This window comes from Burkholderia lata, assembly GCF_000012945.1.
In the GTDB taxonomy this organism is placed as follows: Bacteria; Pseudomonadota; Gammaproteobacteria; order Burkholderiales; family Burkholderiaceae; genus Burkholderia; species Burkholderia lata.
In genome coordinates this window covers 3,295,389-3,521,284 of sequence record NC_007511.1, presented here as the reverse complement: position 1 = coordinate 3,521,284, position 225,896 = coordinate 3,295,389, and the positions used below count along the sequence as shown (strand labels likewise).

At 66.3% G+C, this 225,896-nt stretch carries 205 protein-coding genes and 2 pseudogenes (1 of these 207 only partly in view); 104 read left to right on the top strand and 103 right to left on the bottom strand.

Features of this window, described 5'->3' with window-relative positions; genetic code table 11:
* Both BCEP18194_RS40665 and BCEP18194_RS38270 read right to left on the bottom strand, forming a co-directional pair.
* Positions 1–261 carry the beginning of a DUF3304 domain-containing protein gene (locus BCEP18194_RS40665; RefSeq protein WP_011356706.1) on the bottom strand. Its footprint begins 357 nt before the window's first position, so 261 of the gene's 618 nt are visible here — the first part of the coding sequence; the start codon lies at positions 259–261; its stop codon lies off the left edge, out of view.
* Between the two features lie 19 nt (positions 262–280).
* On the bottom strand, positions 281–508 hold the full coding sequence (locus tag BCEP18194_RS38270) for a hypothetical protein (RefSeq protein ID WP_041493428.1): 228 nt from the start codon (positions 506–508) through the stop codon (positions 281–283).
* Positions 509–939: 431 nt separating this feature from the next.
* Between BCEP18194_RS38270 and BCEP18194_RS38265 the strand changes: the two genes are divergently transcribed.
* On the top strand, positions 940–2,064 hold the full coding sequence (locus BCEP18194_RS38265) for a porin (protein WP_011356704.1): 1,125 nt from the start codon (positions 940–942) through the stop codon (positions 2,062–2,064).
* Between the two features lie 1,572 nt (positions 2,065–3,636).
* Here the strand turns inward: BCEP18194_RS38265 and BCEP18194_RS38260 are convergent.
* The 5 genes and pseudogenes from BCEP18194_RS38260 to BCEP18194_RS38240 form a co-directional block, all read right to left on the bottom strand.
* Complete coding sequence (locus tag BCEP18194_RS38260; RefSeq protein ID WP_011356702.1) at positions 3,637–4,101, bottom strand: glycine zipper domain-containing protein; 465 nt, start codon at positions 4,099–4,101, stop codon at positions 3,637–3,639.
* Positions 4,102–4,679: 578 nt separating this feature from the next.
* Positions 4,680–5,231: pseudogene (locus BCEP18194_RS38255) on the bottom strand (LysR family transcriptional regulator); the annotation flags it as partial.
* Between the two features lie 14 nt (positions 5,232–5,245).
* The gene (locus tag BCEP18194_RS38250; RefSeq protein WP_011356700.1) at positions 5,246–5,752 is read right to left on the bottom strand and encodes a disulfide bond formation protein B; all 507 of its coding nucleotides are present in this window, start codon (positions 5,750–5,752) and stop codon (positions 5,246–5,248) included.
* A complete protein-coding gene (locus BCEP18194_RS38245; RefSeq protein ID WP_041493427.1) occupies positions 5,749–5,976 on the bottom strand; it encodes a hypothetical protein in 228 nt (75 codons plus the stop codon). The genes BCEP18194_RS38250 and BCEP18194_RS38245 overlap by 4 nt, the downstream gene beginning before the upstream one ends.
* 36 nt (positions 5,977–6,012) lie before the next feature.
* On the bottom strand, positions 6,013–7,239 hold the full coding sequence (locus BCEP18194_RS38240) for an MFS transporter (protein ID WP_011356699.1): 1,227 nt from the start codon (positions 7,237–7,239) through the stop codon (positions 6,013–6,015).
* A gap of 451 nt (positions 7,240–7,690) precedes the next feature.
* Between BCEP18194_RS38240 and BCEP18194_RS38235 the strand changes: the two genes are divergently transcribed.
* Positions 7,691–8,077, top strand: a complete 387-nt coding sequence (locus BCEP18194_RS38235; protein ID WP_041493426.1) for a nuclear transport factor 2 family protein — start codon at positions 7,691–7,693, stop codon at positions 8,075–8,077.
* 73 nt (positions 8,078–8,150) lie between these two features.
* Here BCEP18194_RS38235 and BCEP18194_RS38230 read toward each other — a convergent pair whose 3' ends face one another.
* Complete coding sequence (locus BCEP18194_RS38230) at positions 8,151–9,185, bottom strand: helix-turn-helix domain-containing protein (protein ID WP_011356697.1); 1,035 nt, start codon at positions 9,183–9,185, stop codon at positions 8,151–8,153.
* Positions 9,186–10,103: 918 nt separating this feature from the next.
* Between BCEP18194_RS38230 and BCEP18194_RS38225 the strand changes: the two genes are divergently transcribed.
* Complete coding sequence (locus tag BCEP18194_RS38225; protein ID WP_011356695.1) at positions 10,104–11,282, top strand: OmpP1/FadL family transporter; 1,179 nt, start codon at positions 10,104–10,106, stop codon at positions 11,280–11,282.
* Positions 11,283–11,377: 95 nt separating this feature from the next.
* On the opposite strand, the gene BCEP18194_RS38220 is transcribed toward BCEP18194_RS38225, so the two are convergent.
* Positions 11,378–12,193 (bottom strand): TetR/AcrR family transcriptional regulator, encoded by an 816-nt coding sequence (locus BCEP18194_RS38220; RefSeq protein WP_157687437.1) that lies wholly within the window; start codon positions 12,191–12,193, stop codon positions 11,378–11,380.
* 131 nt (positions 12,194–12,324) lie between these two features.
* Here BCEP18194_RS38220 and BCEP18194_RS38215 point away from each other — a divergent pair, with 131 nt between their 5' ends.
* The 10 genes from BCEP18194_RS38215 (at position 12,325) to fabG (ending at position 25,188) form a co-directional block, all read left to right on the top strand.
* Positions 12,325–13,578, top strand: coding sequence for a hypothetical protein (locus tag BCEP18194_RS38215; RefSeq protein ID WP_011356693.1), 1,254 nt, complete (start codon positions 12,325–12,327; stop codon positions 13,576–13,578).
* Between the two features lie 32 nt (positions 13,579–13,610).
* Complete coding sequence (locus BCEP18194_RS38210; RefSeq protein ID WP_011356692.1) at positions 13,611–15,329, top strand: AMP-binding protein; 1,719 nt, start codon at positions 13,611–13,613, stop codon at positions 15,327–15,329.
* A gap of 29 nt (positions 15,330–15,358) precedes the next feature.
* On the top strand, positions 15,359–16,219 hold the full coding sequence (locus BCEP18194_RS38205; RefSeq protein ID WP_011356691.1) for a VOC family protein: 861 nt from the start codon (positions 15,359–15,361) through the stop codon (positions 16,217–16,219).
* A complete protein-coding gene (locus tag BCEP18194_RS38200) occupies positions 16,216–17,370 on the top strand; it encodes an FAD-dependent monooxygenase (RefSeq protein ID WP_011356690.1) in 1,155 nt (384 codons plus the stop codon). The genes BCEP18194_RS38205 and BCEP18194_RS38200 overlap by 4 nt, the downstream gene beginning before the upstream one ends.
* The gene (locus BCEP18194_RS38195; protein WP_011356689.1) at positions 17,367–17,825 is read left to right on the top strand and encodes an acyl-CoA thioesterase; all 459 of its coding nucleotides are present in this window, start codon (positions 17,367–17,369) and stop codon (positions 17,823–17,825) included. Before BCEP18194_RS38200 ends, BCEP18194_RS38195 begins: the two co-directional genes overlap by 4 nt.
* On the top strand, positions 17,822–18,583 hold the full coding sequence (locus BCEP18194_RS38190; RefSeq protein ID WP_011356688.1) for a maleate cis-trans isomerase family protein: 762 nt from the start codon (positions 17,822–17,824) through the stop codon (positions 18,581–18,583). Before BCEP18194_RS38195 ends, BCEP18194_RS38190 begins: the two co-directional genes overlap by 4 nt.
* Positions 18,584–18,655: 72 nt before the next feature.
* The gene (locus BCEP18194_RS38185; protein ID WP_011356687.1) at positions 18,656–19,840 is read left to right on the top strand and encodes an acetyl-CoA C-acyltransferase; all 1,185 of its coding nucleotides are present in this window, start codon (positions 18,656–18,658) and stop codon (positions 19,838–19,840) included.
* 71 nt (positions 19,841–19,911) lie between these two features.
* Positions 19,912–22,020, top strand: coding sequence for a hydantoinase/oxoprolinase family protein (locus BCEP18194_RS38180; protein WP_011356686.1), 2,109 nt, complete (start codon positions 19,912–19,914; stop codon positions 22,018–22,020).
* 21 nt (positions 22,021–22,041) lie between these two features.
* Positions 22,042–24,369: a hydantoinase B/oxoprolinase family protein gene (locus tag BCEP18194_RS38175; RefSeq protein ID WP_011356685.1), complete on the top strand. Its 2,328-nt coding sequence runs from the start codon at positions 22,042–22,044 to the stop codon at positions 24,367–24,369.
* A gap of 78 nt (positions 24,370–24,447) precedes the next feature.
* Positions 24,448–25,188, top strand: coding sequence for a 3-oxoacyl-ACP reductase FabG (fabG, locus tag BCEP18194_RS38170; RefSeq protein ID WP_011356684.1), 741 nt, complete (start codon positions 24,448–24,450; stop codon positions 25,186–25,188).
* Positions 25,189–25,295: 107 nt separating this feature from the next.
* Here the strand turns inward: fabG and BCEP18194_RS38165 are convergent, their stop codons facing one another.
* Together BCEP18194_RS38165 and BCEP18194_RS38160 are read right to left on the bottom strand one after the other, a co-directional pair.
* A complete protein-coding gene (locus BCEP18194_RS38165) occupies positions 25,296–25,736 on the bottom strand; it encodes a hypothetical protein (RefSeq protein ID WP_011356683.1) in 441 nt (146 codons plus the stop codon).
* A 57-nt stretch (positions 25,737–25,793) separates the two neighbouring features.
* Positions 25,794–26,399, bottom strand: a complete 606-nt coding sequence (locus BCEP18194_RS38160; RefSeq protein WP_011356682.1) for a TetR/AcrR family transcriptional regulator — start codon at positions 26,397–26,399, stop codon at positions 25,794–25,796.
* A gap of 110 nt (positions 26,400–26,509) precedes the next feature.
* Between BCEP18194_RS38160 and BCEP18194_RS38155 the strand changes: the two genes are divergently transcribed.
* The 4 genes from BCEP18194_RS38155 (at position 26,510) to BCEP18194_RS42345 (ending at position 29,626) form a co-directional block, all read left to right on the top strand.
* Positions 26,510–27,565 carry a sugar phosphate isomerase/epimerase family protein gene (locus BCEP18194_RS38155; protein WP_011356681.1) on the top strand — a complete coding sequence of 352 codons (1,056 nt, stop codon included), beginning with the start codon at positions 26,510–26,512 and terminating at the stop codon, positions 27,563–27,565.
* 29 nt (positions 27,566–27,594) lie between these two features.
* Positions 27,595–28,479 carry an alpha/beta fold hydrolase gene (locus tag BCEP18194_RS38150; protein WP_011356680.1) on the top strand — a complete coding sequence of 295 codons (885 nt, stop codon included), beginning with the start codon at positions 27,595–27,597 and terminating at the stop codon, positions 28,477–28,479.
* Between the two features lie 2 nt (positions 28,480–28,481).
* The gene (locus tag BCEP18194_RS38145) at positions 28,482–29,420 is read left to right on the top strand and encodes an alpha/beta hydrolase (protein WP_011356679.1); all 939 of its coding nucleotides are present in this window, start codon (positions 28,482–28,484) and stop codon (positions 29,418–29,420) included.
* Between the two features lie 83 nt (positions 29,421–29,503).
* Entirely contained in the window at positions 29,504–29,626 is a 123-nt protein-coding gene (locus BCEP18194_RS42345) for a hypothetical protein (protein WP_278648927.1), read from the top strand.
* Between the two features lie 27 nt (positions 29,627–29,653).
* On the opposite strand, the gene BCEP18194_RS38140 is transcribed toward BCEP18194_RS42345, so the two are convergent.
* Genes BCEP18194_RS38140 through BCEP18194_RS38130 form a run of 3 tightly spaced genes read right to left on the bottom strand, consistent with a single transcriptional unit; the run spans position 29,654 to position 32,123 of the window.
* On the bottom strand, positions 29,654–30,388 hold the full coding sequence (locus tag BCEP18194_RS38140) for a polysaccharide deacetylase family protein (protein WP_041493424.1): 735 nt from the start codon (positions 30,386–30,388) through the stop codon (positions 29,654–29,656).
* A 23-nt stretch (positions 30,389–30,411) separates the two neighbouring features.
* The gene (locus BCEP18194_RS38135) at positions 30,412–30,978 is read right to left on the bottom strand and encodes a hypothetical protein (RefSeq protein WP_241025846.1); all 567 of its coding nucleotides are present in this window, start codon (positions 30,976–30,978) and stop codon (positions 30,412–30,414) included.
* Positions 30,978–32,123, bottom strand: coding sequence for a glycosyltransferase (locus BCEP18194_RS38130; RefSeq protein WP_011356676.1), 1,146 nt, complete (start codon positions 32,121–32,123; stop codon positions 30,978–30,980). Before BCEP18194_RS38130 ends, BCEP18194_RS38135 begins: the two co-directional genes overlap by 1 nt.
* 605 nt (positions 32,124–32,728) lie before the next feature.
* Between BCEP18194_RS38130 and BCEP18194_RS38125 the strand changes: the two genes are divergently transcribed.
* The 3 genes from BCEP18194_RS38125 (at position 32,729) to BCEP18194_RS38115 (ending at position 37,710) form a co-directional block, all read left to right on the top strand.
* Entirely contained in the window at positions 32,729–34,033 is a 1,305-nt protein-coding gene (locus tag BCEP18194_RS38125; protein WP_011356675.1) for a dicarboxylate/amino acid:cation symporter, read from the top strand.
* A 550-nt stretch (positions 34,034–34,583) separates the two neighbouring features.
* Entirely contained in the window at positions 34,584–36,518 is a 1,935-nt protein-coding gene (locus BCEP18194_RS38120) for an SMP-30/gluconolactonase/LRE family protein (protein WP_011356674.1), read from the top strand.
* A gap of 355 nt (positions 36,519–36,873) precedes the next feature.
* Positions 36,874–37,710, top strand: coding sequence for a peptidylprolyl isomerase (locus tag BCEP18194_RS38115; protein WP_041493423.1), 837 nt, complete (start codon positions 36,874–36,876; stop codon positions 37,708–37,710).
* 33 nt (positions 37,711–37,743) lie between these two features.
* Here BCEP18194_RS38115 and BCEP18194_RS38110 read toward each other — a convergent pair whose 3' ends face one another.
* Together BCEP18194_RS38110 and BCEP18194_RS38105 are read right to left on the bottom strand one after the other, a co-directional pair.
* Complete coding sequence (locus BCEP18194_RS38110; RefSeq protein WP_011356671.1) at positions 37,744–38,181, bottom strand: GNAT family N-acetyltransferase; 438 nt, start codon at positions 38,179–38,181, stop codon at positions 37,744–37,746.
* A 129-nt stretch (positions 38,182–38,310) separates the two neighbouring features.
* Positions 38,311–39,216 (bottom strand): LysR substrate-binding domain-containing protein, encoded by a 906-nt coding sequence (locus BCEP18194_RS38105; RefSeq protein WP_041493422.1) that lies wholly within the window; start codon positions 39,214–39,216, stop codon positions 38,311–38,313.
* A 162-nt stretch (positions 39,217–39,378) separates the two neighbouring features.
* Here BCEP18194_RS38105 and BCEP18194_RS38100 point away from each other — a divergent pair, with 162 nt between their 5' ends.
* Positions 39,379–39,879 carry a lipocalin-like domain-containing protein gene (locus BCEP18194_RS38100; protein WP_011356669.1) on the top strand — a complete coding sequence of 167 codons (501 nt, stop codon included), beginning with the start codon at positions 39,379–39,381 and terminating at the stop codon, positions 39,877–39,879.
* A gap of 12 nt (positions 39,880–39,891) precedes the next feature.
* On the opposite strand, the gene BCEP18194_RS38095 is transcribed toward BCEP18194_RS38100, so the two are convergent.
* A complete protein-coding gene (locus BCEP18194_RS38095; RefSeq protein WP_011356668.1) occupies positions 39,892–40,848 on the bottom strand; it encodes a hypothetical protein in 957 nt (318 codons plus the stop codon).
* A 309-nt stretch (positions 40,849–41,157) separates the two neighbouring features.
* Here BCEP18194_RS38095 and BCEP18194_RS38090 point away from each other — a divergent pair, with 309 nt between their 5' ends.
* Entirely contained in the window at positions 41,158–42,453 is a 1,296-nt protein-coding gene (locus BCEP18194_RS38090; RefSeq protein WP_011356667.1) for an MASE1 domain-containing protein, read from the top strand.
* 13 nt (positions 42,454–42,466) lie between these two features.
* Entirely contained in the window at positions 42,467–43,282 is an 816-nt protein-coding gene (locus tag BCEP18194_RS38085; RefSeq protein WP_011356666.1) for an alpha/beta hydrolase, read from the top strand.
* Between the two features lie 87 nt (positions 43,283–43,369).
* Here BCEP18194_RS38085 and BCEP18194_RS38080 read toward each other — a convergent pair whose 3' ends face one another.
* Together BCEP18194_RS38080 and BCEP18194_RS38075 are read right to left on the bottom strand one after the other, a co-directional pair.
* The gene (locus BCEP18194_RS38080) at positions 43,370–43,984 is read right to left on the bottom strand and encodes an FMN-dependent NADH-azoreductase (protein WP_011356665.1); all 615 of its coding nucleotides are present in this window, start codon (positions 43,982–43,984) and stop codon (positions 43,370–43,372) included.
* Positions 43,984–44,433: a GNAT family N-acetyltransferase gene (locus BCEP18194_RS38075; RefSeq protein WP_011356664.1), complete on the bottom strand. Its 450-nt coding sequence runs from the start codon at positions 44,431–44,433 to the stop codon at positions 43,984–43,986. The genes BCEP18194_RS38080 and BCEP18194_RS38075 overlap by 1 nt, the downstream gene beginning before the upstream one ends.
* 84 nt (positions 44,434–44,517) lie before the next feature.
* Here BCEP18194_RS38075 and BCEP18194_RS38070 point away from each other — a divergent pair, with 84 nt between their 5' ends.
* Both BCEP18194_RS38070 and BCEP18194_RS38065 read left to right on the top strand, forming a co-directional pair.
* Positions 44,518–45,930, top strand: coding sequence for a PLP-dependent aminotransferase family protein (locus BCEP18194_RS38070; RefSeq protein WP_011356663.1), 1,413 nt, complete (start codon positions 44,518–44,520; stop codon positions 45,928–45,930).
* Positions 45,931–46,593: 663 nt separating this feature from the next.
* The gene (locus BCEP18194_RS38065) at positions 46,594–47,769 is read left to right on the top strand and encodes a helix-turn-helix domain-containing protein (protein ID WP_011356662.1); all 1,176 of its coding nucleotides are present in this window, start codon (positions 46,594–46,596) and stop codon (positions 47,767–47,769) included.
* A gap of 393 nt (positions 47,770–48,162) precedes the next feature.
* On the opposite strand, the gene BCEP18194_RS38060 is transcribed toward BCEP18194_RS38065, so the two are convergent.
* The 8 genes from BCEP18194_RS38060 to BCEP18194_RS38025 form a co-directional block, all read right to left on the bottom strand.
* Entirely contained in the window at positions 48,163–49,188 is a 1,026-nt protein-coding gene (locus BCEP18194_RS38060) for a MerR family transcriptional regulator (RefSeq protein WP_011356661.1), read from the bottom strand.
* Positions 49,189–49,318: 130 nt separating this feature from the next.
* Positions 49,319–50,785 (bottom strand): xylulokinase, encoded by a 1,467-nt coding sequence (xylB, locus tag BCEP18194_RS38055; RefSeq protein WP_011356660.1) that lies wholly within the window; start codon positions 50,783–50,785, stop codon positions 49,319–49,321.
* On the bottom strand, positions 50,782–51,717 hold the full coding sequence (locus BCEP18194_RS38050; RefSeq protein ID WP_011356659.1) for an AraC family transcriptional regulator: 936 nt from the start codon (positions 51,715–51,717) through the stop codon (positions 50,782–50,784). The genes xylB and BCEP18194_RS38050 overlap by 4 nt, the downstream gene beginning before the upstream one ends.
* A gap of 30 nt (positions 51,718–51,747) precedes the next feature.
* Positions 51,748–52,941 (bottom strand): ABC transporter ATP-binding protein, encoded by a 1,194-nt coding sequence (locus BCEP18194_RS38045; RefSeq protein WP_011356658.1) that lies wholly within the window; start codon positions 52,939–52,941, stop codon positions 51,748–51,750.
* Positions 52,942–52,944: 3 nt separating this feature from the next.
* Positions 52,945–53,979 carry an NAD(P)-dependent alcohol dehydrogenase gene (locus BCEP18194_RS38040; protein ID WP_011356657.1) on the bottom strand — a complete coding sequence of 345 codons (1,035 nt, stop codon included), beginning with the start codon at positions 53,977–53,979 and terminating at the stop codon, positions 52,945–52,947.
* Between the two features lie 10 nt (positions 53,980–53,989).
* The gene (locus BCEP18194_RS38035) at positions 53,990–54,829 is read right to left on the bottom strand and encodes a carbohydrate ABC transporter permease (protein WP_011356656.1); all 840 of its coding nucleotides are present in this window, start codon (positions 54,827–54,829) and stop codon (positions 53,990–53,992) included.
* The gene (locus tag BCEP18194_RS38030) at positions 54,817–55,785 is read right to left on the bottom strand and encodes a carbohydrate ABC transporter permease (protein ID WP_011356655.1); all 969 of its coding nucleotides are present in this window, start codon (positions 55,783–55,785) and stop codon (positions 54,817–54,819) included. The genes BCEP18194_RS38035 and BCEP18194_RS38030 overlap by 13 nt, the downstream gene beginning before the upstream one ends.
* Complete coding sequence (locus tag BCEP18194_RS38025; protein WP_011356654.1) at positions 55,769–57,034, bottom strand: ABC transporter substrate-binding protein; 1,266 nt, start codon at positions 57,032–57,034, stop codon at positions 55,769–55,771. Before BCEP18194_RS38025 ends, BCEP18194_RS38030 begins: the two co-directional genes overlap by 17 nt.
* Before the next feature lie 256 nt (positions 57,035–57,290).
* Here BCEP18194_RS38025 and BCEP18194_RS38020 point away from each other — a divergent pair, with 256 nt between their 5' ends.
* The 4 genes from BCEP18194_RS38020 (at position 57,291) to BCEP18194_RS38005 (ending at position 62,524) form a co-directional block, all read left to right on the top strand.
* Complete coding sequence (locus tag BCEP18194_RS38020) at positions 57,291–58,232, top strand: LysR family transcriptional regulator (protein ID WP_041493702.1); 942 nt, start codon at positions 57,291–57,293, stop codon at positions 58,230–58,232.
* A gap of 153 nt (positions 58,233–58,385) precedes the next feature.
* On the top strand, positions 58,386–60,065 hold the full coding sequence (locus BCEP18194_RS38015; RefSeq protein ID WP_011356652.1) for a GMC family oxidoreductase: 1,680 nt from the start codon (positions 58,386–58,388) through the stop codon (positions 60,063–60,065).
* A 12-nt stretch (positions 60,066–60,077) separates the two neighbouring features.
* Positions 60,078–61,535 carry an aldehyde dehydrogenase family protein gene (locus tag BCEP18194_RS38010; protein ID WP_011356651.1) on the top strand — a complete coding sequence of 486 codons (1,458 nt, stop codon included), beginning with the start codon at positions 60,078–60,080 and terminating at the stop codon, positions 61,533–61,535.
* Positions 61,532–62,524 (top strand): amidohydrolase family protein, encoded by a 993-nt coding sequence (locus tag BCEP18194_RS38005; protein ID WP_011356650.1) that lies wholly within the window; start codon positions 61,532–61,534, stop codon positions 62,522–62,524. Before BCEP18194_RS38010 ends, BCEP18194_RS38005 begins: the two co-directional genes overlap by 4 nt.
* Positions 62,525–62,627: 103 nt before the next feature.
* Here BCEP18194_RS38005 and BCEP18194_RS38000 read toward each other — a convergent pair whose 3' ends face one another.
* The 6 genes from BCEP18194_RS38000 to BCEP18194_RS37975 form a co-directional block, all read right to left on the bottom strand.
* Positions 62,628–63,596 (bottom strand): amidohydrolase family protein, encoded by a 969-nt coding sequence (locus tag BCEP18194_RS38000; RefSeq protein WP_011356649.1) that lies wholly within the window; start codon positions 63,594–63,596, stop codon positions 62,628–62,630.
* Between the two features lies 1 nt (position 63,597).
* Positions 63,598–64,545 carry a hypothetical protein gene (locus tag BCEP18194_RS37995; RefSeq protein WP_011356648.1) on the bottom strand — a complete coding sequence of 316 codons (948 nt, stop codon included), beginning with the start codon at positions 64,543–64,545 and terminating at the stop codon, positions 63,598–63,600.
* A gap of 52 nt (positions 64,546–64,597) precedes the next feature.
* Positions 64,598–65,890: an MFS transporter gene (locus BCEP18194_RS37990; protein WP_011356647.1), complete on the bottom strand. Its 1,293-nt coding sequence runs from the start codon at positions 65,888–65,890 to the stop codon at positions 64,598–64,600.
* 141 nt (positions 65,891–66,031) lie between these two features.
* Entirely contained in the window at positions 66,032–66,949 is a 918-nt protein-coding gene (locus BCEP18194_RS37985) for a dihydrodipicolinate synthase family protein (protein WP_011356646.1), read from the bottom strand.
* 8 nt (positions 66,950–66,957) lie between these two features.
* Positions 66,958–68,130 carry an L-rhamnonate dehydratase gene (locus BCEP18194_RS37980; protein ID WP_011356645.1) on the bottom strand — a complete coding sequence of 391 codons (1,173 nt, stop codon included), beginning with the start codon at positions 68,128–68,130 and terminating at the stop codon, positions 66,958–66,960.
* Positions 68,131–68,180: 50 nt separating this feature from the next.
* The gene (locus tag BCEP18194_RS37975; RefSeq protein WP_011356644.1) at positions 68,181–69,236 is read right to left on the bottom strand and encodes a 4-hydroxythreonine-4-phosphate dehydrogenase PdxA; all 1,056 of its coding nucleotides are present in this window, start codon (positions 69,234–69,236) and stop codon (positions 68,181–68,183) included.
* A 119-nt stretch (positions 69,237–69,355) separates the two neighbouring features.
* On the opposite strand from BCEP18194_RS37975, the gene BCEP18194_RS37970 reads away from it, so the two are divergent.
* Positions 69,356–70,303: a LysR family transcriptional regulator gene (locus BCEP18194_RS37970; RefSeq protein ID WP_011356643.1), complete on the top strand. Its 948-nt coding sequence runs from the start codon at positions 69,356–69,358 to the stop codon at positions 70,301–70,303.
* A gap of 364 nt (positions 70,304–70,667) precedes the next feature.
* On the opposite strand, the gene BCEP18194_RS37965 is transcribed toward BCEP18194_RS37970, so the two are convergent.
* A complete protein-coding gene (locus BCEP18194_RS37965) occupies positions 70,668–71,945 on the bottom strand; it encodes an MFS transporter (protein WP_011356642.1) in 1,278 nt (425 codons plus the stop codon).
* A gap of 193 nt (positions 71,946–72,138) precedes the next feature.
* On the opposite strand from BCEP18194_RS37965, the gene BCEP18194_RS37960 reads away from it, so the two are divergent.
* A complete protein-coding gene (locus BCEP18194_RS37960; RefSeq protein WP_011356641.1) occupies positions 72,139–72,825 on the top strand; it encodes a hypothetical protein in 687 nt (228 codons plus the stop codon).
* A gap of 18 nt (positions 72,826–72,843) precedes the next feature.
* Here BCEP18194_RS37960 and BCEP18194_RS37955 read toward each other — a convergent pair whose 3' ends face one another.
* The 3 genes from BCEP18194_RS37955 to hchA all read right to left on the bottom strand — a co-directional run bounded on the left by BCEP18194_RS37955 (position 72,844) and on the right by hchA (position 75,807).
* Positions 72,844–73,929 carry an ATP-binding protein gene (locus tag BCEP18194_RS37955; protein ID WP_011356640.1) on the bottom strand — a complete coding sequence of 362 codons (1,086 nt, stop codon included), beginning with the start codon at positions 73,927–73,929 and terminating at the stop codon, positions 72,844–72,846.
* Positions 73,930–73,931: 2 nt separating this feature from the next.
* The gene (locus BCEP18194_RS37950) at positions 73,932–74,669 is read right to left on the bottom strand and encodes a response regulator (protein ID WP_011356639.1); all 738 of its coding nucleotides are present in this window, start codon (positions 74,667–74,669) and stop codon (positions 73,932–73,934) included.
* A 256-nt stretch (positions 74,670–74,925) separates the two neighbouring features.
* Positions 74,926–75,807, bottom strand: coding sequence for a glyoxalase III HchA (gene hchA / locus BCEP18194_RS37945; RefSeq protein ID WP_011356638.1), 882 nt, complete (start codon positions 75,805–75,807; stop codon positions 74,926–74,928).
* A 446-nt stretch (positions 75,808–76,253) separates the two neighbouring features.
* Between hchA and BCEP18194_RS37940 the strand changes: the two genes are divergently transcribed.
* Positions 76,254–77,930 (top strand): fatty acid--CoA ligase, encoded by a 1,677-nt coding sequence (locus tag BCEP18194_RS37940; RefSeq protein ID WP_050781648.1) that lies wholly within the window; start codon positions 76,254–76,256, stop codon positions 77,928–77,930.
* A 51-nt stretch (positions 77,931–77,981) separates the two neighbouring features.
* Here BCEP18194_RS37940 and BCEP18194_RS37935 read toward each other — a convergent pair whose 3' ends face one another.
* The gene (locus BCEP18194_RS37935; RefSeq protein ID WP_011356636.1) at positions 77,982–78,401 is read right to left on the bottom strand and encodes a nuclear transport factor 2 family protein; all 420 of its coding nucleotides are present in this window, start codon (positions 78,399–78,401) and stop codon (positions 77,982–77,984) included.
* Between the two features lie 330 nt (positions 78,402–78,731).
* Here BCEP18194_RS37935 and BCEP18194_RS37930 point away from each other — a divergent pair, with 330 nt between their 5' ends.
* A complete protein-coding gene (locus tag BCEP18194_RS37930) occupies positions 78,732–81,500 on the top strand; it encodes a LuxR C-terminal-related transcriptional regulator (protein WP_011356635.1) in 2,769 nt (922 codons plus the stop codon).
* A 43-nt stretch (positions 81,501–81,543) separates the two neighbouring features.
* On the opposite strand, the gene BCEP18194_RS37925 is transcribed toward BCEP18194_RS37930, so the two are convergent.
* The gene (locus BCEP18194_RS37925; protein WP_011356634.1) at positions 81,544–82,437 is read right to left on the bottom strand and encodes a LysR family transcriptional regulator; all 894 of its coding nucleotides are present in this window, start codon (positions 82,435–82,437) and stop codon (positions 81,544–81,546) included.
* Positions 82,438–82,610: 173 nt separating this feature from the next.
* On the opposite strand from BCEP18194_RS37925, the gene BCEP18194_RS37920 reads away from it, so the two are divergent.
* The 3 genes from BCEP18194_RS37920 to BCEP18194_RS37910 all read left to right on the top strand — a co-directional run bounded on the left by BCEP18194_RS37920 (position 82,611) and on the right by BCEP18194_RS37910 (position 85,324).
* Positions 82,611–83,624, top strand: a complete 1,014-nt coding sequence (locus BCEP18194_RS37920; protein WP_041493701.1) for an NAD(P)H-quinone oxidoreductase — start codon at positions 82,611–82,613, stop codon at positions 83,622–83,624.
* A gap of 231 nt (positions 83,625–83,855) precedes the next feature.
* Positions 83,856–84,839 (top strand): LysR family transcriptional regulator, encoded by a 984-nt coding sequence (locus BCEP18194_RS37915; RefSeq protein ID WP_011356632.1) that lies wholly within the window; start codon positions 83,856–83,858, stop codon positions 84,837–84,839.
* Positions 84,840–84,895: 56 nt separating this feature from the next.
* Positions 84,896–85,324: a BON domain-containing protein gene (locus BCEP18194_RS37910; protein ID WP_011356631.1), complete on the top strand. Its 429-nt coding sequence runs from the start codon at positions 84,896–84,898 to the stop codon at positions 85,322–85,324.
* A 118-nt stretch (positions 85,325–85,442) separates the two neighbouring features.
* Here the strand turns inward: BCEP18194_RS37910 and BCEP18194_RS37905 are convergent, their stop codons facing one another.
* From BCEP18194_RS37905 to BCEP18194_RS40645, 3 genes are all read right to left on the bottom strand, one after another.
* On the bottom strand, positions 85,443–85,889 hold the full coding sequence (locus BCEP18194_RS37905; RefSeq protein WP_011356630.1) for a PaaI family thioesterase: 447 nt from the start codon (positions 85,887–85,889) through the stop codon (positions 85,443–85,445).
* Positions 85,890–85,992: 103 nt separating this feature from the next.
* Positions 85,993–86,331: a hypothetical protein gene (locus BCEP18194_RS37900; RefSeq protein ID WP_011356629.1), complete on the bottom strand. Its 339-nt coding sequence runs from the start codon at positions 86,329–86,331 to the stop codon at positions 85,993–85,995.
* 142 nt (positions 86,332–86,473) lie between these two features.
* Positions 86,474–86,629, bottom strand: coding sequence for a DUF3309 family protein (locus BCEP18194_RS40645; protein ID WP_041493418.1), 156 nt, complete (start codon positions 86,627–86,629; stop codon positions 86,474–86,476).
* 209 nt (positions 86,630–86,838) lie between these two features.
* On the opposite strand from BCEP18194_RS40645, the gene BCEP18194_RS37890 reads away from it, so the two are divergent.
* The 6 genes from BCEP18194_RS37890 to BCEP18194_RS37865 all read left to right on the top strand — a co-directional run bounded on the left by BCEP18194_RS37890 (position 86,839) and on the right by BCEP18194_RS37865 (position 92,397).
* On the top strand, positions 86,839–87,513 hold the full coding sequence (locus BCEP18194_RS37890) for a histidine phosphatase family protein (RefSeq protein ID WP_011356628.1): 675 nt from the start codon (positions 86,839–86,841) through the stop codon (positions 87,511–87,513).
* Between the two features lie 19 nt (positions 87,514–87,532).
* On the top strand, positions 87,533–88,564 hold the full coding sequence (locus BCEP18194_RS37885; protein ID WP_011356627.1) for a phosphotransferase: 1,032 nt from the start codon (positions 87,533–87,535) through the stop codon (positions 88,562–88,564).
* 42 nt (positions 88,565–88,606) lie between these two features.
* Positions 88,607–89,371 carry an SDR family oxidoreductase gene (locus BCEP18194_RS37880; protein WP_011356626.1) on the top strand — a complete coding sequence of 255 codons (765 nt, stop codon included), beginning with the start codon at positions 88,607–88,609 and terminating at the stop codon, positions 89,369–89,371.
* Positions 89,372–89,378: 7 nt separating this feature from the next.
* Positions 89,379–90,137, top strand: coding sequence for an SDR family NAD(P)-dependent oxidoreductase (locus tag BCEP18194_RS37875; RefSeq protein ID WP_011356625.1), 759 nt, complete (start codon positions 89,379–89,381; stop codon positions 90,135–90,137).
* Positions 90,138–90,170: 33 nt separating this feature from the next.
* Positions 90,171–91,415 carry an acyl-CoA dehydrogenase family protein gene (locus BCEP18194_RS37870; protein WP_011356624.1) on the top strand — a complete coding sequence of 415 codons (1,245 nt, stop codon included), beginning with the start codon at positions 90,171–90,173 and terminating at the stop codon, positions 91,413–91,415.
* A 76-nt stretch (positions 91,416–91,491) separates the two neighbouring features.
* Positions 91,492–92,397, top strand: a complete 906-nt coding sequence (locus BCEP18194_RS37865) for a LysR family transcriptional regulator (protein ID WP_011356623.1) — start codon at positions 91,492–91,494, stop codon at positions 92,395–92,397.
* 31 nt (positions 92,398–92,428) lie between these two features.
* Here BCEP18194_RS37865 and BCEP18194_RS37860 read toward each other — a convergent pair whose 3' ends face one another.
* A complete protein-coding gene (locus BCEP18194_RS37860; RefSeq protein WP_011356622.1) occupies positions 92,429–92,869 on the bottom strand; it encodes a DMT family transporter in 441 nt (146 codons plus the stop codon).
* 128 nt (positions 92,870–92,997) lie between these two features.
* Between BCEP18194_RS37860 and punR the strand changes: the two genes are divergently transcribed.
* Positions 92,998–93,900, top strand: a complete 903-nt coding sequence (gene punR / locus BCEP18194_RS37855; RefSeq protein ID WP_011356621.1) for a DNA-binding transcriptional activator PunR — start codon at positions 92,998–93,000, stop codon at positions 93,898–93,900.
* Between the two features lie 36 nt (positions 93,901–93,936).
* On the opposite strand, the gene BCEP18194_RS37850 is transcribed toward punR, so the two are convergent.
* Complete coding sequence (locus BCEP18194_RS37850; protein WP_011356620.1) at positions 93,937–94,911, bottom strand: LysR substrate-binding domain-containing protein; 975 nt, start codon at positions 94,909–94,911, stop codon at positions 93,937–93,939.
* 163 nt (positions 94,912–95,074) lie between these two features.
* On the opposite strand from BCEP18194_RS37850, the gene BCEP18194_RS37845 reads away from it, so the two are divergent.
* The 5 genes from BCEP18194_RS37845 (at position 95,075) to BCEP18194_RS37825 (ending at position 100,494) form a co-directional block, all read left to right on the top strand.
* Complete coding sequence (locus BCEP18194_RS37845; RefSeq protein WP_011356619.1) at positions 95,075–96,187, top strand: CaiB/BaiF CoA transferase family protein; 1,113 nt, start codon at positions 95,075–95,077, stop codon at positions 96,185–96,187.
* An 89-nt stretch (positions 96,188–96,276) separates the two neighbouring features.
* The gene (locus BCEP18194_RS37840; RefSeq protein ID WP_157687427.1) at positions 96,277–97,530 is read left to right on the top strand and encodes an MFS transporter; all 1,254 of its coding nucleotides are present in this window, start codon (positions 96,277–96,279) and stop codon (positions 97,528–97,530) included.
* The gene (locus BCEP18194_RS37835; RefSeq protein ID WP_011356617.1) at positions 97,527–98,873 is read left to right on the top strand and encodes a PhoPQ-activated protein PqaA family protein; all 1,347 of its coding nucleotides are present in this window, start codon (positions 97,527–97,529) and stop codon (positions 98,871–98,873) included. Before BCEP18194_RS37840 ends, BCEP18194_RS37835 begins: the two co-directional genes overlap by 4 nt.
* 161 nt (positions 98,874–99,034) lie before the next feature.
* On the top strand, positions 99,035–100,093 hold the full coding sequence (locus BCEP18194_RS37830) for a porin (protein WP_011356616.1): 1,059 nt from the start codon (positions 99,035–99,037) through the stop codon (positions 100,091–100,093).
* A 41-nt stretch (positions 100,094–100,134) separates the two neighbouring features.
* Positions 100,135–100,494 (top strand): BON domain-containing protein, encoded by a 360-nt coding sequence (locus BCEP18194_RS37825; protein WP_050781647.1) that lies wholly within the window; start codon positions 100,135–100,137, stop codon positions 100,492–100,494.
* 88 nt (positions 100,495–100,582) lie between these two features.
* Here BCEP18194_RS37825 and BCEP18194_RS37820 read toward each other — a convergent pair whose 3' ends face one another.
* The 4 genes from BCEP18194_RS37820 to BCEP18194_RS37805 all read right to left on the bottom strand — a co-directional run bounded on the left by BCEP18194_RS37820 (position 100,583) and on the right by BCEP18194_RS37805 (position 107,200).
* Positions 100,583–103,699 (bottom strand): FAD-binding and (Fe-S)-binding domain-containing protein, encoded by a 3,117-nt coding sequence (locus tag BCEP18194_RS37820; RefSeq protein WP_011356614.1) that lies wholly within the window; start codon positions 103,697–103,699, stop codon positions 100,583–100,585.
* A gap of 36 nt (positions 103,700–103,735) precedes the next feature.
* Positions 103,736–104,500, bottom strand: coding sequence for a 2-keto-4-pentenoate hydratase (locus BCEP18194_RS37815; protein ID WP_011356613.1), 765 nt, complete (start codon positions 104,498–104,500; stop codon positions 103,736–103,738).
* A 46-nt stretch (positions 104,501–104,546) separates the two neighbouring features.
* Positions 104,547–105,821, bottom strand: coding sequence for an MFS transporter (locus BCEP18194_RS37810; RefSeq protein ID WP_011356612.1), 1,275 nt, complete (start codon positions 105,819–105,821; stop codon positions 104,547–104,549).
* Between the two features lie 158 nt (positions 105,822–105,979).
* A complete protein-coding gene (locus tag BCEP18194_RS37805) occupies positions 105,980–107,200 on the bottom strand; it encodes a pyridoxal-phosphate-dependent aminotransferase family protein (protein WP_011356611.1) in 1,221 nt (406 codons plus the stop codon).
* A 183-nt stretch (positions 107,201–107,383) separates the two neighbouring features.
* Here BCEP18194_RS37805 and BCEP18194_RS37800 point away from each other — a divergent pair, with 183 nt between their 5' ends.
* Positions 107,384–108,088, top strand: coding sequence for a GntR family transcriptional regulator (locus BCEP18194_RS37800; RefSeq protein ID WP_011356610.1), 705 nt, complete (start codon positions 107,384–107,386; stop codon positions 108,086–108,088).
* Positions 108,089–108,133: 45 nt separating this feature from the next.
* On the opposite strand, the gene BCEP18194_RS37795 is transcribed toward BCEP18194_RS37800, so the two are convergent.
* The 7 genes from BCEP18194_RS37795 to BCEP18194_RS37765 all read right to left on the bottom strand — a co-directional run bounded on the left by BCEP18194_RS37795 (position 108,134) and on the right by BCEP18194_RS37765 (position 117,540).
* Positions 108,134–109,231: a porin gene (locus tag BCEP18194_RS37795; RefSeq protein WP_011356609.1), complete on the bottom strand. Its 1,098-nt coding sequence runs from the start codon at positions 109,229–109,231 to the stop codon at positions 108,134–108,136.
* Positions 109,232–109,351: 120 nt separating this feature from the next.
* The gene (locus BCEP18194_RS37790) at positions 109,352–110,452 is read right to left on the bottom strand and encodes a porin (protein ID WP_011356608.1); all 1,101 of its coding nucleotides are present in this window, start codon (positions 110,450–110,452) and stop codon (positions 109,352–109,354) included.
* A 168-nt stretch (positions 110,453–110,620) separates the two neighbouring features.
* Positions 110,621–112,255 (bottom strand): HAL/PAL/TAL family ammonia-lyase, encoded by a 1,635-nt coding sequence (locus BCEP18194_RS37785; RefSeq protein WP_011356607.1) that lies wholly within the window; start codon positions 112,253–112,255, stop codon positions 110,621–110,623.
* Between the two features lie 17 nt (positions 112,256–112,272).
* Positions 112,273–113,595, bottom strand: a complete 1,323-nt coding sequence (locus BCEP18194_RS37780) for an MFS transporter (protein ID WP_011356606.1) — start codon at positions 113,593–113,595, stop codon at positions 112,273–112,275.
* Between the two features lie 36 nt (positions 113,596–113,631).
* Entirely contained in the window at positions 113,632–115,272 is a 1,641-nt protein-coding gene (locus BCEP18194_RS37775; RefSeq protein ID WP_041493696.1) for a urocanate hydratase, read from the bottom strand.
* A gap of 24 nt (positions 115,273–115,296) precedes the next feature.
* Positions 115,297–116,388: a DUF917 domain-containing protein gene (locus BCEP18194_RS37770; RefSeq protein ID WP_011356604.1), complete on the bottom strand. Its 1,092-nt coding sequence runs from the start codon at positions 116,386–116,388 to the stop codon at positions 115,297–115,299.
* Positions 116,389–116,649: 261 nt separating this feature from the next.
* Entirely contained in the window at positions 116,650–117,540 is an 891-nt protein-coding gene (locus tag BCEP18194_RS37765; protein ID WP_011356603.1) for a LysR family transcriptional regulator, read from the bottom strand.
* 99 nt (positions 117,541–117,639) lie between these two features.
* Here BCEP18194_RS37765 and BCEP18194_RS37760 point away from each other — a divergent pair, with 99 nt between their 5' ends.
* Together BCEP18194_RS37760 and BCEP18194_RS37755 are read left to right on the top strand one after the other, a co-directional pair.
* The gene (locus BCEP18194_RS37760) at positions 117,640–119,025 is read left to right on the top strand and encodes a dihydroorotase (RefSeq protein ID WP_011356602.1); all 1,386 of its coding nucleotides are present in this window, start codon (positions 117,640–117,642) and stop codon (positions 119,023–119,025) included.
* Entirely contained in the window at positions 119,022–120,299 is a 1,278-nt protein-coding gene (locus tag BCEP18194_RS37755) for a Zn-dependent hydrolase (RefSeq protein ID WP_011356601.1), read from the top strand. The genes BCEP18194_RS37760 and BCEP18194_RS37755 overlap by 4 nt, the downstream gene beginning before the upstream one ends.
* Before the next feature lie 32 nt (positions 120,300–120,331).
* Here the strand turns inward: BCEP18194_RS37755 and BCEP18194_RS37750 are convergent, their stop codons facing one another.
* From BCEP18194_RS37750 to BCEP18194_RS37730, 5 genes are all read right to left on the bottom strand, one after another.
* Positions 120,332–121,351, bottom strand: coding sequence for an AraC family transcriptional regulator (locus BCEP18194_RS37750; RefSeq protein ID WP_011356600.1), 1,020 nt, complete (start codon positions 121,349–121,351; stop codon positions 120,332–120,334).
* A gap of 100 nt (positions 121,352–121,451) precedes the next feature.
* On the bottom strand, positions 121,452–122,648 hold the full coding sequence (locus BCEP18194_RS37745; protein ID WP_011356599.1) for a porin: 1,197 nt from the start codon (positions 122,646–122,648) through the stop codon (positions 121,452–121,454).
* A gap of 136 nt (positions 122,649–122,784) precedes the next feature.
* Complete coding sequence (locus BCEP18194_RS37740; protein WP_011356598.1) at positions 122,785–123,975, bottom strand: MFS transporter; 1,191 nt, start codon at positions 123,973–123,975, stop codon at positions 122,785–122,787.
* Positions 123,972–125,384: a D-arabinono-1,4-lactone oxidase gene (locus BCEP18194_RS37735; RefSeq protein WP_011356597.1), complete on the bottom strand. Its 1,413-nt coding sequence runs from the start codon at positions 125,382–125,384 to the stop codon at positions 123,972–123,974. Before BCEP18194_RS37735 ends, BCEP18194_RS37740 begins: the two co-directional genes overlap by 4 nt.
* Before the next feature lie 74 nt (positions 125,385–125,458).
* The gene (locus BCEP18194_RS37730; RefSeq protein WP_011356596.1) at positions 125,459–126,685 is read right to left on the bottom strand and encodes an amino acid deaminase/aldolase; all 1,227 of its coding nucleotides are present in this window, start codon (positions 126,683–126,685) and stop codon (positions 125,459–125,461) included.
* A gap of 430 nt (positions 126,686–127,115) precedes the next feature.
* Between BCEP18194_RS37730 and plcR the strand changes: the two genes are divergently transcribed.
* Complete coding sequence (plcR, locus tag BCEP18194_RS37725) at positions 127,116–127,829, top strand: phospholipase C accessory protein PlcR (protein WP_011356595.1); 714 nt, start codon at positions 127,116–127,118, stop codon at positions 127,827–127,829.
* A gap of 66 nt (positions 127,830–127,895) precedes the next feature.
* Positions 127,896–129,272, top strand: coding sequence for a pectin acetylesterase-family hydrolase (locus BCEP18194_RS37720; RefSeq protein WP_011356594.1), 1,377 nt, complete (start codon positions 127,896–127,898; stop codon positions 129,270–129,272).
* Positions 129,273–129,381: 109 nt separating this feature from the next.
* On the opposite strand, the gene BCEP18194_RS37715 is transcribed toward BCEP18194_RS37720, so the two are convergent.
* The 3 genes from BCEP18194_RS37715 to BCEP18194_RS37705 all read right to left on the bottom strand — a co-directional run bounded on the left by BCEP18194_RS37715 (position 129,382) and on the right by BCEP18194_RS37705 (position 133,568).
* On the bottom strand, positions 129,382–129,705 hold the full coding sequence (locus BCEP18194_RS37715) for a DUF4148 domain-containing protein (RefSeq protein ID WP_011356593.1): 324 nt from the start codon (positions 129,703–129,705) through the stop codon (positions 129,382–129,384).
* Between the two features lie 275 nt (positions 129,706–129,980).
* Positions 129,981–131,096: a J domain-containing protein gene (locus tag BCEP18194_RS37710; RefSeq protein WP_011356592.1), complete on the bottom strand. Its 1,116-nt coding sequence runs from the start codon at positions 131,094–131,096 to the stop codon at positions 129,981–129,983.
* A 90-nt stretch (positions 131,097–131,186) separates the two neighbouring features.
* A complete protein-coding gene (locus BCEP18194_RS37705; protein WP_011356591.1) occupies positions 131,187–133,568 on the bottom strand; it encodes a DNA polymerase II in 2,382 nt (793 codons plus the stop codon).
* 145 nt (positions 133,569–133,713) lie between these two features.
* Here BCEP18194_RS37705 and BCEP18194_RS37700 point away from each other — a divergent pair, with 145 nt between their 5' ends.
* Positions 133,714–134,211 (top strand): hypothetical protein, encoded by a 498-nt coding sequence (locus BCEP18194_RS37700; RefSeq protein WP_041493416.1) that lies wholly within the window; start codon positions 133,714–133,716, stop codon positions 134,209–134,211.
* A 129-nt stretch (positions 134,212–134,340) separates the two neighbouring features.
* Here the strand turns inward: BCEP18194_RS37700 and BCEP18194_RS37695 are convergent, their stop codons facing one another.
* Positions 134,341–134,646 carry a hypothetical protein gene (locus tag BCEP18194_RS37695; protein ID WP_244273049.1) on the bottom strand — a complete coding sequence of 102 codons (306 nt, stop codon included), beginning with the start codon at positions 134,644–134,646 and terminating at the stop codon, positions 134,341–134,343.
* Between the two features lie 418 nt (positions 134,647–135,064).
* Here BCEP18194_RS37695 and BCEP18194_RS37690 point away from each other — a divergent pair, with 418 nt between their 5' ends.
* The 6 genes from BCEP18194_RS37690 to BCEP18194_RS37670 all read left to right on the top strand — a co-directional run bounded on the left by BCEP18194_RS37690 (position 135,065) and on the right by BCEP18194_RS37670 (position 143,390).
* Positions 135,065–137,797, top strand: coding sequence for a type VI secretion system Vgr family protein (locus tag BCEP18194_RS37690; RefSeq protein ID WP_011356588.1), 2,733 nt, complete (start codon positions 135,065–135,067; stop codon positions 137,795–137,797).
* 39 nt (positions 137,798–137,836) lie between these two features.
* Complete coding sequence (locus BCEP18194_RS37685; RefSeq protein WP_011356587.1) at positions 137,837–139,882, top strand: phospholipase D-like domain-containing protein; 2,046 nt, start codon at positions 137,837–137,839, stop codon at positions 139,880–139,882.
* Positions 139,883–139,895: 13 nt separating this feature from the next.
* A complete protein-coding gene (locus tag BCEP18194_RS37680) occupies positions 139,896–141,536 on the top strand; it encodes an SEL1-like repeat protein (protein ID WP_011356586.1) in 1,641 nt (546 codons plus the stop codon).
* 38 nt (positions 141,537–141,574) lie between these two features.
* Complete coding sequence (locus tag BCEP18194_RS40640) at positions 141,575–141,838, top strand: PAAR domain-containing protein (RefSeq protein WP_081436701.1); 264 nt, start codon at positions 141,575–141,577, stop codon at positions 141,836–141,838.
* A 361-nt stretch (positions 141,839–142,199) separates the two neighbouring features.
* Positions 142,200–143,120 (top strand): hypothetical protein, encoded by a 921-nt coding sequence (locus BCEP18194_RS37675; protein WP_041493415.1) that lies wholly within the window; start codon positions 142,200–142,202, stop codon positions 143,118–143,120.
* A 42-nt stretch (positions 143,121–143,162) separates the two neighbouring features.
* Positions 143,163–143,390: a hypothetical protein gene (locus tag BCEP18194_RS37670; protein ID WP_041493414.1), complete on the top strand. Its 228-nt coding sequence runs from the start codon at positions 143,163–143,165 to the stop codon at positions 143,388–143,390.
* Between the two features lie 23 nt (positions 143,391–143,413).
* On the opposite strand, the gene BCEP18194_RS37665 is transcribed toward BCEP18194_RS37670, so the two are convergent.
* Positions 143,414–144,409, bottom strand: coding sequence for a LysR family transcriptional regulator (locus BCEP18194_RS37665; RefSeq protein WP_011356583.1), 996 nt, complete (start codon positions 144,407–144,409; stop codon positions 143,414–143,416).
* A 103-nt stretch (positions 144,410–144,512) separates the two neighbouring features.
* On the opposite strand from BCEP18194_RS37665, the gene BCEP18194_RS37660 reads away from it, so the two are divergent.
* Positions 144,513–144,887: a nuclear transport factor 2 family protein gene (locus BCEP18194_RS37660; protein WP_011356582.1), complete on the top strand. Its 375-nt coding sequence runs from the start codon at positions 144,513–144,515 to the stop codon at positions 144,885–144,887.
* Positions 144,888–145,032: 145 nt separating this feature from the next.
* Here the strand turns inward: BCEP18194_RS37660 and BCEP18194_RS37655 are convergent, their stop codons facing one another.
* On the bottom strand, positions 145,033–146,601 hold the full coding sequence (locus BCEP18194_RS37655; protein ID WP_011356581.1) for an EAL domain-containing protein: 1,569 nt from the start codon (positions 146,599–146,601) through the stop codon (positions 145,033–145,035).
* A gap of 492 nt (positions 146,602–147,093) precedes the next feature.
* On the opposite strand from BCEP18194_RS37655, the gene BCEP18194_RS37650 reads away from it, so the two are divergent.
* Positions 147,094–147,390 carry a hypothetical protein gene (locus BCEP18194_RS37650; RefSeq protein ID WP_011356580.1) on the top strand — a complete coding sequence of 99 codons (297 nt, stop codon included), beginning with the start codon at positions 147,094–147,096 and terminating at the stop codon, positions 147,388–147,390.
* Between the two features lie 35 nt (positions 147,391–147,425).
* On the opposite strand, the gene BCEP18194_RS37645 is transcribed toward BCEP18194_RS37650, so the two are convergent.
* A complete protein-coding gene (locus BCEP18194_RS37645; protein WP_011356579.1) occupies positions 147,426–147,731 on the bottom strand; it encodes a hypothetical protein in 306 nt (101 codons plus the stop codon).
* Positions 147,732–147,805: 74 nt separating this feature from the next.
* A complete protein-coding gene (locus BCEP18194_RS37640) occupies positions 147,806–148,852 on the bottom strand; it encodes an AraC family transcriptional regulator (RefSeq protein WP_011356578.1) in 1,047 nt (348 codons plus the stop codon).
* Between the two features lie 94 nt (positions 148,853–148,946).
* Here BCEP18194_RS37640 and BCEP18194_RS37635 point away from each other — a divergent pair, with 94 nt between their 5' ends.
* Entirely contained in the window at positions 148,947–149,966 is a 1,020-nt protein-coding gene (locus BCEP18194_RS37635) for a sterol desaturase family protein (RefSeq protein WP_011356577.1), read from the top strand.
* A gap of 36 nt (positions 149,967–150,002) precedes the next feature.
* Positions 150,003–150,683, top strand: a complete 681-nt coding sequence (locus BCEP18194_RS37630) for an alanyl-tRNA editing protein (protein WP_011356576.1) — start codon at positions 150,003–150,005, stop codon at positions 150,681–150,683.
* Positions 150,684–150,706: 23 nt separating this feature from the next.
* Here BCEP18194_RS37630 and BCEP18194_RS37625 read toward each other — a convergent pair whose 3' ends face one another.
* The 3 genes from BCEP18194_RS37625 to BCEP18194_RS37615 all read right to left on the bottom strand — a co-directional run bounded on the left by BCEP18194_RS37625 (position 150,707) and on the right by BCEP18194_RS37615 (position 154,625).
* Positions 150,707–152,326, bottom strand: a complete 1,620-nt coding sequence (locus BCEP18194_RS37625; protein ID WP_011356575.1) for a histidine-type phosphatase — start codon at positions 152,324–152,326, stop codon at positions 150,707–150,709.
* 179 nt (positions 152,327–152,505) lie between these two features.
* Positions 152,506–152,940 (bottom strand): hypothetical protein, encoded by a 435-nt coding sequence (locus BCEP18194_RS37620; protein WP_011356574.1) that lies wholly within the window; start codon positions 152,938–152,940, stop codon positions 152,506–152,508.
* A 326-nt stretch (positions 152,941–153,266) separates the two neighbouring features.
* Complete coding sequence (locus BCEP18194_RS37615; protein WP_011356573.1) at positions 153,267–154,625, bottom strand: NAD(P)/FAD-dependent oxidoreductase; 1,359 nt, start codon at positions 154,623–154,625, stop codon at positions 153,267–153,269.
* 100 nt (positions 154,626–154,725) lie between these two features.
* Between BCEP18194_RS37615 and BCEP18194_RS37610 the strand changes: the two genes are divergently transcribed.
* Complete coding sequence (locus tag BCEP18194_RS37610) at positions 154,726–155,679, top strand: LysR family transcriptional regulator (protein ID WP_011356572.1); 954 nt, start codon at positions 154,726–154,728, stop codon at positions 155,677–155,679.
* 39 nt (positions 155,680–155,718) lie between these two features.
* Here BCEP18194_RS37610 and BCEP18194_RS37605 read toward each other — a convergent pair whose 3' ends face one another.
* A complete protein-coding gene (locus BCEP18194_RS37605; RefSeq protein ID WP_041493413.1) occupies positions 155,719–155,916 on the bottom strand; it encodes a hypothetical protein in 198 nt (65 codons plus the stop codon).
* 194 nt (positions 155,917–156,110) lie between these two features.
* Between BCEP18194_RS37605 and BCEP18194_RS37600 the strand changes: the two genes are divergently transcribed.
* On the top strand, positions 156,111–157,028 hold the full coding sequence (locus BCEP18194_RS37600; protein ID WP_011356570.1) for an AraC family transcriptional regulator: 918 nt from the start codon (positions 156,111–156,113) through the stop codon (positions 157,026–157,028).
* Positions 157,029–157,121: 93 nt separating this feature from the next.
* Here the strand turns inward: BCEP18194_RS37600 and BCEP18194_RS41545 are convergent, their stop codons facing one another.
* Positions 157,122–157,289 carry a hypothetical protein gene (locus BCEP18194_RS41545; RefSeq protein ID WP_157687424.1) on the bottom strand — a complete coding sequence of 56 codons (168 nt, stop codon included), beginning with the start codon at positions 157,287–157,289 and terminating at the stop codon, positions 157,122–157,124.
* Between the two features lie 92 nt (positions 157,290–157,381).
* On the opposite strand from BCEP18194_RS41545, the gene BCEP18194_RS37595 reads away from it, so the two are divergent.
* Positions 157,382–158,269, top strand: coding sequence for an NAD(P)H-binding protein (locus BCEP18194_RS37595; protein ID WP_011356569.1), 888 nt, complete (start codon positions 157,382–157,384; stop codon positions 158,267–158,269).
* A gap of 18 nt (positions 158,270–158,287) precedes the next feature.
* Here BCEP18194_RS37595 and BCEP18194_RS40635 read toward each other — a convergent pair.
* A pseudogene (locus BCEP18194_RS40635) lies at positions 158,288–158,443 on the bottom strand (benzoate/H(+) symporter BenE family transporter); the annotation flags it as partial.
* 69 nt (positions 158,444–158,512) lie between these two features.
* Here BCEP18194_RS40635 and BCEP18194_RS40630 point away from each other — a divergent pair.
* From BCEP18194_RS40630 to BCEP18194_RS37585, 3 genes are read left to right on the top strand one after another with little or no spacing between them, the layout of a single operon-like run.
* Positions 158,513–159,067, top strand: coding sequence for a PAAR domain-containing protein (locus BCEP18194_RS40630; protein ID WP_081436699.1), 555 nt, complete (start codon positions 158,513–158,515; stop codon positions 159,065–159,067).
* Between the two features lie 3 nt (positions 159,068–159,070).
* The gene (locus tag BCEP18194_RS37590; protein ID WP_011356567.1) at positions 159,071–159,691 is read left to right on the top strand and encodes a type VI secretion system amidase effector protein Tae4; all 621 of its coding nucleotides are present in this window, start codon (positions 159,071–159,073) and stop codon (positions 159,689–159,691) included.
* Positions 159,691–160,029 (top strand): hypothetical protein, encoded by a 339-nt coding sequence (locus tag BCEP18194_RS37585; RefSeq protein WP_041493412.1) that lies wholly within the window; start codon positions 159,691–159,693, stop codon positions 160,027–160,029. Before BCEP18194_RS37590 ends, BCEP18194_RS37585 begins: the two co-directional genes overlap by 1 nt.
* Before the next feature lie 29 nt (positions 160,030–160,058).
* On the opposite strand, the gene BCEP18194_RS37580 is transcribed toward BCEP18194_RS37585, so the two are convergent.
* Positions 160,059–161,261: a benzoate/H(+) symporter BenE family transporter gene (locus tag BCEP18194_RS37580; RefSeq protein WP_041493411.1), complete on the bottom strand. Its 1,203-nt coding sequence runs from the start codon at positions 161,259–161,261 to the stop codon at positions 160,059–160,061.
* Between the two features lie 184 nt (positions 161,262–161,445).
* Positions 161,446–162,471: a fatty acid desaturase gene (locus BCEP18194_RS37575; RefSeq protein ID WP_011356565.1), complete on the bottom strand. Its 1,026-nt coding sequence runs from the start codon at positions 162,469–162,471 to the stop codon at positions 161,446–161,448.
* Between the two features lie 301 nt (positions 162,472–162,772).
* On the opposite strand from BCEP18194_RS37575, the gene BCEP18194_RS37570 reads away from it, so the two are divergent.
* Positions 162,773–163,597: a phosphate/phosphite/phosphonate ABC transporter substrate-binding protein gene (locus tag BCEP18194_RS37570; RefSeq protein WP_011356564.1), complete on the top strand. Its 825-nt coding sequence runs from the start codon at positions 162,773–162,775 to the stop codon at positions 163,595–163,597.
* A 24-nt stretch (positions 163,598–163,621) separates the two neighbouring features.
* Here BCEP18194_RS37570 and BCEP18194_RS37565 read toward each other — a convergent pair whose 3' ends face one another.
* A complete protein-coding gene (locus BCEP18194_RS37565) occupies positions 163,622–164,377 on the bottom strand; it encodes a GntR family transcriptional regulator (protein ID WP_011356563.1) in 756 nt (251 codons plus the stop codon).
* Between the two features lies 1 nt (position 164,378).
* Positions 164,379–166,067 (bottom strand): sigma-54-dependent Fis family transcriptional regulator, encoded by a 1,689-nt coding sequence (locus BCEP18194_RS37560; protein ID WP_011356562.1) that lies wholly within the window; start codon positions 166,065–166,067, stop codon positions 164,379–164,381.
* A 184-nt stretch (positions 166,068–166,251) separates the two neighbouring features.
* Here BCEP18194_RS37560 and BCEP18194_RS37555 point away from each other — a divergent pair, with 184 nt between their 5' ends.
* The 17 genes from BCEP18194_RS37555 (at position 166,252) to BCEP18194_RS37475 (ending at position 180,189) form a co-directional block, all read left to right on the top strand.
* Positions 166,252–166,584 carry a phenol hydroxylase subunit gene (locus BCEP18194_RS37555; RefSeq protein WP_244273045.1) on the top strand — a complete coding sequence of 111 codons (333 nt, stop codon included), beginning with the start codon at positions 166,252–166,254 and terminating at the stop codon, positions 166,582–166,584.
* Positions 166,585–166,600: 16 nt separating this feature from the next.
* Positions 166,601–167,596: a phenol hydroxylase gene (locus BCEP18194_RS37550; RefSeq protein WP_011356560.1), complete on the top strand. Its 996-nt coding sequence runs from the start codon at positions 166,601–166,603 to the stop codon at positions 167,594–167,596.
* Positions 167,597–167,631: 35 nt separating this feature from the next.
* On the top strand, positions 167,632–167,901 hold the full coding sequence (locus tag BCEP18194_RS37545; protein WP_011356559.1) for an MmoB/DmpM family protein: 270 nt from the start codon (positions 167,632–167,634) through the stop codon (positions 167,899–167,901).
* A gap of 38 nt (positions 167,902–167,939) precedes the next feature.
* Positions 167,940–169,490: an aromatic/alkene/methane monooxygenase hydroxylase/oxygenase subunit alpha gene (locus tag BCEP18194_RS37540; protein ID WP_011356558.1), complete on the top strand. Its 1,551-nt coding sequence runs from the start codon at positions 167,940–167,942 to the stop codon at positions 169,488–169,490.
* 79 nt (positions 169,491–169,569) lie between these two features.
* Positions 169,570–169,926 (top strand): phenol hydroxylase subunit P4, encoded by a 357-nt coding sequence (locus tag BCEP18194_RS37535; protein WP_011356557.1) that lies wholly within the window; start codon positions 169,570–169,572, stop codon positions 169,924–169,926.
* Positions 169,927–169,952: 26 nt separating this feature from the next.
* Positions 169,953–171,017, top strand: coding sequence for an NADH:ubiquinone reductase (Na(+)-transporting) subunit F (locus tag BCEP18194_RS37530; RefSeq protein ID WP_011356556.1), 1,065 nt, complete (start codon positions 169,953–169,955; stop codon positions 171,015–171,017).
* A 1-nt stretch (position 171,018) separates the two neighbouring features.
* Positions 171,019–171,375 carry a 2Fe-2S iron-sulfur cluster-binding protein gene (locus tag BCEP18194_RS37525; RefSeq protein ID WP_011356555.1) on the top strand — a complete coding sequence of 119 codons (357 nt, stop codon included), beginning with the start codon at positions 171,019–171,021 and terminating at the stop codon, positions 171,373–171,375.
* A 17-nt stretch (positions 171,376–171,392) separates the two neighbouring features.
* A complete protein-coding gene (locus BCEP18194_RS37520; protein WP_011356554.1) occupies positions 171,393–172,337 on the top strand; it encodes a catechol 2,3-dioxygenase in 945 nt (314 codons plus the stop codon).
* A gap of 21 nt (positions 172,338–172,358) precedes the next feature.
* The gene (locus BCEP18194_RS37515) at positions 172,359–172,808 is read left to right on the top strand and encodes a GlcG/HbpS family heme-binding protein (RefSeq protein WP_011356553.1); all 450 of its coding nucleotides are present in this window, start codon (positions 172,359–172,361) and stop codon (positions 172,806–172,808) included.
* A 115-nt stretch (positions 172,809–172,923) separates the two neighbouring features.
* Positions 172,924–174,435: a 2-hydroxymuconic semialdehyde dehydrogenase gene (locus BCEP18194_RS37510; protein ID WP_050781685.1), complete on the top strand. Its 1,512-nt coding sequence runs from the start codon at positions 172,924–172,926 to the stop codon at positions 174,433–174,435.
* A gap of 28 nt (positions 174,436–174,463) precedes the next feature.
* Positions 174,464–175,246, top strand: coding sequence for a 2-oxopent-4-enoate hydratase (dmpE, locus tag BCEP18194_RS37505; RefSeq protein WP_011356551.1), 783 nt, complete (start codon positions 174,464–174,466; stop codon positions 175,244–175,246).
* 40 nt (positions 175,247–175,286) lie between these two features.
* Entirely contained in the window at positions 175,287–176,207 is a 921-nt protein-coding gene (locus BCEP18194_RS37500; RefSeq protein ID WP_011356550.1) for an acetaldehyde dehydrogenase (acetylating), read from the top strand.
* A 40-nt stretch (positions 176,208–176,247) separates the two neighbouring features.
* On the top strand, positions 176,248–177,294 hold the full coding sequence (gene dmpG / locus BCEP18194_RS37495; protein WP_011356549.1) for a 4-hydroxy-2-oxovalerate aldolase: 1,047 nt from the start codon (positions 176,248–176,250) through the stop codon (positions 177,292–177,294).
* A complete protein-coding gene (gene dmpH / locus BCEP18194_RS37490; RefSeq protein WP_011356548.1) occupies positions 177,291–178,079 on the top strand; it encodes a 2-oxo-3-hexenedioate decarboxylase in 789 nt (262 codons plus the stop codon). Before dmpG ends, dmpH begins: the two co-directional genes overlap by 4 nt.
* A 28-nt stretch (positions 178,080–178,107) precedes the next feature.
* Positions 178,108–178,299, top strand: a complete 192-nt coding sequence (locus BCEP18194_RS37485; RefSeq protein WP_011356547.1) for a 2-hydroxymuconate tautomerase — start codon at positions 178,108–178,110, stop codon at positions 178,297–178,299.
* 36 nt (positions 178,300–178,335) lie between these two features.
* The gene (locus tag BCEP18194_RS37480) at positions 178,336–179,163 is read left to right on the top strand and encodes an alpha/beta fold hydrolase (protein WP_011356546.1); all 828 of its coding nucleotides are present in this window, start codon (positions 178,336–178,338) and stop codon (positions 179,161–179,163) included.
* A 123-nt stretch (positions 179,164–179,286) separates the two neighbouring features.
* Positions 179,287–180,189, top strand: coding sequence for a SphA family protein (locus BCEP18194_RS37475; protein ID WP_011356545.1), 903 nt, complete (start codon positions 179,287–179,289; stop codon positions 180,187–180,189).
* A gap of 78 nt (positions 180,190–180,267) precedes the next feature.
* On the opposite strand, the gene hndA is transcribed toward BCEP18194_RS37475, so the two are convergent.
* The gene (gene hndA, locus BCEP18194_RS37470; RefSeq protein ID WP_011356544.1) at positions 180,268–181,218 is read right to left on the bottom strand and encodes a 2-hydroxy-1-naphthoic acid nonoxidative decarboxylase; all 951 of its coding nucleotides are present in this window, start codon (positions 181,216–181,218) and stop codon (positions 180,268–180,270) included.
* A 122-nt stretch (positions 181,219–181,340) separates the two neighbouring features.
* On the opposite strand from hndA, the gene BCEP18194_RS37465 reads away from it, so the two are divergent.
* Positions 181,341–182,225, top strand: coding sequence for a LysR substrate-binding domain-containing protein (locus BCEP18194_RS37465; protein ID WP_011356543.1), 885 nt, complete (start codon positions 181,341–181,343; stop codon positions 182,223–182,225).
* A 21-nt stretch (positions 182,226–182,246) separates the two neighbouring features.
* Here BCEP18194_RS37465 and dbpA read toward each other — a convergent pair whose 3' ends face one another.
* The 5 genes from dbpA to BCEP18194_RS37440 all read right to left on the bottom strand — a co-directional run bounded on the left by dbpA (position 182,247) and on the right by BCEP18194_RS37440 (position 187,302).
* Complete coding sequence (gene dbpA / locus BCEP18194_RS37460; RefSeq protein WP_011356542.1) at positions 182,247–183,644, bottom strand: ATP-dependent RNA helicase DbpA; 1,398 nt, start codon at positions 183,642–183,644, stop codon at positions 182,247–182,249.
* Positions 183,641–183,838: a hypothetical protein gene (locus BCEP18194_RS37455; RefSeq protein ID WP_011356541.1), complete on the bottom strand. Its 198-nt coding sequence runs from the start codon at positions 183,836–183,838 to the stop codon at positions 183,641–183,643. The genes dbpA and BCEP18194_RS37455 overlap by 4 nt, the downstream gene beginning before the upstream one ends.
* Before the next feature lie 437 nt (positions 183,839–184,275).
* On the bottom strand, positions 184,276–185,919 hold the full coding sequence (mqo, locus tag BCEP18194_RS37450) for a malate dehydrogenase (quinone) (protein WP_041493410.1): 1,644 nt from the start codon (positions 185,917–185,919) through the stop codon (positions 184,276–184,278).
* Between the two features lie 529 nt (positions 185,920–186,448).
* Positions 186,449–186,748, bottom strand: coding sequence for a hypothetical protein (locus BCEP18194_RS37445; protein ID WP_011356539.1), 300 nt, complete (start codon positions 186,746–186,748; stop codon positions 186,449–186,451).
* A 65-nt stretch (positions 186,749–186,813) separates the two neighbouring features.
* Positions 186,814–187,302, bottom strand: coding sequence for an Lrp/AsnC family transcriptional regulator (locus tag BCEP18194_RS37440; protein ID WP_011356538.1), 489 nt, complete (start codon positions 187,300–187,302; stop codon positions 186,814–186,816).
* 115 nt (positions 187,303–187,417) lie between these two features.
* Between BCEP18194_RS37440 and BCEP18194_RS37435 the strand changes: the two genes are divergently transcribed.
* The 3 genes from BCEP18194_RS37435 (at position 187,418) to BCEP18194_RS37425 (ending at position 190,810) form a co-directional block, all read left to right on the top strand.
* Entirely contained in the window at positions 187,418–188,455 is a 1,038-nt protein-coding gene (locus BCEP18194_RS37435) for a histone deacetylase family protein (protein ID WP_011356537.1), read from the top strand.
* Between the two features lie 68 nt (positions 188,456–188,523).
* Positions 188,524–189,600 carry an ornithine cyclodeaminase gene (locus BCEP18194_RS37430; RefSeq protein ID WP_011356536.1) on the top strand — a complete coding sequence of 359 codons (1,077 nt, stop codon included), beginning with the start codon at positions 188,524–188,526 and terminating at the stop codon, positions 189,598–189,600.
* Positions 189,601–189,676: 76 nt separating this feature from the next.
* Positions 189,677–190,810 (top strand): branched-chain amino acid ABC transporter substrate-binding protein, encoded by a 1,134-nt coding sequence (locus BCEP18194_RS37425; protein ID WP_011356535.1) that lies wholly within the window; start codon positions 189,677–189,679, stop codon positions 190,808–190,810.
* Between the two features lie 43 nt (positions 190,811–190,853).
* Here the strand turns inward: BCEP18194_RS37425 and BCEP18194_RS37420 are convergent, their stop codons facing one another.
* Positions 190,854–191,276, bottom strand: coding sequence for an NUDIX hydrolase (locus BCEP18194_RS37420; protein ID WP_011356534.1), 423 nt, complete (start codon positions 191,274–191,276; stop codon positions 190,854–190,856).
* Positions 191,277–191,589: 313 nt separating this feature from the next.
* On the opposite strand from BCEP18194_RS37420, the gene BCEP18194_RS37415 reads away from it, so the two are divergent.
* Positions 191,590–192,987, top strand: coding sequence for a DUF389 domain-containing protein (locus tag BCEP18194_RS37415; protein WP_011356533.1), 1,398 nt, complete (start codon positions 191,590–191,592; stop codon positions 192,985–192,987).
* Positions 192,988–193,038: 51 nt separating this feature from the next.
* On the opposite strand, the gene BCEP18194_RS37410 is transcribed toward BCEP18194_RS37415, so the two are convergent.
* Positions 193,039–193,905: a mechanosensitive ion channel family protein gene (locus BCEP18194_RS37410; RefSeq protein WP_011356532.1), complete on the bottom strand. Its 867-nt coding sequence runs from the start codon at positions 193,903–193,905 to the stop codon at positions 193,039–193,041.
* Positions 193,906–194,247: 342 nt separating this feature from the next.
* On the opposite strand from BCEP18194_RS37410, the gene BCEP18194_RS37405 reads away from it, so the two are divergent.
* Positions 194,248–195,612: a M23 family metallopeptidase gene (locus tag BCEP18194_RS37405; RefSeq protein ID WP_011356531.1), complete on the top strand. Its 1,365-nt coding sequence runs from the start codon at positions 194,248–194,250 to the stop codon at positions 195,610–195,612.
* A gap of 442 nt (positions 195,613–196,054) precedes the next feature.
* The gene (locus tag BCEP18194_RS37400) at positions 196,055–199,402 is read left to right on the top strand and encodes an autotransporter outer membrane beta-barrel domain-containing protein (protein WP_011356529.1); all 3,348 of its coding nucleotides are present in this window, start codon (positions 196,055–196,057) and stop codon (positions 199,400–199,402) included.
* Positions 199,403–199,478: 76 nt separating this feature from the next.
* Here BCEP18194_RS37400 and BCEP18194_RS37395 read toward each other — a convergent pair whose 3' ends face one another.
* The gene (locus BCEP18194_RS37395) at positions 199,479–200,318 is read right to left on the bottom strand and encodes an AraC family transcriptional regulator (RefSeq protein WP_011356528.1); all 840 of its coding nucleotides are present in this window, start codon (positions 200,316–200,318) and stop codon (positions 199,479–199,481) included.
* 183 nt (positions 200,319–200,501) lie between these two features.
* Here BCEP18194_RS37395 and BCEP18194_RS37390 point away from each other — a divergent pair, with 183 nt between their 5' ends.
* Positions 200,502–201,023 carry an RrF2 family transcriptional regulator gene (locus tag BCEP18194_RS37390; RefSeq protein WP_011356527.1) on the top strand — a complete coding sequence of 174 codons (522 nt, stop codon included), beginning with the start codon at positions 200,502–200,504 and terminating at the stop codon, positions 201,021–201,023.
* A 100-nt stretch (positions 201,024–201,123) separates the two neighbouring features.
* On the opposite strand, the gene BCEP18194_RS37385 is transcribed toward BCEP18194_RS37390, so the two are convergent.
* The 4 genes from BCEP18194_RS37385 to BCEP18194_RS37370 form a co-directional block, all read right to left on the bottom strand.
* Entirely contained in the window at positions 201,124–202,329 is a 1,206-nt protein-coding gene (locus BCEP18194_RS37385) for an NAD(P)/FAD-dependent oxidoreductase (protein WP_041493408.1), read from the bottom strand.
* Between the two features lie 355 nt (positions 202,330–202,684).
* Positions 202,685–203,425: a fucose-binding lectin II gene (locus tag BCEP18194_RS37380; protein ID WP_041493407.1), complete on the bottom strand. Its 741-nt coding sequence runs from the start codon at positions 203,423–203,425 to the stop codon at positions 202,685–202,687.
* Positions 203,426–203,619: 194 nt separating this feature from the next.
* Complete coding sequence (locus BCEP18194_RS37375) at positions 203,620–204,471, bottom strand: fucose-binding lectin II (RefSeq protein ID WP_011356524.1); 852 nt, start codon at positions 204,469–204,471, stop codon at positions 203,620–203,622.
* A 136-nt stretch (positions 204,472–204,607) separates the two neighbouring features.
* Positions 204,608–204,997: a fucose-binding lectin II gene (locus BCEP18194_RS37370; RefSeq protein ID WP_011356523.1), complete on the bottom strand. Its 390-nt coding sequence runs from the start codon at positions 204,995–204,997 to the stop codon at positions 204,608–204,610.
* A 949-nt stretch (positions 204,998–205,946) separates the two neighbouring features.
* Here BCEP18194_RS37370 and leuA point away from each other — a divergent pair.
* Positions 205,947–207,656 (top strand): 2-isopropylmalate synthase, encoded by a 1,710-nt coding sequence (gene leuA, locus BCEP18194_RS37365; protein WP_041493686.1) that lies wholly within the window; start codon positions 205,947–205,949, stop codon positions 207,654–207,656.
* Here leuA and BCEP18194_RS37360 read toward each other — a convergent pair.
* A complete protein-coding gene (locus tag BCEP18194_RS37360; RefSeq protein ID WP_011356521.1) occupies positions 207,574–208,632 on the bottom strand; it encodes a LysR family transcriptional regulator in 1,059 nt (352 codons plus the stop codon). The genes leuA and BCEP18194_RS37360 overlap by 83 nt on opposite strands.
* 113 nt (positions 208,633–208,745) lie before the next feature.
* Positions 208,746–209,519 carry an AraC family transcriptional regulator gene (locus BCEP18194_RS37355; RefSeq protein ID WP_011356520.1) on the bottom strand — a complete coding sequence of 258 codons (774 nt, stop codon included), beginning with the start codon at positions 209,517–209,519 and terminating at the stop codon, positions 208,746–208,748.
* Between the two features lie 98 nt (positions 209,520–209,617).
* Here BCEP18194_RS37355 and BCEP18194_RS37350 point away from each other — a divergent pair, with 98 nt between their 5' ends.
* The 4 genes from BCEP18194_RS37350 (at position 209,618) to BCEP18194_RS37335 (ending at position 214,370) form a co-directional block, all read left to right on the top strand.
* Complete coding sequence (locus tag BCEP18194_RS37350) at positions 209,618–211,072, top strand: efflux transporter outer membrane subunit (protein ID WP_011356519.1); 1,455 nt, start codon at positions 209,618–209,620, stop codon at positions 211,070–211,072.
* A gap of 59 nt (positions 211,073–211,131) precedes the next feature.
* Positions 211,132–212,250, top strand: a complete 1,119-nt coding sequence (locus BCEP18194_RS37345; protein ID WP_011356518.1) for an HlyD family secretion protein — start codon at positions 211,132–211,134, stop codon at positions 212,248–212,250.
* On the top strand, positions 212,247–213,839 hold the full coding sequence (locus tag BCEP18194_RS37340; RefSeq protein WP_011356517.1) for a DHA2 family efflux MFS transporter permease subunit: 1,593 nt from the start codon (positions 212,247–212,249) through the stop codon (positions 213,837–213,839). Before BCEP18194_RS37345 ends, BCEP18194_RS37340 begins: the two co-directional genes overlap by 4 nt.
* Before the next feature lie 126 nt (positions 213,840–213,965).
* Positions 213,966–214,370 (top strand): hypothetical protein, encoded by a 405-nt coding sequence (locus tag BCEP18194_RS37335; RefSeq protein ID WP_011356516.1) that lies wholly within the window; start codon positions 213,966–213,968, stop codon positions 214,368–214,370.
* Positions 214,371–214,538: 168 nt separating this feature from the next.
* Here BCEP18194_RS37335 and BCEP18194_RS37330 read toward each other — a convergent pair whose 3' ends face one another.
* From BCEP18194_RS37330 to BCEP18194_RS37320, 3 genes are all read right to left on the bottom strand, one after another.
* Positions 214,539–214,859: a helix-turn-helix domain-containing protein gene (locus BCEP18194_RS37330; protein ID WP_011356515.1), complete on the bottom strand. Its 321-nt coding sequence runs from the start codon at positions 214,857–214,859 to the stop codon at positions 214,539–214,541.
* The gene (locus tag BCEP18194_RS37325) at positions 214,856–215,185 is read right to left on the bottom strand and encodes a SymE family type I addiction module toxin (protein WP_011356514.1); all 330 of its coding nucleotides are present in this window, start codon (positions 215,183–215,185) and stop codon (positions 214,856–214,858) included. The genes BCEP18194_RS37330 and BCEP18194_RS37325 overlap by 4 nt, the downstream gene beginning before the upstream one ends.
* 420 nt (positions 215,186–215,605) lie before the next feature.
* Complete coding sequence (locus BCEP18194_RS37320) at positions 215,606–216,205, bottom strand: NAD(P)H-dependent oxidoreductase (RefSeq protein WP_011356513.1); 600 nt, start codon at positions 216,203–216,205, stop codon at positions 215,606–215,608.
* 110 nt (positions 216,206–216,315) lie between these two features.
* On the opposite strand from BCEP18194_RS37320, the gene BCEP18194_RS37315 reads away from it, so the two are divergent.
* Complete coding sequence (locus BCEP18194_RS37315; RefSeq protein WP_011356512.1) at positions 216,316–217,233, top strand: LysR family transcriptional regulator; 918 nt, start codon at positions 216,316–216,318, stop codon at positions 217,231–217,233.
* Between the two features lie 37 nt (positions 217,234–217,270).
* Here the strand turns inward: BCEP18194_RS37315 and BCEP18194_RS37310 are convergent, their stop codons facing one another.
* The 3 genes from BCEP18194_RS37310 to BCEP18194_RS37300 form a co-directional block, all read right to left on the bottom strand.
* Positions 217,271–218,080 (bottom strand): TlpA disulfide reductase family protein, encoded by an 810-nt coding sequence (locus BCEP18194_RS37310; RefSeq protein ID WP_011356511.1) that lies wholly within the window; start codon positions 218,078–218,080, stop codon positions 217,271–217,273.
* Positions 218,081–218,641: 561 nt separating this feature from the next.
* Positions 218,642–219,232 carry a DUF4410 domain-containing protein gene (locus tag BCEP18194_RS37305; protein WP_011356510.1) on the bottom strand — a complete coding sequence of 197 codons (591 nt, stop codon included), beginning with the start codon at positions 219,230–219,232 and terminating at the stop codon, positions 218,642–218,644.
* A 221-nt stretch (positions 219,233–219,453) separates the two neighbouring features.
* The gene (locus tag BCEP18194_RS37300; RefSeq protein ID WP_011356509.1) at positions 219,454–220,461 is read right to left on the bottom strand and encodes a hypothetical protein; all 1,008 of its coding nucleotides are present in this window, start codon (positions 220,459–220,461) and stop codon (positions 219,454–219,456) included.
* Positions 220,462–220,654: 193 nt separating this feature from the next.
* Here BCEP18194_RS37300 and BCEP18194_RS37295 point away from each other — a divergent pair, with 193 nt between their 5' ends.
* Complete coding sequence (locus BCEP18194_RS37295; protein ID WP_011356508.1) at positions 220,655–221,380, top strand: class I SAM-dependent methyltransferase; 726 nt, start codon at positions 220,655–220,657, stop codon at positions 221,378–221,380.
* Between the two features lie 158 nt (positions 221,381–221,538).
* On the opposite strand, the gene BCEP18194_RS37290 is transcribed toward BCEP18194_RS37295, so the two are convergent.
* The 4 genes from BCEP18194_RS37290 to BCEP18194_RS37275 all read right to left on the bottom strand — a co-directional run bounded on the left by BCEP18194_RS37290 (position 221,539) and on the right by BCEP18194_RS37275 (position 224,830).
* Entirely contained in the window at positions 221,539–222,015 is a 477-nt protein-coding gene (locus BCEP18194_RS37290) for a GNAT family N-acetyltransferase (protein WP_011356507.1), read from the bottom strand.
* 283 nt (positions 222,016–222,298) lie between these two features.
* On the bottom strand, positions 222,299–223,300 hold the full coding sequence (locus tag BCEP18194_RS37285) for a zinc-dependent alcohol dehydrogenase family protein (protein ID WP_011356506.1): 1,002 nt from the start codon (positions 223,298–223,300) through the stop codon (positions 222,299–222,301).
* 61 nt (positions 223,301–223,361) lie between these two features.
* Positions 223,362–223,664: an ArsR/SmtB family transcription factor gene (locus BCEP18194_RS37280; RefSeq protein WP_011356505.1), complete on the bottom strand. Its 303-nt coding sequence runs from the start codon at positions 223,662–223,664 to the stop codon at positions 223,362–223,364.
* A gap of 128 nt (positions 223,665–223,792) precedes the next feature.
* On the bottom strand, positions 223,793–224,830 hold the full coding sequence (locus BCEP18194_RS37275) for an aldo/keto reductase (RefSeq protein ID WP_011356504.1): 1,038 nt from the start codon (positions 224,828–224,830) through the stop codon (positions 223,793–223,795).
* Positions 224,831–224,960: 130 nt separating this feature from the next.
* Between BCEP18194_RS37275 and BCEP18194_RS37270 the strand changes: the two genes are divergently transcribed.
* The gene (locus BCEP18194_RS37270) at positions 224,961–225,848 is read left to right on the top strand and encodes a LysR family transcriptional regulator (protein ID WP_011356503.1); all 888 of its coding nucleotides are present in this window, start codon (positions 224,961–224,963) and stop codon (positions 225,846–225,848) included.
* Positions 225,849–225,896: the final 48 nt, after the last annotated feature.

Below are 225,896 nucleotides of genomic sequence, written 5' to 3'. Positions count from 1 at the left end.
CGCCGGCCATACATTAGGGCCACCGCCAGCCACCCCAGATCCGTCAGGCCCCTCGATCCCCCACTGATGGATATACCAAGGGGAATAGTTCAGGGTCGAGGCGCCAACAGCCAGTGTGTCGTAATGCTTCGACAGGTTCGACAAGTCGAGTTGTTGCGCCACGGGGCCGGGATGCTTGTCGCATGCGCCGAGGCCAAACACGGCCACGAGGGCGACGGTCTGGATCGTACGTCGCGCGTAACGGGAAAGTCTTTCTGTCATCGTGAATAGGGTCTACGGTTTAACGGGGCACCAGGGCTGCTCTACCCCGGGCCGCCTTCAGCATGCATTCGACACAGATCTTCTTCTGCGACAGATCAACCATTTGCTCCTTCGGACCCGGCAGGTCGGGGGGCGCGGCAAATGCAGCAAATTTGCCAGTCGTGTCGCTCACCACGCTGCTCGCGTCCATGTTCAAGAAGCTGCCGTTGACCTCGTCGCGGAATTTGTGTGCGCGCAGCAGGATCACGTCAATCGAGACTATGGATCAACCGTTGCCCAGGGAGTACATCGGGACGAAGCCGGTCAAGCTCGGCGTGAGCCAGCGACCTGATGTGTTCGAGAATTGTTGAGATTGTGTGGCGTAGTTTTTTGGCTACTGTCAAGACGTGTTTATAAGAAAATCGCGGCAAAGATACCGTATGAGTATTCGCGGTGGCACGCAATAAAATCATTTGATAACAGTGGCTTACGTATTTCTAAGCGCTTTCTGTTGCGAAAAGAGAAATACACAATTTCTGTTTCGTTGTGGGGTTGGCTGCTTTCACCGCTCTTACACTCGCGATTCCCAAACGGGCATCTATCCGGGCATGACCAACAGAACAAGGTCCTCCGGGCGGTTGCAGACCGTTTATGAACAAGGTCGCGAGACCTGCCTCTTTTTAGAAGGGAGCTCCACGAATGAACAAGACTCTGATCGTCGCAGCCGCTGCGGCATCGTTCGCTACCGTCGCTCACGCGCAAAGCAGCGTCACGCTGTACGGCGTGCTGGACGCAGGCATCACCTACCAAAGCAACGTCCAGACCGCATCCGGCCAAGGCAAGTCGCGCTTTTCGATGGGTTCGGGCATTGACCAGAGCCGTTTCGGCCTGCGTGGCTCGGAAGATCTCGGTGGCGGCCTGAAGGCAATCTTCACGTTGGAAAGCGGCTTCAACATCGGTAACGGCAAGTTCGCGAACGGCAACGGCGGCATGTTCAACCGCCAGGCTTTCGTCGGCCTGTCGAGCCAGTACGGCACGGTCACGCTGGGTAAGCAATACGATGCGACGCAAGACTACCTGGCGCCGCTGACGGCAACGGGCTCGTGGGGCGGCACGTACTTCGCGCACCCGCTGAACAATGACCGCCTGAGCACGAACGGCGACGTCGCGCTGAACAACACGATCAAGTACACGAGCGTGAACTACGCTGGCCTGCAGTTCGGTGGCACGTACTCGTTCTCGAACAGCACGAACTTTGCCAACAACCGTGCATACAGCGCCGGCCTGTCGTACCAGTACCAAGGCCTGAAGCTGGGTGCAGCGTACTCGCAAGCGAACAACGCCGGCCTGTCCACGTCGGGTGCGGTGAACCCGAGCGTCGATACGAACGGCAACGCATTCGGCATTCAGGGCCGCACGCGTACGTATGGTATTGCAGCAGCCTATGCATTCGGTCCGGCTCAAGTCGGCGCGGCATGGACGCAATCGCGTCTCGACAACCAGACGAACGGCCTGGGTACGCTGCGCGCTGACAACTACGAAATCAACGCGAAGTACAACCTGACGCCGGCTCTCGGCTTGGGCGCTGCCTATACGTACACGAACGCGAAGCAGAACGGCAACAGCACGCACTGGAATCAGTTCGGCGTGCAAGCTGATTACTTCCTGTCGAAGCGTACGGACGTCTACGCTCAGGCGGTGTACCAGCGTGGTACGAAGGGCGCCGGTCTGGGGGCATCGATCTACAACGGCGACATCAACGCGTACCCGAGCTCGAAGGTCAGCCAAACCGCCGCAACGGTCGGTCTGCGTCACCGCTTCTAAGCGTGACGGCTGGCTAGTCAGTTCCGAAAAAGCGCCTTCGGGCGCTTTTTTTGATGCGTGAATTCAAGGCTGCAAAATTATAAGTATTGCGAAGCGATGGCGAATTGTCGAATTTGATGATCGGCTTTCGTAAGCGCTGTCGGTAGTGTGCGCCCGTGTGGATGCGAACTCTGCTGTTCGCAGTGCCTCATGTAAAAGATGGTGGGGCTTGAATTTCTCGCAGCGTTTTGGGTGACTTGTGTCGCTGTTGATTCAGGCGCTCATGCGGCGGGATCGTGACGGCGAAGTGAGGGAGCATGCTTGAGAGGTTGCGACAGTGCGCTGCTAAATATGGTTGGCAATGTTTGTCGAGCGAGTGGATGGGTGTCAATTCACGTCATCAGTTCGCTTGTGCTCGTGGGCACGCTTTTGAGCGTGTGGCCTTGACCTTGCTTTATCGAAATGGCGGTGCACCGGTATGCGTGTTCTGTCAGCAAGAAGATATACGTGATAGATGGTTGGGGAAGTTGGCAGAACGAGGGGGGACGCTTTTGAGTGGCCCGTTCATTGGGCTATTTGCACGCTACCAAATTCGTTGCGCAGAGGGGCACGAGTGGAGCGTGGAGGGAAGGAAGATCAGTGAGGGGCGTTGGTGTCCGATCTGCGCGCATGGTGACGCGACGCGGCGAAGCTGTTGCTCGGATGGTTTAGCCCGGCTTCACGCGAAAGCACGAGAGAGAGGCGGAAAATGTCTTTCAACCAGCTATACGATCGAAAGCCGTCTATATGGATTTGAATGTGCAAAGGGGCATCGCTGGGAAGCTCGGGCCAACGACATCTTCCGCGGAACCTGGTGTGGTCGTTGCGCAAAATCAACATCCTCCAGGCAGGTTGATCCCAATGGATTGGCACGTCTGCAGGCGGCCGCCCGAGAGAAGGATGGAGTCTGTTTGGCAGAGGCTTATGTGGGGTCAGCCGAAAAATACCCCTTCCGTTGCGCAGTGGGTCACGAATGGTTGGCAATAGCGAGTCAAGTGTGGCTCGGACACTGGTGTCGGCAATGTGCAGGCCTCAAATTGCGTCAATCAATCGATGACATGCGAGGGCTTGCGACCGCTCGTGGTGGGCTGTGTTTATCAGCAGCGTATCAGGGGAGGCGGACCAAGTTGACTTGGCAATGCCATCGCGGTCACGTCTGGGAGTCTCGGCCAATCAACATAAGTGCGGGAACATGGTGCCCGCAATGTGCGATTACTAACCGCACTCGCCGTAGAGATAATTGAGCGCGATACCAGCCCTAAAGATTCAGGATGTGCGTATCTCGTTTGGAAGCAGTACAGATCTCGCACCGCCAGCCGCTACCGTGAAGTGCAGACGCGTCGACCGGACGGTTCCCTGCGCGACGCTCATCACCCCATGCAAGGCACTCATTGGCGGCGTAACTGCGTCCGCGATCAAACTGCTAATTTGCGGCGTACAGGTTGTGCCGTCGACGATCGGGCCGACTACAGCGAAATTGCGCCGAGTGACGTGACGGGCGGAACGCGCATGTCATTTCATCGCATGCGCGTTCGCCAGGCGCCAGCGAATCGCTCAGTAAGCGTTGTTGTCGTAGTACGCCTCGTCGTAGCGATGCTTGTGGCGACGCATCCTGCGCATGTTGTCGCGGTCCCGTGCATCATCGCGCTCCCGCGCGTTGCGGCCGAGGTTGCCCCCCAGTGCCGCGCCGCCGCCACCGCCGAGCGCCGCACCCAGGAGCCCGCCGTTGCGGCCACCCATCGCATGGCCGGCCGCGGTGCCCGCGCCGCCGCCGAGGGCGCCGCCAATGATTGCGCCCTCGCGCTCGTCGCGGTTCGCCGCGATCGCGCCGCCGGCGCCACCACCGATCGCGCCGCCCACCACTGCGCCGGTGCGGCCGCCCAGTGCATCGCCGACAGTTGCGCCGGCGATACCGCCCAGCGCACCGCCGAGCGCGTTGTCCCAATTGTCGGCCGTGGCCGGCAGTGAAATCACCACAGCCGCGGTGACGATGAATGCGGAGGCGATCTTCTTCAACATGCGAATGCTCTTCCTTGTGCTCAATCTGAAGTCCGGTTTCTTGCGTTGCCGCCAATTCGTTTTAACGAGTCGTTTCAACGAAAGGCCGGCGAAAGATAGCACTCCGATCAAACCAGGGGTCGCCATTGTCGTAACAGATTGTGTGTGCACGGAAAGCTCGCCCGGCGTCGCTGATTTTTTATCTCGACTCCATTATTTCTCCATCGAACGGCACAAGAACGTCCATCGACTTCAAGCTCTTGTGGCCAGCCGTTCTCCGACAACCCGCAGAAGCGTAGTTGACCGCCGGCTCGGCAACTGGGTGACGCGACGCAACTCCAGTTTTGAAAGCTCGGCAAACCAGGGGCATCCATGCATGCCCCACGGAAGACGAGCGGGCTCTCAAGCGCGCAGCGACGGCGTAAGCGCCAGCGCGGTTTCAAGCACGGCCCGCCCGAACGTGCGGGCGTACGCCGCGACATCGGCGTCGTCGCGTGGGCGGTCAGCGCTCTCCTTGAACGGCAACTCGATGGTCAGCGCCAGCGCGTCGAATTGCTCCGCGACCCACGGGATGCACTTCTTTGGGCTCGCGTGGTAAGGGCGTTCGACGCGGCAGCCGGAATCGCGAGCACGAGTGGCTCGCTCACGACCGGCAGATACGAAAGTTCGGCCGCGTAACTTGGGCGGTACTGGCGGGACGATCAGGCCCGCGTCGATGTGGCCGGCGGCCAGCGCATCGATTTGCACGTCGCTTGTCGCTTCGGTAAGTTGCAGCCGCACCAGCGGATAACGGGCACCGAACTCGCGTAGCAGCGACGGCAGGAGCCCGTAGTCGGAAATCGACACGAATGCGAATGACAGTTTCCCGGTTTCGCCGCGCGCGAGACTCTGCGCGAGCCGGGGAAGCGCCTCAGCCTCGGCGAGCAGTTTGCACACTTCGGGGAGCAATGCCTCGCCGACCGGGGTGAGCGCAACGTCCGGTTCGTGCGCGCGAACAAGACTACGCCGAGCTCCCGCTCCAGGGAACGGATCGCTTGCGAGAGCGGGGGGGGGGTAATTGAAAGGCGCACGGCAGCCCGGCCGAAGTGTCGCTCCTCGGCAACGGCCACGAAGTAGTATCGGGCAAGTCCTCGATCACCGCGCGTCTGCACGTCAGCGGGAGGAATCAGGCGGTGCGGATGACCGCTTGCGCGCGTATCCGCCAGCCGAGCGCTACCGCAATCGCGGAAAATCCCACCAGCGCCCACATCGGCAATGACAGCCCGAGAATCGGGGGATACAGCGTTTCGCACAACCCGCCCACCTTGAAGACCGGCGGCAGCCAGTGCGCCGGCGGCAGGCTGTCGATCACCGGCTGCAATGCATCAAAGCCGCAACTGAAGCCCGGGTGAGCTTGCACGTAGATGTGCCGTACGGCGACCGCCGCGCCGGCCAGTGCCGTAGTCAACGAAAGGACACGCAGCAGCGCGACGCGGCGTCCGCCCGCTGCCGCCACGAATGTGAATAGTGCGATCAGCAGAAACAGGTAGCGCTGGATGATGCACAGCGGGCATGGATCCTCCTGCCACGCCAGCTGGATCCACAGTGCGCCGGCGACGAGTTCGAAGCTGGCCACGCCGATCGCCAGCAGCGTCCACCGTTCCGCGCGCGTGGCGCCGATCGGGGCGCTCATCGCACTGCTCCGAGTGTGCTGACTCGCGCCGCGCACGCGCCGGATGCCGCATCGACCTGGAGCCGGAACGGATAGCGTGAGCGGAGCGCACCGATCGGCTGCGACGCGTCGTCGTCGACGGTATTGACCGTACCGGAGTGCGCGACGACGATCGCCGGTTCGCCCTCGAAACGCTGCAGAACCGCTTCGATGCCGTTGAGGCCGTGTGAGAGTTTGGCGTCCATGCTGTCAGTGGGGTGGGTGGAGGAAAGAAACGGACATCACGCACGCGGGCGCAACGTCGCATACCAGAACAGCAGCGCGATCGCGCTGAACGCGGCGCCGAGCGTACAGACGCCGGCCCAGCCGACGCGCGCATACACGGCGGTCGATGCGATCGAGCCACACGCGCAGCCGGCGGCGTAGAACAGCATGTAGCCGGCCGTCAGGCGGCTGCGCGCGTCGGGGCGCATGCCGTAGATCAGGCTCTGGTTGGTCACGTGCACCGCTTGCAGGCCGAGGTCGAACGCGACCACGCCCACGACGAGCGCCACGAGCGAATGCCTCATGAGCGCGGTGGGCAGCCATGACACGAGCATCAGCACGAGCCCGACCCCGGACGTCCATTGCGCAAAGCCACGATCGGCGAGACGGCCGGCGCGTGCGGCGCCGAGCGCGCCGGCCGCACCTGCGAGCCCGAACAGCCCGATCTCCGTGTGGGACAGCGACAGCGGCGGTGCGCTGAGCGGCAGCACCATCGGCGTCCAGAGCGTCATCGCGGCCGCGAAATGCAGGAAGGCGATAAAGGCACGCACACGTAGCACGCGCTCCTGCACGAAGAGGGCGAATACCGACGCGATCAGCCGCGGATACGGTTCGGCGACACCCGGAAGACGATGGTGCGGGAGGACGCGCGACAGGACGACGGCGAGCAGCAGCATGACGCTGGCCGACGTGAAATACACCGCGCGCCATCCCGCGAGGTCGGCGATCGCACCCGAGAACGTGCGCGCGAGCAGGATGCCGAGCACGATGCCGCTCGTCACGGTGCCGACGACCTGCCCGCGTTCCGCCGGTTCGGCGAGCCCGGCCGCGAACGACACGAGCACCTGGGTGACGACGCTCAGAAAGCCGATCAGCGCCATGCCGGCGAACAGCACGGATGCGCGCGTGGCGGTGGCGATCGACAGCAGCGCGAGCGCGCAGGCGACCGACTGGATCAGGATCATCCGGCGCCGATCCCACAGATCGCCGAGCGGAACGAGGAGCAGGAGGCCGAGCCCGTAACAGATGCTCGTGATCGTCATGACGCCGCCGATGGCGGCGCGTGAGATGTCGAACTGGTGCGCGAGTGTGTCGAGCAACGGCTGCGCGTAGTAGACGTTGGCGACGGCGAATCCCGCCATCGTCGCGAACAGCAGCGTGACGGGACGCGTCAGCGTGGCGTGGGCGGGTGCCGCGTGGGTCTGCGGCGCGTGCTGTAGCGGAGACAGTTGTTCGACGCTCATGATGGTGACGGGTAGCGAACCGGCATGAAGACAGCAGGCGGGGCGGCGCACGCGGATCGCGCGGCCCGCCCCGGGCAACGGCAACGCACGTGAGGTGGCCCGCGCCGTGAAGTCGGCGATGGAGGGAAATGTACCGAACGCGAGGCGCGACGGTTAGCCGGTGCGTCTTAATGGATTGACAGTGCGTCCCACCTGCGCGGCGCGCGGCGCGGACGAATGCACAGAAACGGATCGTCGGTTGGTTGGGACAAAACCGCTAACGGTTGCGGCCGCACTGTTCATACGATCACATGCAGCCGGCACCCGCCTGTCGACGCGGCCCGCCGGGCGCATCTCGACGGCGAGTTCGCGCTGCGCGAATCCTGGCCGGCGACACGACGACATTCCGGCGTCGCGGTGGGCGCCAGTCTCGGCAATCCCGCTTTGCCGTTCACCATTCATGGAGGTGCGTATGGCACTCAATCCGCTGCAACAGCTCTTCTCGAAAGTCGGCGCCGGTGACGTACCGGGCGCGCTCGAGGTCATCGACGACGCGACGGTGTTCGAGCCGCAGGGCCCCGAGAGCCTGCCGATCTATGGGCGCTTCGTCGGCAAGGCCGGTGTCGAACGCCTGCTCGGCACGCTGGTCGAGCAGTTCGAGACCGAGCAGTTCGAGATCCGCAAATGGGCCGAAGCCGACGACACCGTGTTCGCATACGGCTACATGCAACATCGTGTGCGCAAGACGGGCCGGACCTTCAAGAGCGAATTCGCCGTCGTTGCACGCATCGAGGGCAACGTGATCCGCCACTACCGGATCTTCGAGGACACGGCTGCGGCCGTGGAAGCGTTCGCCTGATCGCCCGGCAGGAGGCGCGTACGGCCCGGTGCACCGCACGCCGGGCTGTCGTGCGACGGATTCGCCACGCGGTTCAGCGAATCTGCGCGAGCCAGCCGCTGTAGTCGATATCCGTGTGTCGTTGCAAGCGATGCTGCGGGTTCCCCGCGACGATACGCGTCTCGCTCGGCGCGTGACCGAACTCCAGCTTGAACGCGCGGCTGAGCTGCGTGTTGCTGTTGAAGCCGTACCGGTACGCGAGATCGCCGATCCGGTGACGAGGGCTCTCGGGCGACATCAGCGCGCGGTGAATCGCGAGCAGGCGGCGCTTGCGGATGTAATTCGCGACACCGCCATCCTGCTCGAATAGCCGGTACAGACTCGAGCGCGAGATGCCGATTTCCTTGCAGATTCGATCCGGCGACAGGTCCGGTGATTCGAGGTTCTGCCGGATGTACGCCTTGATCTTCACGTACAGGGTCGACAGCAACTCGCTGCGTGCATTCGAGATCTCTTGGGCGGTCGGGCTGAGCATCGCTTTCACCAGGCTCAGCGTTGCCTGCTCGACATGCAGCGCTTCCGACTGCGACAGCGTGCCGATCTTGTCGAGCAGGCTCCTCAGAAAGCTGTCGAGGAGCTGGCTGATGCCGCCGTTGAAGAGGGTGCCGTGAACGCTCGACGGCAGGTTCGGCAGCATGTCGCGCGCGACCAGCAGCGTGATTGCGTCGCCTGCCTGGATTTCACGGTGATAAGGACGCGCCTGGTCGACGACGAGGATATCTCCGGGCTGGACGAACACCGGCCGTCCATCGATTTCCCCGTGCACGCTTCCCGCGTCCCGCAGGTTGAACGAATAGTTGTCCACTCCGTCTCGCCGAATGAACGCCGCCGAACGGTTGAGCGTATACGAGAGCGGCACAGCCGCGTTCCCCGGATGATGGTAGGTCCACTTGCCGATCGAGATGTTGCCAAGCGTGTAGCCGATAAACTGGTAGTCGATTATCGGGTCAATCGGCGCAGTTAAAGCAAACTCTGAAATCGAATACTGGGTCTGCCATGCGTTGAAACGTTCGGCAGGTGAATAATCCTGCAGGGAGAAACGGAAAGGCGGATGGGTCGAGCTGCTCATCTTGTGGCCCTCAATATCGCACTTTGGTTTGCTGAATTATAGAGGGGTTCATTAAAGGAGTGTGATGGGTGGTTGGTTATATAGATTTTCTTCTATCCATATAATTTCTTTGGGGGTTTTAATTGAAGCTGAATTAAGGGTTTTTGTGCTATTCGTAATGGGGTTCAATCGTATGAGATAGCTTGAAGAGCCGCCCTGGCCTTCGAGCGAGCCCGATGGTGAAAGCGCGATTACGATTTTTTGATCTTTATGAGCTATTGCGATTCGATGTTTCTTTCGATTGTCTTTCGTCGGATGCGTTGCGCACGTTGAAGAATCGTGGCAGTGGGCTTTCCGCTGTATCTCCGGACATGCGCCGGAACAAACTCTCTGATATTGAAAATCGCGTGCTCGATAGACGTCTGCAATCGGGCCATCTGCGAAAAATTTGCTTTCTCACATATGGATTCCCTTGTCGACTGCTGGAAGTGACGCAACCGGTCGAGGGACAAATATCGCATCCGCCTCCCTTCCGCCACTGTCGGTTCAGCATCGCTTGAATACGGCGGCCCACGCGCGTCGGTTCGCCAGAGGGCGAGTCATCCCGGACAACATGCGATGAGCGGGCCGGGTGGTTGACGGCCGGCCGCGCCGATTCCCTGCACGAATCCGGAACGGCGTAAGGGTTTGTGCCGACCTCGATAGTATTTGACACCCCTATCAATTCTGCTACATTTCGAGAAAATTGATACCCAGTCAAATTTCAGCGCAAGGGAGCGTGCCCCGATCGTGACGGCGTGAGGTTCGTCGCGTCCACGATCCGGCAGAGCAGAGGCATGACAACGAGATGAGCCCGCGGCGGTGCAATGGGCCATCCATTCAGTAGTGCTTGATATTGACCGAACCACAACAGAAACATATCGAGGTATGGAGACAAGGATGAGCAGTCTTGCACGACGGAATGTAGGTCTCGCGTTGTCGGCTACCGCACTGGCTGCGGCAACGAGCGCGTTTGCGACCGACGGCACGTATTTCACCGGGAACGGCGCGTCGTCGTCGGGCATGGGCGGGGCCGCGATTGCGTTTCCGCAGGATGTCGCGTCGGCGGTGGACAACCCTGCGGGGCTCGCGGAGCTGGGCTCGCGAGTCGATTTCTACATGGTGGCGTTACCGGTGTCCGCGAACTCGACGTTCGGTTCGCCGGACAATCACCTGTTTTCCCGCAAGATCGTCGTATCGCCGGGCTTCGGTTTCAACTACCAGATCGCGCCGCAGTGGACATTCGGCGTGGCCATGACGGGCGCGGGCGCCGCGTCGAATTACGGCCGGCCCGTCCTGCCCGTTCCTGGCGCCGGCAATGCGAAAGCGAGCCTCGTCATCGTCAATACCAGCCCGACGATTACGTACAAGCCGCGGTCCGATCTCTCGATCGGTGCGTCGCTGGTGGTGGGTGTCGAGCAGTTGCGCCTGAACGGCCTCGTCGCACCGGGCGCGGACGGTGCGCTGCAACCCGTGCCCAGTCACGGCAATGCCAATGCGCTGGGTATCGGTGCGGGCGTGGGTGTGCTCTGGACACCGGTGCCGATGGTGTCGGTCGGCGCCTCCTATTTCACGAAGACGTGGTTTACGCCGCTGTCGGGTTACAAGGACGATGTGCTCGCTTCCAGCGGAGGGCACATCGACAGCCCGGCGCGGTACGGCGCCGGCGTGGCGATTCGGCCGCTTCCCGGGTTGACGCTGGCGATGGACTATCTCCGGATCCAGTGGTCGGGGGCCGCGGGCTACAACAGCACGAACTCGTGGGGTTATCGCAGCCAGAACGTCGGCCGCATCGGCGTTTCCTACGAGATCAACCCGAAATGGACGGTGCGGGCCGGGTACAGCTTCGCGAACAACAACGTGGACTCCGACCATACGATCGCGAACATGTATGGCCCGGGCATCAGCTCGCGCGCCGTGACGCTCGGCGCGACCTACGCCATCGACAAGAACAACCTGGTGACCGCCGCTTTCGAGTACGACATCCCGACGACGATCATCGGCACCGGGCCGAGCCAGGGAACGAACATCCGGGCAAGTTACCAGGGATACACGATCGGCTACACGCACAAGTTCTGAGCCTCCGCGTCGACACCCGGCACCGCGTGTGACGGTGCGGGAGCAGACACGGGACGAGACGCCGGAGCCGGTTCGATCGGCCCGGCGTCTCGTCGTTACCGGCGTGCGTTGCGGGGCGCCCGGGATTCGCCCGCCGGCTTCGACAGCCACGTTTCGAATCCGTCCAGCATGAGCTTCAGGCCGGCGTCGAGCCGTTTCTCGCTGTCGATGTTCGCGAAGGGCTCGACGAGGAAGGCGGCGCCCGGAATGGTCGTCCGGTCGAACTGGGAGACGTGACGGACGATGAATTCCTTGTGTTCGCCAGGGGCCTGCCGGTTGGCGAATTCGACGCTGATGCTCGTCATGAACATCATCGTCAAGTCGTACGCGAGCGCCGCTTGCTCGGGCGCAAAGCCGGCGTGTTCGAGAATTCGCCCGAGGTGATCGAAGTACGCGAGGCCGTAATCCGTCTCGCCCGGCTGTACGCGCTGAAACAGCCTGAACCGGTTTTGCGTCGCGATGTAGTTCGCGATGCCCGGCCAGCGTGCGAGGACTTCCAGCGACGAACGGCAGACGCCTTCCAGGTCGACGCGCCAGTCGCCCGTCACGGCCGGAAGTGCGAGGACGCGCTCGTGGAAAGCCGTGTTCAGCACGGCGCTGAGCAAGTCGTCCTTGCTGCCGACGTAGTAGTGAACCAGCCCCGGCGCAACGCCCATTTCGCGCGCCACGCGAACCATCGACACGTCGAAGATCGATTCCTTCTGCGCGAGTTCGATTGCACTGCGGATGACGGCGTCGCGCGACAGCCCGGACCCCGGCGTGTCGCTTTTCGGGCGTCTGCCGGAGCGTCGCGGTGTGGACGGAACGGCTTCTTCTGGCGCGATTTTGGTTGATTTCATAGAGCAGGGTAAACGATAGCGCCCGGGCTGCACGCTTTAAATTGACACCGTCTCAACTCTAGCACTATTCTTAGCTCGTGGACATTTGAGGTGGTCTCAATTAATCTTAAATTGAGACTATCTCAAATAATATCGGATCATCGAAACAGGAAGACGGAGCGCCCATGAAACAGCAGGGTTCGAACGGAAAAGTCGCCGTGACCGCCGGGTTGCGGGGGGCGTCGTGGACGCCTGCGCGGATGCAGGTTCCCTATACCACGACGCCTTTTCCGTTGACGACGCAGGACGGGCAGGCGACGCTGGGCGTGCTGTTTTCCCGAGCGCCCGTACGGAAGGTCGTATTCATCATGCACCCCCGTGAATTCGTGATGACCCACTATCTGGTGCCTGAAGCGCTGGATGCCGGATGGGCCTGCTGGGTACAGGCGCCACGCTCGATCGGCAGCGATCTGCGCCTGGAGCACGAGATTGCGCTGCACGATGTCGCGGCGGGCATGCGCCAGCTTCGCGACCTGGGTTTCGAGACGATCGTGCTGGCTGGTAACTCGGGCGGTGCCGGGCTGTTCGCGTTCTACAACCAGCAATCGCAACGCCCTGCCGAGGAGCGCATCCGCCGTACGCCGGCGGGGCGTCCGACGGACCTCGACACCGCGGTCATGCCGGTCGCCGACGGCATCGCGTTCGTGTCGCCCCACCCGGGGCAAGGCGTGTTGCTGATGAATGCGCTGGATCCGTCGGTCACGGACGAGAGCGACCCGTTCTCGAGTGCTGCGGAGCTCGACCCGTTCAGCGCGGCAAACGGCTTTCGCCGGCCCCCCGAATCCTCCCGCTATACGCCCGAATTCATCGAGCGCTACCGGCGTGCGCAACGCGAGCGTGTCGCGCGGCTCGACCAACGCGCACGGGAACTGGTCGAGCGCCGGCAATCGGCGCGCACGCGACTGAAAGAGGCTCCCACGCGACCCGACAAGCAACTCGCGAGTCATGGCCCGATCCTGACGGTGTGGCGCACCGACGCCGATCTCCGCTGCTGGGACACGTCGCTCGAACCGTCAGATCGCCTGGTCGGCTCGCTGTGGGGCGCCGATCCGTCGGTATCCAACCTGGGCAGCGTCGGCTTCGGCCGGCTGGTCACGCCGGAATCGTGGCTGTCGACCTGGTCCGGCCTGTCGTCGAATGCATCGCTCGCGAAGTGCGCGCCGTCGATCGTGCAGCCGACCCTGTTGATCGAATACACCGGTGACAACTGCGTGTTCCCGGGTGACGTCGATGCGATGTTCGCGTCGTTCGCGACTGCCGACAAGGCGCGTCACCGTGTGCGTGGCAATCACCACGGATTGCCGCTGGACGACGGCGAAGTGTCGGGGCAGGTGTTGGCGGGCCAGCACCTGCAGGCCTGGCTCAACGCGAAGTTCTGACAAGACATTACAAAATCATGGAGACGGTAAGGATGGACTCGGTACGTAATCCTCAGGAAACAGGCACTTCGTCGGCCACCCGTGCGGCGCACGTGCTCAGCCCGATTCCGGGCGTCGTGTATCCGGATCAGGCCGATCTTGATCGCTACGTTGCGGAAGGCGTGCTCGGCTTCGAAACACTCGCGGACGGGTTTCGCGCGACTGCCGCACGCTATCCCGACAACCTCGCGCTCGTCGGGCCGGCATTGAGCATGACGTATGCCGAACTCGACTCGAAGTCGAACCGGCTCGGCGCGGCCCTGCTGGCGCAAGGCCTCGAACCGCTCGATCGCGTGGTGTTCCAGCTCGGGAACAGCGCCCAGCTCGTCGTGATGTTCCTGGCCTGCGTGAAGGCAGGCCTGATTCCGATCTGTACGTTGGCGGCGCATCGGGAGCACGAGATCGGCTATCTCGCGAACCTGGCTGAAGCGAAGCTTCATTTCGTCCAGGGCGACGATCCGAAATTCGACGATATCGCGTTTGCACGGGACATCCAGTCTCGCGCACCGACGATGAAACTGATCCTGCAGGCGCGTGGCGAGCCGCGTGACGGCGTGCTCCATCTCGAGCAGCTGATCGACTCGATCGACGATGAAGCGGCCGCGGCGCGGCTGGCGGAAGTCCGGCTCGATCCGTTCCAGGTGGCCGTGTTCCAGCTTTCCGGCGGCACGACGGGCGTGCCGAAGATCATCCCGCGTTTCAACAACGAATATCTGTACAACATGCGTGCGGTGGCGGAATGGCTCAGCTTCCAGCCGGGCGACGTGTTGTTCATGCCGCAGCCGATGGTGCACAACCTGAACATGGGCTGCTGCTTCGGCCCGTTCCTGATGACGGGCGGCACGGTCACCGTGCCGCCGGATCTGGCACCGGAGACGCTGATCGCGTTGATCGAGACGACGCGGCCGACCTGGCTGATGCTCGGCGGGCCGATCATTGCGCGCATCGAGACGGCGATTCAGTCGGGGCGCATCGACCTGTCGAACGCGCGCGGCGTCATCGCGGCCAACAGCGCGCCGAAGCTGCGCGCGCTGCTGGGCGTGCCCGTCTTCCACATCTTCGGCATCACCGAGGGCGTGATCATGTTCACGCACCCGGACGATTCCCAGGAAGCGCTCGACACGACCAACGGCCGCCCCGTCAGCGCGTGGGACCGTATCCGCCTGCTTGGCCCCGGCACGGAAGAGCCGGTCCGGCCCGGCGAAATCGGCGAACCCGCGTTCAAGGGGCCTTACACGATCCACGGCTATTTCCGCGCCGAGGAGCGCAACAAGGAAACCTTCACGCGCGACGGCTACTACCGGTCGGGCGACCTGATGGAGGCGCGTGTCATCGACGGCAAGACCTACTACGTGTTCCGCGGCCGCTTCAAGGATCTCGTGAGCCGTGGCGGCGAAAAGATCAACTGCGAAGAAGTGGAGATGGCCGTGGCCGGACACCCGTCGATCGCACAGGTCGTCGCCGTGCCGTATCCCGATCCGGTATTCGACGAACGCCTGTGTGCCGTGCTGATCCTGCGTGACGGGCATGCCGCGCCCACGCTTCCGGAGCTTGGCGCCTACCTGAAGGAATACGGCCTCGCGAAATTCAAGTGGCCGGAGCGCATCGAGGTGGTCGACGCATTCCCGTTGACCGCGTCGGGCAAGCTCAGCCGTCAGTCGCTGCGCGACATGGTCGCGCGGCAAGTCGTCGGTTCCGAAAAAAGCTCGTGAATCTGATTGACCCATTACTGGAGAACACAGTGACTTCCACGCAACCGGTTCTGAAGGGCGTGCACCATACCGCCCGGCCTACCTGGAAACTTCGGGAAACCGTCGAGTTCTACCGCGACAAGCTCGGGCTGCCGCTCGTTCACGCGATTTCGGCGCGCGGCTGGGGGCCGGCAAACCATCCGGACTTCCTCCACTTTTTCTTCGAAAGCGGCAAGGGGAGCACCATCGCGTTCTTCTACTACATCGACACGGAGCAGCCGGATTACACGCGCGCAGTCGCCGACTATCGCTTCGAAGCGACGCATACCGCGTGGGCGGTCGACACGTACGAGGAATTGATCGAGTGGCGCGACCGGCTCGAGGCGCACGGCATTCCGCTGATCTACCAGATTCGCCACGAACTTATCGAGTCGATCTACTTCAGCGACCCGAACGGGTACTACCTCGAGATCACGCTGCAGCAGCGCCCGATGAACCTGCTCGACGCGGACGATGCGAAACGCACGCTCGATGCCGCGATGAAGGCCGAGGACGCGATGCTCGCGGGCACCGGCGAATTCAAGTCGATCGACCAGGTCTGGCGCGACAAGGCGCACGGGATCGGCGAATCGAACGGCGAGAACGACGGCACGGAAGCGGTGCTCTATGTGCTCGACGTGCCCGAGTTCGAACCGCTCGTCGAATCGAGCAAGAACAACCCGCGCTACCACGTCGACGGCCCGACCCACGGCTACTGGAAGATCTGCTCGCCCGATGCGATCGTGTTCGACCGCAAGGCACTGGGGTTCGTGCCGGCACTCTGGAACGCGTCGCTGACGGGCGGATTCGACGGGAACGTCAAGACCTTCGACCGCTATACGCTCGAAATCACGCCGCGGGGACAGCAATGAAGATCGCGATCGTAGGGGGCGGCCCGTCCGGGCTTTATCTTGGGCTCCTGCTGAAACGAACGGCCCCCGACTGGCAGGTCGATGTGATCGAGCAGAACGTCGCCGACGCCACGTTCGGGTTCGGTGTCGTGCTGGCGGATACCGGCATGCTGCAGTTGCAGGAAGCCGACGAGCGGTCCTACTACGCACTGTGCGACGCGATGCGCTACAACGATCGGCAAGTCATCGTCCAGCGCGAGGAGCCGATCGAGATCAAGCTGAACGTGAAGGGCGGCGCCATTCCGCGCCTCGCGCTGCTGCAGGTCCTTCAGCGCGAAGCGGAAGAAGCGGGCGTTCGCATCCATTTCGGCCGCCGGATCGAGACGACCCTCGATCTCGCGACGTTCGGCCTCGACGATGCGGATGTCGTGGTGGGCGCGGACGGCATCAACTCGGTGGTGCGCCGGCAGTATCCGGATGCCTTCGGTACCACGCAGCGCTCGCTGAGCAACCACTTTGCGTGGTACGGCACGAAGCGCGTGTTCGAGGCGCCTGCACTGGTCTTCCGGGCCTTCAATGGTGGCCATTTTGTTGCGCACTACTACGCGTATAGCGACGACATGAGCACGTTCGTCGCGGAGTGCGACGACGCAACGTGGCATCGTCTCCGCCTGGGCGAATTGACCGACGACGATCGCCAGCACCTGTTCGAGGAGATTTTCGCGCCCGAGCTCGGCGGCCTGCCGCTGATCTCGAACAAATCCGTGTGGCGGCAGTTCCCGGTCATCCGCAACGAAAAGTGGGTCAGCGGCCGCCATGTGCTGATCGGCGACGCACTCGCGAGCGCGCATTTCTCGATCGGCTCGGGCACGCGCATCGCGATGACGGATGCGATCGCGCTGGCACGGGCGCTGCTCGAATGCGACGGCGACGCGGCACGCGGGCTCGCTGCGTTCGAGCAGGATCACAAGCCGCAGAAGAACAAGCTGATCGATGCGTCCGAACGTTCGTACATGTGGTACGAGGACGTCGCGACGTGGATGGACAACTACACGCCGGAGGAATTCGTCTACCAGTTCATGACGCGCACCGGGCGGATCGACGATGCGCGCCTGCGCAGCGAGTTTCCCGAGCTCGTGCAACGGCTGGCAGGCAGCGCGGGGGTCCTGTGAACGAAAGCTCCGAAATCGTGGTGGCCGACCTGCCGTTCACGGTGAGGCGCATCGCGCGCTGGTCCGACTGCGATCCGGCCGGCGTCGTGTTCACGGGCCGCTTCACCGACTACCTGCTGGGCGCCGTCATGCATTTCTATCGGCGCATCGGCTACGGAGCCGGCGGGCGGGAAGGGCGCGAGAGCGGGGTCGGCCTGCCGTGCAAGCACATGAGCCTGACGTTTCACGCGTCGCTCTACCCGGAAGACGTCGTCGATATCCGCGTCGAAGTGGGCGAGATTCGCACGCGCACGTTCGACCTGGTTGCGCGCGCTTTTCTCCCGGACGGGCGCCTCGCGTTCGAAGGCAAGTTCACGCCGATTGCCATCCGCGAGGGCGTTCGGGAGAGCATCGAGATTCCGTCCACATTGCGTGCGGCGCTCGAACCGTATCTGACTTCCAAGGAACCCGCATGACCGCAAGAACCTATCGAATCGGCCAGATCGTCCCGAGTTCGAATACGACGATGGAAACCGAAATTCCCGCGATGCTGCGCGCGCGCGAAAGCATTCGCCCCGACGAACGCTTCACGTTTCACAGCAGCCGGATGCGGATGCACAAGGTGACGCGCGAGGAACTCGAGGCGATGAACCGCGAAGGGCTGCGCTGCGCGGCGGAACTGGCCGATGCGCGGGTCGACGTGATGAGCACGGCCTGCCTGGTCGCGATCATGGCGATGGGCAACGGCTACCACCGCGAAGTCGAGCGCGAGCTGACGGCGGTGGCCCGCGAGAATCACTGCCACTCGCCGGTCATGACGTCGGCCGGCGCGTTGGTGGAAGGGCTGAAGATCATGGGCGCGAAGAAGATCTCGTTGCTGGCGCCGTATATGCGCCCGCTGTGCGATCGGGTTGTCGAGTACGTCGAAAACGAGGGCATCGAAGTGATCGATTCGCTCGCGTTCGAGATTCCGGACAACCTCGAGGTCGGGCTGCGCGACCCGGCACGCCTGGTCGACGACGTGAAGAAGCTGAACATCGCGAATGCCGACGTCGTCGTGCTGTCCGCCTGTGTCCAGATGCAGTCGCTGCCGTCGATCCAGATCGTCGAGGATGCCCTCGGCGTTCCGGTGACGTCCACCGCCATCTGCACGACACGACGGATGCTCGATCACCTGGGGCTCGAACCGGTCGTGCCGAATGCCGGTGCGCTGCTGAGCGGCGCGTATCGATAGACGAATCGCGTTCGAATCATCTGGACATAGCCCGCCGCATAGTACGGAATCCTATTGGTAGGAGTGGATGCAATGAAAGAAGCAGTCATCGTCTCGACGGCCAGAACGCCCATCGGTCGAGCCTATCGCGGCGCGTTCAACGCAACGAAGTCGCCGAGTCTCATGGGGCACGCGATTCGTCATGCGGTGGCGCGTGCCGGCGTCGAGCCGGGGCGAATCGAGGACGTCATTGTCGGCACGGTACTGGCGGCGGGCACCGCAGGGTCGAATATCGCGCGCAACGCGTTGTTCGCGGCCGGGCTTCCGCATACCGTCGCCGCGCAGTCGATCGATCGCCAGTGTGCGTCGGGCCTGATGGCGATCGCAACCGGCGCGAAGCAGATCGTCGTGGACGGCATGGACGTCGTCGTGGCCGGCGGGCAGGAAAACATCTCCGCGATCCAGGATCGGTACTACGACTGGGTGTACGCGGAGAAAGACGCCGAGGTGCTGCGCCATGCGCCGCACGCCTATATGCCGATGCTCGAGACCGCGGAGTGCGTGTCGACGCGCTACGGTATCACGCGCGAGCAGCAGGATGCGTATGCGCTGGCATCGCAGAAACGGACGGCGGCGGCGCAGCGCGACGGCCTGTTCGACGACGAGATCGTGCCGATCACGGTCTCGACGCGGGTGACGGACAAGCAGACCGGTGCGATCGACGTGCGCGAGATCACGCTCTCGAAAGACGAAGGCAACCGTCCGGACACGACGTTACCGGGGCTTCAGTCGCTGAAGCCGGTGCTGGCCGGCGGCGCGGTGACGGCAGGCAACGCGAGCCAGCTGTCCGACGGCGCGAGCGCGTGCGTGCTGATGGATGCGCGCTCGGCCGAGCGTGCCGGGCTCGCCCCGCTGGGCATCTACCGAGGAATGGCCGTTGCCGGGACTGCACCGGAAGAGATGGGCATTGGTCCGGTCTACGCGATTCCGAAGCTGCTCAAGCAGCATGGCCTGACGATCGACGATATCGGCCTGTGGGAGCTGAACGAGGCGTTCGCGTGCCAGGTGCTCTATTGCCGGGACCGGCTCGGTATCGATCCGGCGCGCTACAACGTCAACGGCGGGGCGATCGCGATCGGGCATCCGTACGGGATGACGGGTTCGCGGCTGGTCGGGCACGCGTTGCTCGAAGGGCGGCGCCGGCGCGTGAAGCATGTCGTGGTCGCGATGTGCGTCGGTGGCGGAATGGGGGCCGCCGCGTTGTTCGAGGTGGGTTGAACCGGCAGTGCAAACAAGCAGATCGCGTTCCGCCCCGGCGCGATTCACAAGGTATTCAAAGGAGACGTGAAATGGGATTCGTAGTAGGAGTCGATGTAGGCGGAACCTTCACCGATGGTGTAGCGGTCGACGACCGCGGCGTCATCGTGTCGGCCAAGACGCCTTCCACGCCGCCCGACTATTCGGCCGGTGTCTTCAACGTGCTGGGCCTGCTGGCCGAGCAATTCTCGATGTCGCGCGCCGAGTTTCTCCAGCACACGGATCACATCGCACACGGCACGACGTCGTCGCTGAATGCACTCGTGATGGGCAAGGTGCCGCCCGTCGGGTTCATCACGACGCGCGGGCACGGCGATTCGATCGCGATCATGAACGTCGAGGGGCGCTATCTCGGCCGCTCGTCGATGGAGCTGCAGAACGTGCTCGGCCATGCCAAGCCCGCGCCGCTCGTCGCCAAGCGCCTGATCAAGGAAGTGACGCAACGAATGGATCGCGAGGGGAACGTGCTGGTCGAGCTCGATGATCCGGAAGTGCGCGAAGCGGTGCGTGACTGCGTGGCACAAGGGGTGTCGGCGATTGCCGTGTCGCTGCTCTGGTCGTTCCGGAATCCGTCGCACGAGCGGCGTGTGCGCGACATCATCCGGGAAGAAGCGCCGGATATCTATGTCGCGCTGTCGTCGGACGTGAGCCCGCGGATCCGCGAGTATGCACGCCACGCAACGACGATCATGAGCACGCAGATCGGCCCGGGCCTGCGCGATTACCTGGCGAACCTCGAAGCGGGGCTGCGCAGCGAAGGGCTCGTCGGGCCGCTGCTCGTGATGCAGAGCTCGGGCGGCGCGATCACGGCGGCCGAAGCACCGGCCACCGCGATCACGACGGTCGGCTCGGTGCTGACCGGCGGCGTGGTCGGCGCGATGCAGCTCGCGGGCCAGCTCGGCCATCGCAACGTGATGGCAACGGACGTGGGCGGCACGACGTTCCTTGCCGGCCTGATCGTCGACGGCGAGCCGGTGCGCGCGGCGCAGACCATCATCAACCAGTCGCCGGTCAACGTGCCGACGCTGCGCGTCGAGGCGATCGGGTCCGGCGGCGGTGCGATCGCGTGGATCGACGCGGGCGGCAATCTGCGGGTCGGCCCGCTGAGCGCGCAGGCTGCGCCGGGGCCGGCATGCTACGGCGCCGGCGGCATGGAGCCGACGATCACCGATGCCAACCTCGTGCTGGGCATCCTGCCGTCGCGCGGGCTGCTTGGCGGCAAGCGCCCGCTGTCGATCGAGCTGGCGCGCGATGCGATCCGGCGCCGGATCGCGGAGCCGCTCGGGCTGAGCGTCGAGGAAGCGGCCGCGGCGATTTACGCGGTGCAGAACGCGCAGACCGGCGACCTGCTCCGCAAGATCGCGGTGGAAGCCGGGCATGATCCGCGCGACTTCGTCGTCTACGCGTTCGGCGGCGCGGGGCCGGCTCACTGCGCGGCGTACACGTTCGCGGTCGGCGCGAGCGAAGTGCTGGTGCCGCTCGGTCCGGTTGCGTCGGCATTCTCCGCATTCGGGCTGGCGGCATCGAAGGTCAACGTGATCCGCGAGCTGTCCGATCCCGCGGTCGCGCCGATCGATCCGGTGCGCGTCGCCGAGAATTTCAGGCGGCTGGAGGAGGAAGTCAGCACCGTGCTCGAGCGACAGGGCATCAAGTTCGTCGAGACGAAGCTCTATCGCGAGATCGACATGCGCTACGGCATGCAGATGGGCGAGGTGTCGACGCCGCTGGCGTCGGGCCCGATCACCGTCGAATCGCTGCAGGATGCGGTCGACAAGTTCGAGGAACTGTACGCGCAGCTGTTCGGCGCCGGTTCCGGCTTCCGCGATGCAGGCATCCAGGTCCTGACCTACCGGGTTCGCGGCGAAGGCATCCTGCCGATCTCGCCGGAACTCCCGGAGATCGAAGCCGCGAACGGCATGCCGGTCGAGCATGCCGTGATCGAACGGCGCCCGATTTGCCTCGATGCACACGACGGATTCGTCGATACCCCGGCCTACGACTACACGCTGCTGCGTGCCGGGCACGTGGTGGAGGGGCCGGCCGTGATCCAGGTGCCGACGACGACGGTCGTGGTCCCGAACGGGATGCGGGGCGTCATCGACCACCTGGGCAACCTGTCGATCAAGATGAACGCGGCGTGACCCGCGAATAGGAGAACTGTCATGCAATCCACGATTCCGGGTTCCGAAATTTTCGTCAGCCGGCCCGTTGCACCGGAGGTGCTGCTGCGGTCGCTGCCGCCGTCGCTGAAGGCGCACACCGTGTCGGACGATGTGATCGACGCGCTGCATCCGCTGACTTACGAGGTGATTCGCCATCGCCTCTGGTCGATCACCGACGAGATGGGCGAGACGCTGAAGCGCATGTCGGGCAGCCCGGTCGTCTCGGAAGCGAACGACTACGACTTCACGATCAACGACGAAGCGGGGCAGGAGGTGCAGATCGGCCTCTACAACACGATGCTGGCGGGCGCGATCGATCTCGCGATCTACTGGACGCTGCAGAACCGGGCCGACAATCCGGGCATCCAGGACGGCGACATGTTCCTGTGCAACGACCCGTGGATCGGCGGCGGCTTGCACCAGAGCGACGTGCTGGTTTTTTCGCCGATCTTCCATGACGGCAAGCTGTTCGGCTGGACGAGTGCGATTTGCCATGAGCCGGATCTCGGCGGGGTGGCGCCGGGCTCGATGCCGATCGCCGCGCCCGACGTGTTTTCGGAATCGCTGCCGACGCCGCCGATCAAGATCGTCCGGAACTTCGAGCTGCAACGCGACGTGGCCGACATGTGGGTGCGTCGCTCGCGCGTGCCGCAACTCATCGGCCTCGATCTGCGCGCGAAGATCGGTGCGAACCTGGTCGGGCGCAAGCGCATTCTCGCGCTGATCGAGCAGTACGGCCCCGACACGGTCAAGGCGGTGATGAAGCGGATGATGAACGACGCGGAGCGACGCCTGCGTGACAAGCTTCGCAACGCGCCGGACGGGACGTGGCAGGCGACGAGCTACATGGATCAGTCCGAGGCCGGCGATCGGCGTCCGCACAAGCTGACGCTGTCGATGACGAAGCGCGACGATCACCTGACGTTCGATTTCACCGGCACCGCACCGCAGGCCGGCGTCATCAACTGCACGTATGCAGGGTCGCGCGGCGGCGTGATGCTCGCGCTGCTGCCGACGCTCGCCGGCAATATTCCGTGGGCGGCCGGCGGCCTGATGCGCTGCTTCGACATCGTCACGCCGGAAGGGACGATGAACAACGCGACGTTCCCCGCGGCGATCAACAAGGCGCCGATCGCGACCGCGTGGGCGATCGGCAACCTGGCCGCGCAGTGCCTGTCGCAGATGCTCGACTGCACGGTCGACATGAAGGCGAACGTGCAGGCGACCTGTTGCGGCACCTGGAACACGGCGGTGCTCGCCGGTGTCGACCAGCGCGGCAAGCACCATGCGCCGTTCGTCGATGTCGTGATGGAGTCGATGGCCGGCGGCTACGGCGCGCGTCCGGCCGCCGACGGCATCGATACGGGCGGTTTGTTCTGCATTCCGATGGGCAAGCTGCCCGACGTCGAAATGACCGAGTTGCTGTATCCGCTGGTCGTGCTCTGGCGTCGCGAGGAACCGGACTCGGGCGGCCCGGGCCGGCATCGCGGCGGCGTCAGCGCGTCGGTCGCGATCACGCCGTACGGGTCGTCGCTGCCGATGGCGATGGTGCTGTCGAGCTCGGGGATGGCGACTGCGCAGAACCAGGGGCTCGCCGGCGGCCATCCGGGCAATACCGGGCACAACGTCGTGGTGCGCGACGTGCCGCTCGAGGCCATGTTTGCAAAGGGTGAGGTGCCGACCGACCTGTTCGCGCTCGGCGGCGAGCTGACGACTGCGCAGTGCATGACGGCAGGCGAGCTGAAGCAAGGCGACGTCCTGTATCTGCATTGCCAGGGTGGCGGCGGCTACGGCGACCCGATTCGCCGCGAGGCGCAGGCGGTCGCGACCGACCTGCGCAACGGCAAGATCGGCGCTGGTGCGGCCGAACTCGTCTACGGCGTGATCGTCGACGCGGCGGGTCACGTCGACGTCGGCGGAACGGAGCACCGGCGCGCGGCGATTCTCGGCGAGCGCCAGAAATATGCGGAGCCGGCGCCGAAGCAGCTGACGGGCCGATTCGACCCGGAGAAGGCGCGCGCGATCGACGACAACCTCGGCCTTGCCGCCGTGGCGGGCGGATCGGTCGTGGTCTGCCGGCACTGCGGACATCAACTGAGCGATCACGACAAGCAGCTGTCGCTCGCGTGCCGGGATTCCGATCCGGTCTCCGCCAGCTCGAACGTGCGTGTCGATCCGTCGTATTACGTCGATTCGGAGATCGTGTTCCGCGAACACTTCTGCCCGAGCTGCTGGACGACGGTGCACTCCGGCCTGGTACCGAAGGATCACGTCGACGTGATCAGCGGGATGACCAAGCTCGGTGCGGCGGATACGGTGTCGGCATAGGCGCAACAGGGCGTCGCGCGGCCGGCCGGCAGTCGGCGGTCGCGCGACGCGACTCTTTCGGGTAACGAGGCAAAGTAAATGAAACTCAAGGACAAGGTGGCGATCATCACGGGCGCCGCGGCGGGGATCGGGCAGGCAACGGCCAGGACCTTCGCGAGCGAAGGGGCGATCGTCGTGTTGTGCGACCGTTCCGCAGACGCGGTGCGACACGAGGCGCGGCACCTGAACGAGCGCGGCCATTCGGCGGTCGCGCATACGCTCGACGTGACCGACCGGGCCGGCATCGACGCGGTAATCGCGAACGTGAAGGCGCAGTTCGGCCGGATCGACATTCTCGTCAACAACGCGGGCATTACGCAGGATGCGCGGCTCGTGAACATGAGCGAGGAACAGTTCGACAAGGTCATCGACGTCAACCTGAAGGGCGTGTTCAACTGCACGCAGGCGGTCGTCGACACGATGATCGAGCAGAAGCGCGGCGTGGTGCTCAACGCGTCGAGCGTCGTCGGCATCTACGGGAATTTCGGCCAGACGAACTACGCGGCCAGCAAATTCGGCGTGATCGGTTTCACCAAGACGTGGGCCAGGGAGCTCGGCCCTAAAGGCATTCGCGTCAATGCGGTGTGCCCGGGCTTCATCGAGACGGACATCCTCAAGACAATGCCGGACAAAGTGCTCGACGGGTTTCGGGACGCATGCTGGCAGCGGCGGTTGGGTACGCCGAGCGAAATTGCGAGCGTTTACGCGTTCCTCGCGTCGGACGAAGCCAGTTTCGTGAACGGGACGGCGATCGAGGTGTCGGGCGGGTTGTCGGTGTAGGGGCAAGCGCGGGGCGAGGGGCGGTCCTTACCCTACCGTCCCGATTGGACCTTGTGCTGTCGCGGCGCGCTGGTGGCAACGGCGATATCGGATTGCGGATTTCGAACCTAGATGATTCGAATCCATGCACCGCTTTCCGCTTTCTCGGGCTCGACGAGTGCCCAGATCGAGCGGCAGAAGGTGCAGCGACAGTACATGACCGAACCTGCCGAATCGGGGCCTTCGGAAGAGAAATGAGGCTGGGGAATTTCGGAGAGGATGTTGTTTGCGACGGCCACGTCGCGACGATAGGCGTATTGCCGATACTCCTGATGCGATGCGAACGCTTTAGGCTCGCCGACACCGAGACAGTGCATGCAGGCCGGAAGCAGGCGCGCGATCGCCCCGTTGCTTTGCGCTTCACTCCCTCGCCTGAGTTTCAGCCATTCGCCGCGGGGGATTTGTGCGTCCACACGCGTTCTTTCACCGTCAAGCCACACGCGTAACTGGTGCAGGTCGATCTCTCGTTCGCGATAGCGGCGGAGCATGGTCTGAATATCCTGGTCCATTGCGGTCGTGTACCTGATTTTCGATCTCAGAACCCTTATCCCGTCAGTCGTGCCGCCTCACACCCCATCACGCACCGCCATCGCAAGCGGCATCATCGCCGGCCCGATGGAGGCGAGCAGCCGCTCCTTCGATACCCCGTCGCGGGATTGAACGGAGATGCCGTGCAACTGCGTCGCATAGAAATCGGCCAGCGCCTTGATGTCGGTGCCCCGCGCGAGTTGCCCCTGTTCGGCTGCGAGTTGCAGGCGCTCGACGATCGACTGCGTGCGTGCGCGCCGATGGGCGGCCAGCCATTCCATCACCCCTTCGTTTTCGGCCGAGTAGTTGGTGGCGGCGGACACCACCATGCAGCCGTGCGGCTGGCCGCGTCGGGTATAGGCGGCGACCGCGTCGCGCAGCATCCGTTCGACAGCCGCGCGGACATCGGTTTCCTCGGCGAACGCGCGATCGGCGAAGCCGCCTTCGCCTTGCTCGTAGAGCGCCACGGCCTCCTGGAACAGCGCTTCCTTGCTGCCGAAGGCGGCGTAGATGCGCGCTGACGCGATGCCCATCGCTTCGACCAGGTCGGACATCGACGTGCCTTCGTAGCCGTGTCGCCAGAACGCCAGCATCGCGCGTTTCAGCGCCATGTCGCGATCAAATTCTCTCGGTCGTCCCGCCATATCCCTTTCGTCCGTCGTCACATCGTGCGCCGATTTTATCGCGCGTCGTGTTGACACGCGCCGTTCCGCTATTCTATTCTTTGTCGATCAACAAACAATAGGAATTGATCATGCGTACCCTCAAGGGCCCCAGTCTCCATCTCGCGCAGTTCGCCGACGATGCGGTGCCGTTCGACAGCTTGCCGAATATCGCGCAATGGGCGGCCGGCGTCGGCTTCAAGGCGCTGCAGATTCCCGCGTGGGACGGCCGTCTGTTCGACGTGGAGACGGCCGCGGAAAGCCAGGCGTATTGCGATGACGTGAAGGGCATGCTGGCCGATCACGGGCTGGAGATCAGCGAACTGACCACGCATATCTTCGGGCAACTGGTCGCCGTGCATCCGGCGTACGACGCCATGTGCGACAACTTCGCGCCCGAGGCCGTGCGTGGCAACCCGGCCGCGCGCACCGCGTGGGCACTGGATCGGCTCACGCTGGCGGCGCGGGCGTCCCGCCGTCTGGGGCTGACCGACATGGGCACGTTTTCCGGCTCGTTCGCGTGGCCCTACCTGTTTCCGTTCCCGCAACGGCCCGCCGGCCTCATCGAGACGGCCTTCGACGAGCTGGCGCGCCGCTGGCGGCCGATTCTCGACGTCTGCGATGAAAACGGCGTCAACCTCTGCTACGAGATCCATCCCAGCGAGGACCTGCACGACGGCGTCAGCTTCGAGCGCTTCCATGCGCTGGTCGGCGAGCACGCACGCTGCAAGATGCTGTTCGATCCGAGCCATTTCGTGCTGCAGCAGCTGGACTATCTCGCGTACATCGATATCTACCGCGACCACATCCGCATGTTCCATGTGAAGGATGCCGAGTTCCTGCCTTCGGGCCGTCAGGGGATCTACGGCGGCTACAGTTCGTGGCTCGAGCGTGCCGGCCGTTTCCGCTCGCTCGGCGATGGTCAGGTCGACTTCAAGGCGATTTTTTCGAAACTTGCTCAGTACGACTACACAGGATGGGCGACCCTCGAGTGGGAATGCTGCCTCAAGGACCAGGAGGACGGCGCACGCGAAGGCGTCGCGTTCATCAACGACCACATCATCCGGGTGACGGAGCGCATCTTCGACGACTTCGCCGGTGCCGCGGTCGATCAACGGCAAATCCACGACATGCTCGGCATCGCCTGAGCCGGCCCCCATTGCGAGGAATCATCGATATGTCCGCTCAACTTCAGTCGTCGTCAGCCGACGCTCAACGCTTTGCCCATCAATACGTCCGCATCGACGGCCAGCGCATTCATTGCGTCACGGCCGGCGCAGGCACCCCGGTCCTGCTGATTCCCGGGTGGCCGCAAACCTGGTACGCCTGGCGTCATGTGATGCAGGCGCTCGCCGCGCGCGGCTTCATGGCCATCGCGGTCGATCCGCCCGGCACCGGCTATTCCGACCGGCCGCAGGCGGGTTACGACACGGGCCACACGGCGGCGACGTTGCATCGCGTGATGGTGCAGCTTGGCTTCGATGTGTACCAGGTGGCCGGCCACGACGTCGGCATGTGGGTGGCCTATGCACTCGCGAGCGATCGGCCCGAAGCGGTGAAGTCGCTGGCGCTCACGGAGGCGGTGATCCCCGGGCTGGCGCCCGCGCCATCGATCTTCGCTCCGCCGGAAGAGAACATCTTCCTGTGGCATTTCATGTTCAACCAGCTGGCCGATCTGCCCGAGACGCTGATTGCCGGACGTGAACGGGCCTATCTGGAGTTCATGTTCAACCGCTGGTCGTTCCGGCGCGATTGCGTGGCCATCGATGTGTATATCGACGCCTATTCGGCACCGGGCGGCCTGCGCGGCGGCTTCGCCTATTACCGTGCGATTCCGGAGACGATCCGGCAGAACCAGGCGCGGGCGCAGCGCAAGCTGACGATGCCCGTGCTCGCGATCGGTGCCGAACATGCGACCGGCGATGCACCGCTGGTCACGATGCGTGACAACGCGACGGATCTGCAGGGCGCGGTCGTGCCCGATTGCGGCCACTTCATCATGGAAGAGGCGCCCGACGCGTTCATCGGCCATCTGCTGCCGTTCCTGGAACGGAGCCGCTGATCATGCCGATCGACAACCACATCGCCGCGCTGCTGGCGCGACTGGCCCTGGCCGAGCCGCCTTCGTCGCTCGACGCGTTGCGGCAGGCGACCGAGACGACACTGACGGGCTGGCATGGGCCGCTGGAAGCGGTCGACCGTACGGAAACCTTCGCGGTGCCCACACGCGACGGGCGGCAGATTCGCGTGCGGGCCTATTGGCCGGCGGCCACGTCGGCGCACGCGGAACGGCAGCCGGCGATCGTTTATGCGCACGGCGGCGGGTGGTGCCTCGGCACGCTCGAGCTTTACGACAATCCTTGCCGCGCGCTGGCCAACGCGACGCAATGCGTCGTGCTGTCGGTCGATTACCGGCTTGCGCCGGAGCACGAGTTTCCGGTGCCGCTGGAGGATTTCTGCGATGCGCTGGACTGGGTGTTCGGCGAGGCGGCCGGCCTGGGGCTGGACCCGGCGCGCATCGCCGTCGGCGGCGACAGTGCCGGAGGCAACCTGGCCGCAGCTGCCTGCCTGGTCGCACGGGAGCGGGGCGGCCCGTCGATCGCGCATCAGCTGTTGCTGTACCCGCCGCTGGATGCGTCGATGAGCACGACGTCCTATCGGACTTGCGGGCAGGGCTACTACCTGACGGACGAGATCATGCAGTACTGCTTCGACCTGTACCTGGCCGATCCGGCCGACGGCAGCTCGCCCAGCGTGTCGCCGTTGCGGGCGGCTTCGCTCGAGGGTCTGCCACCGGCCACGTTGCTGGCGTGCGAGTACGATCCGGTGCGCGACGACGCGCACGCGTATGCGGCGCGATTGCGGGAGGCCGGTGTGCCGGTCGATTGCGTCGTGCTGCCGGGGATGATCCATGCGTGCATCCATATGGTCGGCGTGACGCCGGCGGCCCGCCAGGTGTTCGATGTGGCTGGCGCGCAGATGCGCAGGGCGTTCCAGCGGTGAGTGCATGGACGAAGGGGGATGTATGACGTGCGTGCGTGGTCGTACGGGCCGGCAGCCGCGCGATTTCGTGGGCGATCGGCGGGATGCTCGGCAACTTCATCGGCAGCATCGCCGCAGGCTGGACGATGCTTGCGCCGGGATGGATCCTGTTTATGGGAATCGCGCTGGCCGGTCTGCTTGCATTCGGCAGGCAGCGAACGGAATAGCCAGAGTGACGGACGAGGCAGCGTGAACTACTTGCGCCGCTGAACCCGCGCCTTCGCACACTTGAACCACAGCCGCATCGCCCCGACACCGCCGGCCACCGGAATCCGCGGCAACAGGAACCGGTCGTCGTACGCATCGGCGCAGCCGCGCCGGGTCGTGGTCGCGTTGTGATAACCGGCGGCCGCGACCTGGTCGCGCACGCGCGGGTCCAGGTCGCCGTACGGGTAGCAGAACGATTCGACGGGCTGGCCGCCGAACGCTTCGAGCCGCTGCTTCGATTCGGTGATCTGAACCTCCGACACGTGTGCCGGCATGTGCGACAGCGCGACGTGATCGAGCGTATGCGAGCCGATTTCATGGCCGTGATCGCGCCAGGCGAGCATGTCCGCGCACGTCATCAGCGGCGAGCGTGCGGTATCGGCACCCGCATCCCAGTCGTTCTCGCGGCCGAACCGGCCAGCGACGAAGTAGCAGGTCGCGGTGAAGCCGAGCTCGTCGAGCACGGGCATCGCATGCGTCAGCACGTTGAGAAAGCCGTCGTCGAATGTAATGCCGAAGACTTTCCCGCTGCGCTCGCCGCGCAGGTACGGCTGCAGCTCACGCATGCTCAGGCCGCGATAGCCGAGCCGCCTGAACAGCGTCATCTGGCGGCGGAATGCATCGGGCGCGACGCTCAGGGCGCGCAGCCGGTCGGTCGGCGGCGGCAGCGTGCGGATCTGGTGATACATCAGGATCGGGTAGCGCATGGCTGGCAGCAGCATGAGCGGGTCGCGAGAACGGGGAACTACGCGGCCTTGCGGAAAATCCGCAGGGTCTTGAAGTCGCCGATTTCGACGAAATCGGCATTCGCCGCCCATTGCTCGATGATCGGCTCGGCCTTGCGGTACGCCGACGAGCCCTTGTAGAACAGCAGGTGGCCGTCGCGTGCGGTATGGCGGGCGAACAGGTCGAGCACTTCGGCGTCGGTCTTCGCGCCGTAGCGGCTGTTCGTCTCGTCGCGGAATTCGCACAGATGGAACAGCGTGACGACGTCGAACGCCGGCAGCAGGTCCGAATTGCTCGTATAGATGTCGCCGAAATAGGCCAGATAGGTCTTGCTCACCTCCGGCTGCCGCGTGACGAGATCGACGTACGACTTGTATTCCTTCGGCGACGCCGTCACGCCGAAGACGGTGTTGTTCAGGTGCGGCCGCGCGCATTCCACGCCGACATGGTGGTGGCCGCCGGTGCCGAAGTGATAGATGCGGATGCCGTTGAGGCGCGCGGTTTCCAGCCATTCGACGAAGTGCACGTCACACGGGCACTCCTGCGTGCGCAGGTCCCAGTACTTCTTCCAGATGTTCATTGCCATTAAACGGACCTCATGGATGTCACCCGACGATACGGGTTGTGGCGAATCGATTTCTGATAGACGGACAGCGTCGCGTCGATGAATCGTTCGAACGAGAATTCGCGCTTGCCCTTCAGCCGTGCGCTGCGCCCCATCGCACGCACGCACCCGGGCTCGCGCATGATTGAGCGCAGGATGGCCTCGATCGCTTCAGGCTCGCGCGGCGGGACGACCCAGCCGTCCACGCCCGGCTCGACGTTCTCGGGCAGCCCGCCCACGCGCGTCACGATCGCCGGGCAGCCGAGCGACATCGCTTCGCGGCACGCATACGACAGGCTCTCGTGGTACGACAGCACGAACGACACGTCGATGATCGAGAACGGCGTCCGCACGTCGTCGAGGCGGCCGGTGAACGCGGTGCGCGCGGCCATGCGGTGGTGCGCGATCTGCTCGCGTTGCTCGGCAGTCGGCTCCGCGCCGACCAGCAGCACGCGAAACCGCTCGCGCTCGTGTTCGGGCAGGCGGCCCAGCGCCGCGATCAGGTCCATCCAGCCTTTCTCCGGCGCGGTGCCGGCGCTGCTGCCGAGCACGATCGCGTCCGCGCCGGACGGCCCGAACAGCGCGATCTTGCGGCGGCGGATTTCGTCGCTGGCCAGTCGTTCCGCGGCCTGCCGGCGCACGCCGTGCTTGACGACCGTGACGTTGCCATACGGCGACCGGAGCGCGAGCATGCCCGCCACGTAGTCGCTGACCGCGATGGTGTGGTCGGTGGCGAGGCGCGCGCGCAGCACGTTGCCGAAGCTGTCGGCGCGATAGGTGTTGTGCTTGGTGAGCACGACCGCCGGCCGATACCGGCAGCCGAGCAGCGCGAGCATCACCTGCCGGTGATCGGCGGACCCGTTCACGTGGATGACGTCGTAGCGCTCGGCGACGATCTGCCGGCGCAGCCGGACGATCTCCTGGTACAGCCGGTTCCAGCGCGGCTTGAATTCCATGTCGAAGATGGCCACGTCGGGGCTGTCCTTCAACAATCGCGACAGGCGGCTGCCTTCCGGCGACGCGACCGTCACGCGATGGTGCCGGCTCATCGCGGCGGCGAGATCGCGGACGTAGGTGTCCTGGCCGCCGCCGTAGTCGCCGTGGAAGTTGGTATACAGAATGTTCATCACGATGCCGCCTTTCCTCGATCATTCATTGGGCAGGACTGCTGAGAAAACGAGCGCGTCCGCCTGTCGAAAGCAATGACTCGAACCTGGTCCCGCGTTGTCGATGCGTGATCGCGCATCGACGCCCGGACGGGGCGTCACCGCGAATCGTTTCGAAATATTACAGACGCATTACGCGCCGTAGTGTCAAGGTCTGCGCATCTTTGTGGAAATGTGTCGCGATCGTTCACCGTGTTGTCACGCAGCGCGATGCCGCCGGGGAGGAGAGGGGGAGCCCGACGATGCGGTTCCTGTCGCCGGCGCGTGAACCGTGGCAAGCCCGGCACGACCGGCAATGTGGCCCGATTGCCCGCGTGGTCGCGCAGGAAGCGGGCAGGATCGCGACAAAACCCGCCTTTTCGACGCCATCCGGACGCAGATCAACCCGCTCGACTTTCAGATTTGAAAGCCGGGCTGTCATTTGCGTTAGAATGCCCCCCCTTGTCCGCCGTGGCGACCGTCAGGGCGGGCTCGTCGCACCCAGAGAGACGTGGGTTTCGATTCGTAGCCGGGCGCGAAAGATGTGCCAGCCGTTAGCAACATACGCTTTGTGATTTGGATTACTAATGAAGAAGAAGCACAACATCACCAAGTACATCGTTGTCGCGATGATTCTTGGTATCGCAGTGGGTTACGCCTGTCATAGCGCGTTTCCCGACCCGAACATGGCGAAGGAGGTCGCCGGCTACGTATCGTTGCTGTCCGACGTATTCCTGCGCCTGATCAAGATGATCATCGCGCCGCTGGTATTCGCGACGCTGACCGTCGGCATTGCGCAGATGGGCGACGGCAGTGCCGTGGGCCGCGTCGGCGTCAAGGCGTTCGGCTGGTTTTTCATCGCGTCGTTCACGTCGTTGCTGCTCGGCCTGCTGACCGCAACAATCCTGCAACCTGGCAGCCATCTGAGCCTGCCGCTGCCGGCGTCCGATGCGTCCCTCGGCCTGAAGACGGGCGCCTTCACGCTGAAGGATTTCGTGGTCCACCTGGTGCCGAAGTCGATCGCGGAAGCGATGGCGAACAACGAAATCCTGCAGATCGTCGTCTTCTCGATCTTCTTCGGTACCGCGCTGTCGGCGCTCGGCGAGTCGGGCAAGCGCCTGACCGGCGTGATCGACGATCTCGCGCAGGTGATGCTGAAGGTGACGGGCGCGGTGATGTGGTTCGCGCCGGTCGCGGTGTTCGCGGCGCTGGCGTCGACGATCACCACCCAGGGGCTCGGCATCCTGCTTACGTTCGCGAAGTTCATGGCGAGCTTCTATCTGGCCCTGGCGCTGCTGTGGGGCGTGCTGACGCTCGCCGGCGTGGCGTTCCTCGGCAAGCGTGCGTTCACGCTGATCCGGCTGATTCGCGAGCCGTTCCTGCTGTCGTTCGCGACGGCGAGCTCCGAAGCCGCGTATCCGAAGCTGCTGGACGCGCTCGACCGCTTCGGCGTGAACCGCAAGATCTCGAGCTTCGTGCTGCCGATCGGCTATTCGTTCAACCTCGACGGCTCGATGATGTACTGCACGTTCGCGGTGCTGTTCATCGCGCAGGTGTACGGCATCCATCTGCCGCTGGGTACGCAGATCACGATGCTGCTGATGCTGATGGTCACGTCGAAGGGGATGGCGGGCGTGCCGCGTGCATCGCTGGTCGTGATCGCGGCGACGCTCAACCAGTTCAACATGCCCGAAGCCGGGTTGCTGCTGATCATGGGCGTCGACATGTTCCTCGACATGGGGCGCTCGGCCACCAACGCGGTCGGCAACTCGATCGCGGCGGCCGTGGTCGCGAAGTGGGAAGGGCAGCTCGACGATCCGCGCGACGACAACGATCCGGGCAACGGACGTGCAATGAAGGTGAAGGTGCCGGAGACCTCGGCATCGGCATGATGCACGGCAGTGCGGCAGCGCAGCGATAGTGGCGCGTTGTCTGCTCCCCGGTAATCGATGATCGCCGGTCTGGATTCGATAAGGATTCAGGCCGGCGATTTTGTTTTGGGGGCCGTGATTCTGTATCGAGTGCGGTGGTTTTCCCTGATTCCCTGATTGACACCGGCGCTCACCGTTTCAATCCGTCGTCGTTGAACGCACGGCGATATTCCCGCAGACAGCCACAAACCTGATTTTCCCGATCCCCGACGGACGTGTAAGTGACCATTCACTGTCGCGCTGTCGCATCGTCGCGCTCGCCGTCGGCGCGTATGGGCGCCACAGGCAATGCCATCGAAGCCGAACCCGTGAAAAGCACAACAGCACGAACGCTTCGCAATTTTTTTTGATTTATATAACGCTATTCTCGCGCTGCGCATTATCGAACGCATGCTGCACGTAATACCGACTGCGCCGGATGATTCAGGGGAAGAATTTACGCATTGCGGTTTTCAAACCATCCGGCCGGCCCTTCATGTGAAGGTTCGCACCATTCAGGAGAGCATCCGTCATGGTCGCCAGACAACGGTTTCAGGCTGCGCTTCTCGCCGCAGCGATCGCCGCGATTACCCCCTCCGCTCACGCAGGCAACACCACCGACTGGCTCGCGAACACGTACGGCACGCTCGCGGCCCACGTCGGCAACGTCGCGCGCGCGATGTGGGTCGCGCCCGAAGGTGTGATCTACACGGCGTCGATGTGGGACGAGGATGAGGGCGGTGTCGCGATCTACCAGAACGGCAAGAGCACCGGCTCGATCGGCACGCACTCGGAGTTCCAGGGAAGCGCGATCACGGGCAATGCGACCTCGCTGTTCGTCGCGCTGCAGCCGGGCAAGACGTACGGCAGCGGCGCGGTGGGGCGCTACAACCGCGCAACGAAGTATCGCGACCGCGTCATCCAGGTCAGTGCGGCGACGAACCAGCCGCGCATCGACGTCGTCACCGGGCTCGCGACGGCCGGCTCGCTGCTCTATGCGAGCGACTTCTACGGCAATCGCGTGCGCGTGTTCACCACCGACGGCGTGTGGCAGCGGGACCTCGGCGTAGCGGCGCCGGGCGCGCTCGCGGTGGATGGCGCGGGCAACGTGTGGGTCGCGCAGAAGAGCGCGGGCTCGATCGTCGGCTTCAGCCCGTCCGGTGCGCTGCTGAACACGATCCGGATGCCGGCCGGGTCGCAGCCGTCGGCGCTGGCTTTCGATGCGGCGGCCGGACAGTTGCTGGTCGGCGACGAAGGCCCCGACCAGAACATCAAGCGCTATACGGTGGCGGGCCGGCCCGCGCTGGCCGGCACGTTCGGCGTGCGCGGCGGCTATCTCGACACGACGACCGGCATCAAGGGGCAGGTCGGTGCGCAGCGCTTCACGCGCATCGTCGGGCTCGGCAAGGACACCGGCGGCAATCTCTATGTGCTCAACAATCCGTGGGGCGGCAGCTGGGATCTCGGCCGCAACGGCGCGACCGACATCCATGCGTACAGCAGCACCGGCAGCCTGCGGTGGACGCTGCAGTCGCTGAACTTCGAAGGGATCGCCGCGCCGGACCCGGTCACGGACGGCGCGCTGTTCTATGGCGGCACGCACATATACAGCGGCAGCGCGGGCGGCAAGTTCGTCGCGAACACGGTCGACCCGTTCGCGTATCCGGCCGATCCGCGCATCAACATGAGCGACACGCAGCGCGACGAGCATTTCGGGCTGCTCACGTCGGTGGGCGCGAACCGGATTCTCGTCGCGGCCGGCCAGAACCCGCCGATTTTCTATTTCTTCCACTTCAACGCGGCGAACGGCTACATCGCGATTCCGGACGGCGCGATCCCGGGCCCCGCGTTCAACACGACGCGGCGCGTGACGAGCGGCTTCAGCATCGACAGCAAGGGCGGCGTGTGGGCCGGCCTCGACAAGACCGGCGCGATTACCCATTACCCGCTGACCGGCTTCGACGCGAGCGGCAAGCCGTCGTGGGGGCCGGGCGTCGCGACCCGCGTGCCCGACAGCATCCAGCCGCTCACGCGCATCGTCTATCTCGCGGACAGCGACACGATGGTGCTCGCGCAGGGCGCCATCGGGACCAACGACTGGACGTCGATCGGCACGCGCATCGAGGTGTATCACGGCTGGAGCGCGGGCAACACGACGAAGCCGGACCCGGTGATCACGCTGCCGCACAGCGGCGCGAAATCGATCGACGCGGTGGGCAACCATCTGTTCGTCGGCTACTGGTTCAGCAGCAGCGGGCCGCTGTGGCCGAACGTCGACGCGTTCAACCTCACCACCGGCAATCTCGACACCACGCTGGTCAACGCGAGCCCCGCGACCGTCGATACCAGCAGCGCGATCGATGCGATGTACAGCATTCGTGCGTATCGTCGATCGAACGGCGAGTACGTGGTGATGAAGAACAACGTGAAGGGCAACAGCATCACCGTGTACCGGTGGACGCCCTGACTTTGACGATGCGTGCGCGGCCGCCTCGATCTCGTTCGGCGGCCGGGCGCGCGAAGCCATGATGTGATTCATCGCGGTTTCGCGCGATTTCCACGGCGCTTCCACAGAATTTCCACATCACGCGCTCGTAATGGCCGGCGTGCGCAACGCGCGCCTCACCGCCCGCCGGGCGGCTGTCCCCAACCACACGACGCGGAAAACCGCTTCCGGGCACAATGACAGCGGCATCGGCAGGCACTGCGCGTGCCCATGACGATGAACCGAATCGACTGACGGGTTGCGCCGGCGCATTGCAGCGCCGGGGTATTTGCGCGGCTTCCCCATGCCGCGTTTTTTGAGCCGAAGTGACGAAAAGATGAAGACGAAAACCACACCGAACCGCCTGTTGCTGATCGCTGCGCTGGCTGGCGCGCTGAGCGGGACTGCCCACGCAGAGACGGCGACCGCGGCGACCGTTGCGACGGTCAACGGCACGCCGATCATGCAGGCCGACGTCGATACGTTGCTGCGCGCGTCCGGGCAACCCGACTCGCCGCAGATCCGCCAGGCGATCAAGAATCAGTTGATCACACGCGTGCTGGTTCAGCAGGCCGCCGAGAAGGCGAACTACGCCGACAAGCCCGAGGTCAAGGCGGCGGTGCAGCAGGCGAAAGCGAATGCCGAAGTGCAGCTTTACCTGCGCGACAACGTGAAGCCCGAGCCGGTGACCGAAGAACAGGTCAAGGCGCGCTACGACGAACTCGTGGCCACGCTCGGCAAGAACGAGTACAAGCCGCGCCTGATCATCGTCCAGGATCCGGTGACAGCCGCGACGGTGCTGAGCGAGCTGAAGGCGGGCAAGTCGTTCGAAGGGCTGGCGCGTCAATACAGCATGGCGCCGAGCCGCGATACCGGCGGCGAACTGCCGTGGGTGAGCTTCCACACGCCGGTGACGGAAGGCAAGACGTCCGGCTTGCCGTTGCCGATCGCGCAGGCGCTCGAGAAACTGAAGGTAGGCGCCGCAACGAGCGATTCGATCCCGGTCGATGGCGTGCGGGCGATCGTGAAGCTGGATGCGAAGCGGCCGACCCAGGTGCCGGGCTTCGCGACCGCGAAGCCGGGGCTTCAGCAGCAACTGCAGGCGGCGGCCGTGGAGAAGGCGAGTGCGCAGATGATCGGCAACTTGCTGAAGGACGCGAAGATCACGCAGTAATGCAGTAACGCGGCGGCGTCGGAACGCCGGACGTCACGCGTGCCAGATCATGCTCGCGCTCGTTTCGGTTTCCGATTCGCTGTGGAAGCCGAGCCGTTCATAGAGCCGCCGCGCCGGGTTCCCATGCAGCACGCTGAGCGACACCGGCACGTGCGTGCGTGCCGCGTCGGTCAGTATTGCGTTCAGCACGGCTTCGCCGATCCCCCGGCCCTGGTGCGCGGGGAGGATCTGGATCTGGTGCACGTGCCACTCGTCGGTGGCGCGTGTCACCTTCAGCAAGCCGATGGCGTTATCGCCTTCGCAGACGATCATTGCATCGTCGAAATGCGCGCGGATGCGCCGGTCGTGCGCGTCGTCGTCGGTCGGCGCGCCAACGCGTTGCAGGTGCTCGGTCACCGTGAGGCGACGCAGGTTCAACAGGAACGGCAGGTCGGCGGCAGACGCCGGGCGCAGGCGGATTGCATGTGTCATCGTGCGGGCTCGTTCGTTCGGGAAGGCGGGATCGTCGACGGGAAGGTTGAACCCCGCAGCGCATCATTCCCGATGGCGGGCAGCCGGTCAAAGGGCACAGCGCCGAAGCCGGCGCGCATGCCTGGCCGATCATGCGGCGTGCCGGCCGGATATCTTTTGCGTATCCGCGAGATTGGCGATCAGCGTGTCGACCACCACGCGTTTCAGGTTCGCGAGCGCGGAAGGCGCATCGCCTTCGCCCGCATGAAGGCACACGTCGACTGACGGCAGCGGCGGCAGGCCGTCGCGCTCTCCGAGTTGCCGCAGTGCTGGCGGCACACCCACCATCGTTCTCGCCGAAATCCCCAGTCCGCCCGCGACACCTGCCCACAGGCTTTGCAGGCTGCCGGTCGTGTAAGCGAGCCGCCATGGGATCCCGGCCTTGTCGAGCGCATCGGTGCCGGCCTTGCGGAACAGGCACGGCGGTTTGTACAGCGCAAGATCCAGCGGCACGCCGGCGCGCGGACGCACGTCGATGCCTTGCGGCCCGATCCACGCCATCGGCAGCGTGACCAGATGTTCGGCGTCGGCCCGATGCCCGCGGCCCATCGCGAGCACGATGTCGAGTTCGCCGCCATCGAGCCGGTCGAGCAACGCACCGTTGCCGTCGACGACGATGTCGACGCGCACGCCCGGGTGCGTGCGCTTGAACTGGCCGAGCGCGACGGGCAGCCACGATTCGGCGAAGTCGCCTGGCAGCCCGAAGCGCACGGCCCCCTCGATCGCCGCGCCGCGGATCGCGCCGACCGCCTCGTCGTTCAGTTCGAGAATGCGGCGCGCATAGGACAGCATCAGTTCGCCGGCCTCGGTCGGCACGAGGCCGCGCCCCTGACGGCGAAACAGCGGCTGGCCGATCTGCGTTTCGAGCTTGCGCATCTGCTGGCTGACCGCCGACTGCGAGCGGCCGATCCGGTCGGCGGCGCGGTTGAGGCTGCCGAGCCGATCCGCGGCGATCAGCGTGCGCAGCGCATCCATGTCGAGATTCGGGAGCGTCATGATTCGGTTTTTCTTATAAGTCGATTTAGAATTATCGTATTTATTGCACATTCTCGTCGCTACCATCAACTGAACCGGTCGTTCCGGTTCACGGGGATGCGCGCGATACGCGGCTGCGGATCCCCGTGAGGTGGCTTCCCTTCTTTCTCACGAGGACAGTGAATGAACATCCGCTCGATATTCCGCCAAGGCTTTCCCGGCATGCTGCTGGCCGCATCGATGATTCCGGGCGACGCATCGGCCGCGCCGTCGCTCGCGGGGACGTGGACGCTGGTCGCGGCGGACGTACAACATCCCGATGGCACGGTCGGTCGCGACTATGGCGCCGATCCGAAGGGGCTGCTGCTGATCGACATGCACGGGAACTACTCGCTGCAGATCTTCAAGTCGGAACGCCCACGCTTCGCGTCGAACGACAAGGCGACCGGCACGCCGGACGAATTCCGCGAAGCCGTGCTCGGCTCGAGTACCCACTACGGCACGCTGACCGTCGATCCGGCGAATCACAAGCTCGCGTTTCACATCGTCAATGCGTCGTACCCGAACTGGATCGGGCAAACGCAGACGCGACGCTATCAGTTGAAGGACGGCGAACTGAGCTACCGCGTGCCGCCGCGTGCGAACGGCGACATACCGATCTCGGTGTGGCGGCGAGTGGATTGAGGCGGGAGGGCGTCACAGCCCCGGCAACTGAATCTGTAGGGCGGCCGGGCGATGTTCGAGGACATTCGTCACTTCGTATTCGGTTTTTGCTCCGTCCGAGGTTTGCCACTGCTGCATGCGGACATTGCACACGAGCACGTCACCCTTGCTGAAGCTGACCTGGCTGTTGTTCACGCGCGACAGAAAGCCGGTGTCCGTGATCGCCGCGTGAATCGTCGACGTGCCGTCGTACAGCCGCCACTTGTTGTCGTCCTTGAACGCGAGCGACACGATCGAGAACGCCATCCTGCAATGCTCGTCGAGGATCAGCGAGCCGGCGGGTTCGGGCGCGTGAAACCACGCGATTTCGCTTCGGTCGACCGTTTCGACGATTTCCGTGTCGGTGCCGACTGCAAACACCACGATGCCTTCGCGCGCGAGCGGCGCAAGCACGTGCTCGGTGGCGTGGCGAACGCGGACGTCGCGCAGCAGCGTGAGGACGGGCAGGTCGATTTCGAGTGTGTCGCCTTCGACGTGCAGGATGGCGGTGTGGTCCTGCATCTGCACCTGCAGGATCTCGCGCCCGCGCAGCCATTTGAGGACGGCGAAGAGCCCCTTTCCCGCCCTCGGCGCGGCGATGCCGAGTGCGGTCAGGATCGTGACCGCATTGGCGAGCGCCGTGCCTTCGTTGCCGCTCAGCATGTCGCGCATGCGGCCGAGCAGCGAGGTCGCGAGCGTGAAGTCGATGCCGAAGCTGCCGGTCTTGAAGCTGCCGCGCACGTTCACTTGCGGCCGCACCTGATTGCCGCACAGCGCGCGGGTCGACGCGTCGAGCAGATCCCCGATGGCGAGCAGCGCGGGCGCGAGTTCGCGCACGTCCATCTCGGACGATTCGAGCGCGGGCCCGTCGTAGGTGGCGCGAAAGCGGCTCATCGCGCAGAGGGGGCCGGGATCGGCCGGGCCGGGACGGTTTTCATGGCGTAGGGTCATGTGGAAAGTGGGCGGATGACGTGGACGATACCGGAAGCGAATGCTTTCGGATGTCTTTCATGCTAGGTGCGATCCACCGGCCGCGGGCGATTTTGGCCATCCGGCCAAGACGACGTTCTGACGCGTCCTGACCGTACCCGGTCCACACCGAACTTTTCCGATACTTGCCCGGTCACAACCGCCAGCTTGCGGGCGCGCCGGCGCCCCGCACGCGCTTCCGGCCCCCGGTATTCCCCGGCCCGCCCCGTCCGCATATCATTCGCACATCGCGCACCTGCCGACCGCAGGCGCAGCACACAGGGATTCTCGATGGACACCAAACGATCGCGGCCGGGCCTCGTCGCCGCGCTGCTCTGGGCGGCGCTGTATCTCGCGACCGGCTACATCTCGCATGAGTTCAACGGCCCCGTCCGGCTGACGGGCTATATCTGGCTGCCGGCCGGCGTGACGGTCGGCGCGTTCATGCTGCGGCCGATGCGCGAATGGCTGACGCTGGCCGGTGCGTTCCTCGTCGGGCAACTCGCGCTGACCGGCATCGAACACGGCAACCTGGTCAACGCGGTGCTGTTCACGGTCGACGAGGTCGGCGCGGCCGCACTCGCGGTGTGGCTCGTCCAGCGCGTGCGCTTCTCGCTCGAAGGGCTGTATTTCCTGCGCTCGGTGATCCTCGCCGGCCTGATCGCGGGCGTGGTCGGCGCGATCGGCGGCGCGGCCTGGTACACGGTGGTGAAGGGCGCGCCGTTCTTCGACGTGTGGTCGGTGTGGGCCGCGTCCGATTTCGTCGGCGTGCTGCTGGTCACGCCGGTGCTCGCGTCATGGTCGCGCTTTCGCGCGCACCGCTCGGGTGACCACGAGCGCTTCGACCTGGTGCTCGGCATGGTCTCGTTCGTGCTGGTCGTGGGCGCCGCGCTCGTGATTTTCGACGGCGACACGTCGCAGAGATTCGGCACGGGCGCGGGCTTCGCACTGACGTATATCCCGTTGTTCCTCACCGTCGCGGTGACGCTGCTGCTCGGCGGCCGCGCGGGCTCGTCGTCGGTGCTGGTGCTCGCGCTGATCGTGATCGAGCAGACCGCGCAGGGCGACGGCCCGTTCTCGTCGTTCCACGAGCATTACGGCAGTGCGCTGCTCGAAGCGCAGCTGTATCTGGCGGTCGCGTCGCTGCTGGTGCTGACGGTGAGCACGCTGAAGACGACGCGCGAACGCGTGCACGAACATGCGGCGGTCCTGCAGAACAACATGGAGCTCGCGCTCGCGAGTGCCGGCCAGATCGCGTACGTGCTCGATCCGGAGTCGGGGCGGATCGACTGGAGCGGCGACGTCGAGCGTGTGTTCGGCGTCGGCGTCGATGCGTCGCAGATCGCGAGCGTGCCGCTCGTGCTCGAACGCGTGCAGTCGGGCGACCGCGATGCGCTGCGCGACTACTGGGATGCGGAGATCGCGGGCGAGGATCGCGCGTCGCTGTCGCTGCGCATCGTGCAGCGCGACGGCGGCACGCAGACGATCACCGATCACGGTGCGCCGCTGCTCGATTCGAATGTCGACGTGACGGTGGTGGCGGGCGTCTGGCAGATCGAGCGCGTGTGGCCGGCGGCGGACGAATGAGCGGACGCGCGTCATGACGGGCCGCACGGGCGTCCTGCTGATCCACGGGCTCGGCGGCACGCAATACGATCTCGGTTCGCTGCACAAGGCGATGCGGCGCGCGGGCGCCGATACGCACATGATCACGCTGCCGGGGCACGGCACGCGCCCCGAGGATCTGGTCGGCGTGCGCGCGGAGGCGTGGCTCGACGCGGTGACCGAACAGTATCGCGCGCTGGAAAACGAGTACGACACGCTGCATGTCGCGGGCATGTGCATGGGTGCGCTGGTCGCGCTGCTGCTGTGCCATCGCGTGCAGCATGCGCGCGGCCGGCTCGCGCTGCTGGCCACGCCGGTGTTCATCGACGGCTGGTCGACGCCGTGGTACCGCGCGTTGCGGCACGTGCTGTACCGCGTGCCGGGTGTGGCGGAGCGGATGCGTGTGGAGGAAGGTGATCCGTTCGGCATCAAGAACGCGACGATCCGCGCGATCGTGAAGAAGAAGTTCGAACGCGAGGACAGTTTCCACTATGCGTGGGTGCCGCTCGCGTGCGTGCGGCAGGTCGACCGGATGCGCGACTGGGCGCTCGAGGCCGCGGCCGGCACGCCGTGCCCGACGCTCGTGCTGCATGCGCGCGAGGACGAGCTGACAAGCCTGCGTTCGGCCGATTTCCTGCTCGAGAAGATGCCCGACGCGCGCGGGATCGTGCTGGAGAACAGCTATCACATGATCTGCGCGGACAACGATCGCGACGACGTCGCGCGCCACGTGCTCGACTTCTTCGGGTTCGATCCGGTGCATGCGGTGAGCCCGGCGATGGCGCGCAGGATGGGGCGGCTGGAGTCGTGACGGCGACGCGCCCGGCTCGGGGTGTCCGCTAGCAGCCGACCCCGGTACGCTTCGGGTCACGCATGCGAGCGCCCGGGCGTGGCGGATTCAAGCCGTTTCCGTCGCGCGTCGAGCCAGCAGGGCCGACTGGGCCAACTGGCCGCGCACCGCATCGATGGCTGCGTCGTCCGGCGCAACGCCTTCCAGGTAGATGAAATCGACCGTCGAAAAGCCGATGACGGCCAGCACCTGCTTCAGGTACGGCGTCAGGAAATCGGGCTGCCGTGCCGCTGCGCCCCTGCAGATGCCGCCGGAGCGCACCAGCACGAGTACGGGACGATCGGCCAGCAGGCCTACCTTGCCTTCCGGCGTGGCCGCGAACGTGCGGCCGATACGCAGCACGAAATCGATCCACAACTTCAGCGCGGCGGGGACCGTGAAATTGTGCATCGGCGTGCTGATCAACACGCCGTCGCTGTGCTCCACTTCCGCGATCAGTTGTTCGGAGCAGGCCAGCGCGGGATCGGAATCCGGCTGCCTCGCGACCAGCGCATGCGCGTAGTCGGCCGATATCGAAGGCAACCCGGGTTGACCGAGGCTGCGCGACACGACCCGTGCATGGGGGTGGGCCGCCTGCCACTGCGCGATGGCTTCGCGCGCGATGCGCGCGCCCAGCGAACGACTGCCATGCGGACTGGCATCGACGAAAAGAAGGTTGTTCATCAGCGCGCCTGCAGGGGCTGGGTGAAATGCATGCCGCGGGACAGCAGCCCCTGGCGGAAATAGAAGCGCTGCGCGAGCGCGTTGGACAGCCCGGTGTCGAGTACCAGTTGCGCGCAACCGAGTTGCCGCGCGTCGTTGCGCACCGCATCGAGCAGCCGCTCGCCCAGCCGTTGACCGCGCGCGTGCTCGGTCGCGACCAGATCGTCGACATAGACGAAGCGGCCGTACACGGTGTTTTCAAGGTGACGGTATCCCGCCAGCGCGACGACCGCACCGTCCGGGCTGCCGTGCCGCGCGGTCAGCAGCACGTAACCCTGTTCGGCCTGGCGGCGCATCTGCCGCACGAACGCATCGACATCGGTCAGGTGCGGGCGCAGCTCGCGCATCACGTCGAACGCCGACCGGTAATCCTCGTCCGTCACGGCGCGTTTCAAATGGATCTCTGGCATCACGATTGCTCCACGGTAATGTCGCTACTGTACGAATCGGATGGCGTATCCTGAAGGTCCAAAAAGTGACTATTTGACTGGGACATGAAATTCGACGATCTGATGCCGGACCGTCATCTCGACATGCCTGTCTATCGGCAACTGGTCGGGCGCTTCCGCGATGCGATCGAGACCGGCAAGCTGACGCCGGGCAAACGCGTGCCGTCGGTACGGAGCCTGGCCAGCGAACTCAATCTGGCACGCGGTACCGTCGAAGCGGCCTATCAGATCCTCATCGGCGAAGGGTACCTGGTCGCACGCGGGCCCGCCGGCACCGTCGTTTCACCCCAGCTGCCGGATGGCCGGCAGCCGCGCGCCATCGCGCCGCGGCCGGACGAACCGTCGCGCGGCGATTCGGCGGTGAGCGGGCCGAAGCCGTTTCAGATGGGCATTCCCGCGCTCGATGCGTTTCCGCGCATGCCGTGGATACGGCTGACCGGGCGTCATGTGCGGGCGATGGCGACCCCGTCGCTGGACTACGCGCCGCCTCAAGGTCACGATGCGCTGCGGCGCGCGCTGTCCGCCTATCTCGGCGTGTCGCGCGGCATCGATTGTTCGGCCGGGCAGATCTTCATCACCGCCGGGTATCGCGGGGCACTGGACCTGATCTGCCGGACGCTGCTGCGTCCGGGCGACACCGGCTGGTTCGAGGATCCCGGCTATATCCACGCACGCCGCGTGCTCGAGCACGCGGGCATGCGGCTCGTGTCGGTGCCGGTCGACGACGACGGCCTGTGCGTGGAAGCAGGGCAACGCCGGGCGGCCGATGCGCGTTTTGCGGTGGTGACGCCGACTCATCAAAGCCCGCTCGGTGTCGCGCTGTCGCTGCCGAGACGCCTGGCATTGCTCGACTGGGCTCGCCAGCAGCACGCCTGGATCGTCGAGGACGACTACGACAGCGAGTTCCGTTACCACGGCCGCCCGCTGCCCGCGCTCAAGAGCCTGGATCGCCACCACCGCGTGCTTTACACCGGATCGTTCAGCAAGGTGCTGTATCCGGGCTTGCGGCTGGGTTATCTCGTCGTGCCCGAGGAGCAGGTCGCCGCCTTTCGCGATACCGCCGGCTGGCTCGGCGGCAGCGGCCAGATGCTGATGCAATCGGTCGTCGCGGACTTCATGGAACAAGGGCATTTCGCGCGCCATCTGAAGAAAATGCGTGCGCTTTACGCCACCCGCCGTGCGTGGCTGATCGATGCGTTGGGCAAGGTGTTCGGTGAGACGCTGTACATTCCGCCCCGCGCGGGCGGCCTGCATGTGGTGGTCTACTGGCGCACGGCGGTCGACGATCGCGCCGTCGCACGCATGGCCGATGCGCAGGGCTTTTCCGTCCAGCCGCTGAACGACTGGAGCCCGGGCGGCCGGATGCCGCCCGGCATGATGCTCGGCTTCACGAACCTGACGTCGGCGCAGCAGGCGTTGACGCTGGTGCGACGCCTGCAGCGGCTCGTTCGTGCGTGAACTGCGTGTGGCGGATTACGCACCTGTTGGGTGCCGGCGTGCGTGCGACTGGTGCCACGGTTTTGCGATTGTGTGACTGAGTTACCGCGACTGTTCTATCTACGCATGGTCGACAACACATCCGTGATGTCGCCGTCCGGATTCATGCCTCATGGGTGGCCGGCACCATGCTTTTCCGACTGTCGACCGAGTCGACGTAACCGGCCTGGTTCGCATCTCCGACAGCGGCTCTCGGCCAGTTTCGGCCCTTCGATCATCTATGGCGCGACCAAGGATGAAGTAACTCCAAGTTCATGTCCTAATATGTCCCATCGCAGGACATGACCTCCAATAGTCGAATCGCTAAAGTCAAACCCGCGTCCTCATTAGAACGGTGAACGGAAGCACCCCTCTATAGTTGATTGACTTCTGGAGCATGCCATGTCGGGAAATAGATCGAAGGGAAGCAAGGCAGCAGTATCGAAACCGATGACGCAGGACCGCGCGTCAAAGATTCAAAGCGCTACTGCAAAAAGAACCGGTACAGTGACTCCGAGGGAATTCGCGGCCCGCGCAGAGCGGGCCGCCATCAAGAATTCGACTCTCACGGATCATTAACCGGAAAGACGTCCTGGCAAAAGCGTGCGATGCAAAACCGCGTCGCACGCGTAGGGGGAACCATAGATGACAAGAGAGGCGATAGGCCTCAACGGCGACAAAGTCAAGTTCCGGATCGCCGAATTGGGCATTCCGCGAAAGAAATTGTTGTCTGGGATGAATACCAAAACGTTGCAACGGATACTCAGAGGGGAGAGAACCTCGTTATCCACTGCGCATCAACTCGCGCGGGAACTCGGAACAACAGTGGATGAGCTCAAGGGGCCAGTCACAGAGAACAATCTCACGGCCTGGTTGTCAGGAAATTGGCTTTACGAAGACGGGCCAGCGCCGAAGCTCGAAAAGCACACATCCTGCATGGCTTTCGTTGGCAACGGAACGATGGTGATGATCGACTCGCCCCCGACCGGATTCGGCAATCCCTTTGTAAAGCTGCTCGCTTTCCGCCCGGAAATCTGTCGCAAGCTAGTAATCCGTCGCGTAGGCGAAACGTTCGAGGTTGAGGTTCACTATTTCGATTACGTTAATCATGGCAAAGAGGTCGCCTATCAGTTTGGCGTCTCGTGCCGCTTCTTTCCCCTTTCACGTGATGGAGATAACTTTCTCAAGCGCGCAATGAGCGACCCGCTAAAACGCTACTTTTGGACGTGGCTCCGCGAAACCGCCATAGCCAACGCGGAACTACTCGAGATTGAGGGCGAACAATTTCCAACGCATCCTCATGCGTATCGTCCGCTTGTCATTTTTTCGAAAGGCCACGCTGAGGAAAACGAGGTAGGCGTTCGTCTGTTTTCTCAGCTTCAGGTAGATTTCCGAGAGTCGCTGACTGAATATCTGGGCTCGCTTGACGGTCGAAGGCATGTCTTCGCTCAGGCCACGCGCCTTGGCATTTCTATTACCATCGAGCCCACGGTTAAAGAAATGGTCGAGCTCGATCGGTACAGTCCAACAACGATTCACGTCTTTCTCGTCTGGACAACGTCCACTGGAAGTGTACGGCTCGCTCCGTGGCGATACGACCATCGCCAAGAGTTTGCAGCGGCGATCGCAGAACGACGATGGCGCGACTTCTATTCGCGTGGAATGCCAATCCGCCAGTTCCCCGATGATTCCACCGAGGATCCGCCGGCTCCCCCGATGAGCGCTGATCCCAACATTCCCGCAGACCTGTTGACGGCGCTCAGAGGCATCGACTGGTACGACTCCGATGAGCAGTTGTGGGCTCTTCGATTCATTGATTGATGAGCAACTTGGACGCAAATGCCGCCCAGAACCACCACCAAATGCCACGCGGGCTACCAGTAGCCCGGCGACCTCAAGCGCGGTCGGCGCGTCTTCGCTGCTGTGATAGCTTTGCTGTTGTCCATGCGTGAAGGGCTGCTTCAGAGAAACGCCAACGTCCCTTGTGGGTCGGCTGCAGTCAATTAGGCATAACGAAATGCCACCATGTTGGCGCCGCAGTAGACCAATTGCACAAACTCTGACACCCTGCCCCGGCACCGGTGGCGCGACTGAGCGCAAGTCGCCGATTTTCTGCGCACACCGTTGCCGATACTCTGGCGCCCTACGGCACCGGCAGCCCGAGCTGCACACATCGACCATCGTCGACCGTAACACCAACCCGTGGCGATGCCGCTACCCCGCCTTCGGCCGCCGTGCGATTCGCGCGCGAGTGGCAGGCGACGCAAGACAGGTGGCCACGGCTTCGTAGCCGGGTGCGCCGGGATACGGTGCGACGCGGGCCGGCGGGCTATGGTTCGCGGGACATAGGATGATCGCTTCGTCGGGGCCGACGGCCGACAGGTCCAGCATCGCCGACGACCGGGTCAGCATGAACAGCGGTCGCATGCCGTCGCCTCTGGCACGCTGGCGAAGGCACGCAATCAGCGCCTCCTGCGTCGGCTGGTCGAGATCCTGTTCGATCATGTCCACGACCAAAGCGCCGGTGCTGTCCGCCTCGAGGCCGGCGAGCAGCACGGTCAGCGCGGGAGATGACGTGGCGCCTTCGCCTGCGAGCCAGCCCGACGTGCGTTCGACGCGCGCCTTCAGCGCTGGATCGGCCTGCAATGCAGCGAAGGTAGCCGCACCGTCGTTCTCCAGCCGGTCCAGCCCGATGAACACGGCGTCGGGCAATGCGTCGGCGAGCCGATGCGCGAGACGGGTCTTGCCGCTGCCGAGCGAACCGATGATGTAGTTCAACGGACGGATATCGCGAAACTCGAACCATTCGCCGTCCCACGGCCAGGGGAGGCTGAACGCCACGCCCGCGGTTGCCGGAGCGAGCAGGCGCGTCAATTCGCCGTCGCCGGGCAGGCGGCCGCGCGCGAGATCGGCGCGGATCGAGCGAACCCTGTCGACCTTGCCGACCAGATCCTGAATGCCGCGTTCGAGCGCCGCTTCATGCGTGGCCAATGCGTCGCTCAGGCTGCGGGCGTCACCCTCCAGCACGCTCGTGACCTGGGCCAGGCTCAAGCCGAGCGCGCGAAGCGCCGCGATTTCGGTCGCACGTGCCAGATCGTCCGGACCGTAGGCCCGGTATCCGGCTGCCGTTCGCCCGGGCGCGACCAGTCCCTGCCGCTCGTACAGCCGCAGCGCCTTGACCGATACGCCGAGCCGCATCGCGGCTTCCGATGCGCTCAGGCCGCGTGTGACATCGCTCATGGCTCACCCTCAGGTCGTCGATTCGTTGCGACCAGCATAAAGGCGATCCCAAGGGCCGGGTCAAGCGGGTTTCCGCAGGTTCTGGCCGAGTGCGAGGCGGGATCGATGGCGGCGAACCATGCGCCATCGCTCAGTCGGCGGCCGCGAACTCCTCCCGCAACGCCCGATACAGCCGCCGATACCGTGCGAGTCGCCCCGCCAGCAGATCTACGGTGGCAGCATCAGGCGCGACCATCTCCGTGACGGGCGGCGCGACGCAGACTTCCCCAAGCGTGTCATCCGTCGCGGCGAGGCGTGCAAGCCGCGCGGCACCCAGCGCGGCGCCCACCGCACCGTCCGCATGACGCTGCATCTCGAGCCCGGTCGCATTCGCACACAGCCGCGCCCAGAACGCACTCTTCGACCCGCCGCCGATGAACGACACCGCATCGAGCGTCGTGCCGGCCGCACGCAGCGCGTCGTAGCCGCCGGCCATGGCGAACGCGACGCCTTCCATCACCGCATACGCGAGATCGTCAGCGGCGTGCTCGTTGGACAGCCCGAAAAACACGCCGCGCGCATGCGTGTCGTTGTGCGGCGTACGTTCGCCACCGAGATACGGCAGGAACAGCGGCGCGCGAGCCGGCTCCGCGCGTTCGGCGCGCGCGGCCAGCTCGCCGGCGGTCGTGCCGTGCGCGCGGGCGAGCCAGTCGAGGCTCGCGGCGGCGGACAGGATCACGCTCATCTGGTGCCAGCGCCCTTCGACGCAGTGGCAGAACGCATGCACGGCCGCATCCGGGTTCGGCGCGAAGCGGTCGTTGCCGGCGAACAGCACGCCGGACGTGCCGAGCGACAGGAAGCCGCTGCCCGCACCCGTGACGCCCATGCCGATCGCGGAGGCCGCATTGTCGCCGGCGCCGCCGGCGATCGTCACGGGCCCCGCGATGCCCCATTCGCGCCGCAGCGTGTCGCGCAGCTGCGCGGCGGGCGCGTTGCCTTCGACGAGGCGCGGCATCTGCGCGCGCGACAGCTCGGTCGCGGCGAGCATGCGGTCGGACCAGTCGCGGCGCGCGCAGTCGAGCCACAGCGTGCCCGACGCGTCGGACATCTCGGACACGAATTCGCCGGACAGGCGCCAGATCAGGTAATCCTTCGGCAGCAGCACCTTGTGCACCGCGCGGAACACGGCGGGCTCGTATTTCGCGAGCCACAGCAGCTTCGGCGCGGTGAAGCCGGGCATCGCCATGTTGCCGGTGATCGCGCGCGATTCCGGCACCAGTGCCTCGAGTTCGACGCATTCGGTGCCGGCGCGCGTGTCGTTCCACAGAATCGCGGGGCGCAGCACCTGGTCCGCGCGATCGATCAGCGTCGCGCCGTGCATCTGCCCCGATAACGCGATGCCGCGCAGTGCGGCGAAGCCGGCCGGATGCGCGGCGCGCACCGCCGCGATCGCATCGAGCATCGCGTGCCACCACGCCTGCGGGCTCTGTTCCGACCAGTGCGGATGGGGCCGGCTGATCGACAGCGCGGCCGAGCCGGTCGCGAGCGGGACCGAACGGGAATCGGTGAGGAGTACCTTGACCTCGGACGTGCCGAGATCGATGCCGAGAAAAGTCACGTGTGAAGCATCCTGTCTGGGGCGCGTGGCGGCGCACGCCGAAGGGGCGGCGCGTCGTCGCGGCCGTGCGGTTCGTTGAGCCGGTGCAGCGCGCGGAACCTCGACGGCGGCACCTGCTTCATCGCGAGAAACTGACGGTTGAAATTCGACAGGTTGTTGAAGCCAACCCGGTAGCAGATGTCGGTCACCGTCAGGTCGGAAAACATCAGCAGCTCGCAGGCCTCGTTGATGCGCAGCCGGTTCAGGTAGCGCACGAACGACGAGCCGGTATGGCGGCGGAAAAAACGCGTGAAGGTGCTGACGCTCATCCCGGCGAACGCGGCCACGTCGGTCTCGCGCAGCATGCCGGGCAGGTTCTGCTGCAGGTACGACAGCACCTGGTTGATGGTCGACGACATGTAGTGCTGCGCATCGCTGCGGTAGCCGGGGCCGGCGAGCACGCGCCGCTCGCGGCACGACGACAACCGGTCGAACAGCGACATCAGGATCTCGACGCGCCGGCAGCCGTGCGCGTTCGCGAGTTCGAGCATCAGCGGCGCGACGTCGCGGCCGACGCGGTCGGGAAACTGCACGCCGCGCGCCGCGTCGTCGATCAGGTCGATCACCGGCTGCAGTTCGCTGAACGCGCCGACCATCTTCTCGATCGCGTCGCGCGAGAACTGCAGCACGACGTCGCGCGACGGCACGCGCTCGCCGTCGGCGAGTTCGCTGACCCAGTTGTGCGGCAGGTTCGGCCCGGTGACGATCAGGTTGCCGGGGCCGAAATCGCCGATGTGATCGCCGACGAACATCTTGCCGTGCGACGACTGGATCAGATGGATCTCGTACTCGGGATGGAAGTGCCACTTCGCGACCGAATGCGGATAGTCGTGGATCCACGCGCGGAACGATTCGTCGCGGTGGGTGGGAACGATCTCGAGATCCGGGTTCATCGTGTGCTCCGTCGGGGGCGTGCCGGCGTGCTACGAACGGGACATCGACCAGCCCGTCGCGGCGGGCGGCGTGGTGCGCGTCGCGGCCGCCGGCGGCGCCGCGTGCGCGATCGGGTTCGCGTCCGGCAGCGTGACGTTGCGCTCGGTGCCGGCGTCGAACAGATGCAGGGCTTCTTCGTCGAAGCGGAACGCTACCACGGCCCCCGGTGCGGGGGCCATCGGGGCCGGCACGAGGGCCGCGCACGGCTGGCCGCGCCAGTCCAGCGTGACGAGCGCCTCGGCGCCGAGCAGCTCGACGAGTTCCACGGTGCCGGTCAGCGCGAGCGTGCCCGGGGTCGGATCCGGTTCGGTGACGAGCCGCAAGTGGTTCGGGCGGATCGCGGCCTTCACCTGCTGGCCGTCATGCAGCCGGGCGAAGCGCGGCGACGCGAGCGGCCAGCGCGCGCCGTTGCAGTCGAGCAGCACGTTCGCGCCGAGGCGCTCGATCGTGCCGTCCGCGAAGTTCATCGCCGGGGTGCCGACGAAGCCGGCGGCGAAGAGCGTGTGCGGCTGCCCGTACAGCTCGGCCGGCGTGCCGATCTGCTCGATGTGGCCGCCGCGCATCAGCACGACGCGGTCGGCCAGTGTCATCGCTTCCAGCTGGTCGTGCGTGACGTACAGCGTGGTCGTCTTCAGTTGCCGGTGTAGCCGCTTGATGTCGCCGCGCAACTGCGTGCGCAGCTTCGCGTCGAGGTTCGACAACGGCTCGTCGAACAGGAACACGGCGGGCGTCTTGATCATCGCGCGCGCGATCGCCGCGCGCTGTTGCTGGCCGCCCGACATCGCGCGCGGGCGGCGGTCGAGCAGTGCGTCGAGGCTCAGGATGCGCGCGACGTCGCGCACGCGGCGGTCGATCTCGTCGGCCGGCACCTTCAGGCGCCGCAGGCCGAACGCGATGTTGTCGTACACCGTCATGTGCGGATACAGCGCGTAGTTCTGGAACACCATCGCGACATTGCGCTCGCGCGACGGCAGATCGTTGACGACCGCATCGCCGATCACGAGCTCGCCGCCGGTGATCGCCTCGAGGCCCGCGATCATCCGCAGCATCGTCGACTTGCCGCAGCCGGACGGGCCGAGCAGGACGATGAATTCGCCGTCGGCGATCTCGAGGTCGAGCGGGTGCAGCACGGCGGGGCCGCCGTCGTAGTGCTTCGACAAAGCCTTGCAGGTGATCTGGGCCATGGCTCAATCCATTTCGATCTGAATCTTGACGTCGCGCGGGTGGCCGCTCGCCGCTTCCTCGAATGCGCGCACGCCTTCGGAAAACGGGAACGTGCGCGAGATGAACGGCTTCACGTCGATCGCGCCGGACGCGATCAGCGCGAGCGCGCGCGGAAAGATGTTCGCGTAGCGGAACACCGATTCGATGCGGCCTTCCTTCGCCTGCAGCGCGACCACGTCGAGCGGCACCGGGGCGACCGGCATCCCGATCAGCACCGCGCAGCCGCCCGGGCACATCAGGTCGACGAGGCCCGCATACGCATTCGCGCTGCCGCTGGCCTCGAACACGACGTCCGCGCCCCAGCCGTCCGTTGCTTCGGCCACCACGTCGGCGAGCGGCTGCGTGCGCACGTCGACGGTCGTGACGGCCGGGTTGTCGGCGAACAGCGCGAGCTTGTCGGGTACGACGTCGGCGAGGATCACGCGCGCGGCGCCGCCGGCGAGCGCGGCAAGCGCCGTCATCGCGCCGATCGTGCCGGCGCCGATCACGACCGCGAGGTCGCCCGGCTTCATCGCCGCTTTTTTCGCGGCCTGCAGGCCGATCGACAGCGGCTCGACGATCGCGCCTTCGGCGAACGACACGGTGTCGGGCAACCGGTACGTGAACGCGGCCGGATGCACGACGTACGGCGTCAGGCAGCCGTGTATGGGAGGTGTCGCCCAGAAGCGCACATCGGGATCGAGGTTGTAGAGCCCGCGCAGCGTCGCGGGCGAATCGAAGCGCGGCACGCCGGGCTCCATGCACACGCGGTCGCCGACCCGCAGGTGCGTGACGCCGGCGCCGGTCTCGACGACGGTACCGGACGCCTCGTGGCCGAGCACCATCGGCGCGTCGACGCGGAACGGGCCGATCCCGCCGTGAACGTAGTAATGCACGTCGCTGCCGCACACGCCGACGGTGTGGACCTTGATCCGGACGTCGCCGGGGCCGACTTCTTGCGGCAAGTCGATGTCGCGCAGCGCGAGCTCGCGCGTGCGTTCGAGTACGAGCGCTTTCAACACATCCTCCTTATTTTCCCTTGACCATCGAATTGAGCAGGCGGCTCAGCATGCCGACGAACACGAGCGGCGGCAGCGCGAGCAGCACCGTCGACGCGTTGATCACGCCCCACGGCACTTCCTGGCCGAGCGACGTGAACGCGGATGCGACCACCGGCAGCGTCGCGCTGCGCGACGACGTCAGCGCGAGCGCGATCATCAGTTCGTTCCAGACCAGCACGAAGCTGAACACGATGCCGCCGAGCAGCGTGCTCGCGCACACCGGCAGCGCGATGTGCCAGAACACCGCGTACGGGCCGTAGCCGTCGAGCGCGGCGGCTTCCTCAATCTCGCGCGGCAGCCGGCGGAACACGGGGATCGACAGCCACGTGATGGTCGACAGCGTGACGAGCAGGTACGTGACGATCATCGACAGCTTCGTGTCGTACAGCCCGAGATCGACCCAGATCGCGATCAGCGGTAGCGCGACCGCGACCGGCGGAAGGAAGCGCAGCGACAGCAGGAAGAACTGAATGTCGCGCTTGCCGCGTATCGGGTAACGCGCGATCGCATACGCGGCCGGCACGCCGAGCACCGCGCCGATCAGCACGGCCGCGCCGACGATCGCGATGCTGTTGCCGAGCCCGATCAGCACCTCGGGGCTCGACAGCACCTGCTCGTAGTTCGCGAGCGTCGGCGTGAAGATGAAGCGCGGCGTCGGCGTGACGATGTCGAGCAGGTGCTTGAGCGAATTGAGCACGGCCCAGAACAGCGGGAACGCGGCGACGAGCAGGATCGCGCCGGCGATCACGATGGTCGATGCAGTCGAAACGGTCGCGGCGGCGCCGCGGCGGGCCATCAGTCGTCCCATTTGTTGACCCTCTTCCAGATGAGCGTGAAGACGAGCGTGGTCGCGATCATCATCAGCACGGCCATGCTCGACGCATAGGACACCTTGCCGGCGAGGCCGATACCCTGCTGGTACGCGTACAGGTCGAGCGTTTCGGTCGCGATGCCGGGGCCGCCCTTGGTCATCACGTAGATCAGGTCGAACGAGCGCAGCGATTCGACCATCTTGATGAACACGAGGCTCACGAGCGGCGCCTTCAGCATCGGCAGCGCGATGTACGCATGCACCTGCCACGTCGTCGCGTAGTCGAGCCGCGCGGCTTCGAGCGGCTCGGGCGGCAGCGTCTCCAGCAACTTCAGGATCACGACCGCGAAGAACAGCCCCCATTGCCACACGTCGACGAGCGCGACCGCGTACAGCGCGAGATGCGGATCGGCGAGGAACGCGGTGTTCTCGATCCCGAGCATGCCGAGCAGCCAGCTCAGGATGCCGGTGAGCGGCGCGTACATGAACTTCCAGATAAACGCGGCCGACACGCGCGGCAGCAGCACCGGCAGGATCAGCACCAGCGACGCGAAGCGGCGCCAGCGGCCGTGCACGCGCTCGAACAGGAACACGGCCAGCGCGATCCCGACGAGCACCGCACCGGCCACCGTGACGACTTCCCACAGCACCGACACCTCGATCGCGTTCAGGAAACGCCGGTCGGATGCGAGCCGGATGAAGTTGCGCAGGCCGACGTATTCGCTGTCCGGGTAGCGCAGCACGCGGTTGCGCAGCGCGAGGTTGATCGCGGCGACCGTCGGGACGAGGCTCAGGACCGCGAGCAGCGCGAGCGTCGGCGCGAGGAACACCCACGGCAGGCTCGTGCGGTCGCGGCGCGCGCGGCCGCGCCGGGCGGACGGCGTGGAAGGCGGGGCAGGGGCCGGACGGACGCCGAGCGCGCGTCCGTCGGCACCGTCATTTGCGAGCGCCATGTTCGAGCGCGTCCTTCGCGTACTGGGCCGCGTCGTCGAGCGTGCCGCGGATATCCGTCTGCGTGCCGGTGAACACCTGCTCGAGCGCGATGCCGAGGTTGTCGCCGATGTCGGGCCATTGCGGCGTGCGCCAGATCGTCACCTGCGTGACCGGGTTGGTGTCGTTTAGCCCGGCCTGGATCTGCGGCGCGACGTGCTGCTTGAAGTACGGGCTCGCGATCGTGCTCGTGCGGTTGTAGTCGCTGAACACGCCGTTGCGCAGCCGCGCCTGCTCCTGGTCCTTGCTGGTCGCCCACGCGATGAAGCGGCCGGCAGCCATTCGCGTGCAGTCGTCCTTCGCGCCGACTGCCGAGATCGCGAAGCCGTGGCCGTACGCGGCCGACGGCAGCGGCGCGGGCGGGCGCGTGTAGCCGACCTTGCCGGCCACGCTCGACTTGCTCGCATCCTCCATCCAGTCCGCGAACGGCGTCGATTCGATCATGAACGCGACCTTGCCCGAGCGGAATGCTTCGAGCGCGTTGCTCCAGTCGTAGGTCGCGGCGCCCGGCGGCGCGTACTTGAACAGGTCGCTGTAGAGCTGCGTGGCCTTCACGGCGGCCGGCGAGTTGAACGCGGGCTGGCCGCCCTTGTCGGTCCACGCGCCGCCCATGCCGAGCATGAACGGCGACCAGCGCCACACGTTCATCCCCGAGCCGCGCTGGCCGCGCGCGACCCAGCCGTACAGCTTCGGCGGCGCGTTGAGCTTCTTGATCGCGGCGACGAGCTGGTCGAGCGTCTTCGGCACCGGGATGTGCGCGGCGTCGAGCAGGTCGCGGCGGTAGAACAGGAAGTCGCCGCCGCCGATCAGCGGTGCGAAGTAAGCGACGCCGTTGTAGCTCGCGACCGCGCGGCGGCCGGGCAGGAAGTCGTCGTAGTCGTATTCCTTCGGGTAGTACTTGAGGAGCGGCACGATCCAGTTGGCCGACGCGAATTCGGCGACGTTCGCCTCGTCGACGTAGTAGATCTGGTAAGAGCCTGCGCCGGTCGACGCGTCGAGCCGCGATTTCGCGCGGCGGTCGTTTTCACCGAAGTAGCTGATCTCGACCTTGGTGCCGCTCTTCTTCTCGTAGTCGGCCAGCGATTTCTCCATCACCGTCAGGCCGAGACTCTTCTGCGCGAGCACCCGAAGGGTCGGCACCTTGCAGACCTGCGCGGCCGCGACGCCCGGCAGACAGGCGCCGAGCAGCACGCCGGCTGCGACGATTCGCATCTTGTTCACCCGTGTCTCCTTGATTCTGCTTGTTCGAATGCCGTCGATGACGGCAGGAACAATGGTGTGACGGGGGCGATGCGATCACCACATCAAAAGAATTCGCTGACCGATACTTTTTGCTCAGGTCGGGTCGTGCGATGCACAAAATGTGGTGGTGGGGCGAGCGGCGGGCCGGCGGCGGCGCGACCGAGCAGGTTCGGCCCGCGCGTGGCACCATCGCCGGCATTGCGCCTGCGCCCAGTCGAAACGGATGATGAACAAATTTACCGACATGAGTACGTTCGTGGCCGTGGTCGAGGCAGGGAGCTTCTCCGAAGCCGCCCGCCGCCTCGGCACCACCAAGTCGATCGTCAGTACCCGTATCCAGAAGCTCGAACGACGCCTCGCCTGCGCGCTGCTCAAGCGTGGCCGATCGCTGCAACTGACCGACCCGGGGCAGCGGTTCTTCGAGCAGGCGCGGCAGCTTCTGCAGGAACTCGAGCGCATCGAGGGCGAAGTGAACGAAGCCGGCTCGAGCCTGAGCGGCAACCTGAAGCTGTCCGTGCCGGTCACCTTCGTCGCGCGCTATCTCGCGCCGCTGCTCTCGCGTTTCGCGGACATGTATCCGGCGCTGTGCCTCGACGTCGAAGCGGACGACCGGCTGTCGAATCTCCAGGACGGACATTTCGATGCGGCGATCCGGCTCGGCCCGCTCGCCGATTCCAGCCTGGTCGCCCGCCCCGTCACCGTCAACCGGCACCTGATCTGTGCGAGCCCGGGCTATCTCGAGCGGCGCGGCATGCCGGTGCATCCCGACGACCTGCCGCAACACGACGGCTTGCTCTATCTGAATCGCGAACCGCATGGGATGTGGAGCCTGCCGCTCGAATACGAAAAGCAGTCGTTTCGCGTCAGGGTGCGGATGCGGACCGATTCGGGTTTCCAGCTGCTTGCCGGGGCGATCGCCGGGCTGGGGCTCGCGATCCTGCCGACCTTCCTGGCGTCCGAAGCGCTGGTGTCCGGCGAGCTCGTGTCGGTACTGCCGGAATATGCGCCGTCCGGTGGGCAGGTCAATGTCGTCTATCGCAAGACGGTTCGCACGTCGCCCAAGATCCAGGCGCTGGTCCGGTTCCTGGAGGAGGAGATCGGCCATCCGGCCCGCTGGGACATGCCGCTGATCGAACGCGGCCTGCTTCCGCATCCTTCGCCTGCCTGAACAGGCCGTCGCGTCGCCGGCGGGGGCGGCGCGCATGACGGGCAGACGCGAGCGTTCGGAAAAAGCGAACCGCGGGTTCGGCTTCCGCTAGCTATCCGGTCGCGGAGCCCGACCGTACTGTGGCACACGCATTCAATGGAGAAAGCGTCTGCCATGAAGAACACCACGCTGCATCATCCCGCGCGCCGCGTCATGCTCGCGCAAACCCTCGCCCATTCGGCGACGCTCGCTGTCGGTTCCCTGCTCGGCGCCGACGCGATCGCGGCCAGTTCGTCGAGTTCGTCGAACGCGTCCAGTTCGGGCGCCGCGGACACATCGCCCCGAACCCCGACCGGAAGCGGCCCGCGAACCGTCGATGTGCTGGTCGTCGGCGGCGGTTCCGCCGGTGCCGTGATGGCGGCCCGCCTGAGCGAGAAGGCCAGCCGCCACGTCCTGTTGCTCGAGGCCGGGCACAACTATGCCGCGTGGGACTACCCGCACGTGATCGCGAGCAGCGATATCGTCGGCGGCGATGCGCGGCATGAATGGGGCTATCGCACGCAGGCCGGCTACATCGATCACCCGATCAACGCACTGCGCGGCAAGGTGCTGGGCGGCAGTTCGGCGATCAACGGGGCCGTTGCCATTCGCGCGCGGCCGCAGGATCTGAAAAACTGGAATCTCCCAGGCTGGTCGTACGAGGAGATGCTGCCGTCGTTCCGGCGGCTCGAGCATCGCGACAACGACAGCGTGTCGCACGGCCAGGCGGGGCCGCTGCCGGTGCGTCAACTGACGCGCGAGGACATCACGCCGATGCAGCGCGCGTTCGTCGATGCGACGATCGCGAACGGTTATCGCGCGATCGAGGATTTCGACGGCGCGGACGCCAACGGCGTCGGCCCGTATCCGATGAATATCGTCAACGGCGTGCGCGTCAACACGGGCATGGCCTACCTGACCAATGAGGTCCGGGCGCGGTCGAACCTGACGATTCGCGGCGGCGCGCTGGTCGATCGCGTGCTGTTTGCGCAAGGGCGGGCCATCGGCGTGCGGCTCGACAACGGTGAGGAAATTCACGCGAACGAGGTGGTCCTCAGCGCGGGCGCGTACGGTAGCGCGGCCATTCTGCTGCGTTCGGGCATCGGGCCGGGTGCCGACCTGCGTGCGCTGTCGATTCCCGAGGTGGCCGCGTTGCCGGTGGGCCAGCGCCTGAAAGATCACCCGTTCTACTACAACGCGTATGCGGCACGCCCCGACCGGATCGGCGATCAGTCGCCGTCGATCGGTGCGTTCCTGTGGACGAACAGTTCGACGGCGCAGCACGGCGATCTCGACCTGCACATCACCGCGACGCATCTGTTCCCGCACGACCAGAGCCCGACCAAGGTCGGCTTCGTGCTCGCGGTCGCGCTCACGCGGCCGTTGTCGGTCGGCTCTCTGAAACTCGCGAGCCGGCAGGCAGGAGACGCGCCCGTGATCGACCTGAATTTCCTCGGCGAAGCGCAGGATCGCGCGCGGCTGCTCGAAGGCATCAAGCTGGCGCGCCGCATCGGCCGCACCGCGCCGCTGTCCGGTCTCATTCATTCGGAACTGAATCCGGGGCCGGGCGCGGAATCGGACGAACGGATCCTGGCGTCGGCGCGCTCGACGCTCGACACGTACCACCATCCGACTTCGACCGCGCCGATGGGCGTGATCAACGATCCGCATGCCGTCGTCGATCTCGAAGGGCGGGTGCATGGCGTGAGCGGCCTGCGTGTCGTCGACGCGTCGATCTTTCCGGATGCGATTTCGGTCGCGACCAACATCACCACCATTGCGACGGCCGAGCATATCGCCCGCCGCTACAGCTGACCGGGGAACGTCATGAATGTTGCTGCTCCCGTATTGAACTGGATCGATGGCGAGTGGGTGGATTCGCCCGCGCATCGCGATTCCGTCGACCCCGCGACCGGCTCGGTGATCGGCCGTTATGCCGACGGCGGCGAGCCCGAAGCGCGTGCGGCGATCGACGCGGCCCTGCGTGCGTTTCGCGACACGCCGTGGAAGCACGATGCCGCGCTGCGCGCCCGCGTGCTGGACGAACTGGCCGCCGCGTTCGAGCGGCATGCCGACGCGCTGATCGAACTGCTGGCGCTCGAGAACGGCAAGATCAAGCCCGAAGCGCATTTCGAAGTGTCGATGGTGCCGTCGAAGCTGCGCTACTACGCGGCGCTGGCGCGGGCCGAAACGGGCCGCAGCGGAACGCCGCGGCCGGACGTCGTGTCGCTCGTGCTGCGCGAGCCGATGGGCGTTGCCGGCATCATCGTGCCGTGGAATTCCCCCGTGGTGCTGATGGTGCGCTCGCTCGCGCCGGCGCTGGCGGCGGGGACGACGACGGTCATCAAGATGCCGGGCCAGACCGCGCAGACCAATGCGTTCGTGTCGCGGATCCTGTCCGAAGCGCCGTCGCTGCCGCGCGGCGTCATCAATCTGTTCAGCGAATCGGGCGCGGACGGATCGAAGACCCTGATCGCTTCTCCCGACGTGCCCGTCATCAGCTTCACGGGCTCGACCGCGACCGGGCGCGCGATTTCCGCCGTCGGTGCGCAGCGGCTCAAGCGCTTCGGCCTCGAACTCGGCGGAAAGACGCCGCACCTGGTGTTCGACGACACCGATCTCGATGCGGCCTTGCCCGTCATCGAAAAATCGCTGACGGTGTTTGCCGGGCAGTTCTGCATGACCGGCTCGCGCCTGCTGGTACAACGCGGCATCGCCGACGTGGTGCGCACGCGTCTCGCGCAACGCCTGGCTACGGTGCGGGTCGGCCCGGCCGCCGATCCGCTCAGCGACATGGGGCCGCTCATCGACAAGCCCAACGTGGAACGTGTCGATCGCGCGGTCGAAGAGGCGATCGCGGCGGGCGCGAAAGTGGTCGTGCGCGGCGGCCCGGTGACCGATGGCGAACTGGCGCGCGGCGCGTTCTATCGCCCGACGCTGCTCGAAGTCGACAGCCCACGGCTCGATATCGTCCAGAAGGAAACCTTCGGGCCCGTGATGACGATGCAGGTGTTCGATACCGAGGCGGAAGCCGTCGCGCTGGCCAACGACAGCGAATATGGCCTCGCCGCAGCGGTCTGGACGCGCGACGTGCAGCGTTCGATGCGGGTTGCGCGGTCGCTTCAGGCCGGCACGATCTGGATCAACGACTGGGCGAAGGTCTACGACGAATTCGAGGAAGGCGGGTATCGGCAATCGGGCCTCGGCCGTCTCAACGGCGCGGCCGCGATCGACGACTTCATCGAATACAAGCACATCACGCTGACGACCGGAGACGCGCTGTGAAAGCCAAGATCGTACTGGAAGAACACCTGTCCACTGCCCTCAACAACAGCATGTGGGACGCGTCCGGCGAAGCCGCGCGCAACGGGAAAGCCTATATGGACGACGTCGAGGCGCGGCTGCTCGACGCGGACCGGCGGATCGAGGAGATGGACCGGTGCGGGATCGACGTCGCGGTGCTGTCGCTGACGTCGCCCGGCGCGCAATCGATTCTCGACCGCGCGGCGGCCGTCGATTTCGCGAAGCGGACCAACGACGAGATCGTCGAGCGCTACACCTCCGTGCATCCCGGGCGTCTGCAAGCGTTCGCGACGGTTGCGCTGCAGTCGCCGAAGGACGCGGCGGACGAACTCGAACGGGCCGTCGTGGAGCTCGGCATGCGGGGCGCGCTGGTGAACGGCTATACGAACATCGGCGACGCCGACACCGCGCAGTATCTCGACGAGGCGCCGGTCTGGGAGTTCTGGGAGCGTGCGGCCAAGCTCGATGTGCCGGTCTATCTTCATCCGCGCGAAGCGTTGCCGAGCCAGCAGCGGATCTATGAAGGCTATTCGTCGCTCGTCGGCTCGGCATGGGGGTTCGCGCATGAGACGGCCACGCATGCGATCCGCCTGATGCTGAGCGGCCTGTTCGATCGCTATCCGAACCTGACGGTCATCCTGGGGCACCTCGGCGAAGGGTTGCCGCTGATGCTGCCGCGCCTTGAGCATCGGCTTCGCATGCAGCGGGACGGCGCCGGGCTGGGGCAGGCGAAGCGCCCGGTCGGCGAGTATTTCAGCAACAACTTCTACGTCACGACGAGCGGCCACTTTCACACGAAGGGGCTGCTCGACACGATCAGTGAAGTCGGCGTCGACCGCGTGTTGTTTTCTGCCGATTACCCGTACGAGAGCATGCAGACTGCCAGCGAATGGTTCGATCACGCATTGCTGAGCGAAAACGACCGGATCAAGATCGGCCGCACGAATGCGGCGCGTTTGTTCGGGTTCTGATCCGGGCGGGAGCAGCAAGCGGGATACGTTCCGCTGCTGTGACTGACGGCACGCGGCGCGCTGATGGGCGTCGCGTGCCGTTTCGGGTTGGGGTGCGTGAGCGTCAGTTTGCGTGCCCGGTAGCGGCTGCGGCAGCCGCGCCGACGTCGATCCGGTACACCCGCAGCGCGTTGTCATGCCAGATCGCGCGGCGTTGGGCGTCTTCAAGGTGCGTCATCGCACGAGCGAACGTGCGCAGCAGTGCCGGATACGACACACGCAGCCCAGCCACCGGAAAGTTGCTGGCGAACAGGCAGCGCTGCGCGCCGAAGATCGCGATCGTGTCGCGGATGATCCGTGCGTTGTCCGCCTCGTTCCACACCGTGTCGCGCAAGCCGAGTTCGGAGATCTTCACGGTGACACGCGGCGACGCGGCAAGCGCCACCATGCCGCGCCGCCATCGCGCGAGCCCTGCATTCGAGCGATCCCACGGCAGCCCCGCATGTTCGAGCACGACGTCGACATCCGGTGTATCGGCCAGCAGCGCAGCCGCTTCCTCGAGATGCCAGAACGGCACACGCAGATCCCAGCTCAGGCCGTGCGCGGCGAGGCGTTCCAGCGCGGCCGGCCAGCGCGGATCGCGCAGCGTGCCCGGCCCGTCGACCGACGCATCCGGCGAAGCCGCGGTGCGCGGCTTGAAACGCACGCCGCGCACACGCGGCCATGCTGCCTGCTCGGCGAGCCGTTCATCCGCATCGCCCGCGAGCAGGTCGACCCACGCGACGACCGCCGACGGCAACCCGTGCGACGCCGCGACTTCATGCAGCCAGCGCGTTTCCGCGAGTGCCTCGTCGCGCGCCCGCTCGGCCTCGACGTGCACGCTGGCGACGAGCGGTGCGTGTTGTGCCGCGTGCCGGAACTCGTCGACCCCGAAATCGCGGCACAGCGCCGTGTAGTCGCCGAACATGAAGCGCGCCGGATCGTAGTGCTCCTGCAGCCACGGATAGTGCGCGCCTGCATCGAGCCGCCACAGGTGGTGATGCGCATCGACGAGCGCATCCGGCATGCCGTCGAGCGGCGATGCGTCGCGCATGTCAGCGGGCTCCGGCGAGCACGTACGACGCGTCGGGCTCGCGCAGCGTCGCCAGTGCGCCGACGAACCGCCACGAATCGAGATCGAGCTCGCGCACGTAGTCGTCCTGGAACGACACGTACGCGACGCGTCGCGACGGGTGGAACGACAGCGCGGTCGGGTTCGCGGGCAGCGCGATGCGCTCGATTTCCTCGAGCTGCCGTGCATCGAACACGGAGATCGACCGCTCGCCCGAATTGGTCAGCAGCAGCAGGTCGCGGCCGTCCGGCGCGCTCGCGCGGTAGATGCGGTTCGGGTCGCTGCGCGTCTTCACGCGGCGGCCGCAGGTCATCGTGTCGGTGTCGATCTCGACCAGCGTATCGTCGCCGCGATTCGCGACGAACAGCATGCGCTCGTCGCTCGACAGCGCATTGCCTTCGGGGCGCGGGCCGGGCATCACCGCGCGCGGGGCGACCGTCGCGTCGCGCGGATGGAATTGCGTGACCGTATTCGACAGCAGGTGCACGCCGTACGCCCGGCTCGCATCGCGCGTGAGCGTGACGAGGTGCGTCTTCACGCCGCCGGACGGCACGGCCATGTTCGGCACGGGCTGCTTGGTCGGCTCGTCGAACACGAGCAGCATGTCGTGCGCCTCGCTCATCGCGTACAGCCGGCCGTCGCGGTCGCTCGCCATCCCGTGCGGCCGGTAGTACGGCCACAGGTCGAGCATGCGCGTGTGCGTGCGTTCGACGAGATCGATCTCGGCGATCCGGTGATCGCCTTCATGGCCGCGCGACCACGCGGTCTCGATCCCGAAGATGCCGACGTACGCAAAACGCTCGTTCACGTCGACGGTGAACTCGTGCGGGAAGTTCGGCAGCACGACGTGCTTGAGCGCGGTTTTCGTGTCGAGGTCGTAGAAGCTGAAGGTGTGGGCGCATTTCTGCACCAGCAACAGGATGTCGTTCATGGTGGTGTCTCCGTCAATTCGTCAGCAAGCCTGCGTATTCATGTATCCGGTGTCAGTCCTCGCAGCGTTTCGGCAGCGTCAGCGCGAGCAGGCCGGCCACCGCGAGCGTGATCGCGAGGCTGTACACGCCGGCCGCGGCGCTCACGTGCTGGGTCAGCACGCCGACCGCATACGGGCCGCAGAAGCCGCCGAGATTGCCGAGCGCGTTGATCAGGCCGCGCGCGCTGCCGGCCGTCTCGACGCTGCAGAGCTTCGGCGGAATCGCCCAGAACACGCCGGCGGCCGCCTGCAGGAAGAAGCCGCAACCGATCAGGAACGCGAACGACACGGCCATCGACGCATGCGTGAGCACCGACAGCGCCAGGCACGCGGCGAAGCCGACGAGCGGCAGCAGCACGAACAGGCGGCGCTTGCCGGTTCGGTCAGACAAATACGACGTGGCGAACATCCCGATCACCATCGCGACATACGGGAGCATCGCGAGCAGGCCGATCTTGCCCATCCCGGTGTGCGTGAGGTTTTTCAGTAGAGTAGGCAACCACATCGTATAGCCGTAGATGCCGACCTGATAGCAGAAGTTGATGGCGATCAGCAGCCAGATCGTCGGGTTGCGCAGCAGCTCGCCGAACGATGCGGCAGCCGGTGTGCCGGCCGCGCGCTTGCGTTCCTGTTCTTCGCGCAGCGCGTCGAGGATGTAGGCCTTCTCGCGCGGCGACACCCAGCGCGCGGTCTCCGGGCCGTCGTCGGCGAACATCAGCCACACGACGAGGCACAGCAGCGACAGCGCGCCCGCGCTGAAGAACAGGTGATGCCAGTCGTACGCGGCGAGGATGAAGCCGGACAGCGGCGCGGTGATCATGCCGGCGAGCGGCACGAACATGATGACCATCGCATTCGCGCGGCCGCGTTCGCGATCGGGAAACCAGTGGCTGACCATCGTCAGCACGACGGGCAGCATCCCGCCCTCGGCCACGCCGAGCAGGAAGCGCAGTGTCAGCAGTTGCCAGGTATGTGTGACGAGCCCGGTCAGCACCGACAGCACGGCCCAGCTCACGAGCGACCACGCGATGAAGGTCTTGCCGCTGCCGAGCGCCGCGCGCCGGCCGCCGGGAATCTGCAGGAACAGGTAGCCGAAGAAGAAGATGCCGCCGGCGAGGCCGGCCATCGTCGCGTCCATGCCGAGATCGGCGTTCATCCCGCCGGGCATCGCGAACGCGATGTTCACGCGGTCCATGTAGGAAATGATGCAGGCGAGCAGCAGCGGCGGAATCACGCGCAGCCAGCGGCGGCGCGGAATGGCTTCGCCGGCTTCGTATGCCGGGGTGGCCGGGTTCAACAGGGTCATGGTGTCTCCAGTCTGGGTGGTGGGCGGCGGCGGTCTTCTGATGGGCCGCTGTCACGCCGTGACGCGCCGGTGTCGTACCGGCCGCCGATGCGCAACGCCCTGCGGCGTTGCACGGTTGAACCGATGTCTGGCGCCTGGCGCCTAGCGTCCCCAGCGCAGCACGATCGGATCGAGCCGCCGCGCCGCGTCGAGCAAACCGGCGCGCACCTGTGGATGCAGCTCGGGCCAGGGCGATCGGGGCTGGTCGCACGCGATCACGCCGCCTTCCCGCATCAGCGCCTTCGCGGTCAGGAAGCCCGACTGGCGGTTCTCGTAGTTGATCAGCGGCAGCCAGCGCGCGTACTGCTCGACCGCTTCGTCGCGGCGACCGGCGAAATACGCGTCGGTGATCCGGCGAATCCCGTCCGGATAGCCGCCGCCCGTCATCGCGCCGGTCGCGCCGGCATCGAGATCGGCGAGCAGCGTGATGCCTTCCTCGCCGTCCCACGGCCCCTCGATCGCGTTGCCGCCGAGCGCGATCAGCTCGCGCAGCTTCGACGCGGCGCCGGCCGTCTCGATCTTGAAGTACGACACCGCGTCGATCTCGCGGGCGAGCGATGCGAGGAACGGCGCGGACAGCGCGACGCCGCTCGCGGGTGCGTCCTGGATCATCAGCGGAATGTCGAGGCCGTCGGCGGCTTCGCGGAAGAACGCGCGCACCTGCGCTTCAGGCACGCGGAACGTCGCGCCGTGGTACGGCGGCATCACCATCACCATCGCCGCGCCGAGCGCCTGCGCGTGCCGGTTGCGTTCCGCGCAGATCCGCGCGCTGAAGTGCGACGTCGTGACGATCACCGGCACGCGGCCCGCGACGTGCTCGAGCGTGGTGCGCGTGATCAGTTCGCGTTCGTCGTCGCCGAGCGCGAACTGCTCCGAATAATTCGCGTGGATGCAGATGCCTTGCGAACCGGCATCGATCATGAAGTCGAGGCAGCGGCGCTGGCCGTCGAGGTCGAGCGCGCCGGTCGCATCGAAGATCGTCGGCGCGACCGGAAAGACGCCCTGGTAGCGTGCGTTCATAAGGGGCCTCACTCGACGATGTCGAACTGGTCGAGGAACTCGGTCTTCAGCGTGAGACCGAGGCCCGGCACGTCGTCGCGCAGTTGCACGAAGCCGTTCTCGGCCACCGGCTCGCCGTCGAAGATGTAATAGAACAGCTCGTTGCCGACCTCGACGTCGAACATCGGGAAGTACTCGCTCATCGGCGACGCGAGCGTGCTCATCGTCAGGTGATAGTTGTGCATCTGGCCCGCATGCGGAATCACCGGCACGCTGTACGCCTCGCACAGCGCGTTGATCTTGTGCGCCATCGTGATCCCGCCGACGCGGTTCGTGTCGTACTGGACGACCGACACGGCCTTGCGGTCGAGCAGCTGCTTGAAGCCGTACAGCGAGAACTCGTGCTCGCCGCCGGAGATCGGGATGCGTGTCAGCTGGTTCAGCTCCGCGTAGCCGTCGATGTCGTCGGCGATCACCGGTTCTTCCAGCCAGCGCGGCTGGTATTTCTCGAGCTTCGGCAGGATGCGCTTCGCGTACTCGAGGTTCCAGCCCATGTAGCACTCGAGCATCAGGTCGTTGTCGTAGCCGATCACCTCGCGGATCGCCGCGACCGACTTCAGGTTCTCGGTCACGCCTTGCTGTCCGTGCGCGGGCCCGTAGCCGAAGCGCATCTTGAACGCGCGGAAGCCTTCCTTCAGGTAGCGCTGCGCCTCGTCCTGCATCTCCCGCAGGTCGGTGCGGTAGAGCTTCGAGTAATAGCAGGGGATCTTTTCCTTGGTGCGCCCGCCGAGCAGCTTGAACACGGGCTTGCCGACGCTCTTGCCGAGGATGTCCCAGATCGCGATGTCGACCGCCGAGATCGCCGCCATGCCGATGCCCTTGCGGCCCCACGCGTGGGTCGCGCGATACATCCGCTGGTTCAGGTATTCGTAGTCCCACGGGTCCTGGCCGATCACGAGCGGCGCGAGGTACTGGTCGATGATCACCTTCGCGACATGCGGCGCGAGCGCGACGTTGCCGAGGCCGACGATGCCGTCGTCGGTCTCGACTTCGACGACCGTCCACGAATGGAAGCGGAACGTGCTCATCGTTTCCTGCGGCGCGTACAGCAGGTCCATCGCGTTCGAGCAGAAGTTGCCCTGCGGCGGGACGGTCTTGCCTTTCCACTGGAATACGCGGGCGCGGACGGAACGGATTTTCATGAGGGTGTCTCCGGGAATCGATGTTGTCGTGTGTGAGGGGTGCGCGAACGTCACGCCGAAACGGGGGTGGTGCGGCGCGCGGCGCCCATCCGGCAGGCGATCTGCAGCGCCTGCCAGGTCGCGCCGACGTCGGCCGTGCCGCGGCCCGCGATGTCGTACGCGGTGCCGTGCGCGGGCGTCGTGATCGGCACGGGCAGCCCGCCCTGCACGGTCACGCCGCGCGAGAAGCCGAGCAGCTTGATCGCGATCTGCCCCTGGTCGTGGTACATCGTGACGATCGCCTGGTAGTCGCCGGCCTGCGCCTTCAGGAAGATCGTGTCGGCGGGGAACGGGCCGTGGAACGGCGCGTCGGTCGGCCAGTCGCGCGACTGCAGCTGGCGCACGGCCGGCTCGATGATGTCGACTTCCTCGCGGCCGCAGCTGCCGCCGTCGCCGCCGTGCGGGTTGAACGCGGCGATCGCCACCTTCGGCGCCGCGACGCCGTTCGCGAGCAGCGACCGGTAGATCAGTTCGGACGCCTGTTCGATCCGCTCGATGCTCAGGTAGCCCGGTGCATCCTTCAGCGGAATGTGCGATGAGATGCGTGCGGTCCACAGCTCGCCGAGCGTGTTGAATTCGCAGAAATAGCCGGTCACGCCGAGTGCTTCGGCGAAGTGGTGCAGCTCGTCCTCGTGCTTCAGGCCGCCGAGCTTCATCGCGTATTTGTTGAGTGGCGCGAAGCAGATGGCGTCGATGTCGCCGGCAAGCGCCGCGTCGAGGCACAGGTCGAGGACGGTCAGCGTCGAGCGGCCGCCGGCCGCGCCGGGCTGGCCGACCGTGACGTCGGCCGGATCGATCGTGTCGATGGCGACGAACGCGGCACGCGCGGTCGACGGCCGGTTGCGCACGGCGGCGAGCGAGGCGACGGGCTCGACGTCGACCGTCACGCCGGCAACGCGCTGGCCGGCTTCCCACAGCCAGCGATCGCCGATCAGCACGAGATTCGCGTGGGTGGTGGCGTCGGGGCGGGCGAGCAGTTTTGCGATCAGCTCGGCGCCGATGCCGGCGGGGTCGCCGAGCGTCAGCGCGACGACGGGCAGGGCGGCGGTGGACGAGGGGGTGTTCATGCTGTGTCTCCGGTGGCGGCGCGTGGCCGTTCGTTCGTCTATGGGGTTCATGCTAGGTAGACGGAATGAGTCGGTAAATTGAAAACTCTTGATGAATCGATAACCTGGAGTAATCAAAGATGGGCTCGATCGACCGACGAGACTCGACGCCGCAGTTGCTGAACCGTCTGCGCATGCGGCAGATCGCGCTGCTGCTGGCCGTGGACGAATGCTCGACGCTGCGCGCCGCGGCTGACCAGATGGGCCTCACGCAGCCGGCCGCGACGAAGATGCTGGCCGAGCTGGAGAGTGCGCTCGGCCAGCGGTTGTTCGATCGCGTCGGGCGCGGGCTCGTGCTGAACCCGGCCGGCGAACGCGTGCTCGGCTATTTCCGCGGCATTCGCGGCAGCGTGGAGGCGCTGAACCGCGAGCTCGGCGAGCTGCAGCTCGGCAGCGCGGGGCGGCTCGCGATCGGCAGCATCATGGCGGCGTCGCCGGGGCGGCTCACCGAGGCGCTGGTGCAGTTGAAGGCGCGTTATCCGCTGCTGGCGATCGACATCGCCGTGGATACGAGCGACAGGCTGATGCCGCAGCTTCTTGAAGGCGTGCTCGAAGTGGTGATCGGGCGCCACGTCGGGACCGATTGCGACTTCCGCGTGGTTGACGACGAGGCGCTCGCGATCATCGCGGGCCGCGACCATCCGCTCGCAGGCGCGGGCCCCGTGGCGTTCGACGCGCTGCTCGATTACGCGTGGATCCTGCAGCCGGCGGGCAGCCCCGCGCGCGAGGTCGTCGAGCGTGAGTTCCGCGCGCGGCACCAGCCGATGCCGCGCGGGCTGGTCGAAACGGGGTCGATCCTGACCACGATGAACCTCGTCGACCGTTCGCCGATGCTCGGCGTGATTCCGCTGACGGTGGCGCAGCGCAATGCGGAGCACGGGCTCGTCGCGATCATCGATTACACGCTCGAACAGAAGCTGCCGTCGTACGGCAGCCTCGTGCGGCGCGACCGGCCGCTGAGCATTCCAGCGCAGCAGTTTCTCGCGCTGTTTCACCGGGAAGGGGGCGGGGATGATGGCGGCGCTTGATGGGGCGGTTTGCCAACCGAGGCGGCCGAGCCAGCCGCGCCGGCCGAGGTGGCCGAATCAGCCGCGCTGGCCGAATCAGCCGAGCAAGCCGAATCAGCCAAGCCGGCCGAACCAGCCGCGCCGACCGAGCCAACCGAGCCAACCGAGCCAACCGAGCCAACCGAGCCAACCGAGCCAACCGAGCCAACCGAGCCAACCGAGCCAACCGAGCCAACCGAGCCAACCGAGCCAACCGAGCCAGCCAAGCCAGCCAAGCCAGCCGACCCAGCCGAATCAGCCAAGCCACCACCATCACGAGCCGCAGTGAATCGTGAAGCCGCCGCCGACAAGACCGTTAACGCAGCCGAACCCGAAGCAAACGGCGTCAGCGCGCAGACGGCGCCGCAGGCGCATCAGCGAGCGCCGGCATCGATTCCGCCAGCGTGCGTTCCGGGCGAATCCGCAGCGCGGCGACGATGCCGATCAGCAGCATCGCGACCGAGCCGATGAACGGCACGGTCCAGCTCCCCGTGCGATCGACGAGATAGCCGAACAGGATCGGCGACAGGATCCCCGAGATCGCGGAGCCCGCGTTCATCATCCCGCTCGCGATGCCGGCGTGGGCCGGCGCGATGTCGCTCGGCACGGCCCAGATCGGCCCGATCGTCAGTTCGAGGCACAGGAACGACCCCGACAGGCACAGCGCGACGCCGGCCGTCGAGTGCACGACCGCGAGCGGCAGCAGGCACACGAGCGCGCCGACGAAGCTCGCGACGATCACGCTCTGGCGCGACAGCGCGAGGTTGCCGGTCTTCCGGTAGATCCGGTCGCACATCCAGCCGCCGAGCGTGTCGCCGACCACGCCCGCGAAGAACACGCCGGACGCGAACAGCGCGGTCGACTTCAGGTTCAGGCCCTGGCCGTTCAGGAAGAACGTCGGCAGCCACGTGAAGAACAGCCACGCCGTCCAGCCGTAGCAGAAGTAGACGAAGATGGTCGGCGCCATCCGGCGGAACAGCGGCCCCCACGGCGTCGGGCCGGTGGGCGGCGCGGCGCGGGCCGCGCGCGGGCGATCGTGGCCGGCTTCGTCGCCGAGCGGATATTCGCGGAAGCCGACGATCCACCATGCGAGCCACACCAGCGTGACCGCGCCGATCACGAAGAACGCCGCGCGCCACGACAGCCAGGTCATCAGCGCGGCGACGATCGGCGGCGTGACTGCGTTGCCGAGCCGCGAGAACGAATGCGTGAAGCCCTGCACGACGCCGCGCCGCTCGCGCGGGAACCAGTGGGTGATCGCGCGGGCCTGGGCGGGCAGCGTCGCGCCTTCGCCGATGCCGAGCAGCAGGCGCGCGGCGAACAGCAGCCCGAGGCTGTGCACGAACCCGGTGGTGAAGGTCGATACGACCCAGATCAGCCCGCAGCCGATCAGCGTGATGCGGGCGCCGAACCGGTCGGCGATCCAGCCGCCGCCGATCTGGCAGATTGCATACGAATACGCGAACGCGGAGAATGCGACGCCAAGTTCGGTATTCGACAGGCCGAGTTCGGCCTTGATCGCGCCGGCCGCGGTCGCGAGGTTGACGCGGTCGACGTAGAGGATGAACGAAAGCGCGCACAGCAGCCACAGGGTGTGGCGCCGTTGACGGTGGTCGTTAGGCATGTGTCTCACTCCATTCTCGTGCGCGGCGTGGCAATGACGCCGCGTTCACTGGCCGGGCCAGCATCGCGCGGCGGCGGAGACACTGTCTAATGAATCTTTGGGATCAATCGATAACCCCAGGTATTCATTCCCGTTTCAGCCGCATCATTGGCATCAGCCGTACCCGACGCAATGGAACGCCACAGGTGAAGAATTGACCGACGAAGAAGAACTTTCACTCCGCCGCGAGAGCCGCTTCTGGGAGCTGCCGCCGGTGAAATGGTGGATCCGCGGGCATGGCCGCGACGGCTATTCGTTCCGTCTGCTGCTGTGGCCGCCGGTGATCGTGTTCGTGCTCGAATTCGTCTGCGTGCTGTTCGACGCGCTGTACACCGCCATCGGCATCAGTGCCGTCGCGACGCTGTTCCTCGGCTTTGCCGGGTACCACGGCGCGCAGCGCGAATGGCTGGTGCCCGCCGCGACCACGCGTGCGCTCGTGAAGGCACGCATGAAGAAGGCGGCCGAACGGTTCTCGTCGCTCGGCGTGGGCGCGACGGTGCTCGCGATCTTCGTCGCGGCGACGTCGCTGTCGCTCGTGATGTCGGGTCAGCCGGTGCTGGATACCGCCGCGAAGGACACGGTGTCGATCTTCATCGCGCTGGTGTTCCTGCCGGTGTACGTGTCCGGCGCGGTGCGCAAGCTGGCGATCGCGCGGATCGAGGAACTGGAGGCGCTGCGCAACGCGACCCTCGGCACCCGCCTGAAATTCGACCGGGCCGGTGCGGTGCGCGCGGTCGTCGTGCAGGGCGCGGCGGGGAAAGGGACGGTGTCCGTGCGGGAGTACACGGTGCTCGGGTTCAACCCGCCGCTCGAACAGGTCGGGCGCGAACCGCGAGAGTGACGGTGTAAAGGTGGGGGCTCAGGCCGGAAAGCGCTCGTTTTCCGGCGCCGGCACGAGGTTATCGGGCCACTGCACTTCGAACCGCGTGCCGCCCGTGCCGGTCGGCACGCAAACGGCTTCGCCGTGATGCGCATGCGCGATCGCCGCGACGACGGCGAGCCCGAGGCCGCTGCCGCCCGGCTGCGACTCGTCGACGCGCCGGAATGCCTTGAACACGTGCGGCGCGAAATCGGCCGGGATGCCGGGGCCATCGTCCTCGACGCGCAGCCGGCACATGCCTGCTTCGATGCGCGTCTGGATCCGGATCGTGCCGGGCACCGCATGGCGGCGCGCGTTTTCCAGCAGCGCGAGCAGTGCCTGACGAATGCGCACCGGGTCGCAGCGCATCTGCCGCGTGTCGAGATCGAGCACCGGATGCTGGCCGGCGGCCTGCAGCGCGTGGGCGAACACGTCGACCACGGCGCGCACGTCGGCGGCGAGATCGGCGTCGCGGATCTCGATGCTCAAATGGCCGCCATCCGCGAGGCTGACCACGCGCAGATCCTCGATCAGCCGCGTCAGCCCTTCGACCTGCGCGAGCAGGCTGCGGAACTGCGCTTCGTCGGGCTTGAACACGCCTTCGGCGAGCCCCTGCAGGCGCCCGCGCAGCACCGTGACGGGCGTGCGCAGCTCGTGCGCGATCGCGGCGTTCCAGATCGCCTGCTCGTTGGTCACGCGCTGCAGCTCGTCGGCGAGCGCGTTGAAGTTGTCGGCGAGCAGCGCGGCTTCGTGCAGCGAGCGGTCGCCCGTGACGGCGCGCGCGTCGAGATCGCCGCGCGCGACGCGGCGAATGCTGTCGGTGACCGAATTGAGCGGCACGAGGATGCGGCGCGCGAGATTGACGGCGACCGCGACCGACAGCACGAGGCCGACCGACGTGGTGGCGATCAGCCACAGCCATTCCGGCGCGGTCGGCAGGAAGTTCTTCGTGCTGAAATGCGCGGGCCAGTAGTTGAACGCGACGTAGTAGAAGATGGTGGCGGTAAGCACCATCAGCATCGTCACGCCGAACACCATCCCGGCCATCGTCAGCGCGATCTGCCGGCTCAGGCCATCGAGCTTCACGTTCAACTCCAGAGCTTGTAGCCGACGCCGCGCACGCTGACCGGTACGCCCTGCATGCCGAGATCGTCCAGCTTCTTGCGCAGCTTGCTGACGTGGCTGTCCACCGTGCGCTCCAGCGCGTCGCCTTCCGGCAGGCAGGTGGCCATCAGCTCGGCGCGGCTGAACACGCGCCGCGGCGCGCGCGCGAGCTGCGCGAGCAGCTTGAACTCGGTGAGCGTCAGCACGAGCGTGTGCCGCTCGCTGCCCACTTCGAGCGTGGCTTCGTGGTGTTCGAGATCGATCTCGAACGGCGCGACCCGCAGCACGCGCTGCTCTTCCTGGCGCGAGCCGGCCATCGAACGGCGCAGCACGGCTTGTGCGCGCGCGACGACTTCGGCGGGATTGAACGGCTTCACCACGTAGTCGTCGGCGCCGATGCGCAGGCCGGTGAGCTTGTCGATGTCCTGGTCGAGCGCGGTCAGCATGATCACGGGCGTGTCGCCGCGATGACGGATTTCGGCGAGCACCTTCCAGCCGTCGACGTGCGGCATCTGCACGTCGAGCAGCACGAGGTCGGGCTTGAGCTGAAGGTGCAGTTCCAGTGCGCGGCGGCCGTCGGCCGCGTGCACGGTGCGCAGGCCGCCGCGCGCGAGATAGGCGGTCAGGATCTCGGCGATCTCGGGTTCGTCCTCGGCGATGAGGACAAGCGCCTGGGCATCCTGGCCGGCGCTGGAAGGGGTCGGGAGATCAGGCTGGGCCATTCGTGTGAGTCCATCGGGGTTTCCATCGAGTCGCCATACTACCGCATGGGAAACGCCGTCGAGCAGAGGTGGGGCGGCGGTGCGGGGCGGCGCGCGCCGATGCGTGCACGAACGGCATGACGACGATGGCCCCGCTCGACGCGGCCGGCCCGCACCCGCGGCCGGCCGGCACCGCGGGCGGGACGCCGGTCGGCCGCGTGAAGGGGCGCGAAGCCTATCGCGCCCACGGTGCCGGCCGGGCGCGGGGCGGCCTGCGTCAGTGGCCGACTTCCTTCAGCAGCGCGGCGGCCGCGAGCTTGCCGATGCCGTTCGACGCGAGCGGGCTGTCGCCCGTGATCAGCTTGCGGTCCTGATGGCAGCGGCCGGTCATGTCCTTGTTGAGCACCTTCGCACCGAGCTTTTCCAGGCTTTGTGCGACGAGCCACGGCAGCGGGCCCGGCATGTAGCCGATCTCGAGATTCGGGCCGGTGTCGAGCGCATCCGGGAACACGCACATCTCGTAGCCCTTGAACGGGTAGTTCTGCGGATCTTCATCCACGGCAGCCGACAACAGGCTCGCGGGCCCGTGGCACAGCGTGATGATGTGCCGGTCGTAATCGAGCGCCCAGTGCAGCGCGCGCTTCACGTCCTTGCTGTACGGAATGCCGGCGAGGACGCCGTGGCCGCCCGGAATGAACACGGCGATGTACGGCGATTCGGGGCCGAGGTCGGCGTCGAGCACGTCGGACAGCTTCAGCGGCGTCTTGAGCTTCGGCAGGTACTTCCGGTACGTGCCCTGCACCGCCTCGTCGTCGCCCGGCATCGCCCAGAGTTCGAGTTTCGCGGGGTTGCCCGACAGCGTCGCGATATCGATCTCGAAGCCGGCCTGGTCCATGTGATGCATCGGCAGCAGCATTTCGACCGGATGATTGCCGGTCGAGAACATCTTGCCGTTCGTCATCAGGACGTAGCGCTCGTCGGTCGCGATCATCAGCACCTTCCACTTGCCGCCCGTGTACGGATTCGGGTAATCCGCGCCGGTGAAATCGGTCTTCGACGACGTGTACTGCGACAGCGAATACGGCGACGGAAAGTACGCGTTGTTTTCGGCCGGATCGGGCGACGGCGTTCTGTCCATCTGCGGCTGTTCGGAAGTCATGGCTGCTCCTTTCTCGGGGGGGCGGATTGAGGATTCGGCATGGAAAACGGCCAAAACGCGTGCATTGCGCATGCACGGTTTCGAATCGGCGGCGTGGGCCTCCGTTCATGCCCGGGGCGAGGGGACGCGGGTTCCGAAGAACCGGTTGTGCGCCGTCATGAATCGTACCGCGGCACCCGTCGTGCCACGCCCCCCCGATCAGGTGGGTCGTGGCACGGCGCCGCGCACCGCGCGCCCCTCGTCGTGGATACGCCCGGCACGTGACGCGCGGATGTCCGCCGGGCCGGCGCGCCAGCGCCGACTCCCCCTGACAGGGGGGGGCGCCGGCGCCGGCGCGTCGGGTATCGTGGCCGCACTCGCGAAGACCGGACCCGGCGAATGCCCGGGCCGTGCCGCCCGCGGGCGCGCAGCTTTGCCCGGCCGGCATCGTGCCTGACCGGTCGCTTATGGAGCCCTTCATGAATCCGTCACAGCCGCATTTGCACGATGCGCCGGCCCCGTCCGCGCATGCGTATCCGCTGCTGATCAAGCAGCTGCTTCACACGCCGCTCGCGACGCGGCCCGAGCAGGAGATCGTGTACGGCGACCAGGTCCGGCACGATTACTGGACCTTCCGGCATCGCATCGGGCAACTCGCGAGCGGGCTGACGTCGCTCGGCGTCGGCGCGGGCGATACGGTCGCCGTGATGGACTGGGATAGCCACCGCTACCTGGAGTGTTATTACGCGATCCCGATGATGGGCGCGGTGCTGATGACCGCGAACGTCAGGCTGTCGCCCGACCAGCTCCTCCATACGCTGAACCATTGCGGCGCGCGGGTCGTGCTGGTGCATCGCGATTTCCTGCCGTTGCTGGACGGCATCCGCGACCGGCTCGTCGCCGCGCAGCGCTTCGTGCTGATCGCGGACGGCGCCGAGACCGGGCTACCCGACGGGTTCGCCGACGAATACGAACGGCTCGTCGCGGCCAGTTCGCCCGATTTCGTGTTCGGCGATTTCGACGAGAACACCCGTGCGACGACGTTCTATACGACCGGCACGACCGGGCTGCCGAAAGGCGTCGCGTTCAGCCACCGCCAGCTCGTGCTGCACACGCTGGCGGGGATGGCCGCGCTGTCGGGCGCGCGCGATCGCGGGCGCCTGCATCGCGACGATGTCTACATGCCGATCACGCCGATGTTCCACGTGCACGCGTGGGGGCTGCCTTATATCGCGACCGCGCTCGGGCTCAAGCAGGTGTACCCGGGGCGCTACTCGCCCGACGGGCTGGTTGCGCTGATCGCGCGCGAGTCGGTGACGTTCTCGCACTGCGTGCCGACGCTGCTCGGCATGATCCTCGACTGTCCCGCATCGGCATCGGTCGATCTCTCGTCGTGGAAGGTGCTCGTCGGCGGCTCGCCGTTGCCGGAAGGGCTTGCGCGGGCGGCGCTCGCGCGCGGCATCGACGTGTACACCGGCTACGGGATGTCGGAAACGTGCCCGCTGATGACGATCGCCCAGGTCGATGCATCGCCGATGGCGAACGGCACGGCCGACGACGACCTCGCGCGCCGGACGAAGGCGGGGCTGCCGCTGCCGCTCGTCGACCTGCGCATCGTCGACGCGCAGTTTCGCGACGTGCCGCATGACGGCCGCGCGGCCGGCGAGGTGGTCGTGCGCATGCCTTGGGCGACGGCCGGCTATCTCGGCGACGCGCCGGCAACGGCGTCGTTGTGGGCCGGCGGCTATCTCCATACGAACGACATCGGCGTGATCGATCCGGACGGCCGGCTGCAGATCACCGACCGGATCAAGGACGTGATCAAGACGGGCGGCGAATGGGTGTCGTCGCTGGCGCTCGAGGACATCCTGTCGCGCCATCCCGCCGTACGCGAATCGGCCGTCATCGGCGTGAAGGACGCACGCTGGGGCGAGCGGCCGCTCGCGCTCGTCGTGCTGGCCGACGATCACGTCGGGCGCGTCGGGCCTGCCGAGTTGCAGGCGCACGTGAAGCAGGTAGCCGATCGCGGGCTGATCTCGCGGTACGCGGTGCCGGAACGGCTGCTGATCGTCGACGCGATCGAGAAGACGAGCGTCGGGAAGATCAACAAGCGGGCGCTGCGGGAACGCTACCAGCCCGCGTGACGGCGCTGCCGGCCGGGCACCGGCCGGGCGCCGGCCGCCCGCCGCGCCCGCTCAGCCGAGCGTCGTCTTGCCGAGATCCTCGAAGAGCCGGACGTTGTCCCAGTAGGCGGCCAGCCGCGCGATGCGGCCGTCGGCATCGAACTCGAACACGAACGCGTGCCGCAGCGTGAACGACCGGCCGCGGTTCCGGATGCCGATAAAGTCCCGCGCCTGCGTGCCGCGGATCGTGACCTCGGCGGTGGCATGGCGGCCGGCATCATCCGCATGAATGGCGTCGATCCCGTTCGACAGGTCGGGGAATGCGTCCAGCAGCGTGCCCCAGATCATCCTGCCGTGCGTGGCCGCCGGAGCGGCCGCGCCGGCCGGCACGTAGTCGAGGGCGGCAGCGGGGGAAAAGAGCGCAAGCATCCCTTCGATGTCACGCTGGCGATACCGGTCGAAAAAGGCGGCGACGACGTCGCGACGGTTCATGCGGACTCCTGGCGGAACAGCGGGGCAACGGTCCCCACGCGCGGCGCGAGCCGGCTGTGCAGGACACCTTCCGGTCAGGATGGGGCGACTTTCCCGGCGCGGTAGCCCCCCGAATGGGGGGCTGAACAGCACCCGCCCGATCGAGAACAATGCGAGTCCTTCCGTTCGACCGGCGCGCGCCGCGGTACGGACATCACCTACTTTTGACGGCGGTCGCCGTGTCGCTATGCTGTCTCGACGCGCGGTGGCACCGCGTCGCGCACCGGGGCGTACGGCGGCCCGGCCTTCCAGGCGGACGCACGCGCGCAGCGCAAGGAGAACAGGAACAGCATGACGTCCAGCGACAGCAGACAAGCAGCAGGGCCTGCGGACGCCGACGGGATCGAAGTGCTGGTGCGCACCAAGCTCGCACCGGCGTCGGCCCGTGGAATCGTGTCGCGCATCGCGCGCTTCGGCCGGCTCGCGCGCGGCCTCGATCGGCGGCTGACGCTCGTGTGCGCGCCGGCCGGGTACGGCAAGACGACCGTGCTGGCGGAATGGCGCCACGCGCTCGTGGCGACGAACGTGAAGGTCGCCTGGGTGAGCCTCGACCAGGACGACGACAACGCGTCGATCTTCTCGTCGTACGTGGTGGCGGCGATCGTCGACGCGACGGGCGGGGTCGGCGGCCGCGCGCAGCGGCTGCTGCGCGACCGTGCGCTGATTCCGCTGAAGATCGTGTTCGACGAATTGCTCAACGAGCTGGAAGTCGCGGGCGTCGAGCTGGTCCTGATGCTCGACGACTACGACCGCCTCGCATCGCCCGTCATCCACGACGCGATGTTCGAGCTGCTGCGCTATGCGCCGTCGAACCTGCACGTGGTGCTGTCGTGCCGCTCGGCGCCCGCGTTGCCGCTCAGCTATTTCGAATCGCGCGACGAGCTCGTCCGGGTCGACGAGGACGATCTGCGCTTCGACGAAGCGGAGACGCGCGCATTCTTCGAGCGCGTCGCCGGCAAGCCGCTCAGTGCGGAAAACGTCGGGCGGCTGCGCGCGGCCACCGAAGGCTGGGTGTCGGGCCTGCAGCTCGCGGCGCTCGCGTTGCGCGACGACAACGATGCGGCGCGCGTCGCCGAGCAGGTCAGCCATGCGCGCGCCGGCATTGCCGCGTACCTGAACGAGAACGTGATGACGCAGGTGCCGGACGCGATCCGTCATTTCCTGCTCTGCACGGCCGTGCTGGACCGGATGACGCCCGCGCTGTGCGATGCGCTGACCGGCCGCGACGATGCCGTCGCGTGCCTGGAGTGGCTGAGCGCGCACAACCTGTTCATCCGCTCGGTCGACGGCGGCCGCCGGAGCTACCGCTATCACGCGCTGTTCCTGCAATACCTGCGCGAGGAGCTGGCGTTGCGCCGGCCGGACGCGGTCGCCGCGCTGCATCGCCGCGCGAGTACGTGGTACGCGGCCGAACGGCAATGGCCGGATGCGGTCAGGCATGCGCTCGCCGCCGGCGATTTCGACGCGGCCGCTGGCTGGGTCGAGGCGTGCGCGATGAAGCTGATTGCCGCGAGCGACGTCCGCACCGTGCTCGACTGGGTATCGCGCCTGCCGGAGCCGGCGCTGGCGGGCCGCCTGCGGTTGCGGATCGCCCACGTGTGGGCGCTGGCGCTGTCGATGCAGATGGTCGACGCGCGCCGCGCGCTGGAGGCGATCGAAGCCGATATCGACGCACGGCGGCTCGGCACGGACGCGATCACCGCGACCGAGCTGCTTGGCGTTCGCTCGCTCATCGCGGGGCTGTCGGACCGGAGCATCGAGTCGCTCGAGCTCGGCGAGCGCGTGCTGGCGGCCGGCCCGCCGGCCGGCTCGTGGGTCGAGCAGATCGGGCAGACCACGCTCATCTTCGGGTTCGGCTACGCGGGCCGCCTCGACGACGCGCTCGACCTGCGCGCGCGGGCGGAACGCGCGGCGTCGGGCCACGAGCCGCTGTTTGCGCACGTGTATCGGCAGAACATGTCCGGCCTCGCCGAATTCGTCGCGGGCCGCCTGCATGATGCGTCGAAGACGTTCGAGACCGCGCTGCGCGGCGCGGAACGCTCGGCGGGGCGGCTGTCGGCGGCGACCGCGCTGTCGGCCGGCTACCTGTCCGCGATCTATTACGAATGGAACGACTGGCCGAAGGTGCGCGAAGCGCAGCGCGACCGTTTCGACATCGCGATGCAGGCGTGTTCGCTCGGGCCGCTGCTGCGGTTCATGCAGACGGCCGCGGTGCTGCAGTTCCGGTCGGGCAACGAGGCCCGCGCGCACGAGATGCTCGACGAGGCCGACCACATCGCCTGCAGCCGGCAATGGCTGCGGCTGCGCGTCGCCTGCATGGCGACCGGCGTGCGGCTGCATGTGAGCGCGGGGAAGCTGACGCAGGCCCATCGTGTCGGGCGGGCGCTGGCGGCGCTGGTGTCGGCTGAACCGCCGGAAGTCGCGTCGAGCTTCGTCGAGACGTGGCAGATGGCGCAGTCCGCGCGGGCGCGGCTGCTGCTTGCCGATGCACGCGCGGAAGAGGCCGCCGGGGTCATGGCCACCGTGCACGACGTGCTGGCCGCGCGCGGCTTCGACTGGTTCGCCGCGCAGGCCGCCGTGCTGCGTGCGGTTGCGCTCGAACAGGCCGGGCAGGAAGACGACGCGCTGGCCGTGCTCGCCCCGGCGCTCGAATACGGGCAAGGCAACGGGCTCGTGCGCACGTTCGTCGACGAAGGCGCCGTGGCCGAACGCCTGACGGCGCGCGTGCTGAAGCGGGCCGACCGGTTTCCGGCGGTCGGCGCGTGGTATCTGCGCGAACTCGCGCGCGCGTTCGAGGCGGACCGGGCGTCGAATGCCGCGCCGGCCGCGCGGCCCGGCACGGCGGGCAACCTGAGCGCGCGTGAAGTCGAGATCCTCGATTATGTCGCGCGCGGCCTGTCGAACAAGGAGATCGCCCGTGCGCTGCGCGTTGCGCCGGAGACGATCAAGTGGCACCTGAAGAACATCTTCGAGAAGCTCAACGTCACGTCGCGCATCCAGGCCGTGCGCAGCGGGCTGGCGCTCGATGCGTCGTCCCGCACGCGCGTCGGCGACGAATAGGCGGTGGCGGGCGGTGCGGCGGCGTTGCCCCGGTGCGACGGGCTCATCGATGCGCGTCGAACGCGGCCACGATCTCGTCGATCGTCGCGCGGATACGCGCGGTGTGGCGCAGGTCGCGATGCGTGACGAGCCAGACTTCGTATGGCGTTTCCCGCGTCTGCTCGGGCCAGATGCGGGCGAGGCCGTCGCGTTCGCCCATGTGCACCGGCACTTCGCCGATGCCGAGGCCCGAACGTAGCGCGGCGCGCATCATCAGGCTCGAATTCATCCGCCCGACGATGCGCCCGGCAGCGATCGGCTCGCCGGCGATCGCCGGCTTCCGGCTCGCGTCGACATACGGCTGGTAGACGACCAGGTCGTGCCCCGCGAACGCGCTGCCGCGCGCGGGCTCGCCGTGCCGTTGCAGATAGTCGTGCGAAGCGAACAGGCCCATGTCCCAGCAGGCGAGGCGGCGCGCGACGAGATCGGGGTTGTCGGGCCGCACGGTGCGCACCGCGATATCGGCCTCCCGCTTCGCCAGGTTCAGGACCTGAGTCGCCGTGTTCAGCGACACGCATACGTCGGGATGCTTCGCATGCAGCCGCGCGATCGACGGCATCACGAATTCGAGCGCGAGCGCATCGGTCGTCGTGATCTTGACCTCGCCGGCGAGCCTTCGGTCGACGCCCTGGGTCAGCCGGACGAGCTCGTGCGCATGCTGTTCCATCGCCTCGGCGGCGCGCAGCGCCAGTTCGCCGACCGGCGTGGTCAGGTAGCCCTTCGACGAGCGCAGGAACAGCGTGGCGCCGAGCATGTGCTCGAGTTGCGCGAGCCGGCGCCCGACCGTCGCCTGGTCGACCCCGAGCGTTTGCGCCGCGCGGCGCAACGTGCGTTCGCGATGAATCGCGAGGAACACGCGTGCGTCGTCCCAGTTCATCGCTTGTGCTGACTGATGCATTTTTGCATTCCTCGTTCGGCAATTCACTGCGTGCCCGCGAGCGGCACCGTCCCTAGACTGTCTTCACACCCATTGCGATGCCGCGATTCGAGGATGATCCGCGAATCGGCCGCGCATCGACGAACGTTGAGGATCATATCGTGAGTGATGACGTGAAAACCCTGCCCGCCGACATGACGGCGATCGAAATCGTGCGTCCCGGCGGCCCCGACGTGCTCGTACCGACCACGCGTCCCGTGCCGTCGCCGCGCCACGACGAAGTGCTGATCCGCATTCATGCGGCCGGCGTGAACGGCCCCGACGTATTCCAGCGCAAGGGGCTGTACGATCCGCCGCCCGGCGCGTCCGACATTCCCGGCCTCGAGGTTGCCGGCGAAGTCGTCGCGGTCGGCCGCGACGTCACGCGCTTCGCGCTCGGCGACGAAGTCTGCGCGCTGATTCCGGGCGGCGGCTACGCGGAATACGCGGTGGCGAACGAGAGCAATACGCTCGCGATTCCCGACGGCCTCGACATGACGGAAGCGGCCGCGATGCCCGAAACCTTCATGACGGTCTGGCTGAACCTGTTCCAGCGCGGCCGGTTCGCCGCCGGCGACAGCGTGCTGATTCACGGCGGCGCGTCGGGCATCGGCACGACCGCGACGATGCTGGCGAAGGCGTTCGGCGCGTCGACCATCATCACGACGGTGGGCTCGGAAGCGCAGCGCGACGCGAGCCTGCGGCTCGGCGCGGATCTCGCGATCGAGTACCGCAACGAGGATTTCGTCGATGCGGTCAAGCGCTTCACCGACGGCAAGGGCGTCGACGTGATCGTCGACATCATCGCCGGCGACTACGTCGCGCGCAATTTCGCGGCCGCCGCGATGAACGGACGCATCGTCCAGATCGGCGTGATTAACGGGCCGGCGAAGGAGCTCGACCTGTTCCCGATGCTGACCAAGCGCCTCACGCACATCGGCTCGACGCTGCGCTCGCGTACCTACGAGGAGAAGGCGCAGCTCATCCGCGAGCTGGAGGAAGCCGTGTGGCCGCTGATCCGGCAGGGGACGGTGAAGCCGCAGGTCTACCGGACCTTCGATCTTCGCGATGCGAGCGGGGCGCACGCGCTGATGGATTCCGGCCGCCACATCGGCAAGATCGTGCTGCGCACGCCGGCGTCCGCCACAGACGGCAAGCATTCCACATGACCGGCCCGCGCTTCAGCCCCCCGGACGGGGGGCTGAACGCTTCGCGGCGAATGGCGACAATCGGTACCACTGAACATGACGGCGCGCGGCGCGATCGATGGCCCTGGGGCCGGTCGATGCGTGGCGGGCCGCGGTTCTAAACCGAGGCTGCGTCGCGCGGCCGGGCGCGGGTTGGCCCGGTCGTGCGCGTGTGGCGGATGGCGCGCCGGCCGCGATGGACGATGAATCGAAATGGACATGCTTGAAAACATGCGGACCTTCGTGCGTGTCGTGCAGGCCGGCAGCTTCACCGCCGTCGCGAGGCAGGGCGACATCGCGACCGCGCAGGTGTCGCGGGCCGTCGCCAGCCTGGAGGACTACGCGCAGATCCGGCTGCTGAACCGCACGACCCGCAAGATCGCGCTGACCGACAGCGGGCGGCGCTATTTCGAACGGCTGCTGGCGATCCTCGGCGACGTCGACCAGGCGAACGCCGAAGCGCGCAATGCACTGGTCCGCCCGTACGGGCGGCTGCGCGTGCATACGATGCCGGGGCTCGGGCAGAGCCACGTGACCGCGTCGGCTGTCGCGTATCAGGCGCTTTATCCCGAGGTGTCCGTCGAAATGACGTACTCGCAGCGGCTGCCGAATCTCGTCGAAGAAGGGTACGACGTGTCGGTCGTCACCGCGTCGAGCCTGCCCGATTCCGGCTATATCGCGCACTCGTGCGGCCGGAGCTACAGCGTGCTGGTGGCGTCGCCGGCCTATCTCGCGCGGCACGGCACGCCCCGCAACCCGGCCGAACTCGCGGGCCATACGTGCCTGTGTCTCGATACGCCCGCCGACGCGAACGGCGAATGGCACCTGCACGGCGGCGACGGCGAGGTCGTGACGCACACCGTGCTCGCCGCGCCGTTCCACGCGAATGCGCCGGAAGCGCTGTCGATCGCGCTGCGTGCGGGGCTGGGCATCGGCTCGCTCGCGATTTACTCGGTCATCGACGATTTGCGCAGCGGGCGGCTCGTCCGTGTGCTGCCCGATTTCCGGCTGACGATGCTCGACGTCTACGCGATGTTTGCGTCCCGGCGCTTCGTGGACGCGAAGATCCGCACTTTTCTCGATCACCTGCGCGCGACGCTGTCGCCCGCGCTGGCGGCCGACGAACACGCGCTCGAATCGATCACCGCGCCGCGCGGCCGTGCGCGCACCCGTGCGATGTCGGGTGCGGCGGCCTGACCGCTTTCCCCCCGCAGTTTCCCCGCAGTTTCCGTTCGTTCCTTGAGGAGAATTCGATGAAGATTCGTCTTGCCGTCGTTGCAGGTTGTGTCGCGCTGTCGCCGATCCTGGTTCATGCGCAATCCGGTGCGCCCAATGCGGACGTGTCCGGTCCGCAACACGTCACCACGTCGCCGGCCGCGTCGCCCGTCACGTCACAGTCACCGTCGCCGTCGCCGTCGGCGGCGGCACGGTCCGCGAAGAAGGCCGATCGCGCGGCCGATCGCGCATTCGCGAAGAAAGTCCGCCAGGCGATCACGAAGGCGCCCGGCATCGGCGGCGCACAGGTCACCGTATTTGCAAAGGCGAAGACGGGCGACGTGACGCTGGCCGGGCAGATCACGGACCAGTCGCAGGATCAGGTCGCGGTGGATGCGGCCCGTCAGGTGCCGGGTGTCACATCCGTGAAAAGCCGGTTGCAGTTGCGTCTCGAAGGCTCGCAGTAACGGGCATGGACCCCGGGCGGCTACGTCCGGGGCATTCGCCCGACGAATGACACGCCGATTTGCACGCCGGCACCGCTTCGTTGCCGCTCGGCGCTGCGCTGCGCTGCGCTGTGTTGCGTCAAGCGCGATCGCGCTTGTCGTGCATCACCATGATGGTTTGCTGCATGACCGCGCACAGCGTTTCCTTGTCGCCGGTGACGGCGAAGACTTCCGCCTTGGTCACGATCAGCGTCCGCCCCGGCCGGACCACCTCGCCACGGGCGATCAGCTTGTCGCCCGCCGCAGGCGCCACGAGGTTGATTTTGTATTCGACGGTGAGCACCGACGCATCGGCGGCCACCGTGGTCATCGCCGCGTAGCCTGCGGCCGAATCGGCGATCATGCCCACCACGCCGCCGTGGACGAAACCGTGCTGCTGTTCGATGCCCTCCCAGTGCGGGACGTGGATCTCGGTCCGTCCGATGTCGATCAGCGGCATCCTGGCCTGGATCAGGCGCATCGCGTGCTGCTTGTCGAAACTGGCGGCGACGGATTCGAAGTAGTTCGGGTTGAGGGCTTCGGTCATGGCGCTGTGAGTGGGGTGAGAGGCGGGAGCGGAGGCTGAGCGCAAGCGGCTGCGGGTGTGTCCGGAAGCGTAACGCAACGACGCCGGACGCGTGGTGAGCACGCTATGGGTAGTCGAAATACTTCGCGACACCGAGCCTGTCGCCATCGAAATCGATGGTGGGGCACGTGCCGATCTCGGGGCGCCCGCCCCAGGTGAGATGCAGCACCGAATAACGGCCGGGCTCGTCGACGTGGGTGCAGATCACGTCATCGCACCCCAGTGCGTGGGCGATCACTTTGAGATTGCGCCGGTAGAACGGATGGTCCGGGTGGATTTCGATTTCAAGTTCCGCCTGGATGCGTGCGTGATCCGTATCGCACTCGCGTGACGGGTCGTCGAATGTGCACCACCAGTCAGATCCTGCCGCCTGGTCCAGCTTCGTTTCGTCGTTGGAGGTCATGGGGGGCTTGTCTTGCGCGTCATGCCCGTGAATCGACTGCCGGCCCGCCCGGCGCCGGGACGGGCGCTTCGGGGATGGCCGGCAGGGCCGGTCGCCATTGTTTCATACGGGACTCGGCCTGCCCGGCTCGCGCGCTGCGGCCTCAGATGCGATCCAGCAGCACCAGTATCACGACGATGATGACGATCATCCCGACGGTGCTCGAAGGCCAGTAGCCCCAACTTCGGCTGTGGGGCCATGCAGGAAATGCACCGACGAGTATGAGAATCAGTATGACGATAAGGATCGTACCGAGCATCGCAACTCTCCTGGAACGGATGGGACATCGCGGTTCTCCCGCCGGAGGCGACTGGAGCAATGCGTGTGCCGCGATGGCGTGCGCCGGGCAACGGCCAGGTCCGGAGCGGGGATGGATTCACGAAATGAATACCCCCGGATTCAGAAAATAAAGTTTAAAAATGCGTCCCCGCCCCCTATGCTGAATCCTTCTGATCTGGCGGGCATGCGATGGCTGAACTTTTTCTGGTACGGCACGGGCAGGCGTCCTTCGGCACGGACGACTACGACCGGTTGTCCGCGGCGGGCGAGCAGCAGAGCGTCTGGCTTGGCGAATACTTCGCGCAGCAAGCGCTCACATTCGACCGCGTGATCTGCGGCACGCTGAACCGCCACGCGCAGACGGTCGACGCGATCCTGCGCGGGATGGGCCGCGAAGGCGCGCCAGTCGACCGCCACCCCGGCCTGAACGAATACGACTTCCACGGGCTGTTCGCGGCCGCCGCGCGCGACTACCCGGACATCGCCCGCCTCGCGGCCGGCTCGATGAAGGAGCATTTCCGTGCGCTCCGGCAGGTGCTGCAGCTCTGGTCGGAAGACAAGCTCGGCGATTCGGCCCCCGAGACCTGGGCGCATTTCCAGCAGCGCGTGGCCGAGGCCCGCGCGGCCATCCGCCACGGCGGCGGCCAGCGCGTGCTGGCGGTGAGCTCCGGCGGCCCGATCGCGGTCACCGTGCAGCAGGTGCTGGCCGCCCCGCCGTCGAGCGCGATCGCACTGAACCTGCAGATCCGCAACAGCAGTCTTTCGCAGTTTTTCTTCAACGCCGATGCGTTCCACCTCGCGTCGTTCAACGGCATCCCGCATCTGGAGGATCCCGAACGACACGCGCTGCGAACCTACGGCTGACCCACGAACGATCGCGACGATGACGAACCCTACCCAGCAACTCGACGTAGCCCGCCTTACGCGCTATCTGGAAGCGCACGTGCCGGGCTTCGAAGGCCCGGTCGACACGGAGAAGTTTGCCGGCGGCCAGTCGAATCCGACTTTCCTGCTGCACGCGAAGAGCGGCCGCTACGTGCTGCGCCGCCAGCCGCCGGGCGAACTGCTGAAGTCCGCGCATGCGGTCGACCGCGAATTCCGCGTGCTGAGCGCGCTGTCGGGCACCGCGGTGCCGGTCGCGCGTCCGTATCACCTCTGCGAAGACCGCGACGTGATCGGCAGCATGTTCTATGTGATGAGCTACGAGGACGGCCGGATCTTCTGGGATCCCGCGCTGCCGGAACTGCCGAAGGCCGATCGCGCGGCGTGCTACGACGCGTTGCTGCAGACGATGGCTGCGTTGCACGACGTCGATGTCGATGCGGTGGGCCTTGCCGACTACGGCCGCCCGGGCAACTACTTCGAGCGCCAGATCGGCGTGTGGACGAAGCAGTATCGCGCGGCGGAAACCGAGCGGCTCGACGCGATGGAAACGCTGATCGACTGGCTGCCGAAGGCATGCCCCGCCGACACGGGCCGGCCGACGCTGGTGCACGGCGATTTCCGGATCGACAACCTGATGTTCGCGCGCGACAGCTTTCGCGTGCAGGCCGTGCTCGACTGGGAACTGTCGACGCTCGGTAACCCGCTCGCCGATCTCGCGTATCTCTGCATGTGCCTGCGGCTGCCGTCCGGCGGGCAGGTGCGCGGGCTCGCGGGCCAGGATCGCGCGGAACTCGGCGTGCCGGACGAAGCGGCGATCGTCGCGCGCTATTGCGAACTGCGCGGCATCGAGCCGATCCGCGACTGGCATTTCTACCTCGCCTTCAGTTTCTTCCGGCTCGCGTCGATCGCGCAGGGCGTGAAGGCGCGCGCGCTGCAGGGCAATGCGTCGAGCGAGCAGGCGCTGCGTGTCGGCGAGATGGCCGGGCGGCTCGCCGAACTGGCCGTCGGCGTGATCGACGCGCATCGCTAAGCCGCCGGGCACGACAACACATCAATGGAGGAGCACAGCAACATGGCAACGAATCTGTTCGACCTGACGGGCAAGATCGCCCTGGTGACGGGCGCGAGCCGCGGCATCGGCGAGGAAATCGCGAAACTGCTCGCGGAGCAGGGCGCGCACGTGATCGTGTCGAGCCGCAAGCTCGACGACTGCCAGGCCGTGGCCGACGAGATCGTCGCGGCAGGCGGCCGCGCCGAGGCGCTGGCCTGCCACGTCGGGCGGCTCGACGACATCGCCGCGACGTTCGAGCACATCCGCGGCAAGCACGGCCGCCTCGACATCCTCGTGAACAACGCAGCCGCGAACCCGTATTTCGGGCACATCCTCGATACCGACCTCGCCGCGTACGAGAAGACGGTCGACGTGAACATCCGCGGCTACTTCTTCATGTCGGTCGAGGCCGGCAAGCTGATGAAGGCGAACGGCGGCGGCGCGATCGTCAACACGGCGTCGGTGAATGCGCTGCAGCCGGGCGACCGGCAGGGCATCTACTCGATCACGAAGGCTGCGGTCGTCAACATGACGAAGGCGTTCGCGAAGGAATGCGGGCCGCTCGGCATCCGCGTGAACGCGTTGCTGCCGGGTCTCACGAAGACGAAGTTCGCGGGCGCGCTGTTCGCCGACAAGGACATCTACGAGACCTGGATGGGGAAGATCCCGCTGCGCCGCCATGCGGAGCCGCGCGAAATGGCCGGCACGGTGCTGTATCTCGTGTCGGATGCGGCGAGCTACACGAACGGCGAATGCATCGTCGTCGATGGCGGCCTGACGATCTGAGCGCGCGATGAAGATCGACAGCTACGCAGGGCAAGCCGTGATGATCACCGGCGCCGCGAGCGGCTTCGGCGCGTTGCTCGCGAGCGAGTTGGCCGCGATGGGCGCGCGCGTCGCGCTCGGCGACCTGAACGTCGACGCGCTCGAACGCGTGGCTGCGCCGCTGCGCGTGGCCGGCGCCGACGTGATCGCGCAGCGCTGCGACGTGCGTATCGAAGCGGAAGTGGCCGCGCTGGTGCAGGCCGCGGCCGAGCGTTTCGGCCGGCTCGACGTCGGCATCAACAACGCGGGCATCGCACCGCCGATGAAGGCGCTGATCGATACCGACGAGGCCGATCTCGACCTGAGCTTCGCGGTGAACGCAAAGGGCGTGTTCTTCGGGATGAAGCACCAGATCCGCCAGATGCTCGCGCAGCGCGCAGGCGTGATCCTGAACGTCGCGTCGATGGCCGGGCTCGGCGGCGCGCCGAAGCTGGCCGCCTATGCGGCGTCGAAGCATGCGGTGGTCGGGCTCACGAAGACGGCGGCCATCGAATACGCGCGCCACGGCATTCGCGTGAATGCGGTGTGCCCGTTCTACAGCACGACGCCGATGGTCACCGACAGCGATATCGGCGACCGCCAGGACTTTCTCGCGCAGGGCTCGCCGATGAAGCGGCTCGGCCGGCCCGAGGAAGTCGTCGCGACGATGCTGATGCTGTGCGCGAAGGAAAACACTTATCTGACCGGGCAGGCCGTCGCCGTCGACGGCGGTGTCTCGGCCTTCTGACGGAACCGAACGAACGGAATCGAGGAGTCGATCATGGACTTTGGCTACACCCCGAAAGTGGAAGAACTGCGCAGCCGCGTGCGCGCATTCATGGACGCGCACATCGTGCCGCGCATTCGCCAGTGGAACGAGGAAGTGCACGCGGGCCAGTATCCCGTGTCGTTCATGGAGGAACTGAAGGAGCGCGCGAAGGCGGAAGGGCTGTGGAACCTGTTCCTGCCGCACCTGAAGGACGACGAGCCCGGCATGGGCCTGACGAACCTCGAATACGCGCCGCTCGCCGAGATCATGGGGCGGGTGGGCTGGGCGTCGGAAGTGTTCAACTGCAACGCGCCCGACACCGGCAACATGGAACTGCTGCACATGTTCGCGTCGCCGGAGCAGCGCGAACAGTGGCTGAAGCCGCTGCTGCGCGGCGAGATCCGCTCGGCGTTCGCGATGACGGAGCCCGACGTGGCGTCGTCGGATGCGACGAACATCACGACGCGCATCGAGCGCGTGGGCGACGAGTACGTGATCAACGGCCGCAAGTGGTTCATCACGAACGCCGCGCATCCGAACTGCAAGATCTTCATCGTGATGGGCAAGACCGATCCCGAGGCCGCGTCGCACCAGCAGCAGAGCATGATCCTCGTACCGCGCGACACGCCGGGCGTGACGATCGTGCGCAACATCACGGTGGTCAATCACCATGCGCCCGAAGGACACTGCGAGATCACGTTCGACAACGTGCGCGTGCCGGCGAGCAACCTGCTCGGCACGGAAGGCAGTGGCTTCGCGCTTGCGCAGGCCCGCCTCGGGCCGGGTCGCATCCACCACTGCATGCGCTCGATCGGCGCGGCCGAGCTTGCGCTGGAGCTGATGGTCGACCGCGCGCAGTCGCGCGTCGCGTTCGGCAAGCCGCTGAACAAGCACGGCACGGTCGGCGAATGGATCGCGCGCTCGCGCATCGAGATCGAGCAGGCGCGTTTGCTGGTGCTGAAGGCCGCGTGGATGATCGACAAGGTCGGCGCGAAGGCCGCCCGCAAGGAAATCTCGATGATCAAGGCGCTGGTGCCGACCGTGTACACGGACGTGTGCGACCGTGCGATGCAGGTGTTCGGCGCGGCGGGGTTGAGCCCCGATACGCCGCTCGCCGACCACTGGACCTGGGGCCGCGCGCTGCGCTTCGCCGACGGCCCTGACGAGGTGCACCTGCAGGCGATCGCGCGGATGGAAATCCAGGGCGGCGAGCCGGGTTCGACGGCCGCGTACCTGACGCCGCCGCTGCGCGGCTGAGCACCGCGCCACGATGCGCAGGGCCGTGGACGAACGGGAGGCGCACGCCGTAAGATGCCGGCAAGGAGATCCGGCGATGCGCCTTTCGAAGATTGACCTGAACCTGTTCGTCGTATTCGACGCGATCTACACCAAGCGCAACCTGACGCGCGCGGCCGAGGTGCTGAACCTCACGCAGCCGGCTGTCAGCAACGCGCTGGCGCGGCTGCGCAAGACCCTGAACGATCCGCTGTTCGTCAGCACGCCGGCCGGGATGATGCCCACGCCGCTGGCCGAGAACATCGTCGGCCGCGTGCGCGAGGCGATGCAGCTGCTCGACTCGAGCGCGCATGAAGGCGACGTGTTCGATCCGGCGTCATCGACGCGCGTGTTCCGGATGAGCATGAGCGACCTGACCGAGGCGCTGCTGCTGCCCGCGCTCGGCGAACTGCTGCAGACGCATGCGCCCGGCATGCATGTGCGTAGCTACACGATGGACCGCCGCGAAGTCGCGACCGCGCTCGCGAACGGCTCCGTCGACATCGCGATCGACGCGCCGCTGATCGGCGATCCGCACCTGCACCAGGCGCTGCTCGTGCGCGACCGCTATGCGTGCATGATCCGCGACGATCACCCGTTCAAGGGCGACACGCTCACCATGGACGACTACCTTGCGATGGGGCACATCCACGTGTCGAGCCGCCGCAAGGGCAGCGGGTACGTCGACGCGGAGCTGACGCGCCTCGGGCTGCGCCGCACCATCCAGATGCGCGTGCAGCACTACATGGTCGCGCCGCTGATCGCGATGCGCGGCGATCTCGCGCTGACGGCGCCGCTGCGGCTGCTGCAGCGCTATCCGGCGCGCATTCTCGAACTGCCGTTCGAGATGCCGGCCCTCGAATACTTCTGCTACTGGCATCGCAGCGCCGATCAGGACCAGGGCAGCCGGTGGCTGCGCGAGCAGCTGATGATGCTGATGGGTGGGATCGGCGACGCGCAGTGATGTGCAGTGATGCGCACGCGGCGGCCCGCGATTACTTCGACGTGAGCCAGACCCCCGCGACGATCGCACCGATGCCGGTGAAGCGCGTGACGTCGAGCGGCCGCGGCATCGCGCCGAGCCAGCCGAAATGATCGAGCATCGCGGACACGACGAACTGCGTCGCGACGATGATCGTAAAGGCCGTCGTCAGGCCGAGCTGCGAAGCGGTATAGCCGATCGATCCCGCGATCACGAGGCCGAGCACGCCGGCTGACAGCGCATACCACGGCACCGACGTCCATGCGCGGAGTTCACCGCCGTGCTGCGCGGCCAGCAGCACGATCGCGACCAGCGCGCCGCTGATGTAGTTCACGAAGATCCCGCCGGTCGTGCCGATGCTCTTCGACATGACGCCCATGAATTGCCCCTGCAGCGCGACCGCGCAGCCGCCGATCGCCGCGATCGCGGCGAGCCCGATGATGTTGTTTGCCATACGCCTTCCGTCTCCCATGTGTCGAACCACGAATACTGCGGGTAACAGTATTGGCCTGTGACGCGATCGCGTGAAACGGTATATTTTCACGCGCGCATTCAAAAGAATTCACGGCAAGGAGACGCGGGGTGCTGTCCATCGAGTCGCTTCAACTGATCGAGCTGATCGCGCGCACGCGCAGCTTCACGGCGGCGGCGAACGCGCTGCATCGCGTGCCGTCGGCGGTCAGCTATGCGGTCAGGAACATCGAGGAAGAGCTGGGCGTCGTGCTGTTCAGGCGCATGCACCGGCACGTCGTGCCGACCGAGGCCGGCGAGCATTTCGTGAACGAGGCGCGCGACATCCTGAAGCGCATGGACGAGATTCGCCGCGACACGCTGCGGGTGGCGAACGGCTGGCAGCCGAGCCTGTCGATCGCGCTCGACAACATCGTGTCGAGCCGTCGCATCGATGCCCTGATGGCCGACTTCTACCGCCACTTCGACAACGTCGAGCTGATCGTGCGGATCGAAGTGTTCAACGGCGTGTGGGAAGCGCTTGCCACCGGGCGCGCGGACATCGCGATCGGCGCGACGACGGCCGTGCCTGTCGGCGGTGAATTCAGGTTCCGCGACATGGGGGCGATCGAGTGGGCGTTTCTCGTGAGCCCCGATCATCCGCTGGCCGGCGCCGATGCGCCGCTAGCGTCCGACGCACTCACCGCGTTCCCGTCGATCTGCCTCGAAGACACGTCGCGCGACATCCCGCGGCGCGATACGTGGCTGCTGCCGAACCAGCGGCGGCTCGTGGTGCCGGACTGGCAGCGTGCGATCAACTGCTTCGTCGAAGGGCTCGGCATCGGCTACATGCCGCTGCATCTCGCGCGGCCGTTCGTCGAAACCGGGCGGCTGGTCGAGAAGACGCTGGGCGAGCCGAAAGCGCCGAGCCCGTGCTGTGTCGCGTGGCATGCGCAGAAGACGGCGCCGGTCATGCGCTGGGTGCTCGACTATCTCGGCGACAGCGAGCAGCTGCATGCCGAGTGGATTTCGTGATGACGAGAAGGCTGGCCGGCCCGTCAGGAATGCGGATCAACGACGCGTATGCGCGGCCGCTTCGACCGCATCGCGAAACCGCTGCAGCGCGGGCAGGCCGGTCATCGTCGCGAGGTGGATCAGCGCGATTTCCCCCACCGGCATGACCGGAAAACCGCCAACCCTGCGGATCACGCCCATGCGCGCATAGTGCAGCACGGCCGACTGTGGCGCGACGGTCAGCGCGCCGAGCGCGTCGGCCATCTGCAGGTTCGTGTGAAACGACATCGATTCGACGAGCGGGCGCGGCGGCATCAGGCCGTGATCGACGAACAGCGCGTCGAAGGCGCGGCGGGTGTCGGTGCCGGCATGCGGGACGATCCATTCTTCGCGCTGCAGTTGCTCCGTCGAGATGCGTCGCGCATCGGCGAACGGGTGCGCGAGCGGACACGCAATCGCCAGCGGTTCTTCGTACACCGGGACGATCGTGACGTCGAGCCCGTCGAGCTTCGCCAACGCTTCCGCGTCGGGGCGGCTGATGATGCAGTCGATCCGTCCGGTCGACAGCGCGTCCAGCAGCCCCGAGACGTTCGATTCCATGACCGTGAGCCGTGGCGCGGGGGCGTCCCGTGTCAGGTTCCGCATGATCTGCGGCAGCAGCGCGACGCTGACCACGGGCAGCATGCCGATGCGCAGCAGCGGCCTGCCGTCGTCGTTGCCGTCGCCGGCCAGCGCAATGTCGAATTGCGCGAGCGCGATCCGCAGGCGCTGCAGGACGGCTTCGCCGTCGGCGGTCAGCCGTCCGCCGCGCGCGCCGCGCGTCACGAGCATCGTGCCGAACACCGCTTCCATCTCCTGCAGCATTTTCGTGATCGCCGGCTGGGACAGGTGCAGCGTGCGTGCGGCCGCGGCGAGCGAGCCGCCGTCCGCGACCAGTTCAAGCATGCGCAAGTGCCGCAGCCGCAGGAAATTGCCCGCATTGCGTCGCCCGGAAATCAGGTCGGGATTCATGTTTTCGGAAGGCTGGTTCATGAATCTTCAATTTTCATGAAAGCACAACCTGCCCACAATAGCGACTCGACCTAATGGAGACAGACATGCGCAAGGGGTTGGGACAAGCAGGGGACCGGCAACGGCAGCCGACCGGGTCGCCGCAGCGCCGGGCAGTCGCGAAACGAGCGACGGGAGTGCGGACATGACGACATTCAAACCGCTCGCCGGGATTCGCGTGCTGGATTTCACGCACGTTATCGCGGGCCCGCTGGCGACGTTCCACCTGGCACAACTCGGCGCCGAGGTCGTCAAGATCGAGAACCGCAACGGCGGCGACGTGATGCGTCGCGGCAATGGCCGGATGGGCTTCGTAGCGCTGAACGCCGGCAAGCGCTCCATCGAACTGGACCTGAGCGACGCAGGCGACCGCGACCAGGCGCTCGAACTCGCACGTGAAGCCGACGTGCTGGTCGACAGCCTGCGGCCGGGCGTGCTCGACCGGTTCGGCCTGGGCGACGGCCCGCTGCGGGCGCTGAATCCCGGGCTCGTCTACTGCGCGATCAGCGGCTGGGGAAACACCGGGGCGTGGCGGGACCGGCCGGCCTACGACCACGTCGTCCAGGCGGCGACGGGCATGACGCTGATGGCCGGTCGCGAAGGCGAGCCGCCGGTCAAGACGGGCTTTCCGGTGGTCGATGCAGGCACGGGGCTCGTCGCTGCGATGGCGATCCTGGCCGCGCTGCGCGAGCGGGATACAACCGGTCTCGGGCGTTATCTCGACGTGTCGATGACCGGCGCCGCGTTGCAGTTGATGTATCCGTTCGCCTGCCAGGCACTCACTGGCCGCGTTGCGCCGCCACGGGTCGGCAACCAGGGCTACTCGGGCAGTCCGGCAGCGGACCTGTTCGCCACCCAGGACGGCTGGGTCGCGCTTGGCGCCAACACGCCCCGGCAACTGGCGGCCGCGCTCGGTGTCCTCGGGCGCGCCGACATTGCACGCGATCCCCGCTATTTCGATCCGCCGCTGGATGCCGGCGGGCCGGCAGCATTCCTGCGCGCCAGCGACCCGGCGGCGTTGCGCGACGCGCTGGCCACCGCGATCCGTGAATGGCGTTCGGCCGACCTCGAGGCGGCCTGCGCGGGCGTCGGCGTGGCATGCGCGAAGGTGCGCACGATCGTCGAGTTCGTCGATGACGCGATGAACCACGACGCGCTCGAATCCGTCATGTTGTCCGACGGCGACTGCAGCGTGCTGTCGCCGGGCCTGGGCTATCGCGTACACGCGTCGCGTCCTGACGGAGGCGCGTCGGCATGAATACCGGAATGGAATGCTCGACGGACGGCGGCGGCAGGGCCGCACGCAGCGAGGCGGACCGGGTGTTCGCACGCATCACGAGACGTCTCGTGCCACTGTTGTTCCTGTGTTATCTGACCGCGTTCGTCAATCGCAACAATATCGGCCTCGCGAAGCTGCAGATGCAGGGGGCGCTCGGATTCACCGACGCGGCATACGGCGTCGCGGCCTCGGCGTTCTTCGTCGGCATCCTGATGTTCGAGCTGCCGAGCAACCTGATGCTGCGGCGGGTCGGCGTGCGCCGCACGCTGCTGCGGATCATGGTGCTGTGGGGCGTGGTCGCAGCCGCGACGATGTTCGTCAGGACACCGGGCCAGTTCTACACACTGCGCTTCCTGCTCGGCGCGTTCGAGGCGGGATTCTTCCCCGGCGTCGTGGTGTATCTCACGTTCTGGTTTCCGCCGGAGCGCCGCGCGAAGGTCATTGCGCTGTTCATGACGGCCGCTGCCGCAGCCGGGCTCGTGACCGGGCCGGTATCCGGCTGGGTGCTGAACTCGATGAGTGGCGTGGCGGGGCTCGACGGCTGGCAATGGCTGATGCTGCTGGAGGGCGTGCCGAGCATCGTGCTCGGCGTGATCGCGTACCGGGTGCTGCCCGAAGGCCCCGAACACGCACGCTGGCTGTCGTCCGACGAGCGCCGCATCGTGCAGCAGGCGCTTGGCGCACCCGAGGGCCCGCCCGCCGCCCGCCATCCGTTGCGCGCCGCGCTGCGGGAGCCGTGCGTCTATCTGCTGGGCTTCACGACGTTCTCGCTCGGGTGCGCAACCAACCTGCTGATTTTCTGGCTGCCGTCCATCATTGAGGCGACCGGCGTCACGAACCTGCAGCACGTCGGCCTGTATGTCGTGATCCCGAACCTGATCGGCACGATCGCGATGGTCTGGTACGGCCGCCGTTCGGACCGGCGCCGCGAGCGCTACGGACACTTCATCGTCGCGGTCGGCACGGGCATTGCCGGACTGTGCACGATGGCCTTCTCGCACGGTGCGCTGCCCGGCGTCATAGCCGGCGCCATCGTGGCGACCAGCGGCATCGCGTCTGCCTACCCGGTGCTCTGGGCGATTGCGACGCGCCTGTTGCCGCGCGATGCGGCCGCCGCGGGCGTCGCGCTGATCTCGAGCATGGGCGCGGCATCCGGCGTGAGTTCCGCGCTGTTCGGCGCGATCCGTGTGCGGACGGGCAGCCTCGACCCGGCGCTCTATCTCGTCGCGCTCGCGCTCGTCGCCGTGATGCTGCTGTTTGCCTGCGTCATTCGTCCCAAGGCCGCCGAAGCGGCACTCATCAACCAGGAACTCCGCTCATGAATCAGATGTTCACGGACACGAAGCCGGTGCTGGGGCCGGCCCCCTTCTTCGACAGGGCCGAATTGCTCGACGAATCGACGCTGCATCCCGAGATCGTCTCGGATGGCGTGCGCGAGAGCCGGCATCGTGCCGGGCGCCGCGTTCGCGTCATCGAGCTGACCTTCACCAGCCAGCAATGGCACGGGCTCGTCTGGCGGCATCCCGCCCGCATCTACGTGCCCGACGGCTATGACGGCGACGGCGCGGCCGGCATCATCGGCACGGAACGCCAGGCCTTCGAGCCCGCGGAATGGGCCCGGCGCGTCATTCCGGGCACGACGCTCGACACCGAGGGCGAATACGCGGAAGGCACCGCGCTCGACCTCGGGATGCCGATCATGATCTTCGCGAATCCGGCCGATTGCCCGTTCGGCCTCGACGAATCGGATTTCACCGGCTATGCGTTGAAGAAGATGCTGGAGACCGGCGACCTGACCTGGAACGGGTACTACCCGATCGCCAAGGCGTATCTGCGCGCCATCACGTTGCTGCATTCGCTCGCGGGCATCGGGACCAGGCGGGCCGTCCTGCTCGGCCATTCGAAACGCGGGGTTGGCGTGGCCATTGCGTCGGGTGCGGACCCGGACCGGGTGGCGGGCGTGATGGTGTGCGGCTACCACGGCGGGAACAATCTGTATCACCTGGCGACGAAGTTCGCCGAGTTCGGGCCGCACGTCGCCGGTCCGTCGGAGTCGCGAGCGGGCCCCGGCTTTCAGGGGGCGGAGACGATGCTGCGCGCGCTCAACAATCCCGTCGGTTTCCAGATGCTGATGCATTTCGATCCGTATCTGTGGCGTGACCGGATCAAAGCCGCCTATCTCGTCGCGCTCGGCACGAACGACGAGTTCTTCGCGCTCGGCGCGCCCAACAGCATGATGACCGAGATGCCGGGCGACAAGGCCTATTTCGCCATCGACAACGTGCGGCATTCGTGGGTCTCCACGAAGCATCTCGCGGCGTGGCGGATGTGGCTTGCCCGCACCTTCGCCGGCCGTCGCGTTCCGGGCACGCCGGTGGTCCGGCACGAGATGGCCGGCGACCGGCTGGCCGTGGCCGCACGCGTTGAGCCGGAGCACGTGTCGGGTGTCAGGCTGTTCCATGCGTTTCACCCGGTCTCGCAGGACTGGCGCAGCGCCACGTGGCAATCGACGCCGATGGCGGCGCGCGACGGCGAGTGGCACGCCGCGCTGAACCTTCGGGCGGGCTACAACCTTGCGTGGTACGTCGAGGTCGAGCACGACGGCGCGGGTGGGCCGGGATACGTCAGCTCGCTCGTGCAGAACGTCGGGCGGCCGGCCGAGTAATCCAGGAGGACGGGGATCGGCGCACGCGGATACGCGGTGCGCCGATCCCGGCAGCAACAGGAAGCGATCGGCAGCAGGAGTCAGTCGATTATTTCGGTATGCGAATCATGAAGCAAGGCGGTGACGAATACATAAAGCCAGGCACTGGCAGGAGGAGACGGATGAGGAAATTCGCATGGATGGCGTTGCTCGGCGCATTGCCGGGCATCAGCGTGGCGCAGTCGAGCGTGACCCTCTATGGGCAGATCGGCGGCGGGATTCGATGGACCAACGGCATGCAGGGCGGGAGCGCCGTGGGGTTCAACAACAACCTGATCTCGGGTAACGATTTCGGCATTCGCGGCAAAGAGGATCTGGGCGGCGGGTTCAAGGCGCTGTTCGTGCTCGACGGCGCCTTCAGCAGCGGCACGGGCGCACTGAAAACGTCCGGTACGCTGTTTTCACAGGCGGCCTACGTGGGCGTGACGGGCGGCTTCGGGCGCCTGACGCTCGGGCGCCAGTTCAACGCGGCGACCGACTTCGGGATCATCGTGGATCCGGCCGGTGGGCGCGGCCAGTCGCTCGCCATCGAGCCCGGTGTGCTGTGGAGCGGTAATCCGTTCACGCTCGATTCCCGCTTCAACAACACGATCAAATACATCGGCGAACTGGGCGGCCTGCGTGTCGCGGCGAGCTATTCGCCCGGCGGTGTTGCTGGCAATACGCGTGCCGGAACCAATTTTTCGGCTGCGGCGATGTACCAGTACCAGACGGTGCTCGGTGGTGCGTCCTACTCGAAGACGTACAGCGCCGACGCGACGCAGTCCGCGCAGACCTGGATGGCGGGCGGGACCTGGCAGATCGGTGCCGGCCGGCTCTATGCGAGCTACTCGGCCCTCGACATTTCGAGCGCGAATCCGAGCCGGCCGCATCGTCGCGACAAGATCCCGTCGCTGGGTATCGTCTATCAGGCCACGCCGTTCCTGCAGTTCACGGCAGGCATGTACGACGACATCGGCCGCAATCTCGGCAACCGGCGCGATGCGGACGGGCACAAGCTCACGACGTATGCGGTCGTCGAGTACTTCCTGTCGAAGCGTACCGAGATCTATGCGGAGTTCGATCGAAACGGCTTCTCCGGCGCGTACCGCACCGATCCGACCAATATCGCGGCCATCGGCTTGCGGCCCGGCGGCGGTGGCATGACGGGTGCATCGATCGGCCTGATGACGAAGTTCTGAGCAGCGGTCGGCGACATTTTCCGTGTGTGAAGGGAGACTCAATGAAAGTATTGCAACGTGGATTGATCGCGACCGTCGCGGCACTCGGCATCGTGGCCGTAGCCGGCACCGCGCGAGCCGCATCGGACCCGGCGTCGACAACCGTTGCCAGCGGGGCACCGGCGGACAAAGTGCGCCGAGCTGACGACCGGCGCCTGACACGTCGCGTCAGTGCGGCACTCGCACGCACGCGCGGGCTGAATGCGACGCGCATCGTGGTGCGTGCCCGGAGCGGCGTCGTGACGCTGCGTGGCGGCGTGAGCGACGGTCAGCAGGCCGCGATGGCCGTGGAGGCGGCCCGGCAAGTGGACGGCGTGACGCAGGTGACGAATCAGCTTCGCCTGGGCGAGCAGATGCCGTGATTGGCGCGGGCCGCCCCGATGCGGAGCGATCGGAGGTGGCCCGCGCATCCGGTGAGCGGATGCCGCCGGCCGGTTCGTGCGCGTACCGCTAGCGTGACGGGATATTGCCGAGCGCCCACGCGAGCACCTTCGCCACATGCACGGCCTGCGTCTGCGCGCCGTCCTGGATCTGATGCCGGCAACTCGTGCCGTCCGCGACGACGATCGCGCCTTCGGCCCGCGCCCGCACGGCCGGCAGCAGCGACAGTTCGGCCATCGCCTGCGACGCGTCGTAGTGCTCGGCTTCGTAGCCGAAGCTGCCGGCCATCCCGCAGCACGACGATTCGACCGGCGACACCTTCAGCCCCGGAATCCAGCGCAGCACCGTCTGCACCGGCGTGAACGCGCCGAATGCCTTCTGATGGCAGTGGCCGTGGACGAGTGCTTCTTTCGCATCGATTGCATGCAACGGCAGCGACAACCGTCCGGTCTCCTGCTCGCGTACGAGGAACTCCTCGAACAGGAACGCATGGCTGGCGAGCCGTGCGGCTTCGTCGCCATACCCGTATGCCAGAAACTCGTCGCGCATCGACAGCAGGCACGAAGGCTCCAGCCCGACGATCGCGACGCCACGTTCGAGGTACGGCCTCAGCGTATCGAGCGTGCGTTTCGCCTCGGCCTTTGCTTCGTCGACGAGCCCGGCCGCGAGGAACGTACGACCGCAGCACAGTGGCCGTTCGCCTTCGCGCACGTTGAAATGCACGGTGTAGCCGGCCGCTTCGAGTACGGCCTGTGCGGCCCGCGCGTTGTCCGGTTCCTGGTAGTTGCTGAACGTGTCGACGAAAAGCAGCACTTCGCGGATGGCCGAGCCGTTTTGCGATGCTGATGTCGCACCGGCACCGGCACCGGCACCGGCACCGGCACCGGCACCGGCACCGGCAGTGGCACCCGCACCCGCACCCGCACCCGCACCCGCACCCGCCAGAAACGGCCGCGCAAACGCAGGCAACGCACGCTGCGGCGCGAGCCCGATCCATCGCTTCATCCACGACGCGACGACCGGCACGCCATTCGCGAACGCGATCGCGCCACGCATCCGCGCGGCCCACGGCGCATAACGCGGAAGATACGCAACGAGCCGTTCACGCAGCGTCGTGCCGTGCTTGCGGTTCCACGCATGGCGCGCCTCGATCTTGAAGCGCGCCATGTCGACACCGGTGGGGCAATCGCGCTTGCAGCCCTTGCACGACACGCACAGGTCGAGCGCGGCCTTCACGTCGTCGCCGGCGAGGCCATCGGCGCCGAGCTGGCCCGTCACTGCCAGCCGCAGCGTGTTCGCACGGCCGCGCGTCACGTGCTGCTCGTCGCGCGTCACGCGGTAGCTCGGGCACATCGTGCCCGCGTCGAACTTGCGGCAGTGGCCGTTGTTGTTGCACATCTCGACGGCCGACGCGAGCCCGTGTGTGATGTCGGTGCCGGAGCCCGGGGCGGTTTCGTCGCCGGTCAGCGGATTGCGCGTGACGTTCCATGCCGACCAGTCGAGCGCCGGTTGCAGCGGCAGCGCCGCATAGCCGGGCGCGAAGCGGAAGTGTTCACGCGCATCCATGCGAGGCGGATTGACGATCTTGTCCGGGTTGAAGCGGTTGTCAGGATCGAACAGCGCCTTGATTTCCGCGAACGCCGCGTTCAGACGCGGGCCGTACTGCCACGCGACCCATTCGCCGCGACACAGCCCGTCGCCGTGTTCGCCCGAATACGCGCCCTTATACTCGCGCACGAGCGCCGCGGCTTCTTCGGCGATCTCGCGCATGCGCGTCGCGCCGTCGCGCCGCATGTCGAGAATCGGCCGCACGTGCAGTGTGCCGACGCTCGCGTGGGCGTACCACGTGCCTTCGGTCTCGTGCTTGTGGAACACGTCGGTCAGGCGGCGCGTGTATTCGGCGAGGTGTTCGAGCGGCACCGCGCAATCCTCGATGAACGACACCGGCTTGCCGTCGCCCTTCATGCTCATCATGATGTTCAGCCCGGCCTTGCGCACGTCCCACAGCGCCTTTTGCGCGCCGGCATCGGTCATCTTCACGACGCTGTCGGGCAGGCCGAGATCGGCCATCAGTTCGGCGAGCCGGTCGAGCTGCGCGAGTTGTGCGTCGCGCGATTCGCCCGCGAACTCGACGAGCAGGATCGCTTGCGGCTGCCCGACCAGCGCCTGTTCGATCACGGGGCGGAACGCCGGGTTCTCCATCGACAGGTCGATCATCGTGCGATCGACAAGCTCGACCGCCACCGGCTTCAGCTTCACGATGTGCTGCGCGGTGTCCATCGCCTGGTAGAAGGTCGGGAAGTTCACGACGCCGAGCGCCTTGTGCGCGGGCAGCGGCGCGAGCTTCAGCGTGATCTGCCGGCTGTACGCGAGCGTGCCTTCCGAGCCAACGAGCAGGTGCGCGAGATTCGCGTGACCGTCGTCGGTATACGCGCGCGGGTTCTGGCAGTCGAACAGGTCGAGGTTGTAGCCGGCCACGCGGCGCAGCACCTTCGGCACGCGCTCGACGAGCTCGTCGCGCTCGCGTTTCGCGATGCGTTCGACGCCGTGCAGCAGGTCGAGCGTGCGGCGGTCGGTGACGGGCTGCGCGAGCGAACCGAACCGGCATTCGCTGCCGTCGGCGAGGATCGCGTCGATCGCGAGCACGTTGTGCACCATGTTGCCGTACTCGATCGAGCGCGACCCGCACGAGTTGTTGCCGGCCATCCCGCCGATCGTGCATTGCGCGGCCGTCGACACGTCGACCGGAAACCACAGCCCGTGCGGCTTCAGCCACGCGTTCAGGTGATCGAGCACGATGCCGGGCTCGACGGTGACGGTGCGCGCCTGCGCGTCGAACTCGACGATCCGGTTCAGCCACTTGCTGTTGTCGACGACGAGCGCCTCGCCGACCGTCTGCCCGCACTGGCTCGTGCCGGCGCCGCGCGCGAGCACGGGGATCTTGCGGTCGCGCGCGATGTCGAGCGCGATCCGCAGGTCGTCCTGGTCGCGCGGCACGACCACGCCGAGCGGCATGATCTGGTAGATCGACGCGTCGGTCGCATAGCGGCCGCGGCTTGCGCGGTCGGCGTAGACGTCGCCGCGCAGTTCGCGACGCAGCCGCTCGAACAGCGGCGACAGCGCGGCGCCTTGCGACGGCACGAGATGAACGGGGCGAACCAGCGAAGGCGAGACGGCGGATGTCATGGCAGCGGTCGGTATCGGGTGAGGGGCAGGCGGGGATCAGGCGAGGGTCACGCTGACGGGCGGCAACCCCGGTATGCGGCCGACGGCCGTGCCCGCCGCGTTCGGGAAAAACATCCCCGTGTACGAGCCGGTCGTGACGACGGTGCCGGCCGGCAGCGCGATGCCGCGCCGCGACGCGTGATTCACGAGCCACGGCAGCAGGCGGCGCGGATCGCCTGCGGGGTTGGTGCCCGGTGCCGAGCCGACGATGTCCTGCCCGTCGAACGAAAACGCGGGAGCCGGCGCGACGAACGGGAAATCGTCGCGATAGCCGGTCATCTCGCCGAGCACGAGCGCGCCGTGGTTCTGCAGGTCGGCGAGTTGCGCGACGGGGGCGACGTCCGGCCATTCGCGGAAGCGGCTCGCGACGATCTCGATCGATGCGCCCATCTGCGCGATGCCGTCGAACACTTCGTCATCGGCATAGGCGGCCGCACGCGGCGCGAAGTCGCGGCCGAAGCGGAACGCGATTTCCAGTTCGAGGCCGAGCGGCCGGAACGCGCCACGCGGCAGCGTGACGCCGCTCGCATGGCGGCAGTCGTCCGGCAGCGGTGCGCCCTGGATCGGGCCATCGGGTTGCTTCGCGCCGACCTTCCATGCGCCGATTGCGGTGCTGCGCGCGGCGAGAACTTGCGCCTGCACCGCATAGGCGGCGTCGGCATCGGCGGGGACGAGGTCCGAAGGCAGTGCGTTGAACGCGATGCCGTGTTGCCAGCCGGCGGCGAGCCGGACGGCGAGGTCGTGGGTAGCTTGTTGGGTCATCGTTGCAGTCAAAAAGGCGGGCGCCGGCGGCGGCGCCCCGTTGGCATCAGGCCGGCGAGCGATTGGCGGCCGGTTGTTCGGCGGGGGCATCGGCGAAGCGGCTGTCCGGCTGCATGCGGAACGCGAGCAGCACGCCCACGCCCATCAGCACCATGCTGCCGATGAACGGCAGCTCCCAGCTGCCGAAGCGGTCGATCACGAAGCCGGAGATCACCGGCGACAGGATTGCCGCGAGCGCGGAGCCGGAATTCATCATCCCGCTCGCGGTGCCCGAGTATTCCGGCGCGATGTCCATCGGCACGGCCCACATCGGCCCGATCGTCATTTCGGCGAAGAAGAAGCCGGCCGCGAGGCACGCCATCGACACGTACAGGTGATGCGTGAACAGCAGCGGCAACAGCGACAGCAGCGTGAGCAGCATGCAGATCGACACCATCCAGCTGCGCGCACGCTTGAGGCTGCCGGTGCGTGCGTAGACGCGGTCGGTGACGATGCCGCCGAGCGTGTCGCCGATCACGCCCGCGAAGAACACCGCGGATGCGAACACGGCCGATTTCTTCAGGTCGAGGTCGTAGCTGTGCAGGAAGTACTGCGGAATCCAGCTGAGGAACAGCCACAGCGTCCAGCCGTAGCAGAAGTACACGATCGTGACGGGCATCATCCGGCGGAACAGCGGGCCCCACGGTACGTTCGCGGGCTTCTGCTTGGGCGGCGGCAGCGCATCGAGTTCGGCCTGCGTGATGCGCGGGTGGTCCTTCGGGTGTTCGGTATAGACGAGCGCCCACACCACGACCCACACGATGCTGATCACGCCGCAGATGTAGAACGATTCGCGCCATCCGTACACGGCCATCACCGCGACGACGGCGGCCGGCGCGACCGCGTTGCCGACCCGCGAGAACGCATGCGTGATGCCCTGCGCGAAGCCGCGTTTCTCGCGCGGCACCCAGCGCGACATCGCCGACGTGGCCGCCGGGAACGTCGCGCCTTCGCCGAGCCCGAGCAGCAGGCGCGCGGCGAGCAGCGACGCGAGGCCGCCAGCCATGCCGGTCAGCAGCGTCGCGACGGCCCACAGCAGCCCGCACGCGAGCAGCGTGCGGCGCGCGCCGAAGCGGTCGCTGACCCAGCCGCCGATGATCTGGAACACGAGGTACGGATACGCGAACGCGGAAAACACGAGGCCGATCTCCGTCTTGTTCAGCCCGAATTCCCGGCCGAACCCGGCGGCGGCCGTGCTCACGTTCACGCGATCGAGGTACGTGATGAAGTACATCACGCATAGCATCACCAGCACGATGCCGGTCGCCCGGAACAGCTTCATGTTGTGTCTCCTTGATGTTGTCTGGCTTGCCGCTGCATCCGCGCCGGCTCTGGGGCCGCTTTCGTGTCGATTTCGTGCCGATGCAGCGCGGCCGCGCGTCGTGCGGGCCGCAAAAGGGAGCGAGCGGTGTGCCTGCGGCGGGCCGCAGGCACACGCGTTCAGGCCGCCGCGCGCAGCGCGGGCGTGTGCGTGTTGGTGGCGAGATAGTCCATCGCCGCGACGACGCCGCTCGCGGCCACCGGCACGCCGGCGAGCTTCAGCCCCATCTCGCAACCGGCGAGCGTGGCCATCAGCGTGAGGTCGTTGCAGTCGCCGAGATGGCCGATGCGGAACATCTTGCCGCGCATCTTGCCGAGCGCCTGGCCGAGCGACATGTCGAAGCGTTCGTAGATCAGCTTGCGCACGGCGTCCGCGTCGACGCCGTCGGGCATCATCACGCCGGTCAGCACGGGGCTGTAGACGGCCGGGTCCGCGCACTGGATCTCGAGGCCCCAGGCGCGCACCGCGCGGCGCGTCGCTTCCGCGAGCCGCTGGTGGCGCGCGAACACGTTGTCGAGCCCTTCGCCGAGGATCATGTCGAGCGCTTCGGCGAGGCCGTACAGCAGGTTGGTGTTCGGCGTGTACGGCCAGTAGCCGTTCCTGTTCGCTTCGATGATCTCGTGCCAGCCCCAGAACGCGCGCGGCAGCGTCGCGTGCTCGCTCGCGGCGAGCGCCTTCGGCGACACCGCGTTGAAGCTGATGCCCGGCGGCAGCATCAGCCCTTTCTGTGAACCCGACACGGTGACGTCGACGCCCCATTCGTCATGGCGATAGTCGGCGGATGCGAGCCCCGAGATCGTGTCGACCATCAGCAGCGCCGGGTGGCCGGCCGCGTCGATCGCGCGGCGCACGGCCGCGATGTCGGAGGTGACGCCGGTGGAGGTTTCGTTGTGCACCACGCACACGGCCTTGATGTCGTGCGCGGTGTCGGCGCGCAGGCGCGCTTCGATCATGTCGGGCTGCACGCCGCGGCGCCAGCCTTCGATGCCCGGCAGTCCGAGGAACTCGGGCTTCAGGCCGAGCGCCTCGGCCATCTTTTTCCACAGCGTCGCGAAGTGGCCCGTTTCGAACATCAGCACGGTGTCGCCGGCGCTCAGCGTGTTGGTCAGCGCGGCTTCCCATGCGCCGGTACCCGACGCCGGATAGATGACCACCGGCTGCGTGGTCTTGAAGATCTTCTTGATGCCGGCCAGCACCTTGAGGCCGAGCGCACCGAATTCGGGGCCACGGTGGTCGATGGTCGGATAGCTCATCGCCCGCAGGATGCGGTCGGGCACCGGGCTCGGCCCCGGAATCTGCAGGAAATGGCGGCCGGACGGGTGGAAGTCGAGTTGCAGCATGGTCGTTCTGTCTCCTTGGTTGCATTTTGAATTTTGCATGCAAAATACTTTAGCAGAGCGATCCCGGCAAAACCAAGCGCTGATTTCACCGAAAATGCCGGTGTTTACCCGACATTGGCGGGGAGATATTCGGGTCGGGCGAGTTGCAGTAGAATCGCGGGAAGCAAGAAGGAAGGACTTTGCATGCAAGATTTGAATGATCTGGAGCCTGTCGGCACCGCGCCGGCATTGCCGAAACTGGAGCGGCAGCGGCTGCACGACACGGTCGTGGAGCACCTGCGCAAATTCATCGTCGAGGGCGTGCTCACGCCGGGCATGCGGCTGAACGAGCGCGAGCTGTGCGAGACGCTCGGCATCTCGCGCACGCCGCTGCGCGAGGCGTTCAAGGTGCTGGCGGCCGAGGGGCTGCTGGTGCTGTCGCCGAATCGCGGTGCGAGCGTGTACCGGATGAGCGAATCGGAGATCCGCGAGACCTTCGAGCTGATGTCGGGGCTGGAGGCGTTTTCAGGCGAGCTGGCGTGCGAGCGGATCACGCCCGCGGAGCTCGCGGAGATCAAGGCGCTGCATTACTCGATGCTCGCGTGCCGGATGCAGAACGACCTGCCCGGCTACTACAGCCGCAACCAGGAAATCCACGACCGCATCAACGAGGCCGCGCGCAACTCGGCGCTGCGCGCCACGTACCAGTCGATCAACCGCCGGATCATGTCGATGCGGTTCCGCTCGAACCAGCACGTCGAGAAGTGGGATCGCGCGGTGCACGATCACGAGGAGATGATCAAGGCGCTGGAGGCGCGCGACGGCAAGGCGCTCGCGGCGATCCTGCGGCGGCATCTGCTGGAGAAGCGCGACGCGGTGTTGCTGCTGCACGCGGAAGCGGACGCGTAGGCACCCGCCGCACGCACGCCGTCATGGCGCCTTGAAGGCGCGCGTTCAGAACGCTGTGCGCAGGCCGAGCCCGGCCGAATCGCCGTTCCCGTAGGCGCTCGCGCGGTCGCGCATGTACGCGACGTAGACGTCGGTCCGCTTCGACAGCCGGTAGTCGTAGCCGAGCGCCCAGGTCGTTCTCGACGGGCGGTCGCGGCCGTGGCTTTTCGCGGCCATCACCGATGCGAGCACCGTGCCGAAGCCGAGCGGCACCGCCGCGCCCAGTTGCCCGCTATGCGTGCCGAGCCCGCCGCCGTCGATCGCGTCGTGCACGTACTGGTAGAACGCGGTGAACTTCACGAAGGTCAGGTCGTAGCCGACGCCGGCCAGCACGGCGTCCTGCTGCGTGAAGCCGGCGATGGACGCGTTCAGGTCGCCGGGCATCCGGTCGAATTTCGCCTGCTGGAACGCGAGCGTTGCACTGAACGCGCGGTGCCCGTCATAGGTGACGCTGCCGCCCCACTGGTTCGCGCCCGCGTGGCCCGGCTCGTTGCCGGTCGCATAGATCAGGCTCGCCTGCAGCGCGTGCTCGCCGGGTGTCGAAACCAGCACCGAATTGCTCCAGCCGTTGTCGCCGACGAGGCCTTGCCCCGCTACGCCCTTGTACATCTGGTTCAGCGCCGGTGAAAAGCCGAACGACGTCGAGAACGGGTTGAAGCGTACGGCGGAGATGTAATACGGCGTCGTGTTGCGTCCGGCGCGCAGCACGCCGGACGGCGTCGCGACGCCGACATACGCATTGCGCCCGAAGAACGTATCGCCGCTGAAGCGTCCGGCGCCGCCGTTCGACGGGCGCATGAACGCTTCGAGCGCGAACTGCAGCGCGTAACCGCCGCCGAGCTCCTCGCGGCCGCCGATCCCCCAGAAGCTCGTCGTGAAGCCGCCCGAATTCATCGCGACCGCGCGCGGCTTGCCGAGACTCTTTTGCGTGCCGACGTAGACGTCGGCCAGCCCGTACAGCGACACGGACGACTGGGCCGCGGCGTCGTCGGCGATCGTGCAGGCGATCAGCGAGGCGCCGACGGCCGACATCAGCCGGCGGTTGACTGCCGGTGCGAGCCGGTGACGTCGCCCGCTTTTGTTCCGGTTCGAATGAGTAGGCATACTGATCAAATGGTCTGAAGGAAGTGGCTGGGAAGCGGCGGCATGTCGATGCTTCGCGGCGTCGCGCTTGTCGACCGACTGACGGCAGGCTTCACGCCCGACCGTCAGCCATCGCGAACGTCAGAACGCGTGGCGGATACCCGCGCGGCCCACCGCCTGTTTCTGGTTGCCCGACGGGTTGAAACCCGCGATCTGCGCGACCGGCGCGTCGCCGCCCGCTTTCTGGAACGCGCCCATCACGTAGACGCTCGTGCGCTTGGACAACGCGTATTCGACGCTCAGGTTGAACTGGTGATACTTCGGCTCCGCATTCGTCGCGTGGTCGCGGCCCGTCGTGTACGTATAGCCCGCGCCGATCGTCACGGCCGGCGTCGGCGTGACCAGCGTCGACAGCTCGTAGTTCTGGAATGTCGCGTCGTGCCCCGCGCTGCCTTGCTGGAAGTTCGTGTTCGTGAAGTCGGCCAGCACCTTGAGCCACTGCACGACCTGGTACGACGCGCCCACGCCGAACACCTTCTGTGCACGCGCCGCATCGAGGTAGTTGCCGTAGATCGCATTCGTGAAGCCCGGATAGTTCTGGTAGCCCTGCGTCGACACGCCCGGGTTGTTGATCCGCAGATAGCCGATACCGAAGCCGACCGGGCCTGCCGCGTAGCTCGCGCCGACGCTGAACGTCGCGTTGTCCGAGAAGCGGCCGGGCTGCCCGCCGAACGCGTAGAGGCCGCCGAACGTGATGCCCGCGATCGTCGGGCTGCGGTACTTCACCGCGTTCGAGATCGGGAAGCCGTTGTCGGTGTTGTCCATGTCGTTCGGGTGCGCGAAGTAGTAGCCGCCGATGTTGCCGTTCAGCGTGAACGGCTCGACATAGTCAACGATCGAATCCCACTGGCGGCCGAGCGTGAGCGTGCCGAGCTTCGTATCGTTCAGCCCGACGTACGCATTGCGCGAGAACGCGAGCCCGCTGCCGAGGCGGCCGGAGTTGATGTCGAAGCCGCTTTCGAGCCGGAAGATCGCGCTCAGGCCGCCGCCGAGATCCTCGGTGCCGCGCACACCCCAGCGGCTGCCGGCAGTCACACCCGACGCGAGCTGCACGAGATGCTTGCCCTGCACGTTCGATACGTAGTCGACACCGTCTTCGACGATGCCGTACAGCGTGACGCTGCTTTGCGCGTGGGCGGTGGCGGCCGCGGCGAGCGGCAGCGCGAACAGGATTTTTTTCATGATGGTGTTCCGGTGCGGGGTGGTTGAAAGCCGGCGAGCGGCGGCTGGATCCGGTTGCGTGCGAATCGGTACGGAAGTGCCCCGCGCCACGATCGAACGACGATCGCGGCGGCGGGTGCGGTGGGTGTGGCAGCTAGCGGGTGTAACGAAGGAAGGGCGGTGCGCCGCTCAGTCGCGATACGCGCGCAGCAGCGCATCGGCGGCCCGGAAGTCGGGCGTGAGCGGGCGGTCGCTCTGGAGGAACGCGACCTTCGCGCGCAGTGCGCGGTACAGCGGCTGCGTGGCCAGCGCGAGCGTGAACGACGGCTGCTTGCGCTGGCGCAGGTCGATCGCCTGCGCAGCCTCGATCAGTTCGAGGCCGAGCAGCGTGTAGCTCGCGTCGATCTGCTTCTGCACGCGCTGCACGACGTCGGGTGCGTTCGTCGCGACGTCCTCGATGCCGCCGGCGACCGGCAGGTAGTCGAGCGACACGGGCATCGCGAGCGACTTCACCGTCATCGCGAGCGCGGTCGGCGGCTTCTCCATTGCGCCGAACGCGTGCACGGTGTCCTCGGTGCCGAGGAAGCGCGAGAGGCCGGTGAGGTGCGGATCGTTCAGCTTGACGATGCGCTGCGCGGACGCGAGCGCGTTGTGGCCGAGTGCGAGCCCGAGCTGTTCGAACGCGAGCACCCACGGCAGCGGCTCGAAGTTCGCGCTCGGCAGCACCGCGCCGCCGCCGTCGACATAACCGGCCGCATCCTGTGCGCGGTTCGACTTCGGCGTGACGCCCACCGCGACGCCCGGGTTGTCGTCGCTCGAGTTCAACTGCGCCTGCAGCAGCGCACGCGCTTCGTCGGCGGTGCGATCCTCTTCGCCGAGCAGGTAGACGCCGGAGCGGAAGCTGAGCGGATCCTGCAGCGGCCGGTCCGGATCGCGGTTCCACAGGCTGCTGCCCTCGAGCAGCGTGCGCAGTGCGGTGCCGGCGCGCAGCGTGGCCGGGAACGGCCGCAGCGCGAGCGTGTCCTCGCGGAACGGCGACACGTTGCCGTTCAGCCCCTGCAGGCTCAGCGCGAACACCAGCTTCGACACCTGCGCGAGGCGCGCCATGTCGGTGAGCGCCAGCGCGCCCATGCCGGCCGAGTACGCGTTGGAGCTGAGGATCGCGAGCGCGTCCTTGCCGTACGGGCGAATCGTCGCGATGCCGGCCGACTTCAGCGCATCGGCGGCCGCGACCTTGCGGCCCTGGTAGTACACGTCGCCTTCGCCGAGCATCGCGAGGCCGACGTGGCTGAGGATCGTGATGTCGGCTTCGCCGATCGAGCCGTCCGCCGGCATCGCAGGCGTGACGCCGCGATTGAGGAACTGCGCGTACGCATCAACGATTGCGGGCTGCACGCCGGCGCCGCCGTCGAGCATCGCGTTCAGGCGGGCGGCCATTGCGGCGCGGGCCACGCGCACGCTCATGTCAGGGCCGACGCTGCCCGAGTGCGCGTGGATCAGCCCGATGTTGAAGCGCGTCGACGCGTCGATGACCTCCTGGCTCAGCTTGCCGTGCGCATCGACCATCTCGCGGTCTTTATTGAGGCCGACGCCGACCGTCAGCCCGTAGATCTGCTGGCCGGCCGCGGCGGCCTTCAGCAGCACGTCGTGCGCGGCGACGACCCGCTGCCGGGCGGCCGGCGCGATCGACACGGCTTCGCCGTCGGCGATGCGTGCGATCGATTCGGGCGTGACGGACCGGCCGTCGAGCGTGACGTCCGCGAAGGCCGGGACGGCGGCGAACAGCGCGAGCGCGATCGCGCTCCGCATGAGGAAGCGTTGCATGAAGCGGTTCTCCGAATTCAGGCGTGACGTGACGTGGAAGACAGCGCGGCGATCGACGCGAGCGCGATGACGCTCGCGACCATCACATACCAGGCGGGCGCGAACGGGTTGCCGGACCGTTGCGTGAGCCACGCGAGGATCGCCGGGGCGAAGCCGCCGAAGATCGTCGTGGCGATGTTGTAGGACAGCGACATGCCGGTCGCGCGCACCTGGGTCGGGAACAGCTCCGACAGCGCGGCGGGCGCGACGCCCGTGAAGATCGCGACCATCACGCAGAACGCGCTCTGCACGACGATCAGCGCGGCGAGCGTGTGCACGTCGGCGAGCCAGTGCAGCAGCGGATACACCGACACGAGCATCAGCACGGCGCCGGCCGTCAGCACCTTGCGCCGGCCGAAACGGTCGGACCAGCTCCCGGCGCACACGCAGGTGACGGCCATCAGGCAGTTGCCGACCAGCGACGCGATGAACGCGTCGCGCCCGTCGAAATGCAGCGCGCGCTGCACGTGCGTCGGCATGTAGATCACCAGCGCATACACACATACGGCCCACAACACCGAGAACCCGGTGCCGACCACGAGCGCACGCGGATAGTCGCGCACGACCTGCAGCAGCGGCGCCTTGCGTTCGGCCGGCGCATGCGCGGCACGCGCCATCTCCGCGCGGAAATGCGGCGTTTCGTCGAGCGTCTTGCGCAGCCACAGGCCGACCGGCGCGATCGCGAGGCCGAGGATGAACGGGATCCGCCAGCCCCAGTCGCCGATCTGTTCGCGCGACAGCGTGAGCGTCACGCCGGTCGCGACCAGCGCGCCGAGGATGTTCGACGCGGCCATGCTCGCCTGCAGCCACGACGCGTAGCGGCCCTTCTTGTCCGCCGGCGCGTGCTCGATCAGGAACGCAGCGGCGCCGCCCACTTCGCCGCCGGCCGAGAAGCCCTGCAGCAGGCGGCCGCACAGGATCAGCAGCGGCGCGCCGACGCCGATCGCCGTGTACGGCGGCGCGAACGCGATGATGCCGGTGCCGGCCGCCATCACGAGGATGGTCAGCGTTAGCGCGGCCTTGCGGCCCGCGCGATCGCCATACACGCCGATCGCGAGCGCGCCGAGCGGCCGCGCGATGAAGCCGATCCCGAACGCCATGAACGCCTCGACCAGCTCGGTGCCCGTGTCGCCGCGATGGAAGAAGTTCTGCGCGATGTACACGGCAAAGAATGCGTAGACGGAAAAGTCGTACCACTCCAGCGCGTTGCCGATCGACGCCGCGGCGATCGCGCGCCCGGCACTCGAGGTAGGGGGCGACACGGCGTCGGCCGTGTCGAGGGGAACCGCGGTTTGCTTCACTTCGATCTCCTGTCCTGTCGTCGTGCGAGCCGGCCGTTACAGCCGGATGTGCGGAATCTGCTTGCGCTGCGCTTCGTCGAGCGCTTCTTCGTAGCCGGCGTCCGCATAGCGGATCACGCCGAGCGCGGTGTCGTTCGTCATCGACAGCGTCAGCCGCTCGTTCGCGGCCGCGCTGCCGTCGGCGACGACGGTGATGCCCGCGCTCGTCATGTAGCCGCTGTAGCCGCCACCGCCCGAATGGATCGCGACGAGATCGGCCATCGACGAGCAGCTCATCATCGCGTTCAGCAGCGGCCAGTCGGCCACCGCGTCGGAGCCGTCGCGCAGGTTCTCGGTCATGATGTTCGGGTGCGCCATCGCGCCGGCGTCGAGGTGGTCGCGCGTGAACGCGACCGGCCCGGCCAGCACGCCGTCGCGTACCATCGCGTTGACCGCCAGCGCGAGCCGCGTGCGCTCGCCGTGGCCGAGCCACGCGATGCGGGCCGGCAGCCCTTCGAACGGCACGCATTCGCGCGCCTTGCGGATCCAGTTCGTGACGATCCGGTTGTCCGGGAAGTGTTCGAGCAGGTAGTCGTCGATGACGCGGATGTCGTTCGGGTCGTTCGACAGTGCGATCCAGCGGAACGGGCCGATTGCGCGGCAGAACAGCGGGCGCAGGAACGCTTCGGTGAACACCGGGATTTCGAATGCGCGTGCCACGCCACCGTCCTTCGCATGCGTGCGGATCAGGTTGCCGTTGTCGAACACGATCGCGCCGCGATCCTTGAAGCCGAGCATCGCTTCGACGTGCCGCACGATCGACGCGCGGCTCGCGTCCATCAGCTTCGTGCGGTCGCTGTCGCGCAGCGTGCGCACTTCGTCGAGCGTGTAGCCCGACGGCACGTAGCCGTACACGAGATCGTGCGCGGCCGTCTGGTCGGTGACGATGTCGGGCACGACACCGCGCGCGAGGATCGCCGGGAACACGTCGGCCGCGTTGCCGAGCAGGCCGACCGAGATCGGTTCGCGCCGGGCCTGCGCGTCGCGGATCAGCGCGAGCGCCTCGTCGAGATCGCGCGCCTGCCGTTCGAGGAAGCCGATCTGCAGCCGCTTGTCGATGCGCGTCTGGTCGATCTCGACGACGAGCGTCGCCGCGTTCGCCATCCGGCCCGCGAGCGGCTGCGCGCCGCCCATCCCGCCGAGGCCGGCCGTCAGGATGAAGCGCCCGCGCAGGTCGTTGTCGAAGTGGCGCTCCGCGATCCGCGAGAAGATTTCGTAGGTGCCCTGGATCACGCCCTGCGAGCCGATGTACTGCCAGTCGCCGGCCGTGAGGCCGCCCCAGCAGATCAGGTTGCGCCGTTCCAGTTCGTAGAAGTGCTCGGCTTTCGCCCACTGGCCGATCAGGTTGCAGTTCGCCATCACGACGAGCGGTGCGCTCGCGTGCGTGCGCAGCAGCGCGACGGGCTTGCCGGATTGAACGACGAGCGTCTCGTTCTCGTCCATCGTCTTCAGCGTGCGCACGATCGCGTCGTGCGACGGCCAGTCGCGCGCCGCACGGCCGAGCGCCGCGTAGACGATCAACTGGTCGGGATCCTCGCCGACGGCGAGCACGTTCTCGAGCAGGCGCAGCAGCGCTTCCTGGCGCCAGCCCTTGCAGCGCAGCGTGGTGCCCGAGGTCACTTCGAAGGTGCGGGTCATCTGGTTCGTCATCGTGCCCCCCGGTCAGCGCGCGAGCGCATAGTCGGCGATCGAGATGCCGAGCGCGGCTTCGACCGGCGGATACACGGCGGGATCGAACACCGACGACGACAGCGGAATGTGCGCCTTCGCCACCCGCAGCACGTGGATCTCCATCCCTTCCTTCAACTGGCCCGCGCTGACGGGGCGGCCTTCGGCATCGAGCGTCGTGATCACGTCCGGGTAGGTCGCGATCCGCTCGCCGTGCGCATCGTCTACCGCCATGTGTTCGTTCATCACGTGAATGACCGCGCGCTGCGTGCCGCTGCCGAGGTAGACGAGGCCGACGTCGAACGCTTCGCGCGTGTATTCGAGCGTATTGCGCTCGACCTTGCCGCTCGCGATGATTTCGCCTTGCGTGGCCGCGCAGATCGCATCGATCACCGCGCTGCCGCCGCGCCGCTCGGCGTCGATGATCGCTTCGCCGAGCGCGAGTGCGCGGCTGATGCCGCCGAGCGCCGCATGCTGGCGCACGTACGACGCGCGAATCGGGTTGCGGCAGCTCGCGATGAAACCGCCGGCCATGTCGGCCGCCTTGCGCAGCACGGGCGACACTTTCGCGGTCGCGCCGCGCACGACCACTTCCATGTACGCATGGTGTTCGCGGTTGCCGCCGGCGGCGGCCTGGATCATCGGCGCGGTGCTCGACGCGAGGCCGAGCGAGCCCATGTCGCCGGTCGGATGCGCGCGGATGTCGCCCACTGCATCGACCACCTTGGTGCCGAGCAACGCGGACGGCAGCCACGCGTTCAGCGTGCTCGACATCCCGTTCTGCCCGATGATGAGCCCCGCGAGCGGCGCGCCGAGCGCGTCCTGCACGAGCTGCGCGGCCTTCACGTAATCGGCGCCGAGCATCTGCCAGTCGGTGAGGCCGCCCGGTGCGCCGATCGCGGCGGCCGTGGCGATCCACGCGTCGTCCGGCAACTCGTCGATGCTCACCAGTTCGGGGCGGCCGATCGTGACCGCGAGCGTGCCGAGTTCACGGCCGTGGTCGGCCCAGCCGCCGCCGCCGCATGCGAAAACCGAACCGCCCTTGACGGCGGCTTCGACGTCCTTCGAAGACAGAATGCGTCCCATGTGTCGTTTGTCCTGAGAGGGGAAAAAGGCCCGTACGCGCCGGCCGGAAAGCCTTGTGTGGCGGTACTGTCCAAACGATTCTAGGGACGCCGAATATTGAGCGTTATTGCTATTTTATGGAGACTTCATAACGCAATGTTAAGCGTAGGGTAATCCCGGTGACGCCCGAACGACGGATGTCGAACGGGGTGATCTGCGGCCGTCGGTACTGCGCCGAAACGCAGGCTGGGCAACGGTTTCAGCCTGTTCGGGCAACGCAATTCACGCGGGGGCGGAGAGCGCGTGCAGCGTGTCGATGAACTCGTGCGCGAGCCGCGACAGCGGTGCCAGCACGGGGTGCAGCACGCTGACCGGCGCGGCAATGGTCGGCACGATCGGCTTCACGACGATCTGCGGCCACACGGGGCCTGCTACCGTCAGCTCGTCGATCAGCGCGATGCCGGTGCCGGCCTGCGCGAGCGCGCACGCGACGTGCGCCTGCTGCACCTCGATCTTGACCTGCGGCACGAGCCCTTCGTCGCTGAACAGCCGCCGCACCAGTTGCCCGAGCGGGATGTCGCTGCCATAGCCGATCAGCGGCTGGTCCGCGAGATCGCGCACGGCCAGCGTCTTGCGGCGCGCGAACGGGTGTGACGCGGGCACGGCCGCGACCATCCGGTTTTCATAGAGGCGCTGGCTTTCGACGTTCGGGTGCGTGTCCTGCAGGAACGCGATGCCGAGCTCGACCTGCTGCGTGAGCACCGCCTGCAGCAGCACGCTCGGGATCATCGTGTGCAGGATGATGCGCACGTCGGGAAAACGTTCGTAGAACGCGGCGATCGCGCGCGGCAGCAGCGACTGGCCGAGATTGGGGCTGCACGCGATGCGCAGATGGCCCATCCGGTTCTCGATCAGGTCTTCGGCGATTTCGTTGACGCGCTGCACGCCCTGGTACACCGCATTCACTTCGACGAACAGCCGCTGCGCTTCCGGCGTCGGGTAGAGCCGCCCCTTGATGCGCTCGAACAGCGCGAGGCCGAGCCGCTGCTCGGCATACGAAATGAGCCGCGAGACGGCCGGCTGCGACACGTGCAGCAGCTTCGCGGCGCCGCTGATCGAGCCGGTCAGCATGATGGCGCGAAACACCTCGATCTGGCGCAGGTTCAGACGCACAGCCTTAACTCCATGTTATGTGGGGGCGATAAATCGGCATGAGACATTCTGGCAGAGCGCTGCCTAAACTGCTCGTGATCAAAAAAGCAGGAGGCGCAGATGAGCGAATTCGAACAGGTGGTGCGCGGCCGGTTGGTCGATGCGCGCGAGGTGGTCGACGACGGCTGGCTCGCGATCAGGAACGGGCGGATCGCCGCGCGTGGCACGGGTGCGCCGCCGGCGGCGCGCGACACGATCGATGCGCGCGGGCAGTGGGTGCTGCCGGGCGTTGTCGACGGGCAGGTGCATGCGGCCAGCCAGGCGAACCAGGAGGGGCTCGGTCATGCGTCGCGTGCGGCCGCCGCCGGGGGCGTGACGGTGATGGTCGACATGCCGTACGACGATCCGGAGCCGGTTGCGTCGCGCGCGCAGCTCGACCGCAAGATCGCGGAAGCCGAGCGCGATTGCCACGTCGACGTCGCGCTGTACGGCACGCTCAACGCGAAGCACGGCCTGGAAGCAGCGGCCGGGCTGATCGACGGCGGTGTGTGCGCGTTCAAGTTCTCGACGTTCGAGGCGACGCCCGGCCGGTTTCCGCGCGTCGAGGAGGACGTGCTGTACGACGCGTTCCGGCTGATCGCGCCGTCGGGCCTCGCATGCGGTGTGCACAACCAGATGCAGGACATGACGCGCAAGAACATCGCGCGGATGATCGAGGCCGGCGACACGGGCTGGGACGCGTTCCTGCGCGCGCATCCGCCGCTGATCGAGAACCTCGCGACCGCGCTGATCTACGAGATCGGCGCGGAGACGGGCGCCCGCGCACACGCGGTGCACGTGTCGACGTCGCGCGGCTTCGAGCTGTGCAACCTGTTCCGGCAGGCCGGCCATCGCGCGAGCATCGAGACCTGCGTGCAGTACCTGATGCTCGACCACGAAACGCACACGAAGCGCTTCGGCTCGAAAACCAAGCACTACCCGCCGATCCGGCCGCGCGCCGAGCAGGATCTGCTGTGGACGCACATCGCGCGCGGCGAATGCACGTTCGTGTCGTCGGATCACGTGAGCTGGGGGCTCGAGCGCAAGGGCGACCCGAACGTGTTCCGCAACGCGTCGGGCGGCCCGGGGCTCGAAACGCTGCTGCCCGCGTTCTGGACCGGCTGCGAACAGCATGGCGTCGCGCCGACGCGCGTGGCCGAACTGCTCGCGACGAACCCGGCGCGGCATTTCCTGCTCGATGACCGCAAAGGGTCGCTCGACGTCGGCGCCGATGCGGATTTCGTGATCCTCACGCCGGAACGTTATGCGTTCGATCCGTCGCGCAGCCTGTCGGCTGTGCAGTGGAGCGCATTCGAAGGGATGGAATTCACGGTGCGGATCGCCGCCACGTACTGCCGCGGCGCGCTCGTGTACGACGGCGAGCGCATCGTCAATCCGGCGGGCTCGGGCCGTTTCCTGAAGCCGCACGGCAGCCGGTCGATCGCCACACATCGGGAGCACGCATGAATCCGACGGATTTTCCTTTCCCGCCGCTGAACGCCGAACGCCTGAACGCACGCGTCGAGCAACTGGCGCGCTTCACGCGGCCCGATGTCCCGTGGACGCGCCGTGCGTTCTCGCCGCTCTTCACCGAAGCGCGCGCATGGCTTGCCGCGCAGTTCGCCGAAGCGGGCCTCACCGTGTCGATGGACGCGGGCGGCAACCTGATCGGCCGCCGCGAAGGCAGCGGCCGTTGCACGAAACCGCTCGTCACGGGGTCGCATTGCGACACGGTGGTCGGCGGCGGCCGCTTCGACGGGATCATCGGCGTGCTCGCGGGCATCGAGGTCGCGCATACGCTGAACGAGCAGGGGATCGTGCTCGACCATCCGTTCGAGGTGATCGACTTCCTGTCCGAAGAACCGAGCGACTACGGCATCTCGTGCGTCGGCAGCCGTGCGCTGTCGGGCGTGCTCGACGCCGGCATGCTGCGCGCGACGAATGCCGAAGGCGAAACGCTCGCGGAAGCGCTGCGCCGCATCGGCGGCAATCCGGACGCGCTGCGCGAACCGCTGCGCGCGCCGGGCAGCACCGCAGCGTTCGTCGAATTGCATATCGAGCAAGGCCCGGTACTCGAAACGCGCGGCTTGCCGATCGGCGTCGTGACCAACATCGTCGGCATCCGGCGCGTGCTGATCACCGTGACCGGGCAGCCCGACCATGCTGGCACGACGCCGATGGACATCCGTCGCGACGCGCTCGTCGGTGCCGCGCACGTGATCGAGGCCGCGCATGCGCGCGCGTCGGCGCTGTCGGGCAATCCGCACTATGTCGTCGCGACGATCGGGCGGATCGCGATGACGCCGAACGTGCCGAACGCGGTGCCGGGGCAGGTCGAACTGATGCTCGAAGTGCGCAGCGACAGCGACGCGGTGCTCGACGCGTTCCCCGAGGCGCTGCTGGCCGGTGCGGCCGCGCGGCTCGACGCGTTGCGGTTGAGCGCGCGTGCGGAGCACGTGAGCCGCGCACGGCCGACCGATTGCCAGCCGCTCGTGATGGACGCGGTCGAACAGGCGGCCACGCAGCTCGGCTATCCGAGCATGCGGTTGCCGAGCGGCGCGGGGCACGATGCGGTGTACGTTGCGCCGACCGGGCCGATCGGGATGATCTTCATTCCGTGCCTGGGCGGCCGCAGTCATTGCCCGGAAGAATGGATCGAGCCGCAGCAACTGCTCGACGGCACGCGCGTGCTGTATCAAACGCTCGTCGCGCTCGATCGTTCGCTCGCGGGTGCGGCGTAACGGCGGCCCGGCCGTGCCGCGCGGCGGGGGGGCTACGCCGGCCGCTGTCCTTCGCGCGGCCCGTGCCCCGTCCACCGCTTGAACGCGCGCCGGAAGTTATGCGCGTCGCTGAACCCGACTTCGTGCGCGACGTCCTCGATCGACAGCCGCGGGTTGCTCAGCAGCGTGAACGCGCGCTTCCTGCGGATCGTGTCGATCACCGTCTGATACGACACGCCCTGGTCGGCAAGCCGCCGGCGGAGTGTGCGCTCGCTCATGCACAGCTGCGCGGCGATTTCGGCGAGCGACGGCGCATGCCGCAGGTCGCGCCGCATGATCCGTTCGATCGATTCGAGAAACTCGGTGCCTTCGGGTTCGGGCGGCAGCGCGTCCTGCAGGAATTCGAGCGCCTGGCGATGCGCGAGCGGATCGTGGGTCGCGATCGGGCGGTTGCCGAGCGCCGCGTCGCATGAAAACAGGTTCTGCTCCTGTTCGAACCGCACCGGGCACGGGAACACGCGCGTGTATTGCTCCGCATAGGCCGGCGGCGGGTAGCTGAGATCGACGACCTTCGGCTGGAACGCGGGGCCGACGAGCGAGCGCCCGATCTTCATGAAGCTGCCGAACGCTTCCTCGACGAGGAACGCCTCGATGTCGGGTTCGAGAAAGACGTTGGTCGCGCGGATCGACAGCGTGCGCGCATCCGAGATCACCTCGAAGCGCATCAGCGGCCCCGTGTGGCGCTGCAGTTCCATCCCGACGGAGATCGCATCCTTCAGCGTCGGGCTCGTCAGCATCGCATAGCCGACCAGGCCGATCGACGCGATCGTCTCGCTCGTGCCGAGTTCGAGGCCGAGCGCCCGCCCCGGCGCCATGTCGAGCGCGCGGCGGATCATCGTGCTCGCCTGACGCAGGGAAATCCGGCACGACGGATTCGACAGGTCCGCGACGTCGAAGCCGAGCCCGAGGCACAGCCGCGTGGGGTCGATGCCCAGCTCCTTGCTTGTCTCCGCGAGGCACCGCAACAGATGGACCGGCAGATTCGCCGTCGTATAACGGTCGGTATCGTCCATGGATGCTCCGTATTTTTTTCCATGGATTGTACTCGTCCCGCCTGGCCGGAGACCCGGTGCCTCCCCGGCCACGATCGCCCACATCCGGCGCGGCCCCGCGTCAGAAGTAGTGGCGCAGGCCGACCGTCGCGCCGAGCTGCGTGGTGCTCGTGCTCGGCGACTGCCCGTTCACGCCGACCAGCTGCGCGCCGATCAGGCCGCCGCGATAGATCGCGTAGTCGACTTCCGCGTAGAGCATGCTGCGCTTCGACAGGCTGTAGCCGGCGATCACCTGGAACTGGCGCGCGCGGCCGTCGAAGTCCGGCGTGTAGCCCGACTGCGTGGTCCACCACGCGTTGACGGCGGCCGTGAACGCCGACGTGAACCGGTAGGTCAGCCCCGCGAGCGCCATCTTGCGGCGCCGGAACCCGCCGGGCGTCGACGGATCGGCCACCTGCGCGGGCGAGATGATGCCGAGCGCGGCGAGATCGGTCGAGCTGAACGGGCCGTTCTCGAACGACGTGAAGTCGTTGTCGCGCGCGTTCTCGATATAGCCGGCGTTGACGGTCGCGTTGCCGAGCGTGACGGAGCCGCCGCCGCCATAGATGTCGAATTTCGCGTGCGTGACGTCGTCCCAGGTGCGCATGAACGACGCGCCGACCGTAAACGGCCCCTTGTCCGGCGCGTACGCGATCGCCGCACCGGCCTGGCTGCCGAGCACGCCGCCGCCCGCATGGCCGCCCGGCGCGTACTGCGCGAGCAGGTACAGGCTGCCGAGCTGCGCGCCGTACTGGATCATGTTGCTGGTGCGCGCGCCCGCGAGCATCGTCTGCTCCGGCTTGAACAGGTTGAAGTACGGATCCTGCGGGCCGGCCCACAGGTTCGAGCCGTAGGTCAGCGACACCATCTCGAACGGCACGTTGTACTGGCGGCCGAGCGCGAGCTGGCCGAGCGACGTCGACGTGAGCCCCACGTACGCGACCTGGAAGAAGTTCGGTGAACCGGCCGGCACGATCGCGCCGCTGTTCGGGCCGAAGTGGCTCTCGACGTTGAACTGCGCGGACAGCCCGCCGCCGAGATCCTCCTGGCCCTTGAGGCCCCAGTAGCTTTCCGTCAGGCCGCCGCCGTCGGCCATCGAGATCTTGCGGCCCGTCGACACCGGCGAGCCGTCGGCGCCGTACGACACGCCGTGCGTTTCGTAGCGGATGCCCGCATCGATCACGCCGTACAGCGTCACGTTGCTTTGCGCGTGCGCGCCGGTACCGGCCAGGACCAACATCGCGCAGCACGCGGCGCGAACGCTATCGTGACGATTCATTCTTTTGGACTCCGCATCGACAGGGGGACGGCGGCTCGTACCGCCGGAAACGAATGTAGAAAGCCAAATTTGCGCGGGCCAAGGCCGCGGCGGCCATTCTCATGGTGCGTCGCGGCCACGCCGTGGCGCACTGCGGTCAGGGCGACGGCGACGCGCTGGCCACCGCACCGGGCGCCGCGCGGCGCAACGCGAGCCGCACGAACGGGGCGGCGGCCAGCACGGCCACGCACAGCACGTGGGCGACGCGCGTGCCGCCGAAGCGACCGAGCAGCGCACCGGACAGCGCGGTGCCGATGCCGGCCGCGAAGAACGTGACGACGAGCGTGCGCGCGACCAGCGAGCCGTCCGGGTCGACGTCGGACAGCATGCCGGTGAGGAACGGCACGATCACGAAGAACGCGCTGTTCAGCACGAACTGGCTCAGGAAGTACGCGCTGCCGCTGCGCGTGCTGAAGAACCATTCGATCGACGCGATCATCGCGAGCTGCGCGGCCCAGATCAGCGCGAGGCGGTGTTTGTGGCTGGCCGGATGCGACGGAATCGCCGCGCCGACGAAACCGAGCAGCGACGACACCGACAGCAGTACGCCGATCGTCGTCGGCGACAGCCCCGCACGTTCGCCGACGAAGCCGGCGATCGCCCATTGCGATGCCTGCACGCCGTAGACGAGCGCGGTCACGACCCAGATCGCGATCACCGGCCGCCACGGCAGCGTGCCGGCGCGCACGTGAGTCTGAGCGGGTGCGCTCGCGAACGCGTCGATGCCGCGGATCGCGGGCGCCAGCACGGCGACGACGGCCGCCAGCAGCGCGAACACCCAGTGCCCGAGCCAGCCGGCCGGCATCGCGGAGATCAGCACGAGGATGCCGCCGTTGATGATGCCCGCGAGCAGGTTGATTTGCCCCCACAGGCGGTCGGTCGACGCGCGCTGCGACACGCCGGACGCGACGACGACGAACAGCATCCCCTCGAACAGCCCCGTCATCCCGCGCGCGAGCGCCGCGGACACGATCCCGGGTGCGACCGCGCTGAGCGCCTGCCCGGCGATCGTGCCGACCAGGCCGGCCAGCGTGAACGGCCGCGCGGCGCGCGCGATCCGGTGCGACAGCAGCGCGCAACTGATCGCGATGCCGAGGATCTCGGCGCTGACGAGCGCGGTCGCGGTGCCTTCGTCGAGCCGGAAGCGTGTCATCACGGCCGCGACGAGGAACGGCGACAGGATCAGGCCGTTGGTGGCCGCCGCGAACGCGAGTGCAAGGCGGACGACGGCGCCGGTCGACGGATCGGGGCGCGACTGTGCGGCGGCATGCAGGGTGGCGGTGCTCACGAGGCCTCCTGGTTGGATCGCGGCCGATGTTGTGCGATGCCGGCCGTTTCGTGCATCGGGGGTGTCCCTCGGCGGGCCGGCGTGGCGCGCGCGGTTGAGGCTACGCTCGCGCTGGCGTGTTGCGGCAGCCCGAACAGCGTGCGCAGGTACGGCGTCAGGAAGCGGCCAAGCGGATCCATCCGTTCGCGCAACGCGAGGAAATCGTCCCAGTGCGGGTAGCACGCCGCCAGCTCGGCGGCCTTCATCGCATGCACCTTGCCCCAGTGCGGCCGCCCGCCATGATTGCGGCAGATCGCCTGCACGCCCGAGAAGTACGCGTCGAACGGCATCCCGCGATACTGGTGCACCGAGATGCGCACGCTGTCGCGCCCATAGTCGGGGCTCAGCCAGATGTCGTCGCCGCGCACCCAGCGGTATTCGATCGGGAACATCAGCGGGAAGCTGCGGCGCGCGATGAACGAGCGGATCTCGCGCAGCGCGTCGGCACCGCGCTCGGCCGGCACCGACCATTCCATTTCGTTGAAGCGCACGCGGCGCACCGTCGACAGCATCGCGTAGCTCGCATCCACGTGCCGGCCGGCCGACACGGTCGACGCGCACAGCCGGCTCAGCGCCGGGCACAGCGACGGTACGCGTTTGCCGAGCCCGCACAACGCGCCGAACACCGTGTTCTCGAGGAACGATTCGGACGCGCGGCTTGCCCAGTGCACCGAGTCGGCCGGCTCGTCGGTCATGTCCCACGCCTTGGTCAGCACGGTGTCCGTATGCGGGAACCAGTAGAACTCGAACGATCGGTGCTTCGCGATCAGCGTATCCGCTTGCGCGAGGCAGTCGTCGAGCTGCATGCCGCCGCGCTCGAGGCGCAGCTTGAACGCGGGCACGAGGCGCAGGCCGATCTCGGTCAGCACGCCGAGCGCGCCGAGCCCGATCCGGCCGCCGGCGAACAGCTCGGGATGCGTGTCGGCGCTCGCGCGGATCTCGCTGCCGTCCGCGCACATGAAGGTCAGGCTGTCGATCTGCGTCGACAGGTTGCCGAGCGTGATGCCGGTGCCGTGCGTGCCGGTGCTGGTCGCGCCGGCGATCGACTGCACGTTGATGTCGCCAAGGTTCTCCATCGCGAGGCCGTGCGCGGCGAGCGCCGGGCCCAGCGCCCACAGCCGCGTGCCGGCATGCACGCGTGCGACGCGCCGGTCGCGGTCGACGTCGATCACGCCTTGCATCCCGTCGAGCGACAGGATCACGTCGTCGGTCTGCACGAGCGGCGAGAACGAGTGACCGGCGCCGGCCGCGCGCACGGTGGCGCCGGCTGCCGCCGCATCGCGCAGCACGGCCGCGAGCCCGGCGTGCGACGCAGGCGTCGACACGGTTGCATCAGGACTGCAGACATATCCCGACCAGTTACGCCACATGGCATTGTCTCCGTGGTTGTCGTTTGAATGGGGTGAACGGGTTGATCGGTTGGAACGACGGGCGGCGCGGCCCGCTAGAAGAAGCTCTTGCCTTCGCCGCGATAGGTGGGCGCCTCGCCGACCACGCGGCCGCCACGGATCAGCAGCAGCGTGTTGAAGCGTTCGCACAGCTCGCCGGCTTTCGCGTGGCGAAACAGGATCGGGTCGCCGATCGCCGGTGCGACGCCGTGCGGCACGCGCAGGGGCGTCTGCACTTCGCCCGCGCCTTCGTTGTCGATCAGCGTGCAGCCGGCCGGCAGCCACGGCCGCGGCAGCCGGCTCTTGCCGGCCGGCCCCGACGCGATATAGCCGCCGCCCGAGCAGGTCACGATGCCCGGCTGAGGAATCCGCACGACCGGCAGCGCGAAGCCGGCCGCCGGCTGCGCATGAAATGCCGCGTAGTGATCGAACAGCGCCGGCGCGTAGAGGCCGGAGCCGGCTGCAAGCTCGGTGACCGACGCGTCGCCGAGCGTGCTCTCGATGCTGCCGGTGCCGCCGCCGTTCACGAAGCGCAGCCGGTGGCCTGCCGCCGCGAGCGCCTGCACGGCCGCCTGGCGGCGCGCATTGATCTCGCGTGCCGAGCGGCGTTTCAGGTGGCGTACCAGCGCGTTGCGCGCGCCGTTGCCCGGCTCGGTGTCGGCCACGCCGGCGATCTGTCCTTCGTAACCCATCAGCCCGTCGAGCCGCACGTGCGGGCGCTCGCCGATGCGGTGCGCGAGCGCGAGCACGCCGGCCGCATCGCGCACCGGCGAGCGGTACATGCCGAAGTACAGGCCCGGATACGCGGACGACATGTCGAGGTCGATCGCGAGCGGGATCGTCACGCGTTCGTCGTGCGCGACGCGGTCGATCGCGTCGACCTGCGCGGCATCGTCGACCATCAGCGTGATCGAACGGCCGCGCCGGAGTTGCGCCGCCACCGCGCGCAGGTCGTCGGGCTCGACGGTCGGATACGCGACGACGATGTCGTCGAACCCGCCGTCCGCGAGCCATGCGGCTTCCGCGGCCGAGTAGCACAGCAGCCCCTGCATGAACGGGCCGGCGGCGAGCACCGCGCCGATCAGTTCGCGCGAGCGCACCGACTTCGTCGCGAGCCGGATCGGCAGGCCGCGTGCGCGGCGCTTCAGGTCGGCGAGGTTCGCGTCGAGGCAGTCGAGATTGACGAAGGCGGCAGGCAGCCGGCGGCCCGCGAGCGCGTCGCGATAGGTCGGATAGTCGTGGACGGCGGCGGGTGCGCGATGCGGAAGGTCTGCACGGCTCATGGAACGGGCTCGGCTGGGTGGGGTGGGCGTCGCGCCGACCGTTCGGCGCGTGTCGGAAACCAGCATAGGGCTGGCCAAAATACCGACCAAGCGCTCAGCGGGTCGTTCGACGGGTCTGATCCGGCCATCCGCATCGGCCACGCCGACGCGTGACCGTCGTGCGCCGCGCGGCTGGATCGCTGCTTGCTTGGTGTCGCGACGCACACGGCGCGTACTGGCCCGAACCGCCGCCGCACGGGCGTGGCGCGCGACATCGTGTGCTTGCCCATGCGACGACGAAATGCGTTTCAAACGTCTTGCCGGACGTGGCCGCTGCGAGCAGGTTTAGTGCCTGCGTTCTAGTGCCGCTTTTGACTGCATGCCGGATTCGACCTAGAACCTACTCGCGGATGCACCGGCGAAGAACGGCATGACGTGACGAGGAGGCGACGTGAAGAAGAACAGGGCACTCTGGCGGCGCACGGGCGCGATCGCGGCGATCGGCGTGGCCGTCGTTGCAATCTGGCGATATGAAGCGGCGACACCGGCACAAGCCGCGTCGTCCGACACAACGACCGCGACGGCGAGCGCGCAGCCAGGCGCAGCCGATGCGTTCGGCACCGGCGCGGCGACGCCCGGCCCCGAGGAGCGGCGGCTCGATGTCGATGCGCTGCGCCGCAGCCTTGCAGCGCGCCCCGACGCGGACGCCGAAGTGAAGCGCATCGTCGCGTTCGCACGCTTTCGCGACGAGGTTGCCGCGTATGGGGATCGCCGCAACAGCATGCCGCAAGCCGAGCGCGCCGCACTCGCGCGCCGGATTCTCGACGAACTGCCCGACCATGTCGCGCGCAACGAGATCGTGCCGGTGCAGGCCGAAGCGCTGAGCGCGGCGCTGCTGACCGATACCGAAGCCGACCCCGCGACACGCAGCGCGGCAATCCGGTCGATGCGCGCGCAATGGGACGCCTACTCGCAGCAGACGGTCGGCCCGTCGCCCGCGCAGGACCCGCGCTATCTCTCGTACGAACAGCAGAGCCGCGACGTAGTCCGGCAGGTTCAGGCGAGCATTCCCGATCCCGACCAGCAACAAGCCGTCATCGCGCAGCGCCTGCAGGCGTTGCGGGTCCAGCTGTTCGACGGTGCGTCACCGTCCGGCGTGCACTGAGCGCCGAATCCGCGACGCCGGGACGGAGCCCGGCGGCCGCGTCATGTCCATCGACAAGGAGGGGAGATGTCCACAGCACGAAGCCTGCTGCGCGCGGCCGTTGCCGCACTGCTCGGTTGCGCGGCACTGAACGGCCACGCCGCCGATACGACGATGCCGGATCCGTCGATTCCATACTATTCGTGGTACGAAGTGACGTTGCCGGAGAGTACCGGTGCATCGTGCGGCAACGGCACGCCGATGCGCTTCTACATCAATCGCGCGCAGTCGGACAACCTGCTGTACATGATGGAGCCGGGCGGCGCGTGCTGGGACTACGGCACCTGCACGCAAACGTCGACCGGCGCCGAGGCCGGCCTAGGCGGCTTCAACCCGGACGGCATCCCGCACAACTACATGAACGGCACCGCGAACGAGAGCCTGCTCTCGTCGTTCCTGTCGCCGCTGCTCACGCGGATGGATCTCGCGCACATTCTCGTCGGCGAACCGAAGGTCGAGACGCAGCAGTGGACACAGGTTTTCGTGCCCTATTGCACCGGGGATATCCACATGGGCAGCGCGGTGCGCAACTACACCGCGCCGAGCGGCGACTGGCGGCTGCAGCACTACAGCGGGCTGAAGAACATCCAGGCCGTCGCGCAGTGGCTGACGTCGCACGGCTTCGGCAAGCCGAACCGGCTGCTCGTGTACGGGATGAGCGCGGGCGGCTATGGCACGCTCGCGAACTACGCGACGCTGCGCAACACGCTGCAGCCGCAGGCGCATAGTTCGCTGCTCGACGACGCCGGCACGGTGTTCAACACGCCGTTCGATGCGGACGCGGCCACGCATCCGTCGGTCGGTCTGTACGACCGCGTGCGCACCGAGTGGGGGATGACGGGCCCCGACGGGATGATCACCGTGAACAGCCGGCTGACCAGCCATTTCGATCCGGGCAACATGGGGAGCGCGTACGCGGCGCTGTCGGCGACGTATCCGCACGACCGCTTCGGCTTCTCGAGCTACCAGCGCGACAAGATCATCGCCGCGTATCACTATCGCGCGTTTGTGCCGGCCGTGATCGCGGCGCCCGACGACGCGACGAAGGATTCGCTGTCGCTCGCGATGTTCGACCAGGAGCTGGACGGGCTGAAGCAGACGCTGAACCCGCTGCCGAACTTCGGCTACTTCATGCCGTGGGCGCGCAACGACTTCATCGACAACCACCAGGTGACGGCGGTCAGCTTTACCGGGTCGGGGATCCACGAGAATGGCATCGACGCGGATATCGGCACCTTCGTCGACAACCTGCTGAACCAGCAGGACCCGGCCGATACGCCGGTGATGAAGGCGTTCCGCACGCAGCAGTGGTCGGATTTCACGTTCTCGACGTTTCTCGCGTGGATCGACAGCATCTTCAACCTGACCGGCGAAGCGGGGCCGATCTCGGGGCACCGGGCGTGACGTGAAGCAGCGGTTCGCCCGAGCGGGCGACCGCGATGCAGTGCGGCGGCCGGGTGTCTTGGCCGCTCGCCTGCGTCGATGCGTGGCCGTGCGTGACGGCGCGACGGTGTTACGGCTTCACCACGGCAACCGCCGGCGCACCCGACTCCGTGCTCGCCGCAGCGTTCGACCCGTAGGCCGCTTCGGCGCTCTTGCGCTCGGCCAGCCGCTTGGCGGCCAGGCGTTCCTGCGCGGCGACGATGTCGCCAGGATAGTTGTCGCCATCACCGGCGATCGGCTCGTAACCGACCGACTCGAGGTCGAGCAATTCCTGGCGGACCTGTGCACGCGTGAGCGCCGAGTGCGACGATTGCGCGTACGACGCGGTCGGTGCGGCGAGGAGAACGGTGGCGGTAGCGGCGACGGTGGCGATGGTGACGATGATGGATTTCACGGTTTCCTCAGACGGTTTCGTTGCGGCTCAGCGCGATTGGGGCTGGCTGAACCGACGAGACAAGTTTAGGAACCCGGATCGGCCGGATAAATGCAGATTCCTGTCCAGCTGTGTTCCTGAATCCGTGAAAGTGGGTGATGCGCGGTGTCCGGGATGGCCGGCTCCGGCTTGTATCGGTGGTGCGGAATGCCGATCGATGAGGGGCGCGCAGCCATACCGTCAGGCTGGCTACGCATTCGATGGTCGGCGGGCAGACGCATGCCCGCCCGGCACGGCTAGTCGTCGAAGCGCGGGAAGGCCTGCTGGCGCTTCATGTCCTTCAGCCATTCCCTGACGTTCGCGGGATCGTCGAACTCGCGCAGCGTCAGGTTCAGGTCGTGGATGCTGCGCTGAGTGCCCGCGATGTCGCGCGTGAGCATGCGCATGATGGTATCGGGTGCGACCTTGACCGACGGCGCGATCCCGTAGGTCCGCCGGAATCCGGTCTCGACGTCCTGGATCTCCTGGTCCAGCTCGCGCAGCTGATCTTCCAGGATGCCGTTGTAGCGCGCGAGCCGATCTTCGCCGAGACCGTTGATCGCGTGCCGGTCGATCTGTTCGATCTCCAGTTGCAGCTCCAGCAGTTGCAGGAGCTTGCCGTTCGCGTAAGCGTGGTTGACCCGCTGCATCAGCACGGTCTTGCGTTCCTGTTCCTGCGGATCGGTTTCGCGATCGGGGTGCAGCGCACTCGCCAGCTTCCGGTAGACCTCGCGGATCGAGCGGCTCGCTTCGGCCTGCTCGGCTTCGCGCTTCGCCAGCGCGGCCGATTGGCGGGGCGCTTTCTTGCGTTTGGCGCGTTGTGCCTCGCGGGCCGCGTGCTCGGCCATGTCCCGCGCGAACTGCTCGTCCAGTTCGGCCTGCACGCGCGCCATGAGTGCTTCGGGCGACAGCGCGTCGAGATCGTCTTCCGTTGTCGCGCCAGGCGTCGATGCCGACTCCGGTTCCAGCTCCGGCTCGGCTGCCGAGTTGCTGCCGTGATCGGCCGCGCTGTGCCGGGCGTGGATGGCCTTCAGCTGCGCATCGTCGCTGAAATCGAGCAAGTCGCGCGCCATGTTGGCGATCATCCCGGACAGGGTGTGCTGCTCGGCCTTGCTCAAGCCTTTCTGCAGGTATGCGTCGTCGAGCTGATTGAGCAACCGGATCCGCAGTGCGGTCGACGTCTGTTCGAGCGGCAACAGCTCGTCGACGAATTTCTTCTGGAAGGCCGGCATCGCGGCTTCCCACGCGCCGAGCCGCTCGCGCCGCTTCTCGATCTGCTGGACGAGCGTATTGAATGCTTTCTGGGCTTTCGACAGGCTGGCTGTCTCGTGGCCGGGCGCGATGGCGACCGCTGTTCCGCGACGTGCGGTCATGATGAATCTCCTTCGGCTGCGGCAGGACGCGCCGCAGCGCGGTATTTTAACCGGCCCGGCGTTTCTCCCGTGCCCGACATGGTGCCGCCATTACTGAAACAACTGCCCCTGTCCGGAGATCACGCGTTCGAAATCGTCGCGCAGGAACGGCAGGATCGCGTCGGCGACGGGCTGCAGCTGGCGGCTCAGGTAGAACGCGTAGTCGATCGGCGAGCGCATGGTTTCGAGCGGCTCGGGGCCGGCCGTCGTCATCACGTAGCTGATCCAGCCGCCGCGCTGATACTGCAGCGGCCGGCCCTGCGCCTGGTTGAACTCGTCGGCGATCCGCGCCGCGCGCACGTGCGGCGGCACGTTGCGTTCGTACTCGCGCAGCGGCCGGCGCACGCGCTTGCGGTAGACGAGCTGGTCGTCGAATTCGCCGGCCAGCGTGCGCCGCACGGTGTCGCGGATGAAATCCTGGTACGGCTCGCGGTTGAACACGCGACGGTACAACTCGCGCTGGAACTGCTGCGCGAGCGGCGTCCAGTCGGTGCGCACCGTTTCGAGCCCCTTGAACACGAGATCCTCGCCGCCGTCGGCCGATGCCGCGAGGCCTGCGTAGCGCTTCTTGCTGCCTTCTTCCGCACCGCGCACGGTCGGCATCAGGAAGCGGCGATAGTGCCGCTCGTACTGCAGCTCCAGCGCACTGTCGAGCCCGAAGTGGTCGCGCAGGTGCGCCTGCCACCAGCGGTTCACGTGCTCGACGAGCGCACGGCCCTTGGCACCGGCTTCGTCGTCGTCGTGCGCGCGGCCGAGCCACACGAACGTCGAATCGGTGTCTCCATAGATCACTTCGTAACCCTGCGCTTCGATCAGCTCGCGCGTGCGGTGCATGATCTCGTGCCCACGCATCGTGATCGACGACGCGAGGCGCGGGTCGAAGAAACGGCAGCCTGTCGAGCCGAGCACGCCGTAGAACGAGTTCATGATGATCTTCAGCGCCTGCGACAGCGGCGCGTTGCGCTGCCGCTTCGCATCGTCGCGGCCTTCCCACACGCGGCGCACGATATCGGGCAGGCAGTGCGCGGTGCGCGAAAAACGCGCGCCGAGGAAGCCGGGCACCGATGCGTCGTCGCCGGGATTCGCGAGCCCTTCGATCAGCCCGACCGGATCGATCAGGAACGTGCGGATGATCGACGGATAGAGGCTCTTGTAGTCGAACACGAGCACCGAGTCGTACAGCCCGGGGCGCGAATCCATCACGAAGCCGCCGGGGCTGTTCTGCCCCGTCACGTCGCCGAGGTTCGGCGCGACATAGCCGAGCCGGTGCATGCGCGGCAGGTACAGGTGCGTGAAGGCGGCCACCGACCCGCCGGTGCGATCGGCCGCGAGGCCCGTCACGCTCGCGCGTTCGAGCGCGAAGGAAAGCAGGTCGGCCTTGTCGAAGATGCGTGTGACGAGCTCGCAGTCCTTCAGGTTGTAGCGCGCGAGCGCCGGCTTGTCGTGATCGAAGCGGCGCTGGATCTCGTCCATCCGCTGGTACGGATTGTCGATCGACTTGCCTTCGCCGAGCAGCGCCTGCGACACGTATTCGAGGCTGAACGACGGGAACGTCCACGTCGCGGATTTCAGCATGTCGATGCCGTCGAGGATCAGCCGGCCGGCCGCGCCCGCGAAGAAGTGGTCGGGCTGCTGGCCGTGCGCGCGCCAGTCGAGCACGCCGCCGCCGCGGCCGAGCTTCAACGGGATGCCGTATTGCTCCGAATGCGCATGCAGGATGCGCAGGTCGAACTGCACGAGGTTCCAGCCGATCACCGCATCGGGATCGTGTTCGTCGAACCATTCGTTGAGCCGCGCGAGCATCGCGGGCCGGTTGTCGCAGTAGTCGAGGCGGAAGTCGCTGGCGCGCGCTTCGTCACTGTCGTCCCCGTTCGGCGGGCCGAGCATGTAGACCTGCCGTTGCCCGCAGCCTTCGAGCGCGATCGAATACAGCTCGCCGTGAACGCTGGTTTCGATGTCGAGCGACACGCAGCGCAGCGCCGGGCGATAGCCGGTCGCGGTTTTCAGTTCGGCGCCGGTCAGCGTGCCGTCGCGGCCGGGCTGCCCGCGAAATTCCACGCAGGCCGTGATGAAGCGTTCCATCGCGTAGCGGTCGGGCGGCTGGACGTCGGCTTCGTACACGTCGATGCCGGCCGCCGCGAGGCGTTTCTGCAGCCCGGACAGGTGGCGGTAGCGCTTGCAATAGAGGCCGACGACCGGGCGCTGCCGGAAGTCGCGCAGCGCGAGCGGGCGCAACTCGGCCTCGCGCTCGCCGGCGAGTGCGCGTTCGGCGAGCGCCTGCTGTTCGGCCGGAATGAACGCGACGGCTTCCTGCGGGCGCAACCGCACGCGGCGCGGACCGTGTTCGGTTGCCAGCCAGAACTCGATCTCGATACCGGATGCGGTGTCCCGCCAGTGGCGGGTGAGGATGAAACCCTGCTCGAACGCCGTCAAAACGCTTGCTCGTTGTGGATGCTCAGGCGGCGGATTTTAGCGCTTGGGCGGGTGGTGTGCCGGGATGGGGTGGGCGAGACCGTCCCGGCATCCTGGCCAGTGATCGTATGATTCGGAATCGATTGAACCCATCATGGATCGTTTAATGAAACTCGTGACCGATCGCATCGCACGTGTTGCCGGTTACGTTGTTGCTGTGGCCTGCCTGGCTGGAAACGGGAGCGCGATATTCGCGTCCCCGACACCGAAGGTACTGCCGGCCGCCACGGAAGCCAACTGGATACAGGCGGTCAAGCGGCATCGCACCAAGGATGGCGCGACGGTCGCCGACGTGCTGGCCTATGCGGAAAAAATGCGGCCGCGCATCTTCAAGGCCGGACAATTCGAAGTGGGTTACAACGGCGCGACCGGGGTTGCCAGCTCGGTTTCGATTGGGTACTGGATCGGATCGAAGCGCGCGCCGGACGATGCGTTCGTCGATCTCGGATATTCGATGTCACCCGATGGCCGCGTGATGCCCGTCTCGCCCGACGAGCACACCGCAACGGCACTGGAGAATGGGCGGAAGGCGTTTCTGCGCGCTGTCGACGATGCCTATCGAGACACATGCCGCTCCGATCCCGATCATCCGCCGGCTTGCTGACAGGCATCGTCCATCACCGTCGTCGCACGAACCGGGCGACCTGATACGTGTCGGGTCGCGCGCATTCATCGTGCGCGTCGCGTTCACTTCCAGTACGGGTTCCGCGAGCGCCTGCTGTTCGGCGCGGAATCAGGCAACGGCGAGCCGTTGCGCGACACGCCATTCGGTGCGCGTGGTATCGAACGGCTCGAGCCGCCAGCGTCGCGCGGTGACCGTGTGCCGCTTTTGCGTCACGTATGCGTCGACGGAGAGTTCGAGCGCGTCGTCGTCGACGCGGATGAGCGTGGCGGCCGCGCCCGATCCGTCGGCGAATTCGATCATGGCCGCGTGCGGCTTCGCGGAACGCGGCGCGTCGCTGTCGAAGGTCACGATGCTGCCGGGATACAGGTGCGAATGGGTTGCGCGTAGCAGCAGGGCGGTGGGCAGCCGCGCCATGGGACCATGAAGATCATTTCGCATAGCTGACGGCAGGAAGCCGGGAGTGGAAGGATGCGCTGGCGCAGAAGCAGGAGGCGGAAATATCAAGGCAACCGACGACAGGTGCCGCAGGTTTGCGGGCCGACGATGGTGTATGCCGCTTCGCTCCACCCATGTGAGGCCGTCCATGCGCCGGCATGGCAGAGCCGAAACCACGATTGATAACCATGCGGGGCGCATGTGATACGACGATATATTTTCAATTATCTTTCATGAAAATATCAAAACGATTCCATTCGTTCCATTGCACGGGAATCTTGTAGTCAAGTTTGGTCAAGCTAATGCCACATTTGTCTGAGTGCAAGTTAGAATCGCCCCGGAGAGCCCATGTCATATTAATGACAATAAGTAAGCAAAAAGTAATAAAGGGAAGGGAATGGACGCGCAAGATATCGTGAGGGCGCTTCAGGGCGGATTACTTCAACAAGACCGTCTGCTGAAACTCGACACCCCGCTTGGTTCCAATGTGCTGCTGCCACAACGTGTGGCAGGCTGGTCTCGCATCGGACGGCACTATGACTTCACGCTCGATGTGCTGTCGACGCGCAGCGATCTCAAACTGAAGAAGCTGATTGGGCAACCTATTACCCTGTGGACTCAACAGGCGGACAGGTCTTACCTTCCCCGGCACGGCTACGTCTATTCGATACGCAGGCTGGGAGCGGAAGGTGGGCTGACCAGTTACCAGATCGGGTTCGCATCGTGGATGAATTTTCTTAAGTTTCGTCGAGATCAACGGATCTGGCAGGATAAGCCGGTCGATGAAATTCTCAGCGATGTATTTAATGCACATCCGCAGGCGAAAGGCCGCTTCAAGTTCGCACTATCAAAGCCGCTACCGCCACGATCGTATTGCACACAGTACGAGGATGACTGGAACTTCGTTCACCGACTAATGGAAGCCGAAGGGCTGTTCGGCGTCTGGTCGCAGGCTGCCGACGGAAAGTCGCACATGCTGACGGTTACCGATCACGTGGACACGTGTGAGCCGCTTGCTCCTCAGGTGGTTCAGTTCTCGCGTGACGGTGCAAACAGCGAGGCAGACGCTCTGATTCACTGGTCTGGAGTGCGAAACCTGCATAGCGCCGCACTGACGACGCGTACCTTTGACTACAAAAATCCAGCCTCCCTCGGAAATCCAAAGGGCACGAATGTACCGACGGTGTTGCCCGAATTGCCCGAACAGCTGGAGATGTATGAGTACACCGGTCCTTATACCTATTTGAAGCAGGATCGGGGTGATCACCTCACGAAAGTGCGCATGGAGGAGTGGGAGTCGAGTGCCAAGCGGTTCTACGGTACGGGTGGCCTCCGCGCGGCCGATGCGGGAAGAGGGTTCGAACTTGCCGGACATCCGGAGCATGATCGAGATTCGGCCGAGCGGCGTGAATTTGTGATCATCGAAACGGTGTGGTTGATCGAGAACAACCTCCCGGGCTCGAGCCATCACGCGAAATTTCCTCATGGTCTGCAGAGTCGGCTGGCTGAGGCAATGGAGAGCCAGCACGGCGGAAACGCATCGATCGTCGTGCACGATGATGGCGCCAAAGGCTTCTTTCTTGTCGAGATCGAGGCGCAAAGAAAGTCCGTTCCGTATCGCAGCCCGTTCGAACACCACAAACCGGTCATGCAGATGCAGACGGCGACGGTGGTTGGTCCGCAAGGTCAGGAGATTTATACGGATGAACTGGGGCGAGTGAAGGTGCAGTTTCACTGGGACCGGATCGGACAACGTGACGAGCGCAGTTCCTGCTGGGTGCGAGTTGCGCAGCCGTGGTCCAGCGCACAATTCGGCGGTATCCAGTTACCGAGAATCGGCGACGAGGTCGTCGTACCGTTTTTCGACGGTGACCCTGACAGGCCGGTGATCACGGCGCGTGTGGGGAACGGAACGAATCGGCCGCAGTGGAATCTGCCCGATCAACATGCACTGTCGGGTTTCGTCAGCAAGGAGATCGGTGGTGCGCAGAATAACGTCTGGCTGAAGGACGACACAGCGGGACAAGTGCAAACCCAGATTCGGAGCGATCACCTCGAGTCCGGCTTGCATCTGGGCTATCTGACACGGGTGAGCGAACCGGCCGGGCGCGGCGAGAAGCGTGGTGAAGGCGCGGAATTACGGACGGACGGTCATGCTGCAGTGCGCGGTGCGCGTGGCTTGCTGTTATCGAGCCATCCACGCTCAGGCGCAACCGGCGACGCGCTCAGTGTCGATGAGGTGAATCTTCAACTGGCGAACGCCCAGGATACGGCGGTTAGCCTCGCGCAGTCGGCACAGTCGGCGGGAGCGCAAGACGGTGAGCAAAAGTCCGTTGCCAATTCCCTGAAGATACAGGCCAAAGACGTCCAGGGTGGCGGTGCGCTCAAACAATTCGAGAAGCCTCATCTTGTACTGGGTAGCCCCGCGGGTGTTGTTGCCAGTACGCCGGAAAACATCCATCTCAGCAGCGGGAAAACAACAGCGGTTACGACTGGCGAGCACGTTTCGCTGAGCACGGGCGGCGGCTTTTTCGCCAGTGCGCGAAAGGCGTTGCGCTTGTTCGTAGCCGAAGCAGGCATGCGGCTTGTTGCGGCTGCTGGCGATATCGATGTGAAGACGCTGAAGGACAGTATCAATCTGCTTGCGAAGCTGAATGTGACGGTGACCGCCAGCAAGATCACCATCAGTGCGCAGCAGGAGGTCGAGATCAACGGCGGCGGTAGCTATACGCGGTGGACGTCCGGGCAGATCAAGCACGGAACCTCCGGTGGTTTCGAAGTGCATTCTGCAAACCGGGCATTTGTCGGGCCGGACAGCGTGAGCACACCGAACATACCCGCGTTACCGCCGGAGAAGGAGCAGCTTCACTTCGCATTGGGTGCGTTGCCGGGTGAGGCACATCAGTATGTGAGCGAGCCGTACGAGTTGTACAAAGGTGGCGCAAAGATTGATGAAGGTGTCACGGATGAATTTGGCCGAGTGATCGTGAAGGACCACCAGCCCGGTACACCCGCCTATCAGGTCAAGCTTGCCAATGGCGGGCAGTTCGATCTGCGAGTGAAGGATGCGTTGCAGGGCGACCCCGATCATGCGGACCAGCGAAGCAATCGCGGCGAACGCTTGGCGTGATCTCGATATCGACGCACATCAAACAACAAGGAAAAGAACGTGGCACAGCTTCCTCTCGAATCCCATAACGCGGTAGACGTCGCTGTCGATGAAGCGGGCCGTGCAGCGCAGGGTACTGTTCAGTGGCTGCTTGAAAAAAATGTCGACGAAGATGTCAAGCCGACCTTGGGCAACGATCTGAAGTTCTTCGTCTGTGGTGAGGAGGGGTTCAGGTCGATAGCGACAGACCTGATGGGTGCGCAGGGAACGGTCGACATTTGCTGCTGGGGGTTCGATCCTGGAATGGAGATCTGGCGTGGTGCCGAGTCCCCGAAGGGCATTGGCGTCCCGAAGGTTGACGGAAAGCCCTATTCCCCCACGCCTGCCGACGGTCTCTGGCCGCGCGGGATTGTGTACGGGGCACTGTTGGAGGAGATCACTCAGCGGAAAGACAATCCTGTCACGGTGCGGTTGCTGATTTGGTTCGATCCCAGAGGCTCGCGCAAGCAGAACAGCATGCCGGGATTCACGGATGTCCCTGTCTCGGGCTGGACCAGTCCGATTCAGAAGACCGTGCAGCAGGAGGCGCCTTACGCGAATGCGAAGCGGACTCAATGGTGCATTGACTGGTGGAAACGCAACTTGCCCGATGGTGAAAGCAAGCGTAGCGGCATCCTGACGCAGAATCAGCGGCTACGGATTGTTCTGCGCAGTATTTCAAGCAAGGACGTCATATCGTTGATGACGGCTCCGCTGAAGGAGGAGGACGAGCCCAGCACTCACAGTGATAAGGGTGACTGGGGCTATGTGGATGAAAAGAACCTCCTTGAGGACTACGCGACCCACCATCAGAAGCCTATCCTGATTGATTATGCTCAACCCTACGAAGGAAAGAATGCAGTCGGTTACGTGATGGGGTTGAATTCAGTCACGGACTACTGGGACAGGACGGCACACGAAATCGACGATCCGCTCAGGGAGGCATGGGTTCCATCGTATGTCAACGACGAGCACAAGCACGAGCAGGAGACACAGGACCCGACCGGCCCCCTGAGCACCGCACCCTACAAGCAGGTGAATCCATACCAGGACTATGCCACTCGGATAGTCGGGAAGGCACTGAAGCGACTGCATCAGAATTTCGAGCGCGGCTGGAACGTGTTTGCTCCTCCAGCTTGGCAGACGACGGAACTGAAAGCGCTTCCGGCCGGCATCACCAGTCTGCCGGATGATCCTGCATACAGGGTGCAAATCGTACGGACGCAACCGCACGAGCATGAGAAAACAATCAAGAGTCTTTACTATCAGGCAAGCAGTTTCGCGCGCAACTACATTTACATGGAGAACCAGTATTTCTTCTATCCGGAATTCGCACGCTATCTGAAGTTGCAACGCAAGAATTTCCACGATGCCTGGGAGAAGTTGGCGAACAAACCGCAACAGGACGCGCCGGTGTTGCATCTGTTTGTGGTGACGCCGCACCCGCAGGACCCGGGGATGATTCCGCGCACCTACGACATGATGGCCGAACTGGGACATGGCGATGCCATGAAGGGGCAGCACGACCTTGTCGTAGCGGGTAAAACGAAGCAACAGTATAAGGATCGCGAAGGTAAAAACACCTTCCATCCGCAAAGCTGGAAAGAGCTTGCGGAAACGATCGGCTTAAAGGTCAGTATCGCCCGGTTGCGCACCAGCGGCATGGTGGGCGGTCAGATGGCCTACCGTGAGATCTATATCCATTCGAAGCTCATGATCATTGACGACGTTTTCGTCACGTTGGGCAGCGCAAACATGAACCAGCGCAGCATGTCCGTGGACAGCGAAATCAACTTTGGCGCGACGGGTTTGGATTGGGCATCGAAACTGCGGGGGCGGGTGTTTCCTTTGCTCTCGGGTGGCGCCACCCAGGGTAGCGGAGATCGGGACCAGGTGCCCGTGGTCTATGATGACTGGGAGAAGCGCATGCATGAAAATCTGATTGCCAAGATGAAGGGGAACCCCATGCAAGGATTCATTCTTCCATTCGAAGATCGTCGAGCCAATACCATACTGCACGCTCAGATAGATCCGCCCCCGTCTTCCGACATCCCTAGAACTGTTTGATCGGGATTGCCTGATGCCGATTGCCGTTATCTACCGATTCATTTTCGTTATCCTGTGCCTGTCCAGTCTGAGCGTGCGGGCCGGGGAATTGTCTTCATCGACCGTCAAATCAACTGCTGCCATGTCTGATCTTCCGCGCTACGAAAAGCTGCCTCTGTTCAATCCGCATCGAAAGAGCTTTGCGTGTGTTTATCAGGATCAGCATGTACCGCCAATCGATCCTCAGGCCGAGCTATGGTTCCAGCAGGCTCTCGCGCTCGACAACCCGGATGTCTACTACGAGAAACGCGACTATCCGAAGATCTATCAGCTCTACGTTCAGGCGGCCGATCGTGGGCACTGGAAAGCGATGCTTAACCTCGCGTCCCTGATCCTGAGCGATTATCCCGGCGTGCCCCAGCATGACCCGGAAGCCGCTATCGGGTGGGTCGAGAAAGCGATGCGGTTGGGCGTGCCCGATGCCTTCGACATGATGGGTACCTATCACCAGAACGGGTTGGTGAAGGGAGGCGATGCGACCAGTGCCTATGCATTCTTTCAACGTGCCGCAGATATGGGCAGTCCTTCGGCCCAAACGTTCCTCGGCTTCAAGATGAGCGGCAGCTACGACAGTCCGGACGGCGAATTCTGGGGAAACGCGACTATTGGTATGGAAATGCTCCAATGTGCGCTCGCTCAAGGGTATGGCGATGCCGCTTACGATTTGGGGGGCTTGTATAAAGGAACGACGCCTGAGTCAAAGCTTCGGGCACTTAAGGTCCTGCACGAGGGTGTCAAGCTGGGATGCGCAAAGTGTGCCAAAGATCTGGCATCCGAGTTTCGCGGATTCGATCTGACCAGTGGCAATAATCTTGTAGGTCACATCGATACAGCACGCGCTGATCGCTATTTCAGGTTGGGTGAGGCACTGGAGCATGCTCAAGGTCGCCTGAAGCTGCCAAATCTGGACAAAATTCTCCCACTGCCGCCAGCATCACTTCCCAAGTGGGACGGGAACGCGAAAACATTGATCGATGCGGCCAAGCCCGTCAGCTCGCCAGCACCATTGATTAAAAGCAGCGCGGGGGAAGGGCGCTCATTCGTTCCCGATGGGCACGCGGTTGCTGCAGTCGATAGCAGCACACTGGCAGTGACCGGTAACCAATCTGTTCCCAAGGCCGGCTACTGGCTGGCGCTGTATGGCTCGTCGACGCAACCGGACGCACGGTTGGTTGCCCGCTCAGGGCTTCCCGAACGCTACGAAGCAGGTGAGCGGTTCGAAGCGCCTTCTCACGACTGGCTGTCGCCGGATCGCGTGCAATGGTATTACCTCGGTGAGGCATACCGCCTCCCGCCGCAGCGCGCAGATTTTCTGGCGAACCTGATTGGCGCGGGGCTGCTGCGCGAGATCCCGCCGTCGTCGGCAACACAGCAATGCAATGGAACTCGTGATTGTCCTAAAACCGGAATATGGGAAGGCCGCGTTGCAGTCGACCACCCGATGGCGGTGTTGTACAACCGCTGGGACCAACAGGCATTCGTCGAGAAGGGGCAGGCATTTCCCCTTGCCGGGAATCGCTTCATTGAAGTCGCCGCGAGGGATGTGCAATGGACGTATCTGGGTAGTCCGAATGCAGATGCCGGGGTGGCGGGCGTCTATGCAATCAGCCTGTAAATATAGTACGTAGCCCTGTACCCGACTCGGAGAAATTGATGGTTCGTCAGGTCATTGTGGTTGGTGACACGCTCGCACCTCACGGCGGCACCGTTGTTACGGGTTCAAACACCGACATCGTGGACGGCAAGCCGATCTCTCGCAAGGGTGACACTGTCGAGTGCAGCGAGCACGGTACGCAAACCATTTCGGAAGGTGATGGAACGGGCATGATCAGCGGTAGCCCGGTCGCTTTGCATGGGCATCGCGTAACCTGTGGTTGCACACTGGTAAGCCGGAATGCGACGTTGTCGATGCCTTGAGCAGGTCAACCGTATTCGCGATTCCAGCCAGTGCGCTGGAATCGATTCGAATTCATTCTCGAGTCGCCGGAACGGGATACACCATTTCGGTGTGGCGCAGCGTGCTACGTCGGTCCTCTAGCCTGTCAATTCAGGTGAGGTGTCATACCGCTAATTGGCTACGTTAATAATCGCTGAACAATAAGTTTGCTGACAGGCCCGGTTTTGGCGATAGCTCCGATAGACGAAGAGATATCCGTGCCAGGTTTCGTTGCGTCACTGTCTAAAGTGGCATTTGCGTAGATGCGTGTTGATCTGGTGAGCCGGACAGCCGCAAGCATGCTACCGCATGGCCCGATATTTCATTCACCCCGGACACCCCATGACCTCACAACCCCGGCAAATCTCGCTACCCGGTACCGCCGCGCTCATCGCGGCGGTCATCAACATGGTGCCGTTTCTGATCGGCCTCTACGTATGGACGACGAAGTCTTCGCCGTCCGTGAGCATGCTGGCCGTGCAACTGTCCAGTTTCCTCGGGAGCGTGGTGTTTCGAACCGGCCTGGTGTTCCTGATTGTTCGATGGCACGGAGAGAAGCGGGATCAGCTTGCGTTCCGGCGCCCGGTGTTGCCGCTGGCGGCCTATGGGTTATGCCTGCTGGTTTGGCAGGCCGCACAGGTACTGGTATTCCAGGCGCTGGTGAGAATGTTGAGCGGCGGTGCCCTCAGCCTCACGCACATCGTGACGCTCCTCGCCCCGCTGACTGCCGCCCTCTATGCGCTCGTGGCCTGGCTTGCGTGGCGGTTCGTCACGCACCTGTTCCGCAGCGAGGCGTTGCACGGGGTACCGCGTGGCCATGCCCGGTGGCGCATTGCGGGTCTCGCGGCCTGGCTGTTTGCCAGCGTGTTGCTGATCTTCATGCCGCAAGCCGTGGTGATGTTGCTCGACCACTTTGACGATAACCTCAAGCTCGTGATGCTGAACTTCGTCGGCGGTATTGTCGTTCCCGCCGCGGTCGTCTTCGCAGGAGCGGTGTTCGGCCTGCCGCGTGATCTCGGCCGACTGCACGTCCGGCGTTTGCTGGCGGCGTCGCTCGCGTCGATGGTTTCCGTCCTGCTGCTGGCGTACGGAGTGCTGCGCATGCTGGGCGACGTGCTCGGGATAGCCAGTTTGATGTCCGGCATGATGCCGGTCGTTGTTCTTGCCGTAACCGGTGTGGCTTACTGGGTGTGGTTCCGTGTGTTCTATGCCGCCGCTCGCCGCGAGACTGTTGAAACGTCTGGAGGCATGCCGTCGGCATGAAAGCCGCAAGCGGATGGTTCCGCCTGCATCTTCGCTACCTCGATGCTCGAATGCGCTCTTGCGCAAGGTGACGGCGATGCGGCGGAAGAACCGGGCTTTGCCCATGAGCGGCCTCAAACGGCGGAGGCAAAGCGTCGCGCATTGGTGATGGTTCACGAAGGCGTCAGGCCGGGCAAGGTTCTCCTGTTGCCACCCGCGCTCCTGCCCAAGCGGGACGGGAATACGAAAACATTGATCGACACCGTGCCAATCGCGAACCGGCAAACCTGAAACGACACGATGTAAAGAGCGAATCAGGCAGATGACACGCGACGCAGCGTTTCGGGCGCGGCTGGTGACGGCTGCCGGCCAGCGCCAGCGTCATCGCCCTTCGACTGCAGTCCCGGCATCATGCCGACGACAAAGTCGATGAACGCTCTTACCTTGGCCGGCACGTGATTCCGGCTCGGATAGTAGACGTAAAGCGGGAACGTCTCGTCGCACCAGTCCGTCAGCACAGGCTCCAGCGTGCCCGCCCGCAGGTGGGTGTCGATCCCGAGGTCGATTATCTGCGCGATCCCGTAGCCTGCAAGGCAGGCACCGATCTTGGTTCCCGCATCCGTGACCATCAGCTTCCCGTTGACGGCCACCTTCACTTTCTCGCTGTCACGCCAGAACTCCCAATCGAAGGGCCTGCCGGTCGCCGGATCGATGGCCAGGATGCATTCATGGCCATCGTCGACCAGATCCTGCGGCGACCTTGGCCGGCCGCGTTGTTCCAGGTACGACGGCGAGGCCACGGTCAGGACCCGCGGACTGTACAGCCTGCGACAGATCAGGGTTGAAACGGTTGGTGGTCCGAATCGGATGGCGAGATCGAATCCATCGCTGATCAGGTCCGGGAGGTCGTTCCGGGTCTCCAGCTTCACGTGTAGCGCAGGGTGGTCCTTCATGAACTGGGCCAGCTCCGGCGCGAGCACCAGGCGGGCGAACACGGCATCGCACGCCACACGGAGCGTTCCGTTGACGATCGAGGTCTGGTGAGAGGCGCCGGCGGTCGCCTCTTCAATCCCCTGGAGTAACGGCAGCACCTTGGACAGCAGCGCATGGCCGGCGTCCGTCACTTCGACGTGCCGGCTGGTGCGATGCACGAGCTTCGCGCGCAGGCGGTCCTCCAGTCGCTGGATAGCGCGACTGACTGCCGGCTGGGTCTTGCCCAGACGCGATGCCGCACGGCCGAAGCTCCCGGATTCGGCGATGGCTGCCAGAACGAGCAAGCCGCTGACGAGCCCTCCATCGAGGTCTTCCATGATCCATGTGTTCCTGTAATGGCAGCGATAACCGGGTCGCCGTAGCCGAGGGCGGGGAGGATCGCTCACTATACGAGCCGTTCACTATCGAGGAAAGCCAGCCATGACCCAGACCCAAGCCGTCACCGCTTTGATCGACGATTATTTCAATTTGGCTTATGAGCCGAAGAGTCGTGACTTCGACACGATCTTTCACCCGAGCTGCCTGATTCAGTGGGTGGATGAAGGCCAGTTGCGCACCCTGTCGTCGCAGGAGTATGCGGCGTTGATCAACGGCAGGCAGAGTCCCCGATCGACCGGCGCGCCCAGGGATGAGGCGATCCTTTCGATGGCGCATGTCTCGGACGGCCTTTCAACGGCTACGGTGCGGGTTCGGATCGGAAACAAGCTGTTCAACGATCACTTCGTCATGCATAAGATCGAGGGAAGCTGGCTGATCGCTACCAAGGCATCCGCGGTAGTGCGTACGTTCGACTGAAGTGCTGCGCGACGGATGCGCATCAATGTCCGGATTCGTGATTGCGCGACAGCATGCACGAAAACGCCGACAAACGAAAAAAGACGGTCAGTACGGCGCACGGTAGCCGTCGGCGCGGATGCGCCGGCGACACCGCCCGCTACGCCTACACCCACGCAACATCCTGCTTCAAATGCTCCACCCGCTGCGGCCGCTGATACAGATAGCCCTGCGCATACTGAATCCCGACCGTATGCAGCGCGCGATGCTGCACTTCGGTCTCCACACCTTCCGCGATGATCTTCAGGTCGTAGTGATGCGCGACGGACGCGATCCCTTCGATCAACCCGGCATTTCCGCCGTTCAGTTGCGACACGAACTGGCGATCGATCTTCACGTAGTCGAACGGAAAGCGCGACAGCAAGTCGAGATTGCTGTGATGCGTGCCGAAATCGTCGATCGCGAACTTCGCGCCTTTTGCGCGCAGCGCATGGAAGATCGCGGTGGTCCGCGCGTTCTTCTCGAGCAGGATGCGCTCGGTCACTTCGAGCACCAGCGTAAAGCCCGGCGGCAGCGCGCGGATCGCTTCCTCGACGACGGACACGAACCGCGTGCGCTCGAGATCCTTCGGCGCGATGTTGATGGCGATGCGCAGCGGCACGGATGGCGTCAGCGCGGACAGTTCCGACACGGCTGTCCGCAGCACGAATTCGGTCACTTTCGGCAATACCGCACTCGACTCAACCTGCGGGATGAACACGGCCGGGCTGATGGCCCCCCACTTGGGATGCTGCCAGCGCAGCAGCGCCTCGACGCCGACGGTCCTGCGCGTCTCGACATCGACGATCGGCTGGTACACGACATGGAGCTCGTCGCGCCTGAGCGCGTTGCGCACGGCCTTCAGCAGCAGCCGGCGCGGTGCCATCGCCAGCAGGTAGGCCGCCATCACGAGGCCGTCCGCCAGCAGCACGATCGTGATGCCGATCAGCCGATAGTGCTGCCGGATCTGCGACGCATAGTGCGCGGAGGCGGCCACCCGCACCGTGAACGGCCAGCGGGGCGACACGATCGTGCTTCCGCCGGTGGGTTCCGTGGCCGACTCCGGTGAAAACTTCCCGTACTGATCGAGATGGCCCGAACCGGCGATCGACAGCGTCGCGGTTTCGGTCCCGTAGCGGGCGCCGTGTGCGAGCGCGTCGGCCACGTAGTCGCCTTCGATCAGGTAGAGCACACCCGCGCCGGGCGCGGTGGCATAGAACACGGGCAGTACCGGAATGCCCTGCTGGAACGGCGTCTGGCGCAGCAGCGTGACGAGCGTCGATCCCGGTTCCGGCTCGTGGGTGTACGCGCCGAGCGGCAAGTCGATCGCCCCCAGCGCCGATGAGCACATGACGCGGCCGTCGTGCACCAGCGCGACCGCACGCAGGTAGCGCAGCCGTGTGCCGATCTCGGCGAGCGTCCGGAAGACCGTTGCGCACGGCCGCCCGACGAGTGCCGTCAGTTCGTCCACATGCCGCAGGCGCGCACCGTCGAGGATGCGGTCCACCGAGGCCGCGATATCGGTCGCGACCACGTGTTCATGCTCGGTGACGGTGTCGCGCGCGTAGCGGTCGGCAAGCACGAGCGCGCATGCCGGCACGAGCACGCAAACGATTACGGCGACGAAAAAGACGATTCGCGGCCACGCACCGCTGTGCTGGAAAACTGCCTTCGAGCCTGGCGTGAACGCCGACATTCCCGCGGTCGCCTTTGGTGTTGTTTGCAGAGAGAGGCAAGTCGAACCGGTCGGCACACGAACGGCGCGCACGCGTCATCCCAGGGGGCGGGCGATGCGTTGTGCGCGCCGGTATCGCGGCGATGCGATCGATTCTACGGTCGCGACGGGTATATGCGGCAGCCCCGTTGCAATCGGCCATTTATTTCGGAGGCTTGCCTCTATAAACATGTGCATAGGGCGCATGTATATTGACGTAGCACACCGAAAAAAACCCCGGCCGCATGGTCTTGCGGCCGGGACGAAAAACACCGTCTCTTGGCACGAGGATGGTGCGCGGCAAGTATAAGATGTGAAGAGAGATTACGAAATATTGTTATTCAACTATTGGTGTAATTTTGTCATTGTGTCTCGACAGGAAACATTCTTTCGGGATGCTGTCTTCGTCGACCTGCCGGCGGCCGGTGATCGGTCGCCGCGCGAGTCGGTCGCGCGTCTCGCCGGAGCTTCGGGATGGCAGAAAATACCGTGCCCACGGTCATCGTGACCGATGGTGCAGCCGCAGCCGACGGCGGTTCGCTGTGGATCCGGATCGACGTGAACGGGCAGGCCCGCAATTACGCGCTCGACCGCGCGCTCGCTTCACGCGGGACGCCGCGCTACAACACCATCAGTGGCGCACATGGGCCGCTTTCGAAAGGTGAACGAAAGGAATTGCTCGTGCTGCTGCGCAGCATTGCGGACCCTGCGATGTGGGCCGGCATGGTCGGCACGTTCGTGCAGGTGCTGCAGGCGTCTGAAGGTGAGTGAACGATACGGTGCCGGCGCGTCGCGCGGGCCGCGATTCAGAAATCGTTGCGCATCTTGCGCAGCAGGTCACCGCCCGATTGGTGCGTGTCCACTGCGGTGAGCACATCGGTCAGGAACCACGGCAGGTTCAGCTGCGTATTGGAATCGCTGACGCATACGCGGATCGGCGGCGCCTTCGATGGCGAGCGGGTGTCGTGTGTGGCATCGCGGGACGGCACGCAGTTTTTTGCGTGCGCTTGAACGGGAGCCGGTTCGGCGCTGCCGGATGGTGCACCGGCGGCGGCCGGCAAGCTGACGGCGGTCAGCAGGGTCAGGACAGCGGCAATCGCGATGCGTTTCATGGGATTCTCCGGCGATGCTCGTTCGACCGCGCGAGCGGACGCGAGTTCGTCGACGGCACGCATGCGCGCCGCGCTCAGCCGCGCGCGACGTTCGCGGCCCGCGCAGGTTGCCGGCTGCGCCACTGCTGTGGCGATTCGCCGGTCCAGCGCCGAAAGGCGCGCGTAAATGCGCTGTGCTCCGAATAGCCGAGCAGCCAGGCGACTTCCGCGAGTGTCAGCCGCGGATCGTTCAGGTGGTCGATCGCGAGCCGCCGCCGCGTGTCCTCGCGCAGTATCCGGAAGTTGAGCCCGAGTTCGGCAAGCCGACGATGCAGCGTGCGCGACGAGACATGCAGGTCCGCGGCAATCTGTTCGATGCTCGCTTCGCCCTGCGTCAGCAGGCGCGCAACGGCTTCGCGCACCGACTGTTCGAGATCGTCCGTCTGCCGCAGTTCGGCAAGCAGCGCGCTGGCCTGGCGTTCCATCATCTGCAGCAGCGCATCATCCGGTTGGCGCAGCGGTTGCGTGAGCAGGTGCAACGGGAACGCGAGGCGGTTCACCGGCTGGCCGAACCGCACTGCGCAGCCGAAATAGTCGACGTACGGCTGTTCGTCGGCGGGTGACGGATGCACGAAGCAGACCTCGTCGGGCCCGTGACGCGTGCCGGTGATATTGCGCGCGAACTGGACGATGGCCGTGAGCGCCACTTCGTCGACGAGCGGGCCGAGCGGCTCGGGCGCGTCGTGCCATTCGATCGCGACCGATGTCGCCTCGACCCGTACTTCCATGCGCGCGACGTTCGCGATCAGGTGTTCGTATTGCTGCCAGCGTGCGAGTGCGGCGCCGGCATCGCGACAGGCATGCAACGCATAGCCAAGCGCACCGAGGTGTGCAGGCGTGATGCGCTGGCCGACATGCAGGCCGAGCAGCGGATCGTCGAGCGCGCGCACCGCGCATTCGAGCAGGCGCCGCCAGTGCGCGCTCGCGTACAGCGTGAGCCCGCGATCGTCCTCGGGTGGCCGCGCCTCGCCGAGTACACGTGCGGCATCCTTGCCCTGCTCGGACAGATAGTCGAACAGCAGCCGCACGTAGGTGCTCGAGTAGTAGACGCGCTGCGTCGATAGCGAGGAGGCGGCGGGCATGGCGGAAAGTGTCAAGTAATCGTCGGCAAGTGTCAACGCGGGTCGACCCGTGCGCGACCATACTGCCGGTCAGTTCTTGATCGAGGCCGCGAACATGCCGACCGAGTTGATGACGTGGCTCCATGCGTTCCTGGGTAACGACGTGGACTGGAAGCAGGTGCTGCTGATCGGCATGACGCCGGTCTTCCTGATCGCGTTCGCGATCGAATACGCGGTGATGACCGGGCGCGGCCGCCGCGAGCCGTTTCGCTGGAAGGAGATCGTCGCGAACCTGTCGCTCGGCGCGGGTTATCAGGTGGCCGAGACCGTGATGGGGCTGCTGTTCACGGGCGCGATCTTCGCGTGGGTGTACCGGCACCGCCTGTTAGACGTGCCGGTGAACGGCCTCACGATCGTGCCGATCTTCGTCGTCGTGGAATTCTGCTACTACTGGTTTCATCGCACGTCGCACCGCGTGCGCTGGTTCTGGGCCGCGCACGTGCCGCATCACAGCGGCGAAGTGATGAACTTCACGACGGCGATGCGGCAGTCGCTGCTGAACGCGTTCGTCGGCGTGTTCGTGTTCTACCTGCCGCCGGTGTGGCTCGGCATTCCGCCCGCGGTCGTGTTGTTCCTGCTCGCGGTCGATCTCGCATACCAGTACTTCGTGCATACCGAGGCGATCGGACGGTTGCCGCGCTGGTTCGAGTACGTGTTCGACACGCCGTCGAACCATCGCGCGCATCACGGCCGCAATCCGCGTTACATCGACAGGAACTACGGCGGCGTGCTGATCATCTTCGATCGCCTGTTCGGCACGTATGTCGAGGAGACGGAGCCGGTCGACTACGGGATCACGCAGCAGATTCGTTCGTACAACTTCCTGGTGCTGAACCTGCATGAATTCGTCGACATGTGGCGCGACGTGTTCGCACCCGGTCCCGTCGTGCAACGGCTGAAACACCTGTGGATGCCGCCGGAATGGGAGCGGCCGGGGCATCAGCCGATTCATACGTGGAGTGTCGAGCGCAAGGGCGAGGAGGAAGCCGCGGCAGCATCGCGTGCCATGCCTGACGAGGGGGCGCCGGCGCACGGGCGCAAGATCGTACAAGCCACGGGGACGCGATCCGGCTAACCTGCGTGTTTTCCTCGGCGAAAGGCACGGCAGGCAATGACGAAGAAAGTATTCTGGGACGATCCCTACCGGACGACGCTGGATACCGTCGTCAGCCACGTCGACGGCGACCGCGTGCAGGTGGACGAAACCATCTTCTTTGCGTTTTCGGGCGGGCAGGAAAGCGACGCGGGGTCACTGGGCGGCTATCCGGTCATCCGGGCCGACAAGCAGGGCCTCGACATCGTCTATACGCTGCCGCACGATCATTCGCTGAGCGTCGGCGATCGCGTGACCTGGCACATCGACTGGGCACGGCGGTACCGGCTGATGCGTCTGCATTTCGCGGCAGAAATGGTGCTGCAGCTGGTCTATCGGCTCAGGCCCGGTATCGAGCGTATCGGTGCGCATATCGGGCAGGACAAGGCGCGCATCGACTTCGCGAGCGACACGAGCGTGGCGCCGCTGTTTCCCGAGATCGAATCGGCCGCGGCCGATCTGTCGAAGCGCGACCTGCGCATCGTGACCGACTTCAGCGATGTCGACGCGCAACGCAGGTTCTGGACGGTTGATGGCTTCGCGACGATGGCGTGCGGCGGCACGCATCCGGCGTCGACCGGCGAGATCGGCATGCTGACGCTCAAGCGCAGGAATACCGGGAAGGGCAAGGAGCGGATCGAGGTGATGCTGGTCGAGCCGGAAATGGCCGGCGGGCGGCAGGGCGAGCAGGTTGCGTAACCCACTGCCCGTGTCACCTCACCTCATTGATACCCGTAACACTGCTTCAACCCAGCGTAGTCATAGAAGTGGCTGCCCGGCGTGATCTTCGCACCGTCGCACGCGGCCTGGAATTCCGTTTCGCGCTCGTTGTACAGCATCTTCACGATGAGGCGCGAGCCGTTGCGATAGACATCCCACTGCATGTTCGCGGCCATCGGCGACACCTGATCGCCGCGCCACGGGTTGTTCGCATACGTGTAGGTCTGCGCCTGCGGCGTCGGCACGAACACGTTCTTCAGGTTCATGATCGACGCGAACGGAATCACGATCTCCGCGTGCGTGAAGCGCAGCTTCGCGGCGCGGGTCAGGTCGCCGCGCGCGATCGCGTCGACTTCGCCGAAGAAATCGTCCTGCAGCACCTTCGCCATCCGGTACGTGACGGGGTTCGCTTCCTGGATGCCGGGCCCTTTCTGGTAGTAGTCCTCGGCATCCTGCAGATACGCGAGATACTGCGCCTGCTCGGCGCCGATGTACTTCTCCATCGTGACGCCGCCGGTTTCCGCCGTCATCGCCGGCGCGACCTGCAGCAGGTTGTACAGCACGTTCACCGCATCGACGGCCGTCGCGATCTTCGTCTTGCCGTCGCCCTTCAGCGTGTTGGTGAACTTGCCGTCCGCCGACGTGAACGCATAGGTGCCCGTGTTCGCGAACGTGTAGCCGTTGGTGCCGAGCTTCGCGATGAATGCCTGCGACACGAGCGCGGACAGCACCGTCTGCGCGACGTCGGCCGCCTGCGGCGCGGCCTTGATCGCGTTGAGTTTCGCGGCCGCCGTCGCGTCGCTCGCATAGGCCTGGTATGCCTGGCTCGCCTGGTAGGTCGCGTAGTACGGATTGCCCGTATCGGTCACGAGATCGGTGGCTGGCTTCAGCGAGTGGAAATACAGCAGGAAGCGGTTGGTGCCGGCCGGCTGCGCGACCGGCGCGTTCGCGGGATAGCCGGACGGTGCGGCGGGCAGCGTGATCGCCGTGGCCAGCGCCGGCTGCGCGGCCACGAGCGACGCGGAGAAATACGTCGAGCTGTCGACCGCGCGATCCTGGCCCGAGTTGACGACGACGACCTGCCGATTGCCGGCCGCGAACAAGGCGGGCAGCCGCTGCGCGAGACGTGCGGCGAGCTGCTGGTGTTCGCGGATGCCGGTTTGCGTGAGGTTGCCGTACCCGGGCGTCGAGATGCCCGCCACGCCATAGCCGAGCAGCGCATTGGCTTTCATCATCGCGTACGTGTCGGCCTTCAGCTGCGCGCCGAGCGCGGTCAGTGCGCCGTCGGCCTCGGCCTTGACCAGCATCGCGTAGATCGCGCCGTCGTACTTGAAGCCCGACAGCCCGCGCGAGCCGTGGCGCGCGACGAGTTCCGTATAGACGGGCGCGTAGCCGGCGGGCGGCGCTTCGTACGTCGCGGCATCCTGCTGCGGGCGGTACGGCGTCTTCGTCTGGTAGTAGGTCGCGGGTGTCGGCTTGGGCTGCGGCTGCGGCTGCGGTGCGGGCGTCGAGCCGCTGTTGTCGGCAGAAGCCGCGGGCGGTGGCGAGTCGTCGCCGCCGCAAGCGGCGAGCAGCAGGCAGGAAACGACGAGGGCGGTGGCGGTGCGGATCGGGCGTGTCATAGTGGCGTGCAACGGGCGGGACGATGCAGGTTTGCGTCGTCCCGTCTCCGGGAGAGATCGGTCAAGCCCGGAAGTGTTGCAAGCGACTTTGACAGCAGAATGTCAGGGTTCGGTCGGGCAATCGTCGGATTGCCGCCGGATCGTGGCAGGCCGCCCAGCGCCGGCCCGTGTGCCGGCGTTCAGTGCAGGCCGGCCGATGCGATCGAGCGCACGGTATCGGTGATGCTCACGCAGCGCGACAGGCCGAAATGCTCGGCTTCGCGGCGCTCCGGTTCGCTGCTCGCAATCGCCACCGCGCGTTCGGGCGGCACGCCGAGTGCCTGCAGCGCGACGTCGAAAGGATGCTGGTTTGATCCGGAGTCCTTCTGATTGGCGTCCGTGACGACGACCGAGAAGCGGTCGAGGTTCGCGCGGCCGAACTGGCCTTCGAACATGTCGCTGAGCCGTGCGGCCGGCAGCGTCGTGACGAGACCGAGTCGATATCCTTCTTCCGATGCTCGGTCGAGCCACTGGATGATCGCGTCGCGTTGATGGCGCGATTCATGCGAATCCGGTGTTGCTTCGATTTGCGCGAATGCTGCGTCGAGACGGGTGACGATGGCTTCGATAACCACGGTAATTCCTCTTCAGAGACGTGATGATCCGTTCGCCGACGGGAATGCCACACACCTTAGCGTCGATCCCGAAATCGCGACCAATTAATATTTATATCCGACCCATACGATTTGACTAATGAATGGGGTGGCGAGCCAAGGTGGGCGCGGGATGCGTGTCGTACGGCCTGTTCCGCGCGAATCGCATCGGATCGATGGCCTTCGATGTGATGCACCAGATTCGCGCACGCGTTGAATGCACCGTACATGTGCATATGAAAAAACGGCATATCGAGCGAAGCACGCCCGATATGCCGTCTTGCGATAGCGCGTGTGAACCGGCGCGATCAGTGCAGCTTGATCGACGGCTGGTTACGGCTTTGCAGCCAGTGGCTCAGCGACTGGAACAGCGCACGCTTCACGCCGACCACGCTGAACAGGTGCTTGCGATACAGGAACTTGTACAGCCCGATCGCCGCAAGCCCGTCCACGATCAGCGAACGCGAACGCACGCTGATGTCGGCCTGGTACACGGCGCCCGCATGCCCGAGCGACACGACGGTGCCCGCATCGCGGAACGTGAAGCCGGCCACCGGCTTGCCGGCGACGCGCCGCGCGAACGCGTTGACGAGGTACACGGCCTGCTGATACGCGACCTGCGCGCGCGGCGGCAGGAACCCGTTTGCACCGGCTGTCGGGCAGGCGGCGCAGTCGCCGAACGCATACACGTGCGGATCGTCCGGCGTCTGCAGCGTATCGGTCACGATCACCTGGTTCGAACGGTTGAGCGCGATGTCGCCGATCTGCCGCAGGAACGCCGGGCCTGCCACGCCGGCCGCCCAGATCGTGATGTCGCTCGCGAGGCGTTCGCCGGTCGAGGTCGTCACGGCATCCGCGCCGACTTCCGCCACGCGGGTATCGGTCAGCACGTCGACGTTCAGCGCGCGAAGCTGCGCGTGCATCTTGCCGGACAGCCGCTCGTCGAGCGCCGGCAGGATGCGCGGGCCGCCTTCGATCAGCCGGATGTGCACGTCGCGTGCGGACACCAGCGCCTTGAAGCGGTACGTCGTCAGTTGCTGGATCGAATCCCGCAATGCCGCTGCCAGCTCGACGCCCGTCGCGCCCGCACCGATCACGTTGATGCAGATCGGCGCCGCGCGCCGCGCGGGCTGCTGCTCGGCCAGGTGATTCGCCTTCGTGCAGGCCGCGAGAAACTTCCGGCGGAAATCCTCGGCCTGGTCGAGGTTTTCGAGCGGCAGCGCGTGGCGCGCCGCACCCGGCACATTGAAGAAGTTCGTCACGCTGCCGACCGCGAGCACGAGATCGTCATAGTCGAGCTCGCGCTGCGGCAGGATTTCCGTGCCGTCCGCGTCCTGTACGGCCGCGATCGTTGCGGTGCGTGCCGCGCGGTCGACCTGTTGCAGCGCGCCCTGCACGAAGCGGAAACCGTGGCGCTTCGCTTGCGCCGCGTATTCGATCGTGTGCGATGCCGGGTCGCGATGGCCCGAGGCGGCTTCGTGCAACAGCGGCTTCCAGAAGTGCGTCGGATAGCGATCGACGAGCACGACTTCGGCTTGCCCGCGGCGTCCGACCGTATCGCCGAGACGCGTGGCGAGGTGCAGGCCGCCGGCGCCGCCGCCGACGATCACGATGCGCGGCAGGCGCGGTGCGCGGTCCGTTGCAAGGTTGGGCGTGGTGTTGTCCATGTTGGGCTCCTGCTGAATGACGATTCGGATGACATTGCTCAAGAACCGACGATATAGTTTCGAACCCACACGAACAATTTAATGTTTATAAGCGACTCATATGTATTCACTTATAGGAAAGACCGCGACGTTCCGGCAGCTGAAGGCGCTGGACATGATTGCGCGGCTCGGCAGCGTGTCGCGGGCGGCCGAGGAACTGAACCTGACGCAGCCGGCCGTGTCGCTGCAGGTTCGCCTGCTCGAGGAGGCGGTGGGCGCCGCGCTGCTGCAGCGGGTGGGGCGCGGCGTGCAGCTGACCGCGGCCGGCGAGATCGTGTCGCGCTACGCGCGCGAGATCCTGCATCTGTGGAGTGAGGCCGGTGATGAAGTGGCCGCGCTCACGGGCGATCTCGGCGGTACGTTGCGGATCGGCGCGATCACGACGGCCGAGTACCTGATTCCGCCGCTGCTCGTGAAATTCACCGCGACGCGTCCGCATGTGAAGACTTATTTCAAGGTTGGAAATCGCGACGACATCATCCGCATGCTCGCCACGCATGAAATCGATCTCGCGGTGATGGGCAGCGCGCCGAAGGAGCTGCGCACGCACGCGGTCGAGTTCGCGAAGCATCCGATGGTGTTCGTCGCGGCGCCCGGCCATCCGCTGATGCAGCGCAAGCGTGTCGCGCTGAAGGATCTCGAATCCGCGCACCTGCTCGTGCGCGAACGCGGCGCGGGTACGCGCTCGACCGTCGAGAGCCTGTTCAAGAACGGGGGTTACCGGTTCCATGTGGGTTCCGAACTGTCGAGCAACGAGGCCATCAAGCAGATGGCCGAAGCCGGGCTCGGCGTTGCGTTCCTGTCGTTGCACGCGTGTGCACTCGAACTGCGCACCGGGCTGCTCGGGCAACTGCCGTTCCCCGGCAACCCGATCGAGCGGGAATGGTATGTGGTCACGCTCGCCGACCGGCGGATTTCGCAGGTCACGGGGCTGTTCCGCGACTTCCTGATCAAGCAGGGCGCACCGGTGATCGACGGCGCGACGGTGGCGCCGCATGAACGGCGGCGCAAGTAGGCGGCGCAATGAGTCGGGCGACGCCGGCCGTGTGGCCGGTCAGACGAGCCCGAAGTCGTCGTTGCTGTCGGGGATCGACGCGAGCAGCCGTTCGAGCCGGTACCAGCCGACGATGCGCAGGCACCAGGCGGCGAGCGTGGTGCGATTGCTGCGGGAGCGGGGGCCGGATGAAGGGTGGGTGGTGGCGGGCGACGGCGCGGTGAGCGCGGTGCGTTGCGCAAGGCACTGATGGGGCATGACGGTCTCCGTAGGTGTCGGATGAGGCCATCGTAAGCGGCGCGGCGCTCGCCGGCGCACACGCAAGGATGGCCCTGAGCAGAAACGGATGATCTTTTTCTGCTCGACCCGGGCGGGCCACCGGCCGGCCCGGCAGACGGTCCGAAAACGCGTCACAATGCGCGTTCGACATCCCCATCGACTGGAGGAAGGCCATGAGCGATGCGATTCTCGCGGCGCCGACGGACAACGGCGTCCCGGTCAGCCTGCGCTCGAGCCGCGGGCTTGGCTGGCACGGCTTCGGCGCGTCGCTGCTGGAAATCCGCGCGGGCACCTACCGGATTCCGGCGGTCGAGCATCACCGGATCGGCGTGCATATCGGGTCGCCCGTTCGCGCGGATTGCGTGTGCGACGGCGAGCGCGTGTCGCGCATCCAGGCGCATGGCGACGTCGACGTGATTCCGGCTGGCCTGCCCGGCCAGTGGACCGACAGCGCCGACTGCCAGATCCTCCATATCGCGCTCAGCGACACGTTTGTGCGGCGGACCGTCGAACAGCTCGAACTGAAGCCGTCGCAGGGGCAAATCCGCCGCCGGTTGCAGGTGCGTGACCCGCGCCTGCAGCACATCGCATGGGCGATGGCCGCCGAACTCGAAGCGGAAGACGCGTCGGATCCGCTCTATGCGGAAAGCCTGTGCACCGCGCTCGTCGCACGGCTGGTCGACGGCCAGCCGGCGTTTCGCGAGCGCCGCCGCACGCTTGCGCCGAAGGCGGCCGCGCGCGTGATCGACTATGTCGAAGCGAACCTCGACCGGCGCATGACGCTGGCCGAACTCGCGGCGCTCGTGTCGATCAGCGTGCCGCATTTCAAGGTGCTGTTCCGCGAAACGCTCGGGATGCCGGTGCACCAGTACGTCGTGCGGCGCCGGGTCGAGCGCGCGAAGGCATTGCTGCTCGAAGGCCGGCTCAGCATCAGCCAGATCGCGCTCGAAGCCGGGTTCGCACACCAGAGCCACATGGCGAACTGGATGAATCGCGTGCTGGGGGCGACACCGACCGAGATTGCGCGGTCGGGGGGGCGTGGCGGGCTGCGGCTTGCGTATGACGGTGAGGGCAGCGGGAGCGGGGCGTAGCGAAGTGATGGCATCGGGGAGGATGTGAGTTGTCGCGTTAGATCCCGGGGCGAATCTCTCCAGCAGGCTGCTGGACAATTGTCGCGCGCGCCCTCATCCGGAAAGCGCCTCATCGGCGAGCCTGCTGAAGCGCAACGCATTGAGCGTGAGCGACGCATCGATCGAGGGTGTGTCGTTGCTCGTCGTCGGTAGAGCGTCAAATTCGAAGCGACTGGCGAGGCAGCGGGCGACTCGCATGGCCGCCACCTCTCTCCAATCCATCATCCTTTCCTGCTGTATTCATCCCTCCCTGCGCGCCGTTCCCGCCGCGCAAACCGACAATCACGCCACCTTCATCCCCTCAGGAGCGAATCGTGTTCGTGATCTTCGGTGCATCCGGCAACGTCGGCCAGTCGACCGTGACGGCCTTGCGCAACGCCGGCCATCCCGTGCGCGCGGTGTTGCGCGACGCACGCCATCGTGAACGTTTTGCGCAGCTCGGCTGCGACGTCGTAATCGCCGAGCTGACGGACGCGAACGCGGTCGCAGCGGCAATCGACGGCGCGCGGGCCGTCCAGATACTGTGCCCGGTACCTGTCGCCGACCCCGATCCGGCCGCGACGATGACGCAGACGATCGACGTCGCGACCGCCGCCCTCGCCGCCAACCCGCCGCCGGTGCTGCTCGCGCTGTCGGACTACGGTGCGGAGCGCGACGGCAATACGGGCATCACCCGGCTGTTTCATCACTTCGAGGAGCGGCTGCGGACGATCCCGACGCACGTGACGCTGCTGCGCTCGGCCGAGCATCTGCAGAACTGGACGCGCATCCTGCCGGTTGCGCTCGGCACCGGCGTGCTACCGAGCTTTCACCATCCGGTCGGCAAGGTGTTCCCGACGGTCTGGGCGCCCGATGTGGGCGTCGTCGCGGCGCGGCTGCTGCTCGATGCACCCGAACGCGGTGACGGGCCGCGCATCGTCAGTGTCGAAGGGCCGCGGCGGGTGAGTGTGACGGCGATTGCCGATACGCTCGGCGCGGCGGCCGGCCGCGCGATCGTCGCGCATGAACTGCCGCGCGATACCTGGGCTGCGACGCTGCTGCGTGCGGGTCTCAGCGAACGCCATGCGCAGTTGATCGTCGATCTCTACGACGTGCACAACGCCGGGCAGATCGACGTCGAGGCGGGTGTGTCGGAGCGGCTTTACGGCACGACGACGCTGACGGATGCGCTTGCGCAACTGGTGCGCCAGCACGCGCGGTAACAGCGGCGGCGACCCGCATCACGCCGGTCGCCGCACTTTGTTCAGTACAGCATACGAAAACGACCCGATCACGATCCCCCAGAACGCGGAGCCGAGCCCGAGCCACGTCATGCCCGACGCGGTCGCGAGGAACGTGATCAGCGACGCTTCGCGGTGGCTCTCGTCCCAGAAGATCTCCCTGTCTTATTGAGATGCCCCGATACGTGACGCGATTAGGATTGGTCCTTTCGAGAGGATCAGTCAATGAAGCGACGCATTGCAGTTGTTGGCGATAGTCTTTCAAGTGGCGGGACAATTCAGCCATACAGCGGACCACCGTTCCTTGTACGTGGGCATCAAGCAGCTCTGATCGGCGGAAGCGCATTTTGCGATGCATGCAAAAACACCGGCATCATCGCAAAGGCGGGTGGTCCGTATCGGCTCAAGTTTCGAGGCGAGGTCGCGCTAGATCAAGACATCGTGCTGTGTGGGTGCTCGATGCCACCGCGCGTCATGGCTTCACTTGCCGGTGAAGCATGGTGCAGTGATGGGCTAAAGGGTCTCGGGGAAGTCGTTTCGAGCCGAACGGCAACCGGTGGTGTCGCGTCGGTCAAGAAAGGCGCATATGACGAACGCGTGAGGGCAACCGAGCATGCAACGGAAGGCATGCCGTACTACATCGAAACGTCGGATGGCCGCGTGCATTACGGGAGTCTTGATGCGAGTGGCCGGCTTCCCCGCATTCATACCGGCGACAACTCCGACGACTACACCATCTATTGGGGCGACGACGCTCTCGTGAAACAACACGGAGAATGACGCGTGCCACACCCCAAGCCAATCAAAATCCGTTCGAACAGCTCGCAAGGTTCAGAGAAAGAAGTACCCCTTTCAGGCGTCACGTTTCAAGAGCTTTGGGATAACTTCCCTTCGGGCAAGCCATATGACAACCCCGCCTACACAAATCAATGCGCCATTCGGATGAGCGTCACATTACATCGCGTCGGCGTTGGCATGAAGTCATTCAACTCGAAGACGGTAAAGCCCGTATCGGGCGCAAAGACCATCGGCCGAATCATGCTTGATGGCAAACCGACGGCAACGCGTGCCGAAGAGATGGGAAAATGGCTGCAGCTTCAGCCCTTCGCGGGTCTTCCCAAAGCAGCGGACATCACTGGGGCGGACTGGGAGTCGAAGGTCAAGGGACGCACCGGTATCATACAGTTCTCCAGGTACTGGACGCGCGGCGGTGAATCGGCCGCGAATGCGAGTGGTGGCCACATAGATTTGTGGAACGGCTCGCGAATGACAGTCAGCAGTGTGCCTGGAGTGATATCAACGTTCGGCAGAGCTTTCGGCCTCCAAGAACTTCTCCCCGACACTGATTTCGGTTGGTCAGACCTGCGCAACTCCAAGCAGATTCTCTTTTGGGAAGTCAAGTAATGCGCCGTTTCTTTGGGACCGCAGGATTCGGGCTCGCCGGCGTCGCGAGTGTCGTCATATGGACGTTGATTGACAGCTATTTGTGCTCATCCATTTCGAGCCTCTGCGTCCCGCGCGTGGGCGAGTGTGGCGGCGGCGTGGATGCTTGCGCCATAACCATTCAGAGCACAATCAAACTGTTCTCATACGTCTTTGGCCCGATGATTCTCTTTGCGGCGCTCGGTTTTTACTTGTTTGCGCGACGCCGCCCGCCGCTTGTCATTGCTGGATATCTCGTTGGCGTGGTCGCTGCCCATTGGCTCTTGGCGTTTCTGTGCGTGCGCATATTGCACATCTGATTAGCCGAGGCGGCGACCCGCGTAGCGCATCACGCCGGTCGCCGAACCTTGTTCAGTACCGCATATGAAAGCGACCCGATCACGATCCCCCAGAACGCGGAGCCGAGCCCGAGCCACGTCATGCCCGACGCGGTTGCGAGGAACGTGATCAGCGACGCTTCGCGGTGGTTCTCGTCCTCGAAGATCCCGTGCACGTTCGCGCCGATTGCACCGATCAGCGCGAGCCCCGCGAGGATTGCGACGAACGCCTTCGGCAGCGCGAAGAACACCGCGACGATCGTGCCCGCGAAGAGACCGCCGATCAGGTAGATCGCCCCGTTCGCGAGTCCGGCGATGTAGCGCCGGTCCGGGTCTTCATGCGCATCCTTGCCGGTGCACAGCGCGGCCGTGATCGCCGCGACGACGATCGTGATCCCGCCGAAGCACGCGACCACGAGCGACATCACGCTGGTCGCCGTGATGATCGGACGCGCGGGGGTGTGATAGCCGGACACGCGCAGGATCGTCATGCCCGGCAGGAACTGGCCGGTGAGGCTGACGACGACGAGCGGCAGCGCGAGGCTGAGCGTCGTGCCGAGCGTCCATTCGGGCGCGATGAAGATCGGGTGCGCGAGGCTCGCCGAGACGTTGCCGAGATGCGTCATCCCGAGCAGCGTCGCCAGCACGGCGCCCGTCAGCAAGACGAGCACGATGCTGTAGCGCGGCAGCAGGCGCTTGAAGATCACGTAGGCGGCGATCATCCCGAACGCGAGCGCGGGCTGCTCCGACGCGGCAGCGAACGCATGCGTGCCGAACGGCAGCAGGATGCCGGCCATCATCCCGCACGCGATGCCGCGCGGAATGTGGCGCACGAGCCGGTCGAAATAGCCGGTCACGCCGATCAGCAGGATGATCAGCGCGGCCGTGATGTACGCGCCGACGGCCTGGTTGAGCGTCAGTTGCGGAAACAGGCCGACGAGCAGCGCGGTGCCGGGCGCCGACCACGCAGTGATGACCGGCACCTTCAGCTTCCAGCTCGCGAACAGGCCCGATACGCCCGCGCCGATCGAGATCGCCCAGACCCACGACGACACCATCGCGTTGGACGCATGGGCCGCCTGTGCGGCCTGGAAGAAGATCGCGAGCGGGCCCGCGTAGGAAATCAGTACCGCGAGAAAGCCTGCGGTAATCGCGGAAACGGACCAGTCGTTGCCGATCGCGCGGATTGCGCCGGGCGGGGTGTTCGGTTGCATCGTCGTGGGGGAGTGCGGCGCGCGGCCGGGAGCAGAGCCGGGGCGAATGATTGTTGGAAGCCCCGGACGAGCCGTCATTCTGGGCATTGCCGGCGTAATTGGCAATGCGCGGGTGTCCATCAAATTGTCGGCGTTTCGTAAGGAATATGCCGCTGAGCGGACGAATCGTAGGCTTCGCCGAACGTCACGTACTGATCTGCACCACCTTGTCGACCACCGCCACCTTCACACCGCTCCCCGTCGACAATGACGCCGTGCCCTGATCAAACGGATGCACGGGCGTATCGGTCGGCGTCCACGCATGGCGCGCGAGCAGTTCGCGGTACCCGCCGCGAATCACGAAGCCGCCGCACTTCCGCGTATACGCGTCGCGACGCATCCGGTACGCGCGCGGCAAGTCGTACCACGGTAGCTTCGGCAGGTCGTGATGGACGAGGTGATAGTTGTTGTTCAGGTACAGCAGCCGCATCGCGAAGCCGGCTTCATTGATCGCGATGCGCGCCTTCGGATGCGGTGCGGCACGATGCTCGTACAGCGAGCGGATCATCGCGATCGACAACGCGGGCCACGTGACCGCGAGCAGGTAGTACCACCACGGCACGCCGATCGCCCATTGCAGCCACGCGAGCAGCGCAATCACGCAGGCGATATGCATCGCCCACATCGGCAGATAGCGAAAATCGCCGCGACGAAACGCAGCGCATGCATCGATGCCCATCGCTAAGATGCTCAGCGGCGGCCCGGCTAAGAATCGTCCGATGAAAGTCTTGCGTGCGACCGTCAGCACGCGGCGCCAGCGCGGCAACTGCGCCCAGCGTTCGCGCGTGACGTAGTTCGTTTCGGGATCGACGCCCGGCACGGTCAGGTCTTCGTCGCGGTGATGGTCGAGATGCGTGTCGCGATACAGCGTGTACGGATACCAGACCGTCAGCGGCGGATAGCCGAGCAGCTTGTTCACGCGCGCGGAGCGCGTCGGATGGCCGTGCAGCAGCTCGTGCTGCAGCGACAGGTGCCATGCGCCGAGCAGGATCAGCGGCGGTGTCGCGGCCGCGAGCGACAGGGTGCCGTCGCGCACGAGCAGCAGCACGGCAAGCCAGCCGCCGTAGATCGCGACGACCAGCAGCCAGGTCGGCCACTCGGTGCGGGCGGTGAAGCGGGTGTCGAGCGCGGCGATCGCACGCGCGTGGTCGACGTCGAAGTATTCGGCCATGGCGTTGAGGCGGGATTGAATGGGCGGTGCGGGGAACGAGCGGTTGAACCGGTGCGCTCGGCCCGGGTGCGCAGGTGTCTCGCGGATCACGGTCGGCCTGTCCGTTATCACGTGCGATGGCGATGCTCGGGCAGGCATCACGACGGTACCGGGATCGCGCTGTGCGGCCAACCAATCGATTCGCATTTGCTTATCGTCGCGTGGCCGATAAGCTTCGGGCGCGCTGCGCCACGTTCGGCCCCCGTTTTGCCAAGATTGACTCAGGTTCCGCTACGCGAGCGGCGATGCGTAGAATGCCCGCATGAACCCATGGATCGCAGTACTGCCGATGTACAACGTGACGCCACGCCATGACGCGCTATGGCGCGCACTGCTGCGCGATGCACTCGATGCGTTCGCGAACGCGGGTGGGCCCGGCGATGTCGCGCTTCCGGATGAATCGTTCGACGACCTGCATGCGCTATGGCAGCGCGACGATCTGCTGCTATCGCAGACCTGTGGCTATCCGTACCGGATGCTGGGCTTGCGCGATGTCGTGCGACTGATCGCGACCCCCGTGTTCGATGCAGACGGATGCCACGGCGCGCATTACAGCAGCGCGCTGGTCGTGTCGGCTCGCGCGCATGCGGGCGGCGCGACGACGCTCGCCGCATGCCGGGGGCTGCGGGCCGCATTCAACGGCGGAGATTCGCACAGCGGGATGAACGCGCTTCGGCATGCGGTTGCGCCGCATGCACGCGACGGGCGATTCTTCGGATCGGTCACGCCGTTCGGTTCGCACCTGAATGTGCTGCGTGCGCTGGCTTCAGATGAGGCCGATTGCGCGGCGATCGACTGCGTGACGTTCGCGTACGTGCGGGACGCACTGCCCGAATTGCTGAAGGACATTCGAATCATCGGGATGACGGCCGCTGCGCCGGGACTGCCGTTCATCGCATCGCACACGCTGCCGGAATCGCAGGTCGCCGCGTTGCGGGACGCGCTCGATCGTGCGGTGTCGGCCGATGCCGAGCGCGCGCGCGTGCTGCGGCTGAAGGGATTCGAACGGTTGTCGCCAGGCGATTACGACACGATTGCGCGGTTCGAGCGCGAGGCGGCCGCGCACGGGTATCCCGCGCTGGCCTGAGCGCCGCGAGCGCGCCGTGAAGCATTAGAACGGCAGCGTACCGGGCGGCGCGTTGCGTACGACGGCGAGCGTCGTGCCGATATGGTCTTCGAGCGCGAGCGCCGCGCGCGCATCGGCGCGTCGCATCGCGGCTTCGAACAGGCACGCATGTTCCGCATGGACGTCGCGTTTCGAATCGCCGAGCCCGATGCACACGCGCCGGTACCGTTCGCTTTGCTGCGACAGCATGCGCAGGATCAGGTAGGTCCACGGCGTCGCGGCCGCCGAGATCAGCGCTTCGTGAAAGCGCCGGTTGCATGCTTCCCACGCGGTGCGGTGTTCGATCGATACCGGCTGCTCCCAGGCCGACAGCATCTCGAAGCTTTGCCGCACCCTGTGTTCCCACGCATCGTCGCCGCGCCGCACGGATTCGCGCAGCGCATCGACCTCGATATGGATGCGCAGCCGCGTGATCGCTTCGAGATCGTCGACCGACATCGGCGTGACGCGAAACCCGCGCTGTCCTTCTGCGACGACCAGTGCATCGCTGACGAGCCGCGTGAGCGCCTCGCGCAGCGTGCCCGCGCCGACGCCGTACACGTTCTTCAGGTGCTCGACGCGCAGCTTCGCGCCGGGCGGGTAGTGCCCCTCGATGATGTGCTGGCGAAGCTGATGGTACGCATGCTCGCTGAGCGTGCGTGCATGCGGTTCGACCGCGTCGTCGGCGGCCGGCTCGCTCGCGGGCGGCGTGTCGTCGCGCAGTGCGTCGGCGAACGGGTGGGCGGGCAGGATGGTGTTCATGTCACGTTTCCTCCTGATCCTGTTTGCGGTTGAGGCGATAGCTGAGCTGCGCGCGCGTCAGCCCGAGCAGGCGGGCGGCGGCCGACAGGTTGCCGTTCGCGCGATCGACGGCCTCGTGCAGCAGCGCGCGCTCGAGGCCGTCGAGCCCGCCGCCGCCCTGCAACTGGTCGAGGATCGTCGCGCAGTCGATCGACAGCGCGGCGGCCGGCTTGATCTGGCCCGCCCGGTCGACGGTTGCGCCGCCGGGCAGCCCGACGCCGGGGAACAGGTCCTTCGCGTCGACCGGCCGGTTCGGGCGCGACAGGATCACCGCGCGCTCGATCAGGTTTTCGAGCTCGCGCACGTTGCCGGGCCATCGGTAGCCACGCAGCGCGTCATACGCATAGTCGGTCAGCGTGGGCGCCGGCTTGCCGTGCAGCGACGCGAAACGTTCCAGCATCGCGTCGGCGAGCAGCGCGATGTCGTCCTGGCGGTCGCGCAGCGGCGGAATCAGCACCGGGTAGACGTTGATCCGGTAGTAGAGGTCGGCGCGGAAGGTGCCGTCGCGCACGGCCTGTTCCAGATCGCGGTTGGTGGCCGCGACGACGCGCACCTCCACCTTCCTGCTGTCGGTCGCGCCGAGCCGTTCGACCTCGCCCTCCTGAAGCACGCGCAGCAGCTTGGCCTGCACGTCGAGCGGCAACTCGCCGATCTCGTCCAGGAACAGCGTGCCGCCGTTCGCGCGCTCGAAGCGCCCGGCACGCGCGACCTGCGAGCCCGTGAATGCGCCTTTCTCCGCACCGAACAGTTCCGACTCGATCAGCGCGTGCGGAATGGCCGCGCAGTTGATCGCGACGAACGGCTTCGCGGCGCGCGGGCTGAGGCTGTGCAGCGCGCGGGCGAAGCGCTCCTTGCCGACGCCCGTCTCGCCGGTGAGCAGGACGGCCACCTTGGTCGGCGCGGCCGTCTCCAGCAGCGCATAGGCGGCACGAAACGCGTCGGAGCGCCCGACGAGCCGCGTGCGGTCATCGTCGGGCGCGATCTCGAGGCGCAGCGATTCGACCTCGGTCTGCAGGTCGCGGATCGTATTGATCAGCGAATCGGCCTTGAACCACGACGAGATTTCCTCGGCATCAGGCCATTCCTCGGCCGGCTTGCCGACGATCGTGCAGTGCGGGTCCTGCATGCCGACGCAGCCCGTTTCCTTGAACAGGATCGTCCGGCCTATGAAGGCGCTCGTATAGCCGGTCGCATAGCCGATCAGCATCCAGCACACCGGCTCGGGCTGCGGCCCGAACGTGCGGCGATGCACGTCGGCCTCCCATGAATGTTCCCAGCGGTATTCGCAATAGAACGCGCCCGTCGCGGGATCGGCCTCGAAGCGCAACGGCGTGACCTGCACGGCGCCTTCGAGCATGTGCAACTGCGGGCCGACATGAAACATGTCGAACAGCGACGCGCCGCTGCGGATCTCGCGGGCGAGCGCGGCGTCCCGTTCGCCGGCCGCGAAGCCGACGCGCGTGAAGAAGCGCCGCGTCTGCGCGGGCCCGACGCTTTCCATCAATTCCTGGCGCAGCGTCGCCAGCGCGCCGGCGTGGAGCAGCACCATCCGCTGTCCGGCGAGCCAGATGCGGCCGTCGCTCGCCGAAAAATGGATCAGCTTGCGCAGGTCGGTGTCCGGCGGCAAGGGGGGCAGGCTGGGCCGCGTCATGTCTCCTCCGTCGAGATTTCTCGTGATTTTCGAAATTGCCGCTCGCGGCGCCCCAACCCGGGCAGCCGTTTGATCATTTCATCAAATGCGCGCTGCCGGGTTGCTCAAATGATGAAGAGGGCCGCCGAATCTGGGGTTCAGCGCAATCGCCCGGGCGCGGTTTCGATTCTGGTTAACCGCCATTGTGGATCGCGAATTTGAACTTTGCGTCAGGGCTTTCCCTGAATTATCGAGATTTTTTGTCGAACCGGCCGCGCGTGGCACGGATGCTGCATTGAAGGACGGCATGGAGGCGACACCGGACATGAATCCAACCGACACCGATCTTTTCCCGCTCGACCCGGGCCGCAAGTGCGTCCGCGTGACCGGCACGAACACCCGCGGCTTCGTCGAATTCGAGTTTTCGATCGGCGGCGCGCCGGAGCTGTGCGTCGAGCTGACGTTGCCTCCTGCCGCCTTCGACGCGTTCTGCCGCGAACAGCAGGTCACGCGGCTGGACGTCGAAGCGAACCCATGACCTTGAGGAGCAAGAAGTGACCATCGAGCTGAAGACAGTCGACATCAAGCCGCTCCGGCACACCTTTGCGCACGTGGCGCAGAACATCGGCGGCGACAAGACGGCGACGCGCTACCAGGAAGGCATGATGGGCGCGCAGCCCCAGGCGAACTTCCATTACCGCCCGACGTGGGATCCCGATTACGAGATCTTCGACGCATCGCGTTCGGCGATCCGGATGGCGAACTGGTACGCGCTGAAGGATCCGCGCCAGTTCTACTACGCGTCGTGGGCGACCACGCGGGCCCGCCAGCAGGACACGATGGAAGCGAACTTCGAGTTCGTCGAGTCGCGCCGGATGATCGGCCTGATGCGCAACGACGTCGCCGCGCACGCGCTCGACGTGCTGGTGCCGCTGCGCCACGCGGCCTGGGGCGCGAACATGAACAACGCGCAGGTCTGCGCGCTCGGCTACGGCACCGCGTTCACGGCGCCCGCGATGTTCCATGCGATGGACAACCTCGGGGTTGCGCAATACCTCACGCGGCTCGCGCTCGCGATGGCCGAGCCCGATGTGCTCGACACCGCCAAGGCGGCGTGGACGACCGGCGCCGCGTGGCAGCCGCTGCGGCGTTATGTCGAGGACACGCTGGTGGTTGCCGATCCGGTCGAGCTGTTCGTCGCGCAGAACCTGGCGCTCGACGGGCTGCTTTACCCGCTCGTGTACGACCGCTTCGTCGACGAGCGGATCGCGCTCGCGGGCGGCTCGGCGGTGGCGATGCTGACCGCGTTCATGCCGGAATGGCACACCGAATCGAACCGCTGGATCGATGCCGTCGTAAAGACGATGGCGTCCGAATCCGACGACAACCGCGCGCTGCTGGCACGCTGGACGCGCGACTGGTCCGAGCGGGCCGACGCGGCGCTCGCGCCGGTGGCGACGCTGGCGCTGCAGGACGACGGCCGCGCCGCGCTCGACGAAGCGCGAGAACAGTTCCACACGCGTGTCGCGAAGCTCGGCATCGCGCGCTGAGCCCGGGCCGCCCAACTTTTATCCAGGAAACCAGCATGTCCAACGTATTCATCGCCTTTCAGGCCAATGAGGAGTCCAGACCGATCGTCGAGGCGATCGTCGCGGACAACCCGCTCGCGACGGTGGTCGAGTCGCCCGGCATGATCAAGATCGATTCGCCCGACCGGCTGACGATCCGCCGCGAAACGATCGAGGAACTCACCGGTACGCGTTTCGACCTGCAGCAACTGCAGGTGAACCTGATCACGCTGTCCGGCCATATCGACGAGGACGACGACCAGTTCACGCTGAGCTGGTCGCACTGAACGCCGCGCCACGCGCACCGACAACACCGGAGACACGAATGGACACGCCTACGCTCAAGAAAAAACTCGGCCTGAAGGACCGCTACGCGGCGATGACGCGCGGCCTCGGCTGGGAGACGACCTACCAGCCGATGGACAAGGTCTTCCCGTACGACCGCTACGAGGGCATCAAGATCCACGACTGGGACAAGTGGGTCGACCCGTTCCGCCTGACGATGGACGCGTACTGGAAGTACCAGGGCGAGAAGGAAAAGAAGCTGTACGCGGTGATCGACGCGTTCACGCAGAACAACGCGTTCCTCGGCGTGACCGATGCGCGCTACATCAACGCGCTGAAGCTGTTCATCCAGGGCGTGACGCCGCTCGAATACCTCGCGCATCGCGGCTTCGCGCACGTCGGCCGGCACTTCACCGGCGAGGGTGCGCGCATCGCGTGCCAGATGCAGTCGATCGACGAATTGCGGCACTACCAGACCGAAACGCACGCGATGTCGACGTACAACAAGTTCTTCAACGGCTTCCATCACTCGAACCACTGGTTCGACCGCGTCTGGTACCTGTCGGTGCCGAAGTCGTTCTTCGAAGATGCGTACTCGTCGGGGCCGTTCGAATTCCTGACGGCCGTGAGCTTCTCGTTCGAATACGTGCTGACGAACCTGCTGTTCGTGCCGTTCATGTCGGGCGCGGCCTACAACGGCGACATGTCGACCGTCACGTTCGGCTTTTCCGCGCAGTCGGACGAGTCGCGCCACATGACGCTCGGCATCGAGTGCATCAAGTTCCTGCTCGAGCAGGACCCGGGCAACGTGCCGATCGTGCAGCGCTGGATCGACAAGTGGTTCTGGCGCGGCTACCGGCTGCTGACGCTCGTCGCGATGATGATGGACTACATGCAGCCGAAGCGCGTGATGAGCTGGCGCGAATCGTGGGAGATGTACGCGGAGCAGAACGGCGGCGCGCTGTTCAAGGATCTCGCGCGCTACGGCATTCGAGAGCCGAAGGGCTGGCAGGACGCGTGCGAAGGCAAGGACCACATCAGCCACCAGGCATGGTCGACGTTCTACGGCTTCAACGCGGCGTCCGCGTTCCACACCTGGGTGCCGACGGAAGACGAGATGAACTGGCTGGCGGCGAAGTATCCCGACTCGTTCGACCGCTACTACCGCCCGCGCTTCGACCACTGGGGTGAACAGGCGAAAGCCGGCAACCGCTTCTACATGAAGACGCTGCCGATGCTGTGCCAGACCTGCCAGATCCCGATGCTGTTCACCGAGCCCGGCAACCCGCGCAAGATCGGCGCGCGCGAATCGGACTACCTCGGCAACAAGTTCCATTTCTGCAGCGATCACTGCAAGGAAATCTTCGATCACGAGCCGCAGAAGTACGTGCAAGCGTGGCTGCCCGTGCATCAGATCCACCAGGGCAACTGCTTCCCGCCCGATGCGGACCCGAGCGCCGAAGGCTTCGATCCGCTCGCCGCCGTACTCGACTACTACGCGGTGGGCATGGGTCGCGACAACCTCGATTTCGAAGGCTCGGAAGACCAGAGGAACTTCGCGGCATGGCGTGGCCAGGCCACGAGCAACTGATCGATCCGCATCCCCTACGCAACTTGAACGAGACCGGCGCACGCGCGCATGCGCGAACGCCGGCCGACAGGAGACAAGCATGGCCGTCATCGCGCTCAAACCCTACGACTTCCCGATCAAGGATGAGGTCGGGAAGTTTCCGGCACCGTTGCTCTACGTGTGCTGGGAAGACCACCTGATGTTCCCGGCGCCGTTCTGCCTGCCGCTGCCGCCGGACCTGCCGTTCGGCGCGCTCGCACGCGACGTGCTGCCGCCCGTCTACGGCTACCACCCGGACTTCGCCAAGATCGACTGGGATCGCGTCGAGTGGTTCCGTTCCGGCGAGCCGTGGGCGCCGGACGCGGCAAAGAGCCTGGCCGGCAACGGCCTCGGGCACAAGGACCTGATCAGCTTCCGCACACCGGGCCTCGACGGCCTCGGCGGCGCGAGCTTCTGACCGCGAACGCGGACGGACGAACCATCATGAGCCACCAACTAACCATCGAGCCGCTGGGCGTCACGATCGAGGTCGAGGAAGGGCAGACGATGCTCGACGCGGCGCTGCGCCAGGGCATCTACATTCCGCATGCGTGCTGTCACGGGCTGTGCGGCACCTGCAAGGTCGCCGTGCTCGACGGCGAGACCGACCTCGGCGACGCGAACCCGTTCGCGCTGATGGACTTCGAGCGCGAGGAAGGCAAGGCGCTCGCGTGCTGCGCGACGCTGCAGGCCGACACCGTGATCGAGGCCGACGTCGACGAGGAGCCGGACGCGGAGATCATCCCCGTCAAGGACTTCGCGGCGGACGTCACGCGCATCGAGCAGCTCACGCCGACCATCAAGTCGATCCGCCTGAAGCTGTCGCAGCCGATCCATTTCCAGGCCGGCCAGTACGTGCAGCTCGAGATTCCGGGGCTCGGGCAGAGTCGCGCGTTCTCGATCGCGAATTCGCCGGCCGACGTGGCCGCCACCGGCGAGATCGAGCTGAACGTGCGGCAGGTGCCGGGCGGGCTCGGCACCGGCTACCTGCACGAGCAACTGGCGGCGGGCGACCGCGTGCGGCTGTCGGGCCCGTACGGCCGCTTCTTCGTGCGCCGCTCGGCCGCGTTGCCGATGATCTTCATGGCCGGCGGATCGGGCCTGTCGAGCCCGCGCTCGATGATCGCGGACCTGCTCGACGGCGGCATCACTGCGCCGATCACGCTGGTTTACGGCCAGCGCAACGCGAAGGAGCTCTACTACCACGACGAATTCCGCGCGCTCGCCGAGCGTTACCCGAACTTCACGTACGTGCCGGCGCTGTCCGAAGGCGCGGCGGATGCCGGTGGCGGAATCGCGCAGGGGTTCGTGCACGACGTCGCGAACGCGCATTTCGACGGCGACTTTTCCGGCCACCAGGCGTACCTGTGCGGGCCGCCCGCGATGATCGACGCCTGCATCACCGCGTTGATGAAGGGCCGCCTGTTCGAGCGCGACATCTATCACGAGAAGTTCATCTCGGCGGCCGACGCGCAACAGACGCGCAGCCCGCTGTTCCGGCGGGTGTGACATGGATGCGGGCCGCGTGTGCGCCACGGTGACGATCACGCAGACCGACGAGCGCTATGCGTGCGCGGCCGGCGAATCGCTGCTGGCCGGGATGGCGAAGCTCGGCCGGCGCGGCATTCCGGTCGGGTGCCTGAACGGCGGGTGCGGCGTGTGCAAGGTGCGCGTGCTGCGCGGCGTCGTGCACCGGCTCGGGCCGATCAGCCGCGCGCACGTCAGCGCCGACGAAGAGCGCGACGGCTATGCGCTCGCGTGCCGCGTCGCGCCGGACGGCGACGTCGAGCTGGAAGTGGCGGGCCGGCTGAAAAAGCCGTTTTTCTGCGGCTCGGCCTGCGCCGGGGCGCCGGTATTCAACAAGTAACCAGGAGGAGACTCACCATGGGTGTGATGCGTATTGGTCATGTCAATCTGAAGGTGATGGACATGGAAGCGGCGCTGCGTCACTACGTGCGCGTGCTCGGCATGCAGGAGACGATGCGCGACGCGGCCGGCAACGTCTACCTGAAATGTTGGGACGAATGGGACCGGTATTCGCTGATCCTGTCGCCGTCCGATCAGGCGGGGCTCAAGCATGCGGCGTACAAGGTCGAGCACGACGCCGATCTCGACGCGTTGCAGCAGCGTATCGAGGCGTACGGGATCCGGACCGAGATGCTGCCCGACGGCGCGCTGCCGGCGGTGGGCCGCCAGTTGCGCTTCCTGCTGCCGAGCGGGCACGAGCTGCGCCTGTTCGCGCAGAAGGAGCAAGTCGGCACCGCGGTCGGCTCGCTGAATCCCGATCCGTGGCCCGACGACATTCCGGGCTCGGCCGTGCACTGGCTCGACCACTGCCTGCTGATGTGCGAGATGAACCCGGAAGCCGGCGTGAACCGCGTCGAGGAGAACACGCGCTTCATGACCGAGTGTCTCGACTTCCACCTGGCCGAGCAGGTCATGGTCGGCCCGGGCAACACGATCCAGGCCGCGACGTGGATGTTCCGCAGCTCGACGCCGCACGACATCGCGTTCGTCGGCGGCCCGCGAAACGGGCTGCATCACATCGCGTTCTTCCTCGACGACTGGGCCGACGTGCTGAAGTCGGCCGACGTGATGGCGAAGAACAAGGTGAAGATCGACGTCGCGCCTACGCGGCACGGCATCACGCGCGGCACGACCATCTATTTCTTCGATCCGAGCGGCAACCGCAACGAGACCTTCGCGGGGCTCGGCTATCTCGCGCAGCCCGACCGCCCGGTCACGACCTGGACCGAGGACGAGCTCGGGCGCGGGATCTTCTTCCATTCCGGTGAGCTGAACGAAGCGTTCACGACCGTCTACACCTGATACGCACAGGAGCACACCGTCATGGCTTGCAACGATTCGACCCGCAGCGTCGTCACGCGCACGATCGACTGGCCCGCCGCGGCGCGCGCCGCGCAGGCAGCGGCAGCGGCCGCCGAGCGGCTCGGCGTGCGCGTGAACGTCGCGGTCGTCGATGCGGCCGGCCTGCTCGCGGCATTCGTGCGGATGCCCGGCGCGCCGCTGCATTCGATCGACATCGCGATCGACAAGGCGTACACGGCCGCGAGCTTCGGCTTGCCGACCGGGGCGTGGCACGACGCGCTGGCAGCGCATTCGGCGGCGGTGCAGCAGGGGCTCGTGTTGCGCCCGCGCTTCGTCGCGTTCGGTGGCGGGCTGCCGATCGTCGACGACGGCGCGCTGATCGGCGGCATCGGCGTGTCGGGCGGCAGCGAGGCACAGGACGAAAGCTGTGCACGCGCGGGCCTCGACGCTGCCGGCTTCGGCGGCGGGTGACGGGCGGTACACGAAACACGGCATGCGGCTCGCGAATGCGTCTTGCGAACGTCCTTCGCATACGTCGTTCGCGACCGCACCGGATCATGGATTCACGACTATCGGCAACCACATCATGTACGACACGGAACCTCTCGCCGCGACACGCGGCCCCGCCGGCGGGCAGCCGGAACCGCGGCGCGTCCGCAACTTCATCGACGGCGACTATCGCGCGGGCGATCGCTGGTTCGACAAGCGCTCGCCGCTCGACAACGCCGTGATCGCCCGCGTGGCCGAAGCGAGCCGCGCGGATGTCGACGCGGCCGTGCAGGCGGCGCGCGCGGCGCTGTCGGGGCCGTGGGGCGGGCTGACCGTCGCGCAGCGCGTCGACATCCTGTACGCGGTGGCCGACGGCATCACGCGCCGCTTCGACGATTTCCTCGAAGCCGAAGTGGCCGACACCGGCAAGCCGGTGAGCCTCGCGAGCCATATCGACATTCCGCGCGGCGCCGCGAACTTCAAGGTGTTCGCCGACGTCGTGAAGAACGTGCCCGGCGAAACCTTCGAAATGGCGACGCCGGACGGCGCGGGCGCGCTCAACTACGCGATCCGCCGCCCGGTCGGCGTGGTCGGCGTGATTTGCCCGTGGAACCTGCCGCTGCTGCTGATGACGTGGAAGGTCGGCCCCGCGCTGGCGTGCGGCAACACGGTGGTCGTGAAGCCGTCGGAGGAAACGCCGCAGACGGCCGCGCTGCTCGGCGAAGTGATGAACGCGGCGGGCGTGCCGCGCGGCGTCTACAACGTCGTGCACGGCTTCGGGCCCGGTTCGGCCGGCGAATTCCTGACGACCCATCCCGGCGTGAACGCGATCACGTTCACCGGTGAGACGCGCACCGGCGCGGCGATCATGAAGGCGGCGGCCGACGGCGCGCGGCCCGTCAGCCTCGAGATGGGCGGCAAGAACGCGGCGATCGTGTTTGCCGACTGCGATTTCGACGCGGCTGTCGAAGGCACGCTGCGCTCGTGCTTCGCGAACGCGGGGCAGGTGTGCCTCGGCACCGAGCGCGTGTATGTCGAGCGTCCGCTGTTCGAGCGCTTCGTCGCCGCGCTGAAGGCCGGCGCCGAGCAACTGCGGCCGGGCCGCCCGGAAGCGGACACGACCGGTATCGGCCCGTTGATCAGCCAGGAGCACCGCGACAAGGTGCTGTCGTACTACCGCAAGGCCGCCGAGCTCGGCGCGACGGTCGTGACGGGCGGCGGCGTGCCCGACATGCCGGCAGACCTGCGCGACGGCGCCTGGGTGCAGCCGACGATCTGGACGGGCCTCGGCGACGATTCGCCGATCGCGCGCGACGAGATCTTCGGGCCGTGCACGCTCGTGATGCCGTTCGATTCGGAGGCCGAGGTGATCGGCCGCGCGAATGCGAACGCGTACGGGCTGTCGACCGCGATCTGGACCACCCACCTCGCCCGCGCGCATCGCGTCGCCGCGTCGATCGACGTCGGCATCGCGTGGGTCAATTCGTGGTTCCTGCGCGACCTGCGCACCGCGTTCGGCGGCGCGAAGCAATCGGGCATCGGCCGCGAAGGCGGCGTGCATTCGCTCGAGTTCTACACGGAACTCCGCAACGTCTGCATCAAGCTCTGACCCACCCGTTACTGACCGGAAAACTCTTATGGACTCCACGTTGATTACCGCGCTGGGCGACCGGCTGTACGACGCGATGGCCTCGCGCACGCCCGTCGCACCGCTGACGTCGCAGCACGAGGACCTGTCGGTCGACGACGCGTACCGGATCCAGCAGCGCTTCGTGCAGCGCCGCCTGGACGCCGGGGAAACCGTGATCGGCAAGAAGATCGGCGTCACGTCGAAAGCCGTGATGGACATGCTCGGCGTGTACCAGCCCGATTTCGGCTACCTGCTGTCGGGGATGGTGTATGGCGAAGGCGAGTGCATTCCGCTCGACACGCTGATCCAGCCGAAGGCGGAAGGCGAGATCGCGTTCGTGCTGAAGCGCGACCTGCTCGGCCCCGGCGTGACGAACGCGATGGTGCTCGCCGCGACCGAATGCGTGATGCCGTGCTTCGAGATCGTCGATTCGCGGATTCGCGACTGGAAGATCCGCATCGGCGACACCGTGGCGGACAACGCGTCGTGCGGCGTGTTCGTGCTCGGCGACCAGGCGGTGAGCACACGCCGCGTCGATCTCGCGACCTGCGGGATGGTGCTCGAGAAAAACGGCGACGTGATCGGCACCGGCGCCGGCGCGGCCGCGCTCGGCTCGCCGGTCAATGCCGTCGCGTGGCTCGCCAATACGCTCGGCCGGCTCGGCATCCCGCTGAAGGCCGGCGAAGTGATCCTGTCCGGCGCGCTCGCCGCGATGGCGCCGGCCGGCCCCGGCGACAACTTCCGCGTGTCGATCGGCGGGATCGGCGCATGTTCGGTGCGGTTCGCGTGAGCGGCGCCGTTCCCCTTCACTGGCAAACGAGGAATTCCCCATGACCCGAAAAATCCGTTGCGCGCTGATCGGCCCCGGCAACATCGGCACCGACCTGCTCGCCAAACTCATGCGCAGCCCCGTGCTCGAGCCCGTGTGGATGGTCGGCATCGATCCCGATTCCGACGGCCTGAAGCGCGCGCGCGAACTCGGCCTGAAGACGACCGCGGAGGGTGTCGACGGCCTGCTGCCGCACGTACAGGCCGACGCCGTGCAGATCGCGTTCGACGCGACGAGCGCCTACGTGCACGCGGAGAACAGCCGCAAGCTCAACGCGCTCGGCGTGCTGATGATCGACCTGACGCCGGCCGCGATCGGCCCGTACTGTGTGCCGCCCGTCAACCTGATGGATCACATCGGCTCCGGCGAGATGAACGTGAACATGGTCACGTGCGGCGGCCAGGCGACGATCCCGATGGTGCGCGCGGTGTCCCGCGTGCAGCCGGTCGCGTACGGCGAGATCGTCGCGACGGTGTCGTCGCGCTCGGTCGGCCCCGGCACGCGCAAGAACATCGACGAATTCACGCGCACGACGGCGGCGGCAGTCGCGCAGGTCGGCGGCGCGAAGGACGGCAAGGCGATCATCGTGATCAACCCGGCCGACCCGCCGTTGATCATGCGCGACACCGTGCATTGCCTGACCGAGACCGCGCCCGACGAGGCACGCATCGTCGAATCGGTGCACGCGATGATCGCCGACGTGCAGCGCTACGTGCCCGGCTACCGGCTCGTCAACGGGCCGGTGTTCGACGGCAACCGCGTGTCGATCTACCTCGAAGTCGAAGGCCTCGGCGACTACCTGCCGAAGTACGCGGGCAACCTCGACATCATGACGGCCGCCGCCGCGCGCACCGCCGAGATGTTCGCCGAGGAACTGCTGGCCGGCCGCCTCGCGCTCCAGCCGGCCGCGCAGGCAGCCTGACGCGCGCTCATCCCACGACCGGACGAACAAGGAAACGGCAATGAATCTCAAAGGCAAGCGAATCACCGTCCACGACATGACGCTGCGTGACGGCATGCACCCGAAGCGTCACCAGATGACGCTCGACCAGATGCGCGCGGTGGCGACCGGACTCGATGCGGCCGGCGTGCCGCTGATCGAAGTCACGCACGGCGACGGGCTCGGCGGCTCGTCGGTCAACTACGGTTTTCCCGCGCACACCGACGCCGAATACCTCGGCGCAGTGATCCCGCTGCTCAAGCGCGCGAAGGTATCGGCGCTGCTGCTGCCCGGCATCGGCACCGTCGACCACCTGAAGGAGGCGCACGCGCTCGGCGTGCATACGATCCGCGTCGCGACGCACTGCACCGAGGCCGATGTCTCCGAGCAGCACATCGCGATGGCGCGCAAGCTCGACATGGATACCGTCGGCTTCCTGATGATGAGCCACATGAACAGCCCGGAAGGGCTCGTGAAGCAGGCGAAGCTGATGGAGTCGTACGGCGCGAACTGCATCTACATCACCGACTCCGCTGGCTACATGCTGCCCGACGACGTGAAGGCGCGCCTCGGTGCGGTGCGCGACGCGCTGCAGCCGCAGACCGAGCTCGGTTTTCACGGCCACCACAACCTCGCGATGGGCGTCGCGAACTCGATCGCCGCGATCGAGGCCGGCGCGAACCGGATCGACGGCGCGGCGGCCGGGCTCGGCGCCGGCGCGGGCAATACGCCGCTCGAAGTGTTCGTCGCCGTGTGCGAACGGATGGGCATCGAGACCGGTGTCGACGTGTGGAAGATCCAGGACGTCGCGGAGGATCTCGTCGTGCCGATGATGGACTTCCCGATCCGCCTTGATCGCGATGCGCTGACGCTCGGCTACGCGGGCGTGTACGGCTCGTTCCTGCTGTTCGCGAAGCGCGCGGGCGACAAGTACGGGATCCCGGCGCGCGACATCCTCGTCGAGCTGGGCCGGCGCGGGATGGTCGGCGGGCAGGAGGACATGATCGAAGACACCGCGCTGACGCTCGCGAAGGCGCGCGCGGCGCAAGCGAAGCGGGAGGCCGCATGAACCTGACCACCGACATCGTCGAATCGCTCGCCGAGCATCTCGACGGCTGCATGCGCGACGCGCGCGACACGCCGAAGATCACCGACCGTCATCCCGAGATGGACTGGGACGATGCGTACGCGGTGCAGGACGCGATCCGCCGCCGGCAGCTCGGGCGCGGTGCGCGGATCGTCGGCTACAAGGCCGGCCTGACGTCGCACGCGAAGATGCGCCAGATGGGCGTCGATACGCCCGTGTTCGGCTTCCTCACGGACATCTACGACCTGCCCGACGGCGGCGAGTGCGATACGTCCGCGCTGATCCATCCGAAGGTGGAGCCCGAGATTGCATTCGTGACCAAGGCCGAGCTGAAAGGGCCGGGCTGCCATATCGGCGCGGTGCTCGCCGCGACGGATTTCGTCATCGCCGGCATCGAGGTGATCGACAGCCGCTACCGCGACTTCAAGTTCGACCTGAAGAGCGTGGTGGCCGACAACACGTCGGCCGCGCGCTTCGTCGCGGGTGGGCGCCCGCTCGCGGTGGACGGCGTCGACCTGCGCACGCTCGGCGTCGTGCTCGAGAAGAACGGCCTGCCGGTGGCGTTCGGCGCCGGCGCGGCGGTGCTCGGGCATCCGGCCGCCGCGGTCGCGATGCTCGCGAACCACCTGGGCGCGCGCGGCGAATCGATTCCGGCGGGCAGCGTGATCCTGTCGGGCGGCATTACCGAGGCGGTGGCCGTCGCGGCCGGCGACAGCGTGACGCTGCGCGTGCAGGACGTCGGCTCGATCGGCCTGCGTTTCATCTGAACGAAACACGACCAAACAGGAGGCCATCGTGCCGGTTGCTCATCTCTACATCCTCGAAGGCCGCGACGACGACAAGAAGGAGCGCCTGATCGCCGAGGTCACGCAGGCCATTCATCGCTCGCTCGAGGCGCCGGTCGAATCGGTGCGCGTGATCATCACCGAGATGCCGAAGGCGCATTTCGGGATCGGCGGGCAGAGCGCGAAACGGCGCGGGCGGTAACACGCCACGTCCCCATGAATCGACTGAAGGAGCGTCATGTCATCCAATCCTGAAATCGGCCGCCGGATCGTTGCCGGCGGCATCGACACGAACTATCACGATGCCGGCGACGGCCCACCCGTACTGCTGATCCACGGCTCGGGGCCGGGCGTCACGGCCTATGCGAACTGGCGGCTCACGATGCCCGCGCTGGCACGGCAGTTTCGCGTGATCGCGCCGGACATGGCGGGATTCGGCGAAACCGAGCGCCCGGCCCGGTATCGCTATTCAATGGACCACTGGGTCGATCACGCGCTCGGCCTGCTCGACGCGCTCGACATCGAGCGTGCGCACGTGGTCGGCAATTCGTTCGGCGGCGCGCTCGCGCTGGCACTCGCGATCCGGGCGCCCGAGCGGGTCGGCCGGCTCGTGCTGATGGGCGCGGCCGGTACGCGCTTCACGCTGACCGAAGGGCTCGACGCGGTGTGGGGTTACACGCCGTCGATCGCGAACATGCGCGCGCTGCTGGACATCTTCGCGTTCGATCGCGCGCTCGTGAACGACGAACTCGCGAAGCTGCGCTACGACGCGAGCGTGCGGCCCGGCTACCAGGAGGCGTTCGCGAACATGTTTCCCGCGCCGCGCCAGCGCTGGGTCGATGCGCTCGCGAGCGACGAAGCGAAGCTGCGCGCACTGACACATGACACGCTGATCGTGCACGGCCGCGAGGACCGCGTGATTCCGCTCGACAGTTCGCTGAAGCTGCTCGAGCTGCTGCCGAACGCCCAGCTCCATGTGTTCGGCCGGTGCGGGCACTGGACGCAGATCGAGCATGCCGCACGCTTCAACCAGCTCGTCATCGAGCATTTCAGCGCGAAGCCGTAGAGCCGTAGCCGTAGCCGGTCGGCAGGACGTGTCACCGCCGCGTAGCAGGCGGTGGCAACGCAGGTCCTCAAGAAAGCACCCATACAAAAAATCAATTCAGTAGAACGAATATTGGAGACATCGATGAAACGGAAGTCTGCATTTGGGTTGTGCGCGCTCGCCGCGTGCGCGGGCATGGCGCTGAGCACCGGCGCACGGGCGACGGAGGGCGGCGGCGATACGATCGGCGAGGGCGCGGAAGCGTTCTTCGCCGGCGCGCTGCCGCCGGCCGGGTTGTACGCGCTGATGTACTACACGCATTACCACGCGTCGCGCTTCAACGATTCGCATGGCAACGGCTCGGTGCCCGGCTTCAAGCTCGATGCGGACGTGCTGATTCCGCGCGTGGTCTGGATGTCGAACCTGTCGGTGCTCGGCGGGCGCTACGGCGCGTATGCGGTGCTGCCGATGCAGCATCTCTCGCTCGATGCGGGTGGCGCGTCGTTCGACCGCACCAACCTGGGCGACCTGATCGTCAGCCCCGCGCTGATCGCGTGGGGGTCGGGCGCGTTGCGCACGGTCGCGGCGATCGAGTTCGTGTTTCCCACCGGGCAGTACGACGCGAACGCGGCGCTGAACACCGGCAAGAACTACTACACCGCGCGGCCGGTGTTCGGCGTGTCGTGGCTGCCGAACGACAAGGTTGAGGTGTCCGCGAAGATTACGTACAGCTTCAATTCGCCGAACAACGACACCCACTACCACTCGGGGAACCTGTTTCACGTCGACTATTCGGCGAGCTATGCGGTCACGCCGAAGGCGCGGGTCGGGTTGTCGGGCTACTTCGTCAAGCAGACCACGGACGACATGCAGAACGGGCAGCCGGTCGCGGGCGACGGCTTTCGCGGCCAGACGTTCGCGATCGGGCCGGGGTTTCGCTATCAGTTCAGCAAGATCAGCGTGGAAGCGCGCGTCGTGAAGGAGTTCTTCGTGCGCAACCGGCCCGCCGGGGAGGCCGTGTGGGCGAAGGCCGTCATTCCGTTCTGACCTGACGGCATTGCGTCGTTCGGCGGTTGCGCGCGTGACGCCGTCGTTGCGGGGCGTCACGCTTCACCTCGCCGAGCGTTACCGCGCGAGTGCAGCGAGACGCGGGAACAGCGGCAATGCGTTCGTGTGGTTGATCGCCGCGTGCCGGTCGGCGCCCAGCGCCGCATACGCATCCTGCGCGTGGGTGAACGACGTGCTGACGGCGGGCGGCGCGTACGGGAAGTCGCTGCCGTACAGCACGCGATCGGGTTGCGCGAACGCGGTGAGGCTCGGCAGCGCCGACGGCGACGACAGTGCGGTATCGAAGTAGAACGTGCGCAGCAGGTCGAGCAGCCCGTCGCGATTCGGCACGTCGTTGCGCACGCCCGGCGCGAGTTCGGCAAAGCGGTACGCGGTGTACGGCAGGAAGCCGCCCGCGTGCGACAGGATGATGCGCACGTTCGGGTGCCGCGCGATCACGCCGTTGAGCACGAGCTGGACGGCCGTGCGCGTCGTATCGAACGGATAGTCGAGCAGCGGGCCGGGCATCCCGGGTATCGCATCGATCGCCGGCTTCGCCGGGTGGATGAACACGACCGCGCGGCGGCGGTCGAGTTCATCCCACACGGGTTCGAACGCCGCATCGCCGAGATACGTGCCGCCGTAGTTGCTGAGCAGCACGACGCCGTCGGCCTTCAGCGTGTCGAACGCGTGGCCGATTTCGGCGAGCGTGCCGTCGACGTCGGGCAGCGGCAGCGTCGCGAAGTTGCCGAAGCGGGTCGGCAACTTCGCGACGAGGCCGGCCACGTATTCGTTGACCTGGCGCGCCATGTCGCGCTTGGCCTGGCCGTTCCAGCCCTGCACGCCGGGCGCCGTCAGCGACAGCACGCCGGTCTGGATTTCCAGCGAATCCATGAACGCGATCGCGCTTTCCGGGCTCCAGGTGGGGCTGCCCCAGCCGGACGGGTCGCCGCCGTGGGCGGGCAGGGCGTCGGCCCAGAACGGTGGGACGACGTGTTGGTGGACATCGATACGGTTGCGGTCGGACATGATTGGGCTCCTGTGGAAATGCGCTGTATGCCAGCGCTTGACCATCAGGATGCGCGCGGTTGATTTTTCAATCCAATAGATTAAATTTCAGGATTGATTGTTTTGAGTGATGAATCGACCGTATGGATCTTCGCCATTTGCGTTACTTTCTCGCGGTTGCCGAAGAGGGGCATTTCGGCCGCGCGGCGGAGCGGCTGCATATCGTGCAGCCCGCGTTGAGCATGCAGATTCGCGCACTGGAAGACGAGCTTGGCACCGCGTTGTTCGAGCGCAGCACGCGCAAGGTGGCGCTGACCGACGCCGGCCGGCTGCTGGTGACCGAGGCGCGGCACACGCTCGAGCAGGCCGAGCGCGCGAAGGCGGTCGTACAGCGTGCGGCGCGCGGCGAGACGGGCGTGGTGCGGATCGGCTTCGTCGGCAATGCGGTCGCGACGGGGCGGCTGTCCGACGACCTGATCGCGTTTCATGCGGCGTGGCCGGAGGTGACGCTCGACCTGCACGAGATGGCGCCGGCCGCGCAGCAGGAGGCCATCCTCGCGGGCCGGCTCGACATCGGCTATTGCCCGGCGTTCGGCACGGCGTTCGATCCGAAGCTGGCGGTGCGGACGGTCGGCAACTGGGCGTGGGACGTGATGATGAGCGACCGGCACGCCCTCGCGAAGCAGCGCTCGGTGAGCGTCGCGGCACTCGCGGACGAGCCGTTCATTTTCTACGCGGCGGACGGCGACGACGAAGGGCAGCTGGCGATCCTGCGGCAGGTGCTCGGCAAGGCGCCGCGCATTGCACACAAGGTGAGCAGCACGCTGTCGGTGCTGGCATTGACGGGGGCTGGGCTCGGGGTGGCGCTCGTGCCGTCGCCGCTGAGCCGGATCGCGGCGCCGAACATCGTGTACCGGAAACTCGCCGGCGGCGTGCCGGGCTCGGAACTCGTCGCGATCAGCCGGATTGGCGCGGAATGGGGGGCAGTACGGCAGTATCTGGCGATGCTGGGCGAGCGCGCCGCGTGAGCGTCGCGGCGCGCGCCGGCATCACTCTTCGTCCATCAACCGGACCTTGACCCGCTTGCCTTTGATTTTCCCGGCATTGAGCTTGCGCAGCGCGTCGTGCGCCACGCCGCGCTCGAGCGCGACATAGGTCGAGAACTCGGTCACGTTGATCTTGCCGATCTGCTTGCCGTCGAACCCGGCGTCGCCGGTCAGCGCGCCGAGCACGTCGCCCGGGCGGATCTTGTCCTTGCGCCCGCCGAGGATCTGCAGCGTTTCCATCGGCGGCAGCAGCGTGTCGGTGCCGGTCGGCGTCAGCTCCGCGAGCGGATGCCATTCGACCTCGCGCTTCTGCGCCTGCTCGATCCCGCCGACGCGACCCATTTCGTCCATGCTCGCGAGGCTCAGCGCCCAGCCGTCCTGATCCGCGCGGCCGGTGCGGCCGATGCGGTGCACGTGCACTTCGGGGTCGGGCGTCACGTCGACGTTGATCACCGCCTCGAGCTGCGCGATGTCGAGCCCGCGCGCGGCGACGTCAGTTGCCACCAGCACCGAGCAGCTGCGGTTCGCGAACTGGATCAGCACCTGGTCGCGCTCGCGCTGGTCGAGCTCGCCGTGCAGCGCGAGCGCGTGGAAGCCCTGCGCGTGCAGCACGTCGAGCAGGTCGCGGCACTGCTGCTTGGTGTTGCAGAACGCGATCGTGCTCACCGGCCGGTAGTGGTTCAGCAGCTGGCCCACCGCATGCAGCCGCTCGTCTTCCGTCACTTCATAGAAGCGCTGGCGGATCTTGCTGTCGTCGTGGCGCTCCGCGAGTTTCACTTCCTTCGGGTTGCGCAGGAACTGCTGGCTCAGCTTCGCGATGCCGTCCGGGTAGGTCGCGGAGAACAGCAGCGTCTGGCGCGTGGTCGGGCACATCCGCGCGACCTTCGCGATGTCGTCGAAGAAGCCCATGTCGAGCATCCGGTCGGCTTCGTCGAGCACCAGCGTATTCAGTGCGTCGAGCTTCAGGTTGCCGCGATCGAGGTGATCCATGATGCGGCCCGGCGTGCCGACGACGATGTGCGCGCCGTGCTCGAGGCTCTGCGTTTGCGGGCGCATCGGCGTGCCGCCGCACAGCGTCAGCACCTTCACGTTTTCCTCGGCGCGCGCGAGGCGGCGCACTTCCTGCGTGACCTGATCGGCGAGTTCGCGCGTCGGGCACAGGATCATCGCCTGCACGTCGAAGCGGCGCGCGTCGAGGCGGGCCAGCAGCGCGAGCGAGAACGCGGCGGTCTTGCCGCTGCCCGTCTTCGCCTGCGCGATCAGGTCCTGGCCGGCCAGCGCGATCGGCAGGCTCGCGGCCTGGATCGGCGTCATGTCGACATAGCCGAGCTGCGCGAGGTTGGCGAGCGTGGCGGGCGTCAACGACAGCGCGCTGAACGGCGTGGCGGTCGGCTGGGTCATTCCAGGTCTCCGAGGTAAGGGCGGCCTTCCATCTGCTCGTAGACGACCTTGCCTTCGTCGTCTTCGAAGCGTTCGAGGTAGTTGCGCGCGCCGCACAGCGGGCAGCGGAACAGCAGCCCCTGGCCTTCGTCCTTGATGACGACGTCGGACTGCTCCCACGGCGTGCCGCAGCTCTGGTTTCGGCAGGTAAACACGGTCTTTCTCCAGCTGAATTCGGTTGTGCGCCCTTAGCGGGCGGGCGCGGGCGTCACACGGCCACGGCGGTCGCGTGCGCCCTCGGGAACGGGGCGGTGCGGACGGTGGCGTGAGGGTGCGACGCTGCGGATGATGGATCGGGAGGGCGATTCGGGATCGCGCGTGCCGCAATTCTAGCGGATACCGCGCACGGTGCCGGGCCGGATGCGGCGGAATCGGCGCAAACGGTCGATTTCACCCGGGCGCCGCGATCTTGCGGCCGGTGGCACGCGCCACGGCGCCGGTCGCCGACGCAAAAACGGCCATCCTCACGGATGGCCGCAGATGACGGATCGCCTCCCCGTTCTTCGGAGCGAGAGGCGATCCGTCTTTCAGTCGAAACAGGACGGAACGGGCAACGGCCTGCCCGTCGCGTTTCGCGTCGCCGCTCGGCGCGTTACAGCGCCATGTCGGCCGAAGCCTTCGCCGGGCGGGCCGGCGCGGTGCCGGTGGCCTGCGACGGCGTGTTGACGTCGATCTTCGGCGGCGGCGACAGCTGCAGCACGTCGCTGGTGTAGGTCCATTCCTCGACGACCTTCGCCGGGCTGTCGTTCAGCTTCGTGCCGTAGCTCGGCACGATCTGGCGGATCTTCTGCTGCCACTCGGGCGTCGCGACCTTGTCCTTGAACACCTTCTTCATCAGGTTCAGCATGATCGGCGCGGCCGTCGACGCGCCCGGCGATGCGCCGAGCAGGCCTGCGATGCTGCCGTCCTGCGACGCGACGATTTCGGTGCCGAGCTTCAGCACGCCACCCTTCACCGGGTCGCGCTTGATGATCTGCACGCGCTGGCCAGCTTGCCACAGGCGCCAGTCTTCCTTCTTCGCGTTCGGGAAGTATTCCTTCAGCGCGTTGAAACGATCGTCATCCGACAGCATCAGCTGGCCGGCGAGGTACTGGACCAGCGGGAATTCGTCCACGCCCACGCGCATCATCGGTGCGACGTTGTGCGTGTTGGTGCTCTTGAGCAGGTCGAAGTACGAACCGTTCTTCAGGAACTTGGTCGAGAACGTCGCGAACGGCCCGAACAGGATGATCTTCTTGCCGTCGATGATCCGCGTGTCGAGGTGCGGCACCGACATCGGCGGCGAGCCGACCGACGCCTTGCCGTATGCCTTCGCGAGATGCTGCTTCACGACTTCGGGGTTCTCGGTCACGAGGAACGAGCCGCCGACCGGGAACGCGCCGTAGTCCTTCGCCTCGGGGACGCCCGACGCCTGCAGCAGGTGCAGCGCACCGCCGCCCGCGCCGATGAACACGAACTTCGCGTCGACCGATTGCGCCGGCTCATCCGAGTGCAGCTTGACCCAGCTCACGTGCCACGTGCCGTCGGCGTTGCGTGAGATCTCGCGCACTTCGCTCGACAGCGACAGCGTGAAGTTCGGCTGCGTTTTCAGGTAGCCGACGAACTGGCGCGTGATCTCGCCGAAGTTCACGTCGGTGCCGATCGGCGTCCACGTTGCTGCGACCTTTTGCTTGGGGTCACGGCCTTCCATCATCAGCGGCACCCACTGCTTGATCTGGTCGTAGTCTTCCGAATACTGCATCCCGCGGAACAGCGGGCTCGCCTGCAGCGCTTCGTAGCGCTTCTTCAGGAAGCGCACGTTGTCGTCGCCCCACACGAAGCTCATGTGCGGCGTCGAGTTGATGAACGAATGCGGGTTCTTCAGCACGCCCTGCTTGACCTGCCACGCCCAGAACTGGCGCGAGATCTGGAACGACTCGTTGATCTCGATCGCTTTCGAGATGTCGATCTTGCCGTCTGCCTTCTCCGGCGTGTAGTTGAGTTCGGCGAGCGCCGAGTGGCCGGTGCCGGCGTTGTTCCAGCCGTTCGAGCTTTCCAGTGCGACGCCGTCGAGGCGCTCGACCATCGTCATCGACCAGTCAGGTTGAAGCTCGTGCAGCCAGACGCCGAGCGTCGAGCTCATGATGCCGCCGCCCACCAGCAGGACGTCGACCTTCTTCGTATCGGCGGCATGCGCGGACGAAGTCGCGACGCACAGCGCGAGCGCCGACAGTATTACCCGTAACGTTTTGATCACAGCAGATCCCTTTTTCAACTTGGATGCATCGGTTTGCCAAGCCGCCCGGCGCGTGTGTCGACCGCGGTGAAACACGTATCCGGAGATCCGGATCGCGAATCCGGAATTCCGGATCGACGCCGCGCGCCGTTGCATTTGCGCACGCGAAACCGTCGGGAAGGACACCTTCGGATCGGCTTCCTGCGGGCAGGCAAGCGCCTGCGTCACAGTGGCGCACAACGCGCCCGGGCCCTTGCGGCAAGCCTGAGCGGAAGGCGCTTCAGGCTGCGTGGAAAGAGGCCGCGCGCGACGCGTTTTGCGGGGGCGGGATGGCAAGGGGCGCGTAATGTAACCGAACTCGTTTGCTGTGTCACAAACGAAAAATACCGTTGTTTTTGTGGGGTTTTTTGCGTGTCCGGGTTTCCGGAATGACGGTCGCGGGAAGCGGGAAAGCTGGGGATAACTGCGCGGGATCGGGAGGGGATGTCGAGGGGGGCTGCGTCGCGTCGCGGCAGTGCGCCGCGACACGATCGCGTGACGTCAGGTCACTTTACTTCGCGGCAGCGTTCCGGCAGAACTGGTCGTACGCCTGCGCCGAGTTCGCGAAGCCCTTCTGCTTGGCGAGTTCCCACGGGCGTTCGCATTGTCGCGTTGCTTCGCACCACGAATAGCCGGCCGACGGGATGCAGCCGTGTGCATCGCGATCGCTGCCGGGCATCGGCGGTACGGCCGGCGCCGACGATTGAGCCGGCGATTGCGCCGGCGGCGCGGATTGCGCGGCACAGGCGCTCAGGACAAACGCGCAGGCCAGCGTGGCGGCCAGCGAAGCGGAAGGGATGAAACGCTTCATAGGGTAGTGCTCCATGGGATGAGTTTCGGAGAATCGGGTGGCGGCCTGCGCGTTCGCCGCATCGTTCAGTCGCCCGGCACCGGCACGCGCGACGAGAACTTCACTTCGCGCAACGCGAGGCTCGACTGGATCGACGACACCCCGGCCTGCTTGCGCAGCACGCGCTCGACGAATTCCGCATACGCGTCGAGATCGGCCGCGACGACCTGCAGGATGTAGTCGGCCGCGCCCGTGATCTTGTGGCAGGACGTCACCTCGTCGTGCTGCCGGATCACGTCCTCGAAGTGATCGGAATCCTGGTCGGAGTGCATGTTGAACGTCACCTGCACGAATGCGAACACGTTCATGCCGAGCGCGCGCCGGTCGAGGTTCGCCTGGTAGCCGGTGATCACGCGTTCGTCCTCGAGCCGCTTGCGGCGCCGCCAGCAGGGCGTGACGCTCAGCGACAGCTTCTCGCCGAGCGTCGCGTTCGACAGCGCGCCGTCGTCCTGCAGCAGGCGCAGCATGGCGCGGTCGACGCCATCCAGTTCGGCCGAAGCGCGATTTTTGCTCATTTCCGGGATTCCGTAGGCGGTTTTCTCAAAATTGTACGAAAGCCGCGCGTCGAAAGCAAAGCTATTGCCGGTTGCCGTCAATAAACTGTTGCCACCCTCACTGCAACGGTCAACCATGCTCACGGTCTACAGCAGCGATCACCAACTGCATCGCGGCGTCGAATTGAAGGACGGCGCGATCACCGATTCGTTCGAAAACCCCCTTCGCGCCGAAACGGTGCTTGCGCAGGTGCGTGCCGCCGGTCTCGGCGACGTGATCGCGCCGAAACCGTTCGACCGCGCCCACTACGCGGCCGCGCACAGCGCGCGCTACGTCGATTTCCTCGCCGGCGCGTGGGACGAGTGGACCGCGACGGGCCGCACCTGCCAGGCGCTGCCGCTCGTGTGGCCGGTGCGCGCGATGCCGGCGGCCGCGACGCCGCCCGCGTTCATCGACGGCAAGCTCGGTTTCTACGCGATGGACGCCGGTGCGCCGATCAACGCCGGTACGTGGGATGCCGTGAGCGCGAGCGCGAACTCCGCGCTCACCGGTGCCGACCTGCTGTCGAGCGGTGCAACGCGCGCGGCGTTCGCGCTGTGCCGCCCGCCCGGCCATCACGCGGGCCGCGAGTACATGGGCGGCTATTGCTACCTGAACAACGCGGCGATCGCCGCGCAGCACTGCGTCGCGCAAGGCGCGGCACGCGTCGCGGTGCTCGACGTCGATTTCCACCACGGCAACGGCACGCAGGACATCTTCTACGACCGCGCGGACGTGTTGTTCGCGTCGATCCACGGTGAGCCGCCGGTGTCGTACCCGTACTTCTCCGGCTACGCGGACGAGCGCGGCATCGGCGCGGGCGAAGGGTTCAACCTGAACCTGCCGCTGCCGAAGGGCACGCTGTGGGATACCTACTCGGCGGCGCTCGATCACGCGGCCACCGCGATCGCCGCGCATGCACCCGACGCGCTCGTCGTCTCGCTCGGCGTCGACACCTTCGAGCACGACCCGATCAGCCACTTCCGGCTGCGTTCGCCCGACTACCTGCGCATCGGCGCGGCGCTCGCGCGCCTGAACGTGCCGACGCTGTTCGTGATGGAAGGCGGCTACATGGTCGACGAGATCGGCATCAATGCGGTCAACGTGCTGCTGGGATTCGAAGGGCGCGCGTAACGCGCGGCGCCGACTGTTTCAACGGCGGCCGTGCTCCGTGCAGGCCGCCGCAACCGTGGAGCAAGGGCATGACGCGATATCTGGATGTGACGAGCGTATCGACGCTCGTGGCTGAAGTCGGGATGACGCAGATCCTGACGACGATGGCCTCGTATATCGAGCAGGACTACCGGCGCTGGGAGACGTTCGAGAAGACCGCACGCCTCGCCAGCCATTCGACCGATGGCGTGATCGAGCTGATGCCGACGTCGGACGCGCGGCTGTACGCGTTCAAGTACGTGAACGGCCATCCGAAGAACACCAAGGCCGACCTGCTGACGGTGATGGCATTCGGCGTGCTGGCCGACGTCGATACCGGCTATCCGCTGCTGCTCAGCGAGATGACGCTGACGACGGCGATTCGCACCGCTGCGACCTCTGCATTGGTCGCACGCTTTCTCGCGCGTGCCGACGCGCGTTCGATGGCGCTGATCGGCAACGGCGCGCAGAGCGAATTCCAGGCGATCGCGTTCCGCGAGATGCTCGGCATCGACGAGCTACGCGTGTTCGACATCGACCCGGCCGCGACCGACAAGCTGATCCGCAACCTCGCGCCGTTCACGGCGCTGCGCGTGATCCGCTGCGGGTCGGCGGCGGAGGCCGTGCGCGGCGCGGATATCGTGACGACGGTCACCGCCGACAAGACCAACGCGACGATCCTGACGCCGGACATGATCGAGGACGGGATGCACGTGAACGCCGTGGGCGGCGATTGCCCGGGCAAGACCGAGCTGCATGCGGACGTGCTGCGGCGTGCACGCGTCGTCGTCGAGTACGAGCCGCAGACGCGCATCGAAGGCGATATCCAGCAGATGCCGGCGGATTTCCCGGTGATCGAGTTCGCGCGGATCGTGGCGGGTGCCGAACCGGGCCGCGAATCGGATGCGCAGGTGACGGTGTTCGACTCGGTCGGCTTCGCGCTCGAGGATTTCTCGGCGCTGCGCTACCTGAACGCGGCGGCACGCGAGCGCGAGATCGGCATCGAGCTCGACCTGATTCCCGCGCCGCGCGATCCGAAGGACCTGTACGGCGTGGCGACGCGTGGCGAGAACGCCGTGCTGCCGGCCGGGATGGGCCGTGCGGTGCAGGAAGCGCTGCACCATTGACCGCAACCGCTTCGTCATCCGAACCACAACACGTCCCGCATTGAACGGGGCCCACCAGACTGACCAGGAGACAGACATGCTTCGACATCCCATGACGGCACTCGCCGCGGCGGCCGCGCTCACGTGCGCGCTGTCCGCACATGCGGACGAAATCGTGCGCATCGGCCACGTCGCGCCGCTGACGGGCGCGATCGCGCACCTCGGCAAGGACAGCGAGAACGGCGCGCGCCTCGCGGTCGAGGAAATCAATGCGAAGGGGCTGACGATCGGCGGCAAGAAGGTCACGCTGCAGCTCGACGCGCAGGACGACGCGGGCGATCCGCGCACCGCGACGCAGGTTGCGCAGCGGCTCGTCGACGACAAGGTCGTCGGTGTCGTCGGCCATCACAACTCGGGCACGTCGATCCCGGCGTCGCGCGTCTATCGCGACGGCGGCGTCGTGCAGATCTCGCAGGCCGCGACCAACCCGACGTACACGCAGCAGGGCTTCAAGACGACCTATCGCGTGGTGGCGACCGACGCGCAGCAGGGGCCGGCGCTCGCGATGTACGCGGCGAAGAACATGGGCATCAAGACGGTGGCCGTGGTCGACGATTCGACCGCGTACGGGCAGGGCCTCGCGACCGAGTTCGAGAAGGCCGCGAAGGCCGCCGGGATGAAGGTCGTGTCGCGCGACGCGACCAACGACAAGGCGATCGACTTCCGCGCGATCCTCACGAAGATCAAGGGCGCGAACCCGGACGCGATCATGTACGGCGGCATGGATGCGACGGGCGGGCCGCTCGCGAAGCAGGCGCGGCAGCTCGGCATGCGCGCGAAGATCCTCGCCGGCGACGGCGTGTGCTCGACCGACCTGCCGAAGCTCGCGGGCCCGGCGTCCGACAACGTCGTGTGCTCCGAAGCCGGCATCGCGCTCGAGAAGATGCCGGGCGGCGCGGCGTTCGTGAAACGCTACGAAGCGCGTTATCACCAGCCGATGCAGGTGTATGCGCCGTTCTCGTATGACGCCGTGTACATCATCGTCGACGCGATGAAGCGCGCGAACTCGACCGACCCGGCGAAGGTGCTGGCTGCGATGCCGGCGACCGACTACAAAGGCGTGATCGGCGAGACGAGCTTCACGCCGCAGGGCGACCTGAAGCACGGCGCGATCTCGGTGTTCACGTACAAGAGCGGCAAGAAGGCGCTGCTCGACATCGTGCAGATGTAACGCAGCACGAACCGGTATCGCGCGCTCACCGCAGGCGCAGACCTCAGGCCGCGATACCGGCGAACACGTCAAGATCGGCCACGCCTGGCACGAGGTGGGGCTGCCGCAGCCAGTCGAACGCGAGTTCGACGATGAGCGGCGTCGGCTGGCTGCAATTCAACGACCCGAGCGATTCGGAGTCGATCCAAGCGCAATGCGCGATCTCGTTCGTCGGGCGCGCGATCGCGTCCGGCGCGATGTCGGCCAGAAACACGTGATGCAGCTTGTGCGTGCCGGCGATCCGGAGCAGATGGCGGGCGTGGCCGCACACGAGCCCGGTTTCTTCGAGCAGCTCGAGCCGCGCGGCGTCGCGCAGCGATTCACCGGGCCGCGGCTTGCCGCCGGGCAGCGCCCAGCGGGCATTCAACCGCGCGACCAGCAGGATCCGGCCGCCGCGCCGGCAGAGGACGGTCGCACGTTCTTTCATGATGGTTTCCCGATTGCAGGTCCGCACGTCGCATCGACGGGCATAAAAACGCCGCCCGTAACGGGCGGCAAGGAACGGAGAGATTCACTACCAGGGTGCCGGACGGAATGGTCGTCTCGTCCGGGATGGCCATTGTCGCGATGTCACGCGGGGCGGTGAATCAGACCGGTCCGATTTGACGTGCGACAGCGCGCGAAACCGCATCGGGCCGCCTCGAAGCCGCAGGGGTGGCCCAGCCGCCAGCGTTGCGGCACAATCCGTTCAGCCGGCCCGCCCGCCGCGCATCGCACCCGACCGTTTTCCGGAAACCAACATGAACAACATCGAAGGCAATCGGCCGCCGCGTCGCGCATCGAAGATGCGGCTGGTGCTGCGTCAGTACTTCAACCTGCGTGAAGGGCAGGCCGATTACGCATCGATCGATCGCGACCTCCGGGCGGGCATCGGGCTGCGCGGCACGAATCTGTGGATCCTGATGTCGGCCATCGCCATCGCGTCGATCGGCCTCGACGTCAACTCGACGGCCGTGATCATCGGCGCGATGCTGATCTCGCCGCTGATGGGGCCGATCATGGGCCTCGGCTACGGGATCGGCATCTACGATTTCGGGTTGATTCGCCGGTCGCTGCAGAACCTCGGCATCGCAACGTTGATCAGCCTCGCGACGTCGACGCTGTACTTCTCGTTGAGCCCGCTCACGGGCGAGCACTCCGAGCTGCTTGCCCGCACGTCGCCGAGCATCTGGGACGTGCTGATCGCACTGTTCGGCGGGCTCGTCGGCATGGTCGGCGCGACCCGCAGCGAAAAGACCAACGTGATCCCCGGCGTGGCGATCGCGACCGCGCTGATGCCGCCGCTGTGCACGGCCGGCTACGGGCTCGCGCACGGCAGCCTGCCGTATTTCGCCGGCGCGTTCTACCTGTTCTCGATCAACTGCGTGTTCATTGCATTCGCGACGGTGATCGTCACGTGGGTGATTCGCGCGAAGCCGGCGACGCCCGTCGACGCCGCGGTTCAGCGCAACGTCCGGCGCTTCGTGCTGGCAGCGGTGCTGGCGACCGCGGTGCCGAGCGTCGTGCTGGCCTACCGTCTCGTGACGCAGGAGGTGTTCAACGCGCGCGCCGAGCAGTTCATCAAGGCCGAGCTGTCGTTGCCGTTGAGCGTGGTGGCGAGCAAGCACATCGACCCGGTGAAGCGGACCATCGACGCGGTGCTCGTCGGCCAGCGCGTCGACCAGCACCGGCTCGATGCGCTGTCGTCGAAGTTGCCCGGATACGGGCTGACGCACGCGACGCTCGTCGTGCGCCAGGCCGGGGACGAGCGGATCGATGCGCGTGCGCTCGAAACGTCGTTGAAGGCGACGCTCGCGCAGCAGCTCGTCGAGGCGCAATCGGCCGCGCAGCAGGACGCGCTGGACAAGGACGATGCGATCGCGAAACTGCAGCGGCAGCTCGACGCGCAATCCGCCGACCGCGCGGAACTCGACCGGGTCGCGCATGAACTGAGCGTGCAGTATCCGCAGGTGCGGCAGGTGCGGTATGCGAATGCGTTCGAGTGGGATGGCGCCGCGAGCGCGCCGGGCGCGGACGCGGTGCCGACCTTCGTCGTGTCGACGGCGAAGCCGATGCCGCGCGCGGAACGCGCACGGCTCGAAGCGTGGCTGAAGGTGCGGCTGGGGCCGAAGCCGGTGCGGCTCGTCGTGGCGGGCTGACGCGGCGCTGCGTCGGGTCGCCGCGTCGCCCGGCCGCCGTGTGAGCAGGCGCTAGGCCTGCTTGTCGAGGCTCACGGGCTGACGGTCCGTGTCGTGCACGATGTGCAACTCGCGCGTGCGGATCGGCAGTGCGCAGTTCGCGTCGGCGAGCGTCTTGCGTACCTGGCGCGCAATGCGCCAGCGCATCGCCCAGAACTTGTCCGTATGCGTCCATACGCGCATGTTCGCGACGACCGTGCTGTCGTCGAAGCGCATCACCATCACGTCCGGCGCGGGATCCTGCAGCACGTCGGGATCGGCCGCGGCCAGCGCGCGCAGCGCGTCGAGCGCCCGATCGATATCGTCGTGCACCGACACTTCCACTTCGAGATCGAGGCGGCGCGTCGGATTGCGCGTGTAGTTGCGGATCGAGCTGCCCCACAGCGCGCTGTTCGGCACGTACTCGCAGATGCCGTCCGGCTTCGTCAGTCTCGTCATGAAGAGCCCGACCTCGTCGACGGTGCCCGCGACGCCCGTGCCGCCGTCGATATAGTCGCCGACCTTGAACGGCCGCAGCAGCAGAAGCATGATGCCGGCCGCGATGTTCTGCATCGTGCCCTGCAGCGCGAGCCCGATCGCGAGGCCGGCCGCGCCGAGCACCGCGATGAGGCTCGCGGTTTCGATACCGAGCTGCGACAGCGCGCCGACGATCGCGACGATGCGGATGCCCCACACGGCGACGTCGCAGAGGATCGGCCGCAGCGTGTCGTCGACGCGCTCCTTGTTCGAGAGCAGGCGGTTCAGCCAGTTGCCGATGCGTTTCGACAGCCACCAGCCGGCGACGAGCAGCGCCAGGCCGGCGCATAGCTTGAGGGAGAGGGTGGACAACGCGTTCCACAGGAACGTCCAGCGTTCCGGATGTAGTTGATCGAGAAACATTAACGGGATTCCGGGTTGAAGAAACGATGCGTGACGCGTGGCGTGCCCGCCGTGGTCGGGCAGGCTTGCGCTCACGCGCCGGGCAGCGTTCGACCGTACATGGGGCACGATGGTTCGCGCGAATGAGTGGGGTCGAATGCCGCGTAGCTGTGCCGTCAGGCCGAGAAATCGAGATTTCGATTTAGTACGAAGCGGCTTTTCATTCAAATGAGACTGGTCCTATTCAACCGCTTCGATCGCGCCGCTACACTCGTTTTCACGTTGCCGGGTCGCGACGATCGTTCCTCCGCGATACCCGGTTCTTTCCCGATTTTTCACTGACAGACAGCGAGTGACGACGTCATGCGGTTAGACCTGCGTTTCCGTCTCGCACGCGAACAAGGTCAATCCGCACAGCGCGGCGTTCACGGTTTCCCGATGCGCCGCACGCTGCTGCGCGGCGTCATCGCGGCGGCCTGTGTGGCCGGCGCACCGGGTACGGTGGCATACGCGTCTCACGACGCCGCGCCGTTTTCACCCGGGGCGGCTGACCTTGTCGACGTGCCCTTTTTCAATGCCGCGCGCACGACGTGGGGCGGTTTGCATGCATCGACGGCCGCGCCGCTCGACGTCGCCTACGCGTCACGTGCGTTGGCCGTGCCGGCAGTCGGCGAACGCGACGACCCTGTTGCGCGCTTCGGCGCCTGCGTGGCTTACCGCGTGCTGTGCGACGCCGCGCGCGGGGCGGTCGAACGCGCGTATGCGTCAAGGTTCGATTACGGTCTTGCGTCGGCGTTGCCCGCGACGGGCGAGCAGGCTGCGTTCGAGCGGCGTCCGGTCGATCTCGCCGCTGCCGAGCCGTTCGTGCTTGCGCAAGCTGATCGCGGCGCGCGGGCCGGCGCGATCGTCGGCAGCCTGCAGGCGTCGCTGGCGCGCGCCGATCTGCCGGCCGGCGTTACCGCGCAGATCACCCGCCTGCTCGCCGGTCGCATCGACCTGAAACAGCGCGGTGCACACGGCGATACGTTTCGCGTCGCATACGAACCCGACGGCAGCGCCAAGCAGCGGGGCGGCGTGCGCGTGACGGCGCTGGAGCTTCGCCTGCATGGCCAGCACGTCGCGGGCGTGTGGTTTGCGCCCGACGCCGGCTCGCCGGGCGCCTATTACGACCTCGACGGCATGCCGCTCGCCGGTTCCCGATTTGCGATGCCGGTCAGCGCAAACCGCATCAGCTCGCATTTCGGTACGCGCGTGCATCCGGTGACCGGCACGCGTCATGTGCATTCCGGCGTCGACCTCGCGGCGCCGGCCGGGCGCGCGGTTCATGCGTCGGAGCGCGGCGTCGTGACGTTCATCGGCACCGAGCCGCGCGGCTACGGCAAGTACGTGGTGGTCCGCCATGACGACGGTTATGCGTCGTACTACGCACACCTGTCGGCATTCGAGCCGGCGCTGCGAACCGGCATGCGGGTTGCGCGCGGCCAGCGCGTCGGCGCGGTCGGCAGCACGGGTACGGCCACGGGGCCGCATCTGCACTTCGAGGTCCGGCGGCATGACCGTCTCGTCGACCCGGTCGTGCTGGTACAGGCGGGCAAGGCAGCGAAGCTGAAGGGTGAACGGCGCGTGGCGTTCAACCGCGTGGTGCGCGATATGCGCACGCGCTTGGCGTCGGCGGCGTGGTCGCTGCCGGTGGCGATGGTGAAGCCTGCCGGATCGCGAGCTGGTTGACGGTGGGCGAGGTGCCGCCGGCCGTGGCTGGCGGCGTCGTTGCATGCGTGCGTCGGCGCGTGTGCCGGCAATGCCGAATTGCCGGTCATCGTGCGAAGCAACATGGCCGGATCGGCACACAGCCATCGCGCGACCAGTCGATCGTCGAATGGCGTCAAATTTGCCGGATGCTTCAATTCATCTTCTTCATCAAAGCAAGGTTTGTCTGAAACTCGGCAAATTCAACCGCTTTACTTTTCCGCTTGCTCTCCGCTGCGACGATGCGACGTTTGCCGCACCGCAACAGCGCACCCCATTCCGTTATTTCCGAATGCGAAATTAATCCCGCGCTGATTACCGATATCACCCGTTCTGATCTTGCGATTATTTCAAAGCGGGTGATATAACCCGTTTCACGCACCGATTTGCAGCAATAACGTCACCAATAAATGCGAGCGGAACGATGAAAAGAACGACGCGGAACCTGGGTTTGGGCGGAGTGGCGATCCTGACCGGCGCGATGCCGGTGGGGGCCTATGCGGCATGTATCCCGGCTGCACCACCGGGCAGCGGCACGACGGTCACGTGCTCCGGTGCCGGCATCCCGTCGGTCATGGCCGCGACCGGCAGCACCGGCGTGACGATCAATATCAATGCAGGCGCGACGGGCAGCTACGTGCTCACGTCCACGCCGACACCGTTCTCCGTCGATACCCAGAGCGCGATTACCAACAACGGCAACCTGTCGATGTCCGGCAACGGCACGGGCGTCGCGAATCGCGGCGCGGTGCTGCTCGGCGTGAACAACGGCAACACGCTGACCAATGCCGCTCCGGGCGTGATCTCGACGACCGGCGCCTACAACGACGGGATGGCCGCGAACGGCAACAACAACACGCTCGTCAACAACGGTTCGATCACGACCACCGGCAACAACTCATACGGGATGACGGCCGCGTGGGGGCAAAGCAACCCCGGCGCGTCGGGCAACCAGATCGTCAACACGGGCACCGTGACGACATCGGGCAACAACGCGCGCGCGGCGTCGCTGCTCGGCGGCAACGGCACGATTACCAACAGCGGCACGCTGACGTCGAACGGCCGCGATGCACCGGCCGTATACATGCAGGGCAACAACGACACGCTGGTCAACAGCGGCACGATCCAGACGACCGGCACCGCGACGAGCGGCGGTAGCGTCGATGCGGTCGTGTCGAATACGCTTGGCAGCTCGTTCACCGCGACGATCACGAACCAGGCCGGCGGCAAGATCATCAGCAACAACGGGATCGGGGTGCGCTCGACCAACGGCGCGACGACGATCACCAACGCGGGCCTGATCCAGGGTGGCGGCGGCACCGCGATCCAGGGCGGCAATGGCAACGTGACGCTGATCCTGCAGACCGGCTCGCAAATCGTCGGCACCGCGAATGGCGGCGCCGGCACCAACACCGTGACGCTGCAGGGCACGGGCACGGCGTCGAATGCATTCACGAATTTCCAGAGCCTGACGATGACTGGCGCCGACTGGACGTGGGCCGGCACCGGCACGTTCTCGACCGCGCTCGTGCAGAGCGGCACGCTGAACCTCACGGGCACGCTCGGCACGACCACGGCGTCGGTCGTGGCCACGGTCAATGCGGGCGCGACGCTGCAGGCGAATGCGTCGAACCTGCCGTTGTCGGTGACCGACAACGGGCTCGTGCGTTTCCAGCAGGACAGCGCCGGCACGTACACGGGCACGATCAGCGGGGCGGGCGCAGTGGAGAAAACCGGTGCGGGCACGCTGACGGTTACGCCCGCGGCTGCGGGCGGCAACACGTATTCCGGCGGCACGACGATCACGCAAGGCACGCTGTCGGTCGCGGCGGACAACGCGCTCGGCGCGGCGTCGGGCGGGCTCACGTTCAACGGCGGCACGCTGCAGCTCGGCAGTTCGTTCAATCTGGCGTCGGGCCGCGCGGTGTCGATCACGCCGTCAAGCAGCGGCACGATCGATACGCAGGGTTTCAACACGACGTTGACGCAGAACATCGCGGGTGGCGGAGGTTCCCTGACCAAGCTCGGCAGTGGCACGTTGACGCTGAACGGCCCCAGCAACGCCATGGGCTTCACCGACATCAAGGCTGGAACGCTGGTGCTCGGCGATGGACTCGGCGGACCGGCCACGATGACCGGGGGTGGCATGGTGAGGATCGAGCCGGGTGCGACATTCGGCGGTTACGGCAGTGTGGCGGGCGACGTAGTCAACTATGGCACGGTTTCTGTCGCGAACGCGTTGAGTGGTCTCGCGAGCGGTCACACCGGCAACCTGGAAATCAAGGGAGATCTGACAAACGCGGGGCTCTTGCAACTGGGCGGCAGCGGCGTCGGCAATACGCTGACGATCATCGGCGGCGGCTACTCGGGCCAGAGCGGGACGGTCGCGGTGAATACGTATCTGGCGGGAGACGGGGCGGCTTCGGACCGGCTGATCGTCGGCGCTGGCGGGATCGACGGCTCGAGCATGCTGAAGGTGACAAACGTCGGCGGCCCCGGCGCGCAGACAACGGGCGATGGTATTGAGGTCGTACAGGTGACCAACGGCGCGACGTCGAGCGCGGGCGCGTTTTCCCTGTCCGGAGGGACGGTGAGTGCTGGTGCATATTCGTACTTCCTTGCGAAAGGCGGCGCGGCGACCGGCACCGGCGACAACTGGTACCTGCGCAACACGGTGCCGCCGAAACCGCAGCCGCCGGTCGTCGAGCCCGGCCAGCCGACCCCACCGACCGAGCCGCCGATCACGCCGGCCGAAGGCACGCCGGAATCGATCGTCGAGGCCGTCGACAACGCGGGAACGGGCGGCAATGCCGAGCCGATCTACCGGCCCGAAGTGCCGCTGTACGCGGAAGCGCCTGCTGTCGCACGCCAGCTCGGGCTGCTGCAGATCGACACCTTCCACGACCGCCAAGGCGAACAGGGCTTATTGGCCGAGAACGGTTCGATACCCGCATCGTGGGCGCGCGTGTGGGGCGGCCACAGCGACATCAAGCAGAAGGGCGACGTGACACCGTCATACGACGGCACGGTGTGGGGGATGCAGGTCGGGCAGGATCTGTACGCGGACACCACCGCGAGCGGCCATCGTAACCACTACGGCTTCTTCCTTGGGTTCTCACGCGCGGTCGGCGACGTGAACGGCTTCGCGCTCGCGCAGCAGGACCTGGGCGTCGGCTCGCTGCAGGTCAATGCGTACAACCTCGGCGGCTACTGGACGCACATCGGCCCGGGCGGCTGGTACACCGATGCCGTGCTGATGGGCAGCGCGCTCACGGTGCGCACGCATTCGACCGACAACGTCGGCGGCTCGACGAACGGCAACGCGTTCACGGGTTCGGTCGAGGCCGGGTTGCCGATCGCGCTCGGCTACGGGCTGACGCTGGAGCCGCAGGCGCAGCTCGTGTGGCAATGGCTGTCGCTCGACCGCTTCAACGACGGGATCTCGAGCGTGAGCTGGAACAACGGCAACACGTTCCTCGGCCGGATCGGCGCGCGGCTGCAATATGCGTTCGAGGCGAACGGCGTGAGCTGGAAGCCGTACCTGCGCGTAAACGTGCTGCGCTCGTTCGGCACCGACGACCGGACTACCTTCGGCGGCTCGACGACGATCGGCACGCAGGTCGGGCAGACGGCCGGACAGATCGGCGCGGGGCTCGTGGCGCAACTGACGAAGCGCGGCAGCGTGTATGCGACGGTCAGCTACCTGACGAACCTCGGCGGCGAGCACCAGCGCACGATCACCGGGAATGCGGGCGTGCGGTGGGCGTGGTGATATCGACGATGACGATGACGATGCGTTGACCGACCGGCCGCGGCGAGCCAAGTCGCGGCCGATCAGGGCAAGCCACTTACGCAGCAGGTTCGACCGGCAACCATATTTCCAGCACGCCGGCGCCCGTCACCGGATCGTAGTCCGCGCTGTAGCGCTCGAACTCGGGTGCGTCGACCGCCTTGAATCCCGACGTCGGCAGCCAGCCATTCCAGATGCTGTAGATCGTCTGATGAAGCGTGGAGATGTGCCCTTTGTGTTCGAAGACCGCATACCGCTGCGGTTCGAGTTCGACGCAGCGCAACGGCGCGGTCAGCCGGTCGCGGCTGGTGACTTCCACGCCCGCGATGTACTCGAAGCTGCCATCCGCATCGGGATTGCAGCACACGCCGTAGGTCACATAGTCGACCTGGCCGGGAATGGTACCGATGTATGGGATGAACGATTGCCACAGCGCCGGAATGCCTTCGTTGGTTTCGAAGGTGTAGCGGTCGCTCATGCCGGCGATCAGCCGCTTGCCGGCGGTTTCGAAGCGCGACGGTACGACGTCGATGATCTTCAGTTCTTTCATGCGAAGCGGCTCCACAAGAGACAATCCGTCAAGGGTGCGCCGTGCCCGCACGTCCTCGGGCGTCATGCCGAAGCAATCGCGGAAGGCGCGCGTGAACGCCTCATGGGAGCCATAGCCGGCATCGAGCGCCACCTGCAGGATGTCCGGCGCGCCTTGCGCCAGCGCGCGTGCCGCACGCGTGAGCCGCCTCGACCGCACATAGCGCATCACCGGCCAGCCGGTATTCATCGAGAACAGGCGCGAGAAGCCGAAGCACGACATGTCGCAATTGGCGGAAATCCGGTCGAGCGTCAGTTCGCGGTCCAGCCGGGTTTCGATAAACCAGAGTGCTTGTCCTACCGGGTTCATGGCGTTCCAATGGGCGTGTCGGGCGGACTATATGGTATCGGCGGCGGAGGCATTTGATCGTTCTTGCAGGGCAGGCCCATGCAAGCGACCCTCGCTGACGAAAACGGGGCGGATGGCGTGACGGATGACATTGTCGCCGTCCTGCGCTACGCTCCCAACTCCGATACCACGAGTCGCAATAGCATGTCGTTCATCAGCACCGGCGTCGAGTATGGCCTGCATTGCCTGCTCTATCTCGCCGACACTTCCACCGGCGTGCGCGACGCGAGCGTGCGCGACCTCGCCGAGATGCAGGGCGTCTCCGTCGATTACGCGGCCAAGCTTTTCACGCGTCTCGCGAAGGCCGGAATCGTCGTGTCCAGCGAAGGCATTCGCGGCGGCTTCGCGTTGGCGAGACCCGCGCGCGATATCTCCGTGCAGGATGTCGTCGAAGCGATCGACGGCGACAAGCGGCTGTTCGACTGCCGCGAAGTGCGCGGCCAGTGTGCGGTGTTCGAAGGCGAGCCGCCCGCGTGGGCCACGCGCGGCACCTGTTCGATTCACGCGGTGATGCAGGCGGCGGAACGGGCGATGCGGGAGGAACTCAAGAAGCAGTCGCTCGCCGATCTTGCCGGGCAGGCCTGGTCGAAAGCGCCGGCAGGCTACGGCCCCAAGGTGGTCGGCTGGTTTGCCGATCGTGCGGCCAGCCGCGGCGGCGAGCGCTGATTCGCGTGACGTCGCGCCGCGATGGAGCGACGCGACACGACACGACGACACGCGGGATGCCTCTGCCGCACCCCGCGCATCGTGCGGGCAAACGCGCCGCTCAGGCCACGACGATCCGCAGCGGATCCGCGGCCGCCAGCGCTTCCGAGCGATCCGCGCGCGGCGGATAGATCCACTCGGAATTGATCTGGTGCTTGAGCTTCTTCGCCTCCGCCCCCTTCAGCTTCACTTCGCGATCCCAACCTTCCGTATAGACGGCGCCCCACGGGCCGAGATCCAGGCACGTCACATACTTCGGCTGGCTGTACGGGATCTGTTCCAGGCCCAGCAGATCGGCGGCCACGTTGTGCCCCGCCGAACGGCCCAGGTTCATCGCGTGCTGGCATGACATCATCGTGTGGTTGCCTTCGTCGTCGGTGGCCGCATACGCAACGTCGCCCGTCGCGTAGACACCCGGCACGCCTTCGACCGCCAGGTTGCGATCGACATGCAGGCGCCCCGTCGCGTCGCGGCGGCCCGGAACCTGTTCGGTCAGCGTGCTGGCGCGCAGGCCGGCTGTCCAGATCACGGTGCTCGACTCGATCCGCTCGCCGTCCGCCGTCGTGATGCCGCCCGCGTCGACCGATGCGACGCCGGACCCGAGCTTCCACGTCACGCCGAGCGTGCGCAGCGCCTCCTCGATCACGGGACGCGGGCCCGCGCCCAGGTCGGGGCCGATCGCGTCGTTGCGCTCGACGATCACGACCCGCACGTTCGCGTGCTCGCCCAGCGCGGCGCGCAGGCGGGCCGGCATTTCCGCTGCCGTCTCGATGCCCGTGAATCCGCCGCCTGCCACCACGACCGTATCGCGTGCCGTGGAGGCCGGCTGCAACGCCAGATCGCGAATGTGCGCTTCGAGTTCGACGGCTTCGTCGGTTTGATCGACGCTGAACGCGTGCTCGGCCAGGCCCGGAATCGCGGGGCGGAACAGGCGGCTGCCGGCCGCCAGCACGAGGCGGTCGTAGTCGAGCGTCGTCGCCTCGCCGTCCGTGCCCAGCACGTCGGCGGTCCGGTGCGCCACGTCGATGCGCTCGACCGTACCCTGGACGAACGTCACGCCCACCGCGTCGAAGATCTCGCCGAGCGGCGCCCGGAAGTTTGCCGGGCCTTCTTCATACAGGCGCGGACGGACGTGCAGATGCGCGTCGGGCGCCACCACGGTGATTTCCACGTCGGTTCGACCTTGCGCGTCCAGCACGCGCGCCGCGCTCAGCGCGCTCCACATGCCGGCGAAGCCGGCCCCGATCACAAGAATTCGCTTTGCCACTGATTGACTCCGGTTGATTGATGCATGGGGTCGGTAGACCACCGACGTTGCCTGCGCATCGATGCGCTCCATAACTACGATTCTATGAGTCGTAGTTATGGAGCGCAAGTCCTGTGTGCGGAATGGCGTGTCGATCAATCAGGGAGCGACCCGACGAAAGGCGGTGTCGGGCACGGGGAATTGCAGCGAAGCAAAGGCGATCGATGCGGGGTCGCAGCAGGACTGCGATCGGGCGCAACCGATTCGGATAGTCCGATGGGGCAGGGAGGCGAGAGGCCGTCGCGGCGCTAGGTCCGGCGCGCGGAAGCGAATCGCCACGCCGGGCGGCGTGGCGAGGGGGGCGGCGTGACGCTGCTTAACCGAGCGGCCAGTTCAGGATGGCGATACCGTCGTTGTAGTCACCGTCCGTCCCGTCTTCCGACCCGACCAGACCGAAGTAGGTCTTCTTGAAGATGTCGACCTGACGCGAGCCGATCTTCGACGGCTTGCCGTTTGCCGTCACGACCACGCGCACCTTCCCCTTGCCGGAGTTCACGATCTGCGTGTTCAGGTTCGCGTCCTGCGTGCCGGCGCCCTGGAACGTCGCGGCCGGTTTCGGGTTGTCGTCGATGAAGACCTCGATCGTCTGCTGCGCCGACGAATTGACCAGCGCGGTCACGCCGAACGCGATGTTCGGCGGCAGGTTGAAGAGGCCGTCGCGTTCGCCGCCGCCGGTCGTCGTGGCGTCCGGCTGCGTGGGCTGCGGCTGCGGTGTCGCTTTCGAGAAGTAGTTGACCACCGCCCCGACGCCGAACTTCGCCGCGGCGCCGGGCAGCACGCCGGGCGCGCCGGCCCACGTCACCGTGCAGGCGATCACCTGCCCGGCCGCATCGGCCTTCACCTTGTTTTGCCAGCTGCCGACGTCGAAGCTGTACGGGATCGTCGCGATGTCGACGAACACATCGTATTGCGGCAGCTTTTCGACGAGCTGCGCGGTCATGAACTGGCGCATCCGGTCGAGCACCGCCTGGTCGCCGTTCGCCTGGACGGCGGTGGCATCGTTGCCGGCGAGTTGCAGCAGGGCGTACAGATCGTCATGGGTAAACGGTTGTGACATGTCGTCCTCGTCTCGATGAAAGGTCTTGCGTTGCGCGGCCGGTGAATGGCGTTCGCCGTTGTCGCGCGCGGAGTACAGCGTGGAACTGCAACGGACTGCTCGAATGAATCGGTTTGCAATGGGTGGTTGGCCCCGTCGCCATTGCGGATTCGCCAACGGCGCGCACACGCCGCGCGCGCCGCGAGTCATCGTGTTCAGCCCAGCGGCCAGTTCAGGAACACGATGCCGTCGTTGTAGTCGTCGTCGGCGCCGTCTTCCGAGCCGACGATCCCGAAGTACGACTTCTTGAAAATGTCGACCTGCCGCGAGCCGAGCCGCGACGGCTTGCCGTTCGCCATCACGATCACGCGTACGCGCCCCTTGCCGGAATCGAGCACCTTGGTGCCGAGGTTCTGGTCCTGTACGCCGGCGCCCTTGAACGTGGCGGCCGGTTTCGGGTTGTCGTCGACGTAGATGTCGATCGTCTGGTCGTTCGCCGCGTTGGTGAGCGCGGTGACGCCGAACTTGATGTTCGGCGGCAGGTTGAACGTGCCGTCGCGCTCGCCGCCGCCGCCGATCGTGCCGCTACCCGTGCCGCTACCCGTGCCGCCCGGGTTGCCGCCCGCGCCGGTTTCGCCGCTTCCGCTTCCGCTGCCGGGCGACGACGATTGCGCGGCCGTGTCGCCGATCGCGGACAGGCTCGCGTACGAATCGATATGCATCGCGCTGCCGCGCACGCTTTTCCACTGGCCCTTCACGAACGTGACGCCGCTGCCGACGTTGATCGTCGCAACCAGCGTGAACGGCATGCGCCCGGTGGCTTCGGGCACTTTCGACGAATAGGTGAAGCAGCCGTCCGCGACGACGCCCTTGTCGGTCGCGATCGCGAAATAGATGCCGGGGAAGTTGTTGCCGGTCGCGTACGGCGTCGGCACGTTGAGGATGACCTGCAGTTTCCCGTCTCGAATCTCTGCCTTGGCGATGTCGATGTACAGGCCCGGGATGTCGACGTAGGTTTCCGATGTCGCCACGGGGGCGCTGACGATCGAGGCCGAAAGGAGGGGCATGGATGTCTCCGTTGGTAGGGCGGGTTTCGATGCAAAAGGGGGGGGCGGTGCCGCGGAAGGCGGCGCGCAACCGCCGGCCGGCCCGGAGGCGGCCGGCGGTGGTGAGTCGTCAGGTGCGCGTCAGACGCGCATCAGGTCAGCCGATCGGCCACTGGAGCACGACGATGCCGTCGTTGTAGTCGCTGTCGTGGCCGTCTTCCGACACGACGATCCCGAAGTTGACCGTGTACGGCGAGCCGTCCGATTTCTTGCCGTTGATCGGTGCGAGGCGTGCATCGGTGGCCGACGGCTTGCCGTTCACCGACACTTCGAAGCGAATCTTGCCGTTGCCGGAATTCAGCGTCGCTTCACGCGTGCCGTCGCGCGTCGTCAGCTTGTGATACGCGGCGGGTTCCTTGCTGTCGCCGATAAACAGCTTGATGTGCTGTTGCTCGGCGGCATTCGCGAAGAAAATCGCGCGGAATTCGGTATTCGGCGGAATCGAAAACTCGCCGGCGCGATTGGATGACGTTTGAGAATCGGCCATGCTTTCCTCCTGAGGAACGATGGGTAAGGCTTCTGGCTGTGTCGCGCAAACGTTTGCCGTTTGAAATGCGACGTACCGAGCATGCCGAAAAATAAATAAAAAAATATTCGCCGGGGAGTGGCTATTGTTCAGTAAATCGAAAATAGAGGTTAATCGATTTAATGAAATGGGTTTAATTGAAGGTGTTTCGATATATTCAGGAAATTATATCGACGTGTGTATCGCTTTTCTGAATGATGCGCGGTTGCGCAGATGAGGCGGGCCGGGAGGTGCGGAGCAATCGGGCTTGGGCGCAGGCGCTCGGCGTTCGCATCTGGCAGCGTTGGTTTCAACATCAGCATCTCGGTCGTGGCCGCGCCCACCGGCCACCACCGAACGCCCACACCGAAACCCGATTGATTGCAACAGGAGGGGGTGCGGCAACCGGCGAAGTACGTTGACCAACTCACTCCGAACGTGAACAGGGGCCTCACCGGCGCCGCACCCATGAAGCATATCGACGGGGCGGCACGCCGCCTATCGGACAGGACTGATTCTGAGCGATCGAATTCCGCGCCATTTGCACGCAGCCCGTTGACAGCCCCCGTCACCCTGTGATTTGATTTCGGCCATGCAAGCCGCCCAGCCCCTCTTCTCGCTACGACTACTAGCCCGTTTCTCCGGGCTGGGTCTGCGGCTGCGCGCTTTCCATCTGCTTCTTTCCTGAAGCGCCAGATTTCCCCCGCATCACCGACCTGGCCCCGGTTGTCGACCGGCGCCTGAGTTCGTCCTTCTTCCGAATCGCTCCGCTCCGTCCCGGTCGCTCAACCGCCAAGGCTGTCGTTCGCCGTACCGCTTTGCCGTTGTGCCGCTTTCACCTGTTTTATCGCTGCGCGCGCAGCTTGCCACCCCGACGGATGGCCAGCGCGCGGCGGTTTCCCGACAAACCGACCGAGGACCGAACATCATGATGCTGAAGAACCCCGCGACGAAGTACCGACCGTTCACGCCCGTCAACCTGCCGAACCGCATGTGGCCGACGCGCACGATCACGCAAGCGCCGATCTGGATGAGCACCGACCTGCGCGACGGCAACCAGTCGCTGTTCGAGCCGATGGACGCGACGCGCAAGATGCGAATGTTCAAGATGCTGGTCGCGATCGGTTTCAAGGAGATCGAGGTCGCATTCCCGTCGGCGTCCGAGACCGACTTCAACTTCGTGCGCGAGCTGATCGAAGGCGGCCACATTCCCGACGACGTGACGATCGAGGTGCTCACGCAGGCGCGCGACGACCTGATCGAGCGCACCTTCGACTCGGTGCGCGGCGCGAAGCGCGCGATCGTGCACCTGTACAACGCGACCGCGCCGGAATTCCGCAAGATCGTGTTCGGCCTCGACCGCGACGGCGTGAAGGAACTCGCGGTGAACGCCGCGCGCACGATCAAGCGCTTCGCCGATGCCGCGACCGACACGCATTTCACGCTGCAATACAGCCCGGAGACCTTCACGGCGACCGAACTCGATTTCGCGAAGGAAGTCTGCGACGCCGTGTTCGACGTGTGGCAGCCGACGCCGGAGCACAAGGCGATCGTGAACCTGCCGGCCACCGTCGAAGTCGGCACGCCGAACTTCTACGCGGACCAGATCGAATGGATGCATCGCAACCTCGCGCGCCGCGATGCGCTGATCGTGTCCGTGCATCCGCACAACGACCGCGGCACCGCGGTCGCGGCGGCCGAGCTCGCGGTGATGGCCGGCGCGGACCGCATCGAGGGCTGCCTGTTCGGCAACGGCGAGCGCACCGGTAACGTCGACCTCGTCACGCTCGCGCTGAACCTGTACTCGCAGGGCATCGATCCGGGCCTCGATTTCTCGCAGATCAACGAAGTCGCGCGCACGGCCGAGGAATGCACGCAGTTGCCGATCCATCCGCGCCATCCGTATGTCGGCGACCTGGTGTTCACCGCGTTCTCCGGCTCGCACCAGGACGCGATCAAGAAGGGCTTCGCGGTGCAGCGCCCCGATGCCGTGTGGGAAATGCCGTACCTGCCGATCGATCCGAGCGACGTCGGCCGTACGTACGACTCGATCATTCGCGTGAACAGCCAGTCGGGCAAGGGCGGTATCGCGTACCTGCTCGAGCAGAGCTATGGTGTCGCGCTGCCGCGTCGCCTGCAGGTCGACTTCAGCGCGGCCGTGCAGCGCCTGACCGACGACAGCGGGCTCGAAGTGACGAGCGCGCAGATCTGGTCGCTGTTCCAGCAGGAATACGTGGAAGGCGATGCGCCGCTGCGTTATGTCGGCCATGAGCTGACCGAGCGCGACGGCCGCGAGACGATCGTGCTGACTGCCGACGTGCATGGCGAGCGCCGCGTGCTGCGCGGCGAAGGCAACGGCCCGCTCGACGCGTTGATGCACGCGTTGCGCACGCCGCTGCGGATCCAGCACTACGAGGAGCGTGCGTTGTCGCAAGGCGCCGATGCGAAGGCGATTGCGATCGCGGAACTGGCCGGCACGGGCGTGCGTGGCAGCGCGTTCGGCGTCGGCATCGACGCGAACCTGACGACCGCGTCGATCCGCGCGGTGATCAGCGGCATCAACCGCGCGTATGCGCGTGCGGACGAAGCGGCGCAGGCGACGTTTTTTGGTGCGCAGCCGGCGGTGAAGGCTGTCGCGTAAGCGGGGGTTGGGCGGCCGCGCCGGGGGTGTCCGGCGTGGTCGTTTCGTCGTCGTCCGCGCGGTGGCCGCCGCGCGGCCCGGCGAGCGCTACCCGCAGTTCCGCTTTCATGAAATCCACCCACGCGCGCGTCTTCGCGTCGAGAAGCTTGCGCGACGGATACACCAGAAACACGCCTACGTCTTCCGCCCGGTAATCGGGCAGCACACGCACCAGCGCGCCTGAACGCAGCCCGTCGTCCGCGACGAACTCGGGCAGCAGCCCGATTCCCGCCCCTTCCCGTACCGCGATTTCGAGCGATGCCGCGACGTCGGCCGTCATCGCCGGCTCGAACGCGACCGTTTCCGAATCCGCCCCGCGTGTCAGCGTCCATTCGCGCGCCGGGTACGCGGGCGCGACCAGTTGCAGGCAGCGATGCCGGGCGAGTGCGCGCGGCGTGTCCGGCATCCCGTGACGCGCGGCATACGCGGGCGATGCGCACAGCACGCTGCCGATCCGCCCGACGTCGATCGCGACCTGATCGGAGCTCGGCAGGCTCGGCATCGCGATCACCGCGGCGTCGTAGCTGTCGCGGACCAGATCCGGTACCTGCGGCGCGAGCGTCAGGTCGACACTGACGTCCGGATAGCGCGCCTGGAAGTGCGCGACGAGCGGAATCACGAAACGGTTCGCGATGCTGGCGCTGCAGTGCGCACGCAGCCGGCCGTGCGGATGCAGCCGTGCGCCGCGCGCTTCGCGTTCGCTCGCGTCGACGGCGAGCGTGATGTCGCGTGCGCGCGCCAGATAGCGTTCGCCGGCTTCGGTCAGGCACATCGAGCGCGTCGTGCGGTTCAGCAAGCGGATGCCGAGATGCGTCTCGAGCGACGCGATCGTGCGGCTCACGTACGCGGTCGTGAGGTTGAGCCGCTTGCCGGTTTCGGTGAAGGTCCCCGCGTCGGCGAGCGTGACGAAAACCTGCATGCTTTGAATCAGATCCATCGGCGGGGCGGGCGCGTGGCGCCGGTGTCGTGCGATGCCGCTACTGTAGCGAGCGGCTTGTCGCGCCGCGCGCGCCCGTCAGCACTCGATCGTCGCGAAACGGACAGTACGCTTCAGCGCCGCTGAAAGTACTCGCTCGGCGGCACGCCGAGTGCCTTGCGGAACATCGCCGCGAACGCGCTGGGGCTGTCGTAGCCGTGTTCGAGCGCGAGTTCGAGGATCGGCGTGCCGGCGGCGAGGCGCGGCAAGCTCAGCAGCAGGCGCGCGTGGCGGCACCACGCACCGTGCGTCATTCCCGTTTCGCGCTTGAAGGCGCGCGCGAGCGTGCGCTCGTTCATGTGCGCGTCGCGCGCCCATGACTGCAGCGTGACGACCGACGACGGTTCATTGATGAGCCGCGTACACAACGCGGCGAGCGCCGGATGGCGCGGCATCGGCACATGCAGCGACAGCAGCGGCGCGATCTCGATTTCGTCGAGGATCAGCGCGAGCACGCGGCCCGCGCGATGCGCGAGGTCGTAATCGGCCGGCAGGTCGCTCGCGGTCACGATCAGCTCGCGCAGCAACGTGCCGACCTCGATCACGCGGCATTCGCGCGGCAGGCTGGGCCGCACTTCGTGCGCGACGAACACCGTGCGCATCTGCACGTCGCCGGCCATCCGGATCTCGTGCTGCGTGCCGCCCGGCACCCAGACCGCCCGCCCGGTCGGTACGACCCAGCTGCCGGCATCCGCATGCACGAGCATCACGCCGGAAATCGCGTGAATCAGCTGGCCATGCCGATGCGAATGCGGCGGATACGCGCTGCCGGCCGCCGCGTCGGACGCGACGACCGCGATCTGCTTGTGCTTGTCCTTGTGCTCGAGCGCACTGAAAAATTGGTCCACGTGTCATTTTCTCGACGACGAATGCGCTTTGCGCGCGAGATCGACTGAATGGGTCGAAATTACCATAGGCCCATCGTTTGTTCGACAGCCCTTGCACGATGCACGCCTCGTCCTTTCCTCCGGTTTCCTTTCGTTCGTCCGTTGCCGCCGCGTTGCTGAGCGCCGCGATGCTTGCCGCCTGCTCGGTCGGCGATCCGTACCGTCCGCCGGTGGCCGATGCAGCGCGAGCGGCGCCGTTCGACGCGGCGGCCGATGCGCCCGTCGCGTCCGGCGGCACGTTGCCCGATCGCTGGTGGCAACTGTTCGACGATCCGGTGCTCGACGCACTCGTGCGCGAAGCGCTCGCGCAGAACCGCGATCTCGCGGTGGCCGCGGCGCGTGTCGCGCGGGCGCGGGCCGTGCTCGACGAAGCGGGCGCCGCGCGGTTGCCCGACACGACAGCCGGCTTCGGCGTCGACTACGGCAAGCACGCGCCCGACCAGATTGTCGCGAGTGCAAAGGGCACCGATGCGCGTACGCGCTGGGGATTCGCGCCGTCGTTCGCGGTGTCGTGGGAAGTCGATCTGTGGGGGCGCGTCGGCCATCTCGTCGATGCCGCGCGCGCCGATTCGGAGGCCGTGCAGGCTGCGTCGGATGCGATGCGCGTCGCGGTGGCTGCCGAGACGACCGCCGCCTATGCGCAGGCATGCGCGTACGGCGAGCGGATCGACGTTGCCGAGCGCTCGGTCGCGATCGCCGATCGCCTCGCCGCACTGACCGCGCGGCAACGTGCGCACGGCCTTGTGTCCGATCTGGAAGTCGCGCGCTCGCGCGCGTTCGCCGACGACACGCGCGCCGAATTGCCTGCGCTCGCAGGCGCGCGCCGCGCCGCGTTGGTTGAACTGGCCGTGCTGACCGGGCACGCGCCCGGCGCGATTCCCGACGCGGCCGCGCGCTGTCACGCGACGCCGGCATTGGCGCGGCCGTTTCCGGTCGGCGACGGCGCCGCGCTGCTCCGGCGCCGGCCCGACCTGCGCGAGAGCGAGCGGCGGCTCGCCGCGTCGAACGCGCGGATCGGTGTCGCAACGGCCGAGCTGTATCCGTCGATCGTGCTCGGCGGCTCGGTGAACTGGCTGTCGACGACCGGCGATCCGTCATCGCTCGGCGACAAGTACGCGATCGCATGGGGCGTCGGGCCGCTGATCACCTGGCGCTTTCCGAATCTCGCCGCGAGCCGCGCACAGCTCGCGCAGGCCCGCGCGGACGATGCCGCCGCGCGTGCGTCGTTCGATGCACAGGTGCTGCGCGCGCTGAAGGAAACCGAGCAGGCGCTCGCCCGCTATGGCGCCGAGTGGCGCCACAAGGCCGCGCTCGACACCGCGCGTGCCGAGCACGCACGCGCTTACCGGCTCGCCGAACTGAACTACGACGCGGGCGCGCTGGATTTTCTCGGCGTGCTCGACGCGCAGCGCAGCCTCGTCGCGGTCGATGCCGCGCTGGCCGCGTCGACGCAGCAGGTCGCGCTCGATCAGGTCGCCGTCTTCAAGGCACTGGGGGGCGGCTGGCAGCGCTAGCCGGCCGTTCGTGAATCCGCACGTCAATCCGCTCGCACTCAACCATTCCGATTCCGATCATGAGCACCACAGCCGTACCCGAGAAATCCGCCCGTTTCGCGCGGCGCCACTGGATTGCCGCCGGCGTCTTCATCACCGTCATCGCGCTGGCCGGGTTCGGCTGGCGCTGGTGGACGGTCGGCCGCTTCATCGAGCACACCGACGATGCGTACGTACGCGCCGACATCGTGACCGTCAGCCCGCGCGTGGCCGGCTATGTCGCACGCGTGGCCGTCGACGACAACCAGCCCGTGAAACGCGGTGACGTGCTCGTCACGCTCGACGATCGCGACTATCGCGCGAAACTCGACGATGCGCAGGCGGCCGTCGCCGCGGCCGACGCGACGCTGCAGGCCGAGGAAGCCGCGGCCGCGACGCTCGACGCGCAGGTCGGCCAGCAGCGCAGCGTGATCGAGCAGGCGCAGGCCGACGCGGCCGCCGCGCGTGCCGAAGCCACGCGGCGCGATGCCGATGCGGTGCGCTACCAGCAACTGCTTGCCGAATCGGCTGCCAGCGGGCAGCGCTGGGAACAGGCGCATGCCGATGCGCTGAAGGCACGCGCGGAACTGGCCCGCGCGAGTGCGGCCGTGCGTGCGCAGGACGACCAGCAGACTGTGCTGCGCCGACGCCGCGCGCAGAGCACGGCTGCGATCGAGCAGGCGCGTGCGCGGCTCGCGGCGTCCCGCGCGAAGCTCGCGCTGGCGCAACTGGATGTCGAGCACACGGTGATCCGCGCGACCCGCGACGGCACGATCGGCCAGCGCGCGGTGCGCGCGGGCCAGTACGTCGAGGTCGGGATGCCGCTGCTCGCGGTCGTGCCGCTGCGCGACGTGTACGTCGTCGCGAACTTCAAGGAGACGCAGCTCGGCGCGATGCATGACGGGCAGCCGGTCGAGATCGACGTCGATACCTACTCGGGCCGCACGCTGCACGGCCGCGTGCTCGGGCTCGCACCGGGCTCGGGGGCCGAATTCGCGCTGCTGCCGCCCGACAACGCGACCGGCAACTTCACGAAGATCGTGCAGCGCGTGCCCGTGAAGATCCGCCTCGATGCGCCGCCGTCGGGCCTGGTGCTGCGGCCCGGCATGTCGGTGATCGCGCGCGTCGATACGCGCGGCGCGCCGGGAGCCGGTTCGTGACGGCCGCAACCGGGCAGGTCGTGCAGGCCGTGCACGACGAAACCGTGTCGCTGCGTGCGTGGGTCGCGGTGCTCGGCGGCGTGTTCGGCTGCTTCATGGCGGGGATGAACGTGCACGTGACGAACGCGTCGCTGCCCGACATCCGCGGGTCGCTGGGTGCGAGCTTCGAGGAGGGCTCGTGGATCTCGACTGCCTACCTCGTGGCCGAGATCGTCGTGATTCCGCTCACCGGCTGGCTCGTGCAGGTGTTCTCCGCGCGCCGCGTGCTGCTCGTCGGCGCAACCGGGTTCCTTGTGTTTTCGATCGCATGCTCGGTCGCGCCGACCATCTCGTCGATGATCGTCGCGCGTGCGCTGCAGGGCGCATTCGGTGGCGTGCTGATTCCGTTGTCGTTCCAGCTGATCGTCACCGAGCTGCCGCCGTCGAAGCATCCGCTCGGCATGGCGCTGTTCGCGGTCGCGAACAACGTCGCGCAGGCGGCCGGGCCGTCGCTCGGCGGCTGGCTCACCGACATGTATTCGTGGCGCTGGATCTTCTATCTGCAGATTCCGCCCGCGATCGCGCTGATCGCGGCGATTGCGTGGGCGATCCGCCCGGTGCCCGTGCAGTTGTCTAAGCTGCGGCAGGCCGACTGGTTCGGGATCGCGACGATGGCGCTCGGCCTGAGCGCGCTGCAGATCGTGCTGGAGGAGGGCGGTCGCAAGGACTGGTTCGCGTCCGACCTGATCGTCGAGCTGTCGATCGTCGCGGTGGCGGGGCTCGTTGCGTTCGTCGCGATCGAACTGCGGCGCAAGGCGCCGTTCATCAACCTGCGGCTGCTCGGCCGCTACAACTTCGGGATCGCGAGCCTGATGCAGTTCCTGTTCGGCGCGGTGGTGTTCGGCGTCGTGTTCCTCGTGCCGAACTACTTCGCCGAGCTGCACGGCTACAGCGCGCGCGACATCGGCCTCGCGATGATCCCGTACGGGCTCGTGCAGTTCGTGATGTCGTTCCTGACGCCGCCGCTGATGCGCCGCACGAGCCCGCGCACGACGATCGTGCTCGGCTTCGCGCTCGTCGCGGCCGGCTGCCTGATGAACATCCACCTGACCGCCGACGCCGCATCGAACGTGATCGTGCCGTCACTCGTCGTGCGCGGGATCGGGCAGTCGCTGGTCGTGATCGCGCTGTCGGTGATGGCCGTCGACGGAATCGAGAAGGCGCAGCTCGGTTCGGCATCCGGCGTGTTCAACATGGTGCGCAACGTCGGCGGCGCGATCGGCATCGCGGTGGCAAGCCAGATCGTCGTCGAGCGGCAGAAGCTGCACGCGATGCGGATCGGCGAGGCCGTTTCGCCGTTCTCGGAAGCCTTTCAGGAACGCATGGCGATGCTGACACGGCTGCTGTCGCGCGTGCATGTGCCGCGTGCCGATGCGTTGCCGGGTTCGTCGACCGGCGGCGTGCACGAGCTGGCACTCGCGCTCGTGAACCAGCGCGTGATGCGCGAGGCGCTGCTGATGGCGTATAGCGATACGTTCCTGATCGCGGGTGTCGCGATGGCGGGATGTACGGCGGCGGCGTTCCTGCTCAGGGGAAAGAAGAAGGCGTGATGGGGACAGACGCCCGATATTGAAGCCTGATATAGCTGACAGGCGATGACTTCTCACAATGAGCGTATCGTGCATGCGGCGCGCGCGAGGCTGTTCTCCCGCGCCGATCACCATGAGGAGTGCGGCATGTCGAAGGATGATTCCCTGAGGGGACAGATCAAGGAGCAGGCCCAGGCGGCGGATCGCCACAACCTGGCACGGCCGGCTGCGAACGGCGCGCTGTGGGCGCGCGGCCTCACGACGCAACGGGTTGCCGACCTGTTCCGGACCCTGCAGGGGTTGCCGGGGCACTGGATGCAGCTGCAGAACGAGGTCAACGCCGGGAACCGCTATTTTTACGGCGTGCAGAACGGCAGCGTGACGACCGACGAAGGGAAGGCGCTGATTCGCTGGATCGCCCAGGCGGTCGTGAGCGCCGCCGGGGAGGCGCAGTTCGACTTCCCGCTGCAGCAACTGCGTTTCACCGCCGACATGGGCTGGCTGAAGCTCCAGCGTGTGCAAGGGCGTGTGATGGTGTTTTCGCAGCCTTGACCGTCAGTTCAGGGCCGTAGCCGGACCCCGGGGCGATCAGTACGTCGTCGGTGTATCGAGGATGATCGTGGAGAGCCGGTACGTTGCGCTCGCTCGACTGTGACGAACATTCGGCGGCGGCCGGGCCCGGCCGCCACACACATTACGTATCGATCATTCCGCCGGTTGTCAGACCGATACGGTGATGCCTGCCGAACGCGGTGGCCCCGCCGGTCGCACCACGATTTCCACATGCTGGCCCAACGACGCCAGCGTCTGCATCAGCAGTTCCAGCGAAACGTTCCGGAGCCTTTCGCGCTGCTCGGGCGTGACGACCGGCCGGGCCATCTCTGCGAGCGCCGCAGCCTCGTCTTCGCTCAGGCCGCGCGAGACGATCAGCGCGTTGACCTTCAGGACCAGTGCAGACTTGGCCGACAGTGCACCTGCGTCATCGAGTTCGAAGTCAGCCGGCAAGTTGCCGGCGCGTTGGGGCGAGTCGTTGCGATTCATTGCGCGTCTCCCGTGATCACCAAAAAATTCGATCGCGACGGTGCTGTTGCGTGATCGACACCCTTCCCGAAATCGTCGCAGCGCCTGTCTTCGATCGGCGTGATCACCAGCCGCTTGTGCATCACCTCGATCTTCAACGGCTGCTCGGGATCGAAACCCGCTGCCTCGATCCAGTGGCTGGACAGCTTCATCCACAGATGGAGGACCGGCGGTGCCATGTCGGCGAGCTTGAGGTGCGGAACGATGCGGCGAGTCTGAAAAGACGTTCGAGGGGGCACGAAACAATCGTGAAAACGAACCGGTGCGTTATGATTCGCGTCAGCCATGACTGACTCCCATGATGAGTGGGTTGTGGTCAGCGGCCTGCAGGTGCTCTAACACCAGCGGGCCGCGCTCGTTTACGCAGCGAATTTCGATCGGCATCCCGTCAAATGATTGGCATGACGAAATGACCTGATATTCCAAGCGAAAACGTGCGACCACTCTAGCCGAGATCGACCGTTGTCAGGAGCTGGTCTGGAGTGTCTCCGTCGGTGCCGACGGCCACACCGATGTCTTGCATGCTTGCTGCGCAACGATTCCACGGCGATTGCGCTGGCGGGCCGCGTCGTTACTTCATTGGCGATATGTCAGAAAGCGTGTCGGTCGAATGCTTCGATTCGCCAGCTGTGCGTTGCACGGCGATGTCATTCACGTCGTGCAGGTAACGCCCGACCTTGCTCGGGAACGTCGCCGTACGTTCCGGTTCACGCATGCAGCGCGTCCATCTGCCGGCGTGCGTCCGCCAGCCCCGCGTCGAACCCGTGCGGCTTCATGTCGAGCCCTTCGGCATAGACGAATTCCACGTCGACGATACCCATCAGGCCGAGCACGGCGCGCAGGTACGGCGTGACCGCATCCGTGTCCTGGCCGACGTGCACGCCACCGCGCGAGCTGAACACGATCGCGCTGATGCCTTCGACGAGCCCCACAGGGTAGGTCTCCGTGTACCGGAACGTCACGCGTGCACGCGCGACGAGGTCGAACCAGTTCTTCAGCTGGGTCGGCACGTTGAGGTTGTACATCGGCGCGCCGATCAGCAGCAGGTCGCTGCCCTTGAGTTCGGCAATCAGTTCGTCCGACAGCACGATCGCGCGTTGCGCACGCTCGCTCGGGTTGGCTGCGCCGCGCAGCGCGTGAAACAGCTCGCTGTCGAGCATCGGCAGGTCGGCGTCGACGAGATTGCGCACGATCACGTCGTCGGCGTGGCCGTTGGCCTGGCGCTCGGCCAGGAACGTGTCGATCAGCGTGCTGGTTTGCGACTGGCTGCCGTTGATGCTGGATTTGAGGACGAGGATCCGGGCCATGCGGGGTGCTCCGTTGCGAATGTGAGGACTGAAATCGATCCTATCAGCCACCTTTTATCGCCAAAAGCGATAAGATCGACGCACTGTGTAGCGTATTTGTCCCTAATCGCATGCGAAACAACCTGAAGGGCATCGACGTTTTCGTCGCTGCGGCGGAAGCGAGCAGCTTTGCGGAAGCCGCGGAGAAGCTGCACATCACGCGATCGGCGGTCGGCAAGAGCGTCGCGCGCCTCGAGGAGCGGCTGGGCGTCGTGCTGTTTCAGCGGACGACGCGCAGCCAGAGCCTGACCGACGAAGGCGCGTTGTTCTACGACCACTGCCTGCGCGCGATGGAGCAGATCCAGGCGGGCGAGGCACTGCTGGAAACTGGCAAATGGCAGATGAAGGGGCGCCTGCGCGTGTCGATGCCGACGCTCTTCGGTCATCTTTGTGTGGCGCCGATCCTGATCGAGCTGGCGAAGGCGCATCCCGAACTCGATCTCGACCTGTCGTTCAGCGATCGTTCCGTCGACCTGGTCGAAGAGCGTTTCGATCTCGCGGTGCGCGTCGGCACGTTGCCGAACAGCAGCGAGCTGGTGGCGCGTCCGCTGGGCGAGCACCGGATGGCGTTCTGCGCATCACCGGCGTACCTGAGCCGCTGCGGCGAGCCCACGACCTATGAAGAACTCGAACGGCACAAGGCGCTGGCCTATACGCGTTTCGGCCAGGTGCATCGCTGGCGCGTGTTCGTCGACGGCCAGCGCGTGGAGCTGCAGCCCGCCGTTCGTTTGCTGTCCGACGATTTGAGCGCGCTGATGGATGCGGCCGTCGCGGATCTGGGCATCGCGTGGTTGCCGTACTGGCTGGTGCGTGACGCGCTGCGCGGCGGCGTGTTGCGGGAGCTGTTGCCCGATCGGCCGGGCGTGATCTTTCCGATCCAGGCAGTGTGGCCCTACACGCTGCATCTGCCGCTGAAAGTCCGGGCCGCCGTCGATGCGTTGCTCGAACATCTCCCGGCCCGGCTGGCCGCGGTAGAGGCGCGGATGTGACGACGCCGTTGCCGCGGTTCTTTGGACGAGACGCGCGTTACTGGCCGAAGCGGTCCGCGACGGCATCCTTCAGCCGCGCGGTGGTGATCTCGCCCATGTGCGATTCGACGAGATTGCCTTTCGCGTCGAAGAAGAGCGTCGTCGGCAGCCCGCGCGAACCGTAGGTTTTCATCGCGTGCAGCGTGCGGTCGAGCAGCACGTGATCGAACCGCAGCCCCTTCTGTTCGAGGAACGCGCGCACCGTTTGCGCGTCTTCGCCCTGGTTGACCATCAGCACCGTCATCCCCGGATGATCCTGCTGCGCTTGCGCGAGGATCGGCATTTCGCGCTGGCACGGCGGGCACCACGTGGCCCACAGGTTCACGACGACGGGCTTGCCCGCGAAGCGTTGCACGGGCACCGGCGTGGCATCGAGCGCTTCGAGCTGCAACGCGGCAAGCGGCGGCGCGCCATGCTGCAACGTGGCGAGCGTGCCTTGCGCGATGCCCCATGCGGCGATGCCCGCGAGCATGCCGGCCATCACCGGGCGACGCAGCGCGGACAGGCGGCGCAGGCGCCAGCCCGCGAACACGATCCCGGCCGCGAGGCCGATGCGCCAGTCGAAGCCGCCGTCGCCGAGCGCGATGATCGAGCGCGGCGCGGCGGCGTACTCGCGCCACCACTGCGCGACGTAGCCGATACGCGCGGCGAGCAGGCCGAACAGCAAGGTATCGAGGATCAGGCTCGACGCGGTCTTGTGATGTCCATCCGGCGGGCGACGCTGAATGAAACGGGCGACGAGCCACGCGAGCAGCGCGGCGACAGCTACCGCGACGACGCGGATCGAAAAGGGACCAATGCTCAGCATGAAAGGGCGGACGTGATCGAGCGGGGCTGGAGAGGGGATTGTCCGCCACGGCGATGAAGCCGTCGACGGTCGTGCGGCGATTCGACAGGTTGCCGCGTATGGGGGTTCCCGTCGAGAACGTAACGGCGCGTTGCGGATTCGGTGAACGCGCGTGGATCAGGACTGCGTGATTTTCATGCGGAAGGGCCGCGAATCAGACCAGTCTGATGGTCAGCGGAATAGCGGTCGTCAACAATACGCATACCGGTGAGATGTGGTGTCCTCCGGCATCCCGAACAGGGATCTTTCCTTGACGGCCGCTCCTCCCGCGAGCGGCCGCTTTTTTATCGCCGTGCGAGCGGGCGTGAGTGTCTTGTGGCGGTCGGTGGGCGCGGCCGCGATCCGATTGATATCGGCTGACTAAACGGAACAGGACCGCTGCCAGATGCGAACACAGGGCACTCACTCGCGCATCGCATGGCGGTCGGTTCGCGACCGACGAGACCATTCGCTGGCGGTGGCATGTGATCCACCGCCGTTACCCGACGGGCCGCGCATCCGCGATTCGTCGGGCGTCGGGTCTTACAGCTTCTTCGATGCTGCCGGTGCCGTGTCGGCCTGCGTGGCCGCGGTCACCGGATCGAGCGTCGCGAGCGTCTTCTCGGTGAATTTCTCGTACAGCCAGTCCATGCGCAGGCTGTCGATGCCGGCGATACCGCCGAGCGCATACGATGCCGACACCTTGAAGCGGTCGACCGGATGATTGTCGGCATCGGTGAGCGTCACGGTGCCGTCGACGTGATCGTTGCCGGCCATGAAGCCGAACATGACGGCCGAGAAACTCGATCGCACGCGAATGCCGGTGACTTCGACGTTCAGGTGCATCGCATCGGTCGAACCGGCCGTTGCCAGCAGCTTGCGTGCGGCCAGTGCGCTTTCGATTTTCCCTTTCAGGTTGTCGGGGCTGAATTTCAGATTGTCTTTCAGCGCTTCCTGCGCGGCATTGTCGAGCGTGACATTCACGATCACGGGCTTCGTGCCGAATTTGGGCGTCGATGCAGTCGCGATCGCCCCCGGCTGATCGCTGGCCTCGCGTGTCACGCTGCTCGCGCAGCCCGACAGGAAGCTGATCGTCACCAATGCCAGCGCGGCATGACGGAATACGGATTTCATGATTTGGTCTTTTTAGTTCGGGTTATTTGAAATGGCTCTTTGGCCGGGCGGAAATCTAGCACGGGCCGATTCGATACCAAAGGTCGAATAGATCGAAAGCCGAATCGGCATTTATTCGTCGCGGCGTTATGCGCCGATGAAAAACCGGGCAACCGAGTTGCGAGAGGTTTCGGATACCGGTGATCGGATCTTGCTGTCGCGGGGCTGACCTCGGTGGGCGATCACTGTCCGTTGCCGGACACTGCCCCGCCAAGCCGATACGCGGTGAAGAACTCATACCAGGGCGAGCCTTCTCCGACCGGCACATTGAGTACCGCCGTCCGCCGCTTCAACGCACCGAACACGTCGTTGATACGCGCCGTCTGCCCCGCGTCGTTGAACGGATAAGGCCGCGCCCGGCCGGCCGCGAATGCGCCATACGCGATCGCGAGCAGCCGCGCGCTGTCGTCGGTCGATGCGATCGACCCGTTGATCATTTCAGCGAAGCGCGGCCGGTCTTCCGCGCGCGATCCGGCGAGGCACAGGAACACGATCGCCGACAGTTCGTGCAGATCCTTCACCCGCAGCAGCTCCGGCAGCCGCGCGACGATCCGCTCGACCGGTTCATCGCGCAGTGCATCGCTGAAGTCGAGCACGGCGGTCATCGGATTCGTGTCCGCTTTCAGGCGATCGAGCGCCGACGATACGGCCGACGCGCTGGCCCCGTCCGGCGACGCCGCTGGCGCAGCCCGCAACGCATCGGCCACCTGCTGCGTCCATTCCGGAAAGATCATCCGCACGTTGCCGAACTGCTCGCCGCCTTCCGCCGCCGGATTCCAGCGATACACGATCGTGCCGCCGCGAATGAACGGCGAATACAGGTGTTCGGGCGTCTGGGGCAGCGGCCGCCGGTTGATCGGCAGCCACGCGAGCGTCAGCCAGTCGTAGCGGCCGGTGGCCGGCACGGACGGGCTCGAACTCGCGACGACCTGCCACGTGCCGCGATTCGCATAGCGGCGTCGCGCGTCGGGCACCGGGACGGTCTGGCCTTTCGCGGTGTCGAAGTACGTCGTGCCGGTCACGTTCGTGCCGCTGTCCGCGGCCGGCGTGAGGGTGGAGATGACCCACGACGCGCCGTCCGCCGAACGATAGTCGGACGGCTTCAGCGTGGCGACGTCGTGCACCATGCGCGTTTCCGACGCGACGGGGCTGGGCGGGAGATTGGCGGGCGTGGCCAGGATGCTCGGCATGGGATTTCCTCGGAATCGGGTGCGCATCGACGAGCGGCAGCGACGCGCGGCGGCGCAGATTGTTTTATGTCACTGTAGAACGTCGCCGCCGGAAACGGAAACCGGCTGCGCGGCGCACCCCGCTCACACGTGCCGCCGCTTCGGCTTACCATGCGCATCCTGGGCCAACGACGAACGCCGGACGGGAGCGCGCATGACCGACACGACAGCCATCACCGAACACTGGACACAGGTTGCCGACCAATGGATCGGCTGGGCCGGCAAGCCGGGGCACGATGCGTTCTGGAAATACCGCGCGGGGCTCGCGGCGTATATCGGTCGCGACACCGGCCGCGCGCTGGAGATTGGCTGCGGCGAAGGCCGCGTGAGCCGCGAGCTGAAGGCGCTCGGCTACGACGTGACCGCGACCGACGTGGTGCCCGCGATGCTCGACGCCGCGCGTCACGCGGATTCCGCACATCGCTACGAGCTGGCCGACGCGGCGTCGCTGCCGTTCGACGCGGCCAGCTTCGATCTCGTGATGGCGTACAACGTACTGATGGACCTCGACGACATGCAGCGTGCGTTGAACGAAGCGCGCCGCGTGCTGAAACCGGGCGGGACGTTGTTCATCTCGCTCGTGCACCCATTCCGCGATCGTGGCAGCTTCGCGGGGCCGCAACCCGATGCGCCGTTCGTGCTGAAGGGTAGCTATTTCGGGCGCGAGCACTTCGACGGCGTGGAAACGCGCGACGGGCTGTCGATGCACTTCGCGGGCTGGTCGCTGCCGCTGCAGGCGTACATGGAAGCGCTGGAAGCGGCCGGGTTCGCGATCGTGTCGCTGCGCGAGCCGCCGCCCGATCAGGCGGATACGGACCAGTTGAAGCAGTGGGCGCGCGTGCCGCTGTTTTTGTGGGTCAAGGCGCGGCCGATGGATTGATTTGGTAGCCCCGGGGACACAACAACCGACCGAAAGGATGATCCTGTATCCCCGGGGCTACCGGGTTTGCCGAAGCGGCTGTTCCCGGAAGCGATCGTGGCCTTCAATCGGGCCGGGTAATCCGTGACATGGCGCTTGCCCACGTTTCGCCGTTCCGCTCAGCGCGACAACTCCTTCCGGTAGAGCACAGCCCCCGGCTTTGCCGCGACGGTGTCGTAGAGCCGCATCGCCGTGTGATTCGTCTCGTGTGTCTGCCAGTACACGCGTTCGGCGCGATGCGCACGCGCGGCCTCGTACACGGCTTCGATCAGCGCGCGGCCGACGCCCTTGCCGCGCTCGCTGTCGAGCGTGAACAGGTCCTGCAGGTAGCAGGTCGGCCCGATGTGCGTCGTGCTGCGGTGATACAGGAAATGCACGAGTCCGACGAGCCTGTCGTCGCGCTCCGCGACGAACGCGTGCACGGGTTCGTAACCGTCGAAGAAGCGCGACCACGTGAGTTGTGTGACCCGCAGCGGCAGCGCCGTGTCGTCGAAGCGGCCGTAGAAGCGGTTATAGCCGTCCCACAGCGGCAGCCACTGGTCGTAGTCGTTTTCCGTGACCGCGCGTACGGTCAGTCCGGTGTCGTTGGCGTTCATGTTGGCGGACCTGTCGATGAGAAGAGGGCGCGCCGCCGATCCGGCAGGCGCGTCGCAGGTCTCTACGATAGGAAGTTCGAGGCCCCATGGGTAGGCCCATGACGTCGGCATTTCATGGTGCCACGATCCGCACGATTCTCGCGCTGTTGGCCGTCCGTCAGAACCTGCGGTGATCGCGTCGGCTGCGCTTGGGTCTGTCGGGTTCAGCCCCCGTGCAACCCTGATGCTCGCGACTCACCGCGAATCCCGCGCCACTCGCTACGGTCAACATGCAAGAAAAAGATCACGCCCCTTGGGTGCCGCCACCATGTTCGGAATGAGCCGACGGCTCGACTGCAATCGCGATCTTTCCTCGAACCCCGTTGTTGGGGCGTTCGAGCAGCGCGTGCGCGAGCGGAACGTCGGCAAGGGAATAGACCGCACCCACGTGTGGCCGCAGCTGTCCACGCTCGATCAACGCGCTCAACTCATCCAGCTTGCCGCGGTTTTGTCGCGTGAACACGAAGTGATAGCTCGCGTTCTTGCCCCAGGCCTGAATGACGTTTTGCGGCTGGGCGATGTCCACGATCGTGACGACGCGGCCAAGCTGGGCGAGCGCATCGGGGCTGCGCGACAGGGTGTTGCCGCCGATGGTGTCGAACACGACGTCGACGCCGCGGCCACCGGTGTCTCGCATGACGGCGTCGACGTAATCGTCCTTTTCGTAGTCGATGACCACATCCGCACCCAGGCTTCGGGCGAACTCGACGTTTGCTTCGCGCACGGTCGTGAACACCCTTGCGCCGATGGCTTTGGCGAGCTGGATCGCCACATGGCCGACGCCTCCCGCGCCGCCGTGTACCAGAATGCTTTCCCCCACGCGCAGCGCCGCACGCACGACCAGTGCTTCCCAAACGGTCCCGCCAACCAGCGTCAGGCTTGCCGCCTCGAGATGGCTCAGCGACGGCGGCTTCTTCCCGACGATGCTTTCGGCAGCCACGTGGTACTCGGCATAGCTGCCAGGCCCGTCGAAGATTTGCGGGGTGCACCAGACCTCGTCTCCCGGCGAGAAGGCCGTCACACCCGGCCCGACGGCTTCGACCACACCCGATACGTCGTGTCCGGTAATGGCCGGAAGTGGCACCAGGTCCGGATAATCACCCCGTCGGACCTGGTAATCCAATGGGTTGATGGAGGTGGCATGGACCCGGACCAGGACTTGTCCCGCGTGCGGCACCGGCTTGGGCACGTCGCCCAGTTCGAATGATTCCGGGCCGCCAAATGACTTGAGCAACAGCGCTTTCATTGCATATCCTCGTTTCGATAAAAAGGGATATCGGGAATTATCGATATCATGGGGCAAAAAATTACAGGTCTTTCCCGATGGTCCTGGCCAGCGCGCTGATGGCTGCTTCGTTGCGCTTGTAGTAGGTCCACTGGCCGATGCGCCTGACTTCCACCAGGCCTGCTCGTTGCAGCGTCGCAAGGTAATCGGACACCGTCGACTGCGACAGCCCGACGCCTTCCTGAATACTGCTGACGCAGACGCCCACCGTATGAACGTCCCCTTCATCCTGCGGCGGGAAGTTCTTCACGGGATCCTTCAAACCCTGCAGGATTTCAAGGCGTGTCCGGTTCGAGAGGGCTTTGAAGATGTCGAGCAATTCCATGGGCAGCGAGTATATCGAGATTTACCGATATGTCAATGTGAACGCTGGCCGCCGTTTTGTCGAGTCTGGATGGTTCCGGGGCAACGCTCGAATTTGCAAGCCTCCCGTGAAAAGGGAGGCCGTCACGCTTACCCGCGCAGCGGCGGATTGAGTTGCGCGAACGCCTGCTGGCGGCGATACGGGAAGTACGGATAAGGCGCTTCCACCGCGCTCGCCGCGTCGAGCGTCGCGACCTGCGCATCGGTCAGTGCCCAGCCGACCGCGCCGAGGTTCTGCCGCAGCTGTTCCTCGTTGCGCGCGCCGATGATCACCGACGATACCGTCGGGCGCTGCAGCAGCCAGTTCAGCGCGATTTGCGGCACGGTCTTGCCGGTTTCCTCGGCGATCGCGTCGAGCGCATCGACCACGTCGTACAGGCGCGCGTCGTCGACCGGCGGCCCGAAGCTGGCCGTTTCATGCAGGCGGCTGCCTTCGGGCAGTGGCGTATTGCGCCGGATCTTGCCGGTGAGCCGGCCCCAGCCGAGCGGGCTCCAGACGAGCGCGCCGAGCCCCTGGTCGGCGCCGAGCGGCATCAGGTCCCACTCGTAGTCGCGGCCGACGAGCGAGTAGTAGACCTGGTTCGCCACGTAACGCGACCAGCCGTGCTGATCCGCCACTGCCAGCGACTTCATGATCTGCCACCCCGCGAAGTTCGACACGCCGATGTAGCGCAGCTTGCCCGCGCGCACGAGATCGTCGAGCGTCGACATCACTTCCTCGACCGGCGTGCTGGCATCGAACGCATGGAGTTGCAGCAGGTCGATGTAGTCGGTGTCGAGGCGGCGCAGTGCGTGGTCGACGGCGCGGACCAGCCGCGCGCGCGACGTGCCTGCGTCGTTCGGGCCGCTGCCGGTCGGCAGGCCCGTCTTCGTCGAGATCAGCACCTGGTCGCGGCGTCCCTTGATCGCGGCGCCGAGCACGCGCTCCGATTCGCCGTCCGAATACACGTCGGCCGTGTCGAACAGGTTCACGCCGGCTTCGAGGCAGATGTCGATCAGGCGGCGCGCTTCGTCGACGCCCGTGTTGCCCCATGCGCTGAACAGCGGGCCGGTGCCGCCGAACGTGCCGGCGCCGAAGCTCAGGACGGGAACCTTGAGGCCGGAGCGGCCGAGGGTGCGGTATTCCATGGCGGGTTTCCTTGGGGTGATCGAAGTGTCGAGGGGCGGCCGCGTGGCCAGGTGTTGCCACACTGTATCGCTTGCGGATATTTCGGATAATTGGGCAGACTTCGAAAATATCGTTCGGACGAGGCGAATAATGCTGCTCGACAATCTCGCGCTGTTCCTGCGCATCGTGGAGAAGGGCGGACTGGCCGCGGCGGGCCGTGAATTCGGGCTGTCGCCGGCCACCGTGTCCGAGCGGCTGACCGCGCTCGAGCGCCACTACGGCGCGGCGCTGCTCACGCGCACGACGCGAGCGATCAGCCTGACCGACGAAGGCCGCACGCTCGTCGACGGCGCGCGGCGCCTGCTCGCCGAAGCCGACGAACTCGAAAGCCGTGTGCGGCTCGGCGTGCAGACGCTGTCGGGCCCCGTGCGCCTGAGCGCGCCGGCCGATCTCGGCCGCGAGCGGGTAGTGCCGGTGGTCGACGCGTTCCTCGCCGAGCATCCGGGCGTCACGGTCGACCTGCATCTCGGCGACGGTTACGTCGATGTCGTCGGGCAGGGGCTCGATTTCGCGATCCGCCGTGGGGTGCTTGCCGACAGTTCGCTGCGCAGCCGTTCGCTCGGCCGCGCGCGGCGCGTGGTGTGCGCGTCGCCCGCGTATCTCGCGGCGCACGGCACGCCGCAGCATCCGGACGATCTCGCCGCGCACGACTGCATCGTGATGCGCTTCGGGCCGGACCTGTATGCCGAATGGCCGTTCAGCATCGATGGCGAACTCAGGCGCGTGACGGTGCGCGGCCGGCGGGTGGCCAACGATGGCTCGCTCGTGCGCGCGTGGTGCGTCGCGGGGCATGGCGTTGCGCTGAAGTCGCTGGTCGACGTCGAACAGGATCTGGCGTCCGGCGCGCTCGTCGAAGTTTTGCGCGCGTTCTCGCCGGGCGACGTCGACTTGCAGATCGTCTATCCGGGCAACGCCGTGCAACCACGGCGCGTGCGCGCGCTGATCGACAGGTTGGCGCAGGCGCTGGGCGCGGGGTAACGGGCAGGGTTCAGTCGGTCCGTCGAGCGTTGCAGCGTCTGTCCGGAC

What these genes read in the sequence shown, in the direction of transcription:
- BCEP18194_RS37935 (WP_011356636.1), bottom strand. Translation starts at nt 78,401, where the DNA reads ATGAACCGTCGCGACGTCGTCGCCGCCTTTTTCGACCGGTATCGCCAG.
- leuA (WP_041493686.1), top strand. Translation starts at nt 205,947, where the DNA reads ATGCTGAAGAACCCCGCGACGAAGTACCGACCGTTCACGCCCGTCAAC.
- BCEP18194_RS37425 (WP_011356535.1), top strand. Translation starts at nt 189,677, where the DNA reads ATGCTTCGACATCCCATGACGGCACTCGCCGCGGCGGCCGCGCTCACG.
- BCEP18194_RS38245 (WP_041493427.1), bottom strand. Translation starts at nt 5,976, where the DNA reads ATGGACGCCAAACTCTCACACGGCCTCAACGGCATCGAAGCGGTTCTG.
- BCEP18194_RS37500 (WP_011356550.1), top strand. Translation starts at nt 175,287, where the DNA reads ATGACCCGAAAAATCCGTTGCGCGCTGATCGGCCCCGGCAACATCGGC.
- BCEP18194_RS37910 (WP_011356631.1), top strand. Translation starts at nt 84,896, where the DNA reads ATGAAGATTCGTCTTGCCGTCGTTGCAGGTTGTGTCGCGCTGTCGCCG.
- BCEP18194_RS37695 (WP_244273049.1), bottom strand. Translation starts at nt 134,646, where the DNA reads ATGGCGCGGCTGCCCACCGCCCTGCTGCTACGCGCAACCCATTCGCAC.
- BCEP18194_RS37885 (WP_011356627.1), top strand. Translation starts at nt 87,533, where the DNA reads ATGACGAACCCTACCCAGCAACTCGACGTAGCCCGCCTTACGCGCTAT.
- BCEP18194_RS38085 (WP_011356666.1), top strand. Translation starts at nt 42,467, where the DNA reads ATGACGGGCCGCACGGGCGTCCTGCTGATCCACGGGCTCGGCGGCACG.
- BCEP18194_RS38060 (WP_011356661.1), bottom strand. Translation starts at nt 49,188, where the DNA reads ATGAGCGATGTCACACGCGGCCTGAGCGCATCGGAAGCCGCGATGCGG.
- BCEP18194_RS37745 (WP_011356599.1), bottom strand. Translation starts at nt 122,648, where the DNA reads ATGAATCGTCACGATAGCGTTCGCGCCGCGTGCTGCGCGATGTTGGTC.
- BCEP18194_RS37930 (WP_011356635.1), top strand. Translation starts at nt 78,732, where the DNA reads ATGACGTCCAGCGACAGCAGACAAGCAGCAGGGCCTGCGGACGCCGAC.
- BCEP18194_RS37585 (WP_041493412.1), top strand. Translation starts at nt 159,691, where the DNA reads ATGCGCCGTTTCTTTGGGACCGCAGGATTCGGGCTCGCCGGCGTCGCG.
- BCEP18194_RS37625 (WP_011356575.1), bottom strand. Translation starts at nt 152,326, where the DNA reads ATGACACGCCCGATCCGCACCGCCACCGCCCTCGTCGTTTCCTGCCTG.
- BCEP18194_RS37660 (WP_011356582.1), top strand. Translation starts at nt 144,513, where the DNA reads ATGACCCAGACCCAAGCCGTCACCGCTTTGATCGACGATTATTTCAAT.
- BCEP18194_RS38000 (WP_011356649.1), bottom strand. Translation starts at nt 63,596, where the DNA reads ATGCGCGACGCATCGCCGCTCGACGGCATGCCGGATGCGCTCGTCGAT.
- BCEP18194_RS37430 (WP_011356536.1), top strand. Translation starts at nt 188,524, where the DNA reads ATGACGCGATATCTGGATGTGACGAGCGTATCGACGCTCGTGGCTGAA.
- BCEP18194_RS37810 (WP_011356612.1), bottom strand. Translation starts at nt 105,821, where the DNA reads ATGAAGCTGTTCCGGGCGACCGGCATCGTGCTGGTGATGCTATGCGTG.
- BCEP18194_RS37820 (WP_011356614.1), bottom strand. Translation starts at nt 103,699, where the DNA reads ATGACATCCGCCGTCTCGCCTTCGCTGGTTCGCCCCGTTCATCTCGTG.
- BCEP18194_RS38200 (WP_011356690.1), top strand. Translation starts at nt 16,216, where the DNA reads ATGAAGATCGCGATCGTAGGGGGCGGCCCGTCCGGGCTTTATCTTGGG.
- BCEP18194_RS37420 (WP_011356534.1), bottom strand. Translation starts at nt 191,276, where the DNA reads ATGAAAGAACGTGCGACCGTCCTCTGCCGGCGCGGCGGCCGGATCCTG.
- BCEP18194_RS38145 (WP_011356679.1), top strand. Translation starts at nt 28,482, where the DNA reads ATGCCGATCGACAACCACATCGCCGCGCTGCTGGCGCGACTGGCCCTG.
- BCEP18194_RS38235 (WP_041493426.1), top strand. Translation starts at nt 7,691, where the DNA reads ATGGCACTCAATCCGCTGCAACAGCTCTTCTCGAAAGTCGGCGCCGGT.
- BCEP18194_RS38160 (WP_011356682.1), bottom strand. Translation starts at nt 26,399, where the DNA reads ATGGCGGGACGACCGAGAGAATTTGATCGCGACATGGCGCTGAAACGC.
- BCEP18194_RS37415 (WP_011356533.1), top strand. Translation starts at nt 191,590, where the DNA reads ATGAACAACATCGAAGGCAATCGGCCGCCGCGTCGCGCATCGAAGATG.
- BCEP18194_RS37520 (WP_011356554.1), top strand. Translation starts at nt 171,393, where the DNA reads ATGGGTGTGATGCGTATTGGTCATGTCAATCTGAAGGTGATGGACATG.
- BCEP18194_RS37295 (WP_011356508.1), top strand. Translation starts at nt 220,655, where the DNA reads ATGACCGACACGACAGCCATCACCGAACACTGGACACAGGTTGCCGAC.
- BCEP18194_RS37285 (WP_011356506.1), bottom strand. Translation starts at nt 223,300, where the DNA reads ATGAAAGCGCTGTTGCTCAAGTCATTTGGCGGCCCGGAATCATTCGAA.
- BCEP18194_RS37940 (WP_050781648.1), top strand. Translation starts at nt 76,254, where the DNA reads ATGGAGCCCTTCATGAATCCGTCACAGCCGCATTTGCACGATGCGCCG.
- BCEP18194_RS37905 (WP_011356630.1), bottom strand. Translation starts at nt 85,889, where the DNA reads ATGACCGAAGCCCTCAACCCGAACTACTTCGAATCCGTCGCCGCCAGT.
- BCEP18194_RS37700 (WP_041493416.1), top strand. Translation starts at nt 133,714, where the DNA reads ATGAAACTCGTGACCGATCGCATCGCACGTGTTGCCGGTTACGTTGTT.
- BCEP18194_RS38260 (WP_011356702.1), bottom strand. Translation starts at nt 4,101, where the DNA reads ATGTTGAAGAAGATCGCCTCCGCATTCATCGTCACCGCGGCTGTGGTG.
- BCEP18194_RS38115 (WP_041493423.1), top strand. Translation starts at nt 36,874, where the DNA reads ATGAAGACGAAAACCACACCGAACCGCCTGTTGCTGATCGCTGCGCTG.
- BCEP18194_RS37990 (WP_011356647.1), bottom strand. Translation starts at nt 65,890, where the DNA reads ATGACCCTGTTGAACCCGGCCACCCCGGCATACGAAGCCGGCGAAGCC.
- BCEP18194_RS37850 (WP_011356620.1), bottom strand. Translation starts at nt 94,911, where the DNA reads ATGAACCAGCCTTCCGAAAACATGAATCCCGACCTGATTTCCGGGCGA.
- BCEP18194_RS38150 (WP_011356680.1), top strand. Translation starts at nt 27,595, where the DNA reads ATGTCCGCTCAACTTCAGTCGTCGTCAGCCGACGCTCAACGCTTTGCC.
- BCEP18194_RS37880 (WP_011356626.1), top strand. Translation starts at nt 88,607, where the DNA reads ATGGCAACGAATCTGTTCGACCTGACGGGCAAGATCGCCCTGGTGACG.
- BCEP18194_RS37305 (WP_011356510.1), bottom strand. Translation starts at nt 219,232, where the DNA reads ATGAAATCCGTATTCCGTCATGCCGCGCTGGCATTGGTGACGATCAGC.
- BCEP18194_RS40630 (WP_081436699.1), top strand. Translation starts at nt 158,513, where the DNA reads ATGAAGCGACGCATTGCAGTTGTTGGCGATAGTCTTTCAAGTGGCGGG.
- BCEP18194_RS37795 (WP_011356609.1), bottom strand. Translation starts at nt 109,231, where the DNA reads ATGCCTACTCATTCGAACCGGAACAAAAGCGGGCGACGTCACCGGCTC.
- BCEP18194_RS37835 (WP_011356617.1), top strand. Translation starts at nt 97,527, where the DNA reads ATGAATCAGATGTTCACGGACACGAAGCCGGTGCTGGGGCCGGCCCCC.
- BCEP18194_RS37580 (WP_041493411.1), bottom strand. Translation starts at nt 161,261, where the DNA reads ATGCAACCGAACACCCCGCCCGGCGCAATCCGCGCGATCGGCAACGAC.
- BCEP18194_RS37690 (WP_011356588.1), top strand. Translation starts at nt 135,065, where the DNA reads ATGGACGCGCAAGATATCGTGAGGGCGCTTCAGGGCGGATTACTTCAA.
- BCEP18194_RS37545 (WP_011356559.1), top strand. Translation starts at nt 167,632, where the DNA reads ATGTCCAACGTATTCATCGCCTTTCAGGCCAATGAGGAGTCCAGACCG.
- BCEP18194_RS37605 (WP_041493413.1), bottom strand. Translation starts at nt 155,916, where the DNA reads ATGCCCCATCAGTGCCTTGCGCAACGCACCGCGCTCACCGCGCCGTCG.
- BCEP18194_RS38075 (WP_011356664.1), bottom strand. Translation starts at nt 44,433, where the DNA reads ATGCCAGAGATCCATTTGAAACGCGCCGTGACGGACGAGGATTACCGG.
- BCEP18194_RS37325 (WP_011356514.1), bottom strand. Translation starts at nt 215,185, where the DNA reads ATGGCTGACGCGAATCATAACGCACCGGTTCGTTTTCACGATTGTTTC.
- BCEP18194_RS37600 (WP_011356570.1), top strand. Translation starts at nt 156,111, where the DNA reads ATGAGCGATGCGATTCTCGCGGCGCCGACGGACAACGGCGTCCCGGTC.
- BCEP18194_RS37995 (WP_011356648.1), bottom strand. Translation starts at nt 64,545, where the DNA reads ATGAACGACATCCTGTTGCTGGTGCAGAAATGCGCCCACACCTTCAGC.
- BCEP18194_RS37350 (WP_011356519.1), top strand. Translation starts at nt 209,618, where the DNA reads ATGCACGCCTCGTCCTTTCCTCCGGTTTCCTTTCGTTCGTCCGTTGCC.
- BCEP18194_RS37405 (WP_011356531.1), top strand. Translation starts at nt 194,248, where the DNA reads ATGCGGTTAGACCTGCGTTTCCGTCTCGCACGCGAACAAGGTCAATCC.
- BCEP18194_RS38165 (WP_011356683.1), bottom strand. Translation starts at nt 25,736, where the DNA reads ATGGACCAGGATATTCAGACCATGCTCCGCCGCTATCGCGAACGAGAG.
- BCEP18194_RS37330 (WP_011356515.1), bottom strand. Translation starts at nt 214,859, where the DNA reads ATGAATCGCAACGACTCGCCCCAACGCGCCGGCAACTTGCCGGCTGAC.
- BCEP18194_RS37720 (WP_011356594.1), top strand. Translation starts at nt 127,896, where the DNA reads ATGTCCACAGCACGAAGCCTGCTGCGCGCGGCCGTTGCCGCACTGCTC.
- BCEP18194_RS38175 (WP_011356685.1), top strand. Translation starts at nt 22,042, where the DNA reads ATGCAATCCACGATTCCGGGTTCCGAAATTTTCGTCAGCCGGCCCGTT.
- BCEP18194_RS37825 (WP_050781647.1), top strand. Translation starts at nt 100,135, where the DNA reads ATGAAAGTATTGCAACGTGGATTGATCGCGACCGTCGCGGCACTCGGC.
- BCEP18194_RS37980 (WP_011356645.1), bottom strand. Translation starts at nt 68,130, where the DNA reads ATGAAAATCCGTTCCGTCCGCGCCCGCGTATTCCAGTGGAAAGGCAAG.
- BCEP18194_RS37815 (WP_011356613.1), bottom strand. Translation starts at nt 104,500, where the DNA reads ATGACCCAACAAGCTACCCACGACCTCGCCGTCCGGCTCGCCGCCGGC.
- BCEP18194_RS38190 (WP_011356688.1), top strand. Translation starts at nt 17,822, where the DNA reads ATGACCGCAAGAACCTATCGAATCGGCCAGATCGTCCCGAGTTCGAAT.
- BCEP18194_RS38015 (WP_011356652.1), top strand. Translation starts at nt 58,386, where the DNA reads ATGAAGAACACCACGCTGCATCATCCCGCGCGCCGCGTCATGCTCGCG.
- BCEP18194_RS37630 (WP_011356576.1), top strand. Translation starts at nt 150,003, where the DNA reads ATGACGAAGAAAGTATTCTGGGACGATCCCTACCGGACGACGCTGGAT.
- BCEP18194_RS37860 (WP_011356622.1), bottom strand. Translation starts at nt 92,869, where the DNA reads ATGGCAAACAACATCATCGGGCTCGCCGCGATCGCGGCGATCGGCGGC.
- BCEP18194_RS37275 (WP_011356504.1), bottom strand. Translation starts at nt 224,830, where the DNA reads ATGGAATACCGCACCCTCGGCCGCTCCGGCCTCAAGGTTCCCGTCCTG.
- BCEP18194_RS37370 (WP_011356523.1), bottom strand. Translation starts at nt 204,997, where the DNA reads ATGGCCGATTCTCAAACGTCATCCAATCGCGCCGGCGAGTTTTCGATT.
- BCEP18194_RS37380 (WP_041493407.1), bottom strand. Translation starts at nt 203,425, where the DNA reads ATGTCACAACCGTTTACCCATGACGATCTGTACGCCCTGCTGCAACTC.
- fabG (WP_011356684.1), top strand. Translation starts at nt 24,448, where the DNA reads ATGAAACTCAAGGACAAGGTGGCGATCATCACGGGCGCCGCGGCGGGG.
- BCEP18194_RS37530 (WP_011356556.1), top strand. Translation starts at nt 169,953, where the DNA reads ATGAGCCACCAACTAACCATCGAGCCGCTGGGCGTCACGATCGAGGTC.
- BCEP18194_RS38185 (WP_011356687.1), top strand. Translation starts at nt 18,656, where the DNA reads ATGAAAGAAGCAGTCATCGTCTCGACGGCCAGAACGCCCATCGGTCGA.
- BCEP18194_RS37965 (WP_011356642.1), bottom strand. Translation starts at nt 71,945, where the DNA reads ATGCCTAACGACCACCGTCAACGGCGCCACACCCTGTGGCTGCTGTGC.
- BCEP18194_RS37575 (WP_011356565.1), bottom strand. Translation starts at nt 162,471, where the DNA reads ATGGCCGAATACTTCGACGTCGACCACGCGCGTGCGATCGCCGCGCTC.
- BCEP18194_RS37865 (WP_011356623.1), top strand. Translation starts at nt 91,492, where the DNA reads ATGCGCCTTTCGAAGATTGACCTGAACCTGTTCGTCGTATTCGACGCG.
- BCEP18194_RS37710 (WP_011356592.1), bottom strand. Translation starts at nt 131,096, where the DNA reads ATGACCGCACGTCGCGGAACAGCGGTCGCCATCGCGCCCGGCCACGAG.
- BCEP18194_RS37760 (WP_011356602.1), top strand. Translation starts at nt 117,640, where the DNA reads ATGAGCGAATTCGAACAGGTGGTGCGCGGCCGGTTGGTCGATGCGCGC.
- BCEP18194_RS37640 (WP_011356578.1), bottom strand. Translation starts at nt 148,852, where the DNA reads ATGCCCGCCGCCTCCTCGCTATCGACGCAGCGCGTCTACTACTCGAGC.
- BCEP18194_RS37510 (WP_050781685.1), top strand. Translation starts at nt 172,924, where the DNA reads ATGTACGACACGGAACCTCTCGCCGCGACACGCGGCCCCGCCGGCGGG.
- BCEP18194_RS37785 (WP_011356607.1), bottom strand. Translation starts at nt 112,255, where the DNA reads ATGCAACGCTTCCTCATGCGGAGCGCGATCGCGCTCGCGCTGTTCGCC.
- BCEP18194_RS38030 (WP_011356655.1), bottom strand. Translation starts at nt 55,785, where the DNA reads ATGGCGCTCGCAAATGACGGTGCCGACGGACGCGCGCTCGGCGTCCGT.
- BCEP18194_RS37670 (WP_041493414.1), top strand. Translation starts at nt 143,163, where the DNA reads ATGCTCGAATGCGCTCTTGCGCAAGGTGACGGCGATGCGGCGGAAGAA.
- BCEP18194_RS37675 (WP_041493415.1), top strand. Translation starts at nt 142,200, where the DNA reads ATGACCTCACAACCCCGGCAAATCTCGCTACCCGGTACCGCCGCGCTC.
- BCEP18194_RS37790 (WP_011356608.1), bottom strand. Translation starts at nt 110,452, where the DNA reads ATGAAAAAAATCCTGTTCGCGCTGCCGCTCGCCGCGGCCGCCACCGCC.
- BCEP18194_RS37665 (WP_011356583.1), bottom strand. Translation starts at nt 144,409, where the DNA reads ATGGAAGACCTCGATGGAGGGCTCGTCAGCGGCTTGCTCGTTCTGGCA.
- BCEP18194_RS38045 (WP_011356658.1), bottom strand. Translation starts at nt 52,941, where the DNA reads ATGGCCCAGATCACCTGCAAGGCTTTGTCGAAGCACTACGACGGCGGC.
- BCEP18194_RS37750 (WP_011356600.1), bottom strand. Translation starts at nt 121,351, where the DNA reads ATGGACGATACCGACCGTTATACGACGGCGAATCTGCCGGTCCATCTG.
- BCEP18194_RS37475 (WP_011356545.1), top strand. Translation starts at nt 179,287, where the DNA reads ATGAAACGGAAGTCTGCATTTGGGTTGTGCGCGCTCGCCGCGTGCGCG.
- BCEP18194_RS37870 (WP_011356624.1), top strand. Translation starts at nt 90,171, where the DNA reads ATGGACTTTGGCTACACCCCGAAAGTGGAAGAACTGCGCAGCCGCGTG.
- BCEP18194_RS38100 (WP_011356669.1), top strand. Translation starts at nt 39,379, where the DNA reads ATGAACATCCGCTCGATATTCCGCCAAGGCTTTCCCGGCATGCTGCTG.
- hndA (WP_011356544.1), bottom strand. Translation starts at nt 181,218, where the DNA reads ATGTCCGACCGCAACCGTATCGATGTCCACCAACACGTCGTCCCACCG.
- BCEP18194_RS37535 (WP_011356557.1), top strand. Translation starts at nt 169,570, where the DNA reads ATGGCCGTCATCGCGCTCAAACCCTACGACTTCCCGATCAAGGATGAG.
- BCEP18194_RS37755 (WP_011356601.1), top strand. Translation starts at nt 119,022, where the DNA reads ATGAATCCGACGGATTTTCCTTTCCCGCCGCTGAACGCCGAACGCCTG.
- BCEP18194_RS37975 (WP_011356644.1), bottom strand. Translation starts at nt 69,236, where the DNA reads ATGAACACCCCCTCGTCCACCGCCGCCCTGCCCGTCGTCGCGCTGACG.
- BCEP18194_RS37525 (WP_011356555.1), top strand. Translation starts at nt 171,019, where the DNA reads ATGGATGCGGGCCGCGTGTGCGCCACGGTGACGATCACGCAGACCGAC.
- BCEP18194_RS37480 (WP_011356546.1), top strand. Translation starts at nt 178,336, where the DNA reads ATGTCATCCAATCCTGAAATCGGCCGCCGGATCGTTGCCGGCGGCATC.
- BCEP18194_RS38065 (WP_011356662.1), top strand. Translation starts at nt 46,594, where the DNA reads ATGACAAGAGAGGCGATAGGCCTCAACGGCGACAAAGTCAAGTTCCGG.
- BCEP18194_RS38210 (WP_011356692.1), top strand. Translation starts at nt 13,611, where the DNA reads ATGGACTCGGTACGTAATCCTCAGGAAACAGGCACTTCGTCGGCCACC.
- BCEP18194_RS37800 (WP_011356610.1), top strand. Translation starts at nt 107,384, where the DNA reads ATGCAAGATTTGAATGATCTGGAGCCTGTCGGCACCGCGCCGGCATTG.
- BCEP18194_RS37515 (WP_011356553.1), top strand. Translation starts at nt 172,359, where the DNA reads ATGGCTTGCAACGATTCGACCCGCAGCGTCGTCACGCGCACGATCGAC.
- BCEP18194_RS37465 (WP_011356543.1), top strand. Translation starts at nt 181,341, where the DNA reads ATGGATCTTCGCCATTTGCGTTACTTTCTCGCGGTTGCCGAAGAGGGG.
- BCEP18194_RS38025 (WP_011356654.1), bottom strand. Translation starts at nt 57,034, where the DNA reads ATGCGAATCGTCGCAGCCGGCGTGCTGCTCGGCGCCTGTCTGCCGGGC.
- BCEP18194_RS37570 (WP_011356564.1), top strand. Translation starts at nt 162,773, where the DNA reads ATGAACCCATGGATCGCAGTACTGCCGATGTACAACGTGACGCCACGC.
- BCEP18194_RS40645 (WP_041493418.1), bottom strand. Translation starts at nt 86,629, where the DNA reads ATGCTCGGTACGATCCTTATCGTCATACTGATTCTCATACTCGTCGGT.
- BCEP18194_RS37320 (WP_011356513.1), bottom strand. Translation starts at nt 216,205, where the DNA reads ATGGCCCGGATCCTCGTCCTCAAATCCAGCATCAACGGCAGCCAGTCG.
- BCEP18194_RS38125 (WP_011356675.1), top strand. Translation starts at nt 32,729, where the DNA reads ATGAAGAAGAAGCACAACATCACCAAGTACATCGTTGTCGCGATGATT.
- dmpH (WP_011356548.1), top strand. Translation starts at nt 177,291, where the DNA reads ATGAACCTGACCACCGACATCGTCGAATCGCTCGCCGAGCATCTCGAC.
- BCEP18194_RS37615 (WP_011356573.1), bottom strand. Translation starts at nt 154,625, where the DNA reads ATGGACAACACCACGCCCAACCTTGCAACGGACCGCGCACCGCGCCTG.
- BCEP18194_RS38080 (WP_011356665.1), bottom strand. Translation starts at nt 43,984, where the DNA reads ATGAACAACCTTCTTTTCGTCGATGCCAGTCCGCATGGCAGTCGTTCG.
- BCEP18194_RS37920 (WP_041493701.1), top strand. Translation starts at nt 82,611, where the DNA reads ATGACGGCGATCGAAATCGTGCGTCCCGGCGGCCCCGACGTGCTCGTA.
- BCEP18194_RS38135 (WP_241025846.1), bottom strand. Translation starts at nt 30,978, where the DNA reads ATGGCAATGAACATCTGGAAGAAGTACTGGGACCTGCGCACGCAGGAG.
- BCEP18194_RS37440 (WP_011356538.1), bottom strand. Translation starts at nt 187,302, where the DNA reads ATGAGCAAAAATCGCGCTTCGGCCGAACTGGATGGCGTCGACCGCGCC.
- BCEP18194_RS37950 (WP_011356639.1), bottom strand. Translation starts at nt 74,669, where the DNA reads ATGGCCCAGCCTGATCTCCCGACCCCTTCCAGCGCCGGCCAGGATGCC.
- BCEP18194_RS38035 (WP_011356656.1), bottom strand. Translation starts at nt 54,829, where the DNA reads ATGGGACGACTGATGGCCCGCCGCGGCGCCGCCGCGACCGTTTCGACT.
- BCEP18194_RS37845 (WP_011356619.1), top strand. Translation starts at nt 95,075, where the DNA reads ATGACGACATTCAAACCGCTCGCCGGGATTCGCGTGCTGGATTTCACG.
- BCEP18194_RS37435 (WP_011356537.1), top strand. Translation starts at nt 187,418, where the DNA reads ATGCTCACGGTCTACAGCAGCGATCACCAACTGCATCGCGGCGTCGAA.
- BCEP18194_RS38240 (WP_011356699.1), bottom strand. Translation starts at nt 7,239, where the DNA reads ATGAGCGTCGAACAACTGTCTCCGCTACAGCACGCGCCGCAGACCCAC.
- BCEP18194_RS38265 (WP_011356704.1), top strand. Translation starts at nt 940, where the DNA reads ATGAACAAGACTCTGATCGTCGCAGCCGCTGCGGCATCGTTCGCTACC.
- BCEP18194_RS38130 (WP_011356676.1), bottom strand. Translation starts at nt 32,123, where the DNA reads ATGAACATTCTGTATACCAACTTCCACGGCGACTACGGCGGCGGCCAG.
- BCEP18194_RS41545 (WP_157687424.1), bottom strand. Translation starts at nt 157,289, where the DNA reads ATGGATTGGAGAGAGGTGGCGGCCATGCGAGTCGCCCGCTGCCTCGCC.
- BCEP18194_RS40640 (WP_081436701.1), top strand. Translation starts at nt 141,575, where the DNA reads ATGGTTCGTCAGGTCATTGTGGTTGGTGACACGCTCGCACCTCACGGC.
- BCEP18194_RS37830 (WP_011356616.1), top strand. Translation starts at nt 99,035, where the DNA reads ATGAGGAAATTCGCATGGATGGCGTTGCTCGGCGCATTGCCGGGCATC.
- BCEP18194_RS37890 (WP_011356628.1), top strand. Translation starts at nt 86,839, where the DNA reads ATGGCTGAACTTTTTCTGGTACGGCACGGGCAGGCGTCCTTCGGCACG.
- hchA (WP_011356638.1), bottom strand. Translation starts at nt 75,807, where the DNA reads ATGACTTCCGAACAGCCGCAGATGGACAGAACGCCGTCGCCCGATCCG.
- BCEP18194_RS37540 (WP_011356558.1), top strand. Translation starts at nt 167,940, where the DNA reads ATGGACACGCCTACGCTCAAGAAAAAACTCGGCCTGAAGGACCGCTAC.
- BCEP18194_RS37360 (WP_011356521.1), bottom strand. Translation starts at nt 208,632, where the DNA reads ATGGATCTGATTCAAAGCATGCAGGTTTTCGTCACGCTCGCCGACGCG.
- BCEP18194_RS37375 (WP_011356524.1), bottom strand. Translation starts at nt 204,471, where the DNA reads ATGCCCCTCCTTTCGGCCTCGATCGTCAGCGCCCCCGTGGCGACATCG.
- BCEP18194_RS38230 (WP_011356697.1), bottom strand. Translation starts at nt 9,185, where the DNA reads ATGAGCAGCTCGACCCATCCGCCTTTCCGTTTCTCCCTGCAGGATTAT.
- BCEP18194_RS37270 (WP_011356503.1), top strand. Translation starts at nt 224,961, where the DNA reads ATGCTGCTCGACAATCTCGCGCTGTTCCTGCGCATCGTGGAGAAGGGC.
- BCEP18194_RS38105 (WP_041493422.1), bottom strand. Translation starts at nt 39,216, where the DNA reads ATGACGCTCCCGAATCTCGACATGGATGCGCTGCGCACGCTGATCGCC.
- BCEP18194_RS37280 (WP_011356505.1), bottom strand. Translation starts at nt 223,664, where the DNA reads ATGGAATTGCTCGACATCTTCAAAGCCCTCTCGAACCGGACACGCCTT.
- BCEP18194_RS37335 (WP_011356516.1), top strand. Translation starts at nt 213,966, where the DNA reads ATGTCGAAGGATGATTCCCTGAGGGGACAGATCAAGGAGCAGGCCCAG.
- BCEP18194_RS38120 (WP_011356674.1), top strand. Translation starts at nt 34,584, where the DNA reads ATGGTCGCCAGACAACGGTTTCAGGCTGCGCTTCTCGCCGCAGCGATC.
- BCEP18194_RS37650 (WP_011356580.1), top strand. Translation starts at nt 147,094, where the DNA reads ATGGCAGAAAATACCGTGCCCACGGTCATCGTGACCGATGGTGCAGCC.
- BCEP18194_RS37915 (WP_011356632.1), top strand. Translation starts at nt 83,856, where the DNA reads ATGGACATGCTTGAAAACATGCGGACCTTCGTGCGTGTCGTGCAGGCC.
- BCEP18194_RS37805 (WP_011356611.1), bottom strand. Translation starts at nt 107,200, where the DNA reads ATGCTGCAACTCGACTTCCACCCGTCCGGCCGCCATTTCCTGCAGATT.
- BCEP18194_RS37770 (WP_011356604.1), bottom strand. Translation starts at nt 116,388, where the DNA reads ATGGGACGCATTCTGTCTTCGAAGGACGTCGAAGCCGCCGTCAAGGGC.
- BCEP18194_RS37730 (WP_011356596.1), bottom strand. Translation starts at nt 126,685, where the DNA reads ATGAGCCGTGCAGACCTTCCGCATCGCGCACCCGCCGCCGTCCACGAC.
- BCEP18194_RS37655 (WP_011356581.1), bottom strand. Translation starts at nt 146,601, where the DNA reads ATGTCGGCGTTCACGCCAGGCTCGAAGGCAGTTTTCCAGCACAGCGGT.
- BCEP18194_RS37680 (WP_011356586.1), top strand. Translation starts at nt 139,896, where the DNA reads ATGCCGATTGCCGTTATCTACCGATTCATTTTCGTTATCCTGTGCCTG.
- BCEP18194_RS38215 (WP_011356693.1), top strand. Translation starts at nt 12,325, where the DNA reads ATGAAACAGCAGGGTTCGAACGGAAAAGTCGCCGTGACCGCCGGGTTG.
- BCEP18194_RS37925 (WP_011356634.1), bottom strand. Translation starts at nt 82,437, where the DNA reads ATGCATCAGTCAGCACAAGCGATGAACTGGGACGACGCACGCGTGTTC.
- BCEP18194_RS38095 (WP_011356668.1), bottom strand. Translation starts at nt 40,848, where the DNA reads ATGACCCTACGCCATGAAAACCGTCCCGGCCCGGCCGATCCCGGCCCC.
- BCEP18194_RS38140 (WP_041493424.1), bottom strand. Translation starts at nt 30,388, where the DNA reads ATGCTGCTGCCAGCCATGCGCTACCCGATCCTGATGTATCACCAGATC.
- BCEP18194_RS38090 (WP_011356667.1), top strand. Translation starts at nt 41,158, where the DNA reads ATGGACACCAAACGATCGCGGCCGGGCCTCGTCGCCGCGCTGCTCTGG.
- BCEP18194_RS37560 (WP_011356562.1), bottom strand. Translation starts at nt 166,067, where the DNA reads ATGACGCGGCCCAGCCTGCCCCCCTTGCCGCCGGACACCGACCTGCGC.
- BCEP18194_RS38070 (WP_011356663.1), top strand. Translation starts at nt 44,518, where the DNA reads ATGAAATTCGACGATCTGATGCCGGACCGTCATCTCGACATGCCTGTC.
- BCEP18194_RS38050 (WP_011356659.1), bottom strand. Translation starts at nt 51,717, where the DNA reads ATGAACCCGGATCTCGAGATCGTTCCCACCCACCGCGACGAATCGTTC.
- BCEP18194_RS37775 (WP_041493696.1), bottom strand. Translation starts at nt 115,272, where the DNA reads ATGACCCGCACCTTCGAAGTGACCTCGGGCACCACGCTGCGCTGCAAG.
- BCEP18194_RS37410 (WP_011356532.1), bottom strand. Translation starts at nt 193,905, where the DNA reads ATGTTTCTCGATCAACTACATCCGGAACGCTGGACGTTCCTGTGGAAC.
- BCEP18194_RS38110 (WP_011356671.1), bottom strand. Translation starts at nt 38,181, where the DNA reads ATGACACATGCAATCCGCCTGCGCCCGGCGTCTGCCGCCGACCTGCCG.
- BCEP18194_RS37290 (WP_011356507.1), bottom strand. Translation starts at nt 222,015, where the DNA reads ATGAACGCCAACGACACCGGACTGACCGTACGCGCGGTCACGGAAAAC.
- BCEP18194_RS37315 (WP_011356512.1), top strand. Translation starts at nt 216,316, where the DNA reads ATGCGAAACAACCTGAAGGGCATCGACGTTTTCGTCGCTGCGGCGGAA.
- BCEP18194_RS38250 (WP_011356700.1), bottom strand. Translation starts at nt 5,752, where the DNA reads ATGAGCGCCCCGATCGGCGCCACGCGCGCGGAACGGTGGACGCTGCTG.
- BCEP18194_RS37645 (WP_011356579.1), bottom strand. Translation starts at nt 147,731, where the DNA reads ATGAAACGCATCGCGATTGCCGCTGTCCTGACCCTGCTGACCGCCGTC.
- BCEP18194_RS37900 (WP_011356629.1), bottom strand. Translation starts at nt 86,331, where the DNA reads ATGACCTCCAACGACGAAACGAAGCTGGACCAGGCGGCAGGATCTGAC.
- BCEP18194_RS37345 (WP_011356518.1), top strand. Translation starts at nt 211,132, where the DNA reads ATGAGCACCACAGCCGTACCCGAGAAATCCGCCCGTTTCGCGCGGCGC.
- BCEP18194_RS37300 (WP_011356509.1), bottom strand. Translation starts at nt 220,461, where the DNA reads ATGCCGAGCATCCTGGCCACGCCCGCCAATCTCCCGCCCAGCCCCGTC.
- BCEP18194_RS37970 (WP_011356643.1), top strand. Translation starts at nt 69,356, where the DNA reads ATGGGCTCGATCGACCGACGAGACTCGACGCCGCAGTTGCTGAACCGT.
- BCEP18194_RS38225 (WP_011356695.1), top strand. Translation starts at nt 10,104, where the DNA reads ATGAGCAGTCTTGCACGACGGAATGTAGGTCTCGCGTTGTCGGCTACC.
- dmpE (WP_011356551.1), top strand. Translation starts at nt 174,464, where the DNA reads ATGGACTCCACGTTGATTACCGCGCTGGGCGACCGGCTGTACGACGCG.
- BCEP18194_RS37635 (WP_011356577.1), top strand. Translation starts at nt 148,947, where the DNA reads ATGCCGACCGAGTTGATGACGTGGCTCCATGCGTTCCTGGGTAACGAC.
- BCEP18194_RS37310 (WP_011356511.1), bottom strand. Translation starts at nt 218,080, where the DNA reads ATGCTGAGCATTGGTCCCTTTTCGATCCGCGTCGTCGCGGTAGCTGTC.
- BCEP18194_RS37735 (WP_011356597.1), bottom strand. Translation starts at nt 125,384, where the DNA reads ATGTGGCGTAACTGGTCGGGATATGTCTGCAGTCCTGATGCAACCGTG.
- BCEP18194_RS38010 (WP_011356651.1), top strand. Translation starts at nt 60,078, where the DNA reads ATGAATGTTGCTGCTCCCGTATTGAACTGGATCGATGGCGAGTGGGTG.
- BCEP18194_RS37565 (WP_011356563.1), bottom strand. Translation starts at nt 164,377, where the DNA reads ATGAACACCATCCTGCCCGCCCACCCGTTCGCCGACGCACTGCGCGAC.
- BCEP18194_RS38180 (WP_011356686.1), top strand. Translation starts at nt 19,912, where the DNA reads ATGGGATTCGTAGTAGGAGTCGATGTAGGCGGAACCTTCACCGATGGT.
- dbpA (WP_011356542.1), bottom strand. Translation starts at nt 183,644, where the DNA reads ATGACCCAGCCGACCGCCACGCCGTTCAGCGCGCTGTCGTTGACGCCC.
- BCEP18194_RS37400 (WP_011356529.1), top strand. Translation starts at nt 196,055, where the DNA reads ATGAAAAGAACGACGCGGAACCTGGGTTTGGGCGGAGTGGCGATCCTG.
- BCEP18194_RS38020 (WP_041493702.1), top strand. Translation starts at nt 57,291, where the DNA reads ATGAACAAATTTACCGACATGAGTACGTTCGTGGCCGTGGTCGAGGCA.
- BCEP18194_RS37445 (WP_011356539.1), bottom strand. Translation starts at nt 186,748, where the DNA reads ATGAAGCGTTTCATCCCTTCCGCTTCGCTGGCCGCCACGCTGGCCTGC.
- BCEP18194_RS42345 (WP_278648927.1), top strand. Translation starts at nt 29,504, where the DNA reads ATGCTCGGCAACTTCATCGGCAGCATCGCCGCAGGCTGGACGATGCTT.
- BCEP18194_RS37985 (WP_011356646.1), bottom strand. Translation starts at nt 66,949, where the DNA reads ATGAACGCACGCTACCAGGGCGTCTTTCCGGTCGCGCCGACGATCTTC.
- dmpG (WP_011356549.1), top strand. Translation starts at nt 176,248, where the DNA reads ATGAATCTCAAAGGCAAGCGAATCACCGTCCACGACATGACGCTGCGT.
- BCEP18194_RS37875 (WP_011356625.1), top strand. Translation starts at nt 89,379, where the DNA reads ATGAAGATCGACAGCTACGCAGGGCAAGCCGTGATGATCACCGGCGCC.
- BCEP18194_RS37610 (WP_011356572.1), top strand. Translation starts at nt 154,726, where the DNA reads ATGTATTCACTTATAGGAAAGACCGCGACGTTCCGGCAGCTGAAGGCG.
- BCEP18194_RS37395 (WP_011356528.1), bottom strand. Translation starts at nt 200,318, where the DNA reads ATGAACCCGGTAGGACAAGCACTCTGGTTTATCGAAACCCGGCTGGAC.
- BCEP18194_RS38155 (WP_011356681.1), top strand. Translation starts at nt 26,510, where the DNA reads ATGCGTACCCTCAAGGGCCCCAGTCTCCATCTCGCGCAGTTCGCCGAC.
- BCEP18194_RS37390 (WP_011356527.1), top strand. Translation starts at nt 200,502, where the DNA reads ATGTCGTTCATCAGCACCGGCGTCGAGTATGGCCTGCATTGCCTGCTC.